This window comes from Natrialba swarupiae, assembly GCF_008245225.1.
Classification (GTDB): Archaea; Halobacteriota; Halobacteria; order Halobacteriales; family Natrialbaceae; genus Natrarchaeobius; species Natrarchaeobius swarupiae.
The window spans coordinates 224,099-419,252 of sequence record NZ_VTAW01000001.1; the positions used below are offsets into that span (position 1 = coordinate 224,099).

At 64.2% G+C, this 195,154-nt stretch carries 189 protein-coding genes, 5 tRNA genes, 1 other RNA gene and 2 pseudogenes (1 of these 197 only partly in view); 95 read left to right on the plus strand and 102 right to left on the minus strand.

The features are described from left to right. Positions 1-1,086 carry the 5' portion of a GAF domain-containing protein gene (locus FYC77_RS01110; RefSeq protein WP_238386769.1) on the minus strand. 918 nt of this gene lie to the left of the window's left edge, so 1,086 of the gene's 2,004 nt are visible here — the first part of the coding sequence; it begins with the start codon at positions 1,084-1,086; the stop codon falls past the left edge of the window. Between the two features lie 228 nt (positions 1,087-1,314). Between FYC77_RS01110 and alaS the strand changes: the two genes are divergently transcribed. The 5 genes from alaS to FYC77_RS01135 all read left to right on the plus strand — a co-directional run bounded on the left by alaS (position 1,315) and on the right by FYC77_RS01135 (position 12,099). After that, entirely contained in the window at positions 1,315-4,089 is a 2,775-nt protein-coding gene (gene alaS / locus FYC77_RS01115; protein ID WP_149079654.1) for an alanine--tRNA ligase, read from the plus strand. Between the two features lie 109 nt (positions 4,090-4,198). Beyond that, on the plus strand, positions 4,199-4,447 hold the full coding sequence (locus tag FYC77_RS01120) for a hypothetical protein (RefSeq protein ID WP_149079655.1): 249 nt from the start codon (positions 4,199-4,201) through the stop codon (positions 4,445-4,447). 123 nt (positions 4,448-4,570) lie between these two features. Further along, positions 4,571-7,828 (plus strand): isoleucine--tRNA ligase, encoded by a 3,258-nt coding sequence (gene ileS, locus FYC77_RS01125; RefSeq protein ID WP_149079656.1) that lies wholly within the window; start codon positions 4,571-4,573, stop codon positions 7,826-7,828. Positions 7,829-8,172: 344 nt separating this feature from the next. After that, the gene (locus FYC77_RS01130) at positions 8,173-9,750 is read left to right on the plus strand and encodes a tryptophan 7-halogenase (protein WP_149079657.1); all 1,578 of its coding nucleotides are present in this window, start codon (positions 8,173-8,175) and stop codon (positions 9,748-9,750) included. Between the two features lie 282 nt (positions 9,751-10,032). Then, positions 10,033-12,099: a CARDB domain-containing protein gene (locus FYC77_RS01135; RefSeq protein WP_149079658.1), complete on the plus strand. Its 2,067-nt coding sequence runs from the start codon at positions 10,033-10,035 to the stop codon at positions 12,097-12,099. A gap of 22 nt (positions 12,100-12,121) precedes the next feature. On the opposite strand, the gene FYC77_RS01140 is transcribed toward FYC77_RS01135, so the two are convergent. The 3 genes from FYC77_RS01140 to FYC77_RS01150 all read right to left on the minus strand — a co-directional run bounded on the left by FYC77_RS01140 (position 12,122) and on the right by FYC77_RS01150 (position 14,607). Continuing rightward, complete coding sequence (locus FYC77_RS01140; RefSeq protein ID WP_149079659.1) at positions 12,122-12,652, minus strand: heme NO-binding domain-containing protein; 531 nt, start codon at positions 12,650-12,652, stop codon at positions 12,122-12,124. Between the two features lie 147 nt (positions 12,653-12,799). Next, complete coding sequence (locus tag FYC77_RS01145; protein ID WP_149079660.1) at positions 12,800-13,651, minus strand: ribose-phosphate diphosphokinase; 852 nt, start codon at positions 13,649-13,651, stop codon at positions 12,800-12,802. Positions 13,652-13,737: 86 nt separating this feature from the next. Beyond that, a complete protein-coding gene (locus FYC77_RS01150; protein ID WP_149079661.1) occupies positions 13,738-14,607 on the minus strand; it encodes an HVO_0234 family beta-propeller protein in 870 nt (289 codons plus the stop codon). 95 nt (positions 14,608-14,702) lie between these two features. Here FYC77_RS01150 and glmM point away from each other — a divergent pair, with 95 nt between their 5' ends. Then, the gene (gene glmM / locus FYC77_RS01155; protein ID WP_149079662.1) at positions 14,703-16,067 is read left to right on the plus strand and encodes a phosphoglucosamine mutase; all 1,365 of its coding nucleotides are present in this window, start codon (positions 14,703-14,705) and stop codon (positions 16,065-16,067) included. Between the two features lie 193 nt (positions 16,068-16,260). Here glmM and FYC77_RS01160 read toward each other — a convergent pair whose 3' ends face one another. The 6 genes from FYC77_RS01160 to FYC77_RS01185 form a co-directional block, all read right to left on the minus strand. Further along, a complete protein-coding gene (locus FYC77_RS01160) occupies positions 16,261-17,454 on the minus strand; it encodes a DUF7118 family protein (RefSeq protein ID WP_149079663.1) in 1,194 nt (397 codons plus the stop codon). A 3-nt stretch (positions 17,455-17,457) separates the two neighbouring features. Further along, on the minus strand, positions 17,458-17,829 hold the full coding sequence (gene hisI / locus FYC77_RS01165; RefSeq protein ID WP_149079664.1) for a phosphoribosyl-AMP cyclohydrolase: 372 nt from the start codon (positions 17,827-17,829) through the stop codon (positions 17,458-17,460). 60 nt (positions 17,830-17,889) lie between these two features. Then, a complete protein-coding gene (locus tag FYC77_RS01170; RefSeq protein ID WP_149079665.1) occupies positions 17,890-18,567 on the minus strand; it encodes a hypothetical protein in 678 nt (225 codons plus the stop codon). Positions 18,568-18,649: 82 nt separating this feature from the next. After that, entirely contained in the window at positions 18,650-18,850 is a 201-nt protein-coding gene (locus FYC77_RS01175) for a DUF7534 family protein (protein ID WP_149079666.1), read from the minus strand. Between the two features lie 53 nt (positions 18,851-18,903). Next, positions 18,904-20,091 (minus strand): inorganic phosphate transporter, encoded by a 1,188-nt coding sequence (locus tag FYC77_RS01180; RefSeq protein ID WP_149079667.1) that lies wholly within the window; start codon positions 20,089-20,091, stop codon positions 18,904-18,906. 87 nt (positions 20,092-20,178) lie between these two features. Further along, positions 20,179-20,907 (minus strand): DUF5828 family protein, encoded by a 729-nt coding sequence (locus FYC77_RS01185; protein WP_149079668.1) that lies wholly within the window; start codon positions 20,905-20,907, stop codon positions 20,179-20,181. Between the two features lie 97 nt (positions 20,908-21,004). Here FYC77_RS01185 and upp point away from each other — a divergent pair, with 97 nt between their 5' ends. From upp to FYC77_RS01205, 4 genes are all read left to right on the plus strand, one after another. Then, entirely contained in the window at positions 21,005-21,682 is a 678-nt protein-coding gene (gene upp, locus FYC77_RS01190; RefSeq protein ID WP_149079669.1) for a uracil phosphoribosyltransferase, read from the plus strand. 71 nt (positions 21,683-21,753) lie between these two features. After that, positions 21,754-22,140 carry a cupin domain-containing protein gene (locus tag FYC77_RS01195; RefSeq protein ID WP_149079670.1) on the plus strand — a complete coding sequence of 129 codons (387 nt, stop codon included), beginning with the start codon at positions 21,754-21,756 and terminating at the stop codon, positions 22,138-22,140. A 65-nt stretch (positions 22,141-22,205) separates the two neighbouring features. Further along, positions 22,206-23,051, plus strand: a complete 846-nt coding sequence (locus FYC77_RS01200; protein WP_149079671.1) for a PspA/IM30 family protein — start codon at positions 22,206-22,208, stop codon at positions 23,049-23,051. 146 nt (positions 23,052-23,197) lie between these two features. Further along, positions 23,198-23,536: a hypothetical protein gene (locus FYC77_RS01205; RefSeq protein ID WP_149079672.1), complete on the plus strand. Its 339-nt coding sequence runs from the start codon at positions 23,198-23,200 to the stop codon at positions 23,534-23,536. Positions 23,537-23,578: 42 nt separating this feature from the next. On the opposite strand, the gene FYC77_RS01210 is transcribed toward FYC77_RS01205, so the two are convergent. Continuing rightward, positions 23,579-24,151 (minus strand): HPP family protein, encoded by a 573-nt coding sequence (locus FYC77_RS01210; RefSeq protein WP_149079673.1) that lies wholly within the window; start codon positions 24,149-24,151, stop codon positions 23,579-23,581. A gap of 422 nt (positions 24,152-24,573) precedes the next feature. Then, on the minus strand, positions 24,574-25,071 hold the full coding sequence (locus tag FYC77_RS01215) for an FxLYD domain-containing protein (protein ID WP_149079674.1): 498 nt from the start codon (positions 25,069-25,071) through the stop codon (positions 24,574-24,576). Positions 25,072-25,244: 173 nt separating this feature from the next. Here FYC77_RS01215 and FYC77_RS01220 point away from each other — a divergent pair, with 173 nt between their 5' ends. From FYC77_RS01220 to FYC77_RS01230, 3 genes are all read left to right on the plus strand, one after another. After that, on the plus strand, positions 25,245-26,321 hold the full coding sequence (locus tag FYC77_RS01220) for a hypothetical protein (protein ID WP_149079675.1): 1,077 nt from the start codon (positions 25,245-25,247) through the stop codon (positions 26,319-26,321). Positions 26,322-26,466: 145 nt separating this feature from the next. After that, positions 26,467-27,492 carry a hypothetical protein gene (locus FYC77_RS01225; protein WP_149079676.1) on the plus strand — a complete coding sequence of 342 codons (1,026 nt, stop codon included), beginning with the start codon at positions 26,467-26,469 and terminating at the stop codon, positions 27,490-27,492. A 156-nt stretch (positions 27,493-27,648) separates the two neighbouring features. Then, a complete protein-coding gene (locus FYC77_RS01230) occupies positions 27,649-27,933 on the plus strand; it encodes a hypothetical protein (protein WP_149079677.1) in 285 nt (94 codons plus the stop codon). Positions 27,934-27,975: 42 nt separating this feature from the next. Here the strand turns inward: FYC77_RS01230 and FYC77_RS01235 are convergent, their stop codons facing one another. Further along, positions 27,976-28,320: a cupin domain-containing protein gene (locus tag FYC77_RS01235; protein WP_149079678.1), complete on the minus strand. Its 345-nt coding sequence runs from the start codon at positions 28,318-28,320 to the stop codon at positions 27,976-27,978. 263 nt (positions 28,321-28,583) lie between these two features. On the opposite strand from FYC77_RS01235, the gene FYC77_RS01240 reads away from it, so the two are divergent. Genes FYC77_RS01240 through FYC77_RS01250 form a run of 3 tightly spaced genes read left to right on the plus strand, consistent with a single transcriptional unit; the run spans position 28,584 to position 31,579 of the window. After that, the gene (locus FYC77_RS01240) at positions 28,584-29,654 is read left to right on the plus strand and encodes an ABC transporter ATP-binding protein (protein ID WP_149079833.1); all 1,071 of its coding nucleotides are present in this window, start codon (positions 28,584-28,586) and stop codon (positions 29,652-29,654) included. Positions 29,655-29,658: 4 nt separating this feature from the next. Next, positions 29,659-30,612, plus strand: a complete 954-nt coding sequence (locus tag FYC77_RS01245) for a carbohydrate ABC transporter permease (protein WP_149079679.1) — start codon at positions 29,659-29,661, stop codon at positions 30,610-30,612. Position 30,613: 1 nt separating this feature from the next. After that, on the plus strand, positions 30,614-31,579 hold the full coding sequence (locus tag FYC77_RS01250) for a carbohydrate ABC transporter permease (RefSeq protein ID WP_149079680.1): 966 nt from the start codon (positions 30,614-30,616) through the stop codon (positions 31,577-31,579). Between the two features lie 144 nt (positions 31,580-31,723). Here the strand turns inward: FYC77_RS01250 and FYC77_RS01255 are convergent, their stop codons facing one another. Together FYC77_RS01255 and FYC77_RS01260 are read right to left on the minus strand one after the other, a co-directional pair. Then, on the minus strand, positions 31,724-32,020 hold the full coding sequence (locus tag FYC77_RS01255; RefSeq protein ID WP_149079681.1) for a hypothetical protein: 297 nt from the start codon (positions 32,018-32,020) through the stop codon (positions 31,724-31,726). 1 nt (position 32,021) lies between these two features. Then, the gene (locus tag FYC77_RS01260; RefSeq protein ID WP_149079682.1) at positions 32,022-33,347 is read right to left on the minus strand and encodes an ABC transporter substrate-binding protein; all 1,326 of its coding nucleotides are present in this window, start codon (positions 33,345-33,347) and stop codon (positions 32,022-32,024) included. Between the two features lie 203 nt (positions 33,348-33,550). Here FYC77_RS01260 and FYC77_RS01265 point away from each other — a divergent pair, with 203 nt between their 5' ends. The 3 genes from FYC77_RS01265 (at position 33,551) to FYC77_RS01275 (ending at position 37,529) form a co-directional block, all read left to right on the plus strand. Next, entirely contained in the window at positions 33,551-34,723 is a 1,173-nt protein-coding gene (locus FYC77_RS01265) for an AI-2E family transporter (protein WP_149079683.1), read from the plus strand. 39 nt (positions 34,724-34,762) lie between these two features. Next, positions 34,763-35,611: an aldo/keto reductase gene (locus FYC77_RS01270; RefSeq protein WP_149079684.1), complete on the plus strand. Its 849-nt coding sequence runs from the start codon at positions 34,763-34,765 to the stop codon at positions 35,609-35,611. Positions 35,612-36,017: 406 nt separating this feature from the next. Beyond that, on the plus strand, positions 36,018-37,529 hold the full coding sequence (locus FYC77_RS01275) for a phosphoenolpyruvate carboxykinase (ATP) (RefSeq protein ID WP_149079685.1): 1,512 nt from the start codon (positions 36,018-36,020) through the stop codon (positions 37,527-37,529). A 239-nt stretch (positions 37,530-37,768) separates the two neighbouring features. On the opposite strand, the gene FYC77_RS01280 is transcribed toward FYC77_RS01275, so the two are convergent. The 3 genes from FYC77_RS01280 to FYC77_RS01290 all read right to left on the minus strand — a co-directional run bounded on the left by FYC77_RS01280 (position 37,769) and on the right by FYC77_RS01290 (position 40,842). Continuing rightward, positions 37,769-39,376, minus strand: coding sequence for a hypothetical protein (locus tag FYC77_RS01280; protein ID WP_149079686.1), 1,608 nt, complete (start codon positions 39,374-39,376; stop codon positions 37,769-37,771). Between the two features lie 99 nt (positions 39,377-39,475). Beyond that, positions 39,476-40,417: a site-specific integrase gene (locus FYC77_RS01285; RefSeq protein ID WP_149079687.1), complete on the minus strand. Its 942-nt coding sequence runs from the start codon at positions 40,415-40,417 to the stop codon at positions 39,476-39,478. 353 nt (positions 40,418-40,770) lie between these two features. Beyond that, positions 40,771-40,842 (minus strand) — tRNA-His (locus tag FYC77_RS01290). Positions 40,843-41,018: 176 nt separating this feature from the next. Between FYC77_RS01290 and FYC77_RS01295 the strand changes: the two genes are divergently transcribed. Further along, positions 41,019-41,474: a DUF5814 domain-containing protein gene (locus FYC77_RS01295; protein WP_149079688.1), complete on the plus strand. Its 456-nt coding sequence runs from the start codon at positions 41,019-41,021 to the stop codon at positions 41,472-41,474. Between the two features lie 56 nt (positions 41,475-41,530). Here FYC77_RS01295 and FYC77_RS01300 read toward each other — a convergent pair whose 3' ends face one another. Continuing rightward, positions 41,531-41,944 carry a ribbon-helix-helix protein, CopG family gene (locus FYC77_RS01300; RefSeq protein ID WP_149079689.1) on the minus strand — a complete coding sequence of 138 codons (414 nt, stop codon included), beginning with the start codon at positions 41,942-41,944 and terminating at the stop codon, positions 41,531-41,533. A gap of 128 nt (positions 41,945-42,072) precedes the next feature. Here FYC77_RS01300 and FYC77_RS01305 point away from each other — a divergent pair, with 128 nt between their 5' ends. Together FYC77_RS01305 and FYC77_RS01310 are read left to right on the plus strand one after the other, a co-directional pair. Next, a complete protein-coding gene (locus FYC77_RS01305; RefSeq protein ID WP_149079690.1) occupies positions 42,073-43,179 on the plus strand; it encodes a VOC family protein in 1,107 nt (368 codons plus the stop codon). Next, the gene (locus FYC77_RS01310) at positions 43,176-43,883 is read left to right on the plus strand and encodes an alpha/beta hydrolase (protein WP_149079691.1); all 708 of its coding nucleotides are present in this window, start codon (positions 43,176-43,178) and stop codon (positions 43,881-43,883) included. The genes FYC77_RS01305 and FYC77_RS01310 overlap by 4 nt, the downstream gene beginning before the upstream one ends. 32 nt (positions 43,884-43,915) lie before the next feature. Here FYC77_RS01310 and FYC77_RS01315 read toward each other — a convergent pair whose 3' ends face one another. The 7 genes from FYC77_RS01315 to FYC77_RS01345 all read right to left on the minus strand — a co-directional run bounded on the left by FYC77_RS01315 (position 43,916) and on the right by FYC77_RS01345 (position 49,783). Beyond that, positions 43,916-44,401, minus strand: coding sequence for a VOC family protein (locus tag FYC77_RS01315; RefSeq protein WP_149079692.1), 486 nt, complete (start codon positions 44,399-44,401; stop codon positions 43,916-43,918). A gap of 212 nt (positions 44,402-44,613) precedes the next feature. After that, positions 44,614-45,249, minus strand: coding sequence for an RPA family protein (locus FYC77_RS01320; protein ID WP_149079693.1), 636 nt, complete (start codon positions 45,247-45,249; stop codon positions 44,614-44,616). A 1-nt stretch (position 45,250) separates the two neighbouring features. After that, positions 45,251-46,180: a replication factor A gene (locus tag FYC77_RS01325; protein ID WP_149079694.1), complete on the minus strand. Its 930-nt coding sequence runs from the start codon at positions 46,178-46,180 to the stop codon at positions 45,251-45,253. A gap of 130 nt (positions 46,181-46,310) precedes the next feature. Continuing rightward, entirely contained in the window at positions 46,311-46,547 is a 237-nt protein-coding gene (locus FYC77_RS01330; RefSeq protein ID WP_149079695.1) for a hypothetical protein, read from the minus strand. 66 nt (positions 46,548-46,613) lie between these two features. Beyond that, positions 46,614-47,207, minus strand: a complete 594-nt coding sequence (locus FYC77_RS01335) for a MogA/MoaB family molybdenum cofactor biosynthesis protein (protein ID WP_149079696.1) — start codon at positions 47,205-47,207, stop codon at positions 46,614-46,616. Between the two features lie 35 nt (positions 47,208-47,242). Beyond that, the gene (locus tag FYC77_RS01340) at positions 47,243-48,577 is read right to left on the minus strand and encodes a CobW family GTP-binding protein (RefSeq protein WP_149079697.1); all 1,335 of its coding nucleotides are present in this window, start codon (positions 48,575-48,577) and stop codon (positions 47,243-47,245) included. Then, the gene (locus FYC77_RS01345) at positions 48,578-49,783 is read right to left on the minus strand and encodes a GTP-binding protein (protein WP_149079698.1); all 1,206 of its coding nucleotides are present in this window, start codon (positions 49,781-49,783) and stop codon (positions 48,578-48,580) included. A 104-nt stretch (positions 49,784-49,887) separates the two neighbouring features. On the opposite strand from FYC77_RS01345, the gene FYC77_RS01350 reads away from it, so the two are divergent. Further along, complete coding sequence (locus tag FYC77_RS01350; protein WP_149079699.1) at positions 49,888-50,310, plus strand: CopG family ribbon-helix-helix protein; 423 nt, start codon at positions 49,888-49,890, stop codon at positions 50,308-50,310. A 340-nt stretch (positions 50,311-50,650) separates the two neighbouring features. Then, the gene (locus FYC77_RS01355; protein WP_149079700.1) at positions 50,651-52,093 is read left to right on the plus strand and encodes a PAS domain-containing sensor histidine kinase; all 1,443 of its coding nucleotides are present in this window, start codon (positions 50,651-50,653) and stop codon (positions 52,091-52,093) included. Positions 52,094-52,168: 75 nt separating this feature from the next. Here the strand turns inward: FYC77_RS01355 and FYC77_RS01360 are convergent. Beyond that, a tRNA-Asn gene (locus FYC77_RS01360) sits at positions 52,169-52,241 on the minus strand. 95 nt (positions 52,242-52,336) lie between these two features. On the opposite strand from FYC77_RS01360, the gene cca reads away from it, so the two are divergent. Beyond that, a complete protein-coding gene (gene cca, locus FYC77_RS01365; RefSeq protein WP_149079701.1) occupies positions 52,337-53,758 on the plus strand; it encodes a CCA tRNA nucleotidyltransferase in 1,422 nt (473 codons plus the stop codon). Between the two features lie 118 nt (positions 53,759-53,876). Here the strand turns inward: cca and FYC77_RS01370 are convergent. From FYC77_RS01370 to FYC77_RS01385, 4 genes and pseudogenes are all read right to left on the minus strand, one after another. Next, positions 53,877-54,215 (minus strand): annotated as a pseudogene (locus FYC77_RS01370) (arsenic resistance protein); the annotation flags it as partial. A 67-nt stretch (positions 54,216-54,282) separates the two neighbouring features. Continuing rightward, positions 54,283-55,290 (minus strand): histone deacetylase family protein, encoded by a 1,008-nt coding sequence (locus FYC77_RS01375; RefSeq protein ID WP_149079702.1) that lies wholly within the window; start codon positions 55,288-55,290, stop codon positions 54,283-54,285. Between the two features lies 1 nt (position 55,291). Continuing rightward, positions 55,292-55,723 carry a histone family protein gene (locus tag FYC77_RS01380; RefSeq protein WP_149079703.1) on the minus strand — a complete coding sequence of 144 codons (432 nt, stop codon included), beginning with the start codon at positions 55,721-55,723 and terminating at the stop codon, positions 55,292-55,294. Between the two features lie 65 nt (positions 55,724-55,788). Continuing rightward, entirely contained in the window at positions 55,789-57,237 is a 1,449-nt protein-coding gene (locus tag FYC77_RS01385) for a single-stranded DNA binding protein (RefSeq protein ID WP_149079704.1), read from the minus strand. Between the two features lie 273 nt (positions 57,238-57,510). Here FYC77_RS01385 and FYC77_RS01390 point away from each other — a divergent pair. Beyond that, positions 57,511-57,583: transfer RNA gene (locus FYC77_RS01390), tRNA-Arg, on the plus strand. Positions 57,584-58,039: 456 nt separating this feature from the next. Here the strand turns inward: FYC77_RS01390 and FYC77_RS01395 are convergent. Further along, positions 58,040-58,798, minus strand: a complete 759-nt coding sequence (locus FYC77_RS01395; protein ID WP_149079705.1) for a hypothetical protein — start codon at positions 58,796-58,798, stop codon at positions 58,040-58,042. Between the two features lie 166 nt (positions 58,799-58,964). Then, an RNA gene (gene rnpB, locus FYC77_RS01400) (RNase P RNA component) lies at positions 58,965-59,527 on the minus strand. Positions 59,528-59,633: 106 nt separating this feature from the next. On the opposite strand from rnpB, the gene FYC77_RS01405 reads away from it, so the two are divergent. Continuing rightward, positions 59,634-60,233 (plus strand): TIGR00296 family protein, encoded by a 600-nt coding sequence (locus FYC77_RS01405; protein WP_149079706.1) that lies wholly within the window; start codon positions 59,634-59,636, stop codon positions 60,231-60,233. A gap of 86 nt (positions 60,234-60,319) precedes the next feature. Here the strand turns inward: FYC77_RS01405 and FYC77_RS01410 are convergent, their stop codons facing one another. The 4 genes from FYC77_RS01410 to FYC77_RS01425 all read right to left on the minus strand — a co-directional run bounded on the left by FYC77_RS01410 (position 60,320) and on the right by FYC77_RS01425 (position 62,464). After that, on the minus strand, positions 60,320-61,156 hold the full coding sequence (locus FYC77_RS01410) for a sensor domain-containing protein (RefSeq protein WP_149079707.1): 837 nt from the start codon (positions 61,154-61,156) through the stop codon (positions 60,320-60,322). A gap of 233 nt (positions 61,157-61,389) precedes the next feature. Beyond that, positions 61,390-61,662: a DUF7521 family protein gene (locus FYC77_RS01415; protein WP_149079708.1), complete on the minus strand. Its 273-nt coding sequence runs from the start codon at positions 61,660-61,662 to the stop codon at positions 61,390-61,392. A 2-nt stretch (positions 61,663-61,664) separates the two neighbouring features. Further along, positions 61,665-62,111, minus strand: coding sequence for a DUF7521 family protein (locus tag FYC77_RS01420; protein ID WP_149079709.1), 447 nt, complete (start codon positions 62,109-62,111; stop codon positions 61,665-61,667). Then, on the minus strand, positions 62,108-62,464 hold the full coding sequence (locus FYC77_RS01425) for a helix-turn-helix domain-containing protein (protein WP_149079834.1): 357 nt from the start codon (positions 62,462-62,464) through the stop codon (positions 62,108-62,110). Before FYC77_RS01425 ends, FYC77_RS01420 begins: the two co-directional genes overlap by 4 nt. Before the next feature lie 369 nt (positions 62,465-62,833). On the opposite strand from FYC77_RS01425, the pseudogene FYC77_RS20830 reads away from it, so the two are divergent. Further along, positions 62,834-63,001, plus strand: a pseudogene (locus tag FYC77_RS20830) (sensor domain-containing protein); the annotation flags it as partial. A gap of 124 nt (positions 63,002-63,125) precedes the next feature. On the opposite strand, the gene FYC77_RS01435 reads toward FYC77_RS20830, so the two are convergent. Together FYC77_RS01435 and FYC77_RS01440 are read right to left on the minus strand one after the other, a co-directional pair. Next, positions 63,126-64,358: a nicotinate phosphoribosyltransferase gene (locus FYC77_RS01435; protein WP_149079710.1), complete on the minus strand. Its 1,233-nt coding sequence runs from the start codon at positions 64,356-64,358 to the stop codon at positions 63,126-63,128. A 30-nt stretch (positions 64,359-64,388) separates the two neighbouring features. Continuing rightward, positions 64,389-66,071 carry an Hvo_1808 family surface protein gene (locus FYC77_RS01440; protein WP_149079711.1) on the minus strand — a complete coding sequence of 561 codons (1,683 nt, stop codon included), beginning with the start codon at positions 66,069-66,071 and terminating at the stop codon, positions 64,389-64,391. A 147-nt stretch (positions 66,072-66,218) separates the two neighbouring features. Between FYC77_RS01440 and FYC77_RS01445 the strand changes: the two genes are divergently transcribed. From FYC77_RS01445 to FYC77_RS01475, 7 genes are all read left to right on the plus strand, one after another. Continuing rightward, complete coding sequence (locus tag FYC77_RS01445; protein ID WP_149079712.1) at positions 66,219-66,797, plus strand: cysteine hydrolase family protein; 579 nt, start codon at positions 66,219-66,221, stop codon at positions 66,795-66,797. A 120-nt stretch (positions 66,798-66,917) separates the two neighbouring features. Next, a complete protein-coding gene (locus FYC77_RS01450; protein ID WP_149079713.1) occupies positions 66,918-67,523 on the plus strand; it encodes an NUDIX hydrolase in 606 nt (201 codons plus the stop codon). Between the two features lie 296 nt (positions 67,524-67,819). Continuing rightward, entirely contained in the window at positions 67,820-70,522 is a 2,703-nt protein-coding gene (locus FYC77_RS01455; RefSeq protein WP_274381021.1) for a heavy metal translocating P-type ATPase, read from the plus strand. Between the two features lie 221 nt (positions 70,523-70,743). Beyond that, complete coding sequence (locus tag FYC77_RS01460; RefSeq protein ID WP_149079714.1) at positions 70,744-71,145, plus strand: ArsR/SmtB family transcription factor; 402 nt, start codon at positions 70,744-70,746, stop codon at positions 71,143-71,145. Then, positions 71,138-72,319, plus strand: a complete 1,182-nt coding sequence (gene arsB, locus FYC77_RS01465; protein WP_149079715.1) for an ACR3 family arsenite efflux transporter — start codon at positions 71,138-71,140, stop codon at positions 72,317-72,319. Before FYC77_RS01460 ends, arsB begins: the two co-directional genes overlap by 8 nt. A 6-nt stretch (positions 72,320-72,325) precedes the next feature. Continuing rightward, a complete protein-coding gene (locus FYC77_RS01470; protein ID WP_149079716.1) occupies positions 72,326-73,258 on the plus strand; it encodes a universal stress protein in 933 nt (310 codons plus the stop codon). After that, a complete protein-coding gene (locus FYC77_RS01475) occupies positions 73,255-73,707 on the plus strand; it encodes an arsenate-mycothiol transferase ArsC (RefSeq protein ID WP_149079717.1) in 453 nt (150 codons plus the stop codon). Before FYC77_RS01470 ends, FYC77_RS01475 begins: the two co-directional genes overlap by 4 nt. Positions 73,708-73,826: 119 nt before the next feature. On the opposite strand, the gene FYC77_RS01480 is transcribed toward FYC77_RS01475, so the two are convergent. After that, positions 73,827-74,588 carry an MBL fold metallo-hydrolase gene (locus FYC77_RS01480; protein ID WP_149079718.1) on the minus strand — a complete coding sequence of 254 codons (762 nt, stop codon included), beginning with the start codon at positions 74,586-74,588 and terminating at the stop codon, positions 73,827-73,829. A gap of 290 nt (positions 74,589-74,878) precedes the next feature. Here FYC77_RS01480 and FYC77_RS01485 point away from each other — a divergent pair, with 290 nt between their 5' ends. The 3 genes from FYC77_RS01485 to FYC77_RS01495 all read left to right on the plus strand — a co-directional run bounded on the left by FYC77_RS01485 (position 74,879) and on the right by FYC77_RS01495 (position 78,675). Continuing rightward, entirely contained in the window at positions 74,879-77,164 is a 2,286-nt protein-coding gene (locus FYC77_RS01485) for a heavy metal translocating P-type ATPase (RefSeq protein ID WP_149079719.1), read from the plus strand. A gap of 173 nt (positions 77,165-77,337) precedes the next feature. Then, the gene (gene hisG / locus FYC77_RS01490; RefSeq protein ID WP_149079720.1) at positions 77,338-78,189 is read left to right on the plus strand and encodes an ATP phosphoribosyltransferase; all 852 of its coding nucleotides are present in this window, start codon (positions 77,338-77,340) and stop codon (positions 78,187-78,189) included. Positions 78,190-78,459: 270 nt separating this feature from the next. Beyond that, positions 78,460-78,675: a helix-turn-helix domain-containing protein gene (locus tag FYC77_RS01495; RefSeq protein WP_202911745.1), complete on the plus strand. Its 216-nt coding sequence runs from the start codon at positions 78,460-78,462 to the stop codon at positions 78,673-78,675. Between the two features lie 189 nt (positions 78,676-78,864). On the opposite strand, the gene FYC77_RS01500 is transcribed toward FYC77_RS01495, so the two are convergent. Then, the gene (locus tag FYC77_RS01500; protein WP_149079837.1) at positions 78,865-79,893 is read right to left on the minus strand and encodes a potassium channel family protein; all 1,029 of its coding nucleotides are present in this window, start codon (positions 79,891-79,893) and stop codon (positions 78,865-78,867) included. Between the two features lie 261 nt (positions 79,894-80,154). Next, positions 80,155-80,715, minus strand: a complete 561-nt coding sequence (locus FYC77_RS01505) for a TATA-box-binding protein (protein WP_006671604.1) — start codon at positions 80,713-80,715, stop codon at positions 80,155-80,157. 191 nt (positions 80,716-80,906) lie between these two features. Here FYC77_RS01505 and FYC77_RS01510 point away from each other — a divergent pair, with 191 nt between their 5' ends. Next, a complete protein-coding gene (locus tag FYC77_RS01510) occupies positions 80,907-81,989 on the plus strand; it encodes a methyltransferase domain-containing protein (protein ID WP_149079838.1) in 1,083 nt (360 codons plus the stop codon). Between the two features lie 51 nt (positions 81,990-82,040). Here FYC77_RS01510 and FYC77_RS01515 read toward each other — a convergent pair whose 3' ends face one another. The 3 genes from FYC77_RS01515 to FYC77_RS01525 form a co-directional block, all read right to left on the minus strand. Then, positions 82,041-83,042: an ornithine cyclodeaminase family protein gene (locus FYC77_RS01515; RefSeq protein WP_149079721.1), complete on the minus strand. Its 1,002-nt coding sequence runs from the start codon at positions 83,040-83,042 to the stop codon at positions 82,041-82,043. 327 nt (positions 83,043-83,369) lie between these two features. After that, the gene (gene thsA, locus FYC77_RS01520; RefSeq protein WP_149079839.1) at positions 83,370-85,034 is read right to left on the minus strand and encodes a thermosome subunit alpha; all 1,665 of its coding nucleotides are present in this window, start codon (positions 85,032-85,034) and stop codon (positions 83,370-83,372) included. Positions 85,035-85,239: 205 nt separating this feature from the next. Next, the gene (locus tag FYC77_RS01525) at positions 85,240-85,800 is read right to left on the minus strand and encodes a KH domain-containing protein (protein WP_149079722.1); all 561 of its coding nucleotides are present in this window, start codon (positions 85,798-85,800) and stop codon (positions 85,240-85,242) included. A gap of 191 nt (positions 85,801-85,991) precedes the next feature. On the opposite strand from FYC77_RS01525, the gene FYC77_RS01530 reads away from it, so the two are divergent. From FYC77_RS01530 to FYC77_RS01555, 6 genes are all read left to right on the plus strand, one after another. After that, a complete protein-coding gene (locus FYC77_RS01530) occupies positions 85,992-86,567 on the plus strand; it encodes a DUF4870 domain-containing protein (RefSeq protein ID WP_149079723.1) in 576 nt (191 codons plus the stop codon). A gap of 144 nt (positions 86,568-86,711) precedes the next feature. Next, a complete protein-coding gene (locus FYC77_RS01535) occupies positions 86,712-87,431 on the plus strand; it encodes a carbonic anhydrase (protein ID WP_149079724.1) in 720 nt (239 codons plus the stop codon). Between the two features lie 130 nt (positions 87,432-87,561). Beyond that, entirely contained in the window at positions 87,562-87,780 is a 219-nt protein-coding gene (locus tag FYC77_RS01540) for a hypothetical protein (protein ID WP_149079840.1), read from the plus strand. A gap of 51 nt (positions 87,781-87,831) precedes the next feature. Continuing rightward, a complete protein-coding gene (locus tag FYC77_RS01545; protein WP_005554588.1) occupies positions 87,832-88,026 on the plus strand; it encodes a cold-shock protein in 195 nt (64 codons plus the stop codon). Between the two features lie 101 nt (positions 88,027-88,127). Further along, positions 88,128-88,493 (plus strand): cupin domain-containing protein, encoded by a 366-nt coding sequence (locus FYC77_RS01550; protein WP_149079725.1) that lies wholly within the window; start codon positions 88,128-88,130, stop codon positions 88,491-88,493. Positions 88,494-88,658: 165 nt separating this feature from the next. Beyond that, on the plus strand, positions 88,659-89,429 hold the full coding sequence (locus tag FYC77_RS01555; protein ID WP_149079726.1) for a DUF6517 family protein: 771 nt from the start codon (positions 88,659-88,661) through the stop codon (positions 89,427-89,429). A 412-nt stretch (positions 89,430-89,841) separates the two neighbouring features. On the opposite strand, the gene FYC77_RS01560 is transcribed toward FYC77_RS01555, so the two are convergent. The 4 genes from FYC77_RS01560 to FYC77_RS01575 all read right to left on the minus strand — a co-directional run bounded on the left by FYC77_RS01560 (position 89,842) and on the right by FYC77_RS01575 (position 96,185). Further along, positions 89,842-91,908: a DEAD/DEAH box helicase gene (locus FYC77_RS01560; RefSeq protein ID WP_149079727.1), complete on the minus strand. Its 2,067-nt coding sequence runs from the start codon at positions 91,906-91,908 to the stop codon at positions 89,842-89,844. Positions 91,909-92,051: 143 nt separating this feature from the next. After that, a complete protein-coding gene (locus tag FYC77_RS01565; protein ID WP_149079728.1) occupies positions 92,052-93,524 on the minus strand; it encodes a PAS domain S-box protein in 1,473 nt (490 codons plus the stop codon). Then, positions 93,521-94,579, minus strand: a complete 1,059-nt coding sequence (locus FYC77_RS01570; RefSeq protein WP_162354463.1) for a sensor histidine kinase — start codon at positions 94,577-94,579, stop codon at positions 93,521-93,523. The genes FYC77_RS01565 and FYC77_RS01570 overlap by 4 nt, the downstream gene beginning before the upstream one ends. 52 nt (positions 94,580-94,631) lie before the next feature. Then, positions 94,632-96,185: an ATPase domain-containing protein gene (locus tag FYC77_RS01575; protein ID WP_338016477.1), complete on the minus strand. Its 1,554-nt coding sequence runs from the start codon at positions 96,183-96,185 to the stop codon at positions 94,632-94,634. A 138-nt stretch (positions 96,186-96,323) separates the two neighbouring features. Here FYC77_RS01575 and FYC77_RS01580 point away from each other — a divergent pair, with 138 nt between their 5' ends. Both FYC77_RS01580 and FYC77_RS01585 read left to right on the plus strand, forming a co-directional pair. After that, positions 96,324-97,211 carry a DUF7504 family protein gene (locus FYC77_RS01580; RefSeq protein WP_149079731.1) on the plus strand — a complete coding sequence of 296 codons (888 nt, stop codon included), beginning with the start codon at positions 96,324-96,326 and terminating at the stop codon, positions 97,209-97,211. Positions 97,212-97,385: 174 nt separating this feature from the next. Beyond that, a tRNA-Pro gene (locus tag FYC77_RS01585) sits at positions 97,386-97,458 on the plus strand. Between the two features lie 277 nt (positions 97,459-97,735). Here the strand turns inward: FYC77_RS01585 and FYC77_RS01590 are convergent. The 3 genes from FYC77_RS01590 to FYC77_RS01595 all read right to left on the minus strand — a co-directional run bounded on the left by FYC77_RS01590 (position 97,736) and on the right by FYC77_RS01595 (position 101,038). Beyond that, positions 97,736-99,019 carry a hypothetical protein gene (locus FYC77_RS01590; RefSeq protein WP_149079732.1) on the minus strand — a complete coding sequence of 428 codons (1,284 nt, stop codon included), beginning with the start codon at positions 99,017-99,019 and terminating at the stop codon, positions 97,736-97,738. 640 nt (positions 99,020-99,659) lie between these two features. Further along, on the minus strand, positions 99,660-99,830 hold the full coding sequence (locus FYC77_RS20300; protein WP_202911746.1) for a DUF7556 family protein: 171 nt from the start codon (positions 99,828-99,830) through the stop codon (positions 99,660-99,662). 257 nt (positions 99,831-100,087) lie between these two features. After that, positions 100,088-101,038: a formyltetrahydrofolate deformylase gene (locus FYC77_RS01595; RefSeq protein ID WP_149079733.1), complete on the minus strand. Its 951-nt coding sequence runs from the start codon at positions 101,036-101,038 to the stop codon at positions 100,088-100,090. A gap of 180 nt (positions 101,039-101,218) precedes the next feature. On the opposite strand from FYC77_RS01595, the gene FYC77_RS01600 reads away from it, so the two are divergent. Together FYC77_RS01600 and FYC77_RS01605 are read left to right on the plus strand one after the other, a co-directional pair. After that, on the plus strand, positions 101,219-102,508 hold the full coding sequence (locus FYC77_RS01600) for an NAD(P)/FAD-dependent oxidoreductase (protein ID WP_149079734.1): 1,290 nt from the start codon (positions 101,219-101,221) through the stop codon (positions 102,506-102,508). Positions 102,509-102,690: 182 nt separating this feature from the next. Further along, entirely contained in the window at positions 102,691-103,005 is a 315-nt protein-coding gene (locus FYC77_RS01605) for a HalOD1 output domain-containing protein (protein ID WP_149079735.1), read from the plus strand. Positions 103,006-103,024: 19 nt separating this feature from the next. On the opposite strand, the gene FYC77_RS01610 is transcribed toward FYC77_RS01605, so the two are convergent. The 3 genes from FYC77_RS01610 to FYC77_RS01620 all read right to left on the minus strand — a co-directional run bounded on the left by FYC77_RS01610 (position 103,025) and on the right by FYC77_RS01620 (position 104,937). Continuing rightward, entirely contained in the window at positions 103,025-103,282 is a 258-nt protein-coding gene (locus FYC77_RS01610) for a hypothetical protein (RefSeq protein ID WP_149079736.1), read from the minus strand. 132 nt (positions 103,283-103,414) lie between these two features. Continuing rightward, positions 103,415-103,630: a DUF7511 domain-containing protein gene (locus FYC77_RS01615; protein WP_149079841.1), complete on the minus strand. Its 216-nt coding sequence runs from the start codon at positions 103,628-103,630 to the stop codon at positions 103,415-103,417. A 14-nt stretch (positions 103,631-103,644) separates the two neighbouring features. Next, complete coding sequence (locus FYC77_RS01620) at positions 103,645-104,937, minus strand: GTP-binding protein (RefSeq protein WP_149079737.1); 1,293 nt, start codon at positions 104,935-104,937, stop codon at positions 103,645-103,647. A gap of 142 nt (positions 104,938-105,079) precedes the next feature. Here FYC77_RS01620 and FYC77_RS01625 point away from each other — a divergent pair, with 142 nt between their 5' ends. After that, positions 105,080-106,840: a nucleoside recognition domain-containing protein gene (locus FYC77_RS01625; protein ID WP_149079738.1), complete on the plus strand. Its 1,761-nt coding sequence runs from the start codon at positions 105,080-105,082 to the stop codon at positions 106,838-106,840. Between the two features lie 18 nt (positions 106,841-106,858). On the opposite strand, the gene FYC77_RS20610 is transcribed toward FYC77_RS01625, so the two are convergent. Both FYC77_RS20610 and FYC77_RS20615 read right to left on the minus strand, forming a co-directional pair. Then, positions 106,859-107,128, minus strand: coding sequence for an SHOCT domain-containing protein (locus FYC77_RS20610; RefSeq protein ID WP_238386771.1), 270 nt, complete (start codon positions 107,126-107,128; stop codon positions 106,859-106,861). Then, positions 107,122-107,265 (minus strand): hypothetical protein, encoded by a 144-nt coding sequence (locus FYC77_RS20615; RefSeq protein ID WP_238386772.1) that lies wholly within the window; start codon positions 107,263-107,265, stop codon positions 107,122-107,124. The genes FYC77_RS20610 and FYC77_RS20615 overlap by 7 nt, the downstream gene beginning before the upstream one ends. 177 nt (positions 107,266-107,442) lie before the next feature. Here FYC77_RS20615 and FYC77_RS01635 point away from each other — a divergent pair, with 177 nt between their 5' ends. From FYC77_RS01635 to FYC77_RS01655, 5 genes are all read left to right on the plus strand, one after another. Then, positions 107,443-108,666 (plus strand): FAD/NAD(P)-binding protein, encoded by a 1,224-nt coding sequence (locus FYC77_RS01635; RefSeq protein WP_149079739.1) that lies wholly within the window; start codon positions 107,443-107,445, stop codon positions 108,664-108,666. A gap of 138 nt (positions 108,667-108,804) precedes the next feature. After that, the gene (locus FYC77_RS01640) at positions 108,805-109,176 is read left to right on the plus strand and encodes a rhodanese-like domain-containing protein (RefSeq protein ID WP_149079740.1); all 372 of its coding nucleotides are present in this window, start codon (positions 108,805-108,807) and stop codon (positions 109,174-109,176) included. 119 nt (positions 109,177-109,295) lie between these two features. Further along, positions 109,296-109,547, plus strand: a complete 252-nt coding sequence (gene purS / locus FYC77_RS01645) for a phosphoribosylformylglycinamidine synthase subunit PurS (protein ID WP_149079741.1) — start codon at positions 109,296-109,298, stop codon at positions 109,545-109,547. Beyond that, positions 109,548-110,237, plus strand: a complete 690-nt coding sequence (purQ, locus tag FYC77_RS01650; RefSeq protein WP_149079742.1) for a phosphoribosylformylglycinamidine synthase I — start codon at positions 109,548-109,550, stop codon at positions 110,235-110,237. Between the two features lie 114 nt (positions 110,238-110,351). Beyond that, entirely contained in the window at positions 110,352-112,772 is a 2,421-nt protein-coding gene (locus tag FYC77_RS01655; RefSeq protein WP_149079743.1) for a hybrid sensor histidine kinase/response regulator, read from the plus strand. A 36-nt stretch (positions 112,773-112,808) separates the two neighbouring features. On the opposite strand, the gene FYC77_RS01660 is transcribed toward FYC77_RS01655, so the two are convergent. Then, positions 112,809-113,102 carry a DUF7521 family protein gene (locus FYC77_RS01660; RefSeq protein ID WP_149079842.1) on the minus strand — a complete coding sequence of 98 codons (294 nt, stop codon included), beginning with the start codon at positions 113,100-113,102 and terminating at the stop codon, positions 112,809-112,811. A gap of 142 nt (positions 113,103-113,244) precedes the next feature. Here FYC77_RS01660 and FYC77_RS01665 point away from each other — a divergent pair, with 142 nt between their 5' ends. Continuing rightward, positions 113,245-113,508 (plus strand): CDGSH iron-sulfur domain-containing protein, encoded by a 264-nt coding sequence (locus FYC77_RS01665; protein WP_149079744.1) that lies wholly within the window; start codon positions 113,245-113,247, stop codon positions 113,506-113,508. Positions 113,509-113,592: 84 nt separating this feature from the next. On the opposite strand, the gene FYC77_RS01670 is transcribed toward FYC77_RS01665, so the two are convergent. Both FYC77_RS01670 and FYC77_RS01675 read right to left on the minus strand, forming a co-directional pair. After that, positions 113,593-116,124, minus strand: coding sequence for a heavy metal translocating P-type ATPase (locus tag FYC77_RS01670; protein ID WP_149079745.1), 2,532 nt, complete (start codon positions 116,122-116,124; stop codon positions 113,593-113,595). Positions 116,125-116,272: 148 nt separating this feature from the next. Continuing rightward, complete coding sequence (locus FYC77_RS01675) at positions 116,273-116,482, minus strand: cytochrome-ba3 oxidase subunit (protein ID WP_149079746.1); 210 nt, start codon at positions 116,480-116,482, stop codon at positions 116,273-116,275. Between the two features lie 98 nt (positions 116,483-116,580). On the opposite strand from FYC77_RS01675, the gene FYC77_RS01680 reads away from it, so the two are divergent. Genes FYC77_RS01680 through FYC77_RS01695 form a run of 4 tightly spaced genes read left to right on the plus strand, consistent with a single transcriptional unit; the run spans position 116,581 to position 119,561 of the window. Continuing rightward, a complete protein-coding gene (locus FYC77_RS01680) occupies positions 116,581-116,790 on the plus strand; it encodes a hypothetical protein (RefSeq protein WP_149079747.1) in 210 nt (69 codons plus the stop codon). Then, a complete protein-coding gene (locus FYC77_RS01685; protein WP_149079748.1) occupies positions 116,787-117,590 on the plus strand; it encodes a cytochrome c oxidase subunit II in 804 nt (267 codons plus the stop codon). Before FYC77_RS01680 ends, FYC77_RS01685 begins: the two co-directional genes overlap by 4 nt. Next, the gene (locus tag FYC77_RS01690) at positions 117,583-119,358 is read left to right on the plus strand and encodes a b(o/a)3-type cytochrome-c oxidase subunit 1 (RefSeq protein WP_149079749.1); all 1,776 of its coding nucleotides are present in this window, start codon (positions 117,583-117,585) and stop codon (positions 119,356-119,358) included. The genes FYC77_RS01685 and FYC77_RS01690 overlap by 8 nt, the downstream gene beginning before the upstream one ends. After that, the gene (locus FYC77_RS01695) at positions 119,358-119,561 is read left to right on the plus strand and encodes a CbaC protein (protein WP_149079750.1); all 204 of its coding nucleotides are present in this window, start codon (positions 119,358-119,360) and stop codon (positions 119,559-119,561) included. Before FYC77_RS01690 ends, FYC77_RS01695 begins: the two co-directional genes overlap by 1 nt. A 4-nt stretch (positions 119,562-119,565) precedes the next feature. On the opposite strand, the gene FYC77_RS01700 is transcribed toward FYC77_RS01695, so the two are convergent. After that, positions 119,566-119,877: a DUF7091 family protein gene (locus tag FYC77_RS01700; protein WP_149079751.1), complete on the minus strand. Its 312-nt coding sequence runs from the start codon at positions 119,875-119,877 to the stop codon at positions 119,566-119,568. Positions 119,878-120,014: 137 nt separating this feature from the next. On the opposite strand from FYC77_RS01700, the gene FYC77_RS01705 reads away from it, so the two are divergent. From FYC77_RS01705 to FYC77_RS01715, 3 genes are all read left to right on the plus strand, one after another. Then, positions 120,015-120,122 (plus strand) — tRNA-Ile (locus FYC77_RS01705). 335 nt (positions 120,123-120,457) lie between these two features. Further along, positions 120,458-120,688: a hypothetical protein gene (locus tag FYC77_RS01710; protein ID WP_149079752.1), complete on the plus strand. Its 231-nt coding sequence runs from the start codon at positions 120,458-120,460 to the stop codon at positions 120,686-120,688. A gap of 9 nt (positions 120,689-120,697) precedes the next feature. After that, the gene (locus FYC77_RS01715; RefSeq protein WP_149079753.1) at positions 120,698-121,114 is read left to right on the plus strand and encodes a PIN domain-containing protein; all 417 of its coding nucleotides are present in this window, start codon (positions 120,698-120,700) and stop codon (positions 121,112-121,114) included. 389 nt (positions 121,115-121,503) lie between these two features. On the opposite strand, the gene FYC77_RS01725 is transcribed toward FYC77_RS01715, so the two are convergent. Further along, positions 121,504-122,073: a DUF2391 family protein gene (locus FYC77_RS01725; protein ID WP_149079754.1), complete on the minus strand. Its 570-nt coding sequence runs from the start codon at positions 122,071-122,073 to the stop codon at positions 121,504-121,506. Positions 122,074-122,234: 161 nt separating this feature from the next. On the opposite strand from FYC77_RS01725, the gene FYC77_RS01730 reads away from it, so the two are divergent. Beyond that, on the plus strand, positions 122,235-123,923 hold the full coding sequence (locus FYC77_RS01730) for an aldehyde ferredoxin oxidoreductase family protein (RefSeq protein WP_149079755.1): 1,689 nt from the start codon (positions 122,235-122,237) through the stop codon (positions 123,921-123,923). 63 nt (positions 123,924-123,986) lie between these two features. Here the strand turns inward: FYC77_RS01730 and FYC77_RS01735 are convergent, their stop codons facing one another. After that, the gene (locus tag FYC77_RS01735) at positions 123,987-126,137 is read right to left on the minus strand and encodes a serine hydrolase domain-containing protein (RefSeq protein WP_149079756.1); all 2,151 of its coding nucleotides are present in this window, start codon (positions 126,135-126,137) and stop codon (positions 123,987-123,989) included. Positions 126,138-126,242: 105 nt separating this feature from the next. On the opposite strand from FYC77_RS01735, the gene FYC77_RS01740 reads away from it, so the two are divergent. Further along, the gene (locus FYC77_RS01740) at positions 126,243-126,584 is read left to right on the plus strand and encodes a winged helix-turn-helix domain-containing protein (RefSeq protein ID WP_149079757.1); all 342 of its coding nucleotides are present in this window, start codon (positions 126,243-126,245) and stop codon (positions 126,582-126,584) included. Position 126,585: 1 nt separating this feature from the next. Beyond that, on the plus strand, positions 126,586-126,918 hold the full coding sequence (locus FYC77_RS01745) for a DUF7521 family protein (protein ID WP_149079758.1): 333 nt from the start codon (positions 126,586-126,588) through the stop codon (positions 126,916-126,918). Between the two features lie 137 nt (positions 126,919-127,055). Here the strand turns inward: FYC77_RS01745 and FYC77_RS01750 are convergent, their stop codons facing one another. From FYC77_RS01750 to FYC77_RS01760, 3 genes are all read right to left on the minus strand, one after another. After that, positions 127,056-127,391: a hypothetical protein gene (locus FYC77_RS01750; protein WP_149079759.1), complete on the minus strand. Its 336-nt coding sequence runs from the start codon at positions 127,389-127,391 to the stop codon at positions 127,056-127,058. A gap of 148 nt (positions 127,392-127,539) precedes the next feature. Further along, positions 127,540-127,806: a hypothetical protein gene (locus tag FYC77_RS01755; protein WP_149079760.1), complete on the minus strand. Its 267-nt coding sequence runs from the start codon at positions 127,804-127,806 to the stop codon at positions 127,540-127,542. A 151-nt stretch (positions 127,807-127,957) separates the two neighbouring features. Continuing rightward, a complete protein-coding gene (locus FYC77_RS01760) occupies positions 127,958-129,094 on the minus strand; it encodes a thiolase family protein (RefSeq protein WP_149079761.1) in 1,137 nt (378 codons plus the stop codon). Positions 129,095-129,236: 142 nt separating this feature from the next. On the opposite strand from FYC77_RS01760, the gene FYC77_RS01765 reads away from it, so the two are divergent. Then, positions 129,237-129,995, plus strand: a complete 759-nt coding sequence (locus FYC77_RS01765) for a DUF5806 family protein (protein ID WP_149079762.1) — start codon at positions 129,237-129,239, stop codon at positions 129,993-129,995. Positions 129,996-130,007: 12 nt separating this feature from the next. Here FYC77_RS01765 and FYC77_RS01770 read toward each other — a convergent pair whose 3' ends face one another. The 3 genes from FYC77_RS01770 to FYC77_RS01780 form a co-directional block, all read right to left on the minus strand. After that, the gene (locus FYC77_RS01770; protein ID WP_149079763.1) at positions 130,008-130,655 is read right to left on the minus strand and encodes a hypothetical protein; all 648 of its coding nucleotides are present in this window, start codon (positions 130,653-130,655) and stop codon (positions 130,008-130,010) included. A gap of 88 nt (positions 130,656-130,743) precedes the next feature. After that, entirely contained in the window at positions 130,744-131,340 is a 597-nt protein-coding gene (locus tag FYC77_RS01775) for a DUF7529 family protein (RefSeq protein ID WP_149079764.1), read from the minus strand. Positions 131,341-131,373: 33 nt separating this feature from the next. Beyond that, positions 131,374-132,180, minus strand: a complete 807-nt coding sequence (locus FYC77_RS01780; protein ID WP_149079765.1) for a lipoyl protein ligase domain-containing protein — start codon at positions 132,178-132,180, stop codon at positions 131,374-131,376. A gap of 69 nt (positions 132,181-132,249) precedes the next feature. On the opposite strand from FYC77_RS01780, the gene FYC77_RS01785 reads away from it, so the two are divergent. Next, positions 132,250-133,179 (plus strand): hypothetical protein, encoded by a 930-nt coding sequence (locus FYC77_RS01785; protein WP_149079766.1) that lies wholly within the window; start codon positions 132,250-132,252, stop codon positions 133,177-133,179. 10 nt (positions 133,180-133,189) lie between these two features. Here FYC77_RS01785 and FYC77_RS01790 read toward each other — a convergent pair whose 3' ends face one another. Then, a complete protein-coding gene (locus FYC77_RS01790; protein ID WP_149079767.1) occupies positions 133,190-134,641 on the minus strand; it encodes a serpin family protein in 1,452 nt (483 codons plus the stop codon). 418 nt (positions 134,642-135,059) lie between these two features. Between FYC77_RS01790 and FYC77_RS01795 the strand changes: the two genes are divergently transcribed. Then, complete coding sequence (locus FYC77_RS01795; RefSeq protein ID WP_149079843.1) at positions 135,060-135,545, plus strand: PaaI family thioesterase; 486 nt, start codon at positions 135,060-135,062, stop codon at positions 135,543-135,545. Positions 135,546-135,628: 83 nt separating this feature from the next. Here the strand turns inward: FYC77_RS01795 and FYC77_RS20305 are convergent, their stop codons facing one another. The 5 genes from FYC77_RS20305 to FYC77_RS01810 all read right to left on the minus strand — a co-directional run bounded on the left by FYC77_RS20305 (position 135,629) and on the right by FYC77_RS01810 (position 137,457). Continuing rightward, on the minus strand, positions 135,629-135,766 hold the full coding sequence (locus FYC77_RS20305; protein ID WP_202911748.1) for a hypothetical protein: 138 nt from the start codon (positions 135,764-135,766) through the stop codon (positions 135,629-135,631). Positions 135,767-136,041: 275 nt separating this feature from the next. Continuing rightward, on the minus strand, positions 136,042-136,203 hold the full coding sequence (locus FYC77_RS20310) for a hypothetical protein (protein WP_202911749.1): 162 nt from the start codon (positions 136,201-136,203) through the stop codon (positions 136,042-136,044). Continuing rightward, positions 136,200-136,403, minus strand: a complete 204-nt coding sequence (locus FYC77_RS01800) for a hypothetical protein (RefSeq protein WP_149079768.1) — start codon at positions 136,401-136,403, stop codon at positions 136,200-136,202. Before FYC77_RS01800 ends, FYC77_RS20310 begins: the two co-directional genes overlap by 4 nt. Before the next feature lie 142 nt (positions 136,404-136,545). Continuing rightward, positions 136,546-136,956, minus strand: coding sequence for a DUF5809 family protein (locus FYC77_RS01805; protein WP_149079769.1), 411 nt, complete (start codon positions 136,954-136,956; stop codon positions 136,546-136,548). Positions 136,957-137,004: 48 nt separating this feature from the next. Then, the gene (locus FYC77_RS01810) at positions 137,005-137,457 is read right to left on the minus strand and encodes a DUF5810 domain-containing protein (protein ID WP_149079770.1); all 453 of its coding nucleotides are present in this window, start codon (positions 137,455-137,457) and stop codon (positions 137,005-137,007) included. Positions 137,458-137,704: 247 nt separating this feature from the next. Here FYC77_RS01810 and FYC77_RS01815 point away from each other — a divergent pair, with 247 nt between their 5' ends. Beyond that, positions 137,705-141,025 carry a thermonuclease family protein gene (locus FYC77_RS01815; RefSeq protein ID WP_202911750.1) on the plus strand — a complete coding sequence of 1,107 codons (3,321 nt, stop codon included), beginning with the start codon at positions 137,705-137,707 and terminating at the stop codon, positions 141,023-141,025. Between the two features lie 83 nt (positions 141,026-141,108). Then, complete coding sequence (locus tag FYC77_RS01820; protein WP_149079771.1) at positions 141,109-142,290, plus strand: C45 family autoproteolytic acyltransferase/hydolase; 1,182 nt, start codon at positions 141,109-141,111, stop codon at positions 142,288-142,290. Positions 142,291-142,313: 23 nt separating this feature from the next. Here the strand turns inward: FYC77_RS01820 and FYC77_RS01825 are convergent, their stop codons facing one another. Continuing rightward, positions 142,314-143,450, minus strand: coding sequence for a glutamate-cysteine ligase family protein (locus tag FYC77_RS01825; protein ID WP_149079772.1), 1,137 nt, complete (start codon positions 143,448-143,450; stop codon positions 142,314-142,316). 426 nt (positions 143,451-143,876) lie between these two features. On the opposite strand from FYC77_RS01825, the gene FYC77_RS01830 reads away from it, so the two are divergent. The 4 genes from FYC77_RS01830 to FYC77_RS01845 are packed head-to-tail and all read left to right on the plus strand — an operon-like array spanning position 143,877 to position 146,427. Then, positions 143,877-144,497 (plus strand): NAD(P)/FAD-dependent oxidoreductase, encoded by a 621-nt coding sequence (locus FYC77_RS01830; RefSeq protein ID WP_149079773.1) that lies wholly within the window; start codon positions 143,877-143,879, stop codon positions 144,495-144,497. 5 nt (positions 144,498-144,502) lie between these two features. Then, the gene (locus FYC77_RS01835; protein ID WP_149079774.1) at positions 144,503-145,126 is read left to right on the plus strand and encodes a VOC family protein; all 624 of its coding nucleotides are present in this window, start codon (positions 144,503-144,505) and stop codon (positions 145,124-145,126) included. Continuing rightward, complete coding sequence (locus tag FYC77_RS01840) at positions 145,123-145,842, plus strand: alpha/beta hydrolase (RefSeq protein ID WP_149079775.1); 720 nt, start codon at positions 145,123-145,125, stop codon at positions 145,840-145,842. The genes FYC77_RS01835 and FYC77_RS01840 overlap by 4 nt, the downstream gene beginning before the upstream one ends. A 57-nt stretch (positions 145,843-145,899) precedes the next feature. Next, positions 145,900-146,427: a hypothetical protein gene (locus tag FYC77_RS01845; protein ID WP_149079776.1), complete on the plus strand. Its 528-nt coding sequence runs from the start codon at positions 145,900-145,902 to the stop codon at positions 146,425-146,427. Between the two features lie 34 nt (positions 146,428-146,461). On the opposite strand, the gene FYC77_RS01850 is transcribed toward FYC77_RS01845, so the two are convergent. The 4 genes from FYC77_RS01850 to FYC77_RS01865 form a co-directional block, all read right to left on the minus strand. Beyond that, positions 146,462-146,878, minus strand: coding sequence for a universal stress protein (locus FYC77_RS01850; protein WP_149079777.1), 417 nt, complete (start codon positions 146,876-146,878; stop codon positions 146,462-146,464). 277 nt (positions 146,879-147,155) lie between these two features. Further along, positions 147,156-148,262: an aminopeptidase gene (locus FYC77_RS01855; RefSeq protein ID WP_149079778.1), complete on the minus strand. Its 1,107-nt coding sequence runs from the start codon at positions 148,260-148,262 to the stop codon at positions 147,156-147,158. A gap of 100 nt (positions 148,263-148,362) precedes the next feature. Continuing rightward, positions 148,363-148,596: a hypothetical protein gene (locus FYC77_RS01860; RefSeq protein ID WP_149079779.1), complete on the minus strand. Its 234-nt coding sequence runs from the start codon at positions 148,594-148,596 to the stop codon at positions 148,363-148,365. Between the two features lie 76 nt (positions 148,597-148,672). Beyond that, positions 148,673-149,698: a DUF6176 family protein gene (locus FYC77_RS01865; RefSeq protein ID WP_202911751.1), complete on the minus strand. Its 1,026-nt coding sequence runs from the start codon at positions 149,696-149,698 to the stop codon at positions 148,673-148,675. Between the two features lie 85 nt (positions 149,699-149,783). On the opposite strand from FYC77_RS01865, the gene FYC77_RS01870 reads away from it, so the two are divergent. Further along, complete coding sequence (locus FYC77_RS01870) at positions 149,784-150,431, plus strand: helix-turn-helix domain-containing protein (protein WP_149079780.1); 648 nt, start codon at positions 149,784-149,786, stop codon at positions 150,429-150,431. A gap of 55 nt (positions 150,432-150,486) precedes the next feature. Here FYC77_RS01870 and FYC77_RS01875 read toward each other — a convergent pair whose 3' ends face one another. Then, a complete protein-coding gene (locus FYC77_RS01875) occupies positions 150,487-151,185 on the minus strand; it encodes a class I SAM-dependent methyltransferase (protein ID WP_149079781.1) in 699 nt (232 codons plus the stop codon). Positions 151,186-151,349: 164 nt separating this feature from the next. On the opposite strand from FYC77_RS01875, the gene ltaE reads away from it, so the two are divergent. Then, positions 151,350-152,372 (plus strand): low-specificity L-threonine aldolase, encoded by a 1,023-nt coding sequence (gene ltaE, locus FYC77_RS01880; protein WP_149079782.1) that lies wholly within the window; start codon positions 151,350-151,352, stop codon positions 152,370-152,372. Between the two features lie 110 nt (positions 152,373-152,482). Beyond that, on the plus strand, positions 152,483-153,676 hold the full coding sequence (locus FYC77_RS01885) for an MFS transporter (protein WP_149079783.1): 1,194 nt from the start codon (positions 152,483-152,485) through the stop codon (positions 153,674-153,676). Positions 153,677-153,750: 74 nt separating this feature from the next. On the opposite strand, the gene FYC77_RS20835 is transcribed toward FYC77_RS01885, so the two are convergent. The 3 genes from FYC77_RS20835 to FYC77_RS01895 form a co-directional block, all read right to left on the minus strand. Continuing rightward, entirely contained in the window at positions 153,751-153,882 is a 132-nt protein-coding gene (locus tag FYC77_RS20835; RefSeq protein ID WP_255455301.1) for a DUF7859 family protein, read from the minus strand. Positions 153,883-154,296: 414 nt separating this feature from the next. After that, the gene (locus FYC77_RS01890) at positions 154,297-154,821 is read right to left on the minus strand and encodes a metallophosphoesterase (protein WP_149079784.1); all 525 of its coding nucleotides are present in this window, start codon (positions 154,819-154,821) and stop codon (positions 154,297-154,299) included. A 181-nt stretch (positions 154,822-155,002) separates the two neighbouring features. Then, positions 155,003-155,410 (minus strand): hypothetical protein, encoded by a 408-nt coding sequence (locus FYC77_RS01895; RefSeq protein ID WP_149079785.1) that lies wholly within the window; start codon positions 155,408-155,410, stop codon positions 155,003-155,005. Between the two features lie 226 nt (positions 155,411-155,636). Here FYC77_RS01895 and FYC77_RS01900 point away from each other — a divergent pair, with 226 nt between their 5' ends. Next, entirely contained in the window at positions 155,637-157,811 is a 2,175-nt protein-coding gene (locus tag FYC77_RS01900; RefSeq protein WP_202911752.1) for an ATP-dependent DNA helicase, read from the plus strand. Between the two features lie 49 nt (positions 157,812-157,860). Here the strand turns inward: FYC77_RS01900 and FYC77_RS01905 are convergent, their stop codons facing one another. Further along, a complete protein-coding gene (locus tag FYC77_RS01905) occupies positions 157,861-158,361 on the minus strand; it encodes a 2'-5' RNA ligase family protein (RefSeq protein ID WP_149079786.1) in 501 nt (166 codons plus the stop codon). A gap of 240 nt (positions 158,362-158,601) precedes the next feature. Here FYC77_RS01905 and FYC77_RS01910 point away from each other — a divergent pair, with 240 nt between their 5' ends. From FYC77_RS01910 to FYC77_RS01965, 12 genes are all read left to right on the plus strand, one after another. Continuing rightward, positions 158,602-159,858, plus strand: coding sequence for a helix-turn-helix transcriptional regulator (locus tag FYC77_RS01910; protein WP_149079787.1), 1,257 nt, complete (start codon positions 158,602-158,604; stop codon positions 159,856-159,858). 347 nt (positions 159,859-160,205) lie between these two features. Further along, the gene (locus tag FYC77_RS01915) at positions 160,206-161,390 is read left to right on the plus strand and encodes an argininosuccinate synthase (RefSeq protein ID WP_149079788.1); all 1,185 of its coding nucleotides are present in this window, start codon (positions 160,206-160,208) and stop codon (positions 161,388-161,390) included. A 2-nt stretch (positions 161,391-161,392) separates the two neighbouring features. Beyond that, entirely contained in the window at positions 161,393-162,949 is a 1,557-nt protein-coding gene (gene argH, locus FYC77_RS01920) for an argininosuccinate lyase (protein WP_149079789.1), read from the plus strand. Positions 162,950-163,135: 186 nt separating this feature from the next. Beyond that, a complete protein-coding gene (gene lysW / locus FYC77_RS01925) occupies positions 163,136-163,300 on the plus strand; it encodes a lysine biosynthesis protein LysW (RefSeq protein WP_149079790.1) in 165 nt (54 codons plus the stop codon). 61 nt (positions 163,301-163,361) lie between these two features. Further along, positions 163,362-164,240: a lysine biosynthesis protein LysX gene (lysX, locus tag FYC77_RS01930; RefSeq protein ID WP_149079791.1), complete on the plus strand. Its 879-nt coding sequence runs from the start codon at positions 163,362-163,364 to the stop codon at positions 164,238-164,240. Next, a complete protein-coding gene (gene argC, locus FYC77_RS01935; RefSeq protein WP_149079792.1) occupies positions 164,240-165,322 on the plus strand; it encodes an N-acetyl-gamma-glutamyl-phosphate reductase in 1,083 nt (360 codons plus the stop codon). Before lysX ends, argC begins: the two co-directional genes overlap by 1 nt. Positions 165,323-165,406: 84 nt before the next feature. Further along, entirely contained in the window at positions 165,407-166,261 is an 855-nt protein-coding gene (locus tag FYC77_RS01940) for an acetylglutamate/acetylaminoadipate kinase (protein WP_149079793.1), read from the plus strand. Next, positions 166,258-167,412 carry an aspartate aminotransferase family protein gene (locus tag FYC77_RS01945; RefSeq protein ID WP_149079794.1) on the plus strand — a complete coding sequence of 385 codons (1,155 nt, stop codon included), beginning with the start codon at positions 166,258-166,260 and terminating at the stop codon, positions 167,410-167,412. Before FYC77_RS01940 ends, FYC77_RS01945 begins: the two co-directional genes overlap by 4 nt. Next, entirely contained in the window at positions 167,409-168,479 is a 1,071-nt protein-coding gene (locus FYC77_RS01950) for a [LysW]-lysine hydrolase (protein WP_149079795.1), read from the plus strand. The genes FYC77_RS01945 and FYC77_RS01950 overlap by 4 nt, the downstream gene beginning before the upstream one ends. Then, positions 168,476-169,387: an ornithine carbamoyltransferase gene (argF, locus tag FYC77_RS01955; RefSeq protein WP_149079796.1), complete on the plus strand. Its 912-nt coding sequence runs from the start codon at positions 168,476-168,478 to the stop codon at positions 169,385-169,387. Before FYC77_RS01950 ends, argF begins: the two co-directional genes overlap by 4 nt. Before the next feature lie 499 nt (positions 169,388-169,886). Next, positions 169,887-171,146, plus strand: coding sequence for a threonine synthase (thrC, locus tag FYC77_RS01960; protein WP_149079797.1), 1,260 nt, complete (start codon positions 169,887-169,889; stop codon positions 171,144-171,146). A gap of 105 nt (positions 171,147-171,251) precedes the next feature. Further along, positions 171,252-171,611, plus strand: a complete 360-nt coding sequence (locus FYC77_RS01965) for a hypothetical protein (RefSeq protein WP_149079798.1) — start codon at positions 171,252-171,254, stop codon at positions 171,609-171,611. 165 nt (positions 171,612-171,776) lie between these two features. Here FYC77_RS01965 and FYC77_RS01970 read toward each other — a convergent pair whose 3' ends face one another. From FYC77_RS01970 to FYC77_RS01980, 3 genes are all read right to left on the minus strand, one after another. Next, positions 171,777-172,556 (minus strand): type 1 glutamine amidotransferase, encoded by a 780-nt coding sequence (locus FYC77_RS01970; protein ID WP_149079799.1) that lies wholly within the window; start codon positions 172,554-172,556, stop codon positions 171,777-171,779. 131 nt (positions 172,557-172,687) lie between these two features. Then, positions 172,688-173,980 (minus strand): class I adenylate-forming enzyme family protein, encoded by a 1,293-nt coding sequence (locus FYC77_RS01975; protein ID WP_149079800.1) that lies wholly within the window; start codon positions 173,978-173,980, stop codon positions 172,688-172,690. A gap of 99 nt (positions 173,981-174,079) precedes the next feature. Continuing rightward, on the minus strand, positions 174,080-174,865 hold the full coding sequence (locus FYC77_RS01980) for an alpha/beta fold hydrolase (RefSeq protein WP_149079801.1): 786 nt from the start codon (positions 174,863-174,865) through the stop codon (positions 174,080-174,082). A gap of 258 nt (positions 174,866-175,123) precedes the next feature. Here FYC77_RS01980 and FYC77_RS01985 point away from each other — a divergent pair, with 258 nt between their 5' ends. Further along, entirely contained in the window at positions 175,124-175,879 is a 756-nt protein-coding gene (locus FYC77_RS01985; RefSeq protein WP_162354464.1) for a metallophosphoesterase family protein, read from the plus strand. Between the two features lie 15 nt (positions 175,880-175,894). On the opposite strand, the gene FYC77_RS01990 is transcribed toward FYC77_RS01985, so the two are convergent. The 5 genes from FYC77_RS01990 to FYC77_RS02010 all read right to left on the minus strand — a co-directional run bounded on the left by FYC77_RS01990 (position 175,895) and on the right by FYC77_RS02010 (position 180,862). Next, positions 175,895-176,686 carry an HAD-IIA family hydrolase gene (locus tag FYC77_RS01990; RefSeq protein ID WP_149079803.1) on the minus strand — a complete coding sequence of 264 codons (792 nt, stop codon included), beginning with the start codon at positions 176,684-176,686 and terminating at the stop codon, positions 175,895-175,897. Between the two features lie 129 nt (positions 176,687-176,815). Next, a complete protein-coding gene (locus FYC77_RS01995) occupies positions 176,816-177,838 on the minus strand; it encodes an ABC transporter ATP-binding protein (RefSeq protein ID WP_149079804.1) in 1,023 nt (340 codons plus the stop codon). A gap of 33 nt (positions 177,839-177,871) precedes the next feature. Beyond that, positions 177,872-178,648, minus strand: a complete 777-nt coding sequence (locus FYC77_RS02000) for an ABC transporter permease (protein ID WP_394349010.1) — start codon at positions 178,646-178,648, stop codon at positions 177,872-177,874. A 95-nt stretch (positions 178,649-178,743) separates the two neighbouring features. After that, positions 178,744-179,655, minus strand: coding sequence for an ABC transporter permease (locus tag FYC77_RS02005; RefSeq protein ID WP_238386773.1), 912 nt, complete (start codon positions 179,653-179,655; stop codon positions 178,744-178,746). Positions 179,656-179,671: 16 nt separating this feature from the next. Beyond that, a complete protein-coding gene (locus FYC77_RS02010; protein WP_149079806.1) occupies positions 179,672-180,862 on the minus strand; it encodes an extracellular solute-binding protein in 1,191 nt (396 codons plus the stop codon). Between the two features lie 316 nt (positions 180,863-181,178). On the opposite strand from FYC77_RS02010, the gene FYC77_RS02015 reads away from it, so the two are divergent. Next, positions 181,179-182,201 (plus strand): A24 family peptidase, encoded by a 1,023-nt coding sequence (locus FYC77_RS02015; RefSeq protein WP_149079807.1) that lies wholly within the window; start codon positions 181,179-181,181, stop codon positions 182,199-182,201. On the opposite strand, the gene FYC77_RS02020 is transcribed toward FYC77_RS02015, so the two are convergent. From FYC77_RS02020 to FYC77_RS02030, 3 genes are all read right to left on the minus strand, one after another. Then, positions 182,198-182,431, minus strand: coding sequence for a hypothetical protein (locus FYC77_RS02020; RefSeq protein ID WP_149079808.1), 234 nt, complete (start codon positions 182,429-182,431; stop codon positions 182,198-182,200). The two genes, FYC77_RS02015 and FYC77_RS02020, sit on opposite strands and share 4 nt — an antisense overlap. Next, positions 182,428-182,847: an HIT family protein gene (locus tag FYC77_RS02025; RefSeq protein WP_149079809.1), complete on the minus strand. Its 420-nt coding sequence runs from the start codon at positions 182,845-182,847 to the stop codon at positions 182,428-182,430. The genes FYC77_RS02020 and FYC77_RS02025 overlap by 4 nt, the downstream gene beginning before the upstream one ends. Before the next feature lie 226 nt (positions 182,848-183,073). Beyond that, on the minus strand, positions 183,074-183,871 hold the full coding sequence (locus FYC77_RS02030) for a phytanoyl-CoA dioxygenase family protein (RefSeq protein WP_202911753.1): 798 nt from the start codon (positions 183,869-183,871) through the stop codon (positions 183,074-183,076). Positions 183,872-184,069: 198 nt separating this feature from the next. On the opposite strand from FYC77_RS02030, the gene FYC77_RS02035 reads away from it, so the two are divergent. Next, complete coding sequence (locus FYC77_RS02035; protein WP_149079810.1) at positions 184,070-185,437, plus strand: NRAMP family divalent metal transporter; 1,368 nt, start codon at positions 184,070-184,072, stop codon at positions 185,435-185,437. A gap of 70 nt (positions 185,438-185,507) precedes the next feature. Here the strand turns inward: FYC77_RS02035 and FYC77_RS02040 are convergent, their stop codons facing one another. The 6 genes from FYC77_RS02040 to FYC77_RS02065 form a co-directional block, all read right to left on the minus strand. Then, positions 185,508-189,719 (minus strand): LAGLIDADG family homing endonuclease, encoded by a 4,212-nt coding sequence (locus FYC77_RS02040; RefSeq protein WP_149079811.1) that lies wholly within the window; start codon positions 189,717-189,719, stop codon positions 185,508-185,510. A 306-nt stretch (positions 189,720-190,025) separates the two neighbouring features. Then, the gene (locus tag FYC77_RS02045; RefSeq protein ID WP_149079812.1) at positions 190,026-191,255 is read right to left on the minus strand and encodes a S8 family serine peptidase; all 1,230 of its coding nucleotides are present in this window, start codon (positions 191,253-191,255) and stop codon (positions 190,026-190,028) included. Between the two features lie 165 nt (positions 191,256-191,420). Then, positions 191,421-191,999 (minus strand): HTH domain-containing protein, encoded by a 579-nt coding sequence (locus tag FYC77_RS02050; RefSeq protein WP_149079813.1) that lies wholly within the window; start codon positions 191,997-191,999, stop codon positions 191,421-191,423. Next, positions 191,986-192,201, minus strand: a complete 216-nt coding sequence (locus tag FYC77_RS02055) for a MarR family transcriptional regulator (RefSeq protein ID WP_149079847.1) — start codon at positions 192,199-192,201, stop codon at positions 191,986-191,988. The genes FYC77_RS02050 and FYC77_RS02055 overlap by 14 nt, the downstream gene beginning before the upstream one ends. Before the next feature lie 158 nt (positions 192,202-192,359). Further along, the gene (locus FYC77_RS02060; protein ID WP_149079814.1) at positions 192,360-192,566 is read right to left on the minus strand and encodes a hypothetical protein; all 207 of its coding nucleotides are present in this window, start codon (positions 192,564-192,566) and stop codon (positions 192,360-192,362) included. A 125-nt stretch (positions 192,567-192,691) separates the two neighbouring features. Beyond that, positions 192,692-193,723: a phosphoribosylaminoimidazolesuccinocarboxamide synthase gene (locus FYC77_RS02065; protein WP_149079815.1), complete on the minus strand. Its 1,032-nt coding sequence runs from the start codon at positions 193,721-193,723 to the stop codon at positions 192,692-192,694. A gap of 205 nt (positions 193,724-193,928) precedes the next feature. Here FYC77_RS02065 and FYC77_RS02070 point away from each other — a divergent pair. Continuing rightward, on the plus strand, positions 193,929-195,154 hold a 1,226-nt coding region (locus tag FYC77_RS02070), incomplete at its 3' end, for a cache domain-containing protein (RefSeq protein ID WP_202911754.1).

A 195,154-nucleotide genomic window follows, 5' to 3' on the forward strand; every position in this document is an offset into this window, starting at 1 on the left:
TGCCTCGTGTGGATCGTTGACGTCGGCGACGACCGCCCGGCCGTCCTCGAGTTCGTACCGGATCGTCGGCTCGGAGAGGCTCGCGACCACCGAGACGAGGTCGTTCCGGTCGGTCTCGAGTCGGTTTCGGTCGTTGACGAGCCGGTTGTACTGCTCGACGATCCGGTCGCGTTCGCGTTGTAACCGATCACGCTCGTTGCTGATCCCCGTCTCGGTCCAGTTGCGCTCGAGGATCGACTCGGCGGTTTCACACAGTCCCTCGAGCAACGCGAGATCCGTCGCGTCGAAGGCGTCGGGAAGCTCCGAGGCGACGTAGAGCACGCCGACGTCGCCGACCGGAACGCAACACAGCGATCGGGCGTGCTCGAACGGGGGGTCGACCGCCTCGAGCTCGTCGACATCCGCGATTCGGATGGACTGGCGGGCTCGGAACGCTGCACTGAGCGGGTCGTCGAGCGGCGTCGACCCGAGTTGGTCGTCGGGGACGGCCGACGAGACTGCACGCGATACGAGTTCACCGAAGTTGATCGTCGCGACCCAGCAGTACTCGAAGCCGAGCACGTCGACCGTGCCGTCGACGAGCCGATCGAACAGCCGGTCGCGTTCCCGACACGTCGCGATGGCCGCCGTCGTCTCGAGGATAGCCGTTCCCGTCTCTCTCCCTCGGTCGCGAAGCTGGGGGTTTCTCGACCGACCGTCGCCGTGACAGTGCCAGCTGATCTCGTCGACCAGGTGCACAGGCGCGTCCGCCGTCCCCCGGCGAACGTAGCCGTCGACGCCGCCACTCGAGCGGGACGCCGTCTGTCCGTCGGCGTAGAGGATGAACGGCGTAGACCCGCTGGCGTCGACAGCTTCGGAGAGTCGGGTGTCGTCCGGATCGACCGAGCCCGCGTAGACGACGCAGTCGACTTCCGGCGTCCACTCACGGATGCGATCGACTGACGCCGTCGGGTGAACCGTCCGCTCCGGCCCTTCGCGAATCGACTCGATCGCATCCGCTCCGTCGCGGGCGTCTGCTTCCGTCGCGGCTACGTAGAGGATCAAAAGCGGCCGCGGCTGCGGTGTCGGGTGTACCATCGATGTCATCGGATCCACTCGTTCGTCTGTACGTACTGTCCGGATGACCACGATAAAATTCTGCTGGGCGTTTCGAGTCGTGAGGGCGGGCGATTGCCGGAAACTTTCGTCTCCTAACGATCATCGATTCGACGATCGTCTTGACACGTGCTTGCGAGACGCCCAGCCGCTGGGTCGATCCTCGCCGGCTGAACGTTACGGAACTGTTTTAGGCGCTGGCTGGTCAATAGACGTACAATGAGCGAACTGGCGGACGAATACCGACTCGAGTACTTCGAGGAGGAAGGATTCGTGCGAAAGGAGTGTCCCGAGTGTGGGAATCACTTCTGGACGCGCGACGAGGACCGGGTGACCTGTGGCGAACCGCCGTGTGAGGAGTACGACTTCATCGACAACCCGGGCTTCGACGAGGAGTACAGTCTCGAGGAGATGCGCGAGGTGTTTCTCTCCTTTTTCGAGGACCACGACCACGAGCGCATCGAGCCCTACCCCGTCGCGGCCAACCGCTGGCGCGACGACGTCTTGCTCACGCAGGCGTCGATCTACGATTTCCAGCCGCTCGTGACCAGCGGCGAGACGCCGCCACCGGCGAACCCGCTTACGGTCTCTCAGCCCTGCATCCGGATGCAGGACATCGACAACGTCGGCAAGACGGGTCGGCACACGATGGCCTTCGAGATGATGGCTCATCACGCGTTCAACGCCCAGGAGGAGGTCGGCGACGCCTACGCCTACGAGGGCGAAGTCTACTGGAAGAGCCGGACCGTCGAACTCTGTGACGAACTGCTCGAGTCGCTTGGCGCGGACATCACCGACGTCACCTACATCGAGGACCCGTGGGTCGGCGGCGGCAACGCCGGCCCCGCGATCGAGGTTATCTACCGCGGGCTCGAGCTCGCGACGCTGGTCTTCATGTGCATGGAGCAGGACCCCGACGGCGAGTACGAACTCAAAGACGGGAACACCTACTCGTTCATGGACACGTACATCGTCGACACGGGCTACGGGTTAGAGCGTTGGACCTGGATGAGCCAGGGGACGCCAACGGTGTACGAGGCGATCTACCCCGAGATGATCGCGTTCCTGCGGGACAACGCGGGAATCTCCCACACCGACGAGGAGTCGGAACTCGTCGGCCGTGCCGCCCGCCTCTCAGGCAATCTGGACATCGACGACGTCGACGATGTCGAGGCTGCCCGTGGCGACATCGCCGATCAGCTGGGCGTCTCCGTCGACGAACTGCGCGACCTCGTCGAGCCCTTAGAGGACGTTTACGCCATCGCCGACCACTGTCGCACCCTCGCGTACATGCTCGGTGACGGTATCGTCCCCTCGAACGTCGGGACGGGCTATCTCGCCCGGATGGTCCTTCGTCGAACGAAACGACTCTGTGACAACGTCGGCGTCGACGCGCCGCTGGACGAACTCGTCGACATGCAGGCCGAACGGCTGGGCTACGAGAACCGCGATACGATCCGCGATATCGTCCGTACCGAGGTCGAGAAGTACCGCGAGACCTTGGAACGGGGCGGCCGTCGCGTCGAACAGCTGGCCGAGGAGTACGCCAAAAGAGACGAGCCGATTCCGACCGACGAACTCATCGAACTCTACGACTCCCACGGCATCCAGCCCGATATGGTCGAGGAGATCGCTGCCGAAGCAGGCGCAGACGTCGCCGTTCCCGACGATTTCTACAGCCTCGTCGCCCAGCGCCACGACACCCCCGACACCGGTGAGGAGACGGCCGACGAGGCCGACGAACGGTTCGAGGACCTCCCCAAGACGGAGAAACTCTACTATGACGACCAGCAGCGAACGCAGTTCGAAGCGGTCGTTCTGGACGTCTTCGAGCGCGAGGAGGGGTACGATGTCGTCCTCGATCAGACGATGTTCTATCCCGAAGGCGGTGGTCAGCCTGCGGACACGGGGACGCTCTCGACCGACGACATCTCCGTCGAGGTGAGGGATGTCCAGATCGAAGACGGCGTCGTCCTCCACCGAACCGACGAGGATCCGGGCAAAGGCGACTTCGTCAACGGACGGGTCGACACCGCCCGTCGCAGACAGCTGATGCGCCACCACACGGCGACCCACATCGTCATCCACGCCGCCCGCGAGGTACTCGGCGACCACGTCCGCCAGGCCGGCGCACAGAAGGGCGTCGACTCCTCGCGGATCGACCTCCGCCACTACGACCGGATCGACCGGGAGACGATCAAAACGATCGAACGCGTCGCCAACGAGATCGTCATGGAGAACACATCGGTCACCCAGGAGTGGCCGGACCGCCACGAAGCCGAGGCCGAACACGGCTTCGGGCTCTACCAGGGCGGGATCCCGCCGGGCGAACAGATTCGGCTCATCCACGTCGCCGAGGACGTCCAGGCCTGTGGCGGCACCCACGTCGCCCGGACCGGCGACATCGGCGCGATCAAGGTTCTGAACACGGAGCGCGTCCAGGACGGCGTCGAGCGCATCACGTTCGCCGCCGGCGAAGCCGCCCTCGAGGGTACCCAGGAGAACGAGGACGCCCTCTACGAGGCAGCCGAGATCCTCGACGTCTCGCCGGAGGACGTTCCCGCGACCGCGGAACGGTTCTTCGAGGAGTGGAAAGACCGCGGCAAGCGCATCGAGGAGCTGAAAGAACAACTCGCCGCGGCCCGCGCCGGCGGCGGTGGCGACGCCGAGGAGGTCGACGTCGGCGACGCGTCGGCGGTCGTCGACCGGATCGACGCCGACATGGACGAACTGCGTGCGACCGCAAACGCGATCAGCGAGGAAGGTACCATCGCTGTCCTCGGTAGCGGGGCGAGCGGCGCGCAGTTCGTCGTCTCCGTGCCCGACGGTATTGGGGTCAACGCCGGCGAAGTTGTCGGCGAACTCGCCGCCAAAGTCGGCGGCGGCGGTGGCGGGCCGCCAGATTTTGCACAGGGTGGTGGCCCCGACGTCGACGCCTTAGACGACGCACTCGAGGACGCACCCGACGTGTTGCGCCAGGTCCAGGACGCCTGATCGGACGGGGATGCGAACCGCGGTTGGATCTCGAGCGAGGGAGATGGCGCAGTTCGAACCGGTCGTCGGAGGGACAAGTTTACCTTGTTCGGGTGGCTTCTCGACGGTAATGACATCGTCTGCGCCCGAACTACTCGCAGAACTGTTCCCGTTGCTCGTCTATACGATTCTCGCAGGCGTCCTGACCGCTGGCGGAATCGCCGCGGAGTACGCAAGCGTCCAGCACCTCGGAAGCGGAGAACTCATGAGTGCCCTCTGGCTCGCCGCCATCGGTGCAATCATGCTCTACGCCGGCGTCTACGGCCTGGCGTACAAGAAAGTCCTCGCTCGAGTGCTCGTCTCGAGTGGGCGCCGGTAACCGATTCGAGTCGACGATCGGCTGCTGTACCGCAAGCACCACCGCTCTCTCGAGTTCACACCGGACGTAACGGTCTAGCACAGGACCGATTCCCCTTTACTCTCGGAGCGAATCACCTCACGTATGGACAGGTTCGCCGAGGTCGACGACCAGTACGATCCGCACGAACTCGAGGGGCGGATCTTCGACTACTGGGACGACGTCGACGCCTACGAGCAGACGGTCGAGCACCGATCGGACGGTGAAACCTACTTCTTCGTCGACGGCCCGCCGTACACCTCCGGCTCCGCGCACATGGGGACGACCTGGAACAAGTCCCTGAAGGACGTCTACCTGCGGTTTCTGCGGATGCAGGGGTACGACGTCACGGACCGGCCGGGCTACGACATGCACGGGCTTCCGATCGAAACCCGCGTCGAGGAACGGCTGGGCTTCGAGAACAAGAAGGACATCGAGGAGTTCGGCGAGGAGAACTTCATCCAGGAGTGCAAGGAGTACGCCGACGAACAGCTCGAGGGCCTGCAGTCTGACTTTCAGGATTTCGGCGTTTGGATGGACTGGGACGATCCCTATAGGACGGTGTCACCCGAGTACATGGAAGCCGCCTGGTGGGGCTTTTCGAAGGCCGCCGAGCGTGGTCTCGTCGAAAAAGGGAAACGATCGATCTCGTGGTGTCCCCGGTGTGAGACCGGGCTGGCGAACAACGAAGTCGAGTACGACGACGTCGAGGACCCCTCGATCTACGTCACGTTCGACCTCGCCGACCGCGATGGATCGGTCGTCATCTGGACGACCACGCCGTGGACGATCCCGGCGAACACCTTCGTTGCCGTCGATCCCGAGGGCGAGTACGTCGGCGTCCGTGCGGAAAAAGACGGCGACGAGGAGTTACTCTACATCGCCGAAGCCAAACACGAGGCGGTCCTGAAGGAGGGTCGCTACGAGGACTACGAGGTGGTCGAGGAACTCACTGGCGAGGAGATGACCGGCTGGTCCTACGAACACCCACTCGCCGAGCAGGTCCCCGACCACGTCGACGGCGAGGGAACCCTCGAGGTCTACGCCGCCGACTACGTCGACACCCACGGCGACGGTACTGGACTGGTCCACTCCGCACCTGGCCACGGTGAGGAGGACTTCGAGCGCGGCCGTGAGCTGGGCTTCGAGCCGTTCTGTCCCGTCGGGGAAGACGGCACTTACACCGAGGAGGGCGGAACGTACGCCGGCCAGTTCGTCAAAGACGCAAACGAGGAGATCATCGCCGACCTCGAGAGCGAGGGTGCGATGCTCGCCTCGGGAGCGACCGACCACAGCTACGGCCACTGCTGGCGGTGTGATACGGGCATCATTCAGGTCGTCACCGACCAGTGGTTCATCACGATCACGGACGTCAAAGACGAACTGCTCGACAATATCGAGGACAGCGAGTGGCACCCCGATTGGGCCCGCGACAACCGGTTCCGGGACTTCGTCGAGGACGCGCCGGACTGGAACGTCTCCCGCCAGCGCTACTGGGGGATTCCACTCCCGGTGTGGACGCCAGAGGACCGTGATGACGACCAGGATCGCATCGTCGTCGGTGACCGCGAGGAGCTCGCCGAACGGGTCGATCAGGATATCGATCCCGAGACGGTCGACCTCCACAAGGACACCGTCGACGGTCTCACGATCACCGAGGGCGGGACCACCTACACGCGCGTTCCCGACGTCTTCGACGTCTGGCTCGACTCCTCCGTGGCGTCGTGGGGCACCCTGGACTTCCCCGCGGACGACAGCCGGTTCGACGAGCTCTGGCCTGCTGACCTCATCCTCGAGGCCCACGACCAGACCCGTGGCTGGTTCTGGTCCCAGCTCGGAATGGGCACCGCGGCGCTGGGTGAGAGCCCCTACGAGCAGGTGTTGATGCACGGCCACGCACTCATGCCCGATGGCCGCGCGATGAGCAAGTCCAGGGACATTCTGATCGATCCACACGAGGCCATCGACCGCCACGGCCGGGACGTCATGCGGCTGTTCCTCCTGTCGAACAACCCCCAGGGCGACGACATGCGCTTTTCGTGGGATGGTATGCAGACGATGGAGAACCACCTCCGGACGCTGTGGAACGTCTTCCGGTTCCCGCTTCCGTACATGCGGTTGGACGAGTTCGATCCGGAGCGGACGACCCTCGAGGAGGTCGATGCCGATCTCCAGCCCTTAGACGAGTGGGTCCTCGCCCGGCTCCAGTCGACGAAAGCCGAGATGACCGCCGAACTCGAGGAGTTCCGCCAGGACCGCGCGCTCGAGGCGCTACTCGAGTTCGTCGTCGAGGACGTCTCACGATTTTATATCCAGGCGGTCCGCGAGCGCATGTGGGACGAAGAGGACAGCGCCTCGAAACGGGCCGCCTACGCGACGATCTACCACGTTCTCCGGGAGTCGGTCGTCTTGCTCGCGCCATACGCGCCGTTCGCCAGCGAGGAGATCTACGGCGTCCTCACGGGTGAGAGCGGACACGACACCGTCCACATGGAAGACTGGCCCGAGGTCGAGGAGTACTGGGAGGACGACCGACTCGAAGTGGACGTCGAGCACTTGCGGGCGATCGAGGAGGCGGGTGCGAACGCCCGCCAGCAGGCTGGCCGGAAGCTCCGGTGGCCCGTCCCACGCGTCGTGGTCGCGGCGGACGACGACCGCGTCGTCGAGGCCGTCGAGCGTCACAGCGATCTGCTCGCGGAGCGACTCAACGCCCGCGAGATCGAACTCGTCTCCGCCGAGGATCGCTGGGAGGAACTCGCCTACAGCGCCGAGGCCGACATGAGCAAACTCGGCCCTGCCTTTGGCGGCCGCGCCGGCGAGGTGATGAACGCGCTCAACGAGGCACGTATCGACGAGCCGACCCTCGAGGCCCTCGAGGCGGCCGTCGCGGACGTACTCGAGGACGACGAGAGCGCGGAGCAACGCTCCGCGGAAGATGCGAGCGGCGATGAGCCGCGAGCACAACTCGAGGAGTCGATGGTCTCCTTTGTCACCGAGACGCCCGAGGAGATCGCGGGGACGCCGTTCGGGTTCGACGGCGACGACCACGGCGTGGTCTACGTCGACGCCTCGCTGACCGAGGACATCGAAAGCGAGGGCTACGCTCGCGAGGTCATCCGTCGAGTTCAGGAGATGCGCAAGGAACTCGAACTCGACGTCGAACAGCGGATCGTACTCGACCTCGAGATCGGCGACGATCGCGTTGCGAATCTGGTCGCCGAGCGCGAGGATCTCGTTCGCGAGGAGGTCCGCGCCGACGAGATCCGCGACCTCGAGGACGGCCACCGCAAGGAGTGGGACGTTGAAGACGTGACGATGACGATCGCGGTCGAGCCGCTGGCTGCTGTCGAAGCGTCGGACTGATCCGGGGAGCGAAGCGAGCCGGTTTACGGACCGGGAGGCGACGCCGACCGGTCCGTTTTTTGGTCCAGATTTTTGCGTGAGTGGTCGCTCTGTGAGCGACCCGAGCGGAAAAAGGTGGATGCACCGATCGCGGTCGAGCCGCTGGCTGCTGTCGAAGCGTCGGACTGATCCAGCGAGGCGTTTTCTCTGCTGCTGTGTTTTCCCGTCGGTGCGTGTGCGGGTAGCCGGTCCTCACGACTCGAGTGGAGCCGGGAGAGAGCAGTCGCGTTTCGTTAGCACGACGCCGCCGGGAAATTTTCGTTGCGTTTATACGACCGTCATGCCACTCATTCTCTCACAAGAGTATGGCAAACGATTATGACGGAACGCAGATCGGGTCGATCGGCGTCGTCGGAGGCGGGGACGCCGGGTTGATGACGGCGCTCGCACTCGAGAAGGGGCTCGACGGAGTCGACATCTTCGTCGTCGACGACTTCGACGAAACCGTCCCGGAGGTCGGCAAGAGCACCCTCCAGTTCCTCCAGACGTTCCTCCACGACCGCCTCGAGATCACGCCGACCCGGTTGGTCGAGGAGGTGAAACTCGGGTTCAAGACGACGGTGTACCTGAAAGACTGGTGTGGACAGGAGTTCCACAGCCCGCTCGGCAAACCGCTTCCGACGGTCCGCCAGGAGGAGGCGGGCAACTGGGTCGATCCGACGGTCCAAGACGAAGGGCTGAGCGCCGAGAACGAGCCGGTGTTCGACGAGTTCTACTATCGGTATCAGGAGGACGAGTACACGACGGTGTACAACGAACTCGCCGAGACCGTCGGGAAGTCACCGATGGTCATCGATCAGCAGGACGTCTTCAACATCCAGAAGGGGCTCCCGGACGCCTCCTATCACTTCAATTCGAACAGCTTCAACCGGTTTCTCCGGACGATCTGCGGGGAACGTGGCGTCGAGTTGATCAACGACCGGATCGACGAGGTGACGGCTACCGACGGGTGGATCGAACGGGTTGCAGGCAGCGACGGGAGCTACGACGCCGACCTCTACATCGACGCGTCGGGGTTCAGACGGATGCTGATGGACGAACTCGAGGTGCCGATGCGGGAGTTCGATCTGCCGGTCGACTCGGCGGTCGTCGCGACCACCGATCTCCCGCTTTCCGACATCGAGTCCGCGACCATCGTGACCAGCGGCGAGGCGGGCTGGTTCTGGCAGATCGATACGGTCGACGTTCGCGACCTGGGATACGTCTACTCCTCCGATCACGTCTCCGACGACGACGCCGTCGCGGAGTTCCTCGAGACGCGACCGGAAGAGATCGACCCCGACGAGATCCGTCGCTATCGCTTCGAATCGGGCGTCCTCGAGTCGCCCTGGAAGGGAAACTGTCTCGCCGTCGGGAACGCGGTCGGGTTCGTCGAACCGCTCCAGTCGACGGCGCTGACGACGTCGGCCAGGCTCGCCGATCGGCTCGCGACGTTCCTCGGGATGCACGGCCGGGTCAACCACCAGGGGCTCCGGGAGCTGTTCAACGAGACGACGCTCGCGACCTGGGAGGAGATTTACGACTTCGTGAGTCTCTACTACAAGTACAATTCGGGGATGACGGCGTTCTGGGAGGACGCCCGCGAGGTCAACCCCGGTCCGATCCAGCAGGTCGACACCTACCGGGCGTCGGGATTCTGTGCCCCCCAGACGCGGGCGACGCTGACGCGGACCGGAACGGACCTGAACAACTACTACCTGTACTATCTCGTCTTGAAGGGGCTCGGAGTCGAATCGGTGTTCTACGAGAACCTCGAGTACGATCCCGATCCAGCGGTCGTCGAACAGGTCGAGGAGTACACCGACTCGGTTCACGACCGGGTCGACGAGTTCCTCAGTTACGAGGAGTTCTACCAGGCGTTCCATCCGGGGTTCGACGATTGAGACGGATTGCTGTAACTATTCACCGGGGCAACTGCAAGGCGAGGCGCGGTTGCCCCGGTACGGACTTACAGCAGTCAGTATGAGGCGGTTTGCGATGACCGATTGCCGGTCGATCGCCTCGAGGTCGACCGGGACAGACGCGTTGCAGTCCGTCCGTGACGGTCCGATCGGGGTTGGTGTCGGGCGGTTTCGAGACTCAGTTTCACGCCCACAAATGATTCAATTATTCTGGGTGTTCGAATATCACAACAGTCATGCCGATCGGCTGACCTAGCGTCTGTGATGACCCATCGGTTCGTCGTCTTCGCGTTCGTCGTGTTGCTGGTGGGATCGCTCCCGGCCGGTGTCGCCGGTGCGGCCCTCGGCACTGGTGGGGACAGCACGCCATCGCACACCGTCGAGGCCGCGGCCGCCTCGAGTGGCGACGCCGAGGACGTCCTCTACCGGACGACGACCCTTCGACACCTCCCCGAGCAACCGGGGACGTTCGAGACCGAGAAACGATTTCAGATACCCGATGCCGTCGTCGACCTCGAGATCGGCCTGGATAGTCGGGCCGAGATCGAGACGGCAGACGGCTTCGAAGAAGCCGACGACGGCACGCTTCGGTGGACCGGCGAGACCGACGAACCGGTCGTGCGGTTTACGATGCCGGCGAACCGAACGGGTGACGTTGGCCACCACGCAGCCGACGGGCCGCGGATGCACGACCGGGCGGGAGCCCCGGACGGCTACAGCTTCGTCGACACCGGCGAGTGGGGGATCGTCCAGGTCCCCGGCATCGACATCACGCTTCGACAGACGGAGTCCGTCGGCCACGACGAGACGGTGACCGTCGACGGTCCGGGGGCGACCGGCGGCGACATCGCCTTTTTCGGCGAGGTCGTCGAACACCGGACGGAGTTCCGTGGAGAGACGATCAGGGTGATCGTCCCCGAGGCGGCGGATCTCGAGGAGGATCCGGCCGACGTTCTCGAGACGCTCGCGTACGCGAGCCAGCGACTCGACGTCGGGGCTGTAAGCGAGGAGACGTTCGTCGTCGCCGTCCCGACCGACGTCGACTGGGGGCCAGAGGGCCTCCAGTACGGCGAGGGCGACGCCTGGGTCGTCGCCGACGCCTCACTCGAGGATCCGGGGAACGTCTGGCTTCACGAGTACGTTCACGTTCGCCAGGGCTACGACGGGGTCGACTCGGACGTTCCCACGGGAACCGAGTGGCTGATCGAGGCCCAGCCGGAGTACTACGCCGGTCTCCTCTCGTTCGAACGGGGATCGATCGAGTTCGACGAGTTCAGTCGCCACCTCGAGGCCGGCGAACGGTCGCCGTACGCCGACGGCGTCCTCGTCGATCCCGACTCCTGGGCGGACGACCGAACGGACTACGTGAAGGGCCGACTCGTCTACGGCGAGATCGATCGAACGCTTCGCCTCGAGACCGACGGCGACCGCACGCTCGTCGACGCCTTCCGGCTGATGAACGCCCACGAAGGGGCGCTGACCGAGACCGAGTTCCTCGCGTTGCTCGAGGACGCGGGTGGCTCCGAGACGCGGTCGGTCGCCGAGCAGTATACGCGAACGTCCGAGACGCCGACGATGTGGAGCCAGGACGACCACGGCGACGCCTTCGGCCTCGAGGGGGCAACGTTCGCCTACGGATTCGACGACGAACCGATCGAGGTGGCTGGCGAACCGTGGGCCACCGAGTACGGTGACGGCGACACGATCGCGGTGCCGGTAGACGAACCCGTAGTCGTCCCCGTCGCGGTCGAAAACGACGGCGACCGGGACGGAACGTCCGATGCGACCCTCGCGGTCGACGGCGAGGTCGCAGACTACAGGCAGTCGACGCTCGCCGCGGGAGAGGAAACGACCGAGCGCCTCACCTGGACGCCGACGGAAGCTGGCACGTACGACCTTCGGGTCGGCTCCGAACGGCTGACCGCCCTCGTGCGTCCGTCCTCGAGCGTCGTCGTCTCGGATCTCTCGGTCGATCCCGAGACGGTCGAACCCGGCGAGACGGTGACGATGACGGCGATCGCCGAGAGCGGGGACGACCGGCCCGCGGCCGCGGTCCTCGAGGTTCGGACGTACGACGGCGTCGTCGACCGCCACCTGGTCGGCGTCGAACCCGGCGAGACCGAGACCCTCGAGACCGAACTCAGTTTCGACGACGAGGGACGCTACGAGATCGCGATCGGCGACGTCTCGACGACCGCGACCGTCTCCGAGGCATCGACGGCTCTCGAGGTCGATTCGATCTCCGGCTTCGGGGTGAGCGCGGCGCTCGTCGCGCTCGTCGTCGCCGTGATCGTGGCCGTCACGGGCCGAGAGTGCGGTCGATCACGCTAACACCGGTTCGGTACCAGATCCGTCACCCGAGTCGAACCCGGAACGTACAGACGCCCTCCGCGTCGTCCCGGTCCTCGAGTGCGACCGTTGCATCGGCGTCGAACTCGCCGACGACGCCCTCCAGAACGCCGTAAGCGACGTCGGGATACCAGCGCGGGGAGCGGTAGGTGACGAGGAGATCGTCGCCGTCGCGCCGATAGGTGAGTTCCGGAACCGACGTCTCCTCGGCGGCGTCGTCGACCGCGTTCGTGATCGACTCGAGGTGCTCGAGCAGTTCGGAGAGCCCCCAGTCAGCGCGTACGTGGGCGTTGAACGTCGACAGGAGGGCGGGGGCGAGCATCCGCCCGAAGGAACGTTCGATCTGCGCGCGCTCCTGGACGGCGACGGCCGACAGCGTCTCGAGGATCGCCTCGAACTCGGCGTCGTCGTAGTGAGAGACCGGCAGGTACAGCGACGGCTCGAGGCCCGCACGCTCGACGATAGCGTTCCAGGAGGCCTCGTCCGTCCGTTCGACGACGTACTCCTTTAGCGTCTTGTGGACAATTCCGTGCATCTGTCTGCGACTGCTGCGTTCGATCGCCGCGGTCGACCGGGGGTGTCGACTCGATCCTACGTAGATCAGGGTATCGATGTCACTTAACAGTGTGACATTTTTCCATGCGAGATCGACGACAGTGAAACGGGGGTGGGAGATCTGACGCTACAGGCGTGTCGCCAGCTCCGGTGCGACCGAGACCGCGCTGGCTTCTCGCTCGATGGTATCCGTCCCGTATATCGCCTCGACGCCCGCTCGAGAGAGCTTCGCGTACGCGTTTTGTGCCAGAAGGGGGTGGACACAGGTGACGAAGACGCGGCCGACGCCGCGCTCGCGGAGGACGGCGACGGCCTCGCTCATCGTCGTTCCGGTCGCGATGATGTCGTCGGCGACCACGACGTCCCGGTCGGTGACGTCGACGTCGCTCGGCGAAATTTCGACCTCGGTGCCGGAGTGTCGGGTCTTCTCGAAGTAGTCCGTCTCACCGCCGCCGTAGGCGTCCCGGACGGTCTCCGCGAGGGAGATCGCTCCCGCGTCGGGCGAGAGGAAAACTGGATCGACGAGATCGGTCGGGAGCGGATCGGCGAGCCGTCCGGCCGCGTCGACCGCGGTTGCCGTCGGCTCGAAGAACTCACAGATCGCTCGCTCGTGGGGGTTGACGGTCAGCACGCGATCCGTACCGGTCGAGATCGCACGAGCGACCGCCCGGGCGGAGACCGGCTCGCCCGACTCGAACGCCTCATCCTGTCGGCCGTACCCCATGTACGGCAGGATCGTGACGACCTCGTCGACGTCGGCCTCGCGAACGGCGTCCTGTAAGAGCAACAACTCGAGGTGGGCGTCGCTCGAGACGGTCGAGGCGACGACGATCGCTCGCGTCCGACCCTCGATCTCGGGGACGGTCGCGAACAGTTCGCCGTCGGGAAAGCGGTCGTACTCGACGGGCGCGAGCGGTTCCTCGAGCTCCCGCGCGAGCGCCGCCGAAAGCGACTGCGACGCGGATCCACTGACGATCATACTCGAATCCACAGCGCGCGGGGTAAAACGGGTTTCCGTTCTGTCTCGTTCGCTCGGCCGAAGCGTACCGGGCGGTTTCGGTTCGTTCACTCCGACGAGCGAGGCGACACGGCGGCGAGCCCTGCGACATCGCGAACGCCGAGGACGTGCTCGCGCCAGCCGTTCGTTTCGACGTCGTCCGTCGCGGCGAGGAACGTTCCGTCCTCGGTGACGGCGTAGACCGCCTCGCCGTAGTCGACGGCGACGATCCGACCGTCGGGGGAAGGGACTTCGTCCCACTCCTCGCCGTCGAACGCGTAGACGGCGTCGGTCGAGACGGCGTACGCGCGCCTCGAGTGTGCCGGCGAACCGTCGGGCGCCACGGCGACCGCCTCGAACGATCCCTCGATCTCCGTCATCCAGCCGTTTCCGAGCCTGAAGAGGCCGGCCGCGGTCGCGACGAGCGGTGTCCCGGCTTCGTCGACGTCGCGTGCGTCGGTCAACCCGGCGTCTGTGAGTTTGCCGTCGTGGACGCGGTAGACGCCGCCGGCGGTCGCGACGAAGTCGCCGTCGATCGCCTGGACCGTCGCGTCGAGTTCGTTTGTCAGATCCGTCCACGCGCCGTCTGCACTCCGGCGAGCGACCCTTCCCTCGGCGTCGGCGGCCAGCAGCGCCGTCCCGTCGGAGCCGACGGCGACCGCCGGACCGAACCCGGTGTCGACGAACTCTCCGTCGGAGCCGCCGGTACCGTCTGTTCTGGTTTCACCCTCGAGGACGCGGACGTCCTCGTCGGTCGCGATCGCGACCGAGTCGGCGGTCGCGGCGACGTCTCGCGTGTCACAGCGCTCACAGAGACCGAACTCGCCGACGGTGTCGCCGGCGACGCGGACGCGGACGACGCCGATCGAACTCGCGACGTAGACCTCGAGTGCGCCCGATCGGTCGCCGAAGACGCGTTTCTCCTCGATCGAATCCATACGGGATGCTCGCGGTCGCGGGCCGAAAACGTTCCGTCTGTACGCCCCTGTCGGCTTCGGAACCCCTTTGGGGGATCCCGTCGGACTAGGGATCGATGGAAGTGTTCGGTTCGAGCGGGACACGGGGTGTCGCAAACGAGGAGCTGACGCCCGCGTTCGTCCTGCGCGTCGCGAAAGCGGCGGGGACGGCCTGGGGGGTCGATCGGGTGGCTATCGCGCGCGATACGCGCGCCACCGGTCGGATGCTGGCCGATGCGGTCGCGAGCGGGCTCGCGAGCACCGGAACCGACGTCGACCGACTGGGGACGCTCCCGACGCCCGGCGCGCAGTATTACGCCGAGCGAGAGAGCGTGCCGGTGATCGTCGTGACTGCTTCGCACAACCCGCCGCAGTACAACGGGATCAAACTCGTCGGCGCTGACGGCGTCGAACTCGCCGTTTCCGACCTCGAGCGAATCGAAGAGACGCTGCTCGCGGAGGGGTTTGCAGTCGCACCTTGGGACGAGACGGGACGCGTCCGAACCGTCGACGGCGTCACCGACGACTACGTCGACGAACTGCTCGCGTCGGTCGACCGTGCGTCGATCGCCGACGCCGAGTTGACCGTCGCACTCGACCCCGGTCACGGCGCGGGCTCGCTGACGAGCCCCGAGTTCTTCCGCGAACTGGGCTGTCGGGTCGTCACGGTCAACGGACAGCCGGACGGCCACTTTCCCGGCCGCGATCCGGAGCCAGTCGTCGACAACCTCGAGGATCTCGGGCGACTCGTCCGGGCGACCGACGCCGACGTCGGGATCGCTCACGACGGCGACGCCGACCGGGCCATCTTCTTCGACGAAGACGGCGAGTACGTCCAGGGTGATGCCACCCTCGCCGCCCTGGCGGCGGCCGAACTCGAGGCCGGCGAGACGGCCGTCTCGGCGGTCAACGTCTCCCAGCGGCTCGTCGACGTCGTCACCGACGTCGGCGCGGAACTCGAGTTGACGCCGATCGGCTCGACGAACATCATCACCCGAATCAGGGAACTCGAGGCAACGGGCGAGCGGGTGCCGATCGCGGGCGAGGGCAACGGCGGGATCTTCTTCCCGGAGTTTCGTCTCTCCCGAGACGGCGCGTTCACCGCCGCGCGGTTTCTCGAACTCGTCGCCGAGCAGCCGGTCAGCGAGATCGTTTCCCCCTACGACGGCTACGCGAACGTCCGTCGGAACGTCTCCTACAGTTCGACCGCCGAACGCGACGCGATGCTCGACGCCGCCGCGAACCACGCCAAGGGTGCCGACGCCGAACTCAACACTCGCGACGGCTACCGGCTCGACTACGGCGACGCCTGGGTGCTCGCCCGCCCCTCCGGCACCGAACCGCTCGTGCGGGTCTACGCCGAGGCCCGCGACGAAGACCGGGCGACGGAACTCGCCGATGGGATGTACGAGACACTCGAGGACGCGAAATCGAGGGCCTGACCGCGGCCACGCGTCTCTACCGACAGTCGTTCTTTCCGTCCGTTCGTGGGCCGTTCGACGGAACCGTACGCAGCGTTTCGGTGATCGACGACCGAGTTCTCGAGCGGTTCGAGTCGATTCGGTCGATCGCGATGTCGCGCCATACTCGCGACCCCCAGGTGGGCGTGCCGGCGCTGACGGACAGTAGCCCGTCTTAGATGGGGTCGTCGACCTCGAGCGCCGCCTCGAGTTCCTCGCGTTCGGTCCGCAACGCCTCGAGTTCGTCCTCGACGCGACCGGACGCGAGGCGGTCACGTTCCTCGGGCGTGAGCTGGGCGACCGCCTGCGCTGCGGTCTGGAGCCGATCGTACTCGTCGTCGTACGTAAGTAGGCGAACCGTCCGGAGCGCAGCGACGGTCTCCTCGTCAGCGACGCGGGCGACGAAGGGTCGGATCTCCCGCGTCCGCCGGCACAACACCTCGGCCTCGTCCGGTGGCCACTCGATAGTCAGCGCCTCGGCGTCGATCCCGTCGAGGTAGGTCTGCTGGGTCGCGACCCGTCGTTTGAGGACGTCTGCATCCTCGACGTAGTGCGAGAGTTTCGACCGCGAGTAGTCGGCGTACTCGAGCAACTCGGGGATCGTGTACTCGCCGTCGGAACTCTCGACGACGTACTCCCGCAGGTCCTCGGGCGGTCGATCGTACCCGACGAACGGGTACCACCGGCTCCGCTCGAGGAGGGCGAACACCTCGCGAGCGGAGGCCTCGAGGCGGTACTCCGCGAACGCCTCACGGATCGCCTCGTTGTAGCGGTCGATCGGCTCTCGTAGACGGTCGACCGGCGCGTCGAGGTCGGCTGTCGACAGTTCGAGTAACCGTTCGTGCTCGTCGATCTCGTCGTCGATCTCCCGGAGCCGTTTGCTCGCTTCCGTTCGGGCCTCGTCCAGCGCCTCGCGTGCGTGCTCGCGATCGTCGACCAGTTCGGCGTACCGGGAGGCGGGTTCGAGGGCGGCGTGTGCCCGCTCGAAGTCCGACTCGCTCAGCCGGCGCTTGTCGATCGCCTCGAGTGCGTCCTCGAAGGCGCTGCGTCCCTCGAGATCGTCGGGTAACCTATCGACGAGCGTGGCGAACTGGCCCTCGAGTTGGACGTATGCTTTGAAGTTTTCACGCCCGGTGCCGGTCGCCCGATCGACGTACGTCTCGAGCAGATCCGTCGCGGTCCGGTAGGCGTCGGCTGCGTCCTCGACTGCGTCGGTCGCGTCCTCGACTCCCCGGCCGCCGTGGTCGTCGATCTCGCGCTCGATCCGGTCGAACCGTTCGCGGGCCGCCTCGAGTTCCGCAAGCGGCGTCGACCCGTCCCGGTCACCGTCGCTCGCGTTCGAACCGGGTGAGTGGGCGCGTTCGCTCATGGGCTAGCTCTCGTACACCGCGTCCGGATCGAACACCATCTCGCCGACGTTCTCGCCTTCGACCGTCCGGTAGAAACACGACTTGTGGCCCGTATGACACGCGCCGCCTTCCTGGTCGACGACGTAGAGGAGGGTATCGGCGTCACAGTCCACTCGGACCTCCTGGACCGCCTGGACGTGACCGCTCGTCTTCCCTTTCTCCCACAGCTCCTCGCGGCTCCGCGAGTAGTAGTGTGCTCGCCCCGTCTCGCGGGTTCGCTCGAGCGCCTCGGGGGAGACGTAGGCGAGCATCAACACCTCGCCGGTCTCGGCGTCCTGTGCGACGGCGGGCACGAGTCCGGTCTCACCGAAGTCGATGGCAATTCCGTCGTCCATATCGGGACGGATGTCCGTCGGGGCGATAGGTCTTTTGCCGCTTAGAAATCCGACCGCGGATCACCGACTCGAGTCGACGGCCGCTTCGATCTCCGCGGCAATCGTCGGCGGTACGACGAGACGCCGTGGTCCCGGAACGTACTCCCCGCCCGGCTGTGCGTACCGCAGGTTGAGGACGGTCACGCCGCCGACCTCCCAGACGGAGACGCGATCGATCGTCTCGAGGTCGATCGCCAGGTCGGGGTCGGAGAGATACAGCGTCTCCGCATCCCGGTCGACGGCACCGGCCGACCGAAGAAACGAGGAGAGTACGAGCGCGACGAACGCGAACGGCATCAGCAGCGTCGCCATAGCGGTGAACGGACTGGCACCGAGTGGTCCCAACGCGGCGCTGCCTTCCGCGACTCTGCCGGCCAGCATTAACGCGACGATGATCCCAGCCATGACGACCGTCCCGACGGCGGCGTCCACCGCACGCCCCGTCGAGTCCTTGACGACCGCAATCGCGATGACCGTGACGGCGAGTGCGCCGAGGAGAGCGAGGATGAGCGGCTGGAGTTGGGGCCAGGCCTGTCCGGCGAAATCGTACACTCGCCAGAGCGCGACGATCGAGATTGCCGCGAAGAACGTGCCGACGCCGAGCGACCAGCAGAGTCGAACGGCCGTCGACGTCGAGCCGTCGCGTCGCCACTGGATCGTGTTCGGATCGTTCGAATTTCCGGTCGCGTCCGCTCCCATACCCGTTCTCGGGTTCGATCGGGTAAAGACCGTTCGATGTCCCCTCGTCCGACCGCTCGAGCGGACGTCCTTGAGGAACCGATCAGGCACCCGACTCGAGTCGGCCCAAACCGACCCGGTAAACGAGTACGTACGAGACGACTAGGGAGAGCACCACCAGCGGAAGTGCGACGCCGATCAGCGAGAACGGATCGGGAGGGGTCACGGCCGTCGCGATCACGAGCGCCACCGCACACAGCGCGACGGTCGCCGTGAGGAATCGCAGGAACTCACTCGAGTTCATACGAAACGTACCGACAGCCGCCGGATGTGTGTTACGGTGAATCGGCGAGCGCGTCAGAACAGCAGCGTCGCGAACGCGAGGTAGCCGACGTAGGAGACGACGATCGAGCCGGCCAGCGAGAGCACCCACGCCAGCACCGTATACCCCATCTTGCGCGCGCTGACGCCGCCGCCGCCCGCCGCGGCGTAGCCGCTGCCGATGATCGAACTGACGATGATCTCGTTGAACGAAACGGGGATGCCAAAGAGGACGGCGGTCTGTGCGATAATAAACGAGGGGATGAGTGCCGCGATCGACCGGCGCGGGCCGAGCGAGGAGTAGTCCTGCGAGATCGCCTTGATCATCCGGGGCGCACCGGTCCACGACCCCAGTAAGAGCCCGAAGCCGCCGCCGAACAACAGGGCGAGCAGGGAGACTCCGACGTCGCCCGACAACGGAATCAGCGGACCGATCGCCAGCCCAACCTGGCTGCCGCCTGCAGAGAAGGCGACCAGCCCGCCCAGTATCAACAGGAAGTGTCGCTCGCCCCGTTCGACTCCGTTTTCGAGATCGATCGCGATCGCTCCCCCCCAGATCGCCGCCATCACGGTCGTCGCGGTGACGACACCGACGAACGCCGGTCCGGGAAGCCAGCCGCCGGTTGCCTGTGCGATCGATGCGCCGCCGTCGGCTGGGCCGAGGACGGCGAACTCGATGTTCGCGACGAGGACGCCGACGAGCGCAGCGAGAACGACGATGAGATACTGCTCCGAGATCGGCTCGGCCCGAAGCGTTCTGGCGATACCGTAGGCGAGTCCGCCGCCGACGAACGGCGTCAGAATCCACAGTGTGGCGATCTCGGCGTACTTCGGCCAGGCCGGATCGCCTCCCATCGCGAGGCCGACGCCGACGACCGCCCCAGTCACCGTAAACGCCGTCGCTATCGGATACCCCGCGAAGACGCCGATCGCGACGAGGACGGCCGCGATCACCAGCGCGATCGTCGCCGCCATCGGCGACAGCGTAACGCCGCCGATCAGCTCCGTCCCCACCGCTTCGGAGACGTTCGCACCCTGTAACACCGCACCGGCGAATCCGAGAATGCCAACGAGAAAGCCCGCACGCATCACCGAGATCGCGTTCGCACCGACCGCCGGCGCGAACGGGGTGGAGCCGCTCGAGCCGGCACCGATCGCCCACGCCATAAACAGGCTGGCCAGCGCAGCGACCAGAAACGTCGCGATCGTCGCGATCTCGACCATCTACGGAGTTCCTACTGGCGGGTCCTACAAGTGTGTGCCGACCTGTACTCGCCGAAGCGAACGGCACCTCGTCGGGCGGGACCGAACTCAGTTCGTCGTCGACCGCGAGTTGTCCTCCGGCTCCGGCTCCGGCGGCGGTTCGGCGCCTTCGATCGCTTCGGCGGCGTCGGTATCTTTCTCGACTTCGACGTGCCAGCGGTCGATCTCGTCGTCGTACTCGGCGAGGCGATCCGAGACCTTCTCTTTGAGCTCGTCGTCGTTGACGTTGACTTCGAAGACGAACTGTTCCCCGGCGTCGCCGTTTCGCGTCGACTGCTGGATGTTCGCACTGACGAGTTCGTTGTCGAAGTAGTACGGTGCGAGCTGTGTCATCACGTTCTGGTAGACGGTGTCCTCGACTCGCCGCAGCGCCTTCCGGCCCGCGGAGTCGGCCGCCCGCGCGACGTAGTCGATCGACTCCTTCCAGTTGTCGACCGCCGCGTCGGGGTCGTCCTCCTCGAGTTGCTCGTAGGACTCCGAGAGTTTCTCGCCGGCGGTCTTGATGTCCTCGTCGGGCCCTTTGCCGGCTTTCTCGCCCTTTCCTTCCTCGACGCTCGCCTGATCGGCTGTCTTCTCGCTGACGTCCGCTTCCAGGGTTTCGTGGGCTTTCGGCCGCCACTCGTCCCACTCCTCGAACGCACTGGCCAGATGAGCCTCGCCGCCGCGGCCGGGATCGTCGACGCTGTGTTCCCGGAGCGCCTGCGTGATGCGTTCGCCGTGTTCGACGACGTCGCCCCAATCACCGCGAATCTTGAATCCCGAGATGCTCTCTTCCATTCGGCTGGCCGACCCGTACGGTGTGGATCGGTATAAACTTCTTCGCTGACGGATGCCGATCGATAACGTGAACTATCCGGCGACAGCCTGTACGAGTATGCCGATCGAGAACCGGGAGAACGCGTATCTCATCACGCACGGACTGGCGAAAGACACGCTCTCACGCATCCGAGACGTCGAAACAGAACAGGTCAGCTTCCGAAAGGGGCTCGTCAAACTCGGGCGCATCTGTGGCTACGAGATCATCGATGGCCGAATGGAAACCGAGTACGTCGAGATCGAGACGCCCCTCGAGCCGACGATGGGCGAGCGCGTCCGCGGACTCGACGACGTCGTCATCATCAACGTCTTGCGCGCCGCGACGCCGTTCGTCGAGGGGCTGTTGAAGGCGTTCCCCCGCGCACGACAGGGCGTCATCAGCGCGAGCCGCGACGAGGAAGCTGGCCGAGCGGAGGACGGCTCGTTCCCGATCACCGTCGACTACGTCAAACTCCCCGAGATCCACGAGGAGGACACGGTGATCGTCGCCGATCCGATGCTCGCGACGGGCAGTACGATGTGTACGGTGCTCGATCACGTCGTCGAGAACTCCACCGAGCCGGAGAACCTGATCGTTCTCTCGGCGGTCTCAGCACCCGACGGACTGCTCCGGGTCTCCGAGTCGGTTCCCGAGGCCGACCTGCTTACGGTCTCGATCGACGACTACCTCGACGAGGACGGGTTCATCGTCCCCGGACTTGGCGACGCCGGCGACCGGGCGTTCCGAACGACCTGAGCCGGCGCTGTGCAGGTCGACTCGAGACGGGTGACACGCCGTTTTTTGCACACGGAGAGTAAGTATCACGCATGGACTACGCCGTCGTCGACCCGGAGGGCCTCGAGCCCGAAGACGACCGACCGTGTGACTGCCGGAAGCTGAGCGAACCCGCGGGTCTCGAGCAACTCGCGATCAACTGCTTTCGTGCGGAGCCGGGCGAACAGATCCCACTCGCCTACCACTACCACGAGATCCAGGCGGAGGCGTTCGTCGTCCAGTCGGGCGTTCTTCACGTAGAGACTCCCGAGGGGGAGTTTACGGTTCCAGCGGGGGCGGCGTTCGCGGCGCAGCCGGGAGCGCCCCACCGAGCGTACAACCCCGACGACGCCGAGACTGCGGTCGAGGTGATCGCACTCGGTGCGCCGGCGGTCGACGGCGACGCCGTTCAGTACGACCCGAACGAGGACGGTCGCTGAGCGTCGAGGCAGGTGGACTGTCGTTGATGTGATGTTTTTAAGGGTGACGAGCGATACGTACGAGTATGGGCATCCTCTCTCGGACCTCCTACGTCATCCGGTCGAAAATCAACTCCATCCTCAACCGGGCCGAGGACCCGACCGAAACGCTCGACTACTCCTACGAGCAGATGCGCGACCAGCTCCAGGAGGTCAAACGCGGTATCGCCGACCTCACCACGCAGAAAAAGCGCCTCGAGATGCAGAAACGCCGCCTCGAGGAAAACGTCGAGAAACACAACGAGCAGGCTCGCACGGCCGTCCAGCAGGACCGAGAGGACCTCGCACGGCGCGCACTGGAGAAAAAGAAGACGAAGATGAACCAGATCGAGGATCTGGACCGACAGATCTCGGAGCTTCAGAGCCAACAGGACAGTCTGATCGAGCAAAAAGACGAGCTCCAGGCCCGTATCGAGGAGTTCCGCACGAAAAAGGAGACGATGAAAGCCCGCTACGAGGCCGCCGAGGCGAGTTCGACCGTGTCGGAAGCGATGACGGCGACGGGCGAGGAGTTCGAGGACGTCGGCCGTGCGATCGAACGCGCCGAAGAACAGACCGAAGACATGGAAGCCCGCTCCGCGGCGCTCGACGAACTCCACGAGTCCGGCGCGTTCGACAACGTCCTCTCCGATAAGGACTCGATCGATCGCGAACTCGAGGAGCTCTCGACCGACAGCGGCGTCGAAGCCGAACTCGAGACGCTCAAATCCGACGTCGGTGCGGAGGGGTCCGAATCCGAGCCCGAACCGGCGACGGAGCCGGACGTCGAAGCGGACGTCGATGAGTCCGAACTCGAGGATCTCGAGGCGGACGTCGACGACAGCGAAGTCGAGGCCGAACTCGCAGAGCTCAAAGACGAGGAGAGTTCCTGACACACCTCGTTCGGTCGATCTCCCGACCGCCGTCGGCCGACCCGGTTTCCGACCGACGACTCGAGCCCATGCCGTCGATGCGGCGTTCGGTTGCACAGCGTGCGTCGTGGGCCAACAGTTACTAGGTGTGACGTTGAACGACTAGTATGGTCTCTGACTCGAGCCTGTCGCTGACCGAGCAGATCGTTCTCCTCGCCCTCGTGCGAAGCGAACGCGACGGCGAGGCACCGATTCAGACCCACGACCTTCGCCGACAGTGCGATCGCTGTCTCGACCGCGTCGACACGGACGTCGTCGGCTCTCCGAAGGAAGCCGATGTGGTGCGATCGCTGTACCGCCTCGAGGACGACGGGGTCGTCGAGGAAGTCGAGGGGACGGGAACGTCTCCAACTGGGAAAGGGCGACCGGCGTACGCCGTCGCGGACGCGCCGGAAACCGTTCTCGAGACGGTCGACGACGACATCGTCGATTCGGTGTTCGAGTAATCTCTCGCCAGCGACAGCGGAGAAGGGGGAAACGGTCGCCGATCACGATCGGGCATCCCGCGGTTTGAACCCGTATCGCTCGGCCAGCGTCGAGATAACCCGATCGTGAAAATACCAGAGGATAACGACCGCGACGACGATGATCGCCGCGTCCTGGATGCCACCCATCAGGCCGAGCGCGACGATCAACGTGGTTGCGCAGGCGGCGGCGTGGTTCGTCTTCGTCACCAGCATCGCCGTCGTCGTGAGCATCATCGCCGCAGTCGCACTCGCGGTGAGGTAGACCAGATCCCACGAGAATGCGGGATCTGGCCGGTCGAAGACGACGTACGCGCTGACGTCGTTGGCGAACAGCGCGTAGGCGATCAACCCCGCGACGACGGCGACTGTGTGACCGCCGATGACGTGGTACGCACCCTCTGCACGCGCTTTCTCGCCAGTTGCCATCAGATACGCCGACGGCCCCAGACTCGGGAACAGAAACGGCTGACCGGTCACCAGTGTGATCGCGCCGAGGACCGTAAAGTGTAAGAATACGTTGACGGTCGCACTGTATTCGTCTTTGATGTCGAGGTCCCGGTCTGGGTCCTCGAACGGGAGTTCGACGTCGAGCAAACGTAGCGAAACACACGCGACGAATCGGCAAAAACGCTCGTACTGTCTCGATTCGGCCGAAAGCCCCGACTGCCGTTCACGTCGTCGCCGGCGGAACGGTCGACTGGACCGCCGCAGACGGAACCCACGACGCGGACCATCGTGGGTGTGTACGAGTACGTCTGCACCGCCTACGAGCCCAGGGTGCGACCGAGAGCGTCGTCGGCTGGCCGGAGTGGGAGGATGAACCCGAACTCGAGGCACCGGCCGAGGCGTATCCCGACGCGACCGCCGACGCCATCGAACGACCAACGAACGGATTGGCGACGTACTCGAGGTGGTTCACGGATCGTCCAACCGGCACAGGGCCGTTTCGGCCGTTACGGGGCCGTTCCGTCCGCGTAGGGTCGTCTCAGACCTTGTGGAGTCGTTCCACCGGCGTCTCACGTTGGCGTCCCCAACACGGCGACGTCGTAGCGTCCGACGTCCGCTGGTGACTCGAGCAAGATCACTTCGAACGCCCACCGATCACCGGCGTCGACGTCGCCGATCGTATCGAGGTACTGACCGAGCTGGTCGCCAGCGTCGTCGTAGACGCGAGCGCGAACCTCCACGACCTGGACGCGGTCGTCGCCGACGTTTTCGACCGTTCCCTGTACCGTCGACCCCCTGAAGTCGTCCTCGAGGACGAACTCGTGGTCGACGAGCGAGAGCGACTCGAGCGACGTGGCGCTCCCGTGGCTTTCCTGTCGGGCGAGCGCTTCGGCCGTGGTCATCTCCTCGGCCGATCGGTCGTCGCCGGCGACGTCGACGACGCCACCGTCTTCGTACGCCGGGTTAGCGCCCTCGTCGAGCCCGTTGCACCCGGCGACGGCGACCGCGGCCCCCGATCCGAGAACTGAGAGGAGTCGGCGTCGAGTAGAGCGGTGACGGGACGTCATCGTCGCGACGGTCGCGTGAGCGGGTCGCTGACTCGTTCGCTGTCTCCGATCATACGAGAAGCGACGGCGGGGAGGTAGTTGAGTCTGGGCCCTGCACACCGGAGTCGACGGGACGAGTGCGAACAGCGGTATGCAACGCGGGACCTTTTGCTCGTCGACGGTGAACCGACGATATGGGGTCGTCCGACACCGAGAAGACGCTCGAGTCCTACGGGCCCGACATCGGCGAGCGCACGAGCGGGTTGACTCGAGTTCGCGAGTGGGTACTGGTCGAAGGCGACCGCCTGGTCGTCGCAGCGCTCGTCTCGATCGCGGCGTTTTTGGGGTTTCTCGTGCTCGACGAAGTGGGTATCATCTCCGTTCTCAACGGCGATTCGATCACCCGCCTGGCTGGCGGCATGATCGCCGGAACGTTCTCGCTCGTGACGCTCGTCGTCTCGATCAACCAGCTCATCCTCTCGCGGGAGTTCGGCGCGGCTGGCGAGTCCGAGCGTCAACTCGAGGGCGTCGTGTCGTTTCGAGAGGACGTCGCGGAGACGGCGGCCGTCCCCGCGGTCCCCGCGTCGCCGACGAGACTGCTCGAACTGCTCGCGGCGTCGGTTCGCGACCACGGCGGAGAACTCGAGAGCGCAATCGACGATAACGACGACGAACTCGCGGCGCAGGTCGGGTGGTACGCCGCCGACGTCCAGGAGCGCGCCGACCGACTCGACGAGACCCTCGAGCACACGAAGTTCGGGACGTTCCGAGCAGTCTCGGCAGCGATCGGCTACGACGACGCCTGGCAACTGTACGTCGCCCGCCACGTGAAGGGGCGATACGGCGACGACCTCTCCGCGGAGGGACGCGAGGCACTCGAGGAGTTAATCGAGACGCTCGAGTTGTTCAGCGTCGCTCGCGAGCACTTCAAGACGACGTATCTCCAGCGCGAGTTGACGCGTTTCTCACAGTTGACGATCTACTGTGGCGTGCCGGCGATCCTCTCTGCGATGTTGATCGGCTTTCTGTACGCCGACCTCGGCGGGCCGTCGATCAACGTCGACTTCCTTCCGGTCGTCGTCGCCGCGCTCGTCGCCGTCGTCGTCTCGCCGCTCGCGCTGTTGACCTCCTACATCCTCCGGACGGCAACCGTGACCCGGCGGACGGCCTCCGTCGGCCCGATGCTCCCCCAGAAGGCACCGGACGAGGGCCCCTTCGACGTCACGTACGCCGAGGAGTCGGAGTCGGGGTCCCCGACGGGGTCCGACTGAATCGATCGCCGTTCGGACTCGATCCGAGCGTTGGGACGGACACCAACCCGGACTCGAGCGGTCGCTGGGCCGGCTCGAAACCGCTCTCACCCGTCGAGTCCCGGCCCTGTTATTTTACCGCCGACCGTCGTGTGTCCGGACGTCGATGACCGACCCGGACTCGAGCGACGAATCGAACGGCTACGACAGACTCGGTGGCCCCCGGCTCTGGCTGTTACTTCGGCTGAACCGCTGGGCATTTACCGGTGTCATCCTGCTCGCCGTGTTCGTCGTTCTCGTCGCCGCAAGCGGACTCGAGTTGACGCCTCTCCGGGAGATCGTCGAGAGCCAGGACGGCATCGAGTTCCTCTTCTCGGCCTTTATCGGGGCGATCATCACCGGCACGTCGATCGTCGTCACGATCAACCAGCTGGTGCTCTCCCAGGAACTCGGCGCGGTCGGCCAGCAACGCGGACGGATGCAGGAAGCGATGGGGTTTCGACGGGACGTCGAGAGCACGATCGAGGAAGACGCGAGTCCGCCCGAACCCGCCGCCTTTCTCTTCGAACTCGTCGACGGAGTCCACGAACGGGCGAACGAACTGGAGTCCGAGATGGAAGACGAACGCGACGAGGAGCTTCGGGAGAAGGTCGCAGAGTACGTCGAGGAAACGACCGGCAACGCCGAGAGCGTCAAATCGGATCTCCGAGACGCCCAGTTCGGGACGTTCGACGTGATCTGGAACGCGCTCAACTTCAATTATTCGCGGAAGATTTACGACGCCCGCAAGATTCGAGCCGATCACAGCGACTCGCTCTCCGACGAGGCGAACGAGAAGGTCGATCACGTGATCGACACGCTCCAGCTGTTCGGGCCGGCCCGCGAACACTTCAAGACGCTGTACTTCCAGTGGGAGTTGATCAACCTCTCGCGGGCGCTGTTGTACATCTCGGTGCCCGCACTGACGGTGATGGCGTTGCTGATCATGTACGTCGACGGGAGCGCGCTTCCGGGAACGACCCTCGGCGTCGACAACCTGGTCTGGGTGACGAGCGCCGGGTTCGTCGTCGGCATTTCGCCGTTCGTCGTCTTCATCGTCTACATCCTCCGCATCGCGACGGTCGCGAAGCGAACGCTCGCGATGGGTCCGTTCATCCTCCGGGAGTCCGAACGCGACGAGGACCTCGGCTGACACCGACCGCCGTTCGGACCACCGGTGCCCCGAGCGACGGATCGGCAACGACGGACGGCGAGACGAACGATCTGCTTCGGCCTCCCCGGCCTCGAGATCGGTCGACGCGACTGCCTGTCCCCCCATTATTTTCCGGTCGCCGTCGAACACTCGCACATGTCCGACGGGGAAACCGAGACCGTTCGCGTCTGGTTGGTCGAACGGACCTACTCCGACGACGAACAGAACCTGATCATCCTCACGTACGCCACGACGGACGGTGACCGGTACTTCCGCAAGGAGCGTGCGCTTACGTCGTTTACCGACGCTCGCGAGACGACCGCCGCCGTCGATGCGGCTCCCGAGAACCTCGGCACCGTCGGCGACCACGACCGTCGGACCCAGTACGCCGACGAGGCTCGACGGATGGCGTCCGTCCACGACCCCGACGACGTCATCTGACGTGCACCTCGAGACCGCACTCGCGCTCGAGCGCCGGTGTGGTCACTGCAGCGCGCCGACGAGGACGAGTTCCGCCCGTTCGTCGCCGCGGTTGTGGATCTGCCGGCTCTCGTCGGGATCGATCCGGATCGCGTCCTCCGCCTCGAGCGAGACCGTCTCCTCGGCGTCGGTCAACTCGACGTCGATCGATCCCGAGACCACGTAGTAGATCTCCTCCTGGCCCGTCTCGGTTTCGTCGTGTTCCTTGCCACTCGCCTCCGCCTCGAGTTCGAGGACGGTGAACCCGAGCGACGACGTCTCGAGTTCCTCGCGCAGGAACCACATTCCGCCGTGTTCTTCCGGGACGACCGATTCGGCGTCGGTCTTCGCTGCGGTATCGTATCCCATGGATAGTCGATCTACGGCTATCCGGTAAACTCTTGGAGTATCGGCGATCCGCTCGTCCGCACCCGGACGGTTCCGAACCAGTCGGGTGCGACGAACGACTGGTTTTCGGCACAGTCTCTTCAGATCGAATTATTATATGAGATATGATTAAACCTGAGGAAATACGCTACAGTAGGCTGGTTTTCACATAAATTATATCTGGGGTGTTGGGGAGGTTTAATGCGTCGATCCGTGTACGTCGATACTGTATGACACAGATCACCATGGAGGACGTGAGCAAGTACTTCGACGACGGCGAGACCGTCGCGAACTACCGGCTCAACCTCGAGGTGGAAGACGGCGAGTTCATCGTCTTCCTCGGGCCGTCGGGCTGTGGGAAGACGACGGCACTCCGACTCGTCGCCGGGCTCGAGGATCCCTCCGAGGGAGCGATCTACTTCGACGGCCAGCGAGTCGACGGTCGGTCACCGAGCGACCGAAACGTCGCGATGGTGTTCCAAAACTACGCGCTGTATCCGCATATGACCGTTGCGGAGAACGTCGCCTACCCGCTCAAGATCCAGGGAGTTCCGCCCGACGAACGCGACCGGAAGGTCGAGGAGGCGATGAGTTTCCTGCACATCGAAGACCAGGCCGACAAACCTCCTGCCGAGTTGAGCGGCGGACAACGCCAGCGCGTGGCGCTGGCCCGCGCCATCGTTCGGGAGCCGTCCGTCTTCCTCCTCGACGAACCGCTGTCGAATCTCGACGCCAAGCTTCGCCAGGAGATGCGAAGCGAACTGAAACGCCTCCAGGACGAACTCGGGATCACGACGATCTACGTCACCCACAACCAGGAGGAGGCGATGAGCATGGCCCACCGGGTCGTCGTCATGAACCGGGGGACGATCCGTCAGGTCGCCCCGCCCGGAGAACTCTACTCGCGCCCGCGAACGGAGTGGGTCGCTCGATTTATCGGCTCGCCGCCGATGAACCTGCTCCGGGGAACCCGCCAGAACGGCTCGATCGAATTCGGCGAGGCGGGGTCGGTGGATCTCCGTCGAACGAGCCCCGGCGGCCTCGAGACGGTTCCCCGTGGGACCGTCTCGCTCGGCGTTCGACCGGAGGACATTACGGTCGAGACCGATCCGCCATCCGGAACGGCTGCGATCGAGGGGACGGTCGACACCGTCGAACCGCTCGGCGAGTACACCATCGTCAACGTCGCCGTCGCCGATCAGATCGTCAACGCGAAGGTGTCGTCGACGTCCGTCGACCGCGAGGATCGCGTCTACCTCACGTTCGACGACGACGACGCCTACCTCTACGACGAGAACGGCGAACTACTCTCCTGAGACGATGAGCTTACGAGATCACATCGACGCGCTCGAGGCCGATGGGGTTGCGTGGCCGGACGTCGATCGGCGGAAGGCAACGGCGATCGTGGTGTTTCTCGTCCCCGGGCTGACGCTGTTCGGGATCTTCTCGGTCGGCCCCATCGTCTACTCGGCGGTCGGGAGTTTCTTCTCGTGGGACGGGTTCACCATAGAGAGTTTTACCGGGCTGGACAACTGGATTCGGACGTTCGCCGACCCCCTCATCGTCAACTGGGACAACATTCTGCGCTGGCGGTTCCCGATGGGCGCGCTCACGCAGAACCTCCTCTGGGTCGTTCTTCACGTCCCGATCAGTACCTTGCTGGGGCTTGGAATGGCGCTTCTGTTCGTCGATCTCAAGGGACGACGGATCCTCCGATCGATGGTCTTTCTCGGATTCACGACGCCGACGATCATCATCGGGCTCGTCCTCATGTTCATCTACGACCCCCAGGCGGGGATCTTCAACGAGTTGCTTCGCGTAATCGGCCTCGGCGGACAGGTCCGCAACTGGACGCAGTCGCCCCAGGTGGCGATCTACGCGCTCATCGCCGGCGGCATCTGGGTACAGACCGGATTCAACATGTTGCTCTACAGTTCGGCGCTGGCGGCGATCGATCCGTCGCTGATCGAGTCCGCGAAAGTCGACGGCGCCGGGCGCTGGCGTCGGTTCTGGGACATCACCTGGCCGCTGGTCAGACCCGTCACCGCGGTGGTCGTCATCATGGGGATCATCTGGGTCATGCGGGTGTTCGACATCGTCTACGCGGCCGGCGGCTCCGCCGGCGGCCCAAATCACGCCTACTCAGTGCTCGGGATCGAGGTCTACCGCGCCGCGTTCGAACCGCCGATCGACTACGGGAAGGCGATGGTCGTCGCGCTCGTCCAACTGGTCATCGTCGCCCCGCTCGCGCTGTACATCGCCCGAATGAACTAACATGGCAGACGATACCCACTCCCCAGGCGAACCGACCCCGGCCTCGAGTCGCGAGACCGACCAGTATCTCCCCCCGGACGCGATACCCGAGACCGCACCCCGGAGAGAGGACGACGTGGCGACGCGACTCGCCGCCGCCGTTCCGTCGATGCCACGGCTCCTGAAGTACGCGATCGCGATCACGGTTGCGGTGCTCTGGATCGTCCCGTTTCTGGGGCTGTTCATGGCGTCGTTCCGGCCGCTCGGCGAGATCCTCGCCGGCTGGTGGCACGTCGAGGGAATGACGATCACCCTCGAGAACTACACGCGGGCGTGGTCGTATCAGACGGCACCGATGGGTCGGGCGCTGTTCAACACCCTGGTCGTCACCGTGCCGGCGGTGCTCGTCGTCATGTTGCTCGGCGCGATGGCGGCGTACCCGTTTGCACGGTTCGAGTTCCCGCTGAAGACGACGCTGTTTTTCCTGATCTTGCTCGTGATGGCTGCTCCGCCGGAGCTGGTCGCGATGGGCAACTACAACACGCTCCGCGAGATCGGGCTGTTCGACAGCTACATGGGGTTGATCCTGGTCCACATCGGCTGGGGGCTGGGCTGGGTCGTCCTCTTCCTTCGCAACTACCTGCTCGGCATTCCCGTCGAGCTAGAGGAAGCCGCACGCATCGACGGTGCCTCGCGGTATCAGATCTTCCGGACGATCATCCTGCCGCTGTCGACGCCCGCGCTCGTCTCCGTGGCGGTAATCCAGTTCACCTGGGTCTGGAACGCCTTCTTCTTCCCGCTCGTCTTCATGCGCTCGCCGGAACTCTACCTCGCCCCGCAGGTCCTCCCGCTGATGACCGGCCGCATCCAGGTCGAGTGGGGGCTCGTCGCCGCCGGCTCGGTGATGACGATGGCCGTCCCCGTCTTCCTCTTTCTGGTACTCGAGCGCTACTACAAACAGGGGGTGGTTGCGGCGGTCACGGACTGACCACGCGTCGATCCGGTTTTCGCCCGGCGGTTCGTCGTCGAACCGCTACTCGTCGTCGCTGACTTGCGGTTGTGCGTGCTGGCTCGAGAACGCTCGAACGCCATAACACAGCTGTTCGAGCCGTTACGACGCCGATCGTCGCCCCTATAACGGCCCGATCCCAGTCGCCGTAGCGATCACCGCGAGAGCGATCGCGAGCAGGTTCGCGACGAGGAATGCGGTCGTCGATCGCCAGGCGAAATAGAGGAAGGTGAGGAGTGGGAGGGCGGCGACGATCGCCGGTCGGACGCCCTGGACCGCAAGCGTCGCGAGAAAGGCGGTCGTAAACAGGTAGAGGACGTCCATCGCGAGTGTGCTGGCGTTGCGCCGACGCATCTCCTGTCCCAGGACGTACACCGCCTCGGCGGGGCCGCCGCCACGCGTTCGATCGCCGTCGACCACGTTAGACCTCGTCTTGCTCCTCGACCGTCTCCTGTAAGACCGCGTCGAGCGAGTCGACGAGTGGCTCGACGTCCTGGTCGGGTTCGGCCCAGAAGCCGGTCAACACGGACCAGAACTCCGACTGGAACGGATCGCCGAGCGTGTCGTCTAAGTCCGGCACGAGTTCCACCTCGTCGGCCATCTCCGAGAGCTCGAGCATGATCTCGACGTCGTAGGCGTCGTCGTCCACCTCGAGGTTCGAGGCGATGAAACCGCCGCGTTCGGCCCACACCGCCTGGCCGTCGGCCGACACCATCTCCGCGACGGCCGTCCGCGCCGCTTCGACGTCGTCGCCGTACTCCGGGACCGTAAACCAGTTTTCGGCGGCGACCATCGCATCCGTGCCGGGGAGCATGAAGACGTCCAGATCGTCTGGGTCCTCGATCGCCCCGAACGTCGGCGTCCACGACCCCATGAAGTACAGCGGAATCTCGTTCTCCCAGAAGAACTCGTACTGGATGCCGAAGTCCCGGACCTCGCTGAAGTACCCCTGCTGGAGGAGATCCTGGATCTCCTGGAAGGCCGTGACGACGCGCTCGTCGGTGAACGCCGCGTCGCCATCGATGAGATCGCGCTGGAGCTGTGCGCCGTCGTCTTGCCGGAGGATGAACGCCTCGGTGACGTCGCTCAGCGGCCAGCCGTCACCGTTTCCAGACGCCAGCGGCGCTTCGACGCCCTCGATCCCGTCGATCTCCGCGAGCAGATCGAGGAACTGGTCGTAGTCGTCGGGCTCCTCGAGGCCGTGATCGTCGAAAAACGACGATCGATACCAGAATCCGGGTTTGAGATCCATCTTGAACGGCGCGGCGTAGGCCTCACCGTCGACGCTTACGAACTCCGGATCGGGCGCGAACTCCTCGGGATCCCAGGTGTCGGTCAACGACGCCAGATGACCCGACTCGGCGTCCGACTGGACGCGGGCCGGTGACGGCATCACGACGACGTCGGCGGTCGCCACGCCCGCCTCGTAATCGATCAGCGTCCCGGTCAGAATCGCCTCGGTGTCCCGCGGTTCGTACGTAATGTCGATCCCGGTCTCCTCCTCGGCGTGATCGACGACCGCGAGGAAGTCTTCTTCCTCGTCTTCGGTCCAGACGCCGGTGACGGAAATCGATTCCTCTTGTACTTCTCCGCCCTCGTCGCCGACATCGTCGGCGTCGTCGGCCTCGTCAGTGCTCTCCTCGACGTCACTCCCTTCCTCTCCGAGACAGCCAGCCAGGCCGACGACGCCGGCCCCGACTCCTCCGATAACGGTCCGCCGACGCACAGGCATGTTACTGTCACCCATACTGATTTCCGACCACGATCTCGGACTTAATGGTTTGCCCAAGCGCCATGTAATTAAGTGTGGAGTGAGTTACCGCTCTCCGGGAGATTCTCCACAACCAGACCGACGCGGTACGGATCGAAACGAGATGCCGAGTCGAACGGCAGTGTCGGTCACCTACCGCATGATTTATTTGAAATCCCTCACGATACACGTTTGACAAAATGAACGAGAAACGTACGGTAGTTACCCTGTTCGGGGTCGGCGTCGCGGTCGTGACGGCGTACATCGCCTACCGATTCATCGCGGCGCTTACCATTGCCGTCTTTCTCTACTACTCGACGCGGCGCTTCTACAAGTCCCTCGAGCGGCTTCACCTTCCCGATAAGGCACGTGCCGGACTCGTCATCTCGTTTCTCGGCGTTCCGTTGCTCGTTCTCATCACCTACACCGTCGCCCTCATCGTGGTCGAGATCCGCAACTTCGCTGCCGAGTATCCGGTCACCGAGATGCTTCCACAGGACGTCGTCTGGGTACAGAGCCTCGAGAACCCGCCGGAGCTCACGATTCAGGGGCTGGCCGTCGCCTACCAGGCCGGCACTTTCGACCCGTTTATCGACTTCGCGGTCGACCACGCCGGCCTGCTGACGAGCGTCGTCTCGAACGTGCTGTTGAATCTGTTGATCGTCGTCGTCGTCACCTACTACCTCCTGATCGACGGCTCGAAGTTCCACGAGTGGTTACTCCGGTTCGACGACGACGCGATCGTCCGCGAGTACCTGGAGACCGCCGACAAGGAACTCGAGGCCGTACTGTTCGGAAACCTGCTGAACGTGATCCTCATCTCGCTGATCGCCATCGTCACGTTCATGGGGTACAACCTAGCGGTCCCGTCGGCCGTCGAGATTCCCTACCCCGCACTCGCCGGCGCGCTCACCGGTATCGCGAGTCTGATTCCGGTCGTCGGGATGAAAATCGTCTACGTTCCCGTCGCCATCGCGGCGGCCGTCCCGCTCGTCCTCGACGGCACCACCTCGCTGATCGTCTATCTGGTGGGCTTTCTGGTGCTCACGATCGTCGTCGTCGATACGATTCCCGATCTCGTCCTCCGTCCGTACCTGAGTGGCGAGCGCACCCACGTCGGCTTGCTGATGCTCGCGTACATCTTCGGCCCGATCGTCTTCGGTTTCTACGGGCTCTTTTTGGCCCCGATCATCCTCGTCCTCGGACTGACGTTCGCCGACACCGCGCTTCCGCGACTCCTCGGTGCCAACGCCGGTCGGCGCTCCGGCCCACCCGAACGAACCGAGGGCGTCTCGGTCTCGGGACAAACCGAGGGCGTCTCGGTCTCGACGCAATCTCCCTCGAGCGAACCGTCGGGGGAAGCCAGCCAGTGACAGTCAACGATTATCAGGACGGAATCCGTTAGCACGCTCGTGAACAACGATACGACAGCGACGTTCGACATCGGCGAGACGACGGTCGACCGACTCGGATTCGGGGGAATGCGTCTCTGTGGCGAGGAGATTATCGGTCCACCGGAGGACGAGGAAACCGCACGCGAGGTCGTGCAGACGGCCGTCGATTCGGGCGTCACCTTCATCGATACCGCCGACTCCTACGGCCCCGGTGTCAGCGAACGGCTCATCGGCGAAGCGATCGGCGACCCCGAGGACGTCGTCGTGGCGACGAAAGCCGGCCTCTTGCGCAACCGCGAGGGCGAGTGGCTCGCCCACGGCGACCCCGATTACATCCGCAATCAGGTGCTCGCCTCCCGCGACCGGCTCCGAACCGAGACCATCGACCTCTATCAGTTCCACCGCCCCGACCCCGACACCCCCTTCGAGGACTCCGTCTCGACGTTCGCCAAACTGAAAGACGAGGGCCTCGTCGACCAGGTCGGCCTCAGTAACGTCTCCGTCGACCAACTCGAGACTGCACGCGAACACGTCGAGATCGCGACCGTCCAGAACCGGTACAACGTCGACGATCGATCGTCGAGGGACGTCCTCGAGGTCTGTACAGACAACGACATCGGCTTCATCCCCTGGGCACCCATCGACGCCGACGACCTCGCAACTCACGGCGACCTCATCGACGAGATCGCCGACGAACACGACGCGACCAGACGACAGGTCGCGCTGGCGTGGCTGCTCGAGCGGTCGCCGGTGGTGTTGCCGATCCCCGGTACGTCGAGTCCCGACCACCTCGAGTCGAATCTCGAGGCTCGAGAGCTCTCGCTTCCCGACGAGGCGGTACAGCGATTGACCGACGCGGGTCGATAAGAGATCGTCTAACCGACACCGCCTTTCGGCGTTCCACGCCTGAGACGGTCTGCTGTCCGTCAGCTGTAACATTCCCTCGCTCGGGACGTACTGGAGTTCAACGATGCGGAGGGCCCCATCCACAGGCTTATTAACTCATTTAATCAATAGAGGTATATCCGATTCAGCGTACCCAGCCCGTACTATCGGTAGGCCGACCAATCATCGCGCGAGGATGGATCTGGCCCGACCCCAGAACGGGTGACTCTCCAATATCAAGTTTACTCAGCTTTGAGTACAATCTATCGCTATTCGGCTACTGTGGGCCGTTATGAACTCCCATATGGCAACGTGAGATTAGGTAATTTGTATCACACGCAGGATAGGATCCTCGGCGTTTATGTACCAGCGTGATTGCATCCCTAGTATGTCCGAAACCGGGACCAAGCGTCGGTCTCCCAGACGAGAGCTTCCGGATCCGACTGAGGCGTCGAACGTGCGATACAACCCTACGCTCGAGGAGCTACGTGAACTCGCCGAAGACGACGAGATCACCACCGAGTTCGGCTCCTCGTCGTACGTCAGCGAGTACCGCTCGCGGTGTGCGGACAAGACCAAAAACGCAGTCGACGACGAGTTTTCGACCGAGGACTACGACCTGCTCGAGAACGCCGTCGACGCCGTCGAAGCGCGTGAGATGATCTGTGTCGACCGGCTCATGGGGCGCCACCCCGACGCGACCTTCTGTTGCCGTCTCTACGTGCCGGTAGCACACGCTCGCATCGCCCTGGCGTGGGCGAAGCTGTTCGAGCCGGCCGACGGCCGCGAACCCGACCTCGTGACCGTCCAGGACCCCGACCACGAGCGGACGGCGATCCGCGTACTCCCCGAGGACGGGTTCACCGCGGTACTCGGCAGCGATTACACCGGCGAGGCGAAGAAGTCGTTCCTCCGCCTCTTCATGTACCGTACGAAACAGCGTGGCGGTCTCGGTCTGCACGCGGGCAGCAAGCGTGTACGGGTCCGCGACGCTGACGGCGATATGCACACTGTCGGCCAGGTCTTCCTCGGCCTCTCGGCGACCGGCAAGTCGACGCTGACCTCCCACGGCCTCTGGCTCGAAGAGCCCGAAGACGCCGTCATGCTCCAGGACGACGTCTGTGCGTTGCTCCCGGACGGCTCCGTCGCCGGAAGCGAAGGCAAGGGGCTGTTCATCAAGACGATCGGCCTCGAGCGAGAGGAACAGCCCACCCTCTATACGGCTGCGACCCACGAATCGGCGGTGCTCGAGAACGTCGCCGTCGACGACGACGGAACCGTCGACTTCGACGAGCCCCGATACACGAAAAACTCCCGGGCGATCGTCCAGCGCTCGGAACTCGAGAGCGCCGACGAGGAGATCGACTTAGACGGCGTCGACCAGGTCTTTTTCATCACGCGCAACCCGCTTATGCCCCCGGTCGCGAAACTCGACGAGGAGGAGGCGGCCGTCGCGTTCATGCTCGGCGAGTCGATCGAGACCAGCGCGGGCGACCCCTCGCGTGCGGGCGAATCGATCCGCGTCGTCGGAACGAATCCGTTTATCATCGGCTCGGAGGGCGAAGAAGGGAACCAGTTTCGCGATCTCATCGCCGATCTGGACGTCGACTGTTTCGTCATCAACACCGGCTATCTCGGCGACGAGTCCAAAGATATCGGCGTCACCGAGTCGGTGACGATCCTCACCGAACTCGCCCGTGGGACGATCGAGTGGACCGACGACGAGGCGACCGGCCTCACGCTCCCCGAAGCGGTCCCTGGCCTGGACATCGAGGCGTTCTCCGTCCCCGACCACGTCGACGATTACGAGACCGCCGCCGCTGAACTCCGCGAGGAGCGCCTCGAGTATCTCGAGCAGTTCGAGGACTTAGACGAGAAGATCAAAGAAGCGACGTACTGATCGACCGGTTTCACTCGAGTCCGAGTTATCCAATAGAGTCGGATTATCTGAGCAGCAGAGCAACTAAATTGAGCAGCGGTTATATAGAAAATGACGGGATTTTTACCCTTGGTGTAGATGTAGGTGAAAGCATTGGAGTATTTGATGTATTTAGCGATGTCGGAAATTCAGTAGAACACCCTGTTACAGGACAAAGTGGTTTTAACGACGAATATGCACAGAAATGTGGTTGAAGAAGGCTAGTCCCAGACCTCGGCTACCGAGTTAGTATAGTTAAAGTTTCTGATATCTTCAACTTTCTCCTCTTCGACAAAGACGTATGTCTCGGTATCGCCAAGCTCTCCTTCTGCTACCAAGTATCCGTCCGGTACTTCGGACTCTACATGGCTCTTTGCATGTAGGGGTTCGTGTTTTTGGCTAGTTATTACTGTCCACTTCTTTCTTGTATCTTCCTCGAACTTATTTAGCTTGTTTTTGTTAAAGTTCGGTACAAACTCTGTATCCAACTGTTCTGCATATTCGTGTGATGTTAAGAATCCAAGTATCTTTGTCTCTCTAATACCGTCTACCATCTCTGTAGGAGAATCGTTTCCGGCCGAGTCAATAAATCTTAAAGAGTTTCCGAATATTGCGGAGTGTATATCGGTTTTATCCAGTACTTCGTAGTTTCTGTCTTTCTGTTTTTCTATAGTGTTTTTCATTTCCTGGTAGTCGTACGGTCCTAGTGCTGTACCGTCTCGGTATTCGCTTTCCATTGCCGGCCGGATGAAGTCTGTTCCTGGCTGTTGTATGCTGTCACGGTTTCTACCCCACATCGGTTCACAGTAGTGGAGGTTCCAGTCGCCGGATTCATCTTTAAGCGCGATATTGATGACTTCATGTGTGGTTGTCGGTTCGTATGTTTCCCAGACAACCATGTCGTCCCGGTCCCAGTCCAGAAGCTCTTTTCCAAAGTATCGGAGAGCGTTGTAACCAACTACGCTACTTGTCCCGCTGCCACGGATGTTTGAGTCTATTACTCCTTTTCCCATTCTTATGGTTGGGAATATTCCTTTTACCATGCCGTACAGTTTTTCTTGTCTTGTACCGTTTTCCGGTATTTCTTCTTCTACAAAACTTTTGATATCGTCGTAACCTCTGATTCCGGAGGTATGTGTGGTTAATACATCTTCCCCGGTTACAGGAGGTCCGTCTATGTCGTTCCAGTATTTTTCGTCCCAGTCTTCTTCGGTTAGTGTGTTTACTATGGTATCCCATTCTCTTTCTGTGGTGTAGTCTGAGTCTCCTCCGGCTGTCTCTGCCTGGTCGCGGAAGTCTACTTTAAATCCTTTCCACGGGTTTTCGACCGTTTCTGTAACTGTTTCCGTATCCCCTTGGTCGTCTCGAAGTTCGATTTCGACCGTGTTTTCGCCGGGCTGGAACTGCTGGGTCGGAATCGCCCCAGATAGCTCCGCCGTCTTCCCGTCGATACTCACCGTTTCCTCGAGATCGTCGAGGGTCGCCGATCCGAACACGCCCTCGAGACTGGCGTCGACGGTGAGATCCTCGAGTTCCGCATCGGACGTCAGCGACACCGTGAGTTCCGACCGCTCGTCGGCGTTCTCGTCGGTGACCAGTGGAATGTAGCCGTGTTCGACCTCGAGTTCGACCTCGGGATCGACCAGCCCGCCCTGTGGATCGTCGCTGTCGGATTCACGACTCGGGTCGGTGTCGCTGACGGGCTCACCGTCTGCGTCGGTCGCCCCCTCCTCGAGTACGTCGGTACAGCCAGCGATACTAGCACCCGACGGTACAGACAGCGCTACCAGAACCGTTCGCCGGTCGATTCGCCACTTACGGTCACCCATCGAAATCCCCTCTCATACGCCCTCGAGTAATTGAATCGACGGTTATCACGATCCCCAATAAATGTATCCGTAGCAACGACTGTCAGTTCAGTCGACAGATCAGGGGCGCTCGAGGATTCGCTTTCGTTTCTCGACTGCTGATCCGTATCGTCGCACTGTATGCGACGATGTATGGCGTAACTGTTCTCGAACATGCTCGAGATCACCGTCCTCGGCCATGTGCTTCCCGACAGTATCTCGAAGCGTGAGCCACGTAATTTGGCGACCATCGTCGTCGATTTCCCCAATATCGCAGAGTTTGCGCAGCAGATAGTTGAGCGAGTTCGACTGATATGGGTTTTTCTTCCGCGTCAACCACAACAGGTCGGTGTCGTCGTACTTGGAGTACTGTGCTCGCTCTTCGAGCCAGTTCTCGAGCGCCCGCGTCGTTTGCGGACGTAACGCGACGATCCACTGATCGTCCTCTGACGATACCTCCTCGTTCGGAATCTGTAGAATACCGTTCTCGAGATCGAGCCAGAACGTCTTCGCCCGCTCGACCTCGTCGGGGCGAAGCCCCGTATCGAGCGTCGTCCAGATGAGACTCGGGTATTTCCAGCTGTCCGCTCGCTTCCAATCGTCCGTTCCGATCTCCGATTTCGGAACCCCGAACCGCTGCGCGAGGTATTCCTTCCATCGATCCCGTTCGTCGGGTGAGAGGCTCGTGTAACTCGGAATCGATCCGTATTCGAGGGCGGCTTCGCGGAGCATTGCCATCTCCGTTCTCGTCAGGCAATCCTCGAGCGACGAATCCTCCTCGGAGACCGTGAAACTGAACTCCGGTTCCCATTCGGGTGCGCCTTTGATGTGGTGTTTCCACTTGAAGAGCAATTTTAGCGCTTTCTCGATTCCCTTCTTGTACGAATTCTCGTGATCCTGCAACGCAACGTGTTGGAGGTATCGATCCGCGTGTTCTGCATCCACCAGTAACGTGTACCCGTTCTCGAGTTCGGACCAGACGTACCGGTAGAAGCCGTCGATTCGGTAGATGGCGACCTCCACGGTTTTTTTTGCTGTATCCCTCCTCCTGCTGGGGATCTTTTCCTTCGTCGAGCAACCAGTCGATCAACCGCTTCTGGTGGTGCTTGTAATCGAAGACGTGTTTTTCGTTTGCTTCCAGGGTTTTCCGAGTCGGTTCGGAAAGGATACGGATGTCTCTGTATGTGGCCATTGGTATCACCGGACGAATGTTGAATAATTTATTACCTAGGTTTATAAAATGTATTAGTACAGGCATTTTTAAACACCCGGGTACGGCGGGGCGACTACCTATTGTTCTAACCGTGAAGCCTGTGAATGGCGATCGGACCCAAAACTGAGAGACCTGAAAATCGCCCGTAGAAACCGTGATGGAGGTCCGGGTGCGAGAATCGAACCCGCGTCTCAGCCTCCACAAGGCTGAAGGATAACCACTACCCCAACCCGGACACGCTTGCAGGCTTATTTAGGACTGGTCCACCTGAAATACGTTACGACTCGAGTACGGTCCGTATGCGAGTTCGTGACGCGGATTTTCCCGTTCTCGCGAACCTCGAGAGTTCAGTTCTCGCCACAGTCGCGACCGAGACCCTTTTTTCCGCGCCGACCGTAGCCTCGCCAACGCGTGGCCATCACCGACAAGATCTACGTCAAGAACCACCGACAGCTCAGCTCCCAGCTCGAGACGAACATCCCGAAAGGCGCGTTCAAGGGGGCGACGCTCGACGTGCTCTTCCAGGGAGAGGGCCTCGAGAAACTCGACGACGCCACCCGCGATCGCGTCCTCGATTTCGCACAGGACTTCCTCGACTGTGACTGCGACAACAACCCCTACTGTGGCTGTCCCGAGCGGAAGTTCCAGCGATACCTCCTCGAGTTGCGCGCGCAGGGACTCGGTCCGGACGCCATCGTCGACGTGATGAGCGACGATTACATGCTCTATGCCTACCCCGGCGACGTTCTCTCGTTTCTCGACGACGCCGTCCGGACGCTCGAGGCCGCCGAAGGACTCGCTCGCGTCGACGGCGCCGACGGGAAAGCCGACGAGATCAGACGCGAGAAACAGAACCTCGCCAGATAAGACGCAATCGAGGCCCGCAATCGGCGCTCGAAGCGAACTGCGTCGACCGGAGGCGATCACCGGAGCTGGTAGGATTCGCCCTCGCCATCCAGGTCGTCGAGTAAGAGCACCTCGTCCTCGCCCTCGAGTCGGTCCTGGAGGTCGTTGACGTACGCCTTGTACTCGTCGAGTTGCTCCCGGAGGTGGTCGGCCTCGAGTTCGAGCCGTTCGTGCTCGCGGATGAAACTCTTGGGAACCTCGATCGTCGGCGGGAACGATAGGTCGCCGTCCTCACCCTCAGCCGGTGCCGAACGCGACTCGAGTTCCCGCCTGGGAACGACCTCGACCTGGCCGTCGTGGTCGACGAGCTGGTCGACGTAATCCCGGAAGACGGCCGAAAGCGAGATATCCCGTTCTTCGGCGATATCCTGGAGCGCCTCGAAGGCGTCCTCGTTGACGCGAAACGAGATCGTCTTGTTCTTGTTGCCCATTCGCCCGCTAGTGCGTACTCCGATCACTTAACGATTCGTCAGACGACGGTCTTTCCTTCCGATCAAAATAGTGCGAACAGAGAGAGGGAGTCGGACAGGCTAACCCGCTCGAGCCCTAACGTGACCCCATGCTCGCGGACACACCTGGGCTCCACCACGTGACGGGAATCGTCGGTGACGCCCAGGAGGCCGTCAACGTCTACGCCGGCGTACTGGGGCTTTACCCCGTAATCCGGACCGTGAACGTCGAGGACGTTCTCCAGCATCACCTCTACTTCGGCGACGAGACGGGCTCGCCGGGGACGGTCTTTACCTGCTTTCCCGACCCCCACGCCGATCCAGGACGCGTCGGCAAACCCCAGGTCGATGCCGTCGCCTTCCGCGTCCCCGACGGCTCGCTCCCGTACTGGTGCGAGCGCCTCGAGGCCCACGACGTCGACGTCGACGGCCCGCTCGAGCGATTCGACGAACGATTCCTTCGACTCGAAGATCCCGTCGGGACGAGACTCGAACTCGTCGCCGACTCCGACGCTGACGACTGTGACGCCGAGCCGTGGCCGGAAAGTGACGTTCCGCCAGACGCTGCAATCTGTGATCTGTACGGCGTCTCGACGCGTTCGTTGAACCCCTACGCTACGGCGAGTACGCTCGAGACTCTCGGCTTCGCGTACGACGAGGAAGGTGACGAACGGGTCCGGTACCGCACGACAGGCGATCGGGCGACGGTCGTCGACGTGGGGGTTGGGGCGGAAGAAACCACGGCCGACTCCGGAACGGGCTCGGACGTATTCGAGGGCGGCTCGGTGGCCGAGCGAGCGGCGTCGTTCGGCCGGGAGGGGCCGGGAACGATCCACCACGTCGCCGTCCGAGCCGAGAGCGAGGCGGCGCTGTCCGAGTGGCGCGAGCTGTTCGACGACCGCGGATACGACGTTTCGCGAGTCAAAGACCGTCACTTCTTTCACTCGCTGTACGTCCGCGAACCCGGTGGCATCCTCTTCGAACTCGCGACCGAGACCGACGGCGTCGCCGTCGAGCGCACGCTGGCGACGGATACCACCGATTCGACGGACTCGAGGGAGCCGACGGACCTGCCGCTTTACCTCCCGGACTGGTTCGAAAGCGATCGCGAGTTGATCGAGAGCCAGCTTCCCTCGCTGTCGATACCGATCGACGAAGACAGTCGCAAACCGAGCGACGCGGGAGGCGGTGATACCGAAGACGAGGGCGGAGCGTGACGGACTCGAGTCGCCGACTGACCGCCGTGTCGGGGCCCCACGAGGGACAGGAACTGCTCACTGCGGGTGCGCCCGCGATGGCGGCAGACGCGGCCGTCGTCCTCTGTCACGGCCGTGGCGCGACCGCCCAGGGTGTCGTCAATCTGTTCGATCCGATCTCCCGCCACGGCGTTGCCTTCCTCGCCCCGCAGGCCGAGCGGAGTCGGTGGTACCCCCGTCCGACGACCGCTCTGCGAACCGAGAACGAACCGTGGCTCACTTCGAGCGTCGAGTGCGTCGACGCCGCGCTCAAGGCGACCCGATCGATCGGCGTCCCGCCGGAGCGGACACTTCTCGGGGGGTTCTCACAGGGCGCGAGCGTGGTCGCGGAGTACGTCCGCCGAAACCCGAGTCGGTACGGCGGCGTCTTCCTCCTCTCTGGGGTGCTCCCTGGTGACGCCGTCAGAGCTCCCGACGTAACCGATCCCGCCGACGCGATCGATGGCGACGGCTCGGACGACCGAACCGCGGCCCTCGAGGGAACGCCGGTCCTCGTCGGATGGGGCGAAAACGACCCACGGATCGACCGTGGACGCGCTGGCGAAACTGTCGAGGCGTTCGAGCGAGCGGGCGGCGACGTCGACGAACGGATCTATCCCGACCTCGGCCACGAGGTAACCGACGACGAGTTCGAGGCGATTCGCGCGATGCTCCCGGACCCGTAACCGATTCTCACCGCACCAGCCGCCGATCGGCGTCAGTCCGGCCCCATTCCCTTCTCCTCGAGTTCATCGATCGCTGCAGCGGTCTTCTCACACTCCTCGAGACCCATTCCGGGGAGAACGTGGTCGGCTTTGGTGAACTGGATCTCCGCGTAGTCGACGATCTGGACTCGGTTGCCCCAGGGATCGCGAAACTCGAGACCCGGTGCGTCGAGTCGATCGATTCCCAACTGCTCGAGTCGGCGTTCGACGCGGTCTGCGTCGTCGACGACGAGACCGAAGTGACGGGCGTCGTCGATCCCGTCACCCTCGGTCTCCGCGAGCGCGATGAACTGATCGCCCATATCGACGAACGCTTTCGTCTCGGAGCGGCCGCGTTCCTCGAACGCGAAGATCGACTCGTAGAACTCGAGTGCTGCCTCGAGGTCGGCAACCTCGAGTGCGACGTGGTTGATGCCGACGAGCTGTGGTCGGTCGTCGGCGTCTCGGTGGTGATCGCGGTCGGTCGACCGTTCGGTCATACGAACACCGTCGGTATCGGTCTGAAAAGATATCTGCCGGCCGATCCGTGCCGATCGACCGACTGCCGCCTACCCGCCGAACGGAATCGGTGGTGTGTCGTGGTGGTCTCGAGTTGGGGTCCGTTCGGCGGTCCAGTACCGTTCCAGCGTCGATGCGGGTCGAATTCGATGGTGGGGCCGATTCAACCCTGTCGTTCGGGCGTAGACCGCCACTACGTGGTCGGTTCTGGATTCTGTGTGCCCTCGATGGACTCGAGTGCCTGGATCACGTCGTTGCGGTAGTTGACGACCGGGGAGTCGTAGCGCTCGCGAGCCATCTTGGCGTACTCGTTCGTGGGTGCGGTCGATCCGCTCTCGGGAGGCTCCTGTTCGGCTTCCCACTCCTCGAACGCTTCGACGCGCTCTAACGTGCGTTCGGCGGTCTCGACGACCCAGCGGTCGCGGGTCGCCTCGTCGACGATCGCGATGGATTCGGGTCGAAGCGAGACGTTGACCGTTCCGTCGTCGGTCTCGTACGTCCGGGGTTTACCCACGACCGCGGCGTACGCTGGGGGCTCCGTATCGCGGAGCGCGGCCGCCGCTTCGGGCTGATACTGACCGGCGTAGACGAAGAACGTCCCCGTCGGATCGACGACGCGGCCACGCCAGTACTCGCTTTCCTCGCCGACGTCTTCGGTCTCGGTTAAGGTGCCGACGACGAACACGCGGTTCGCGCGGTCGCCGGTCGGGAGGAGCGCGTAGTTGGGTGCGCGCTCGTCGTCGCTTTCTTTGAAGGCGTACGTCGAGTCGTTGAATTCGGAGGCGAAGACGCGCCGGGCGACTTCGCGCGTGAGTTCTGCGCCGCTCATGTTACATCGACCTCGCTTTGATCAGCAGTTGTTCTGCATCCGCCGGCCCATCGAGTTCGGAGACATCGTCGGCAAGAACGTATCGGCCGAACGTCGGCCCCTCGATGCGGTAGTAGGTGCCGACGATGTCGTCTGCGATCTCGTCGGCGACGATCGTCGTATCGAGTGCGTCCATCGCCATCTCCTTGGCCTCCTCGAGGCTGAGTCCAGTCAGTTCCTCGGTGGCTTCCTTATCGAAGATGACCTCGTGGGCGTCGATACCGTCGTCGACGACCGCCTTGATCCGGAGGTCGAACTCGCCTTCGACCTCGCCGTGTTCGCTACACCGGCCGTTCTGGAGGACGCGGGTACAGCCCTCAACGGGACAGCGCTTGATGAGTCCGCTGCCGCTTTGCATGTCGACGAGTGCGCCCTCGACCTCGCTCGTGTCGTCGCCGACCTCGATCTCCTCCTCGAGTTCCTCGATAACGGTGGTGCTGTTCAGTTTGACCGAGTACCGGCCCTGGTACTCGTCGGTGACCACGTTCCGGAGTTCGTAGACCCCGCCTTCCTCTAGGCTCGGCAGGTCGGATTTCGCCCACTTGGTGAACTTGATAGTTCCCGTCGGATCGCCGAGCAAGCCGACCTGGGCGACCGAATCGCTCCGGGGGTCCCAGAGTTCGATGACTTTGGCAGTGAGGTCGATCCACTGTTCGGGCTCGTCGACGTCCTCGACGTTGACGTGCTCGCTCGAGCCACTGGAGATGTCCTCGCGTTCGAGACCCGCCTCCTCTAAGTAGTGGTTGGTGACGCTTCGCCGTGCCTCGTCCATCGGTACCTTGTACTCGTCGACGAGCGTGCTCAGGCGGTCCTCGACGTCGTCGACGCTGACGTCGATGTGGTCCGAAAACTGGTCGTGTATGTCGTCCGCGTGCTGTCGTACGTCGCTCATTGTGTCACGCCTCCTCTTTGGTTTCAACGGGAGGCATACCGACGTTCGCGCCCAATAGTATTTAAACTGCCGCCACCGGAGCGAAAGTGAACTGATCGCCTCGAGAAGACGCCTTCGGGTCGGTCGACGGTTAGACTAACCCGGACGTGACCGCGTAGCCGACCGCGCCGACGACGATGAACACGATCGAGATCGCGAGGCCGTACCGCACGAACGAGTCGCCGTCGTTTACGGTTTCGTGTGCGCCGCGGTCGACGACCCGACGCCGATCGATCCGCCCGAGTTCGCCGGCGTGCTCGATGGCGAGGTGCTCGAGATACGCATCCTCGTCGTCGAACGACGCCGCACAGTAGTCGCAGTCGGGCATCGTCTGTTCTCGTGAGCGCACGGACTCAACGGTGTCGGTTCGTTCGTCGATCCTTTCCCCGCTCGCTCACTCCCCGTCGCCGTAGTCCGACAGCGACCCCTCGGTCACGTCCGCACGGTGGCTCGTCGCCAGACCGGCGAGGTGGGGCGCTTCGGGGACGATAAGCTGTTCGCAGGCCGTTCGACAGGCGTTCGTACTCCCGGGCAGACAGAACACTGGCGTGTCGACGGCGATACCCGCTGTCGCGCGCGAGGCCATCGCTCGAGTTCCCACTTCGTCCCACGACAGCGAGCGGAACAGTTCACCGAATCCCGGCAGTTCGCGTTCGAACAGCGACGACGTCGCCTCGGGCGAGACATCGTCTGCGGTGACGCCGGTACCGCCGGTCGTCAGGACGACGTCGATATCGCGACGCGCGACCAGCCCGCGGACCGCCGTCCGGATCGCCGAGTAATCGTCGCGTACGAGCAGTCGCTCTCGAATCTCGTGGCCTTCGGCCTCGAAACACTCCTGGATGGTGTCGCCGCCTGGATCGTCGGGGTCCGCCTCGTCCGACCCCGCGCGTGAACTCGAGACGGTCACGATCCCGACGTAGAGCGGGTCGATGACGTCGTGGCCGTGCTCGTCGGTGCTCCGCCGATCGTCTCTCTCGGTCGTCATGTCGTGTTCAACTCTACGCTCGAGGGCGATAACTGCTAGCGGTTCTCGGCCGTTTGCTCCCGCGCGTCCGCGGACACGGTGGCTGTCTCGCTCATCGCCGTCGGCGCGTCGTTTTCGAACGCGGTCCAGTCGGCGTCCATCTCGTCGTCGGTGAGCAGGCAGTCGTCGAGGCGGTCGGTCAGTGCTCCTATCTCGAGATCGCGGCCGATGAGCGCCAGCCGTGTCTCGCGGTCGCCCCACTGCTCGTCCCACTCGAGGTCCGGCTGTCCCGACCGGTGGCGCTCCTGGCGCTCCGCCGAGAGGCTGGCGATCCAGCGGCCCGTAACCTCGAGGCTCGTCTCCGAACCAGCGAAACTCATCGTGATCGCCTGGCGTTCCCGGCCGGCGATCCAGCACAGACCCTTCGCGCGGACGAGTCCGTCCGGGAGGTCGGCGAGGAGGGCGGCGAACCGCTCGGGGTGAAACGGCCGTCGACGCCGGTAGGTGTCGACTTCGATGCCGTACTCCTCGTGCGGGTGAGCGTGATCGTGGTCGTGGTGGTCGTGGCCGTGATCGTGTCCCTCGCCGCGGTCATGATCGTGGCCCTCGCTGTGGCCGTGATCGTGGCCCTCGCCGTGGTCGTGGTCGTTCCCTTCGTCGTGGGTGTGAGCGACGGATTCGTCCTCGAGTGCCCGTTTCCAGCCCGCCGATTCGCCAGTTTCCTCGAGGTCGAAGCACTCGATTCCAAGGAGGTCGTCGGGGTCGACGCGGCCGTACTCGGTCGTCCTCACGGCCGCGTTCGGCTGGAGGGTCTCGAGTACCGCGACCACGCGGTCGCGTTCGGTCTCGGTCACCAGATCACACTTGTTGACGACGAGCAGATCGCAAAACTCCACCTGCTCGAGGACGAGGTCCGCGAGCGGTCGCGTTCCGGTCTCGTCCGGCCCCTCGATTGCGGGCACCTCGTCGGTTTCCGAGGTCACGAACCGATCGTGGAATCGACGGGCGTCGACGACCGTGACGACCGACTCGAGGTCGTAGACGCCCGCCGCCGGACCGCGGACGAACTGACGGGCGATCGGTTCCGGCTCGCCGACGCCGGAGGCTTCGACGACGAGGTGGTCGAACTCCCGTTCGCGCTGGAGTCGGATCACCGACCGGGAGAGGTCGCCGCTCAGGCTACAACAGATGCAGCCGTTCTCGAGGGCGAGAACCTCTTCGCCGGTCGAGAGATCGGTTCGAGCTTCGACGAGGTCGGCGTCGACGTTCACCGCGCCGACGTCGTTGACGACGAGCCCGATTTCGCGGTCGCTGGACTCGAGCAGACCGGAGAGCAACGTCGTTTTCCCCGCGCCCAGTTCGCCACAGAGGATGGTGACCGGAATCGCCATCTACTGGTTCGTGAGCGCGAGTTCACGTCGCTCTTGCGGTTCGAACGGATCGATGTAGGCGTCCCAGTTTTCGTCCATCTCGTCGTCGGTGAGGACGCAGTCGTCGAGTCGCTCGATCAGGGCGTCTTCCTCGAACTCGCGACCGATGAAGACGAGTCGCGTCATTCGGTCACCCCACTCGTCGCTCCAGTCGTCTTTCAGCCCCGGACGCGCGGCGAAGTACTTCTTGCGTTCCTGCTCGGGGAGAGTCGCGAGCCACTTCCCGGAGGGTCCCGCGCGGACGGAGGTCCCGGCCTTGTCGACGCCCATCGCGACGTCCTCGCGACCGGCGCTCCAGAAAAACCCCTTCGCACGGATGAGTTCGTCCGGCAGGTCCGAGAGCAACGTGGCGATCCGCTTGGGATGGAACGGCCGATCGCGCTGGTAGACGAAGGAGGTGACGCCGTGTTCCTCCTGTGGATCGTGGTGGTGGTCGTGCTTGAGTTCGTGTTTCCAGCCCGCCGAATCCTGCGCCTGCTGGAAGTCGAACCGTCCGGTGCCGAGGATCTCGTCCGGATCGACGTCGCCGAACTCGGTGCGGATGATCTTCGCACGCGGCTGGAGGCGCTCGAGAACAACCTCGATCTCCTCGAGTGCGTCGTCCGGCACGAGATCGCACTTGTTACACAAGAGGACGTCACAGAACTCGATCTGGTCGAGCAACACCTCCTCGGGGACGCGCCCCGAGTCGTCCTCGAGTTGCTGGTTCGTCAGCGCGGACCCCGAGTCGAACGACTCCCAGAAACTGTGAGCGTTGACGACGGTTACCATCGTGTCGAGTTCGTAGGTACCGGTCGGATCGAAGCTCGCATCCTCGAAGCCCATCGCGAACGTCTGTGCGACGGGAACCGGTTCCGAGATACCCGACGATTCGACGAGCAGGTAATCGAACTCGCGGCGGTCGGCGAGTCGGCCAACCTCGTCTAACATGTCCCCGCGCAGACGACAGCAGATACAGCCGTTCGACATCTCGATGATCTCTTCATCGCCAGCCAGATCGGATTGCTTGGCGACGTGCTCGGCATCGACGTTTACCTCCCCCATATCGTTGACGACGACGGCGACATCGAGGCCGTGGTCTGCGGTCAAGACGCGGTTGAGTACGGTCGTTTTCCCCGCCCCCAAGCTTCCGCTCAGGACGGTGACAGGGATGTGATCGTCGTTCATCAGCAAGATGTGAAATAGATATCCGAGCTTGTTAATATTAGTTATTTCGTAACCGGCGCATTTTGAATAACAAATTCTATTATAGTATGGGGACGAATTCATATATGCCAGTCGTCAGCGTCTCGATGCCCGCTGAACTGATCGATCGAATCGACGCACTCGCGGACGAACACGATTACACCGGTCGGAGCGAAGTCGTTCGGGAAGGTGCTCGAACCCTACTCTCGGAGTTCGACGACGATCGCCTCGAGGACCGACAGTTGGCCGGTATCGTGAGCGTCCTCTATGACTTCGGAACGCAGTCGATCGAACACCGAGTTACCGAGATTCGCCACGAACACGAGGAGGTTATCGTATCGAACGACCACAGCCACGTCGACGACTACTGTCTCGACCTGTTCGTTCTCGAGGGCGACCTCGAGTCGATCTCCACGTTCGTCGGAACCCTGCGGACGATCGAGGACGTCGGGACGGTCGATTACTCGTTGATCCCGATCGACTCAGTCGGGAGTCTGCAAGACGTGTAGGCGGTACACCTTCTCTAAATCCTGGTCCGGGCGAGTCGATCGGTCCATCCATCGCGGTCGATCAGCGTTCACTCGAGTCTGCGCTTGCCGAGGTTGGCACGTGTCGTTTGCTCCCCTGTGTCCTCGAACTGGGGCCCGCTGTACAGTGACGTTGTCGCCCCGGAAATCATTCGTATGACATTTAAGTTGGTCGCCGCCGTTATTGTCACAAATCCTTTTTCTTCCGAACGGAATAAACACCGGTTTTCGAGCCGAGTTCGGGGACAGAACGGCGGTACAGTTATTGTCTTTGCTCGATATCTTTCGAAGACGTGACTAACGGTGGTGTGTAATACGATCGATGAGTAGAAGATCCGCCCGGATACCGATCGACTGCTTCGACGACCCCGTCTTCGTCTTCGACGAACGCGGCCGCATTCGAGAGTGGAATCGGTCGGCACTCGAGGCTAGTGGCTACTCCGAAACCGAACTCGAGTCGATGCCGGTCGATCGGATCCTCGGTGGAGCGGAGACCTCCACCGTCGTGGACACGATCGAACAGTGTTCCGACCCCACCGATCCCGTTCGCCTCGAGTCGACGTTCGTCACGGCCGACGGGGAACGGCGTCCGTTCGACTGTACGGTGACTGGATTGGCGGACGACTCCGACGCTCGGGCCGGAATGGTGGTCGCTCGCGACGCCTCCGAGCGAACGGAACTCGAGGACCAACTCCGAGAGACCCGTCACTTTATCGATCAGCTCTTTCACCGCGTTCCGACGGCTCTCTACGTCAAGGATACCGACGCCCGCCACGTTCGGATGAGCGACTACGATATCGCCCCTAGCGACGCGATCGGGCGGACCGACCTCGAGATATACGACCGGGAGTTAGCCGAGGAGACGTACGCGGACGACATGCAGGTGATCCGGACGGGAGAGCCGATCCTCAACAAAGAAGAGTACAATCCGACGGATCAAGAGTGGACGCTCACGTCGAAAGTGCCGTGGTACGACGAGGACGGCGAGATAAACGGACTGATCGGCGTCTCGAGGCTCATCACCGAAAAGAAAGAGTACGAACGGGCGATCGAGCGCCAGAACGAACGCCTCGATAACTTCGCCAGCATCGTCTCCCACGACCTTCGGAATCCGCTCAATGCCGCGGTGGGATATCTGGAGTTGGTCGCAAACGACTGTGACTCCGAGCACCTCCCGCAGGTCGAGCGATCGCTCGAGCGCATGGACGCACTGATCGAGGACCTGCTGGAACTCGCTCGACAAGGGCGGTCGATCGACGAGCGAACGACGGTCTCCCTGGCGTCGATCGCCGACGACTGCTGGGACTCCGTTCGAGCGTCGTCAGCGTCGCTTCGGGTCGATTCGGACGGCACGCTCGAGGCCGACCCGGAGCGGTTGAAACAGGTCTTCGAGAACCTCTTTCGGAACGCCGTCGAACACGGTTCGACGAGCCCTCGGTCGCAAACGCCCGAGGACGCCGTGGAGCACGGCTCCACGAGCGATGCTGACGGTTCTGCAGACGCGATCGAACACGGCGGCGCGGACGTGACGGTGACTGTTGGACGAACCGCCGACGGGTTCTACGTCGAAGACGACGGTCCGGGGGTACCACCGGGCGACCGCGACCAACTGTTCGATCACGGCTATACGACGAGCGACGACGGCACGGGATTCGGGCTCACGATCGTCGAGGAGATCGTCGACGCACACGGCTGGGAGATCGACGTCTGCGAGGGAAGCGACGGCGGACTCCGATTCGAGATCGTCGGAACCGGCACCGAATAACCACGAACAGCCGAAACCTACAGGCCAGACTTCGATCGTTCCGGCCTCCGCGAACGTCCCGGAGAAATCTTCGAGCGCCGAAGCCAGGACTCGAACCTGGGACAACCTCGTTAACAGCGAGGTGCTCTACCATCTGAGCTACTTCGGCTCGATTTCACGTAGTCGGGTGCATTTGATAGGGCTTTCGTTTTGCCTTCCGCCGGTTCGATACGCTTTCACGCATCGCTCGAGTACGACCGTTCAATGAGTGACGAGGATGCCGACCGCGACGATTCCACGAGCGAAGAAATCGCCGGGCACGACGACCCGCCGGACGATTCGGTCCAGGCCGTCGTCGGTCGGGTTCGCGACCGCGTCGACCCCGACGAGAGCGAACGCGAGCGTCTCGAGGCCGTCGCGGATCGCCTCCTCGAGCGAGCGGCGGCCGCGGCGACCGAGCGCTGTCCCGACGCCGACGTCTTACAGGCGGGCTCGTCCGCCCGCGGGACGTGGATCAGCGGCGACCGCGACATCGATGTCTTCGTTCGGTTCCCGCCCGAACTCGACCGGGAAACGCTCGAGGCGTACGGACTCGAGGTCGGCCACGAAACCCTCCCGGACGGCCACGAGGAGTACGCCGAACACCCTTACGTCAAAGGCGAACTCGAGGGGTTCGACGTCGACATCGTCCCCTGTTTCCGACTCGACTCCGCGACCGAGATCCGATCGGCGGTCGACCGAACCCCCTTTCATACGCAGTATCTTCGAGAACAGCTCGACGACGAACTCGCAGCCGACACCCGGATGACGAAAGGGTTTCTGAAAGGGATCGGCGTCTACGGAAGCGACCTCCGAACGCGGGGGTTCAGTGGCTACCTCACCGAACTCCTCGTCTGCGAATACGGCGGCTTTCGGCCGTTTCTCGAGGCCGTCCGTAACTGGCAGCCGCCGATCCGTCTCGACCCGGAAGACCACGGCCGGACCACCTTCGACGACCCGCTCGTCGTCATCGATCCCACCGATCCCGAGCGCAACGTCGCGGCTGTCTGTTCGGCCGAGAACGTCGCCCGTCTCCAACACTACGCGCGTGCGTTCCTCGATGATCCCGACCCCGAGTTCTTCGAGACCGACGAACCGGAGCCACTGGCCGAATCCGAACTCCGGCGTCACCTCGAGCGACGCGACACGACGCCGGTCGCCGTTCGGTTCGACGCACCCGATCTCGTCGAGGACCAGCTCTATCCCCAACTTCGCAAGTCACTCGACGGGATCATCCAGGAACTCGACGGCCGGGGTTTCGACGTCCTGCGTGCGACGGCGTTCGCTAACAGCACCTGCGTCGTCTTCGCTGAACTCGCGGTCGACCAACGACCGGCCGTCGAACGTCACGAGGGGCCGCCAGTTCACGTCAAAAATCACTCACGAGAGTTCTACGACGCGTACGTCGACGACCCCGACGTGTACGGTCCGTTCCTCGATGGCGATCGGTACGTCGCCGAGCGCGGTCGGGAGTTTACGACCGCCCGTGCGTTTCTCGAGAGCGATCAGCTGTTCGACGTCGCCCTCGGGGCACACGTCGCGACGGCTCTCGAGGAGGGGTACGAGATCCTCGTCGGCGAGGACGTACACGCGTTGCTCCCCGAGTTCGGAGCCGAACTCCGTACGTACTTCGAACCGACGCCGTGACCACGGCCGGGGCGAACGCCGAGGCGACCGACGTCAGTCGGCAGACGTCTCTTCGCCGGCAGCCTGTCCGGTGTCGTCGGCCGGCACTCGTCTGCCGTCTTCGGCTCGAACGGCGAGATCACTCGAACCCGCTCGTGGGCGACGCCGTCCGTTCCCACACGCCCCGTTCTCGAAGCCCCAGGAGAAGCTGCGAAACGACGCTCAGTAACGGCAATTCGAGCAACGGACCGATCACCAGCGCCAGCGGAACGAGCGGTTCGTGCGGGAAGGCAACGACTGCGATCGCGAGCGCCGTCGGCGAGTTGCGCGACAGAATCGTACAGTTGAAACAGACGACTTCCTCGTAACTGAACGCGCCAAGGCGTCCGATCGCCAGCCCGAGAACGAAGTTGACGGCGTAGAAGACGACAACGGGGACGGCGAGCAGCGCTAGCACACCGGGGTTGGCGAGAACGACGCTCTCGAGCAAGGTTTCGAACGGCAGTGCAACGAGTTCGCCGGCGAATAAATTGCAGCGGCTACTCTCACTCGTGTGCGTCTGCGACGTCTTCGAGCATCGATTCGACGGCGTCGTTCGGATCCCCGTCCGGTTCGATCGGCTCTCGACCGTCGAACGTCTCGTGGACGATCGCGACGCTATCTGCGAGAACGTCGAGGCCGTACCCGCCCTCGAGGACGAACGACAGTGCGGCGTCGAGCTCCTCGGCGAGCGTTCGCAACCGATCGGTCATCAACGCGTACCCCTCCGTCGACAGCCGGATCCGCGAGATCGGATCGTGCCGGTGCGCGTCGAAGCCCGCGCTTACGATCACCAGATCGGGACCGAACGCCTCGAGCGCCGCGGAGACCGGTCCCTCGATCGCCGCAAGATAGCCGGGATCGCCCGTCCCGGCGGGCATCGGGAGGTTCATCGTCGTTCCCCGCCCGTCGCCCTCGCCGATCTCGTCGACATCGCCGGTACCGGGGTACAGACCCTGTTCGTGGAGTGACACGAAGTAGACGTCGTCGCGGTCGTAGAAGATGTCCTGGGTGCCGTTGCCGTGGTGGACGTCCCAGTCGATAATTGCAACTCGATCGACGTCGTGGACATCGTGATCGAGTGCGTGCTGTGCGGCGACTGCGGCGTTGTTCGCAAAGCAAAACCCCATCGCGTCGTCGGCGACGGCGTGGTGACCCGGCGGACGGCCCAGCGAGAACGGCATCTTCCGGCCGTCGTCACCCTCGAGTGCCGCCTCGACCGCCCAGCAGGCCAGCCCCGAACTGTGACGGATCGCGTCCCACGTCCCTTCGCTTGCCGTCGTGTCGGGATCCCAGTTGCCGCCGCCGTCGGCACAGAACTCCTCGACGGACTCGACGTACGCCCGGTCGTGAACTGCTGCGAGTTCGTCGATATCGCAGGGTTCGGCATCGACGTACTCGACGCCGTGTTTTCGTTTCAGTCGTTCCCGGATGGCCCGCAGCCGGTCGGCCGTCTCGGGGTGGCGTGGACCAGGATCGTGCCCGAGACAGACGTCGCTGTAGCCAAATTGCATCTCACTCGAACAGCGAGAAGTACGTCTCGATGTCGTCGTCGATGATCGTTCGCCGATCGGCGTGTCGCGCGAGGATCGCCGCCGCCCGTGCGACGTTGTCGGCATAATCCTCGAGAATGTCGGCGAGTGCGATCCGTGCGTCCATCGAGACCCGGTACCGGTCGTCGATCTCCAGTCTGGCGATGCGGTCGACCGGCGCGACCGGCAACTCGAGGTCGTCCTTGTCGACGACCGTATCGACCTCGAAGTCCGAGGCCATCAGCGTCTTCCGTCCGTCCGCAGTCGCCCGTTCGGCGGCGTCGATTGCGAGCGCGCTTCCGTGCTCCTGTATCCGCGTTGCGAGTTCCCTGGAGGCGTCGGCGCTCACCCGGAGGTCGTCCGCGTTCCGCCTGATGATCGTATCCACCGGCGCGAACGGGAGTTCGACGTTCATACCTTGATAGGTGAATCTAACTCCCTTAACGCTTTTCCTAGCGTTCGATGAGGATCCTCGACCGCTCAGAAGACGTCACTGGCCTCGAGGCGTCCGTCTGAGACGACACCTCGTACCGTGATCTCTTCGCCGAGGCCCACGTCGGTATCCGTCTCGACGCTCATCGTCGTCTCGCCGTCGTCGAGGACGACTGGGTCCCCGGCCTGGACGACGACGCCGGTAAATTCGACTTCTTCGCCGTCCGCCGCTCCGTCTGTCTGCGCTTGCTCGGAAGGCGTTTCCGCGACGTCGTCCGAGACGCCGGTTTCCCCACCGTCGTCGGAGCCGGTCTCGCTCCCATCGTCTGCAAACGCTGACAGCCCCTCGCTTGTGGAACTCTCTCGATCGTCTGTGTCCGCCCCGGTGTCGGAATCGGTGTCGAGCACCGTAATCGTCGACTGCCAGCCGGCCGATGCCTCGAGGTCGTCCTGCCAGCCGTCCTGAATCTCGACGTCGCCGAGTGCGACCTCGTCGCCGGGGCCGATATCGATGTCTGCCTTTTGGCCCCAGAGTGCGACGCGAATATCGCCGGTCGCGTCCTGAACGCGAATGTTGCGAACCTGTCCCTCGGAGCCGTCGTCCCGATCGAAGGTACGTTTCGGATCCGCCGAACGGACGACTCCCGCGAGGTCGACCGTCTGGCCGATCTCGACGTCCTCGATCGGCGTACTCTCCGGAACGTACTCGATGTCCTCGTCGACGTCTTCGATCGCACCCCGGTTCCCGACGTGCACCTCGAGGCTTCCATCTCGTTCGCGAACGTAGCCGTCGATCACCTCGATCGTCGTCCCAGGGTCGATCTCCTCGGCGAGATCGGCCCGCTCGTCCCAGAGGGTGACGCGTACGCGGCCAGTCGAGTCGCCGACGACGAGGTTCGAGACCTTTCCTTCGGTGCCGTCGTCGCGGTCGAACGTTCGGACGCTGTCGGTATCGAGGACGAGTCCGACGAGGTTGACGTTCGAGAGGCCAAGCGAGAGGCTCTCGACCGTGTGCGTATCGGAGACCTGCACCTCGATCTCCGTATCGTCGTCGGGTTCGACGTCGTCGACGCTCACCTCGACGCCCGAAAAGCCCTCCTTGGGTCGGCCCTTGATTCGGAGCACCTGTCCCTCCTCGAGTTCTTCGGTGGCTGCTTCGGCGTGGTCGTCCCAGAACGCCGCCCGGACGGAGCCGGTCTCGTCTGCGACCTCGACGTTGGCCACCCGGCCGTCCTCGTCCTCGCCGTCCCGTTCGAAGGTGCGAACCTCGCCGATGCTCACCACCTTGGCGACGAACTTCGCCTCTTCCATGCCGGGCTCGATGTCGGCGATGCCGCCGACCTCGCTTTCGCCGACTTCGTGAGCGACGAGCATCGCCGCCGTCTCCTCGTCCGCGAGTCCACCCATCTGCTCGACTTTCGCCTCGACGGCTTCGCGAAACTCCTCGAGAGAAACGTCGGCCTCGAGATCCTCGTAGACGCCCTCGATGTCGCTCATTCTTATGCTCGTGCATGCGTAGCCCGCGCATAAGCGTTGTCCATTCGTCCCGCTCGAGGAGCTCTCTCTCTCTCTCGGGGTCCGGTGTCGCGTTCGTCGGCTGGCTCTCGAGACGAGAGGGGCAAGCAGGGGTGACTCGAGGGGCCAACGGTCGGGTCCACGGCCATACCCCTGCTGGCCGCGGATTCGTATATAAACTCTCGTGTCGGCTGTCATCGACGTTCGGGTCGGGTTCGAAAGGGCTTTAATACTGACCCGGCTACGGGTAGATGAGTCCTGATAGGGTAGTGGACTATCCTCTTGGCTTGCGGAGCCAGGGACCGGAGTTCAAATCTCCGTCAGGACGTTTCTGCCGACACCAAACCGCGAGCGAAGCGAGCGGCTGGTGTCGGTGAAACTCCAGTACGGAGATTTGAGCAGACGAGTCGCAGCCCGGAACGGCGCGAAGCGCCGCATGCCTGGACCGTCTCGGCGAGTTCAAATCTCCGTCAGGACGCTCACTTATCGCGAGTGCTTCACGTTGTTCAGCACTCGCTCTTGCGTTCGGTCCTGACGTGCTCCACGCTCGTGTTCACTCGCGTGGAACTCCGTCAGGACGTTTTTGCCGACACCAAACCGCGAGCGAAGCGAGCGGCTGGTGTCGGTGAAACTCCAATACGGAGGTTTGAGCAGGCGATTCCCAGCCCGAGACGCGAACGAAGTAAGCGACCCGGACCATCTCGTACGGGTTCCTGTCCGTCAGTGCCGGCCCAGCTGTGACCCGTCGGGCGGGTGTGGCGGGTGTTCGGGACAGCAATCCATCTCACTCGGCGTCCGCGTGAGCGATCGTCGCATCGTCGATCGACGCGCCCTCGTGGAGGCGAACGACGCCGCGGTAGGCGAAACAGGTGATGGCTTGCGGGCAGAGCTGTCCGTCCTCGAGCGTGGAGGCGAGACCGATGTCGACGGTGACGTCGTCGCCGTCGTAGTCGACCGCGCGAAAGACGACCTCGTGACACGGCGTCGGTGCGACGATTCGTCCGGCGAACCGGACCGCGTTTCCGTCGATTTCGACGGTAGTGCGTTCGTCCTCGGTGCGCTCGTATCTCGGATCGCAGTCGGTTTCGCGGGACGAAACCGTGGCCTCGAGTACGGGGACGTCGTCGCCGACGCTGGCGTGAACGACGGAGAGGCCGGTGTAGCCACCCGAGTCGGGGAGGGCGAATGGCTCCTCGTAGTCCGCACAGGAGATGACGTCCGGACAGCCCCTCCCGTCGGCTCGTTCGGAGTCGATCGTCACCGATAGCGAGTCGTCGCCGCTTTCGACGTCCGCGAGAACGGGCTCGTGACACGGCGTCGGCGTCGTCACCCGGCCCGCGGCGATCGCTCGCCCGTCGAACAACTCGAGGGAGGCGTGGACGTCGTCACATCGCCAGCTCGCTTCGGGGTCGCCCCCCGTGTGAGATTCGTTCGGCTCGCTCGCGTGATCGTCGTCGGACGCGAGCGCAGAGACGCTCAGTCCGGTCGTGGTGAGTCCGATGCCTGTCGTCGATCGAAGGATGGTTCGGCGTGATGGGGCCATGAGTGTGACTCTCGATCGATGTGCGGGTAAGTCGGGCGCACATCGACGGAATTCACCACGTTCTCCAACTGATTTTCGTTGGTTATACAGTTTGGGTCAACGAATGTTCTGTAAACACGTTATGCTTTAACCGCTCGAAAGAGCGGCCGCTCGAGGGTCGGAAACTGGGTGAGAGGAGTAAGCCCCCTTCTGTTCGTCCCAGCATTCGGCTGAGCGTCCGCGCCGTCCGCGGGGATGCCGCGGGCGTTCGGGCTACCACGGCGCGGACTTGCACCAGTGAGGGTTCGCCGTTCCATCGATCCTCGGCCGTCCGGTCGCAGTCGACCGTGTCGAACACGGTCCACGGTTTCGAACCGTGATCGTCGACTACGATCCTGCTCGGCGGTTTATACCGCCTCACATAACGTGGTCGCGAAGCGACCACGCGGTTCACGGCTAACGCCGTTCACTTATTGGCGACTCTCGCGCCAACAGCGCTCCGAGTCGCCCTCCCTCTGCGGGTTAACTCCCCTTCCTCACGGTCGGGTTCGCGCGCATCATCGGTCGGGCCGAGACGTGTCGTTTCTGTTCCAGAGCCAGCGGTCTCCCGCTCCGGACTTGCGTCCGGTCACCCGCCCGAACGGGTGGGGGGACTTTCCTCGCGAGCGTGACACATCCCGACGGATGGGTCACGGTGGACGACTCCGCCGTTGCCGGCGAACTCGCCGCGGCAGCTGGGCTCTCTCTCCCACGGTGGGTAGGGCCTTCGGCCGAATAAGTCCCCCGGTCGTCGCCCCATTTTGGCTCCCGAAACGAATGGAAGCGTTTTAGGACGAGAACTCCCATGTACTGGTGTATGTCCCAGCGACAGGGCGTCGACCTTTCCTACGAAGACGGGGCGCGCGCCGTCAAACTCGCGCGCGAATCCGTCGAATCCTACGTCGAACACGGCCAACGAGAACAACCGGGGAGCATGCGAGAGGCTTTCTACGAGCGAACGGGCGCGTTCGTTCGTCTCGAGTCCACGCGGGGTCGCGGGAGCCTGCGGGGCTGTGCGGGCGGCTACCGCTCGGATGACCAGCTCGGCCACGTCATCGTCGACGCGGCGATCGAAGCCGCGAGCGAGGACTCCTGTGGCTCGGAGGTCAGCCCCTCCGAGCTTCCGAACCTGACCGTCTCGGTCTGTGCCGTTAGAAACGTCGTGCTCACGGACGATCCACTCGCCGACATGGAACTCGGCACCCACGGGGTCGCGATCGACGGCGGCGAGGGCAGCTGGCTCTACCCTACCGTTCCCGTCGAGAACGGCTGGAGCGAGCGCGAGTACCTCGACCGGATCTGCCGGAAGGCGAAACTCGCCCCGACGGCGTGGCAGGACGACGACGTCGTCGTCACCCTCTTCGAAGGACAGGTCTTTCGCGAGCGGGAGGCCGACGGGAGCATCGAGGAACTGTAGCGACACTCGGTGACGACGACCGAATCGGTACGTGGGCGAGTAGGCCCGACAGTCGATTCTGAAGACGAATCTCTCCTCGAGTGCGCTCACTCGAGCGGCTCGCGTTCGTCGCCCTCATCGCCATCGACGGCGCTCGCACCGACGTTAGTCTCGCCGATGTCGCTCGTATCGACGCCAACGTTATCGGCGTCAGTCCCGTCGACGTCGCCCCCATCGACGCCAGGTTCGTCGTGGAACGCGCCGAGCAACACCGCGTTCAGGACGCCACCGAGCATCGCCAGGACGTTCCAGAGGTGAAACGAGACGAACCCGCCGACGACGCCCAGCGCGGCGACGGCGAGTGCGGCCGGGAGCGTCTCGATCTGGTACTGGCCGAACACGTAGGAGACGTGAGGGTCCGAATAGACCAGCGGCGCGGCGAGCATGGCGGTCACGATCGAGACGGAGACGACGAGTACGGTAAACGCCAGCACACCGTAGACGAACTTGAGGAAAACCAACACGAAACTGGTCCAGGTGGTCGGCGCGGTTACCAGCGCGGCGAGCGCGTCGGCGTAGCCGTCTTCGGCGCGAAGCAGGCTTCGGGGATTGTCCGCACGGAAGGCCGTAGGCAGCGGGGTCTCGATACCGACCAGATGCGTCGCGAGCAGCGCCTCGACGGCTGCGAGCACGACGACGGCGAGCACCGTCAGAAACAGGATCGGAATCCCGACCAGCGTGATCGAGAGCCCGACCCCGAGGGAGACGCCGGTGACGACGGTGACGAAGTAGAGCAGTCCCAGCGGAAACGCGAGGGCGACGTACAGCAGGTTGGCGTACGTCTGGGGGCGGAACGGAACGCCGAAGAACCAGCGAATCGGTCGATCGCCTGGCCCGTCGGAACCGTTCTGGACGACTGTGGAGGTGGATCGGATCGAGTTCATGCGACACTCGGTCGGACGGGCCGAATCCGCCTATAACGGGCCAACGAGTTGGTCGGTCGCCAACCCTGCGAAAGAATAATATAGGAGTTTACCTCCCGACTCGAGGAAGGAGCGGGCCGGAGCCATCGACTCGAGAATCGATCCAGAACCGAGCCAGAGCCCGAAAGCGGCGAATCGAGACTCGAGTGCGGGTCCCTCGATACCGAGGCGGGTTCGCCCTCTGACGAGTGAGGTCAGTAGTGAAACGTCCGGTAGATCGCCGCCAGACCGAGGGTGTGAGCGAGCGTGATCGCGAGGAGGGCCTCGGCGTCGGTGAGATCGATCGCCGGGCCGACGAGGTAGAGGACGAGGTAGGGAACGACCGCGATGCAGACGATCCCGATCGAGAGCGCGCCCATCGTCGGGCTATCGTTTCGCCGGAACCCGCGGTAGGCGAGGAGGGCGACGAACAGTCCGAGGACTGCCGTGAGGCCGGACGCGAGCGCGGTGATGGTTTCGAGTGGCATGGTTATCTCGAGTAGACGACGTACAGGATGACGACCAACCCGGACAGTTCCGAGAGCGTCGTGGTCAACAGCTGGACGGACAGTGGAATCGCCGCGACGTTCCCGACGAGCAGCCGAATGAACATCGGTGCCGGCGCGAGCAAGAACATCCCGACGGCGAGCAACAGGATCGGCCGGGCCTTCGTTCGCCGGTAGCCCTCGACGAACCGGTAGGTGACGAGCACCGAGAGGACCAACGCGACGAAAAAGGTCGCGATCGCCGCGAGAACGACGGGCGTCGAGCCGCCTTCGACTTCGATCTGGAGGGGAGCGACCGGGATACTCCCGAGGCGTGCGATGGCCTCGAGCGTCCTGGTCGACGTGATCGAACCGACCGCTTCGGGCACCGAACCCGTCGCTCGAGCGAGCGCCGCGGGCGGTCCGGTCAGTGGTGTGGGTGTTCCGATCATCCCGTGAATTCCTCGTACAGTCGGGTGAACGTGTCAGCCGGTTCCTCCTCGGCGTAGTCGACGTCGACGTCGAAGCCGTCCTCGGTGACGTCGATCGCGACGCCCTCGAGTCGGGCGACGTACACCTTGTAGTGGTGACCGTTCGGATCGAGTCGTTGCTGGTCGACCAGGAGCCCGCGCTCCTGGAGCCGGTCGATGCGCCGGTAGATCGTCGACGGGTCGGCGTCACAGGCCGCACTCAGCGACTCCGCGGACTGGGCCTCGTCGTAGGTCTCGAGGATAATCGTTCGGGCGTACTCGTCGTCGAGTAAGGCGAGTAGCTCCTCGGTCTCGGAGTCGACGCGGCTGCTCATCGGTGGGCCGTGGCTCGAGGGTGGATCCTCGTCTCCGCGAGCCGTTCCGGGGTGTTCGGGCGTCGGTCGTCGACGAACGCGTTCGAATCGATTCCCGGCGACGATACTTGCCGTGTCGACACGTCGCTCGAGAATCACGTTCCGATCGAGATAATCGTTCGGGTTTCGGTCACCAGGTGATCCGACGGGTTGTGGAACGCGACCGACAACGTGTCGGTTCTCGAATACTTATGTCGTGCGAGCGAGCTATCAACCGACGTGAGTCTCCGGACGTCGCCCCCGTCGGTCGATCGGGTCGGAACCGTTCTCCGATCGATCGTCTCGAGTCCGTTTCGCCCCCAGACGTATCGCAACCTGCTGTACCTGCTGGTGGCGTTTCCGCTCGGCACGATCTACTTCGTGTTTCTCGTCGCCGGCGTCAGCCTCTCGGTCACGCTGATCGGGATACCTATCCTACTGTTCGTCCTCGTGACGAGCCACGGGCTTGTGGCGTTCGAACGCGAACTCGCCAGACTGGCTCCTCGGCTAGTACGCCCGCTTGGTCCTGAGCGAGCGGTCACTCCAGTAACCCGGTACAGTGGACTGTTTCGTACGAACTGCTGTCCGTCATTTTCGGTGGGACCTCGCTCGTCCTGCGAGGTCACCGGTACTCCGGTCCCTATCAGCCGTCCGTGGCGTCACTGGCCGGACCGGCCCGGTCGCCGAATCCGACCGTCTCGGCGTCGGCCAGACACCGCTCGCTCGCTTCTTCGAGGTCGAACTCCTGGACGATCTCACCGTCGCGGATCAGGGGCTCGAGCAACGGCTCGCCGCCGTCCGGTGGTTCCGCGTCGGCGAGGGCAATTCGGTGGCCGCCGTCGGGCGTCCGGTACACCTGCTTTTCGCCGGAGAGCTTGCCGCGCTTGGAGATCGGTTCGCCGTCGTCGCCGGACTGCGTCCGGCTGTTCGAGGGATCGGACGATCCCTCGCTGATTTCGACGATGTCGAGACTGAAGTCGACCGAGTCGGCGCCGGTGATGTGGCTGCCGACGCCGAAGCCGTCGGCGACGTCCCGCAGGTTCCGAATCGTCTCGGGCTCGAGGCCGCCACTACAGAAGATATCGACGTCCTCGCGGCCTCGAGTGTCGAGTTCCCAGCGCACCTCCCGGACGATGTGTCGGAAGTCGCCGCGCCGGGAACCCGTGGTGTCGATCCGAACGCCGTCCAGGTCCTCGCCGAGCGTCTCGGCGGCGAGCAGGCTCTCGCTTTTCTCGTCCCAGAAGGTGTCGACCAGCGCGATCCGCGGGACGTCCTCGGGGACGGCCTCGTCGAAGGCCGTCCACGCCGCCGCCTGATTCCCTTCGCCGAAACAGAACATGAGCGCGTGGGGCATCGTCCCGCCCGGCTCCCTGCCGAGAACTTCACCCGCCGCGACGTGCGAGAAGCCGTCGAGGCCGGCCAGTAACGCGGCGCGTTCGACCGACGCGGTGATCGACGGGTGGACGTGACGAGCGCCGAACGACAGCACGAGCGAGTCGGGTGCGGCCAGACGCGCCTCGAGCGCCGCCGTGGCGAAGCCGCTTGGCTGTGACAGAAATCCCAGCAGGGAGGTTTCGAGTTCCGCGAACTCCAGGTACGAGCCTTCGACCCGGAGCACCGGACCGCCGTCGAACAGCTGCCCGTCGGGGAGCGCATCGACGTCGACGTCGCGGCCCTCGAACAGCGTCGCGACGTCTTCGACGCCGGTGAAGACGTCGAACGATCCGGTCGGGAACTGGTCTGCGGTCACCTCGGCGACCACGGGGGGATTCTTCCCGGCGTGCTCGAGCGTCGCTCGGGTGCGCTCGAAGTAGGCGTCGGTCGCGGCTCCCTCGAGAATCGCGTCGGCGGAGACGGTTCCGAACGGCTGTGACATAGCGTCGATTTCCCGCCCGGAACAAAAAATCTACCTTTCGACCCGTCGCTGGGCGCGAGAGGCGGCCGTTCGACCGCGAACGACGACGATCGCGATCCCGGTTCCGATCACGACGACCGCGACGGTGGCGATCGAGCCGAGGCCGGTCTCGACGGCCGCCGCGATCGGATCGCTGTCGTCGCCGTCGGCGCTCGCGGTGATTCCGGTCGCGTCGGCGCTCCCGTCGGCGGTCGGTCCCCCGATGTCGGCTCCGGCTCCGTCGGTGGCTGTTGCGCCCCCGTCGATCTCCTCGAGGTCGTCGACCGACGGGGCGCGGACGATCGTCACGGTCTCGCCGTCTCGGTCGACGGCGTACGCGCCGGGGTAGTCGTCGTCGATTTCGTACGCGTTCGCCCGGTCGTCGACCGGTTCGGCGCCGTAGCCCGAGAGGAGTTCGAGGTACGCCTCGAGGAACTCCTCGGCGTCTTCGGCCGTCTGCCACTCGCTTTGCCAGACGTAGCCGGTGTACTCCACCGACTCCATCGGATCGGTCGATTCGGGGGCGTCGGCGGCGACGTAGACGACGAGTTCGTCGCCGACCCAGCCGTCGGTGTACCGGTGGTCGTACTCGTAGCCGCCGTCGGTCACGACGTCGTCGCGTTCGAGTACCGTCGGCTCCGACGAGTCGAACGCGCCGGCAGCGAACATCGAGACCATTCCGACCTCGCCGACGGTCTCGTTTGCGACCTCGCCGCCGACTTCGAGTGGCTCCCACTCGTCGCTCGAGCGATCCTCGAGGGCGACGTCGACGGGCGTGCGCTCGTCCCCTGGCCGGATGACTTCGGAACTGCTCGCGGGCGGATCGTCGTAGGCGGCGTCGACGGCCGCCCAGCCGTCGTCCTGTGCCAGCAGGTAGTCGACGTAGTCGGGGCCATCGTCGTAGGGCTGGAAGAGGATCAGGTACAGCCCCCAGTTGATATCCGAGACGCCGCCCGGTTCGTCGTCGGGAATCACGCAGTTCCACTCGGTCTCACAGCGCTGTTCGTACTCGGTTTCGACCCAGACGGCGTCGCCCTCGACCAGCCCGTTCGACGCGGCCGTGTCGTCGATCGTCGATCGGTCGAATCCGCCGAGCCCGAACCGCTGGTCTTGCAGTGCGTGAAGCAACTCGTGGCCGAGGGTGATCTCGTCGGTCTCCGGTTCGTCCGGATTGTCGGAGATGACGACGACCTCGCCGGTGGTGGGGTCGTAGTAGCCGTTGACCGCGCCGCCGTACAGCGAGTCGTACTCGTCTTCGGCGTCGGTCGCCCGGTCGACGACGAACAGCGCCTCGTAGTTGACGTTGCGCTGGATCAGTTCGTCCTCGGAGACGTTCCCGAAGACGTCGCCGTGTTCGGCTCGATACTCCTCGCGCGAGACGACGTCGACGTGGACGTCGTCTTCGAACGTGAGTTCGCGAATCACCTCGACGCGGGCCATCGATCGGTAGATCACCGCCTCGAGTTCGTCCTCGGCGAGTGTGGCGTCGTCGCGATCGTCGACGGGCAGTTCGTCGTCGTACCAGTAGCCCTCGACGTAGCCGATGGTCGACTCGGTTGTGGGCTCGGCGGGACGGTCATCGCCTGCCGGCCGTTCCTCGAGGACGACCCCGAAAAACGCGACGCCCCCGAGGACTGCGAGGAGGACGAGCGCGGCGGCGAGGAGGGCGACGGTCCGCGTTCGACTCGAGTTCATCGCGGCTGATAGCGATCCGTACGGAACCGACGGCAAAAAGGACCCCGGTCGACCGATCGACGGCACCTTTCGTCGCGGCCGGACGAGACGCTCGCGGCGTCGATGCCGCCGCGAACGTTTTTACGGTCCCTGTTCGAACGCCCACGCATGAGACTCGAGCCAGCGCGCACGGCGGTGGTGGTCGTCGACATGCAAAACGGCTTCTGTCACCCGGACGGCTCGCTGTACGCGCCCGGCAGCGAGGCGGTGATCGAACCGATCGCCGATCTGGTCGAGCGGGCGAGCGACGCCGGAGCGTCGGTGCTCTACACCCGGGACGTCCACCCGCCCGAGCAGTTCGAGGACGCCCACTACTACGACGAGTTCGACCAGTGGGGCGAACACGTCCTCGAGGGATCGTGGGACGCCGAGATCGTCGACGAACTGCCCTCGGAGCGGGCGGATCACGTCGTCGAGAAACACACCTACGACGCCTTCTACGCGACGGAACTCGAGGCGTGGTTGAACGCACGCGGCATCGACGACCTCGTGCTCTGTGGAACGCTCGCGAACGTCTGTGTCCTCCACACGGGCGGGAGCGCGGGGCTTCGGGACTTCCGGCCGCTGCTCGTCGAGGACTGTATCGGCAGTATCGAAGACGAGCACAAGGAGTACGCCCTAGAGCACGCCGAGTGGCTGTTCGGCGAGGTGGTCGAACGCGACGATCTCGCGTTCGAATCCAACTGATACCCCGTTTGCCGTTCCCTGTCCGTCTCCAAGACGACATCCGTTCGTCGCCGAGGACCGTCGGCGACGACTCCGGAGAAACCACCACCGCTTATCCGTTCGAGCGGCGACTCTCCGCCAATGACGAGCTCCGACGACTGGACGCTGATCGAGGAGGTCACCGAGTACGAGACGCCCTGGTACGACGCCGGCTACGACCGCCTCGAGCAACCCGACGGAAGCGAGAAACGATACTACTGGGCCGAGTTGCCGCCCGCGGTCGTCGTCGTGGCCCGAGTCGACGGCAGTCTGCTCGAGGCGGTCGACGGTGAGCGGACGGACGGGACGGCCGGTGACGACGCCACGGACGAGGATCACCTCCTCTTCGTCGAGCAGTACCGGCCGACGATCCGCGAGACGCATCTCGAGTTACCCGCGGGAATCGTCGAAGACGGCGAGTCCTATACGACCGCAGCGGCGCGTGAACTCGAGGAGGAGACCGGTTTTCGCCCCTCGAGTACGGCGTTGCTCCAGGAGTATGCCGTCGCGACTGGCGTCCTCCGGCACGACCGGGCCATCGTCTACGCCGAGGGACTCGAACTCGGCCGGCGTGAACTCGACTCGAACGAGTTCCTCGAGGTGCGGACGGTTCCAGTCTCTCGGGCGCTCGAGCGCGCTCGCGAGCAGCCGGCGAACGACTCGACGATGTCGGCGCTGTTGCTCGCGGCCGAGGACGGGCTGTTGTAACGCCGAGGCTGTCGACTACCGACGTCACGTCGACGAGCGGGTCCGTGGGTCGGCAGGTGATTTCGACCCGGCGTTCGCTCGAGTCGCGATCCATCTTCCGTCAGTGCCGATGGACCCACGACTCGTCTTGCGGTCGCACACTCCACTGGTGCGGCAAACCGCCTTGAACCACTCTTTCCGAAGATTACGTCCGGATAGACTTTGGTATCTAAACTAGTGGAAAAAGAAATCCTCGTCTCGTTAACGGCAAACCGCTTGAACGTGGATCCCCTACTCTGGAACGAGGTGACCACATCGTGAAATCTAGCCTGTCTATCTCGGGAATGTCGTGTGCGACGTGTTCGGGGACGGTCGAGGACGCCGTCTCGGACCTCGAAGGGGTCCACTCCGCCGACGTCAACTTCGCGACGGACGAGGCAACCGTCGAGTACGACCCCGAAGCGGTTTCGCTCGCCGAAATCTACGCGGCAGTCGAGGACGCGGGCTACGAACCCGACCGGTCGACGGCGACGATCGAAATCGCCGGGATGTCGTGTGCGACGTGTTCGGGGACGGTCGAGGAGGCCCTCGAGGGAGTCCCTGGCGTCGTCTCGGTGTCGGCCAACTACGCGACCGACGAGGGAACCGTGACGTTCAATCCCAACGACGTGTCGCTCCCGACGATCTACGACGCGATCGAGGAGGCCGGCTACGAACCGGATCGCGCCGTCGACGAGGCGGGCAGGGAACTGACCGAGGAACGCGAGAGCGCCGTCGAGCGGGAACTCCGGACGAAACGCACGTGGACGATCGTCGGCGGCCTGCTGGCGGCTCCCTTCGTCCTCGTCATGGCCCAGATGGGAACCGAGTGGCTCTACGACTTCGCGTTCCTTCCGGGCTGGTTCGACTGGGTCGAGTTCGTCTTCGCGACGGCGCTGATGGCGACGCTGGGCTGGCACTTCATCAAGGGGGCGTACACCGCGCTCGTCAACAACCGGCAGGCGAACATGGACACGCTCGTCGCGGTCGGCACCAGCGCCGGCTACCTCTACAGTACGGCGGTCATCTTCGGCGTGATCACCGGCGGGCTCTACTTCGAGGCCGTCGCCTTTATCCTCTGGTTTATCTACCTCGGCGTCTGGCTCGAGGCCCGATCGAAGGCCCGCGCGAGCGCCGCGCTCCGGGAACTGCTCGAGATGCAAGCAGAGGAGGCCACCCTCGTACGCGACGGCGAGGAGGTCGTCGTCCCGCTCGAGGACGTCGAACCCGGCGACGTGATGAAAGTCCGGCCAGGTGAGCAGATTCCGACCGATGGCGTCGTCGTCGACGGCGAGAGCGCGGTCGACGAGTCGATGGTCACGGGCGAGTCGGTGCCGGTCGAGAAACGCGAGGGCGACGAGGTCGTCGGCTCGACGATCAACGAGAACGGACGTCTACTCGTCGAGGCGACCAACGTCGGCGAGGAGACGGCGATCCAGCAGATCGTCGAACGGGTCAAGGAGGCCCAGGCCCGCCAGCCTGACGTCCAGCGGCTGGTCGACCAGGTCAGCGCCTACTTCGTCCCCGCGGTGATCGTCAACGCCGTCGTCTGGTCGCTTCTGTGGGCGGCGTTCCCGACCGAACTGTACGCCGTCTCCTCGACGCTCGGCTCGTGGATCCCCTTGCTCGAGCCCGTCGGCGGCGGCCCCGAGGTCGCCGTCCCCGCCACCGGCGTCGGCATTCCACTCCTCGAGTTCTCGATCGTCGTCCTCGCCTCGGCAATCTTGATCGCCTGCCCCTGTGCGCTCGGGCTCGCGACGCCGATGGCGACGATGGTCGGCTCGACGATCAGCGCGAAAAACGGCGTCCTCTACAAGGGCGCGGACGTCCTCGAGAAGGCTCGCGGCATCGACGTCGTCGTCTTCGACAAGACGGGGACGCTGACCCACGGCGATATGCGCCTGACCGACGTCGTTCCCGTCGACGACGCCGTCGAGACTGACGGCCCCGTCGCGGACGGCGGCTCGTCTACCTCCGCCACCGATGGCGGCGTCCTCGAGTCGCCCGTCGACCCAGTGGACCTCGAGGCCGACGAGCGGACACTTCTCTCGGTCGCCGCGAGCGCCGAGTCGGGGTCCGAACACCCGCTGGCTCGAGCGATCGTCGAGGGTGCCGAGGAACGCGGCCTCGACCTCGAGACGCCGACGGCGTTCGAGAACGTCCCCGGCCACGGAATCCGCGCCACGATCCCCCGCGGCGAGGTGCTGGTGGGCAACCGGAAACTCATGCGCGAACACGGCGTCGACCCCTCGCCCGTCGAGGCGACGATGGAACGCCTCGAGTACGAGGGGAAGACGGCGATGCTGGTCGCACTCGAGCGTGACGACGGTGCGGATCGCGAGTACGAGTTACTGGGCGTGATCGCTAACGCCGATACGGTCCGCGAGAGCGCCAAGGAGACGGTTGCCGAACTACAGGCGAGAGGACTCGAGGTGATGATGCTCACCGGGGACAACGAGCGGACCGGCCGCGCGGTCGGCGAGCGCCTCGGGATCGAGCCGGCAAACGTCCACGCGGAGGTCCTACCCGAGGACAAAGCCGACGAGATCGAGTCGATTCAGTCCGATGGACGTCGGGCCATCATGGTCGGCGACGGCGTCAACGACGCGCCGGCGTTGACCTCGGCACACGTCGGTATCGCCATCGGCTCGGGCACCGACGTCGCCATCGAGAGCGCCGACGTCACGCTGATGCGCGACGATCCCGCGGACGTGCTGAAAGCGATGCGGATCGCCGACGCCACGATCTCGAAGGTCCGCCAGAATCTCTTCTGGGCGTTCGCCTACAACGCGACGTTGCTCCCGATCGCGTCGATCGGGCTCTTGAACCCCGCACTCGCCGGAATCGCGATGGCCGCCTCGAGCGTCTCGGTCGTTTCAAATAGTCTGGCGTTCATCGGGTGGGATCCCCACGACGACTACGTCTTCACACCGCTTCGGCCGTTCGTCTGGGTACGGGATCGACTAACAGTGGTCGAGTAATCGATGTCGTTTGTATGTTTGTTCTTAGAACGTGGTCACAACCCACTATCTCCAATTTAGCCACGGTTCAATTGAATCTCCATTCGGGAATACGGACCAACACTCTGGCTAACCATATATGCGAACTCTACAGCCATTTCGACCCAATTGTGAATGTACCCTTCTCTCCTGGCAAGAGTACTCCGCAACAGTTAATTGAGAGAATGGTCAAGTGAGCGCTGATGGCACAAGCGACCGAACGATTACAGCGGTATCTCGACGACGAACTCGAGGAGTGTCGCAACGAGGACGTCGAGCGCCGCCTCGACGAACTCAGTACGCTCGAGGCCGGACTCGGGACGGAACGAGCCCAGGCCGAACTCGAGGTGCTCTCGGCGCTGTCCAACGAGACGCGGTATACCCTCGTGCGCGTTCTCGTCGCGGCCGAAGATGATCTCTGCGTCTGTGAACTGAACGCCGTCGTCGACGTCACGGAAAGCGGTCTCAGTCATGCCCTCTCGGCGCTCGTCGAGGCGGGGCTCGTCGAGGGATGGAAGGATGGGCGCTGGAAGAAGTATCGAGCGACCAACCAGGCTGTCGCGCTCGTCACGGTTCTCGAAGGGAGCGTCAGCATCGATGAGTGATCTCGAACACGACCACGGGCCGGACTGTGACTGTCCGGACTGTGGCGACCCGCGGTCGATGGATTTCCTCGATAAGTATCTGACCGTCTGGATCTTCCTCGCGATGGGCATCGGTGTCGGACTCGGCTACGTCGCCCCCGGCATCGTCGATCCGATTCAGGAGTATCATCTCGTCGAGATCGGACTCATCGCGATGATGTATCCGCCGCTGGCGAAGGTTAACTACCGCCAGCTTCCTCGCGTGTTCAGCCAGTGGCGTGTCCTCTCGTTGAGCCTCATTCAAAACTGGCTCATCGGGCCGACGCTGATGTTCGCCCTCGCGGTGATATTCTTCAGCGGTATCGTGCCCGCTTTTCCGGCCCGTCCCGAGTACTTCCTCGGGTTGATCTTCATCGGGATGGCCCGCTGTATCGCCATGGTGTTGGTCTGGAACGACCTCGCCGACGGCTCGAGCGAGTACGCCGCCGGGCTGGTCGCGTTCAACAGCGTCTTCCAGATCATCACCTACGGTGTCTACATCTGGTTTTTCGCGCTCTTCTTGCCGCCGATTCTGGGGCTCGAGGCGATGGTCGCCGGCATCGGTGCCTTCGACATCACCGTCGGACAGGTGTTCTGGGCGATCGCGATCTTCCTCGGGATTCCGTTTGCCGGCGGTATCGTGACCCGTCTGGGTGGCGTTCGCTCGAAGGGTGAAGAGTGGTACGAAGAGACGTTCGTACCCAGGATCAGTCCGCTGACGCTGATCGCACTGCTGTTTACCGTCATCGTGATGTTCGCCACGCAGGGTGACAACATCCTCGCACAGCCCCTCGACGTGGTGTGGCTGGCGATCCCGCTGACGATCTACTTCGTCGTGATGTTCCTCGTCAGCTTCGGGATGGGGCGTGGCATCGGTGCCGATTACTCGACGACGACCGCCATCGGCTTCACCGCCGCCTCGAACAACTTCGAACTCGCGATCGCGGTCGCCGTCGCCGTCTTCGGCGTGGGCTCCGGCGTTGCCTTTGCGACCGTTATCGGGCCGCTGATCGAGGTGCCCGTCCTGCTCGGGCTGGTCTACGTCGCCATCTACTTCCAGGAGAAATTCGACTGGGGTGGCTACGAGACCGGACAGCTCGAGAGCACGAAACCTACGGGAGATGACCTAACACCGTCGAAAACGGACGACGACTGACAGCCTATGACGTTCGATACACTCCTCACACCGACCGATGGAAGCGATCCGGCTGAAGCCACTGTGCGACGCGGTTTCGACCTTGCAGCACAACTCGAGGCCAGCGTCCACGTCCTCTCGGTTGCAGACAGCTCCCTCGCGACGGGAGCGGGCTACTCCGGCGATTCGACGTCAATTCGTGCCCGGCTTCGCGAACGAGCAGATACCCGCGCAGCGTCCCTTCGAGCGGACGCTGAGGAACGTGGCCTCGATGCGACGGCAGTGGTTCGCGAAGGGATCCCGGCCAAGGAGATCGTCGACTACGCCGACGAGCAGGGACTCGACGCGATCACACTGGGAACGTCGGGTCGCGGGGGCGTCGCGCGTGCCGTCGCCGGAAGCGTGGCGGATAAGGTGGTCCGAACTGCGACGGTTCCCGTACTCACGCTCAATCGGGCGGCGATCGACGACGGCGAGGACTCGGTCGACTCGATCCTGTTCCCGACCGACGGCAGTGAACCGTCCGAGGCAGCCGCTGCCCACGGGGGCGGCCTCGCCGAGCAGCTGGATGCGACCGTCCACTGTTTCTCGGTGGTCGACGACGGGGTTACCAGTGGACTGGACTCGCTGCTGGCGGATGACGACAGCTCGTCCGTCGACGGGCTCGCTGAGCAAGCTGACGACCACGTCGACCGGGCCGCAACGACTGTGACGGACTGCGACGTCGAGTGTGTCAGTGCAACGGCCACCGGCGATCCCGCCGAGGAGATCATCGACTACGCCGACGACCACGGCCTCGATATGATCGTGATGGGTACGCACGGCCGTGGCGGATTCCAGCGGGCCGTCGTCGGGAGCGTCACCGACGAGGTCGTCAGAACGGCGTCCGTCCCCGTACTGACGGTCCGTGCCGAAACGAGCGAACTACCGGAAGAAACCGAACGGCGTGAGAACGAATGACCGAATCGTCGGGCAGGATCCAGATAGCCTTCGTCTGCGTCCAGAATGCGGGCCGCTCGCAGATGGCGTACGCGTTCGCCCAGCGTGAACTGACAGAACGGGAGTTGTCGGACGAGATAACCCTCGTCACTGGTGGAACCCGCCCCGCCGACCACGTCCACGGCGAGGTCGTCCGGGCGATGGACCCAGTCGGTATCGATCTGTCGGACCGGACGCCCCGTGAAATTACGTTCGAAGAGATCCAGGCGAGCCAGTACGTCATCACGATGGGCTGTTCGGCCGACGACGTCTGTCCGGGCGGATGGGCAGGCGAGAACCGGGACTGGGACCTCGAGGATCCGGACGGGAGATCGGCTGCTGAAGTCGGTCGGATCCGCGACGAGGTCGAACGACGTGTGGCCGATCTGTTCGACGAGATCGAATCACCGTCGGAACCACATCCCACGTAACGCGACTCGTCTAAGTTCCCTGCTCGTCGAGTAAGCAACTGAATTAGCTCTCGTACAGGGATTTCGTCGACTTGTACGACCGGTGTACCGACCGCGTATTCGATCGATACCGATGGCTCTCACCTGAACCGCTCGTCCAGGACGACCGGAATCCCGCGACTCGCCACGTCGCCGGCGAACGCCTTCGAGTCGGCCTCGAGTTCCGGGAACGTGTTGTAGTGGATCGGGACCACGAGGTCTGGCTCGAGGTCCTCGGCGAGGTCGGCGGCACCGTGGCGGTCCATCGTGTAGTTCTGTGCGATCGAGGGCACAAACAGCGAGACGTCGAGGTCGGCGTGCCCCTCGAGGACGTCGGAGTCACCCGTCCAGAAACAGGGGACGCCGTCGACCGTCAGGACGAATCCACAGCCCAGCCCTTCGGGGTGGAGTGGCTCGCCGTCGCGGACGTTCGGTCCGTCGGCGTGGTTGTACGCCGGCACCGCGCGCACGTCGACGCCTGCCACCGTCAGGTCGTCGCCGTAGCCGATTCGGCGGACGTCGTACGGGAGAGACTCGGGTTCGACGACGTCCCGTCCGCCGTCGGCGACGTTCTCGGCCGAGACTCCCTCGTAGACGACGACCGTCGCGTCCTCGCTCGCGACGCGTTCGACGCCGTCGTCGTCGTAGTGGTGGTCGTGGGTGACGACCACGAGGTCCCCGTCGCGGGCGTCGTAGGCCTCCCCGCTCGGGTGCGAGGCGTCACCGTACTGCTCCGCCCAGGTGCCGTCGAGCGTCCCGTACCGACCGGGGTCGGTGTAGACGACGGTGCCGTCGGGCGCTTCGATGCGCGTCGTCGCGTACCCGAGCCAGGAGACCTCGAGGCCGTCGTGCGTGACTGTCATACCCGGACCAACGTCGTTCGGTCAATAAAGTGGCAGGGTTCACCGATCCCCGTGGAGTCAGACCACTTCGCGCTGGCACGGTCTCGAAGTCGGCGACGAAACGACGCGACGTGTCCATCAACACCCGGGGACGCGCCGGTCCAACAGTGTCGAAGAATTATGATCGTTCGACACGGACTAGCACGGGACGATGCACAGCCGATTCCGGCGACCGAACAGTGACCCGCACGACTACCCGGCGAGGAATCCGGAATGGGGCGTCAGCGACGCTCTCGAGATAATTCAAACGAATGACTGACTCGTCGACCGATCACGACGAGTCTCGATCGCACGCCCCGTCGGAACGCGATAGCCGGGACGTCGGGAACAAACCGACGGACGAATACTGTTCGTGTTGTCGGATCTGCGATTGCTATCGCGACGCGCCCGAAGCCGACGAGAAACCGGCCGACGCCCACGGCCAGCACGCAGGGAACGACCACGCCCACGACCAGCACGCGGGAGACGACCACGGCGAACAGGTCGATCACTCGGACCACGAGGAACTGTTCAAACGGCGCTTTTTCGTCTGTCTCGCCCTCTCACTTCCGGTGTTGTACTACAGCCCGATGCTCCAGGAGTGGTTCGGGTACGCCGCGGTGACGTTCCCGGGAAGCGCGTTCGTCGGTCCGGTTCTGGGCGTCGTCGTCTTCGCCTACAGCGGCGTTCCGTTCCTCCGGATGGGGGCGGTCGAGGCTCGCAATCGAGAGCCCGGAATGATGTTGCTGATCTCGCTCGCGATCACCGTCGCGTTCGTCTACAGCCTCGCTGCCGTCGTCTTCGGCATCGGCGAGCCGTTCTTCTGGGAACTCGTGACGCTGATCGTCATCTTCCTGCTGGGCCACTGGATCGAGATGCGCTCGGTCCGGCGGGCGTCGGGCGCGCTGGACGAACTCGCCGAACTGTTGCCCGCCACCGCGGAGCGAATCACGGACGACGGACCCGAGGAGGTTCCGATCGACGACCTCGAGGAGGGGGACCTCGTACTCGTCCGGCCCGGCTCGAACGTCCCCGCCGACGGCGTCGTCGAGGAAGGCGAGTCGAACGTCGACGAATCGGTGATCACGGGCGAATCGAAGCCGGTTTCGAAGGGGCCGGGCGACGACGTCGTCGGCGGGACGACCGTCCGCGACGGGAGTTTGCGCGTCCGCGTCGCGGCGACGGGCGAGGAGACGACGCTCTCGGGCATCGTGCGCCTCGTCGAGGACGCCCAGGAGAGTCGGTCGCGGACGCAGGTGCTCGCGGACCGCGCCGCAGGCTGGCTGTTCTACGCGGCCCTCGGTGTCGCGGCCGTCACCGCCGTGGCGTGGTCGGCCGCCGTCGGCTTCGGCTTGCCGGTCGTCGAGCGCGTCGTCACCGTCCTCGTCATCGCCTGCCCGCACGCGCTGGGTCTCGCCGTCCCCCTCGTCGTCGCGATCAACACGTCCATGGCCGCCCGCAACGGGATGTTGATCCGCGACCGGATCGCGATGGAATCGGCGCGGAACCTCGACACCGTCGTCTTCGACAAGACGGGGACGCTCACGGAGGGCGAGCAGGGCGTCGTCGACGTTGCGACCGCTGACCAGTGGGGCGAAGACGACGTCCTGACGCTCGCGGCCGCCGCCGAGGGCGACTCCGAGCACGTTATCGCCCAGGCGATCCGCGACACCGCGGCGGACCAAGACCTCCCGGTCCCCGGCGTTCGGGGATTCGAGGCGCTCGAGGGGCGGGGCGTCCGCGCGACGATCGAGCGGGAGGCGGTCCCGGCCGCCGCATCCACTGCGGACGAGTCCGCGGATATCGGCGCACCGCCGTCCGACGCTGAGAGCGACCGGGACGGCCACACCGTCTCGGTCGGCGGACCCAACCTGTTGCGCCACCTCGAGATCGATCCCGATCCGGCGCTCGAGCGCTTCGCGTCCGAGGCCGGCGATCGCGGCGAGGGCGTCGTCTACGTGCTTCGCGACGAGACGGTCGTCGGTGCGATCGCGCTCGCGGACGTGATCCGCGAGGAGAGTTTCGAGGCGATCGACGCGCTCCACGGAATGGGCGTCGACGTGGCGATGCTCACCGGTGACGACGCCGACGTGGCTCACGCCGTCGCAGACGAACTCGAGATCGATACGGTCTTCGCTGAGGTACTCCCGGAGGACAAAGACGAGAAGATCCTCGAGTTACAAGAGCGTGGCCACCTCGTCGGAATGGTCGGCGACGGCGTCAACGACGCGCCTGCGCTCACTCGATCCGACGTAGGGATCGCGATCGGCTCGGGAACGGACGTCGCCGTCGAGTCGGCGGACGTGGTGCTCGTAGAGAACGATCCTCGAGACGTCGCTCGGCTCGTCCGACTGAGCGCGAAGAGCTACCGAAAGATGGCCGAGAACATCGCCTGGGCGGCCGGCTACAACGTCTTCGCCTTGCCGCTTGCGGCCGGCGTCCTCGCGCCGATCGGCATCCTGCTCTCGCCGGCCGTCGGCGCGGTTCTCATGTCTGCGAGTACGGTGATCGTGGCGGTAAACGCACAGCTGTTGCGGCGGGCAGAGCTCTCGACGTGAGACGAACTCGAGGACGGGAACTCACCGGGCGCTCACCGAAATCCCGGCAACCGTGAGGATGGCGTCGATCCGACCCGCTCGTCCGATCACGAGTCCCGCGCACGAACGAGCCCTGCGCCGAGCGCTCGCCCGGATGAAAAGACAGTTCCCTGCCGACGACGAACGGGCGATAAATGCGAATCGCCGTTCCCAACAAGGGCCGCCTGCACGAGCCGACGATAGACCTTCTCGAGCGGGCGGGGCTGCATCTCGAGAACGGTGCCGACCGGAAGCTGTACGCCGATACCGTCGATCCCGACGTCTCCGTGCTGTTCGCCCGCGCGGCGGATATTCCCGAGTACGTCGCCGACGGCGCGGCCGACCTCGGTATTACGGGTCTCGATCAGGTTCACGAGGCTCGCGTCGACGACGTCGAGGAGTTACTGGACCTCGAGTTCGGCCGCTGTCGGCTCGTCCTCGCCGCGCCGGAAGACGGGGACATCGAGGGCGTTGCGGACCTGGCAGGCAAAACGGTCGCCACGGAGTTTCCCAACGTGACCGCGGATTTCTTCGCCGACACGGGCGTCTCCCCCGATATCGTCGAGGTAACTGGCGCGACTGAACTCACGCCCCACGTCGAGATGGCCGACGCCATCGTCGACATCACGTCCACCGGCACGACGCTGAAGATGAACCGGCTGGCCGTCGTCGACGAGGTGCTCTCGAGTTCCGTTCGCCTCTTCGGCCGCACGGACGTCGTCGACGACCCGAAAGTCAGGGAGGTCCGGACGGCGCTCTCGTCGGTCAAACAGGCCGAGGGCAAGCGCTACCTGATGATGAACGTCCCCGAGGATCGACTCGAGGCGGTCCGGGACGTCATCCCCGGGATGGGTGGGCCGACGGTGATGGACGTCGCCAACGGCGGTGGGAAGGTCGCCGTCCACGCCGTCGTCGACGAACGGGACGTCTTCGAGACGATTACCGAGGTCAAGAAGGCGGGTGCGAGCGACATTTTGGTGACCGAAATCGAGCGGTTGGTCGAGTAGCCACGTCGCTTCGCTCGCCCGGACTGCCGTCCCGACGTATCGGACCACCGCAGGATGGGTTGGGACGTGACGGAGCTGGTACGGACTGCTGTCCCGCTGGACAGTTGCGACCGTATGACGGGTCCGGACCACCGGAACTGGCGGACGGCAGACCGTGTGGCGTACGCCGGCTCGTATCGTTCTCTGTCTACTCCGGCGCGTCGTACAGTCACAATTGTCGACTCGTCGAAATTATTATGCTGGTCCGTGATGTGGTGTGTGTCAACACGTATGGCAGGGTGTTCGTCGCACGACCTCCTGGCCGTCCTCGAGAAACAGGGGCCGTCGCGGACGACGCGGCTGGCGGCCGAACTCGAGGCTCACCCGATCACGGTCACCCAACGCTGTGACGCTCTGCAGGCCGACGGCTACGTCCGCCGCGTTTCGGCCGACGTGTTCGGTATCACCGAGGATGGCCGAGCGTATCTGTCGACACACGTCGACTAGTGCTTTGGCAAGCCTGCACTGCAGGGTCGAATTCGGTGGTGTGGTTCGATTCGACCCTGCAGTCGACGCGTGTCGAAGTACTATAGTAGCCACTGAACGTCATTGCACACTCGATCGCCAGACAGATCGGCGATCGATGTGTAAATCGTTTCAGTTGTTACTATAGCCGCGCCGGCGACGGCCTGTTGCTCACTTCTCTTCGTCGAGCGGCGGCCAGTTCCAGGCGTCGGCGCGGACGACGCCGAGGAGTTTTCGGCGGCGCTCATTGAGTTCCTCGAGGGCCTCCTCGAACTCCTCGTCTGCGACCGTCGGAACCCCCGCTTTGCGCAGTTGATCGAGATCCGGGTCGGGCGGCACCTCGTCGGCGGGTTCGATGAACGCCGTGTCGAGGGTCTCGAGGTAGCTCTGTGCGCTCGAGCGGGCGTCCTCGACCAGCATCGGATTCGGTTTTCCATCGTCTGGGACGCCGTAGCGGTAGATCGTCAGCGCTTCGTCCAGGATGGGGACGGCGACCGCGGAGGCGTGTTTCTTCTGTTCGCTGTGGTAGTAGTGCAAGATCGGGTAGGACTTGTGTTGGTCCGCCAGCAACGAGAGATCCGCGGAGAGCGACTCGAGGGACAACCCGAGACCGTCGAACGCTGCAGACGCGTCGTCGGCGTTCCGTCGGTCGTCCCAACTCGTCCGAACGAACGCCTCGCTTCGCGTCCCGAGTCCCGTCACGTCGCTGGCAAACGAGCGCTTCTCGGAGACGGCACCGAGCACGGCGAGCACGTAGGAGACGGCGAGCGTGACGAACGCCATTCCCGTCGCCGTCGTGAATGCGCTGGCGATCTCCCAGGTCCCGCTCGTCGGCGTGTAGTCGCCGTTGCCGTTCGTGAACATCGTGTAGGCGACGTAGTAGAACCGGCCGGTCCAGTCGGCTGGATCGCCGGTGTGGGCACTGACGAGTGCGACGGAGCCGCCGGCGAACAGCAGCGTCCACCCGATCCACAGCAGTCCGATCCACATCGCAAGCGTGAACACGAGAATAAGCGGGCCCGCGAGGCTGAGCACCCGCTGGTTGTCGTCGCTGGCGCGACGGAGCCCGCGCCAGACGGCCGTCGTCAGGCGGGACGAGAGCGGACCGGAGCCGCCGTCGACCCACAGCGTCGTCCAGAGCAGGTCCACGACGACCGCGACGAGGACCACGATACCGATGACGAGAAACAGCGGTTCCATAGCCACCGACTACGTCTCGGACGCCCGTCAACGCCACCCCAGCGAATCGGTCGGCCTTCATGTGTTTCCGAACGGCCGGATCGCGATCGCTGAACCACCCGTCCGTGAACTGAACGGTCTGACCGATTATCTGTGAACCGAGAAGAGAATCCGTAGACGCGTCCGAGAGAGCGACCGTGGTGGTGTCGAGTCGATCACGACCGGAGAGACGTTGGCAGCCCGTATCGACACTCGAGTGTCGGTCGCCGAACCGATCGGCGGTTACTCGAGCAAGCCGAGATCCTCGAGTCGAGAGACGATCTTGTCGACGGCGTGTTCGGCGTCTTCGGGTTTCTTCCCGCCAGTGATGACGAGTTTGCCCGAGCCGAACAGGAGCGCGACGACCTCCGGTTCGTCGAGGCGATAGACGAGACCGGGGAACTGTTCGGGTTCGTACTCGATGTTCTCGAGACCCAGCCCGATCGCGATCGCGTTCAGGTTGAGGTTGCGCCCGAGGTCGGCCGAGGTGACGATGTTCTGGACGACGATCTCGGGGTCTTCGTTGACCTGAATCTGGAGCTCACGGAGCTTATCGAAGACGATACGCAGGCTCTCGTGGACGTCGTCGGTGCTCTTCGCGCCGGTGCAGACGATCTTCCCCGAGCGGAAGATGAGCGCGGCGGATTTGGGGTTCTGGGTGCGATACACGAGGCCGGGGAACTGTTCGGGGTCGTAGTCGGCCCCCTCTAAGTCCATTGCGACGCTCTGGAGGTCGAGTTCCTGGCCGATGCCGGTCGACGCCACCACGTTTTCGATGTTGATGGTGTCCTTCGGATCCGTCATAAGTCGCTTAAAAAGACGTATTTAAGGTTTATAAAGGTTAGTACCGGTACCTGATATATCCGGTTTATTTTGCTCTTCGGGTGTTCGAGCTATCTCCCGCCGGTTTTACTCGCCCCGGTGTCACCTCACTCCGTTCGATCGGTCGCTCGAGAAGCGGTAGGCTCATGGCCGGGCCGGGACGACGGTCGAACGTGTATCTCCTCGAACTCGGCGGCGAGGACGACGAATTTGCGGCCTGCGAGGCGGCGAGTGCGGCGACCGGCGTTCGTCCGATCGCGCCCGGCCTCGCCGTCGCGCGCGGCGTCGTCCCCGAACGCGTCCGCGGGCTGGCGTACACCCACCGGGCGAGCGAACTCCTCGGACGGACCGACGCCGACCTCGAGAGCGCGCAGGCGTTACTCGAGGCCGCCTCGATCGATCGCGAGGGGACCGTCGCCGTACGGGCGACGGACGTTCACGGTTCGACCGGGATCGACACCGCCCGCGCCGAGCGCGAGCTCGGTCAGGTGCTCGTCGACCGCGGCTTCTCGGTCGACCTCGAGGGGCCGGATCACCTGTTGCGTGCCGTCTTCTCGGCGGGGCGACTCGAGCAGTCGGACCCGCCGACGGACGACGGAAACGGGGACACTGAGGACGAACGCCTCTCCGTCTGCGCGCTCGGCTGGCTCGCCGCCGAGAGCGTCCGCGACTTCGGGAGCCGCGCGCCGACGGACAAACCTTTCTTCCAGCCCGGGAGCATGGACCCACTGCTCGCGCGAGCCGTCGCGAACGTGGCGGGCGCGCGAGCCGGGAACACGATTCTGGACCCGATGTGTGGAACCGGTGGCGTACTCGTCGAGGCGGGCCTCGTCGGGGCCGACGTGATCGGAACCGACGCCCAGCGAAAGATGGTCGACGGAAGCCGAGAGAATCTGGCACAGTTCCTCGAGGGGGACGCGCTCTCGCCGACGGGCGTCGATTGCGGTCGCTGGACTGTCGCCCGCGGCGACGCGACCCGGCTCCCATTCCCCGACGACGCGGTCGACGCGGTCGTCTTCGACGCACCCTACGGCCGCCAGTCGAAGATCGAGCGCCACCGCCTCGAGGATCTGGTCTCCGGCGCGCTCGCCGAAGCTCGCCGGGTCGCTCCGCGTGCCGTCGTCGTTGCCGACCGATCGTGGACCGAGGCGGCTCGAGACGCGGGCTGGGAACTCGAGTCCACGTTCGAGCGGCGGGTCCACCGCTCGCTGACGCGGTACGTGATGGTACTCGAGAGTCCCCACCAATCCGTATGAGGCGATAAGGCAGATGCCGCTTCCTCGGGGGTGCAGGCTTTCGGCGTCCGCCTACGAGACCGAGTCACCGACGCCGACGAGATCGAACTCAAGTCCGGCATCCGTCTCGCGTGCGCGCTCGTAGACGACCCGTGCCGCGGCGACGTCCTGAATCGCCAGCCCGGTCGAGTCGAAGACGGTGACGCCCGTCTCCGGCGTTCGACCCGATTTTGCCCCGACGACCAGTTCTCCGATCTCGGCGTCGATGTCGTCGTCGGTGAGTACCCCCTCGGCGTACGGGACGTTGATCTCACCGGAGTGGGTACACTGCTCGTAGTCGTCGATGACGATCGTCGCGGACTCGAGCAACGCATCGGCGAGTTCGTGTTTTCCGGCGGCGTCGGCACCGATCGCGTTCACGTGCGTGTGCTCCCCGACGTCGTCGGGGCCGACGATTGGCTCCTCGACGGGCGTCACCGTCGAGAGGACGTCACACTGTCCCGCCTCCGAGATCGACCCCTCCCGGACGTCGAACTCCTCGGCGTAGGTGTCGACGAACCGCTCGACGCGTTCGTCGTCTGCGTCCGTGATGACGACCTCCTCGATCGGTCGAATCTCGGCGATGGCCTCGAGTTGGGTGTACGACTGGACGCCCGCGCCGACGAGACCCAGACTCGAGGCGCCCTCGACCGCGAGATAGTCGGTGGCGACGGCGGCGGCCGCCCCGGTGCGTTTCATCGTCAACGTCGTTCCGTCCATGATCGACAGCGGGAAGGCGGTCTCGGGATCGGAGTAGATCATCGTCCCCAGCACCGTGGGGAGGTCGTGCTCCGTGGGGTTGTTCAGGTGGACGTTGACCCACTTGATGCCGGCGGCGTCCCACTCGCCGGTGTCGAGATACGCCGGCATCGACCGGAAGTCGCCGTCGTAGCGCGGAAGCTCGATGTAGGATTTGACCGGCATCTGGGTATCGCCGCGCTCGAACGCTCCGAACGCCTCCTCGACCGCGTCGACGACGTCCGCGAGTCGGGCACAGTCGTCGACGTCGTCGCTGTCCAGAAGCAGCGTGTTCATAGTGGCGAATTTTGCGGGAACCTACTTAGTTCGTAGTGAAGTGGCCCCGGATCGTCGACCGGACCGACCGTTGTGCTCGAGGTTCCAGCGGTAAGAGCTTAGCTCGTCGCCCGAAACAGGACGGCCGGGGTCCGGTACGATGTCAGTCGTTCCTCGTCGTCGGATTCGTAGCGAAACGCGAGCACGTCCTCGAGGTCGCCGGGGGCGTCCGACAGCAGCGACCTGATCTTCCGGGGGCGGCCCGCAGAGCAAAATTTAGTTCTGGCTCGCGGCTACGCAGCTCGCCTTTACGAGGTTCTCACTCGCTTCGCTCGTTCCGAACCTCGCCTACATCATGCCGCCCATGCCACCGCCCATGCCGCCCATGCCGCCGCCCATACCGCCGCCTGGGCCGCCGGGCATCTCCTCGTCATCGTCGTCGTCGGCGACCGCGAGGTCGCCGGCGGCGATGACGTCGTCGATGCGAAGCAGCATGACTGCGGCTTCGGTGGCGGACTCGATCGCCTGGGTCTTCACGCGCAGCGGTTCGTAGACGCCTTCCTCGCCCATGTCGATCGTGTCGCCGGTAAAGGCATCGAGACCGGCAGCCTCGTTGCCGCCGTCGTGATCGGCACGGAGTTCGACGAGGGAGTCGATGGGGTCGAGTCCGGCGTTCTCGGCCAGCGTACGCGGGATGACCTCGAGGGCGTCGGCGAAGGCTTCGACGGCGAGCTGTTCGCGGCCGCCGACGGAGTCGGCGTAGTCACGCAGAGCCAGCGAGAGTTCGACTTCGGGTGCGCCGCCGCCGGCGAGCACCTTGCCGTCCTCGACGGTCGTTCGCACCACACCGAGGGAGTCCTCGATGGCGCGGTCGATCTCGTCGATGACGTGTTCGGTGCCACCCCGCAGGATGAGGGTGACGGCCTTGGCGTCCTCGACGTCCTCGACGAAGATGCGCTGGTCGCCAGCGATGTCCTGCTGGGCGACGTTGCCGGCGAAGCCGAGGTCGTCCTCGCTGATGTCGTCGACCGAGGAGACGGGCCGGGCACCGGTCGCGCGGGCCAGCTGGCTCTGGTCGCTGGATTTGACGCGGCGGACGGCGATGATGCCTTCCTGGGCGAGGTAGTGTTGGGCCATGTCGTCGATGCCGCCGTCGACGAAGACGACGTCCGCGCCGACGTCGGCGAGCGTCTCGGCCATCTCGCGCAGTTGGGCCTCCTCCTGTTCTAAGAACTGCTCGAGCTGGTCGGGGTCGGTGACGTTGACCTCGGCGTCGATCTCGGTCTCTTTGATCTCGAGGTCGCCGTCGATGATCGCGACCGACGCGTCCTCCGCGAAGTACGGCATGTTCTCGGAGACGCGCTCTTTGTCGACGATGACTCCTTCGACGAGTTCGGAGTTCTCGATCGAACCGCCGACGACCTTCTCGACTTTGATGTTGTCCGTGTCGATGCCGTCCTCGTCGGCGACGGACTGGACGGCGTCGACGACGAGTTCGGAAAGCAGGTCACGAGCGCTCTCTGCGCCTTTGCCGGTCATCGCTGTCGCGGCGATCTGGTGGAGGATCTCGTCGTCGTCTTCGTCGACGTCGATGGCGATCTCCTCGAGAACGTTGGTGGCCTCCTCGGCGGCCTGGCGATATCCTTGTGCGAGCGTGGTTGCGTGGATGTCCTGCTCTAAGAGTTCCTCGGCCTGGCTGAGCAATTCACCAGAGACGACGACGGCGCTGGTGGTGCCGTCGCCGACCTCGTCTTCCTGGGTCTCGGCGACTTCGACGATCATGTCGGCCGCCGGGTGGTCGATCTCCATCTCGGAGAGGAGAGTCACACCGTCGTTGGTGACGATGACGTTGCCCGTCGAGTCGACGAGCATCTTGTCCATGCCCTTCGGGCCGAGTGTGGTTCGTACGGACTCGGCGACGGCCTTGCCGGCCTGGACGTTCATCGACTGTGCGTCTTTGCCGGACGTCCGCTGGCTGTCCTCCGAGAGAACGATAAGGGGCTGATTGCCCATCTGCTGTTGTGCCATAGTCAGGGAAAGATTGATTGTTATTCTATATAAATCTTTTGAGTGCGTACGAGGCGAATGCCCCTACGCGGGTATTACCTGGCAGATCCTGCTGAGGTCATCCGCCGTCATTTATATTGTAACCGAGGGGATGTCGAGCGTGAGAGGTCTCGTCCCGACCGATCACGGATCGAATAGAAGGCCGAGCCGATTAGGCTTCCTCTGAGCCGGGAAACCGGTGGTACTCCAACCCCTGGTGTTTCATCTCGTTGTGTCGTTCCTCGAGGAACGAGTAGACCGCACCGTGTGGTGCGCCGTCTAAGAGCATCTCCGCGGCGGTACGGACGGCGTCGACCTGTTCGGGCGCGCCGATGATGCCGAGCGTCGAGCCGTAGATGACGACCGATGCGCCGGAGAGTTCCTCCATCAGTTCGCGGGTCCGCCCCGATTCGCCGATGAGGCGGCCTTTCTGCCGTTTCATGTCGTTTTTATTTCTCGAGGCGGCGTCGATATCGACGACGTCGAACAGCATCATATCGTCCTCGAGCAGCCGGAGCGCGTCCTCGGGCGGGAATCCGCGCCCGATCGCTCGAACGATCTCCGGGCCTTTGAGGCCGCGAACGGGGTCGCCGACGGCGTCGACCGCAACCGAGCCGTTCTCGGAGTCGATGTCCAGTCGAACTTCGGCTTCCGCCTCGATTTCGCGCATCGTCTCGCCGCCCTCGCCGATGAGAACACCGATTCGGTCCTGCGGAATCTTCACGTGCTGCATGTACCCGGCTACTCGCTCGGCGAGGTTAAGCGCTTGGACCGCACTCCGAGCCGCGTTCGGTCGTGTCCCGGCGACCCGTTCCGACCACTGCTCTCTCGAGAAGCCCGTGGCGATGCGAGACGACGACTGCGGATGGGCGCGACGCGTGAGGGTGGCGTAGTATTTTCCCGCTCGCGAACGACCGGACGAGTATGACCGGTGACGACTGTTGGCGCTGCAGAGCGGACGTCGATTCCGACGCGAACTTCTGTTCGGAGTGTGGCGCGGAGCTGACGGAGAGCCGAGACGACGACCGTGCGCCGGTCGAGAGAGGTGCTGACAGGAGAGCAAAAGCGTTCAGAACCAGCAGGGCGAGTGAATACGAAACTGGCAGTGAGAGCGGATACGGTCCCGATCACGACGTCGAATACGATCCGGGCCAGAGCGAATACGACACGAGCGGCGGCGAGATAGACGGTACGAACGACGACGAACTCCTGGCCGCGGCCGCACACCTCCTCGCGATCGTGACGTGGGTCGTCGGCCCGGCGATCGTTCTCGTCGTCACCGACGATCCGTTCGTGGACGAAAACGCCCGCAACGCGTTGAACTGGCAGATCGTTTACACGGTCGGCATGATCGCGGCGACGCTTCTCTCGGCCATCCTGATCGGGATTCCCTTCTTGATCGTCCTTCCGTTCGTCAACGTCGCCGTCTGTGCGATCGCCGCGGTCAAAGCGTACGGCGGCGAAACGTGGACATATCCGTTTACCCCCGATTTCGTCTGATACGGATTGCTATCCCTGCGTACCGCACACCGGAGAACGGATCCCGGATGCGGCGATACTGCTGGACAGCAGACCGTATGAGCGTTCGGCCCCACATCTGTACGAAAAGAAACTATTTTGTTCGCCCTCCGTGCTCGTTACGGTATGGTTGATGAAGACGATCACGAACACGACGACGAGGTGCTAGAGCAACTGCTCGGGGGGAACGAGGTGCACATCGATGGTCTTCCGTCCGAACACTTCTCGGCGGTCAAGTCCGGCCAACATCCCGAGGTGGTCTCGGTCTGTTGTTCGGACTCGCGGGTCCCACAGGAGCGGATGTGGGGGGTCGAAGATCCCGGAACGGTCTTTACGCCGAGTAACATCGGCAACCAGGTCTGGGACGACGACGGGGGCGAGCGGATCGTCGACGGGGGCGTCCTGTACCCGATCCACCACGCAGGAACCGAGGTCGCGGCGATCGTCGGTCACACCGGCTGTGGAGCGGTGACGGCCGCCTACGACGTCGCGACAGGTGCCGACGAGCCCGGCCCACGGGGTGTCGACAAGTGGATCGACCTGCTCGTGCCGGTCGTCGAGGAAGCCCTCGAGAGCAATCTCGTCGACGCGGACGCAGACCGGGAGACGGTGATCAACCAGCTCGTCGAGTACAACGTCGACTATCAGGCGACGTTCCTCCGAGAGTCCGAGGACGTCCCCGAGGACGTCGACGTCTACGGCTTCGTCTACGACTTCCAGGGGATCTACGGCAACGAGGACGGACGGACCTATCTCGTCAACGTCAACGGCGAGACGGATCCCGACGTGATCGCCGACCTGATCCCCGACCGGTACGAGACGGCGACGCACAGTCTGCTGTACTGACGCCACTCCGAGCCTCTGGTCTCACCCCGGACTCACACCGACAGCACTCGCGGAAATCGACCGCCACCGGTCGGACGACGGATGCACTCGGTATCGTTTTACCGTCGGCGCCGAAAGTGACGACATGACGATGCGCTCGCTCCTCGAGTCGGACGTCGGGTTCTACTACGCGATCGGCGCGTTCACGCTCGCCGTCTTCGTCGCCGGAGTGGTCGGACTCTGGGCGATAGGTTCGAGCGGTGTCGGGACCAGAGAGCTGATCGGACTCGTCGTCGGGTTCGCCGCGTTCATGCTCGTCTACGTCGTCTCGATCGCCGTTCGACGCCTCGAGAAGGCCGAAGACGTCTGATCGCCGAGAGTCGGAGCGTTTATACGTGTGTAGGAACTCCCTTCAAAGGCAATGGCGAAAGGAACCGTTGATTTCTTCAACGACACTGGCGGCTACGGATTCATCGAGACTGAGGACGCGGACGACGACGTGTTCTTCCACATGGAAGACATCGGCGGCCCGGACCTGGAAGAAGGACAGGAACTCGAGTTCGACATCGAGCAGGCCCCCAAAGGCCCGCGCGCGACGAACGTCGAGCGCCTGTAAGGCGGATTCGTAACGGTATCGGCACTTGACTGCAGTATTTTACACCCGCAAGCGACAGCGCTGTCGGGAGATTTAGGACGCTATAGGTCACAGACTCCCGTATGACCGAGCCACTGGTTCGTTCGGCAGACGAGATCGAGTACGAGGCGGTCGACGCCGCCGACGGCATGCAAAAGGGCGTCCTGATCGACGAGCGCGACGGTGCGCCGACATTCGCGATCCGTCGGTTCGTCCTCGAGCCGGGTGGAGAGGTGCCCGAGCACACGAACGCCGTCGAACACGAACAGTACGTCCTCGAGGGGAGATACACGGTCGGTATCGAAGACGAGGTATACGAGGTAACGGCGGGCGACTCTCTGTTGATTCCCGCCGACACCGTCCACTGGTATCGAAACGACGGCGACGAGCTAGGTGCGTTCCTCTGTGCCGTTCCGAACGGCGACGACGAGATCGAACTGCTCGAGTGACCGGTCCCGTCCGATCGCTCACGACGTGGGCGTTGCGGGCTGCTGGCGGCGAGGTGCCAGCGTCGTCTGGGATCCGAGAGACGTGTCACCAACACGTGTCATGAATTTGGCGTCGATTCGCCGTATCGGTACACTCTTGGGGCCGAATTCGCCATTGCCACCAGGATGAAACGACGGCACCTCCTGGCGAGTTGCGGAACGTTCGGGCTCACGGCGGTCGCGGGCTGTCTCGGCGCGGCCGGGTTGGCCGAACACGAAGCGACGCCGGCCGGTGTCGCGCCGGCGACTCGAGCAGAGACCGGGTACGAACAGACGGGAATCGAGGAGCTCGCGGTCGAAGAAGAGGTCGAAATCTCCGTCTACAGCGAGACGGTCGTTGCCCGCAACTATCTGGTCGAACACGAGAAAGCGATCGGCGTAGAGCCACTCGGTGAGCAACGCAGCGCCGTCTTCACCGTTCTGACGACCCCGAAGGTCGACGTCGCCGGTCGGGAGTTCAATCCCGTTCGAGAGATGTCCGCACGCGAACTCGTCGAATTGATCGAGGGAAACTACGACGACCTCGAGAACGTCGAGCACGAGAGGGACGACGACGTCGAGATCCTCGACCAGGAGACGACGGAGTCGCGATTCAGCGCTCGAGCGGCGTTCGGCGGGATACCCGTCGACGTCAACGTCCACGTTAGTGAGGCGGTCGAGACCGCCGAAGACTGGGTCGTGACGATCGGCGTCTACCCCCAGCAGGTCGCGCCTCGAGAGGAAGACAACGTCCGATCGCTGATGGAAAACGTAACCGAGGGCGTCGACGAAGACGAGACGGTCGACGGCGGAGAGGACGGTGAACGCGCATCGAACGGCGACGAGGTGGGAGATAACGAGAGTGACGAAGACGACCACGAGAACGGAGAGACGGACGACGGAATCATCGACCTCTGATACGGACCACTGTCCCTCAACACCGTCGCAGTTGGGATCCTGCAGTCGTGCCGGAGCGGCGGGCCAGCGGTTCGGACGTGAACCGTCACTCGAGACGGGTACTGGGTCGTCAGACACCTTCGGTTACCATCGCCTGAGACGTCGTAGCTGAATTGTCTCTACGCTCGAGTCTCTGTGTATCCCACCGATCTGTCCCTCATTCCAGCCATATTAATTACACTAGTCAGTGGTGGTTCGTTCGAGTGCGACGTGTGAGAGGATGACTAGTTTTGCATCCTCTGGGGAAAACTGCCAGCCTCAGCGGAGCTAGTGGATTGACGTGGGATTCGTGCAGCGAGAACAGTCACCGCACGAGCTAATGTGGTATTCGACTCCATCTGCGTTGTGTCTCTATCCGGCACTCGGCGTTCGACTACAGGTCGTCGTCGCGAAGCTCGATATCGGCGACGAGGTCGTAGGGGTGGGCGTCTTTCCGGATACCGTCGATGAGCGTGAAGGCTTCCCCAGGCTCTAAGAAGTGCTCCGTGACGACGCGACCGAGCGGGGTCGGCTCGAAGCCGTCGATGAACTCGTACTGTAACAGCTTGCCGACTGCGTGTTTCGTCGGTACCTCGCCGAGCATCCGATCGTTGAGCGCCTTCGCCGACTTGCCGGCGACGGCGACGTTCGCGAGCGTCTCCTCGACGGCGCTTCCCTCGTCGTAGTGGGTCATCACCGACTCCATCTCGCCTTTGAGCAAGGTGAACGCGACCTCGTCTTCGGTCATCTCCATCGAGTTGTGGTACGAACAGTCGGGTTCGACGAGGACGTAGACGGTCCCTTCGTCGTGATAGTCCGGACGACCCGCACGGCCGAGCATCTGGGAGAACTCCTGGACGGAGAGCCACTCGATGCCCATCGCCAGCGAGTCGAAGATCACCTGGGAGGCTGGGAAGTCGACCCCGGCTGCGAGTGCAGCCGTCGTGACGACTGCTGCGAGGTCCTGTTCGCCGAACTGGCGTTCGACCGACTTCCGGCGTTTGTAGTCGAGTCCCGCGTGGTACGGCGCCGACGAGTACTCGAGTTTCCTGCTGATCTCGTGACACCGCCTGCGGGAGTTCGTGAAGATGATCGTCTGGCCGCGATACCCTTTCGACGATTCGGTGTCGAACTCCCGTTTGACGAGTTTGTTCTCGACGCGTACCTTCTCCTGGCCGTCGGCGAACGTCACGTGTCGTTCGATCGGGACGGGTCGTTCCTCGAATTCGATGAGTTTCGCCTCGAGCGCTTTCGTCAGCTGTTCGGGGTTGCCGACGGTCGCCGAGAGGTAGATCCACTGGGCACCCTGGTACTCCTCACGTCGTTTGGCTCGCTGCTCAGTCGTGTACTTGAGCCGCGAGATCAGCCCGTCGAGACGGTGGCCGCGTTCGTCCTCTTTTAACGTGTGGACCTCGTCGATGACGACGGTCCCGATGTCGCCCATCTCCTTGCCCGTCCGCAGAGCGTGATCGATCCCCTCGTAGGTGCCGACGATGACGTCCGCGTTCGGATCGAACCGGTTGCCGTCGTCGTTGATCCGGCTCGCACCCACCCGGATGGTGACGTCGACGAGGTGGCCGTACTCCTCCTGGAAGTCCTCGTACTTCTGGTTCGCGAGCGCAACGAGCGGGACGAGAAACAGCATCGTCCCCTCCCCGTCGAGAACCCGGTCGATACCGGTCATCTCGCCGACCAGCGTCTTCCCGGTCGCCGTCGCAGACACCACGAGCTGGTCGTCACCGTCGATCAGTCCGTTCTCGACGGCGAGGCTCTGGACCGGAAGCAAGGTCTCGAAGCGGTCCTCGAGCAGTCCCTGGAGATCGGGGTGGAGATCCAGCGAGTCGACGCGGACGGGATCGACCTCGTCGGTCGTCGCCGAAATCGTATCGAACTTCGTGAGATCGGGATCGAGCCGCCCCTCGAGCAGGTTGACGATCCGCTGGAGGTCCTGGACCTCGATCATGAGTTCCTCGAGGCGCTCTTTGGCGTCGCCGGTCACCGTTCCCGCCCCGGAGTAGGTGAGTTGGCGCTCGAGTTCCTCTCGAGCGCAGTCACGACAGATCCAGTCGCGGTCGTCTTTGACCGCCGTCTCGGTCGTGATCGGCGAGTACCGTCCCGCGGAGGCGCAGTACCGGCAGGTCCGGACGGCTTTTGCCTTCTGCTCGAGTTGGTACCCCGAGAGCATCTCGGTCAGTTCCTCGCGAGCCTCGGGTGAGGTCTGCTCCGAGATACGAATCCGCTCGGCTCGCCGTGCCAGTTCGACGAACTCGTCGGGCTGGCGTGGCTCCTCGCTCGAGCCCTGTTTGAGTCGGAACTTGGCCGGCCGGGGGCCGGCGGACGTCTCGGAGAGGCCGAGTTTCGCCCGGAATAGCCGCTCGCCGCCGCGCTGGACGACGACCAGGAACTCGTCGCCCGTCTCGTGACAGAAGATCGTTTCGACCTGCTGGACCTGCTTCGACACGGACGCATCTAACGGGGATGGATACTTGAGCGGTTCGGACCTGGACGCCACTTCCGACGTTTCATACGGATTGTTGCCTCGATCTCCCGGCGCCCCTGAGCTCGCGGCTGGGCCAGCACTGACTGACGGGAAGCCGTCTCAGTTCACTTGACCGTTGGTAACGTGACTCTGACCGTGGTTCCTCCCGTATCTCCCTTTTCGACGGCAACCGAACCACCGGATCGCTTGATGATCCAGTAGACCAACCAGAGACCGAGGCCGCTTCCATGATAGAGGTCGTCGATTGCGTCGCCACTCTCTAACACGGCACGATCCATCTCTGGGATTCCGTTTCCGTTGTCGATGACGCGTATCTCGACGTGTTCGGTTTCTACCGTAACCGAAAGTGAGACTGCAGGTGTCTCGGTATCGTTGTGAACGATCGCATTTTCGATCAGTTCTTCAATCGCCTTGTGGATATTCGTCGTCGCCGAGACGATCGCTTGGGTGGGAACGTCCACGTCGACCTGTACATCCGGGACGCCGGCAGTGACCGAGCCAGCGGATCGCGTGACAGTATCCACGATATCGATCCGCCGAATATCTGGCTGCTCACTCAAGACGTCAGTGATCGCCCGGGACTTCTGACTCGTGGTTAGGAGGTTATCGGACAAGGTACTGATATCCTCGGCAGCGTCAGCCGCTTCTCCCGTCGTCTGAGACTGGATCTGTTCCGCCTGACCACGAATCACCGTCAGATTGTTTCGAAGGTTGTGCCGCAGGATCTGATCGACCACCCGAAGCTGTCGATGTAACTCTATCAGCTCAGTGATATCTGCTTGAATTGCGACGAGTGCCTGGACCGTCCCGTCGTCCGTGATCGGTGATATCGTTTGATGGGCGGTGTAGAGCTCTCCGTCTTTTCGTCGGTCGACGATCTCCTCTTCCCAGACTTCCTCCGAGAGTACCGTTTCCCACAGCTCCGTGAAGTAGTCAGAGGGCATCTCCCCGGAGTTCAGAAGATTCGGCGTCTGACCGATCGCCTCCTCGCGCTCGTAGCCCGTCAACTCCTCGAAGGCAGGATTGACGTACTCGATCGTGCCATCTGGGTCGGTAATGTAGACGGCATGACCCGACGCCTCGACGGCCTCCTTGAACCGCCGGAGTTGCTCAGTCCGTCGTTGTAACTGTAGGGACTGGTCGCGAAGGCGAAGTAGTGCCTTGATCCGCCACCCAAGTTCGGCCCGTCGAATCGGGAGCGACACGATCTCGTCGACCGTGGTCCCGAAGACGTTGTCGACAATCTCACCCCGGTCTGTCTCGATGATTCCAGATCGACGTTCGGGCAACAGGAGGAGGACAGGAAAGAGCGCCGGTTCAGCCTCGGATTTGACCCGCCTGAGCTCGTCCGCGTGTCGTCGTAGCCCACCGTGGTCGACGATACAGAGGTCACACTCGGCCGTCTCGAGGCCCGCTCCGGCATCGACGACCCGGTAGAAGTCGTGCTCCGACAGCCACTCCTTTAGGACACGGTGATTTCCGTCCTCGGCGACGAGCGGATATATCCTCGCGGATTCGACTGACGAAGACGATCGGGGGTCGTGGTCGTCGTTCGCGTCCGAATCGTCCGGCGTCATCGGTCACCCACCTGGGAGTCCGTCGGGAGTGTGACGACGACGGCGGCACCGCCGTCGGTGGAGTCAGTGATTCGAACGGTACCCCCGTACTGCTCGACGAGCGTATCGACGAGGTAGAGCCCGACGCCAGCACTCGGATGGTCGAGTCCGTCCTCGGTACGACCGAGCACCGCATCCCGACGGTCTGACGGAATGCCGGGTCCGTTGTCGGCGATCGTGACGACGACACTCGCCGTCCGTCTCGTGACCGTGACTGTAACGCGGGGCGTCCTCGAGTTGTTGTGCTGGACGGAATTGTTTAACAGGTTCCGGAACACTGAGGAGAGCAGTTCGTTGGCCTGAATCTGTACGGGAGGTATCTCACCGTCGACGACGAACTCCGCGTCTTCGAACAGCGAGCGCCGTTTCACGATTTCGTCGGCCAGTGCATTCTCGAGGGCGATCGGCTTCAGTTCCGGGTCGTCGTCCATCTCGAGGATCTCGACGAACTCGCGAACGGCCCGCGTCAAGTCCACGACGTTGTGACTGCTGTCGAGTACTCGCTCACAGATCTCCTGGCCGGCCTCGTCGACGTGGTCCTCGAGCTGTCCTGCCCAACCAGTAATGACGTTCATCTCGTTTCGGATGTCGTGGCGGGTAATCCGATTCAAAAGCAGGAGTTGCTCGGTCTTCTGGGCGACCGCAATCGATTGGTCCCTGATCCGACGGAGGTTCTCGAGTCGACTTCGAAGCTCGACGTGCTCGATCGGTGTCGTGACGACTTCATCGACGAACTCCCAGAGGTTCTGGTCCATCGTGTGGCGGGCCCAGGCTTCGACCGAGGCGAAGTCCGAGGCGGAACTGACCAGCAACACTGGCAACGCACCGGTTTCAGCACGCCGACGGTCACGGACGACAGTCACGTTCTGTCGGAGAGTACGCTCGTCGAGAACACAGATATCGTACTCGGCGTCACGGAGACGATCCTGCCCCCCGGAAACAGCCACGTACTCCTCCTGGGCGCGCACCCACTCGAGGAGGACTCGTCGGTTACCGGGATTCGAGATCGCGGGCATGACGCGGGTCCTCCTCACTGTTTCCGAGGGAGGTCCCGCCGATTCGTGGTGCTCACTCGTCATCCGTCCAGGTGGGTGTGCCGGTCAGGATACCACGAAGGTCGGACATCGGTTCGCCGACTGTCAGCCCGTGTTCAGTAATCTGTAGCTCCCGGAGCCAGTTTTCGTAGTCACTCGTGCGCATCTTGAGGACGCCGATCACCTTTCGGAGCTCCCCTCTGTATTCGACGTGGCGGAGAACGACGATATTGTCGGCAAGGTGGCTCATCTGCTGTTCCGTGGCCCGGAACTCGCCGGTGATCTGATGAACCTCGTTCGTGACTACCCCGGTCACGCCCATGTTCCGAAGGTATCGTCCGATCTTGATCAGGTGTTGTGTCGCGTCGCCTCCCGTTCCTCGAAGCGCTCGTTCGTATCCGCTGACGCCGTCGATCATGATAATCTCCGATCCTCGATCTTCGACCTCCTGTCGGAGATAGTGGGTAAATTCGTCGATCGTGAGCGCGTCCGGGCTGATCTCTTCGATATGGAGTGTTCCGCGCTCTATCATCTCTTTGACTGGAATATTGACAGCCTCCGCCCGCTCGAGCATGGTCGAACGACTCTCCTCGAAGCTGTAGAGGACCGACCGTTGACCACGGCCAGCGGCTTCTTTCATGAACTGGAGACTGGTGGTCGTCTTCCCGACTCCAGTCGGCCCACTCAAAAACGTGACCGTTCCCGTCGTGAGTCCACCGCGGAGGAGCGAGTCGAGTTCCGGGACGCCCGAGGAGAGTTTCTCCAAACTGAACTCCCGCTCGTGGTCGTCGGGGACCAGTCGGGGCCACACGCGCATTCCGTCGTCGGTAATCGTTACTGTGTGAGGCCCTCGCTGTGCAGATGATCCACGGAACTTCGAGACGTCGAGCGTCCGCCGACGCTGATTGTGGTCGAGACTGATGACGGTATCAACGAGAAACTGCAGGTCGTCGTCGGGAACAGAGTCAGCAGCTTGTGACGTTAGCAGGACCGTCGCCCCCTGCCCTTTGAGAAAATCGAGAAGTGCAAGGACCTGTGTCCGAAACTGATGTTCGTCCATCGTTATATATCTAAGTTCCGTGATCGGATCGATGACGACCCGGTCTGGAGCCAGTGTTTCTACTTCGTCACGGATATTCTCGACGAGCGATGGGTTTTCTGTCTCGCCGGACTGGAAGAGGTCGTATGTCTGGTCGGCGCGAAACTCTTCTCCGGTCGGTGAAAGAGTGAGAAAGTCGACTGGGCCGATATCCAGTCCGAAACTCTCCGCGGTATCGCGAAGGTATGCGGTTGGTTCACCGAGATTGATATAAAGTCCCTGATCCTCAGAACGTACGCCCGCTGCAAGAAAATGAAGGCCGAAAATCGTTTTTCCTGTTCCGGGTGAGCCCCTGAGGAGCGTCGCAGAAGAGGGGAGAAGCCCCCCGTCGAGTATCGTGTCGGCCTGTCGGATTCCAGTCTCGATTCGCCTTCGGCTACTGAAACGGCTCATGTGATTTGGTAATATAGTCACTATATATAGGTTTGGGCTACCATATAAGGGAATTAGACTCAAGTAATATCTATATATAATGTCGATATCGAACATCCTTTGGACATACGTCTACTCTTCTCTCAGCATCATGTGGATGAGACGATGAGTCTGTCTGTTCGGCCACAACGGTGAAGGTCGAGAGTTCACTTATCACGAGCACAACCGCAGGCCACGCCTCGAGTGGAACATCCGATGAACCCGACCTCACCCGACGCCGTCGATCCGCCCGCGAACGTGCTGTTGGTCGACGGCGAGTCCCACGGGTTGGGGTCGTGTGCGGATCTGTATCACCGAGGTTCGATCGACGCGTTGCTCACGGTATCGACCGGCGAGGCTCGAGCGGAGCCGCCGACTCGAGCGGCGGTCGACGGACCGGTGGAATCGATCGTGGTCGGTGAGCGACACGCGGAGACTGACGACCGCGGGATGTCGGGCGGTCAGCAGTCGATCACGGATCCAGGCGACCTTTCGGCGATCGGAACGGCCATACTCCGGTGGTGTGCCCGATGGTCCGACTCCGATAGACAGATCGCGATCTGTTTCGACTCCATAGACGGCGTGCTCGAGTACGCGTCACCGAGCGAAACGTACCAGTTCGCGGAGGCACTGACGAGCCGACTTGCGGATGCGGGCGTCAACGCACACTTTCACTTCGATCCTGCGAGCCAGGAGTCACAGGTCGCCTCGACTCTCGAGGAGATTTTCGACGAGGTGGTGACTCTCGATGGACCCGAGGACGACGACCGCGAAGAAGAGGTAGCGGGCGAAGAGCGTTCGACCGAGACGGAGAGCGACGACGGACCGCTCGATCGGATCGCCGAGGAGCGTTCGTTTTTGACCGAAACCGCGACGGAGTCACAGCCGGAGGCCGACAAGTTCGTCGAGGCGACCGACGCTGCAGTCGCCGCTGCGTTCGATGACGATCGAACCGACGAGTCAGTCCCGTCGTCGGAACGGGAGTCGGACCGCGAGTTACCGGAAGCGACCGACGCAGTGGTCGCCGCGGCGTTCGAGGAGAGACGCGACGACGAGCGACCGGAGTCGGGTTCGACGGAAACCGACTCGACGACCGACGCGTAACCGCTCGAGGGCGGCGGAGACGGCCAGTTAGAGGACTCCGGAGACGAACGGCTCGAGGGACGACGGTCGGACGACGCCGACGAGTGGAACTGGGAGTAAGTGTCATCGAGCACCGAGATGGGATCGGGGACGGAACGAAACTCTTTATGATGTGCGCCCGAAATGGTGGAGTACGGGATCGTGGGTTAGCTTGGTATACTTCGGGCCTTGGGTGCCCGTGACCCCGGTTCAAATCCGGGCGATCCCATTCATTCTGTCGCGAACGAATTCGTGACCGACGAGTTTGTGACGATCACGGGGATGTAAGGGAGATTTGGGTCTTGCAAAATGGCGTTCGAGACGGACGGTCCCGTACAGTCTGTTGTCAGTCATTTTGACGTAACCGCGAACCGCCTACAGTTGTGCTGGGATATCGGTGCCGTGGAACATCCCGGTCTACAATAACAACTGCGACGATGTATGCATTGATCCTACAGCAGTCGTGCAATCAGTGGGAATTGACTTTCAGTGGCTGCCATCGGTACTCAAGCGATTGTTGGCCACTCGACGTCGAACCCGTCGGTTTCGATCTCGGTTGAGGGATTGAGAGCTGTGGGACTATGCAGACCTCCGATTTGACCCGGTATCTCGATCGAGAGAGACAGCATCCGAATTTCGTAGGCCAACCCGAACTCTGTTGTAACTTCGGACAGATCCATGCCCACTATGTCGAAGCTATTCACTTCGACAATCTGCTCGCCACCGACATCTGTGATGAGAATCCGAGCGATTGGATCGTCGCCGTGGTCTTCGGTGACACCAGTAGCAGCCCCGGTGCTCCCCGTGCTCGTTTCGGCGTTTTCGACATCCGCACCGTCGAAGTTGGCTCCTTCCTCCTCTAGGGGCGTCAGGTTGAATCCAACTCGAGAACCGAATACGTCGTCGCGATTGTGATCCACCACCAGGTCCTCGTCGGCTCCGAGCGTCTGGGTATCGGACGCGTACGTGACGTCGCTTACGTCGAACTCCCCATCAGTTGAGATCGTCTGTTCCGGTGTTTCGAGCAGGAACGACTCGCTCTCGGCTGTCGCCTCGAGGTTCGTCACGTCGGTTCCGTCCGCTGTACGGACGGTTCGAAGCTCGATTTCGTACGTGAATTCGTCGAACAGATCGTTGGTGACGATGCTTGTCGTATTCAGGTTCACGATGTCGAACCCTTCGATAACGACGTGACTGTCGTCAACATTTTCCAGCTCGATGATGATTTCGTCGGACTCTTCCGTCACATCTGTAGCGGCCACATCTGCGTTCTGGACGTTGGAATCGTCGATCTCGATAGACGCGTCGTCTAGGATGTAGCGATGAGACCCGTTGATCGTCGCGGGTAGTTCGCTCGAGTTGAACACGACTGTCACTTCGTCCACCGACTCCTCGCCAACATCGATCTCGAGCGCGTCGCCACCGTCGACACCGGTGCCGAGTTGCTGATTGACCGAATGTTGGCCTTCGTAGAAGTCCTCGGCACCGAAGTCTCCGTCTATCGATTGGCTCGTTCCGACGACGACCTCACCGGTTTGCCAGGCGGAAAAGACGTCACCTAACAGGTTACTGTCGATATCGCCGCGCTGCCAGTCGTTGAACGCCTCTCCAAGCCCGTTGGAGTCGACCACCCCTTCGTCGTTCGCGTACTCCGTGATCGAGTTATCCGAATACGTAACCGCGTCGATGCTCTCTTCGGTTGCGCTAACCGTACCGGTAAACCCGACAAACAAGACCGAGACAATCAGGAGCGTCGAGAGAGAGTACACAGCTATCGAACGTCGGCTCATCGAGACGTCCCTCGTCCCAGTAGCGTCTGTCCGCGATTAGTGCTTTGGCACGCCTGCACTGCAGGGTCGAATTCGGTGGTGTGGTTCGAGTCGACCCTGCAGTCGACGCTTGTCGAAGTACTAGTGTGCTCGTCGTCACTGTACGGGGAAATCGATTTGTATAGGTACTTGACGTTCGATGGCCTCCGCCCTTCCATTCGGAAGGTCTCCACGCGTACTGCTTTGGCACGCCTGCACTGCAGGGTCGAATTCGGTGGTGTGGTCCGAGTCGACCCTGCAGTCGACGCTTGTCGGAGTAGTACGCTCGTCGTGATCGGTAATCCCATACGCGAAGATACTGAAATACTGTTTCATTACTGTTCGCTGACTTTCCCGTAATCGTATAGGTATTCTCAAGGTAACCTGTGTACTCGATATCTCGATACGCAGTCGACGCGAATTCGTACCCGTGGAACGTTTTTCAGTCCATGTGATAGCTGATACTCCCGATTAGCGTGTTAGATTACGTTGTCGTCGAGATCTATGTCGAGTGAAAGAAACTCCCATCGAATTCGGTGCGTGATGGGATGGATAAACATCGCTCACCCAATATTATTTCACCGCAAATCAAACTCGTCTACGCCGCACTTCTCGCGACCGGCTACCGCCAGTCGTCGACGGATACAGCGTCTGATTTTGCCGTGGCGAGCCACGCATCGTCTCGAGTGAGGTCGGCGATGACGAGGTGTGGCCGTCCGTCCACCTCGTCGACTGCCGCGGTCACCTCTTGGCTCGGAACGCCTCTCTCGAGCGACGTCGAGTCTGCCACCATATTCCCCTATCTTGCCCGGTGGGACAAGAACGTTTCGATAAGGTCTACAGAGGTGTTCGAACATACACTAGATACCGATATTAGAAAACAATCTCATATCGGGGGAACTGAGTCGTGATACGGTTTCCTGTCCGCCAGTGCCGGCACACCTGCGCCCCCTGGAGCGGGAGATCGGGACAGGAATCCGTACGAGTGGCGGCGACGGGGCTGTCGAACGTACCGTCGAGAGAAACCGCGTCGGGGACCGCAACTGGCGGTCAGTTTTCGTCGGCGACTACGCTGCCGATACCGTCGACCGGTCGATCGGGCGTCACCTCTTCGAGTTCCTCGGGGAGACCGAGCTGGTAGTTCGTGCCGTTCTCCCGCACTGTCGTTCGACCCCGGTGGACCGAAACGTCGCCGTTTAGGTGCAGGCGGACGGCCTCGAGTAAGGCGTCGGCCTCGAGGGGCTGACCGCGGCGTTTCAACAGGTCGACGTCGGCGTCATCGGGGACGTCGAACGCCCGTTGGGTGATGATCGGCCCCTGATCTAAGTCGGTCGTGACGTAGTGGGCGGTGACGCCGGCGACGCGGACGCCTTCGTCGACGGCCTGGCGATAGGCCTCGGCACCGGGAAACGCCGGCAACAGGGACGGGTGAACGTTGATGATCCGATCCTCGTACCGGAAGACCACGTTCGGGGAGAGAATCCGCATGTAGCGTGCGAGGACGATGAGATCGGCGTCGTACTCGGCGAGCAACTCGAGCAGCTCGTCTTCGTTCTGTCGCCCCTTCTCGTCGCCGATATCGTGAAACGGGACGCCGTAGTGTTCTGCAAGCGGCTGGAGGTTGTCGTGGTTCCCGATGACGACGCCGATGTCAGCGCCCAGATCGTCGTTGGCCCACGCCTCGAACAGCGCCTCGAGACAGTGGCTCTCTTTCGTGACGAGGACGGCGATCTGCTGGGTCTCGCGGTCTGCCGGGAAGCGAACCTGGACGTCGAGTCCGAGATCCGTTCCGAGCTCGTGGAGATCCTCGCGGAGCGTCTCCTCGGTACAGACCATCTCCGAGGTGTCGACGGCGAGGTACATCCGAAAGAGGCCGTCCCGAACCGCCTGATCGAGGTCCTCGATGTTGACTCCGCGCTCGAACAGGAGGCTCGTCACCCGGGCGACGAGCCCGGTGTCGTCGTCTCCGATCACCGTGATTTCGGTCACATCGGTCGTCATCAGCGCCACCTCCGCTCGAGCGAATTTCGATACATCAGTACGATGTTCAGTTGGTCGGCGGCTAAAAACCCTGCTTTCCGTCGCGACCGTGCGTGATTGCTACCATGCCCCGACCGGCTATCAGGGATTGCTAACTATACTATCGCACTTATTAAGTTCGAGCGGGCCGATCGATTCGGTATGAGTCAATCGTTCGACCACGAGGTCGCGATCGTGGGCGCCGGACCCGCCGGAATCGGAACCGGTGTCGCACTCTCGAGTCTCGACGTCGAGTTCGTCGTGCTCGAGCGCGATCGGATCGGCGCGTCGTTTCGCCAGTGGCCCGCCGAGATGCGACTGCTGACGCCGTCGTTTCCCGCCAACGCCTTCGGCGTGCGCGATCTGAACGCGATCACGCCGGATACCTCACCCGGCCTCGCACTGGACTGTGAACACCCGACCGGCGACCAGTACGCCGACTACCTCGAGGCGATCGCGGAGTACCACGAACTGCCGATCGAGACCGGGGTCGACGTCGATCGGGTCGTTCCCGACGATCGAGCGGCGGACGCCGAGGACTCCGTCGGGTTCACCCTCGAGACGAGCGACGGGTCGATCCGCACCCGTTACGTGATCTGGGCGGCGGGGCAGTACCAGTATCCCACGGATGGAGCGATTCCCGGTTCGTCACACGCCGTCCACGTCTCCTCGATCGACTCCTGGGCGCACCACGCCGACACCGTGGGTGCCGACCTCGCGGCCGACGACCGCGATCCTGGGTCGACGCGAGTCGACGAATCGCCTCCGACGGCGGCCGACGGTGCCGGCGTCGCTGTACCCCCGTCGGACGACGTCGCCGTGATCGGGGGCGCCGAAAGCGGCATCGACGCCGCGCTCGGCCTCTCGGAGACCGGTCTCTCGGTGACCGTGCTCGACGAGGAAGGGACCTGGCAGTATCGCAGTCCCGATCCCAGCGAGGTGCTCTCGCCGCGAACGAACGAGCGTCTCGAGGCGGCGCTCGCCGACGATCGGCCGATCGAGCTCGTTCCCGGCGCGCGCGTCGATCGGATCGAACGCGTTCGCCCGACGGACGATCAGGCCGACGACATCGCCGACGTCGACGAGGGATACGACGTGTTCACCGCCGACGGCGAACGGGTTCGCTCGCGAACGCCGCCGGTCCTGGCGACCGGCTTCGAAGGGAGCCTGACGCTCGTCGAGGACCTGTTCGCGTTCGACGGCGAGTTCCCCGAACTCACCGACTGCGACGAGTCGACGGCTACCCCCGGATTGTTCCTCGTCGGTCCGCAGGTCGCACACGACGGCCAACAGTTCTGTTTCATCTACAAGTTCCGCCAGCGCTTTGCCGTCGTCGCCGAGACGATCGGCGAGCGACTGGGCGCCGACGTCGACCCGCTCTCGGAGTACCGTGAGAAGGAGATGTTCCTCGAGGATCTCGACTGCTGTGAGCCCGACTACTGCGATTGCTGATCGCAGACTGTCTGTCGCCGAACGTATGACACCGCCCCAGGATCGATTCGCGACACGTGGGACTCGTTCCTTTGTTTTGTCGTACAATCGAGTGAAATATGTCTGACAGGGTTTTATGCTCTCGTCTGTGGTAGGCGTTTCAGTCACGAGCAGTGACAGTCAACACCCCCTAGGTGAGCACCATGACAGCAACCACGGACGACCACGGCGGACACCGGATCGACCCCGACGCGGAGACTGCACTCGTCTCCCACGACTGGGACGCCAGCGAGTCGCTCTCCCGGACGATCGTCTCGACGGTCGCGGCGCTCTCTGGCAGGAATCCAGCCGAGATGGAACGGCTCTACGATCGGATCGATCCGGACGGCCTCGAGGCGCTCTTCGAGCCGACGAACGCCGGCACGAACCGAAATGCGGGAACCGTCTCGTTCCGTCTCGAGGGCTACACCGTTACCGTCCACGGCTCGGGATCGATCGTCGTCACGAAAGCACCCTGACGCACGTAGGCGACGGACCCTACGTGAGTTCGTCCGCCCGTCGGCGAAGCGACCGATCGAGCGACGTTTCCTCGGCGAGCGCCTCGAGTTCGTCGGTCGCTCGGCAGGCGGCGAGTCCCTCGAGCGCCTGGCGGCGGAACTCGCCGCGGAGCCCGGCAGTTTCGACGACGATCGCCAAATTTTGGCGTTCGCCGCGTTCGATCAGACGATCGATCGCCGCCCGTCGGTGATCGTGTGTGACGTTCGACTTCATCGCGGTTCGAAAGTGTGTCGACATTGGAGTGTTGTGTCTGGGTTTCGTCGGTCGGTGTGGTTGGTGAACGGTTCCACGCGTCTGGATGACTCGAGTTCGACGTGTCGGTCAGCGGACGCCGGTTTGGGGTTCGTCGGACGAGGTCGCCGCCGTCGATCACCTGGCGTCCTCCCGGGAGACGAACGCGTCGCCGATGGCGGTGATCCGTTCTTCGGTCACGGATTCGGCGTCGAACGCGTTGTATATCGTACAGACGTCGACCCCATTCTCGCGGCGGTCGACGTACGCCTGGTAACACGGCGAGACGTCGCGGTTCGCCGACGGGAAGTCGTTCGACGGTGTCTGTTCCGCGTCGGATTCACGGTCGGCCACGACGGTCACCCCGCTCAGTCCGCAATGCCGATTTCCTCCTGTGTATCTCCGTGATCGTGGTCGTGTCCCTCCGGCTCCGTCGCCTCCTCGAGTTCCTCTTCTTCCTCCGGCTCGAACGTCGGGAATCGATCCTCGTAGGCCGAGTGATCGTCCTCGAGTTCGTCGTCGGTGAGCAGACACTCGGCGAGGGCCGAGCGGACCGACTCGTGGTCCATCTCCGTCCCGATGAGAACGAGCTGGATGCTCCGATCGCCCCACTGATCGTGCCAGAACTCCTCGATCTCCGGGTTCTCTGCCAGCTGTTCCTCCCGTTCGTCGGCGGGGAGCGAGTCGACCCACTGGCCGGCGGGAGCGATCCGAACCGACTGGCCGGCGATGTTGACCGACAGCGCCTCCGCATCGCGGTTCGCGAGCCAGAAGTGGCCTTTCGCTCTGACGACTTCGTCCGGGAACTCGTCGAGCAGGTCGGCGAAGCGCTCCGGGTGGAACGGCCGTCGCGCCTCGAAGACGAACGAGGTGATTCCGTGTTCTTCCTCGGCGGACTGGTGGGGCTCCTGTAGCTCCTGGATCCAGCCGGCGGAGTGGCTCGCCTCCTCGAAGTCGAATCGGTCGGTCTCGACGATCTCTTCCGGATCAATTCGACCGTGTTCGGTCCGGACGATCTCCGCACGCGGCTGGAGCGCCTCGACCGTCGACTCGATCGTCTCGAGTGTCTCCTCGTCGACGAGGTCACACTTGTTGAGCAAGAGGACGTCGCAGAACTCGACCTGTTCGACGAGCAGGTTGCCGAGGTGTTTTTTCGTTCCGTCGTCGTCCAAGATTTCGTCGGACTCCATCGCCGTCTGGAACTGGTGGGCGTCGACGACGGTGACGGTCGTATCGAGGTGACAGCCCGAAAGCGGTTCGATGCCGGTCTCCTCGTAGAATTCGGTGGGATCGAGATCCGACTGGTCGAATCCGAGGGTGAGCGTCTGGGCGACCGGAAGCGGTTCGGCGACGCCGGTCGACTCGACGACGACGGCGTCGAACTCCCGCTCGGAGGCGGTGAGCTCGCCGATGGCGTCGAGCAAGTCCCCGCGCAGTTCACAGCAGATACAGCCGTTCGAGAGTTCGATCAACTCCTCGTCCTCGTCGGCGATGTCGGAGGACTCGGCGACCTGGTCCGCGTCGACGTTGACCTCGCCCATGTCGTTGACGAGCACCGCCAGATCGCGGTCGCTCTCGCAAAGCACGTGGTTGAGTACGGTCGTCTTTCCCGCACCGAGCGTTCCGGACAGAACCGTCACGGGAGTCGAGTTGTCGTCCATCGTTTAACAAATGTGCCTCCTCCGTAATAGAAGTTATTATCTAAAACGCCATTTTTAATAATAGGCGCTCCAAGTTCTCGCTCGAGATGAGACCAACGAGCGATGACTCGAGCGAGGGCGTGACGGAGGGAGTATTGTCGAGATGAGCGACGGCGGAGATTCCGACGAAACGAATGCTGACGAAATCTCTAGTGGAACCCGAGAGCACGATCGTGACGACGAGCGGGTCGTTCTCGTCGGAAAAGAGAGCGTCGGCAAGACGGCGCTCGCGGCCGCGCTCACGGGGGCGACGGCGACCGACGAGAACGTCGGCGGCTCGACCGTCTCGAGTGAGGTGTACCGAGCCGACGGCGTAGAGATCGTGGATACGCCGGGGATCACGCTCGAGGCCGACACCGAGACGACCCGCGAGACGCTCGCCGAACTCGAACGAACTGATCGGGTCGTCCTCGTCGTGCCGGCGACCGACGTCGACCGCGATCTCGCGGATCTGCTCCCGCTCGTACAGGGGCGGACGGGATCGATCGTCGTCACCTACTGGGACAAAGTCGAGGACACCGACGGCGCTCGAGAGGTGATCGCGGCGCTCGAGGACGATCTCGCGGTTCCCGTCGTGCCGGTCGACGCGCGAAACCTGTCACGGGTCGCGGCCGACGGCGGCGTCGCACGCTCCGATGCGACTCCCGCTGGTGGCACCTCCACAGGAACCGGTGCCACCGACGCCCGATCGGTCCTCGAGGCGATCCGCGGCGGCGCGGAACTTCCGGGCGGAGCCGCGACTCACGTCGGCTGGCAGATCGAACCTCCCGAAACGGTGTTCGAGCGGCCCTATCTCGGTCCGATCGCGAGCGGGCTCGTCCTCCTGTTGCCCGCGCTCGTCGCCGTCTGGTTCGCCAATACGGTCGCAGGGCGACTCGATCCCCTCGTCGGCGGCGCGCTCGAGCCGGCGGTCGGCTGGGCGGCGACGCTTCCCGGTCCCCTCGCCGCAATCTTGGGCGGCGACTACGGCCTGCTCTCGATGGGGCCGTTCCTGTTCGTCTGGGCGCTGCCGACGATGCTCATCTTCGCGCTCTTTATGGGCGCGTACAAGGCCAGCGGCCTCGTCACCCGCGTGACGACCGCGCTCCATCCGGTCATGCGTCGAGTTGGGCTGACCGGCCGGGATCTCGTCCGCGTCGTGATGGGCTTTGGCTGTAACGTCCCCGCGGTGACGAGCACCCGGAGCTGTTCGGATTGTACCCGCTGTACGACGATCTCGGCGATCTCCTTTGGCTCGGCGTGTTCCTACCAGTTTCCCGCCACGCTGGCCGTCTTCGCGGCCGTCGGCATGCCCTGGCTCGTCGGCCCCTATCTCGCGATTCTCGTCGCGACGACGCTGATCTACGTCCGGCTGATCGCCCCGCCCGAAGCGCGGACGACGACGATGGCCGTCGACCGCCGGACGTTCCTCGAGTGGCCTCGTCCGCGTGCGATCTGGCGCGAGGCCAGGACGTCGCTTGCGAGCTTCGTCAGGACCGCACTGCCCGTCTTCGCGGCGATCTGTGTCGTCGCCGCCGTCCTCGAGTACGCCGGCGCGCTGGACCGACTCGGCGTCGCACTCGAGCCGGCGATGGGCGTCTTCGCGCTCCCGGCGGAGGCCGCGCTTCCGGTCGTTCTCGCCTCGATTCGCAAGGACGGTATCGCGCTGTTGACCGCCGACACGGCCGGCGTCGCGGCGCTCTCGCCCGTCGAGGTGCTGGTCGCGGTCTACCTCGCCGGCGTCCTGTTGCCCTGTCTCGTTACCGCCATTACGGTCGCTCGAGAAGTCTCCTGGACGTTCGTCGCGAAGATGCTGGCCCGCCAGGCCGGCGCGGCGATCGGTTTCGCGCTCGTGATCGCGTGGGTCGGGACGGCGCTGTTCTGAGGGCGACGTCCGTCGATCTCATCCAGACGACCGCTCGAGTTCGCGGTCGTCCCCCTCGATGTTGCCGCGCTCGACCGTGCTGTCTTGCTCTCCGTTTGCGAGATACCGTTCGACGTCGGCGACCGTCTCCGTCTCGAGGAGAATCTCGAGGCGTCGCTCGAACTCCGCGTCGGCGAGTTCGCCGTCGGCGTACCGGACGCGGAGCCGCTCGAGCGCGTCGTTGGGATCTTCGCCGTCGTCGGACTCCTCGTCCGCGTCCGTGGCGGATTCGTCGTTGGCTCCTACCACCGCTGCGGCGAGCCGTCCGAAGATCTCCCCCCGAAGACGAACGCGAAAATTGCGACGATCAGCGCGACGCCCGTGTCGATGGCCGCGAGTGCGACGAACGCGAGCAGAAGGCCGACGATGACGATGGCTGCCGGCATCGAACGCTCCGCACCGGGCCACTCTCCGGTCGTACACACGTGTTCGTGAACGAACACAAAAACGGCTGGCCTCGGTCTCACGGTCGATCGAGATGGAGGGGATGTGAACGAATCTCCGTCGGATAACAGGAGTTAATACTACTGGGAGAAAAAATAATAACCGGTGTAGTGGACTCGATGCTTGAGTGTGTCATCATCGGCGGCGGCATCCACGGAACGTACCTCACACAGCGGCTGCTCCAGGACACCGCCCTCGGGCGCGAGGATCTCCTGATCGTCGATCCCCACGATCGGTTGCTCGCGTCGTTCCGCCAGAAAGCCCGTGCCTGCGAGATGGACGCCTTGCGCTCGACGTTCGTCCACCACGTCGGGACCGAGCCGTTCGGCCTCGAGAGCTTCGCCGAGGCTCGCGACCGCGAGGACGAACTGCTCCCGACGCCCGGCTACCCGCGTCGCCCGTCGCTGTCGCTGTTTCTCGACTACGCCGACGCCGTGATCGACGGCAACGACCTCGAGTCGCTCCATCGCCGCGCCGCGGTCGAGTCGATCCATCGCGACGGCGAGGCGTTCGCGCTCGAACTGGCCGATGCGGACGGTCGCGTCACTGAATCGCTCGAGACCCGGGCCTGCGTGCTGGCGATCGGCCACGGCGGTCGGTATCGTCGGCCGTCCTGGGCGGCCGGCGTCGAGGGCATCGACCACGTCTGGGACGACGGGTTCGACCCCGACGCCCCCGCACCGGAGACGCTCGTCGTCGGCGGCGGGATTACCGCCGCCCAACTCGCGACCTGTCTCGCCGACCGCGAGGACGTTACGATGCTCTCGAGACGTCCCCTCGAGACGGCGACCGTCGAGGCCGACCCGCGCTGGATCAACTGGAACCACATCGAGCGCCACCTCCACCGCCACCCACCAGGATCGCAGGCACGGTACGAGACGATCCGCGAGGCCAGAAACGACGCGACGATCCCCGAACCCCTGTTCGACCGCCTCGAGACGGCGATGGACGAAGAGTCGCTTCGAGTTCGTCACGGAGACGTTCGCAGCGCTCGTCGCGTGGACGGTCGCACTCGTCTCGCACTCGCGGATGGCGGCTGTTGCAGCGCCGACCGCGTCGTCCTCGCCACCGGGTTCGCTCCCGTCTTCTCCCATCCGTTCGTCGACCGGGTTGCCGACGCGCTCGGACTCGAACGCGGCTTCCGTGGCATGCCGGTGCTATCCGACGAGACGCTCGCCTGGCGACGCACGGACGGCGAGACGAGCCGGCTCTTCGCCTCCGGCGCGCTAACTGCAGGCACCGTCGGGCCGCTCGCCGGCAATATCGCGGGCGCACGCCGGGCAGCCGACCGCCTGAACCCTGGCGTCGAGTCCGTCGTCGATTCGACCCGCCTCACCCCATAATCCGAGATCCACATCCCGTCTCCGTCGCTCTGTAATCCGGAATCCACCCCGTCTCTGTCGCACTGTAACTCGAGATCAACTCCGTCTCTGTCGCTCGAGATCCGCATCGTTTTATTCTCGTGTTCGATATTGGGGTATATGAGCAAGATCGGCCCGGAGCAACTCGAGGCGGAACTCTCGAGTGAGGAGCCACCGTACGTTCTCGACGTTCGACCGCGCGAGGCGTATCAACGCGAGCACATCGACGGCAGCCACAACGTTCCCGTCTACCACGATCTTCGCGGCGGTGACGAAGCGGAGTTTCGCCGAACACTCTCGGACGTCCCGGCCGATACGACCGTTGTCACGGTCTGTAAGGCAGGTATCGTCGCCCGCAAAGCGACGACCATTCTCGAGGACGAGGGGTACGATGCGGTGACGCTGGCCGGCGGCCAGCGCCGCTGGAACGGCTACCAGAACGGATCGTTCGGTTACCGGCTGCGATCGGCTCTGGTCGGATTGCTCCCGTAGTCGGCTCTGGTTGGATTGCTCTCACATATCGTTCACGTACACAGCGGGGGATATCCACGATCGTGTAACACCGAGCAAAGGCGAAAGCGTTTTTGAGCACGGTTACGGGTTATCAGACGATGACCGCCTACACCGCGACGGTGACGGTTCGACTCAAACACGGCGTGCTGGACCCCGAGGCCGAGACGACCAAACAGGCCCTCGAACGGCTGGGATTCGCCCTCGAGGGACTTCGGTCGGCTGACCGCTTCGAGATCGATCTCGAGGCCGAGTCGGCCGACGCCGCCCGCGACCGCGCCGACGAGATGGCCGAGCGACTGCTGGCGAACCCGACCATCCACGACTACGACGTGGAGGTCGACGAACGGTAGATGACCGTCGCAATCATCAGATTCGGCGGCTCGAACTGCGACCGCGACGCCGAGCGCGCCCTCGAACACCTGGAGGTCGACGCCGAGATCGTCTGGCACGAGGACGGGCTTCCCGAGGACACGACGGGTGTCGTCCTCCCCGGCGGGTTCTCCTACGGCGATTACCTCCGTGCCGGCGCGATGGCTGCCCGCTCGCCGATCCTCGAGGAGGTTCGCGAGGCCGCCGCCGACGGCGTTCCGGTGCTCGGCGTCTGCAACGGCGCACAGATCGGCTGTGAGTCCGGTCTCACCGAGGGTGCGTTCACCACGAACGAGAGCGCGCGCTTCCAGTGTGAACACGTCTACCTGCGGGTCGAACGCGACGACACGCGGTGGACCGCCGCCTACGAGGAAGGCGAGGTTATCGAGGTGCCGATCGCTCACGGCGAAGGGCGCTACGAGGTCGACGACGACCGCCTCGAGGAGCTCGAGGCCGACGACCGGATTCTGTTTCGCTACTGTGATGCCGACGGCAAACTGACCGAGGAGGCAAACCCCAACGGATCGAAAAACAACGTCGCCGGCGTGCTGGGCGAACGCGAGACGGTCGCCGTCCTGATGCCCCACCCCGAACGCGCGACGCTTCCCGATATCGGTCCGACCGACGGCCAGGGAATTCTCCGCGGATTCGACGGCGCAAGCGGGGCGTAGTCCGATCTCCTGTCGTGAGACGGGCCGACTGTGGGGACCCCTCGAGAGACGAGGCGACTCGAACAGTAATGTCACTGGAGTTCTTCGCCACGAGTAGAAGCGAGTGACTTTCACGTGAACGAGTCCGAAACGCGCGTCGTCTACGTCGATCCCGATCCGGCGGTGACGATACAGCGGGCGCTGGCCCGTCTCGACGCGACGGTCGAGATCGTCGAAACGGCCGAACGGTGTCTCTCTCGGCTGACGAGCGGTCCCGTACACTGCGTCGTAACCGCCGCCACCCTCCACGACGCCGATTGCGTGGAGTTCTGCCGGCAAGTGAGCGCACACGATCCGGACGTGTCAGTCGTCGTCTGCCCGGCCGACGGATCCGAAGCGCTCGCGGGAGAACTCCTCGCAGCCGGAGTCGACGGCTACGTCCCCCGGGAACAGGGACAAGAGGTCGTCGAGAACCGTGTCGCTGACGCACTCACGACGACCGAATCGTCGTCTGACTTCCTCGACGACCCGACGCATGCGGACGCACTCGAGGTTCTCCACGAGACAACCCGGGAACTCCTCCGGGCCGAATCGACCGAGGAGATCGCGACGATCGTCATCGAGGCAACCGAACACGTCCTCGATCGTCCCCTCGCCGGTGTTCGATACTACGACGCGGACGCCGAGACGCTCGAGGTGGCGGCGACGAGTGTCGAACTCGCGGAGCGAACGACGGAGGTACCGAGGGTCGGTCGTGGCGATCACGTCATCTGGAACGTCTTTGCGGCCGGCGAGCCCGCGATCGTCGAGGACGTCTCGAGCATCGAATTTCCCTCCCACGTCGAACGATCGGTCGACAGTGCGGTGTTTCACCCGCTCGGAGAGCACGGGACCCTCGCCGTCGCGACTACGGACGGCCTCGACGTCTCGGCGATCCACCTCGTACACGTCCTCGCCGCAACGGCGGAAGCGGCACTCGACCGAGCCGACCGCGAACACGAACTCGTCGATCGGAAAGCGAAGATCGAAACCCTCCACGCCGTCGCCTCGGATCTCGACGACTGTCGCACCCATCAGGACGTGTACGATCTGACGGTCGAAGCGGCGGAGGACGTCCTGGACTTCGACGTCTGCGTCGTCGACGTCGTCCGGGATGGAATGCTTGTAAAGCAAGCGATGTCCTCCGAGTTCGACGATGACGAACCCGGGGATATGTCGATCGACGAGGGGATCGCGGGGAAGACGTATCGCCACGGTCGCACGTACCGCGTCGACGATCTCCGGGCGAACGACGACGCGCGACCGCACCGACCAGAGTTTCGATCGGTGTTGAGCGTCCCGATCGGTGACCGCGGCGTGTTTCAGACCGTTTCGAGTCGCCGCGGGGGATTCGAGGAGGAAGACCAGGAACTCGCCGAACTGTTGCTCTCTCACGTCAGTGACGCGCTCGAACGCATCGACTTCGAACAGCGACTCCGGACCGAACGAGACCGCTTCGCCGCGCTGTTCGAGAACGTCCCGGACGCCGTCGTCGTCGGCCGCCACGACGACGTCGACGCCGACCCCACGATTCAGATGGTCAACCCGGCGTTCGAACGGATCTTCGGCTACGACGAGTCGGAACTCGTCGGCGAACCACTCGACGACATCATCGTCCCGTCGAGCCAGACTGACGACGCCCGGATGTACAATCGACTCAGTACTCACGGTGAGGTAATCGAGGACGAAGTCAAACGACGCTCCGTCGACGGATTGCGCGATTTCATGATGCGACTCGTCCCAGTGGAGACCGACGGGACGTCCGAGACGGTGTTCGGCGTCTACACCGACGTCACCGAACGCAAACGACGACGAAAGCGCGTCGAAATCCTCAATCGAGTGTTGCGCCACGACCTGCGCAACGGGATGAACATCGTCGGCGGCTGCGCCGAGATGCTCGCCGAAACCGCCTCCGCTGAGACCGCTCAGTACGCCGAGACGATCCAGGAGCGAGCCGACGAACTCGTGGAACTGGCCGAGAAGACCCGTGCGGCCGAACAGACCCTCGAGCGCAGCGAGTCGGTGGCCGAGCCGATCGACGTTTCGGTCGCCGTCGAGAACGCGCTCGCCCAGATCGAGCGGGAGTTCCCCGACGCCGACGTCGACCGATCGCTCCCCGATCGGTGTTTCGCTCGCGCCGACGTCTCCTTCGGGGCGGCAATCTATCAGGTTCTCGAAAACGCGATCGAACACAGCGACCAGTCGACATCCACGGTCGACGTCTCGCTCTGTGACCGACCGGAGAACGGGTTCGTTCGGCTGTCGATCGCCGACGACGGGCCCGGCATTCCCGACGAGGAACGGGAACTCCTCGAGGAAGACCGCGAGATCACCCAACTCAGACACGCGAGCGGACTCGGCCTCTGGCTGGTCGACTGGGCGGTCACCCAGTCCGGCGGTCGACTTCGGTTCGAGGAGAACGATCCGCGAGGCACCGTCGTCGTTCTCGAGGTACCGCGAGCGGAACGCGAGTCGCCCGACGCGCTCGCGGACGGGCCAGCCCACGGCGAGGACTGATCGAGCTTCGAGACGTCTACGCGGATCGCACAGTTATCAGGGTGCGTACAGGGAGTAGGCGATCACGAGGAAGCCGGCGAGCATTAACAGACTCTCGAGCAGCAATCCCAGTCGAAGCGGCACGCTGAGTATCTCGTAGAGCATGCCGGCAAGGACGAGTCCGAGCGTGACGAGTCCGAACCCGCCCGCGAGATAGCCAAGCGCCGGCTGGCGGGTACGCTGATAGGCTCTGTAGGCGAAGAAGGTGATGACGCTGCCGACGACCAGCACGAGCGTTTTGACCACCGCCAGCGCGACCGCCGTCGACGTCCCGATGGCGTCCGGACTCATCCTGGCATCTGACTCGAGATTAGTGACGACCAACAAGTAGTTTCCGTTCGCCTCGTCGCCGTACCGAATCTTCAGTCCGGTCGTCGTCACGCGTTCGCCGCCACATCGTAACGTTTCCGTCCGTCGGGAGTGACCTTCCCCCATGACGAGACTCGTCGAACTCGAGGCGACCGGCCCGCGAAAGCTCGATTCGGACGACGTCGACGACGAGAAGGGGAACGTCGCCGTCTGTCAGTGTGGCCTCTCCGATTCGTTTCCCTTCTGTGACGGCAGCCACCGACGAACGCGCGACGAAGCGGACGGCGAGACGTACGTCTACGACGACGATGGCCGGAAACGGCTCGAACGCGTCGTTACGAGTGGGGACGAGAGCGGTGGCGCCGACGATCCCGATCAGGACGACTGACTGGCGTTGACGGATACTCCGCCCCCGTCTCGAGGCGATCTCGAGTTCGGGTGCGCACGGAGCCGACTACCTCGAAAGAGCCGTTCAGATCGATCGCGCCGAGTTCGCGACGACCAGCGCGCTGCTTGCGGCCATCGCGACGGCGGCGAACAGCGGGTTCAACAGGCCGGCGATCGCGAGCGGAATCGCGACCGCGTTGTAGACGAACGCCCAGCCGAGATTCTGGCGGATCCGGCTGTTCGTCCCGCTCGCGACGTCGAACGTCTCGGCGACCGCCGTCAGGTCGTCGCCGAGGACCACGGCGTCTGCTGCGTCCGTCGCGAGCGTCGTCGCACTCCCCATCGCGATGCCGACGTCCGCGGCGGCCAGCGCCGGCGCGTCGTTGCTCCCGTCGCCGACCATCGCCACCGTGCCGCGAGCCTGGAGTCGTCTCACCGTCTCGGCTTTGGCTTCGGGTGGAACGCCCGCGAAGACCTGGTCGATCCCATCGACGGCCCGAAAGCGGTCGGCCGACGCCCCCTCGTCGCCAGTGAGCACGACGACGTCTCGTCCGTCGGCCAGCGTGTCGACAGCCTCGAGCCAGCGCTCGCGCGGCGCGTCGCCGACGACGATGACGCCCCTGACCCGGCCGTCCCAGCCGACGGCGACCGGAACCTCTCCCCGCCTTTCGGCGTCCGTGATCCGCGACTCGAGTTCTTCTGGAACCGTCAGTCCGCGCTCGTGACACCACTCCGGGTGGCCGACGGCGACGCGTTCGCCGGCGACCACGCCGCTGACGCCGCGACGGTCGCGTTCGAAACCCTCGACGTCGACCGCGAGTTCGCCGGCGAATTTCCCCTCGGCGGTGGAGTCGGTTCCGTCGGCTTCGTCGGCCACCGCCGCCACCGCTTCCGCCGCTTCGGTCGCGATCGCGGCCCCGATCGGGTGCTCCGAGAGCGACTCGACCGCGCCCGCTCGAGCGAGCACCTCCCCGGCCGAGTCGTCGCCGGTCGATCCGTCCGGCGTCTCGACGACGACCTCCTCGACGCTCATCGATCCCGTCGTCAGCGTCCCGGTCTTGTCGAGGACGACGACGTCGACGTCAGGGGCGTCCTCGAAGAGCGTCTCTGCGACGACGACGATCCCCCGTTTCGCTGCGGCCTGGACGCCGGCGGCGATCGAAAGCGGCGTCGCGAGGCCGAGCGCGCAGGGACAGGAGACGATGACCACGGTCAGCCCGACCAGGAGACCACTCGAGACGCTCGAGCCCGTCGCGAGCAACGTCGCGGTCGCGACCGTCGCGAGGACGAGGACGAGCGGGACGAAGATCGTCGCGAGCTTGTCGGCCAGCCGCTGGACGCCCGGGCGCGAGCTCTGGATCGACCACATGATCGAGACGAGCCGATCGAGGGTGCTCTCGGCGTCCGCGCCGACCTCGAGGACGACGGGGGCGTCGGTGACGACCGTGCCGCCGCGGACGGGGTCACCGGGCCCCTTCTCGGCGGGCAGCGACTCCCCGGTGACCAGCGACTCGTCGACCGCGGCCTCGCCCTCGAGGAGTTCGCCGTCGAGCGGGATCCGTTCGCCCGGCCGTACGAGGAGCCGATCGCCGGGTTCGACCGCCTCGATCGGGACCGTCTCGCCGTCGACCCGCCGGGCCTCGTCGACGCGCTGTTCGGTGAGATCGGAGAGCAGCCCTGCCGCCCGCCGCTTGATCCGCTCCTCGTAGTACGTTCCCGCCGTGACGACGAGGATGATCGCGACGCTCACGTCGAAGTAGAGGTCCGTCCGCCCGAGCGACATCGCGAGCGTGCTGTAGGCGTAGGCTCCGAGCGCCGCGGTGGCGACGAGCAGATCCATATTCGGCATCCCGGCGCGCAGGCTGACGAACGCACCCCGCAGGATGGGATAGCCCGTATAGAAGAGGACGAACGACGTCATCAGCCAGATGTTCACCGCGAGGTAGTAGCCGTCGTAGCCGCCGAAGTCGACGACCGGATCGTAGCCGAAGTAGGTCGGATACAGAAAGACCGCGTACCACACCATCACCATCATTCCGAACAGGCCGCCACCGATCAGGAACTTCACGAGCGCCTGATCGCGACTCGAGTCCTCCGCCTCCGTCCCGCGTTCGCGGGCGGTGTAGCCGTAACCGGAGACGATCTCGGGGAGGTCCTCGGCCTCGAGTCGATCGGGATCGTACGCGACGCGAACCGTCTCGGTCGCGTAGCTCGCTTCGACGGCCTGGACACCCGCCGTCGAGGACGCCGTCGCCTCGAGAAACGCCTCGCAGGTCGAACAGTGCATCCCCTCGACGGCCAAAAACGCCTCCTCGCCGTCGAACTGCTCCGGGTCCGACTCCGCGTCCGGGTCGGACGCCCCCTCGAGGCGCTGGCGAACCTCGCGTTCGACGCCGTCGTCCCCAACACCGTCGAGTGTCCGGTGGACCTCGAGACAGCCACGACAGCAGAACGTTCCGGAAACGTCGGGTTCGGTGATCGGAGTCGACGGCGTCGGGAGCGAACAGAGAGTACACTCGTCGTCTGGATCACGCGACGCGGCGTCGTCGGCTTCGGCCCCGTCGGGAGCGAGGGGCACACTCGACCTGTCGCTGGATCCGGCGTTGGAGTCTGTCATCTGTCGAGCGAGTATCCTCGAGGGCGTCCCGGTCGGTGGTGTACAGCTCCCGATCGGACGTCCGTCGACTGTACGCCTCCCTCATCTGTCGACCGTTCTCGCCAGCCGATCAGCCGTGACCTGCCACGAGGGCATGCGACCATCGACGCTACGACGTCCCCGACGACCGCGGCTCCGGCTCGTGGTGGCCGTCGACGGGGCCGAACGCGACGTACAGACAGCCGAGAATGAACACGACGTTGACCGCGGAGACGGCCGCCGCCACCAGCGAACTCCCGAGTCCGTACCACGCGACCGGAACGAGCGCGAGCAACCCGACCGGGAGCGATATACGCGGAGAAGCTTCTTCGAGTACCATACGCGAGGGTAGCTGTCGGAACGTGTTAATACTGCCCCCGTTCCTACAGAGTGGGAATTGGTTTAGTGGTTAAGCGCTGGTCCTACAAACTCCACGGTATGAGTCAAGCGACCGAAGAGCCGGTATCCGAACCGCGCGCGGAGGGAATCCGCGAAATTGGACACGACGAGTTCGATCCAGTGGGGACGCTCGCGTTAATCGGGCTCTACTTTCTCATTCTGATCGGGCTCTGGTTTTTCATGTACTTCGTCGAATTCCTCGGAAACGATCCGACGGTCGTCGGCACGGCCGTGGTGACACTTGCATGAACATTCACACCTACGAGAAACTGTGGCTCGTCGCGGCGATGTTGTTGATCGTCACGTTCATCGCGACGATCACCTACGGCTCGGTCGGCCTCGGGATCGCGATGGTCGGCGACCAGCAGCCGACGGTCGAACCAACCGAACTCAGCGACGACGAACGCTTCGGCGACCCGCGCGTCGAACAGGTCGGTGAAAACGAGTACGAAGCCTACGTCGTCGCCCAGACGTTTCGATACCAGCCCGACCCGATCGAAGTCCCCGAAGACAGCCAGGTGACGTTCTACGTCACCGCCAGGGACGTCATCCACAGCTTCAGCATCGTCGGCACCAACGTCAACACGATGGCCATCCCCGGCGAGATCGCCGAGATGACCGTCGAGTTCGACGAAGTCGGCGAGTACGGTGTCGTCTGTAACGAGTACTGTGGCCCTGGCCACCACGACATGGAGGGCGAACTCCACGTCGTCCCCGCCGAGGAGTTCGACCTGGTCGACCACTCGGTGGACACACCGACCGAGGTCGAACCCGACGACGAGGCCGAGTTCACGGTCGAAGTTCGGAACCGTCAACTCGACGATCTCGAGACGACGGTCGTCCTCGAGGTCGGCGACGAGACGTTCGAAGAAGAGCTCGTCGTCGCCGGCGGCGAAACGGCGGAGACGACGATCGTCGTCGACACCGCGGATCTCGGCGAGGGCGACCACGACTGGACGATCACCGTCGACGAGTTCGAGGAGGCCGGGACCCTGAGCGTGGTCGACCCGGACGCCGAAGACGACGACGGAGGTGACGACGATGAGTAACGCGTACATCGACGAGTTCCCCGCGGAAGCGAGGATCGTCCGGGCCGCGTTCTACAGTTCGTTCCTCGCGCTGGCACTGGGTGGTGTGTTCGGGATCATCCAGACGCTTCACCGGACCGACTTTCTCCGGTTTATGGACTCGGTGGACTACTACACCGTCCTCACTGCTCACGGCGTCTTCCTCGTGATCTCGTTTACGATCTTCTTCCTCGTCGGGATCTTCACCTGGGCGATAACGACCAGCCTCGACCGTGGCCTCGAAGACATCCGATTCAGCTGGGGCTGGTACTCGCTGATGGCGGTCGGAATAACGCTGACCGGCGTCGCGATCCTGGCTGGCTTCACCGACGCGACCGATATTAGCGCATCGGTTCTGTTTACGTTTTACGCCCCGCTACAGGCGCATCCGATGTTCTACCTCGGACTGGTGCTGTTCGTCGTCGGCACCTGGCTGGCCGGCGCCGACTGGTTCCGATCCTGGCTGGCCTGGAAGGCAGAGAACCCGGACGAGCGGATCCCGCTGCCGACGTTCATGGTGTTGACGACGATGCTCATGTGGTACATCGCGACGCTGGGCGTCGCCGTGGCGATCCTCGCGTTCCTGTTGCCGTGGTCGCTCGGCTGGATCGACACCGTCAATCCGCTGCTGACCAGAACGCTGTTCTGGTTCTTCGGCCACCCGGTCGTCTACTTCTGGCTGATGCCGGCGTACATGATGTGGTACGTCATGCTCCCCAAAATCTCGGGCGGGAAACTGTTCAGCGACCCGCTCGCCCGCGTCGTCTTCGTGCTGTTTCTGGTGCTCTCGGTGCCGACCGGAATCCACCACCAGTACCTCGATCCGGGCATCGCCGAGGGATTCAAGTTCATCGCGATGACGAACACGATGTTCCTCCTGTTGCCGAGCCTGCTGACGGCGTTTACCGTCGTCGCCAGCATGGAACACGGTGCCCGACAGCGCGGCGGCGAGGGCTACCTCGGCTGGCTGAAAGCCCTCCCGTGGCGTGATCCCGTCTTCACCGGCATGGCGCTTGCGGGTCTGATGTTCGCCGCCGCCGGCTTCTCGGGCATGATCAACGCCGGCATGAACATCAACTATCTCGTGCACAACACGTTCTGGGTCGTCGGCCACTTCCACCTCACCGTCGGCACCGCCGTCGCGCTGACGTTCATGGCCGTCACCTACTGGTTCCTCCCGCAGGTGACCGGCAGGGCGCTGTGGAACCGCTCGGTGGCGCTTGGACAGGTCGTCCTCTGGTTTATCGGTATGACGTTCATGTCCAACGCAATGCACCGCGGCGGCCTGCTCGGTATCCCGCGTCGAACGGCCGAACCACAGTACGAGGGCTTCGAGTTCGAGGCCGCCGTCGGCAGCGTCGCCGAACTCGACGCCCAGATCGCCCTCGGCGGCGTGTTGCTGACGCTCTCGCTCGTCCTGTTCTTCGCGAACGTGATCGGCACGGCACTCAACGGCAAAAGCGACTCCCTCCCCGCCAACGGCTACGCCGAGACACTCTCCGGGCCCGAGGACGCTCCGCTCGTCCTCGACAACCTGAAACTCTGGACGGCCATCGCCGTCGTCCTCGTGATCTTCGCGTACACCTTCCCGCTGTTGAGTATCATCGAACGCGGCGGCCTCTTTGGCCCCGAAGTCATCCCGTTCCCGCTCACCCTCGAGTCGGTGACGACGGTCGGGATCGCCCTCGAGACCGCCGCCACCGAGACGGTCGACGGCGCGACGTTGGCGCTCGTGGGGGTGATCCGGTAATGCGTATCTCCAAGGCAGCGTTGCTCGTCGTCATCGCCTTCACCGTCCCGATCCTCGTCGAACTCCGGACGGTACTCGCCTGGGTCAACGTCGAACTCACCGTCCTCGAGTCGGTGACACTCGGCGTCGCGATGATCCTCGCGATCCTCGTCTGGGCGCTGTGGCCCGAAAACGGCGAGAGCGGCCACTCGAGTACCCGGTGACCGGCTACCAGGTCTCGATTCGCCCCGACCGAACGTCTTCTACACAGCCCTCGCAGTCCGGATGTCCCTCCTCGTAACAGGCAGGTCGGTACTGCTCGTCGAGTTTCGCCCCACGCCGCTCGGCGTAGCGTCGACAGACGATCTTCGCCCGCCCTTCCTCGTCGGACGGAAGGCTCCGGGCGTGTTTCGCCACCTGATACGCCTCCCGGGCCTCCGATAACTGTTCGTCGGTCGACTCGCGTAGCTGTTCGTACTCCTCGCCTGCCTCCTGGAGCTTCGACCGCAGGAATCGCTCGAGTCGACGACGATCCGCCATTACCCCCTGGTTCGGTCGCCTGCCCCATATACTGTTTGACGCACGAGGGTCGACGGGGATCACGTAGGTGTACTGACGTCTCTGGACTCGAGACAGAGAGTAAGGGTTAACTTCAGCCCGTGGTTCTCTCGAGACGAGGGCCCTTAGCTCAGTCTGGTAAGAGCGCTCGGCTCATATCGTGGTCGCACGCCAGTGCGGTTGTGTGGGATACCGAGTGGTCGATGGTTCGAATCCGTCAGGGCCCATGGAGCGAGCCGAGCAATTCGCGAGGCTCGCGGAATGGATCGCTGTGGATTCGAACCAGGGAGGAGCTTTGCTCCGACCGCGGTTCGAATCCGCCAGGGCCCAGGGAACCCGTAAGACCGACTTTGAGGCCTTGAAGCGGCTAATATTGGCATTTCACTGATTTTTCGCTTCAGGGGCTCATCCAGAATGTGCGGGGTTCTTAGGTAGTGGAATTTGTCACGTTGCAGCGCTCTCGACTCAAACTCTTCTGCCCCATCTAGTGCGATGAACTCGATGGCGTTCAACATGGAATGCACCAAAAGACACAGTATTCTGTGTGTCCATAGATTCCTGTATGCCCAGTATCACGGTCAACGTGGACGACGCCCTCAAAGAGCGGATGGAACAGCACCCGGAGATCAACTGGAGCGAGGTCACGCGACAGGCAATCCAGGAGAAGATCGAGACGCTCGAACTGATGGACGAACTCACCAGCGAGAGCGAACTCACCGAGCGCGACGTTCAGGAAATCGCCGATACGATCAACGAACGTGGACGCGAGCGCGTCGAAGAAGAATCGACGTAGATTCGACGAATGAAGCTGGTCATTGACGCCAACGTCGTCATCTCTGCACCCATCGCTGATTCGAAAACGCGGGCACTCATCGTTACACTCGAGCCGGATCTCTTGACGCCAGCGTTCGTCCACGACGAACTCGAGAACTACGAAGACCTGATCGTAGAGAAATCCGGAATGAAACTGGATCGAGTGAGACAGATCATCGACCTCCTGTTTCAGTACATCGAGGTCGTTCCTGCCGACGACTTCTATCCAGCTATCGAGAGGGCAGACGCAGCAATCGGAGACACCGACCCCGACGACGTGCTGTACCTCGCGTGTGCGATCGCCTACGATGGGGCCATCTGGAGTGACGATTCTGACTTCGACGAGCAGAATCTGGTCGAGACGTACTCGACGAGTGACGTGATCGAGTCATTCGACACGCTCTAGCTCGGCAAATTTGTCTCTCAGGGCGCAACGCAGAGAGGGGCAGTTCGAGAGAGTTCAGCAGACAGCACGCCTACTTCGTCAGTGTTCTTCGCTGCCAGGAAGATCTCGCCGTCGCTGCCGAACTCTTTCGCGTTCCAATCATTGATCGTAGTGACGGTCAAGTACCGTCTCGCCTGCGTCCCTATCACTGACCACGTTTTCAGGAACGTCCGATTTGAGAAATGAGTAACCGCGCCCCGTCGAACAGGACGGGGGCTCGGCGCGGAGGGGCACGCATGTGTGCGTTCCGTCGGTAGCGCGCCGCAATAATCGAGATCCTGATCGTGGAGGCAAACGAGTTGGCGGCGGGTCGCGGTCGTCGATCAGACAGATCGAGACAGCAATCCGTCTCAGTGCTCGCCGGGGAGGATGTCGCCGAGTGAGCCGCCGATCGCCATCGCGGCGAAGATCACCGACACCTGACAGAGACTCACCCAGGGATCTGCCCAGTCGACCCGTCCCCACAGCGTCATCATCGCGGCGGCAGTCGCGAACGCGATGGCGAGGACCCACACGGGACGTCGCGGAATCACGTCAAGATACGGATCCGTGATACGGACGTCGCGAAAGTCCGCGACGTAGAGGATGCCGACGACCATCGCGACGGCGAGTCCGACGTTCACGGCGAAGAACGCGGGTGTCTCCGCGAGGAACTCGCCGATCTCGATGACGCCGTCCTCGACCAGCAGCGGCATCCCGATGACGACGCTCCCGACGAACGCCTCGGCTTTGTCCCTGCCGGTGAACTCGGTGATCACCCGACTGACCGTCCCGTTGTGTGAGAGTCGGTCGACCACCGTCTTCGTTCGTCGAACCTCCGTCCGTTCCGCCGGATCGTCGACCGTCTCCTCGAGCGTCTCGAGTTGATCGTAGAGGTCGGTCATCGTCACATCCCCTGGCCCGTCGTCTGACCCGAACATGCACGGTTGCTCTCGCTCCCGAACGATATACTGTTGGACTCGGGTCCGGTGTGCTGTTGGATCGCAAGCGCGATCGTCAGCGCCGTTCGGTCGAAAAATCTACATAATCGAACGTCTGGAACCGATATCGTTTTGCGCCTACGGGTGTCATTCGTCCGGATATGAAACACGTCCAGGGACCGCTGTGTACGATCGACGTCGGCGAGCGCTCGGTCGAGACCGAACCAATCGACGACGTCCTCGAGCGTTCGATCGGCGGTCGGGCGCTGGGAACCAGACTCGCCCACGATCGGGTCCCGTTCGACGCCGACCCGCTCGGACCGGAGAACCGGCTCTACCTCGCGACGGGGCCGCTCCAGCACTCGACGATGAGCTTTACGGGCCGGATGTCGGCGACCGCCCTCTCGCCGCTGACCGACGGATTGCTCTCCTCGAACGCGGGTGGGTTCCTCTCGCGAAACTTCACCGGGACGGGCTACAGCGCCCTCGAGGTCACCGGCTCGAGCGACGAACTCCTCGTCGTCCACGTCACCGACGAGGGCGTCGAGTTCGAACCCGTCCCCGACCTGGCGGAGGCGACCGTCTTCGAGACGTGCGAGTACATCGAGGACGAACACGGTCTCGGTGCCGAACACACCGTCGTCGTCGGCCCCGCCGGCGAGAACGAGGTGCGATTCGCCTCGATCATGACGTCGAAAGAACGGGCGTTCGGCCGCGGCGGACTCGGCGCTGTCCTGGGATCGAAGGGGATCAAGGCGATCACGTTCGACGGCGACTCGACGAACGAGGTCGAGATTCCGCCGATCCAGATGGAGATCCACGGCGAGGCCGCCCAGTCCGATCACATCATGAAACGTCAGGGCACGTCGTCGGTCGCGTCCTACGCCGACAGCGTCGAGGCCCTGCCGACGCGGTACTTCTCGGAACTTTCCTTCGAACACATCGACGACATCGACGGCGACCGGATCGAGGAGAAAAAGTACAAGAAAGGGACCTGTTCGGCCTGTGCGTTCGCCTGCAAACTTCCGACGAAAGACGACGAAACCGGCCTCGAGACCGAGGGGCCGGAGTACGAGACGCTGATGGCGTTCGGCTCGAACTCGGGTGTCGACGACATCGTCGACGTGATGAAATCGAACAAGCTCTGTGACGAACTCGGGCTCGACACGATCTCCGCGGGCGACGTCGTCGCGGCCTACCTCGCGAGCGAAGACGAGTTCGGCAACGCCGAGTTGATTCACGAAACTGTCGAGAAGATCGCCTACCGCGAGGGGATCGGCGACACGCTCGCTGAGGGCGTCGACCGGGTCCACGACGAACTCGGCGTCGAGAACTGGACCGTGAAGGGAATGGAGTTTTCGGCCCACGACGGCCGCACCTTAAACGGCCAGGGGCTCGCCTTCGCCACCTCGAATCGCGGTGCCGATCACATGTACGCCGAGTTCTACCCCTACGAGTACCCACTGGTCGACGCCGAGGATGCCTTCGAGAAGGAGGGTGTGGAGGGCAAGCCACCGAAGATCGTCGAACTCGAGAACGTCAACGCGATCAAAGACAGCGCCGTCCTCTGTAAGTTCTCGCGGAGCTTCGTCGACGAGGAACGGCTCGCGACGCTGCTCGACGCCGACTACGACGAACTACTCGAGATCGGCGCCGAAATCGTCGCGCTCGAGCGCCACTTCAACAACCAGCGCGGCTTCGATCGCAGCGACGACGCGCTCCCCTACGACGACCAGATTCCCGGCTTCGAGGAGGGACTCGAGGAGTACTACGCGGAACGCGGCTGGAACGACGACGGGACGGTTCCCGACGGAGCGGTCGACGGAAGCGGCGTTCCGGCCGACGACTGATCGTCAGTCGACTCGTTTTTCGGTCGTCAATTCGGTACGTTTCGTGTCCGATACCTGCTAAGTTTACAGGCCCAGAAAGCCGAGCTGGAACAGCTGCCACGTGAACGCGAGTCCGAGGACGGCGAGCACCGTCTGGTGGATGCGCCCCCGCCTGCTCCAGTAGCCGTCGTCCCACGCGAGGGCGGTTCCGATCGTCGTCGCGACCGCGAGCGCCGCGACGAACGGCGGGAGTGCGAGCGCGACGCGTAGCGCGAGCGGCATCGTGACGAACGCGAGTTCGCCCGCAGTCCCGAACGACGCCACGAACAGTACGACGAAGGCGATCGAGACGACACACAGCGCGGTGCCGGCGGCTCGAGTGAGCCACGATCGACTGCGGAACCGCGACTCGAGTCGGCGTCGGATCGCTCTCGCGGTAGTGCCGTCCCCCTCGTCGCCCGCGCTTCCGTCCGCCTTGGCGCTCGCACTCTCGTTCCCGTCGCCGCGCGCTCGCGTTCGATACCGGCGCCAGCCGCGCCACATAGCGAGACCGATCCAGCCCAGGATCGACAGGGCGAAGCCGACGAGTGCGGCCCCGATGGTCCCACCGACGACGGTCGTCCGCTCGTGGGTCGCGACCGGATCGAACGTCGCCATCGGCGCGCTGTTCAGGTGGACTGCCTCGACCGTCCCGTCGTCGACCTCGGCGACGAGGGTGTCGTCGCCGTCGACCTCCTGATAGACGTACGGCTCGGTCTCGACCCACTCTTGCTCGTCGAACCCGAGCGTGTGGCTCTCGAGGCGGCCGTCGTCGGTCGCGTCGATCGATAGCCGGGTGACGACGCCGAGTGCCTGCTCGGGCCCGTCGTCCGGCACCATCGAGAGTTCGTACTCGCCGTCGACCGTCTCCGCTCGCTCGAGTGAGGTTCCGTCGCCGTCGTCGGTGCTCTCGATCGGTTCTTCGGGTGCCGTCGGTGTGGACGTGAGATCGTACGCCGCCAGGATCTCGTCGGCGACGTTCGCGGGGAGCGCCCCCTCGTTTCGGACGTTGTACGACACGAAGACGCCGACTTCCTCCTCCGGCGCGAGAACGAGTTTGGTGGTCTCGTGGAGCGTGCCGCCCGAGTGGGCGATCAGGTCGTCCTCGGGCGGGCCGTACTCGTAGAAGCCGTACCGCCAGTCGGTGAGCGCGGGATGGCGCTCGTGGTGGACGTCGTGCATCGTCGCGGCCGTCTCCGGCTCGAGGATCCGGGCGTCGCCCGCGGCACCGTCGCCGAGGTGGGCGCTCGTAAACGTCGCCATATCGGTCGCGGTCGCGCTCATCGAGCCGGCGGGTCGCCAGTTGATGTAGACCCGATCGTCGCGCTCGACGCCGTCGGCGGTCGGCATATGTGGCGCGGCGAGTTCGCCCGGCTGATCGTCGGGGACGGGCTGGGCGAACGTGCTGTGGTCCATCTCGAGTGGCTCGAAGAGCTCCGACTGGACGTGCTCCTCGAAGGTGGTGTCGTGGGCCTCGGCGACGACGTGGCCGGCGAGCATCGTTCCCCAGTTCGAGTAGCGGGGCTCCTCGCCGGGCGGGCTGACCCGTTCGGGCTGGGTTTCGACCAGCGCCGTCTCGAGGCTGGTCACCTCCTCCGATCCCTCGACCATTCCCGGGTTGAGCTTCGTGTCGAAGCCGGCGGTGTGCGTGCCGAGATGACGAAGCGTCACGGGCTCGTCGTACGTCTCCGGAATCTCGACCGCCGAATCCTCGAGGTAGGTGTTGACGTCCTCGTCGAGGTCGAGCGTCCCGTCCTCGACACCCTGCATCACGGCGGTCCACGTGACGAGTTTGCCGACGGAGCCGATCATAAACGCCGTCTCGTTCGCGCGGACCGGCTCTCCCGTCTCGACGTCGGCCTCGCCGTATCCCTTCGCGAGGACCGTCTCGTCGCCCTCGACGACGGCGACGGTCGCGCCGGGGACGTCGTGTTCGGCCATCTCCTCGGCGATCAGGTCGTCGACCAGCGCCTCGAGTTCTTCCTCGTCGTCGAACACTACCCCGTCGGGCGAAGCGTCCGTTTCCTGCGTCCCAGCCGAAGTATTCGCGGCCAGCACCGGGCCGGAAGCCAGTACCGGACCCGAAACGCCAGCGATCAGAAGCGAGACCACGACGACAGCCAGCAGAACGGACGAAAGCATCGACCGGCTGGCAGCGCGAATCCGATCGGATCGGTGTGCGGGTGAACGTCTCATCTCGTTCGTTCCATCGGACGGCACCGTCAAAGCGCCTCGAGCACGACTTCAGGGGATGAAGCCGTCGTCACGCCTATATATCCACTCACCCTGCACGTATCCACCGTGAGTGAGGAGCGTCTCGAGGAAGTCGCCGCCCTGCTCGAAGACGAGACGGCACGGCGCATCCTTACCGAAACGTACCGAGAACCCATGTCAGCCAACACGTTGAGCGAACGGTGTGGCGCGTCGAAACCGACCGTGTACCGTCGGCTCGAGGATCTGCGTCGGTGTGACCTCCTCGAAGAGCGGACGCGTCCGGATCCCGACGGAGGACACCACCACACGATGTACGCGACGAACCTGGAGCGAATCCTCGTCGAGATCGACGACGACGGCATCGAGTTTCGGATCGACCGCCGGGAGAACATGTCGGATCGATTCACCCGCCTGATCGAGGAGATGTGAGATGCTCGAGACCCCACTGCAGGTACACGAGGTGTTTCGTGCGGATCAGTTCGAACTGGCGATGCTCGGGATCAACTTCCTGAAGGGGATCCTCGGGTTCGTGATCGCCTACATCGCCTACCGGGGCTACCGGCGAAACGAGAGTCGCCCGATGCTCTATCTCTCGACCGGGTTCGTCCTCGTCCTCGGCGTCCCGTTCGTCTTCTTCGTGGTCGCGATTTCGCTCGTCGGGGCGATCGGCCCGGTGGCGGTCCTAGAGCAGGGAGTCGTCGCCGTCGCCGAACTCAGCCAGGTGATCGGTCTGCTCGTTATCGTCTACGCACTTCGAATGTGACGCGGTTGGCTCGCTTTTCGTCGATCCTTCTTCGAACTCGGTCCCGCTCGTGACTCGTATGGGCTACTGTCTCGATCACCCGGCGCACCCGCCGTCTATGTCACGGATGCGCCGACGCCGACGGAGAGGAAACGGTCTTATCGGTCCGCGTCGCTTCGACCCTCGCCGTGGGGTGTCTCCCCCGACGGGTCGCGGTCGTCCCCGCGCGACCGCAGTGGCGCGTCGTCCGCACGCGAGGGGTGAATGTTGAAGTTGTGTCCCCTGTACGGATCGGTCTCCGGCTCGTACGACAGCTCGCTTCGCTCGAAGATGTAGACGAAAAACCCGAACAGAGGGATACAGAACGTGATCGCCGCCCACTTCCACGGCGGCTCGAGCCCGACGCGGCCGGCGTCGTAGTAGGCAAACGCCGTCAGGCCGAGGTGCCAGGCAATCGGAACGCCCACGATCACCGCGAGCAAGATTGCGTCCATACCGGGCCTACGGCTCGAGCGTACTAAACTGCCGGCTTGCTCGAGGCTGGTCGACCGATCGAACGCGCCATGCCGGCCACGTGGGTGGCGTGCCGTGACCCTACCGACGCAGGGTCCACTTACAGGACTGCCAACTCGTTCGGCCGCATCACAGCGATTCACCGCAGTACTCACAGACGTCCTCGTCGGCCCCGATTCGGGACCCACAGGATGGACAGTTCTGACCGCCGGACAGATCGCCCGAGTCGGCGTTCCAGACGAAAAACCAGACGTAGACGAAGGCGACGAGGACGAACGCGCCGAATAGCCCGAACGCCAACGTCACGGTGACCATCAGGTAGACGACGACGAGTGCGACGATTGCCAGAATCACCATCCCGATTTCGCGCGTCGCGGACGGATATTCAGCGGTCATGGCTCCTCGCAGAATAGTTGTATATTTAATAACAAAACCGTTCCGTCTTCGGTCGTCGTTCGAGCCGGCGTTCGCCGGCGGATCGACAGGTTTCCGGATCCACTCTCGAGTTCGATCGCTACTCCGGTCAGTTCACCTTGAGTTCGCTCCGTCAGTTTACGTCGAGTTCGATCGCCGCCCCCTGGCCGAAGCCGACACAGAGCGTCGCCAGTCCGCGGCCGCCGCCGCGCTTTTCGAGTTCGTGGATCAGCGTCACCGGGAGACGCGCGCCGGAGGCGCCGAGCGGATGGCCGATCGCGATCGCGCCGCCGTTGACGTTGAAGACGTCGGGATCGATGCCGAGTTCGTCCCGCGAGTAGATCGCCTGGCTGGCGAAGGCCTCGTTGAGTTCGACGAGATCGTAGTCGTCGATCTCGCGGCCGGTCCGCTCGAGCAGTCCGCGAGTCGCCGGAACGGGACCGATCCCCATCACGGTCGGATCGACGCCAGCGACGTTGTTCGAGCCGACTTCGGCCAGGATCTCGAGGCCGTGTTCGTCGGCGAAGGTCTCGCTCGTGACGAGCAACGCGGCCGCGCCGTCGGAGATCTGGGAGGCGTTGCCGGGCGTGACGGTGCCGTCGGATTTGAAGACGGTCGGCAGTTCGGCGAGTTTCTCGGCGGTCGTGCCGGGGCGGAGTCCCTCGTCCTCCGAGACGGTGCCGTCCTCGGTCTCGATGGGGACGATCTCGTCGTCGAATCGCCCTTCCTCGGTCGCCTCGACCGCACGCTGTTGGCTCCGTGCGGCGTACTCGTCTTGGGCCTCGCGGCTGACGCCGTACCGTTCGGAGACCGTCTCGGCGGTCATCCCCATCTGGAGTTCGCCGATGTTGTAGAGTTCGGCCATCCGGGGATGGACGTTGTGCGTGTTCTCGCCCATGGGGACGCGGCTCATGTTCTCGACGCCGCCGGCGACGATGGCGTCGCGGTTGCCCGCCGCGATGGCGTCCGACGCCGACATCAACGCCTGCATCGAGGACGCACACCAGCGGTTGATCGTCGTCGCGGGGACGCCCTCGCCGAGTTCCGAGAGTAACGCGATAACGCGGGCGAGGTTGTTGCCTTGCTCGCCGCGTTGCTGTGCACAGCCCCACATCAGGTCGTCGATCTCCTCACCACCGAGTCCGGTTTCGGCGAGAATCTCGTCGATCAACGGCACGGAGAGATCTTCGCTCCTCACGTCCGCGAACGCGCCGTCCTCTTTGCCCTGTGGCGTCCGTACCGCCTCGACCACGACCGGTTTCTGTGCCATACCCTACCGAACGCCGCTCACGGACTTAAATCCGGGAGAACCTCACGAAACTCGAGTCCAGTTTACAGTTCAACAGCGACCGCCACGCCCCCGGTCGGAACCGAGAACAATCCTTATCCCACGCGTCTCGGAATAGGCCTCCATGAGCCACGGACCGGACGCACCGGAGTCGGAACGAACCGCCTCGTCCGACTCGAGTGCGGACGACGACGAGAGTCGAAGGGCAACGGAAAACGACGTCGACGAGGGGGCCGGTGGAGTCGGCGAGAAATCGGACGACGTCGACGACGGTGCGGGCGGAACCGGTGAACGAGCCGACGACGCGGCGGGCGCGACCGGCGACGGCGACTCGAACGACGACGGGCCGATGCCGGGCGTTCCGGACCCCGAGTCGGAAGAGTCCGACGTTCCCGAAGACGTCCAGAAGTACGCCCGGTTTACGAAGATGGACGGCGCCCAGTACGACCGGGTCAACGAGTTCCTGCGGGACCGAACCTATATCACCGCCCGCGAGTGGGCCATCGCCCGCCTCTGTTCCGATTTTCGCACGGAAACGGGCGTCGAGATGACCAAGATCGGCGAGAACCTGCCCGAACTCGTCCCCTTTATGACCGACACCTACACGCCCCAGGCGGTGAATCAGGCCCGATCCTCCTTCGAGGACAAGGTTCGGACGGCCGGTGCAACCTTCCTCTACGGCGCGATGTGTGATTTCTTCACCGCCGAGGAACTCGACGACGTGATGTACGAATCGACCGAGGTCGCCAAGTTCCTCCTCGAGGTCGAAGGCGTCGACCTCTCCGTCGAGGACGAACTCGAGGCCGAAGAGCGCATCTCGAGCGTGATGCGGGAGGTCCGCGAGGCCAGCGAACAGCTCAGAGACCGGGACGAAGAGGAGTAGCGGACGACAGCTTCAGTCCGATTCCGCGTCCGTCGAGGCCGTCGCCGTGATCGGCTCGAGAAGCGTCAGGTCGAACCCCCAGGTGTGGTCGTCCACGCCGTACTGGTCCGATTCGAACCGGTACGTTCCCGCGGGCATACAGCCATCCGCATCGGGGTGGACGAGCAGGTAGTAGGTGAGGTAGAGACCTCCGCTCGCGTCCAGTGAGATCGACCCTCCCTCCCCCTCGGCGTACTCGAGTATCGACTCGAGGAGCCAGGACGACGCCCGCCAGCAGTCACCGTCGACGTGTTCTCCCCTCGTGTCGTCGCCTTCGATGAGGATCGGCTCGAGAACGAGTCGATCGTCGTTTTCGTTCTCGCCGATGCGCCCGGAAAACGGCGGATCGGGGCCGGTTTCGACCGTCTGTGCGAAGCTCGTCGCACCGTCGCCAGCGTGATTGTACATCGTAATGTTCAGCTTCGCCGGCGACTCCGGCGTCGCCCCCTCCTCGACTTCGACGCCGAAGCCGATGTCGACCGCCTCGAGTGCGTCGTCGGTTTCGATCTCGATTCCGTATTCGGGCTCGCTGTCGTCGTCACCGGCCGGAATCGAGGCCAGACAGCCCGCCGTTGCGACCACACCACCGCCGACCGCTGTAAGCATCGTTCGTCGCTTCATACGGTTCGGAGAAACCTTCGTAAAATAAAACTACCGAGACGGGGATTAAATAGTCGAGTTCGGGCGCTGGATCGGTTCGGCTTCGAGTCTACTCGGTCGGCCCGGTCTCGAGGTCCGACTCCTCGAGAAACAGCGACGGGTCGCCGTGGGAGAACGTCACCCACTGGTCGGAATCGTCGCCGTCGTCTTTCGCGGACGTGTCGGCGTCAGAATCCTCGGTGTCGTTCGAGTCTTCCGAACCCGCGGATCGGACGTGAACGAGTAACTCTCCCTCGAGCACCGCCGTCTCGAGTACGGGACGCGCCTCGTCGACGGCGTACGTAAGCGGTACGCAGACCGCGGTCTCGCTCGTCGCGTCGCGTTCGACCGCGAGGGCGAGTCGACGGTCCGTCCCCGCCGCCGGCCGGTAGTACACCTCGGCGTCTGCGAACGTCACGTCGTCGTTCTCGACGAGCGTCTCGAGGAGGCCGTACTCGGCGTCCGACACCAGAACGTCGAAGCCGAACCGATCCTCCCGCTCGCTCGGCGAGACGGCGATCGGCTCGAGGAGGGCGGCGTCCCAGCCGTCTTCGCGGTACTCGTCGGCGATCGACGCCGCGTCCTCGAGCAGTTCGGTCCAGGACGGATCGGTCGTGGCTGCGTCGTCGGTCGAGGGGGAGTGGTCCGGGCCGGATCGTGGCGACATACTCGAGTCAGACGTGACCGAGCCTCGAAAACGTTACCACGAACCCCCTCCCGAATCATCGGGAACTGACGGGCCGTCGTCGGTATCCGAGACGCGCGATACGTCCCCCGGTTCGCCGTCGACGAGTTCGGCAATCGGGCGCGGCTCGGGCTCGTCGTCGCCGGCGAGAGCGGTCTCGAGCGCCGCCCGGACCGTTTCTGGCTCGACGTCGATGCCGGCGTCGGCGAGCGCGCCCACGGCGTCCGGATCGAACGCCAGTCCGAGCGCGCCGTAGACGTCCTCGAGGACGCCCACCAGTTCGTTCCCTCCGTCGACGATGACGATACCGGCAGTGACCGCGGCCTGCTGTCGGACGCGCTGGGCGATACCGACGACCTTTGCCGATCGCGAGTTCCCGTCGCCGCCACCGGACGGCGCAGCGATCGACAGCGAGTGTGATCCCGGACAGAACGCGCCGTCGGGTTCGCCTCGTCGAGCCTCGAGGCCGACGTCGCCGAGCGCGCGTTCGATGGCCGCGGTCGTCCGCTCGTAGCGGTCGTCGATCCCCCGTCGAAAGTCCGTGACCGGTTCGGCGCGGGCGAACGCGATCGTCGTCTCGCCGTCGTAGGCGACGGCTCGACCGCCGACGGCGCGCTCGACCGCCGGGAACCCGCGGGCTCGAGCCGCCTCCAGCGCACGGGAGTAGCCGTCGGTCCCGGCGTCTCGACGGCCGAAGGCGACCTGTCGGTGGGGAACCCAGACGCGAGCCGCGGGGTCGCCAGCGGCGGCTACCTCGAGGAGGCGAGTACTCGCTGCTCGGTCCGTTTCGATCGTCGACGGGCGTCCGCGATACAGCCGCATACGCACGGATTCGGGTCGACGACCCTAAACGCTCCCGTCCCCTCGATTCACGAGAGTGGAGTCGACAGAATGACGGTCGGAGTCCCCAGTTCGGTGCTCTCTCGCTACGCTCGTTTCTCGCTGTACAACTCGCCGTACCCCGCACACGACTGCGGCTGTGCGATCGACCTCTACCCGGGGACGCTCGAGGACGGGCGCACCACGGCCGCCCCGAGTCCCGTCTCCGGCGTCGTCCGCGAGACGCGGACGGTCCGCGCGCCGCCGAAACCCTACGCGCCCACGCACGATCACCTCCTTCTCGTCGACTGCGACGAGCCGCCCGAACTCGAGGGGTTGATCGCGCGTATCCTCCACGTCGAGCCGGCGGTCGAGGCCGGCGACCGCGTCGAGATGGGCGACTCGCTCGGCGAACTCGTCCGCGCGGGCTTTTTCGCCCCCTGGGTCGACAACCACCTCCACGTTGGCGTTCGCCGTCCCGACCAGAACCTCCGGCGGGCGACGGGGTCGCTCCGGCTCGAGCCGGACGTCGAGATCCGACCGCTCGCGTGGGATGGAACCGGAACGGTGGTCGCGACCGGCGAGACGTACGCCGTTCTCGACGCGCCCACCCACCCGAATCCGGGACCGGAGTTCGTCGGGATCGGAGTCGGTCGTGGGAACGGCGACCACGCCGACGGGTTCGCGGGCGTTCTCGACGGCGGGCTCCCCCACTACGACGGCGGCGGCCTCCTCGAGACGAACCACCGGCGAACGCGGGGTGTGTCCGATCACGGGACGCCCGAGGGGCCGCTCACGCTCGCCGGCGAACGAATCGGCACCCTCGAGACGGACGGTCGGACGATCAACTGGGACGACGTCGTCGTGACGGCAAACGGCGACCCCGTCACCGGCCTCTCGACGTTCTGCGCTCGAGACGGTGGCTTCGGCGCGAAACTCGTCGGGAGCGATCACGGGCTCGCAGTCGGCGAGCGAGTTCGGGTGGGCGTTCGTCGCGGGTGAGCCGGCTCGGCTACTCCGCTTCCAGGGTCTCGCCGTCGACGACACGACCGACGAACAGCGGCGTCTCCGTCGGCCGGTCCCGGACGTAAAAGAGAAACGGGCGATCGACGGTCATCTCGACGCGCTCGGTCTGGGACTCCGCAGTGTCCTCGACGACGACCGCCGTGGCGGCGGCCGCCTCGGTGCCGTCCTCGTCGACCTCGACGAAACTCTCGTGGAGGATGTCGTCGATGGCCAGCAGTTCGTCGTCGCCGTCGACCATCCCAGTAAAGTCGGCGGAACCGACGAACGCTTGCTCCATTCCAAGCTCCTGCATGACGTCGACGAGGCTGAACGACGATTCGATGCCGAATTTCGGAAGCTCGAGGTCGACCTCCGGACGCCGGGTCTCCTCGAGCATGATCGCGAGCCGGTCGACCGAGAACGACTCCTCGAAGGCCTCGAACTCGCCCTCGGCGGGACAGACGACGATCATGCTCGTCTCGCCGTTGGCGTAGGGCAACTCGACCAGCTGGTGGCCATCGACCTCGGCGTACCGAAACTCCTCGACCTGGGACATCATCTGGACCTCGCTCTCGGTGCCGTCGAGGCTCGTGAAGGGTTTCGGTTCGGTCCCTGCCTGGTCGAACTCGTACTCCCAGGCCGCGAGGAAGTAGACCGCGTTCGTCAGGACCATCCGAGTCGCCTGGTCGATCGATCCCTCCGGAAGGAGATCCTCGATTCGGTCGTTCGTCCGACTTTCGACCCACTCGTTTATCTCCTGGCGGGCTTGCTCGGGGCTGTCCCTGAAGTCGACGACGTGCTCGCCGGCTCCGTAGTACGCCTCGAGCAGGTCGAGGTAGTCGTCGTCGAACGGGTAGGTCTGTTCTGCCCAGACGGCGTTGGCACTCGAGAGCTGGAAGCCGAGGTCGTCCTCGTCTTCGTCGTCGTCATCCTCCCCGTCGTCCGTCCACTCCGGCGTCTCGACTTCGGCACCGTCCTCGTTGCGCCGCTCGAACTCGTCTTCGAGCGCGCCGAAGGCGGCGTGGAGCTCTTCGCCCTCGAGGTCGTAGCGCAGCGCGTCGGCCATCTCCTCGGCGGTCTCGCCGCGTGCGCCAGCGTAGGTCATCGCCAGCGCGACGGAGATGCTGTACGGCGAGAAGAAGAGATTGTTGTCGGGCTCGTCCGCCCGAAGTTCAGCGAGCGCCTCGAGCGAGAACGCGACGTTTCCACGCACCTGCTGGGCGAGGGCGTCGACCTCGATATCGGGGTCGGTGACGGGGTCGATCCGTGGAAAGTCGGGAGCCTCCCGGTCGAACGAGCCATCGTCGCCGTCGGCGTCGCCGCTGTCGGTACCGTCGGGATCGGCATCACCGTCTCCGTCGGTGTCGTCCGAACTCCCGTTGCCGTCGCTCGTACACCCCGCGACACCGGCGAGGAGGGCACCGGTGAGCGCGAGCAGGGACCGCCTATCGGGCATCATACACGACCCGCCGTGGGGAACGAGTAAACGCTTTGTGATAGGTGAAGGAGACGTTTGAGCGAAACGCGCCCGAACGGAGCGACGGGCGATGTGGCTGGGGCGGTTCCCGGCAGTGAACTTTCACTCCGAGCGCACCAATTACGGATATGGCCGATCTGCCCACGGAGCCCGACGAGCCGTTCCGGGACGACGTGGGGGACGCCGACGTCTACAGGTGCTATCGAACGCTCGTGAACGTGTCTTGGGTGGTGTCTCTCAGCTCGATTCGGACGGGCACATCGTCGTGGCCGACGACCGGCTCCGTGACGCCACCGACGTCTCGATCCTCCTCCCGGCCGACGGCCGGCTGAATAAACGCTCGGCAACCGACGACGAGAGAAGCGGTGCCGTCAAGGGCCTCCCCGTCGGACGGCGTTCCATGACCGACGATCTGCAAGCCGCGATGGCGGAGTTCGACGACCTCGGGGAGGCCGTCAGCTACGTCGTCGAGGAACACCACGAGTTCCTCTCGTGGATCGGGACGACCGTCGACGACGTCGGCGACGGAACGATGACGCTCTCGATTCCCTACGACGAGAAGCTGACGAACGCGCGCCCGAACGGCCCGACGGACCGGCGGCCGGACATCAACGGCGGCGTCGCGGCGACGCTCGTCGACACCGCCGGCGGCCTCGCGCTTCGAACTGAACTCGAGGACCCCTTCGGCGGCGAGGTTGCGACGATCAACCTGAACGTCAACTACCTCCGGCCGGCGACCGGCGACCTCACCGCGCGGGCGGAGGTCGTTCGAGCCGGTTCGAGCGTCGGCGTCAGCGAGGTCGTCGTCGAGAGTACGACGCCCGACGGCGAGACGCGCGAGGTCGCAACCGGCCAGGGGGCGTATCGGCTCTTTCGCGATCGGTAATGTCGTAGTGGACGGAGTGGCGTACTGTCCCTGTGTCCGACCGGGACGGATTTCGCCCCACAGATCTGACGAACACCAGACGATCAGTTTGTACTCGAAGCGGCGGAATCACCATCGTGTCGGCCGAACCAGACCCGTGCGTAGAGGAGGAATCCGGCCGCCGCGACGACGAGGAAGTAGAGGTAGATAGCCACCTCGAGGTGTGCGGGAACCACGTCCATACCCACGGACTGATCCGACGGTCCATACCAATACGGCTGAACTGATTCGTCTACTATGAGGGCACCGGCCACGGGCGACGACGGCTGGATTCGAGACGGTCTGCTGTCCGTCAGTACCGCCACACCCGGAGAACGGGTCCCGGATGCGGCGGCACACAGGGACAGCAATCCGTCTGAGACGGCAGACAAGGCGGTCGAGTTGCAGACGTCAACGGGAATCGGATCGACTCCTCTCGAGGGCAAGAATCGATCACTTTCGAGAACAATCGGATCGACTACTCTCGAGAGACCATCACGTACCGGATACCGAGATAGACCATGACGAGGCCGAACGTGACGGCGTACAGCGTCGAACCGGCCGTTGCCGCGACGACCAGTGCGGCGCCGTTGAGCGCGATCCCGAAGACGTACATCAAACCGAGTCGGCGACGGTTCATCGGCGTTCGCCTCCCTCGTTGACGGTAGTCGCCGGTCCGCGAATTTCGAGGGGGCCGTCCCGATTCGTCACCGTCTCCTCGAACACCCGATTCGTCACCGTCTCCTCGAACACTCGATTCGTCTCCGTCCCCTCGAACGTCCACCGCGAATACGTCCCCTCGAGCGTCCAGCCTGTCACGATCCTGCCGACCCTGTCCATACGGAACCTTCGAAGGCGTCGATAAAAACCCTCGTACTACGGCTGGCGGTCGGACGGTCACAGCGAACCGTCTCGTACGGTGTCCGTCAGCGCCGGTCGGTCCGCGAGCAACCCTGCGATCCCACCGCGACAGCGTTCCGCATCAGACCAGTTCGCGGTAGATTCGGCCGAACGCCTGCCGGCGCAACGTCGCGACCGCCGCCTCCTCCTCGTTCTGGAAGGTCGCAGCGACGGCCTCCCCCTCGGGTCCCGCGTGCCAGACGACGTTGTCGACGTTCTCGTTGCCGATCTCGGTGACCTCGCCTTCGTACTCGTCGCGCCACTTCTCGTACGCTTCGCGGGAGCCGACGGCGACCGACAGGAGGCTCGCGAACAGCGCGTCTCGAGCCGTCTCGACGACGTCGCCCGTGACGCGGTCGTCGTACTCCGCGCGGTCGAACGACATCGCCTTGGCGACCTCGCGAACGACCGTCTGGGCCGCGGGGCCGACCGATTCGTACGCCTCGCGTGCCTCGGCGGACGACTCGAACTCGAAGCTCCCGACCGTGTGCATACGCGAACCGTCGGGCGACGGGTAGTTACGCGTTTTCGTTCGATCCGGTTACGCGGACCCGTCCGCGTCGTCGGATGACTGGTCGCGGTCACCCGACTCGCCGGCGTCGCTCCCGCCCCCGCCGTGTTCGTCGGCGTCTCCGCCCACCTCCATTCGCCGGGTCAGTTCACGGGCCTCCTCGAGGACGCCCGCCGCCTCCTCCGTCAGCTCGCCGCGTCCTGACCGGCGACTCTGTTCTGCGAGTCCGGCCTCGAATCCCGGCGGACGACCCGGCTCGGTGTCGTGGCTCGCGCCCTCGAACGCCGGCGTCTCGATCTCCGGGGCGTGTTCGGCGACGATCTCGCCGAGTTCCGTCGGCGAGCAGTCGCTCCACTCGGGGGCGTGCTCCTCGAGCCACTCGAGGTGGTCCCGACGGCCGAGCGAAGCGGTGACCGCGAGGTGGTTCGCGAGGTGTTCGGCGTCGGCCTGTTCGACGTCACAGACCGGACAGGCGTATCCCATACGGAACCCGTGACCGCGGACGGGTAAAACGTCCACGCACCACGGGACGAGAGGTCGGATCCCTGCCCCCGAACCTGGTGTTAAATATAGTACATTTCCCCATCCAGAGCGAGGCCGAACCGTCCACACGACCCCGTCAGTCGCCTGCTTATTTTATATCTAGTGAATATCCCGTGAGAACGAACATCATGATTTATTGAATTATATAACACCAATACTTATGTGATGGGAAAGAACAGGGGACATCATGGGCACGCACGACACGATCGGTGATAACCGACTCGGGCGACGTTCGTTCGTCTCGTTGCTCGGGGCGACGGCAGGAGCGTTCGCGCTGTCGGGATCGACGGGCGCGACGGCCGGTGAATCGACCGCGAGCGACGGCCTCGAGGCGCTGTCGTTTTACTCGACGGCGTCGCAGGTGAGCGCCGACTACGGGCCGCTGGCGGACGACGACCACGTCGTCGCGTGGGCCTCCGAGGAGGCGTCCGTAATGATCGCTGACGAAGAGGGAACCGACGAGGACGACGTCGTCTTCTACGAGGACGAGCGCATTCCGCTGATCAGCCAGGACGGCAACGTGATTGGGATCGGCAGCGCCGGCTTCCTGAGCGACGAACGCGGCGGCTTCCACTTCGGCAACGAGCAGTTCGTCCTCAACGCCTGGGACGAGCTGATGGGACCCAACAGCACGGTCCTGTGGGACGAGAGCCACCAGCAGTACTGGGACCTCGAGAGCCACGGGACGTTTCGCCGCTACGCGGAAGACCACGGCTACGACCTCCAGGCACTCGAGGAGTTCGACGCCGACGGGACCGTCCTCGAGTTCTACTCGACGGCGAGTCAGATCTCAGCCGACGGTGACGCGCTCACCGAAGACGACCTCGCGGGCGACGACGACCGCTCGGTGCTGGCGTGGGCCGAGGCGACGGCGACGAACGTCGACGGAACCGACGAGGGCGCGTACATCTACGGCGACGACGAGCGAATCCCGCTGATCACGCGGGACGGCAACGTCGTCGGCTTCGGCGCGCCGTTCGCCGAGGACGAGAGCGACCGGGACGATAACAGGGAGTTCGTTCTCAACGTCTGGGACGACGTGGTCGACGGCGAGACGGTCTACTGGGACGAGAGTCACGGCCAGTACTACGACGCTTCGCAGTTCGAAGGCCTCGTCTCGGACGCCGAGGCGGCAGGCTACACCGTCGAACCGACCGACGATCTGCTCGCGGTTCTCGGTGGGGGTTCGGACGATGACGAGACCGGCGACGCCGACGACTCGAGCAGTGACGGCGACGCCGATGACTCGAGCGACGGTGACGGAGTCACGGACGCCGACGCAGTGGTCATCACCACCCCCGCGGAGGCGTTCACGGACGCGGAACTCACGGCGCTCGCGGCGTTCGTCGACGATGGCGGGGCCGTTTTCCTCCACGACCAGTCGGACTTCGGCGGCCACGACGAGACCGACAACCTAAACGAGATCGCCGACGCGCTCGAGTTGGGCTTTCGGTTCAACGCGGACCAGGTCGAAGACGACGCGACTGGCTGGGCTGAGTTCGTGTTCACGACGACCGACTTCGCCGAGGAGTACCTCGAGGGAGACGTCTCGGTCGGACTCGACGACGCGGACGGGCTCGTCGTCACCACGCCCGAGTGGGAGTTCTGGGACGACGAACTCGAGGCGCTCGAGTCGTTCGTCGACGACGGGGGGAGCGTCTTCCTGTTCGACCAGTCGGATTTCGGCGGGAACGACCAAACGGAGAATTTGAACGAGATCGCCGACCATCTGGATCTCGCCTTCCGGTTCAACGGCGGCCAGGTCGAAGACGAGGTCTACAACGCCGGACCGGAGTACGAGCCGCTGTCGACGGAGTTCTCGCCGGCGTTCGACTACTTCGCCGACAGAGACGGCGTCGCCATCGAGTTCGAGCGCGGCGAGGAGTACTACGGACGGGTCGTCCGCGTCTTCGACGGCGACACGTTCGAAGTCGAGTTCGACACCGAGTACGGCTACCGCGACGTCGTCCGTCACATTGGGATGGACACCGCCGAGACGCCGCCCGCCGAGAACGAACCCGAAGAGTGGTTCGGCATCCCCGACGACGCGGACGAACACCTCTACGAGTGGGGCGAAAACGCCACCGAGTTCTCGCTCGAACTCATGGCACCCGAGGACGCAGAGGCCGGCGACACCGACATCGAAGGACGTCACGTCAAGATGACGTTCGACGAGAACGAGCCGCTTCGGGGCAACTACGGTCGATTGCTCACTCATATGTACTACGATCCCGACGAGTTTGCGGCCGACTTCGCGACCGACTCGTTCTCGCGAAACTACAACCGCGAGACGATCGAGGAAGGCTACGCCCGCGTCTACTCCTCCGGTTTCTCGAACCACGACGAGTGGTCTGCTCTCGAGGAAGACGCCCTCGCCGAGGGACGTGGCATCTGGTCGGCGGCGGACTTCGACGCGCTCGAGGCGATCCGCAACGACCCAGTCGAGGAGCTGTTCGTTCCGTCGGCACGGAGCATCCGGAGCGCCGACGGTTGGGGCGGGAGCCCGCTCTCGGACGACCGGGTGGCGGTTTCCGCCTCCTCGAGCGCCGACCAGGAACTCGAAGACGGTGGCGTCGCCTACGACGACGAGATTCCGCTGGTCGGCGTCGACGAGGACGAACGCGTCGCACTCGTCGGGGGGTTGATGATCCACGAAGAGTACGAAGAAGGCGAAGAGTTCGACGTCGACACGAGCGGTTACGGCAACTTCCCGTTCCTCTCGAATCTCCTCGATCACCTCTCGGAGACCGACGGCGACGTCCTCGTCGCTGGCGGACAGGGACAGTTCAACGCCGATGGCTCGCTCTCGCTCGAGCGCTGTCAGTACTACCTCCGCTATCTCGAGGGAGTGGGCCTTCGCCTCCGCCAGATCAACGACCTGCCGGAGACGCTCCCGGCCGAAGCGGAGACGCCACGGGCCGTCCTGGTTACGGCACCGGCTCGAGAGCTCGAGTTCGACGAGATCCTCGCGCTTCGGGAGTTCCGAAACGACGGCGGCGCCGTCGTCATGCTCGGCAGTGCCGAGGCGTCGGCCGATCACACGGAGAACCTGAACGATCTCGCGGACGCGCTGAACACGGACCTCCGATTCAACGCGGACGCGGTCGTCGACGAGGAACACAACCTCGCGGACGACCCGACCGTACTCGAGACGACGGCCTTCGACGAGGCGTTCCCGCTGTTCGATGCCTACGATCCATCGCCACACGAAGAGGACGAAGACGAGGACGAAGCGCCCGGAAACAGCGGCGACGCGCCGGGCCATCAGGGCGACTGTCCGGGCAACAGCGGCGACGCCCCCGCCGCCGGTGACGGCTGTCCCGGAAACAGCGGCAAGGCACCTCGAGGGAGCGGTCCCGGCGACGGCGGACCACCGGGACACGCCGGAAACGGTGGCGGGCCACCAGGGCACGCCGGTAACGGCGGCGGGCCACCGGAACACGCCGGAAACGGCGGTGGCGGACCGCCCGGACACGCTGGTAACGGCGGCGGACCGCCTGGCAACTAGCGGTCGGCTGACAGCCAATCGGATCGGGGCCACTCTCACAGTTCAGGCCGGCGATACAACCGACGGGGACCCGTCACGCCCGTATGGACGAGACGGACACCGGGACGATCGCGTACGGCGACGAAATTGCCGGCGCGGAGACGTTCGCGGAGCAGTCGCGTCGGCGAGCCGAGACCGAACGCGACGCCGTCGAGTGGGCCATCGAAGAACTCGAGTCGCAGGTATCCACACAGGGTGTCGACCTCGAGCCGTTGCTCGAGTACGCGCGCCGGAGCCGCGAGAGTCTCCCGGATCGTCACCGACGATCCTACGAGGCGATGGCCGACGCGTTCGACGTCGATTCCGACACCTACGAGGTGTACGTCTTCGCGTTCTCGGAACTCTGTGAGGAGCTGGCCGAGGGAACGGGGCGATCGGAGAAGAACCCGAAGGGATGTACGAACGCGCTGGTCTCGAGTCCGAAAGCCGATCTCGAGGTCGTCGACGGGCCGCTCGTGTGCAAGAATCGGGACGTTGCAGGACGTGGCGTCCGGCCCAAGTCGATCGTCGAACAGCCGCCGATCGACCGCTACCACGGCTTCCTGACGGTCGACACCTGCGGAACGATCTCGATTTTCAAGGGCGTCAACGACCGGGGACTCGTGGCCGCGAACACCTACATCGACAGCGAGCGCGACGACATCGACCCCGAACACCAGCTCCGGAACGGAACCGCCATCCGGATCGTCCTCGAGGAGTGTGCCACCGTCGCCGAGGCGCGGACGGCACTCGAGTCGTACCCGACGCGTCGGCTGATGGGCCAGACGCTGTTTCTCGCCGACGACACCGACGCCCTCCTGCTCGAGATCGATCCCGTCGCCGAGCGGATCGCGGTCGACGACGAGTCCGTCGTGACGCGGACGAACCACTTCGTCCACTCACGCTCGACGGAAACCGAGAGTTCGACGACCCGGCGGGAGCGAGCGCTCGAGTTGCTCGAAGAGAAGGGGCGACTCGACCGGGACGATCTGTGGGAGATCGCACAGGATCACGAGAATGGACCGGGCGACGACTCGATCTGTCGCCATCCGGAACCGGAGACGGACGAACCACACGCGTTCGGCCAGCTGACGACCGCGAGCACGGCGATCTTCGAGGGCGGATCGCCGACGATCGGGGTCGCGATGGGCACCCCCTGTGAAACCGAGCGGGCGCGGTGTTCGTTCGGCGAGGAGATTCCGGCCGACCTGCGGACGGGGGCGCGGTGGCTCGAGCGGATGCACTGATTCGACCGACCGAAGTCCGACCGTCAGACGCGAACGCGGTGTCGGCCGAGGTCGGCCTCGAGTCGCGTCGCAGCCTCGAGACGGAGCCGCTTCGCGTGCCGTTTCGAGAGTCGCGCGTCGGGCAACCGATCGGCCAGCGGATCGTACGCCGACGGCGAGAACCCGAACCGCCGCAGATAGCTTCGGACGCGCTCCGACTCGAGCCCCTCGTGGATCGCCGTGTCGGTGATCTCCTCGACGGTGTCGAAGACGGGCAGTGGAACCTCGTCGTCGATACCCCCCGTGGGTTCGGTATCGGCGGCTGGAACGGACGAATCAGCCTCGAGAACGGAACTGACCGAGTCAGCCTCGAGGACGGTGGTTCCGCGCTCGTCCGCTCGCGTGACGACCGATCGGACCTCCTCGGCGAGACGGAGCACCTGACTCGGGAGGGCTGCATCGGGTGAGCGCCACTCCACAGTCGGCATCGCCTTCCGGAGCCGAACCGGCGTCCACACCGCGTCGTAGGGCGCGAACTCGTCGTCGACCGTTTCGGGGTCGACGCCGCGGTCGATCGCACGCTCGCGGAACCGCTCGTAGGCGTCCTCGAGTTGTTGGTCCCACTCCGCGACGCTGTCGACGTACGACCAGAGCTGCCCCTGATCGGGACAGGGGCCGTAACACGACCGGCGGTAGAGATACGGGCGGGCACACTCGAGGAGGTGCTCGCCGCGGTAGTGCGAGGCACTGTTGACGAGCGCGAACGCGGGATCGATCGCCGTCACGGCGTTGAGTTGATCCGCGACGTTCGACTGCTCGAAGTGGACGTGGGTCCCGGCACAGACGCGAGCGTCGTCGAACGTCGGTCCCACGATCTGACGCTGGAGTTCGGTTCCTCGCTTCTCCCGATAGGGGATCTCCGACGGCGTCGCGTACAGCGGCGTCGAAAGTGGCACGAGACGTTTCTCCTGGTCGTATGCGGCGTCGACGACCGTTCGAATCCGTTCCGTGAACTCCTCGCGGAGTTCGGCCATCGATCCGCACGGACTCGTTTTGATCTCGATCATCGGCTCGACGAACTCGGGATCGATCCACTCGGCGACGTCGAGCAGTGTGTCGGGCGAGCACAGGTCGCCCTCGTCGTCGACGACCCAATACTCGACCTCGAGGCTAGTGTTCATGGATATCTCTGTTGGATGACGGTCGGACGACGACCCCGGAGAACCGCCGGGGCGTAAACGGACACGATCGAGATGCGAGTTCACGTCGTGTCGAGAACTCGTCCCGTCGTCCGATCTCCCTCTCCTGTGGTAGCTCGTGGTAGGAAACACCAGCGTGAATCCATTGAGCCTGCGTACGAAGGGAATGCGAGAACGTGACGAACGACCCTCGAGACGGCCGAGATCCGATTCGGCCGACGAGACGTTCCGGAGTCACTCGAGCGGGCTCCCGACGCCATTCGAGCGGAGTTCGTCGGAGACGACCACGGCCGCGGCTCCCGTCCACGGAGGGGTGAGTCGGTTTGCCGACTACTGACGCGAGTGTTACGTGGTTGATTCGAGGTCCCTGCTAGATTGATACGTCTGGGAGGATATGATATACCACGTATGAGCGACGAAACGAGTGCGGACGAAACCGAAGCGGACTCGCCATCAGTGATCGTCGTCGGCGGCGGGCCGGCCGGACTGAGTGCCGCGCTGTTTACCGCGAAAAACGGCCTCGAGACGACGGTCTTCGACGCCGACGGGACGTGGATGCACAAGGCCCACCTCTTCAACTACCTGGGGATCGGCTCGGTCGGCGGCAGCGAGTTCATGTCGACGGCGCGCCAGCAGGTCGACGACTTCGGCGCCGAGCGCCGGCAGGACGAGGAGGTAACCGACATAGAGCGAGCCGATGAAGGCTTCGTTGTCGAGACCGACGACGGAACGTACGATGCGGCGTACGTCGTGTTGGCGACCGGCGCGAACCGCGACCTGGCCGAAGAGCTTGGGTGTGCGTTCGCGGACGACGTGGTCGACGTCGGCGTCGAGATGGAGACGAGCGTCGAGGACGTCTACGCGACGGGTGCGATGGTTCGCACAGAGGAGTGGCAGGCCGCCATCTCCGTCGGCGACGGCGCTGCCGCGGCACTCAACATCCTCTCGAAGGTACGCGGCGAGCACTTCCACGACTTCGACGTCCCGGCAGACGCCGAACGCGTCTTCGGCGACGTCGTTGCGGAGTAACCACGATGTCCGAGGAATCTACCAACCCAGTCACGCCAGAACCGCCCGACAGCCCCTTCCAGACGACGGGTACTGACCACATCACCATCTGGGGGAGCAACGAGGAAGACACCGTCGCGTTCTACCGCGACCTCCTCGGAATGCCCCTCGTGTTGCGCCAGCCGAACCTCGACGACCCATCCCAGACCCATCTCTTCTTCGACACCGGCGACGGGCGCATCCTGACGTTCTTCGTCAGCGACGACCGCCCCTCCAATCGCCGCGGCCAGCGCGGCGGCGTCGGCGCCGTCCACCACCTCTGTTTCAGCGTCGACCCCGAGGAGTACGAAGACGTCATGGAGTCACTCGAGCAAGCGGGTCACCGCTACAACGTCTTCGATCGGGGGATCTTCCACTCGATCTACACGAACGACAACAACGGGCTCGTGATCGAACTCAGCACCGATAAGTACGAGATTCCCGACGACCGCCGCGGCGAGGTGCTCGCGACGGCACAGGAACTCCGCGAGGCCGACGGAGCCGACTACGCCAAAGACGAGCACCTCCGCGGGGCGATCGAAGAACTCGGCCTCGAGGTGATCGAACACGACCTCCCCGACGCCAGCGCCGGCGTCGGTGGTGTCGAATGAGCGCGGACGAGGGGCCACACCAGGACCAGCCGCTCCTGTCGGCCGGCACGCCCCTCGAGGAGGCCGAGGCGGCGGTCGTGCTCGTCCACGGCCGCGGCGCGACCGCAGAGAGCATCCTCGGGATGGGAACCGAGATTCACCGCGAGGGCGTCGCGTTGCTCGCGCCACAGGCAGCGGGTCGCCAGTGGTACCCGAACTCGTTTCTCCAGCCCGTCGAGACGAACGAACCCGGACGAACCTCGGGGCTGCAGGCGATCGCCAGCGCGCTCGAGGACGCAGACGAGGCCGGAATTCCGGCCGAGCGCGCGATGGTCATCGGCTTCTCGCAGGGCGGCTGTCTCGGAAGCGAGTTCGTCGCACGAAACCCGCGTCGCTACGGCGGCTTCGCCGCGCTCAGCGGCGGGCTCATCGGCGAATCGATCGATCCCGACGACTATCTCGAGACCGACGGCGTCTCCGCGAGCGAGACGAACGAAGGCTCGTCGGAGCAAAGCGCCGACGGCGACCTCGAGGGGACCCCCGTGTTTCTGGGCTGTAGCGACGTCGACCCACACATTCCCCTCGAGCGCGTCCACGAGACGAAACGCGTCCTCGAGTCTCTGGGCGCCGACGTCACCGAGCGCATCTACGAGGGGATGGGCCACGGCGTCAACGAGGACGAACTCGAGTTCGTGTCGGGGATGGTCGACGACCTGCTCACGGACGAAGACGATTAACTGTCACGCGTCGAGACCGAACCCCATCTTATGCCGTTCGGTCACGTACGGTGTGTCGTGGCCTCACACCCGGCGGACAGACGTGCGTTCCTGTCGACCGCGAGCGCCGCCCTCGCAGCGACGGCCGTCGCGGGCTGTCTGAGCGACGACGGTGGCGCGGACGACGCCGAAGAGCCGATCGTCGACGTCGCCGAGGCGACCGCGAGCGAAGGCGAGACCGACCCCGACGCGTGGGCGGACGTCGACGAAATTCGACTCGACGGCTACGTCGGCGGCTGGGTCGGCGTCTCCCCCGACCACGTCGATCGGATCGAGAACCCGACGCTGGTGCTAATCGAGGGCAACGAGTACGAACTCACCTGGACGAACCAGGATGGCGTCAAGCACAACCTGGCGATCCACGACGACGAGGGTGAAGTGGTCGACGAGTACGCGACCGGCGTCAGCGAGGACCTCGGCGCGACGACGACCCTCGAGTTCGTCGCACGACCCGAGATGGCGATCTACATCTGCGAGCACCAGCCCGCGATTCAGTACGGCGAAGTCGTCGTCCTCGAGGACACCGACGGGTCAGCGACGCACTGATCGCCCGATGGGTGAGACCCATGGGTCCGGCGGGTCAGCGAACGACGGTGACCGGAACCGGCGATCGCCGGACGACCCGTTCGGCGACGCTTCCGAGCAACACGCGAGAGACACCGCTCCGGCCGTGGCTACCCAGGATAACGTGGTCGACGTCGTGCTCCTCGGCGAACGCGACGATCTCTCGGGCCGGTTGGCCGACCGTTACCTCGGTCCTGAACGCGACGTCGTCGGGGTTCTCGAACTCGGGAACCTCGTCGAACCCCTTCTCGGCGATCTCGTCCCGACGGTCTTTGAGATACTCCCTCGCGAGATCGATGCCTGCGGTCGTCGATCCGCTCGCTGCCTCGGCGACGCGCAACAGGACGATTTCCTCGTCCGGATAGGTCGCGAACGCGTGTTCGGCCGCTTTCCGCGACGGCGTGGAGCCGTCGAACGCGACGAGAACTGTCATGATACCGGATACCACCGCTCGAGGCTAAAGTATATCGACGAATCCAGTCGCTCGACAGTTCGGACGGACTGCTGTGACGGCGTACCGGTGTGACTGCAGGACGGGCCCGGTCACGCCGGTACTGACGGACAGCGGTCCGTGTGATCCCGTTCGTCGCGGTCGTTCTCTCACGGGTCGCTGGCGGCCCGCACGGATTTCTGCGTTTTCGCTCCGCTCGAACCACCCACACACCACGGCTCGCAGTGCTCGCCGTTCCGACTCGAGGTCGTCGCTACGCTCAGACCTCGCCGTCTTCAAAAACGAACGTCCCGTCCTCTTGAACGCGCTCGCCGTCGACCTCGATGAACGAGCCCTCGCTCATGTCGACGATCATGTCGACGTGGACGGCGGAGTCGTTTTGCTCGTTGCCCTCGCCGACCGTGTCGTCGTAGGCACGACCGACTGCCATGTGGACGGTGTCGCCCATCTTCTCGTCGAACAGCATGTTGTACGTAAACTGGTCGATGTCGCGGTTCATCCCGATACCGAGTTCGCCGAGTCGCCGAGCACCGTCGTCGGTGTTCAACACCTCGGTGAGGACGTCCTCGTTTTTCGCCGCCGAGTGCGAGACGACCTCGCCGCCCTCGAACTCGAGGTAAACGTCCGTGATCTCCCGGCCCTGGTGGTACAACGGCATGTCGAACAGCACCTCCCCCTCGACGCTGTCGGGCTGAGGAGCGGTGAAGACCTCGCCGCCAGGGAGGTTGTGCTCGCCGTGGTCGTTGATCGTCGGATTGCCCGACAGGGACATCGTTACGTCCGTCGTGTCGCCGCTGACGATCCGGATCTCGTCGGCTGGATCGAGGATCTCGACCATGTTCTCCTGGTGGTCGCGCTGGGTCTCCCAGTCTTTGTTGACCGCGTCCCAGACGAAGTTCTCGTAGCCCTCCGTGCTCATCTCGGCGAGCTGGGCGTTCGCCGGCGCGGGGAACTGGGTCAGACACCAGCGCTTCGAGAGCCGTTCCTCTAAGATCGGCCGGTGGGCCTGACTGTACGCCGCGCTGGTCTCCGGATCGACGTCCGACGTCTGGGTGACGTTGTCGCTCGCCCGGATCGCGATGTAGACGTCCGTCTGTTCGATGAGCGCGAGCTCGTGTTCCGGGGTATCGAAATCGGGAGTCCCGCTTTCGTCGCCCGCAGCTCGAAGGTACGCACGCTGGTGTCGTTTGCCGGTCCGCTGGCTCGTCGTCACCGGGTTCGCTCCCCGGTCACCGATCACCTCGTGGAGGGCGACGACCAGGTCCTCGGCGACGGGGTGGGCGTCGACGACGACGTTGTCTCCCTCCTCGAGATCGACCGAGTGGGTGGCGATGATCTCGGCGTGTTCGCGAATGCGCGGGTCCATGTCACACAGGTCTTCGAGCGGGCGGATACCGTTTTCGAATCGGCGACTCGCGGCGGTCGCCTGCACGCGAGATCACTCGAGGCGACTCCCGACGGCTCGGCTATCGGTTTTCGCCACGGTTCGCCAGAAAGATCCCGAGGTAGATCGAAACCAGCGCACAGACGACTCCCGCAGCGAAGGCGATCGTGTACGGCGACTCGAGGGCGAGCGCGTCGTCCTCGATCACCCAGCCGGTGAAGCCAACGATCACCAGGGCGATCGCCGCGAGACGCAGGACGGAGACGAACCGGCGGGAGGTGTTCGCACTCGGGTCCGCGGATTCGCGTTCGGTCACGGGTTCACCGTCCGTCCCGATCGTCGTCCAGTTTTCGGTCGGCAGTCGATTCTCGGCCGAACGGGTGTCGACACACTTACTCCACCGACTCCGCGGACTTCGACGGGCGGCGAAATCTGTCCGGATCGATCGCGTGCGCCAGGGGCTCGAACTCGGTTTCGAGCGGATAGCTGAGGACGTCGTCCGGGTTTGCGAGTATCCGACCGAGGACGACCTCGGAGATCCGGGCGACGGGGTTCCAGGTGTCGTAGTAGACGTCGTAAACGTGCTCCATCTCTTCGGTTTCCATGTACTGAAAAAGTGAGTAGCCGTCCGGTCGTCGCTCGAGAAAGACCGACTCCGTGTACATTTCCTCCGCCTCGATCATCGCCTGACTCCACGTTTCGATCGGGCCAAGCTCCAGTTCACCGTCGATCACCCGCCGCGAGAGCGACGCCATCCAGTCGGCGAACCGCCCCGGGAGCCCCGAGTTGAGGTCCATCCGGACCAGTTCGACGTCGACCGTCCGTTCCGACGCGAGTTCCGGGCCAGCGAGCACCGCTCGGTCGGTCGGTTCGATCGCTCGCGGCCGGTTCGGGTGGACGGCGTGAACGATCATCTCCCGGTCCACCGGTTCCGTCTCCGGACGTACCGCGTCGTGGTCGACGGGGAACGCATCGGCGAGCACCGTCTCCGGGTCGTCCCACGTTGCGGTCACGGAGCGCGGAACCTCGACGTACCAGACGAGTTCGGGCTGGGCCGTTCGATCGAGGAACAACGACGCGGTCGTCGCCGCGTCGACGCCAAGCAACCAGTCGGGATCGTCCTCGGCAACCCGGCGCCGCACCTCGGCGACGATTCCCTCGAGCGCATCCGCATCGAGTCCGTCCGCATCGAGCCGTCGTCGGACGAGGAACGCGGCCGCGTGGCGCTCCGTGACGACCTCGTCGTCGACCGCCTCCGAACCGACACCGTCGTCGACCGCGACCGAACCGAGATCGCCGCCCGCCGTCGCCGAATCACGCCCACTCGATCGGAACCGACGCCAGAGGAACACACCGGCGAGTGTCGCGATTCCCGCCACGAGTCCGTACTGCCGCCATCCTCGGGAGCTTTCCGTCATACCCGAGAGGAGAGACCGAACGGAAATCGGATTGGTCACGAAACACATCGGTTTTTTATATATTAAGAGTTCATCTCGAGAGGCGATGAAGTCGATGCACGTCTCCCTCGCACACGACGAGGAAACGCTCTCGCCGATCCATGCGGCGATCTGTGACTCACCCGACCTCGAGCGGGAGGTCGTCCTCGGCGGGCAGTCAGTCGACGGCGTCGAGACGATCACCTCGTTCGTCACCGGTGAGCCATCCGCGTACGAGTCGGTTCTCGCGGACCTCGAGGGCGTCCGGGAGTACGACATCACGCCCACGGACGACGGCTTTTTCGTGTATCTTCGTCGGGAACTCGAGTCCGAGGGGCTGTCGTTGCTGAACGCGCTCGCCCAGGAGACGGTCGTCGTCGTGCCACCGATCGAGCTTCGCGCCGATCGAACGATCCGGTTGACGGTCGTCGGCCACCCGGCGGATCTCACCGACGTCCTCGAGGAGCTGTCGACGGGCGTGACCGCCGACGTCCTCTGGGTGAGTGACTCCGTGACGGTCGCCGAGACGCCTGTCTCCGATCGCCAACTCGAGGCACTCGAGGCCGCCCGCGACGTCGGCTTCTACGAGATTCCGCGACGAAATGGGATCGAGGCAGTCGCGGCGAAACTGGACTGTGCGGTCTCGACGGCCTCGGAACTGGTCCGCCGGGGCGAGGCCAACGTGGTGGGGCGGACGCTCGAGACGCAGTTGTGATTCGGTTCGCTTCGGGTGAGGTCGCTTTGGCTGGGTTCGGTTCGGCTGGATACCATCAGTCACCACCGACGTCCGCTTTTCGAGCGATGATGGTGTAACACGTCTCGAGGAAGAATCTGTCGACGAGTTCGCTCTCCGCGAAGACCGCGGCTACGGAAGCGGGGACGTCGCCGTCGGGATTCCAGTTGGCGTACCAGCGGAGAAACCGCCGGAGAAACGGGTTCGCGATCCGTGCAGGTCCCTCGGGGACGGGTCCGATGTCGATTACTGCCAACGGGGCTCCGGGGCCGAGATGCCGGTGAACGTTCTCGACCGCCTCGCGGACGTCCGGCATCACGCTCATCGAGAGCGTGGCGACAGCCGCGTCGAAGCGCTCCTCGAACTCGACCGTCGTCGCGTCCGCGCGGCGGACCTCGACGTTATCCCAGCCGTGACGGTCGATCCGATCACGTGCCTTCTCGACCATCTCGGGGCTGTAATCGACGGCGACGACCGTCCCGTCGCCGCCGACGTCGTGGCGGATTCGCTCGAAGTTGACCCCGGGTCCGCAGCCGACGTCGAGGACGCGATCGCCCGACTCGAGCCCCAGTTCGTCGATCGCCGCCTCGCGCATCGGCTCGAAGTCCCGCTCGCTCAGCCGGTAGTAGTCGCTCCACCGATCCCACATCCGTCGGCTTCGCTCGAGGTGGTCGTCGTCCGGCGTCGAGTCGGTCGGTTCCCCCTCGGCCGTCGCGTTCGATGTTCGGCTGGCCATACCGGTACTCGAGTCGAAATCGTGGTGTATCTACTCACGAAATATATCGCGTGTTTATATAGGAAGTCGTTGGCAACCGAACGGCGGTCGTCTCGAGCAACTGGAACCCCCGTCCGCTCTCCGGCGACCGCGGGCTATTTGCTCGTCGGGCCGCTACGGCGGCCATGATCGATCTGCGTTCGGACACGGTGACCGAACCCGACGAGGCGATGCGCGAGGCGTCCCGGGACGCCGCGGTCGGCGACGACGTCTACGGCGAGGATCCGACGGTGAACGACCTCGAGGGGCGGGCCGCAAAAGCGGTCGGGAAGGAAGCCGCGCTGTTCGTCCCGACCGGTACGATGGGCAATCAGATCGCGGCCCACGTCCACACCGAGCCCGGTCAGGAGGCGCTCGTCGAGCGCAAGAGTCACGTCTACAAGTACGAACTCGGCGGTCTAGCCCAGCACGCCGGCCTCCAGGTGCGAACCGTCGACGGCGGCGCCAGGGGGATTCCGACACCCCAACAGATCGAATCGGCATACGTCGAGGAGGACCTCCATCGGCCCGGAACCGGACTGTGCTGTCTCGAGAACACCCACAACGCGCGAGGTGGCGTCGCGATTGCGCCCGAACGGCTCGAAGCCGCGGCCAACGCGGCCCGCGAACGCGACGTCCCGGTTCATCTCGACGGCGCGCGCGTGTTCAACGCCGCCGTCGCGCTCGACGTTTCGGTCACGGAGATCACCCAACACGTCGACTCCGTCATGTTCTGTCTCTCGAAGGGTCTCGGCGCGCCGATCGGCTCGATGCTCGCCGGTCCCGCGGAATTCGTCGAGCGGGCGCGTCGAACACGAAAGCTGTTCGGCGGCGGAATGCGACAGGTCGGCGTCGTCGCCGCCCCCGGCCTCCGCGCGCTCGAGAACGTCGACGACCTCGAGACCGATCACGAGAACGCGCGCGTCCTCGCCGAGGGACTTCGCGACGTCGACGGGTTCGCGGTGCAGGAACCGGAGACGAACATCGTCCTCGTAGACGTCTCCGAGACGGGACTCGACGTCGACGCAGTCCTCGAGTGCCTTCGGGAGCGAGACGTGCTGGCGACGCCGTTCGGCCCGACGACGATCCGATTCTGTACGCACCGGGACGTCTCTCGGGACGATATCGAACGAGTGATACCGCGCGTCGAGGCGGCGGTCTCCGTCTGATACGGGCTGTCGTACAACGTATCGATGTGATCGTCTTCCCGGTCTCGCGGATTACGGGCGCAAGCGGGACGAACGCGACACTTTTGTGGGCTGACTGGTCATACCGTCTCATGAGCGATCGCCCGACAGCCGGCCGAAACGCGTCGACGCTTTTCGTGTTGATCGCGTTCGTCCTTGCCGCACTCAACCTTCGACCGGCGATCGCGTCCGTCCCACCGGTGCTCGAGGTGATTCGAGCCGATCTGGCGCTGTCGTATACCGCGGTGAGCCTCCTGACGACGATCCCGATGTTCTGTATGGGTCTGTTCGCGTTTCTGACGCCTCGGATCGCCCAGTATGGTCGTGAACGTGGACTGTTCTGGGCGATCGTCCTCGTGGGACTCGCGACCGCCGCGCGGATCGCCGGAGACAGCGTTGCGATCCTGTTCGTGACGACGATCGTCGTGGGGATCGCAATCGCCGTCGGGCAGACGCTGTTACCGGCGCTCGTCAACGAGTACTTTCCGGACCGGGCCGCGTTCGCGACCGGCGTCTACTCGATCAGTCTGGCAGTCGGGGCCACCCTGGCCGCGGGACTGACTGTTCCGGTTTACCAGATCGGCGGCTCGTGGACGTTGGCGCTTGCGAGCTGGGCGGTGCTCGCCGTCGCTGCTGCCGTCGTTCTCGTTCCACTGGTTCGCGGAAGTCGAAGCGATTCCGGGAACGGGGTCGATGCACCACAACGTCTCCCCTGGCGGACTCCGATCGCGTGGGCGGTCACGCTCTTTTTCGTCTGCGCGTCGACGATTTTCTACTCCGGGCTCACCTGGTTAGCGCCGCGATACGTCGCGCTCGGCTGGGACGAGTCCACCGCCGGCTTTCTGCTGACGACGTTTACGCTGACACAAGTCGTCGGAATGGGGCTGTTCATGCTGTTCGGAGACCGGATCTCCGACCGCCGACCGTGGATTTTCGGGATGGGGAGCGTGACGGCTGCGAGCCTCGTCGCGATCGCCGTTGCCCCCTCGACGTATCCATGGCTTCTCGTGGCGGTTCTCGGCTCCGGGAGCGGCGGACTGTTCACGATCGCGCTCACGCTCCCGATCGACCTCGCGGCCGACGGGTCGACCACCGACCGACTCGCGACGATGGGGATGGGAATCGGATATATGGTCGCGGCGATCGGCCCATCGGTCGTCGGCGGAATCAGGGACGTGACCGGGAGTTACGTCCCCGCGTTCGTCGCACTGGGGACAGTGGGCGTCTTCATGATCGCACTCGGTGTCGCGTTCAGGCCGGGTAACGACGGCGCCGTCGGCGCGTAGAACGGCCTCATCGCCTGAGGGTTTACCGGCGACCGGATCCACGACCGTTGCGTGGCGAACGGAGATCAGTCCCGCTACCGACCGTCCATTCCCTCGCGAAACTCGAGGATCGTCCGCCGAAGCAGCAAGTACGAAAAGAAGACGAGCGAGAGCAGGATCAGGACGATCGCGATAATGACCGGATCGTCTGGGATGAACTCGAACATGGGAGACTGGTACCGCCCCCGCGTGCAAAATCGTTTCGACGCGTCTCGAACGATCGGACGAGACGTGGCCGGCCCGTCTTGGCCCGCGTTCGACCCGACGAGACAGGGATCGACCGCTCGAGGGGTGTCGATCTCGATAGGTAAAACCGGTTTTTGAGCTTACGTCGCTTATATTGAAACCGACGACGTAGCCGAGAGTGGGTGTCGTCCGGTCCCCGGCGGCCCTGGTCGCCGAGATCGGGGTACCCTCCATCACCCACCTAAACGCCCTCCACGCCCGTTCGACCCGGTCGACGTCCCATCCACCTGTGGATCCCGCTGACGCGTTTGCCCTCCCCTTGGCCGTTGACGAGTTTTCGACCGTCTATAGCACCCAGTGTTCGTTTACGGGTCACGTTCGTTCCCCGAATCGTTTCAGTCGGTTCCCGCGTTTCGGGAGCGTTCGATCGCGTCGATCGGCGTCCCGTCTGGCTGGTGAAGTTCGATCTCGAACCCATCCGATCGACTCTCGAGGACGGCAAACCCCAGCCTGTTTCCGCGGGGTTGGGCGTGACTGCCGGGATTGACGAGCACCACGTCGTCGGTCTCGACGAGCGTCGGCCGGTGGGTGTGCCCGGAGACGACGACGTCGGCACCGCGCGAGCGGCCGAACATCGACAGGCCAGTCGCCCCGCCCTCGCGTCGGTGGGTGACGGCGAACCGAACTCCCTCCTCGTCGACCGTCCGGGCCGTCGGCAGTCGGTCGCGGACGGCCGCGCTGTCGGCGTTGCCGTGGACGGCGAACAGCCGGTCGCACTCGTCCTCGAACGCCTCGAGCGCGGACGTACTGGTAAAATCGCCGGCGTGGATCACGACGTCGGCCTCGCGAGCGGCGGAAAGTGCCTCGCCCTCGAGTTCGTGGCCGCGGGGACTGTGCGTATCCGAGAAGATGGCGATCATGCTCTCGGTTTGGGGCCCGGTAGTGACGTTCCTTTTCGTTTCGACTCGCCAGCGTTCGTTGACACCGCCGAGGTCGCGCCGGGCTGGCGCCGCTCGTGTCGGGAACACGACGGAGAAACGAACCCGGTCTCGAGCGGAAACGAAGGGGTCCGTTTACCCAGAACGGAAGCGGAGCCGAGGGTTAGGCCGGTTCACCCGCGGTCTCGTCGTGGATCGCGACGACCGTCGATCCCGGCGGCCGGTCGTTCGAGACCGCGGTCACCGTCGTTTCCTCGAGGTCGACTGCGGACCTGAGCGGTGACCAGCCGTCGTCGGTTTCTACACCCACCGCGACGTCGGTCGGACTCGCTCCCGGCGGGAGCCCCGTCGGATCGTAGACGAGTTCGACGCGGATCGCCTCGAGCGCTCGCAAATCGTCGACACCGACGAGGTCGACTGGGTTCGACAGCGCGCCTGCCGGCGGATCGACGGCGGCCGGCTCGAGGCCGACGTGCTCCGGGACGACGCCCGCGACGACGTCGAGTCGTGCGCCCGAGCGCTCGAGTGTGAACTCCGCGACGGTGCCGGAATCGTAGCCGGGGATGGGCATAGTCGGGGCGAAGCACTCGAGGTACAAGGCGATAGACCGCGCAGGTGCTGGCTGTGATATTCGGTAGCAGTCAGCGCGACGGGGACGGGAGCTCCACCGGTGAGGGCAGAAGCGATCTCTCGCGCCGCTCGAGCCCTCGAGTCTCCCACGGCTCCGACGACGCCGGCTTCTCGGGGACTCGAGTGAGACGAACGCTTTTATCGTAGCGGGAACCAATTCACCCATCGTGTCCGAGACGAGCGGCTACATGCGGTTTTTCCCCTACGAGCAGCCCTACGAGAACCAGCGCGAGGCGATGGACCGGATCTACAACACGCTGGTTCGCGGCCAGGACGTCCTCTTCGAGGGTGCCTGTGGAACGGGAAAGACCCTCTCCTCGCTCGCCCCCGCACTCGAGGTCGCCCACGAACAGGACAAGACGGTCGTCATCACGACGGACGTCCACCAACAGATGCGCCAGTTCGTCGCCGAGGCCCGCGCGATCACGGCCGAGGAGTCGATTCGTACGATCGTCTTCAAGGGGAAGTCGTCGATGTGTCATATCGACGTCGGCTACGAGGAGTGTCAGGCGTTGCGGGACAACACCCGTGCGGTCGTCGACGCCGAACGCGACCGCAACCAACTCGAGCGCCGCCAGCGGGAACTCTTAGCGGAGAGTCAGGAGGGCGACGGCGGCGCGGCCGACGCCCGCTCGGCAGTGATGGACGAACTCGAGTCGATCGAGGAACGGCTCGCAGATCTCGAGGAACAGAACGTCTGTGAGTACTACCGGAACAACCTGACCGAGGGGACGGACGACTTCTTCGCCTGGCTCTACGAGGACGTCCGCACGCCCGAGGAGATCTTCGAGCGGGCCGAGCGAAGCGAGTTCTGTGGCTACGAGCTTCTGAAAGAGGGGATCGAGGGCGTCGACCTGGTCGTCTGTAACTACCACCATCTGCTCGATTCCACCATTCGCGAACAGTTCTTCCGCTGGCTCGGCCGCGACCCCGAGGACGTGATCGCCGTCTTCGACGAGGCCCACAACGTCGAAGACGCCGCTCGCGAACACGCGACGCGGACGTGCTCGGAGCGGACGTTCGAGTCGGCGCTCGACGAACTCGCCGAGACCACCGACCCGCGTGCGGAGGACGCCGCGAACGTCGTTTCGGCGTTCCACCGTGCGCTCGTCGAGACCTACGAGGAATCGTTCGGCTTCGGCGATCGAGGCGGAATCGGCAAGAACTGGGAGGACGTCCCCATCGCCAACGAGAACCGCAAGGACGACCTCACCCTCGAGTTCCTGCAACGATACTCGGGACGGGGGATCGACGCCGACTTAGAGGCCGCGATGAACCTCGGCCAGGACTTAGACGAGGAGTACGAGGAGGCCTACCGCGAGGGCGAGACGGCGACGCGAACGGAGTGTCAGACCCTCCAGGCCGCGGCGTTCGTCAGCGCCTGGATGAACGAGGGCTCGAAGGAGGGGCTGTATCCGGTCGTTTCGGTGACTCGCGACGCCGGCACGGACGAGGTCTACGGCCGCGCGGAGCTTTACACCTGCCTGCCGCGACAGGTGACGGGAGAGCTCTTCGAGGAGGTGTACGCCACAGTGTTGATGAGCGCGACGCTCCAGCCGTTCGACGTCACCGAGGACGTTCTGGGACTCGAGGAGGCGGTGACGATGGCCTACGGATTACAGTTCCCGCCGGAGAACCGGCGGACGTACGCCGTCGAGACGCCGCCGCTTTTCTCCTCGGATCGTGACGATCCAGCAGTCCAAGAGGAGGTCACCGGGACGATCCACGACGCCGTCCGGATGACGCCCGGAAACACGCTCGTCTTCTTTCCCAACTACGGCGAAGCGAGTCGGTACGCAGAGCGCCTCGAGCGTCGCGCTGGCGACGTAGCCGTCTATCTGGACGAGCCGGGAACGTCCGCCGAGGAGATTCGCCAGAAGTTCGTCGACGACGACGGGGCCGTTCTCTGTACGTCGCTGTGGGGAACGCTCGCCGAGGGCGTGAGTTTCGACGGCGACGACGCCCGCACAGTGCTCGTCGTCGGCGTTCCCTACCCGCATCTTGACGACCGCGCGGAGGCGGTCCAGGAGGCCTACGACGCCGCGTTCGATGGAACGGAGACGGGGTGGCGCTACGCCGTCGAGATTCCGACCGTCCGGAAGACGAGACAGGCGCTTGGACGCGTGATCCGCTCGCCCGACGACGTCGGCGTTCGCGCCCTCCTCGACGCTCGCTACTCTCGAGAGGCGAAATCCAATCTCGGCAAGTACAGCGTCAACGGGAGCTTTCCCCACGAGGAACGCGAGGAGCTACTCGACATCGATCCGACCAAGCTCAAGTTCGCGATGTTGAACTTCTACGCCGACCACGACGGCTACGACGGAGATACGCCGTCACCCTGATCGGGCGCGCGCACGAGACGCCAGCACGCACGACCGTCTCGAGGAGGTATCAAGCGGGCAGCGAGACGCGACTCACGGGCAGTTTGTACGTCCCGTCCCAGAACTCGAGTTCGGTGACCGTCCAGGAGATCGGCTCGATCTCGCGATCCGCGAGTCGTCTGGCCGCCGACTCCTCGCCGCCGCGGGCGAGCGTGACGTGTGGGACGTACTCGGGGCCCTCGAGTCCGTCGACCGTCTCGAAGACGTCGACGAGATCGGCGTGGATCGCCTCGAGGCCGGGGCTCTCGACGGCGAGGTAGACGACCGGTGCCGATCCGAGCGGCGGGTCCGAAAAGTAGTCGATACCCGCGATCCGGGCCTCGACGGCCGGTGTGCCCTCGAGTGCGCGGTGGGCGCGATGCTGTAACTGGGCGACGTGATCGGCGTCACCGAGGCGCTTGAGCAGACAGGAGTGGTCCTCGCGGACGGTCTCGAATCCGACGAGTTCGGGATAGAGTTCGTTCGCCAGGGTTCGGACGCGTCCCGGAACCGGTACGTTGACGCTGTACACTCGGTTGTGGTAGGGCCGCCCGAGATATCAGTCCTCCGCTCTGTCGTGATAGGTGTCGGGGCGACGCCTCGAGACGATCATCCCCGGACAGATACCCGGTTCCGTTCGATTGGAACGAACGTATTCGGTGCGAGCAGTTCACGACCCACTGCCAATCGTTCGCACGGAACCAAACTGATAAAAACCACCAGCCGTCGGCGTCGGAAAGACCTATTTAGTCGGCTACGACATACTCACATAATGGACGTGAGGGGGCTACGGGCCCTTGGCGTGCTCGTGGTGGTCGGGTGCCTGATCGCGGCCGTTCCGGCGGCGTCTTCTGCTGTGGTGGCGGACGTCGGCACGGGGAGCGCCGCGTTTCAGGAGACTGCAGACGACGAACAACAGGCCGCAGACGACGAAATCGACGACGGGGACGAGAGTCCGAATAACGAGACTGAAAACGGGGACGGTCCGACCAACGAGACCGACAACGGAGACGCGCCAGTCAACGAAACCGATCCCGAGGAGGGGAGCGACGACGGCCTCAACGAGAGCGCCCAGCTCGATAGTGCCGAGGAGGTACACATCGACGTCTTCCTCCACGAGAACACCTCGGCGACGTTCGTCGTCGACTACCGCTTCGAGAACGACTCGACGCAGAACTGGGAGCGCCTCCGGGACGACGTCGAGGAGAATTCCGAGGAGTACGCGTCGAACGAACACTCCGATTGGAACGACATTCTCGAGGAAGGACAAAACCGGACCGACCGGGAGATGGAGATCTCGAACGTCGAGGTCGAGACGGATACCAGTTCGGCACCGCGGAACCTCGGTCATGTCGAGTTTACGTTCGAGTGGTCGTCGTTCTCCCACGTCGAGATCAACCGTATCGAAGCGGGGGACGCACTCGCCGGCTTTACGCTCGTCGACGACACGACGTTGCAGTTCTTCTGGCCCGACGGATACGTCGTTCGAGAGGCCGATCCCTCGCCGGACGATCCGCCGGAGGGGTCGATCTTTTGGGACGGCGACGGCACCGAATTCACCGACGAACAGCCACTGATCGTGCTCATCGAGAACGCGGAAGGAACGGAGGAACCGGTCGAACCCGAGGAGAGCCCATCGATGCCGTGGCTCGCAGTTGCGGGTGCGCTCGCGCTGTTGGTGGCCGCCGCCGCGATTGGCTGGGCGATCAGACACCGGGCGGACGGAGTCAGCTACTCACCAGGCAACGGTCCAGCACAGCAGGCGAGAGTGCCGGTCGAGTCCGACGAGCCCGGCAGTCAAACAGCCGGCCCGCCGGACGAACTGCTGAGCAACGAAGAGCGCGTGCTCCGGCTGCTCGAGCAACGTGGCGGCCGGATCAAACAACAGGAGATCGTCGCCGAGCTCGACTGGACCGAGGCCAAAACGAGCCAGGTCGTCAGCGGGCTTCGGGAGGACGAAGAGGTCGAAGTCTTCCGCATCGGCCGGGAGAACGTCCTTTCGCTTCCGGACGAAGAGGAAGTGAACTGACCTCACCCGCCATCACACGGATGGCCACCACCGAATCGAAACCCCTGGTGGACTCCGGATAACAGGATTTAATACGCCCCGTTTACAACCCGTCGACAATGGTTTGGCCCGTCGGAACCGTATCCGCCGATGTGGATACCGACGGGACCCTCTCTCCACCACGATCGCGGCGACCGCGGCGGCGGGCTCGTTGAGCCCGTACTACATACCTCTCCATCGTCGTTCGTTCGATCGTTTCCACGATTTCGGAAAGTGGCTAATTTTCAACCAGCAACCGCTCTAACATTAAAATTCTAAACCCAAACCAACGAACTTAATACCGTCCTGGCGTTTCACTCGAGTACGACATGACACGCGTGGCACTTGCGTTCTCGGGCGGACTGGATACGACGGTCTGTGTCCCGCTGCTCGAGGAAGAGTACGGATACGACGAGGTAATCGGCGTCACGGTGGACGTCGGACAGCCGGCCGAGGAGTTCGACGAGGCCGAAGAGACCGCGGCAGCACTCGATCTGGAACACTACGTCGTCGACGCCAAAGACGAGTTCGCGGATCTCTGTCTCGATGGCGTGCGCGCGAACGCGACGTACCAGGGTTACCCACTTGGCACGGCGCTTGCACGTCCCGTGATCGCGAAGGCGATCCTCGAGGTCGCCGAGGAACAGGACTGTACCGGCATCGCTCACGGCTGTACGGGCAAAGGAAACGACCAGCTCCGGTTCGAGGCCGTCTGGCGTGACTCTGACCTCGAGGTGATCGCACCCGTGCGCGAACTCGGGCTCACCCGCGAGTGGGAACAGGAGTACGCCGACGAGCGCGACCTCCCCGTCGAGGGCGGCAGCGGCGGCGACTGGTCGATCGACACCAACCTCTGGAGTCGCTCGGTCGAGGGCGACGAACTCGAGGATCCGAACTACGTCCCGCCGGCCGAGATCTACGAGTGGACCCAGGACCCCTCCGGCGAGACAGAGGAGATCGAAATCAGCTTCGAGAACGGCTATCCGATCGCCGTCGACGGCGAGGAGATGGATCCCGTCGCGCTGATCGAACATTTGAACGAGATCGCCGGCGCCTACGGCGTCGGTCGCACCGACTCGATGGAAGACCGCATGCTCGGGCTCAAAGTTCGTGAGAACTACGAACACCCCGCGGCGACGACGCTGCTCAACGCCCACGAGGCGCTCGAGGGGCTCGTCCTCACCCAGGAGGAACGCGAGTTCAAACAGCTGATCGACCAGCGCTGGTCGAAGAAAGGCTACGAAGGACTGGTCGACGCACCGCTCGTGAGCGCACTCGAGGGCTTCGTCGACGAGACCCAGAAACGCGTCACCGGCACGGTGACGATCCGCTTCGAAGGCGGCCAGGCTCGTGCGGTCGCCCGAGACAGCGAGTACGCCGCGTACTCGGCCGAACACGCCTCTTTCGACACGGAGTCGGTCGGCAAGATCGATCAGGAGGATGCGACGGGCGTCGCGAAGTACCACGGCTTCCAGCGCCGTCTCGCCAACAGCGTGATCGACGGGGACGAGTAACGATGACCGAGGAGAGCGCTCACGACGGACGGGCGGACGTCGATCCCGCGACGGCGATCGGCAGCGAGTCGAGCCGGCGGATCGCGACCGACGGCGGCTCCGACGAAGGCGTCGTCCGCCGGGACCGGTTCAGCGGCGGCCCCGCCCGGAGCTTTCTCTCCTCGCTTGCGGCCGACGAACGAATTTTCGAGGCGGACCTCGAGGTCGACCGTGCACACGTCGTGATGCTCGCCGAGCAGGGAATCGTCGACGACGACGTCGCCGGCGAGATCCTGACCGCCCTCGACGCGATCGAGGTCGACGGCCACGGCTCGTTGCCCGACGGCGAGGACGTCCACGAGGCGATCGAGACCGGCGTTATCGAACGCATCGGTGCCGACGGCGGGAAGATGCACACCGCGCGCTCGAGAAACGACGAGGTCGCCGCCTGCATCCGCTATCGCCTCCGTGAGGACGTCCTGGCGGCGATCGAGGCGACGCTTGCACTCCGCGAGGCGCTACTCGAGACCGCCACAGAGCACACCGAGACGATCATGCCCGGCTACACCCACCTCCAGCCGGCCCAGCCGACGACGGTCGCCCACTGGGCCTGTTCCTACGAGTCCGCGGTTCGCCGCGATACCGAACGGTTGCTCGACGCCCACGAGCGGATCAACGAGTCGCCGCTGGGCGCGGCCGCGTTCGCGGGGACGACGTTCGATATCGACCGCGAACGCACGGCCGAGTTGCTCGGCTTCGAGGGGGTCGTCGAGAACTCGATGGACGCTTCCTCGAGCCGGGATTTCCTGCTCGAGACGACCCAGGCGCTATCGACACACGCGACGACCCTGTCGGGGCTCGCCGAGGACGTGATCGTCTTCGCGAACCGCGGCTTCGTTTCCCTCTCGGACGACTACTCCTCGACGTCGTCGATCATGCCCCAGAAGAAGAATCCGGACACACTCGAGCTCGTCCGCGCCGTCGCGGGCGATGCGGCGGGCGAGGTCCAGGGGCTGACGACGACGCTCAAGGGACTCCCACGTGCGTACAACCGCGACCTCCAGCGGGCGACGCCCCACGCCTGGGAGACCGTCGACGCGGTGGCGGAAGCGAGTTCCGTCGCGGCCGGTGCGGTCGCCACGGCCGAGTGGAACGACGCGGCGCTCGCGGCCGAGGCCGGCGACGGGTTCTCGACGGCGACCGGCGTCGCCGACCTGCTGGCCGCGAACGGACTCCCGTTCCGGACGGCCCACGAGATCGTCGCGAGCGCGGCCGAACGACTCGAGGACGCCGACACCGAGGAATCGGATCTCGACGCCATCGCGGCGGCCGCGGGAACGGTCCTCGAGGAACCGCTCGAGTCGGTCGTCGACCTCGAGGCGGTCGAAGCCGCCCTCGACCCCGTCGAGAGCGTCGCGAGTCGCAACTCGCGTGGCGGACCAGCACCCGACGAGGTCGAGTCACAACTCGCCGGCGCTCGCGAGGATCTCACGGCCGACGAAACCGCCCTCGAGACGCGAGCGGAAGCGCTCGAGGCGGCCCATCAGACGCTTCGTGCCGAGGTGAACGGCTATGTGTGAGTTCGTCGGTCCACGACCGCGGCGGCGACGGTCCCCGTGAGGGGATAATCCAAAAACTAAATGATATGTCAAAGTAGAACTGCGGTGAAATGGCGTCAGCGGTCCGTTAGAGTGGAGTGCAGATAGTATAATTTTGCTGTTAAGTTCGAAGCCTTTAAGGACACCCGGCTCTCAGTTGCGAGTACAATGACCGAATGCGTCGAGTGTGGGGCCGAGGTGTCCCTGCACGACGATCTGGAGAGTGGAGAGATCGTTGACTGTACCACGTGTGGCGCCGAGCTGGAAGTCGTCGATACCGAGCCGCCAGTCCTCGAGCGAGCCCCGGAGCTCGAAGAGGACTGGGGTGAGTGACCTTGCAGACGGTCACAGTACACATCCCCCGTAGACACTCCGGACACCAGGGGTGGTTCGAGTGAAGGTAGGAATACTCTACTCCCGAATCCGCAAGGACGAGAAGCTCCTTTTGAACGAGCTTCGCGAGCGCGACCACGAGGTCGAGAAGATCGACGTCCGCAAACACGGCTTCGACATCGGCGAGGTCCCCGATGAGTTTGTCGACCTCGACGTCGTCGTCGACCGCTGTCTCGCCACGAGTCGGAGCCTCTACGCCACGCAGTTTCTCGAGGCGTACGGCATCCCCGTGGTCAACAGCCACGAGACCGCGGAGATCTGTGCGGACAAGGTAAAAAATAGCCTCGCGCTCGAGCGAGCCGGCGTTCCGACACCCGCGACGAAAGTCGCGTTCACGAAAGAGACCGCGATGGACGCCATCGAGGAGTTCGGGTATCCCTGCGTCCTCAAGCCCGTCGTCGGCTCCTGGGGACGCCTGATGGCCAAGATCGACTCTCGCGACGCCGCAGAAGCGATCTTAGAGCACAAGGCGACGCTCGGCCACTACGAGCACAAGGTGTTCTACATCCAGGAGTTCGTCGAGAAGCCCGGGCGGGACATTCGCGTGGTCGCGACCGACGGCGAGCCGATCGCCGCGATGGTCCGCTCGTCGGATCACTGGATCACGAACGCCGCGAAGGGTGCCGAGACGGACGTCTTCGAACTCGACGACCGCGCGAGGGAACTCGTCGAGGCGGCGAGCGACGCCGTCGGCGGCGGTCTCCTGGGTGTGGACCTCATGGAGACGGGCGACGAGTACACCGTCCACGAGGTCAACCACACCGTCGAGTTCAAGGCGCTGGATAGCGCCGTCGAGACCGACGTCGCGTCCACCGTCGTCGACTGGCTCGAAGAGAAAGCAACCGCCGCGGCCGACGGCGAACTCGAGGTGACCACCTGATGGCCGTCGACACCGAAGCCGGTGGGTCCGACGCTGCGAGCGGCGAGACGGTCACCGCGAGCATCATCGGCGGCTCCGGCTTCGTGGGCGGTGAACTGCTTCGGCTCCTCGCGAGCCACCCCAACGTCGAGATCGTCGAGGTCACGAGCCGGTCGAAAGCCGGCAAGAGCGTCGGCTCCGTCCATCCCCCGCTTCGCGGGACGGACCTCCGGTTTACGGAACCCGACGACCCGGCGAGTGTCGACGTGCTGTTCGCCGCGACGCCCCACGGCGTCTCGATGAGCCAGATCGACGACTTTTTCGACGTTGCGGATACGGTCGTCGACCTCTCGGCGGACTTCCGGCTGAACACCGAAGCGCAGTACGAGGAGTGGTACGACGGCCACGACGCACCCGAGTACTTACAGAAGGCGGAGTACGCGCTCCCCGAAATCAATCGAGAGAACCTCGAGGGTGCCGAGCTCGTCGCCGGTGGCGGCTGTAACGCCACCGCGACCATTCTCGGACTCTACCCGCTCGTCGAGGCGGGTATCGTCGACGGCGACCAGCAGATCGTCGTCGACGTGAAGGTCGGCTCCTCCGAAGGGGGGGCCGGCGGCGGCGACGCCTCGAGCCATCCCGAACGGTCGGGCGTCGTCCGACCCTACGCGCCGACGGGCCACCGCCACGAGGCCGAGATCGAACAGTTCCTCGACACCTCGGTGGCCTTCACGTGCCACGCAGTGGACATGGTCCGCGGCGCGAGCGCGACCAGCCACGTCTTCCCGTCGGGGCCGGTCTCGAAGGGCGACCTCTGGAAAGCCTACCGCGGCGCGTACGAGGACGAACCGTTCGTCCGCATGGCTGCCGGCGGCTCCGGCGTCTACCGCTATCCGGAGCCGAAGGCGGTCGCCGGGACCAACGTAGCGGAGGTCGGATTCGAACTCGACCCGACCAACAAGCGCGTCGTCGTCTTCTCGGCGATCGACAACATGATGAAGGGATCGGCCGGCCAGGCGATTCACGCCGCCAACATCGCGCTCGGTTTCGAGGAGACCGCTGGACTCGAGTTTACGGGACTCCACCCCGTGGGGGCACCCTGACATGACTACGCCAAGACGTTCCTGCTCGCTCCGCTGCGCGGGCTGCGACTTGTCTAGTCACACTCGCCACCGGAGGTGGCTCGCGTGACCGTCGTCGTCAAGATCGGCGGCGCTCGCGCCGTCGACCCAGAAGGTGCGCTCGCGGACGTCGCGAGCCTCATCGAAGACGGCGAGGACGTCGTGTTGACCCACGGCGGTTCCACGGCTGTCGACGAGACCTTGGAAGCGCTCGGCCAGGAACCGACCTACGTCGAGACGCCCGGCGGCGTCGTCGGGCGCTTCACCGACGAGGAGACGATGGACGTCTTCAAGATGGTCATGCCCGGCAAGCTCAACACGGACCTCGTCGAGTCGCTTCAGAACGAGGGCGTCGACGCCGTCGGTCTCTCGGGTACGGACGGAAAGTTACTCGAGGGCAAGCGCAAATCCGCCGTTCGCGTGAAAGAAGACGGCAAGAAGAAGATCAAGCGCGGCGACCACTCGGGGACGATCGAGTCGGTCAACGCGGACCTGCTCGAGACCGTCCTCGCGGGCGGGTACACGCCCGTCGTCTCGGTACCCGTGTTGGGCCAAGAGAAAGACGGCGAGTACACCGCGGTCAACGCCGACGCCGACCGCGCCGCTGCGGCGATTGCAGGGGCGCTCGAGGCCGACCTCGTCGTGCTCACGGACGTCTCGGGGATCTACGAGGATCCCGACGACGAGTCGACCAAGATCGACTCGGCCGCGACGCCTGCGGCGTTCGAGGCCGTCGAGGAGGCTGCAGAAGGCTTCATGACGAAGAAGGTCATGGCCGCCGAGGAAGCCCTCGAGAGCGGCGCGGCGTCGGTCACCGTCGCGACGGCGAACGCCGACGACCCGATCACGAGCGCGCTAGCCGGCGAGGGAACGACCCTCGAGCCCGGCGTGTTAGATACTGAAACGGAGGTAACCCAATGAGCGACCACGATTTCGTCTCCGGCGGAAAGCCTATTCCTATCGAACGCGGCGAGGGGGCGTCTCTCTACACCGGCGACGGCACCGAGTACGTCGACGCCGGGGCGAGTTTCGCCTGTACGCCGCTGGGTCACTCCCATCCCGCGGTCGTGGAGGCCGTCCAGGAACAAGTCGAGAAGCTGACGTTCGTCGACTCCTCGTTCCCCGTCGAGGCACGCGAGAACGCCTACGCTTCGCTGATCGCAGCGACGCCCGACGGCCTCGAGAGTGCCTGGTTCTGTAACTCCGGGACCGAGGCCAACGAGGCCGCCTTGAAGTTCGCGCGCTCGGCGACCGGCGAGTCGACAATCGTCGCCGCCACCCGCTCGTTCCACGGGCGGACGATGGGTGCGCTCGCGGCCACCTGGAAGGACACGTACAAGAAACCGTTCGAACCCCTCGCGGGAGATGTCGAGTTCGTCCCCTACGGCGACGGCGAGGAACTCGCGGACGCGGTCGACGACGAGACCGCGGCGGTCATTCTCGAGCCGATCCAGGGCGAAGGCGGGATCAACGTCCCGCCGACGGGCTACCTCGAGACGGCCCGCGAACTGACCGACGAGGCGGGCGCGGCGCTCGTCTTGGACGAGGTCCAGACCGGCATGGGCCGGACGGGTTCGATGTGGGCCTGCGAGAACGCGGGCGTCACGCCCGACATCCTCACGACGGCGAAGGGGCTGGGTAACGGCCTCCCCGTCGGGGCGGTTGCGGTACAGGACTGGATCGCCGACGGCGCGGCCTCGCACAACGCCACGTTCAGCGGCGGCCCCGTCGTCACCGCGGCCGTCCACGCGACCATCTCGACGCTCGTCGAGGAGGACGTTCCCGCCAACGCCGCCGAGATAGGCGAGTACCTCACGACGGAACTCGAGGCTGCACTCGGCGACGAGATCCGCGAGGTCCGCGGTGAGGGGCTGTTGATCGGCATCGAACTGAAACGCGGCGCAAACCGCATCGCCCGCGACCTGGCGCTCGAACACCAGGTACTGGCACTGCCCGCGGGACGGACCGTCCTGCGATTGCTCCCGCCGCTCGTGATCGACGAATCGCATGCAGATCAGCTCGTCGAGGCACTGAGTGCGGTCATCGCACCTGACACGAACGCCGACCAATGAGCGCGACGATGGAAGGAGAGGTTTCGCTCGAGGACGCCCGCGAGTTGCTCGTCGATCTCGTCTCGACCCCCTCGCCGTCGGGCGAGGAACGCGAGGCGGCACAACGGCTGGTCGACTTTTTCGAGGCCCACGACCGCAAGGTCTGGATCGACGCCGTCGGAAACGTCCGCGCGCCGGCAGACGACTCGGTCCTGCTCACCTCACACGTCGACACCGTCCCGGGTGAGATTCCCGTCGAGGTCGAGGAGACGGGCGACGACGAGATCCTCTGGGGCCGTGGCAGCGTCGACGCGACGGGGCCACTCGTCGCGATGGCGGCGGCCGCCGTCCGCACGGGCGTCTCCTTCGTCGGCGTCGTCGGCGAGGAGATCGACTCGCGTGGCTCGCGCTATCTGGTCGACGATCGAGACACCGCGCCGGCGGCCGTCGTCAACGGCGAACCCTCCGGGGCCGACGGGATTACGCTGGGGTATCGTGGACTGATCGCCGGCACGTACGTCGCGACGAGCGAATCCGGTCACACCTCTCGCCCGGACCCGAACGCGATTCAACACGCCGTCAGCTGGTGGTCGGCCGTCGAGGATCACTTCGAAGCCGGCGAGTACGAACCCGTCTTCGAGCAGGTGACGACCAAGCCCGTCGACATCGAAGGCGGCATCAGCGAGGACGGGCTCTCCGTCGAGACGACGATGGCCGTCCAGCTTCGGGTCCCGCCCACACTCGACGTCGAGACCGTCCGCGAAGCCGCGGAGGCCGAACTCGAGGTCGGAACCGTCACCTGGAAGGACAAGGTCCCGCCCGTGATGATGAGCCCGCGAACGGAGGTCGCACGGGCCTTTCGCGTCGCGATCCGAGCGGTTGGCGACGATCCGCGCCTGGTCCGAAAGACCGGCACCAGCGACATGAACATCTACGCCGGGGCGTGGGACTGTCCGATGGTGACGTACGGGCCGGGCAACTCCGAGCTCGACCACGCTCCCGACGAACGCCTCTCGCTTGCGGAGTTCGACCGGTCGGTCGAGATTCTCGAGCGAGTGGCGAAGACGCTACGAGGTGACGACGCATGACACAGCCACGCCATTTCCTCGAGATCGACGACCTCTCGAGAGACGAACTGTTCGCGGTCCTAGACCGCGCGGAGACGTACAAGGACGCACAGGAAAACGGTGAGGATCACGAGGATCTGGAGGGTCAGACCCTCGGAATGATCTTCCAGAAGCCGAGCACCCGGACCCGCGTCTCCTTCGAGACGGGGATGACCCAGCTCGGCGGCCACGCGGTCTTCCTCGGCGAGGACGACATCCAGCTCGGCCACGGCGAGCCGCTGAAAGACACCTCGCGGACGCTCTCGCGGTACGTCGACGCAGTGATGGCCCGCGTGTTCAAACACGACAACATCGAGGTGCTCGCCGAGTACGCCTCGGTGCCGATCGTTAACGGGCTCACCGACGACGCCCACCCCTGCCAGACGCTAGCGGATCTGCTGACGATCCGCGAGCACAACGGCGGATTTGAAGATGTGTCGGTCGCCTGGGTTGGCGACGGCAACAACGTCGCCCAGTCGTTCGCGATCGGGGCCGCACTCGCCGGTATCGACCTGACCGTGGCGACGCCGGCGGGCTACGAAGTCGACGACGCCGTCAGCGAGCGCGCTCGAGAACTCGGCGGCGAGCCGGCGACGACGGCCGACCCCGTCGAGGCGGTCGACGGTGCGGACGTCATCTACACCGACGTCTGGATCAGCATGGGCCAGGAGGACGAACGCGACGTCCGAATGGACGACTTCGAGGGGTTCCAGGTCAACGAGGAACTGCTCTCGAACGCCCCCGACGCGTCGGTTATGCACTGTCTACCCGCCCACCGCGGCGAGGAGGTCACCGACGCCGTCGTCGAGAGCGATCGATCGATCGTCTTCGACCAGGCCGAGAACCGACTGCACGCACAGAAGGCGCTTTTGAGCTGGCTGCTCGAGTAACCTCCACTCGAGAACTTCGTCGGCTGATCCGACGGGGCGATGTCGACGGTAAACGGCGTCTACCACGACCCAACAGCAGCTTTCGCCCATAAATTCTCAATTTCGTTTCGACGGGTTCCGTTCAGCGAACCGAACTGTCGTTCGTGGTTATATGACCCGTTCGGATAGGGACGAACGCATGTGGCTCAGAATCGTCGTCGCCGCAATCTTGCTGTTGGCGGGGCCAGCGGCAATGATCGCGCTGATCGTCGCGTGAGCGAGCGAAACGGGGGTATCGATCGCTGAAAATCGCCGATAACAACTGTATGAGAGGGATCGCCGCGCAGGTCTGTCGATCCCCATCACGGGCGGGGAACAGTCGCGACAGGGCGGTCGGCTGGGGCACAATCGTGACACGGCGGATCGGGTGGGGCACAATCGTGGCAGGGCGGATCGGGCGGCACTGCTCTCGCCGCTCAATCCACGCACTTTTTCTCCCTCGCCTCCCTCTCGGCTGATAATGAGTCTCAGTCTCTCCGCCGAGCAACCGGCGGTTCCCGACGACGCCGACGACGGCGTCTGGCTCGAGTGTATCGAGTGTGGCGAAACCTTCCCACCGTTCGAGGACGTCCGCTACACCTGCGACGAGTGTGACGGACTGCTCGAGGTTCGGTACGCCGATCTCCCGACGTTCGACGACTTCGAGGGCGAGGGCGTCTGGCGCTACGCCGACGCGCTCCCGCTCTCCGAAGGCGTCACGACCCAGGAGGGAGCAACGCCGCTGTACGAAGTCCCCCGACTCGAGGAGTCGGTCGGCGTCGAGGCCTTACGGATCAAACACGAGGGAATGAATCCGACGGGGTCGTTCAAGGATCGGGGCATGACCGTCGGCGTCGCCGTCGCGAAGGAACTCGGCGTCGACCGACTCGCCTGTGCATCGACCGGAAACACGAGCGCCGCCCTCGCCGCCTACGGCTCCCGCGGCGGGATGGAGACGCTCGTCCTCCTGCCTGCGGGGAAGGTCGCCGCGGGCAAGATCGCCCAGGCCAGTTTGCACGGCGCGCGAATCCTCGAGGTCGACGGCAACTTCGACGCCTGTCTGGACATCGTCCAGGAACTCGCTGCAGGCGGCGAGGCCTACCTGCTTAACTCGCTGAACCCGTTCCGACTCGAGGGCCAGAAGACGATCGGCCTCGAGATCCTCGAAGGATTCCTCGCGGACTACGACGCCGTTCCCGACCGGATCGTCCTCCCGGTCGGCAACGCGGGCAACACCTCGGCGCTGTACAAGGCGTTTCGCGAACTCGTCCAGGCGGGCGAACTCGCGGAGAGCGAGGTGCCCAAACTGACCGGCGTCCAGGCGGAGGGCGCAGCGCCGATGGTCGAAGCGATCGAAAACGACGCAGACGAGGTCCGGCGTTGGGAGGAAGTCGAGACGCGAGCGACGGCGATCCGGATCGGCAACCCGGTCAACGCGCCGAAGGCCTTGCCTGGCATCCGCGAGACCGGCGGCACCGCCATCGCCGTTTCGGACGAGGAGATCACCGACGCACAGCGCGACCTCGCCGGTGAAGGGATCGGCGTCGAGCCGGCCTCTGCAGCGTCCGTCGCCGGCCTCCGAAAGCTACGCGCCGAGGGAATCGTCGACGACGACGAGCGCGTCGCCTGCCTGACGACGGGCCACCTGCTCAAGGACCCAGACGCGGCCGCCGCTGCGGGTAACGATCCGGAGCCGGTGCCGGCCGATACGGCGGGCGTTCTCGAGCACCTGCGATCCTGAAATCCAAATCCGAACTCGAACGACGGACGCACGACCCACGTCAGACAGTCTGACGCCCGACTGACTGAGCTTTTTGCCCGTCTACGTCGTATCAGTTTTCGGCTCATGTCCGCCGAGCAACAGCCCGCTGACGATACTCCCTCCAGGACCGAACAGACACTCGATCCGCGGTCGGGCGTCGAGTTCGCTTTCCAATCAAGCACCTCGAACACGAGCACCGAACCGGCGGCGCCGGGCCAGGCCGCCGATTCGGGGGAGTCGCTCCCCGCCCGGATCGAACGAACGTATCTCCGTACCAGAGTCGCCGCCCTCGAGTCCGAACTCGAGGCGAGTGAACGGCGACGACAGGACGTCATCGAGCAGTACGAACGAATCCTCGAGAACTGGCGAGCGGACGCGAGCAGTCAGGACGGCGACCAGACGTCCGAGGGCCCGCTCGGGCGACTGCTCGACGGTTGGCGCTGAGTTATACGGGTTACTGCGGTGAGTTTCCGGTCCGCCCGCGGACGTATCGCGGGTGGGCGGAAACCGGTTTACGACAGCCCGTCTCATACGGATTGTTGTAGCGTTTTACCGGTGATCGCTCCGACGGGAGCGTCGATCACCGGTAAAGAACGACAACGGACCGTATCAGTCCGAGCCGCCGACACTCGCACGCGACCCCGTCGAAGCCCCCTCGGTACTCTTCGTGGCCGTCTCCACATCCGCGTTCGTCGCGCTCGCAGTCGCGCCACCCTCGCTGACGAACTCGAGGAAGTTATCGAAGACGAGCTTCGCCTCGCAGGCCGCACGGTAGTTCTCCGCGGTGATCGCCGCGAGTATCGAGTCGCGACGCTCGTCGGTGAGCTCTTTCCGATGGACGAGTTCGCGGGCGGTCTTGCGGTCGTACTCGGGGTGAAACTGGACGCCGAAGACGTGGTCCTTGCGAAACCCGTGGTTCGAGTACTCGTTTTCCGCCAGCGGCGTCGCACCGGGCGGAAGCTCCGTTACCGCGTCGGAGTGGCTCGTAAAGGCAGTAAACTCCTCGGCGATGCCCTCGAGGAGCCGCGAGGAATCGACTGCCGTTCGCTCGATTTGGCTGTAGCCGACCTCGTAGACGCCCATGTCCTCGACCGTCCCCCCGAGAACGTCGGCGAGTAGCTGGTGACCCCAACAGACGCCGAGAAACGGAACCCCGCGGTCGGTCGCCTCGGCGACCCACTCCTTGGTCGTCTCGATCCAGGGCTCGTCCCAGTAGACGGACGTCCGCGAACCGGTGACGACGGCACCGTCGAACTCGTATCCGTCGGGAAGCGAGCCATCGGTGACGTCGAACTCCGACAGCGAGGCGTCGAGTTCGCGCCGGAAGTTCCGCGTCGTGTTGTCGTCCCGCTGGGTTGCGTTCAGGACGGCAATACGCAGTTGACTCATCGTCGGCTACTGGCCACCGCGGACTGATAGCCTTTCCGCACGTCGCGGACGTTGCCGCGAGCGCGGACGACGCTCCCACGGTCGAGGCGGTTCGATCCCAGTGCGCGCTCGAGCTGGCGAATCCGGAGATCCTACTCGAGTGTGTAGTACCCTCGATCGTCGCGATGGACCGTCTCACCGGTGTCGAACCAGCCGTCGACGAACCGGCCGGCCTCGACGTCGGGGTCCGCCCGGGTCGGATCCGCGTCAGCAGCGACGTCGACCTCGTCGTCGACAAAATCGGCAGCATTTACGTAGCCGTCCGCGACGACCGGTCCGGACACCTGAAGCCGTCCCGTCGTAGCGCTCTCGAGGACGTCACCGTGCCCGTCGACCAGCCGGACACGGCAGTCGGGAAGCGGGAGTCCGATCTCTCCGTCATCGGTAGGGAGATCGTCCCGAAGCGAGGAGATCGCATCCGTGGGCTGGCAGAGCCCGGTCGGACACTCGAGTCGGCCGTACGCTCGAGAGATATGGATCCCGCGATCGCGATAGGGCTCGAGAATCTCGGCCGAGACGGATCGATCGGGAATCGCCAGCTCGAGCGAGTCGACGGCGGTGGCGAACGACGTCTCCGCGGCGAGATTTCGAAACGCGATCTTTCGGCCGGCGAGCACCGTCGCGTTCTCGTCTTCGATCGCGGTTAGCGCATCACCGGGGTCGAACGCTCGGTCGAGCAGGAGTCGCCCGCCGACGTACAGTATCGGGAGCGCGACTCGGAGGAGGCTATCGGGGACGGAAAGCGGCGTAACCAGCGGTGCGACGTCCTCGCTCGAGAGTCCCCACGCGACGAGCGCCGAGATGCAGTTCCACTCGAGGGTGCGCTCGGTAAACGTCGCAATCGGCCGTCCCTCCTCGGCGTGGAGCGCCAGGAGAGGCCGGTCTCGAGCGTCGGATTCCAGTCCTGGGCGCGAGTCGTCTCCGGACCGTGTGGCGGTCGAATCGCCGTCAGCGTCGCCGGGGTCGACGTCCGCCAACTGCTCGAGCGTCACGGGGCGGTCGAACGGAATCGATCGCACGAGATCGCGCTGGGCGGACTCGGCGACCACGAGTGCGGGCTCGAGCACCTCGAACGGGCGTTCGACCGTCACCGGGGTCAGCAGGTGCGAAATCGGCACGAACGTCGCGCCGAGGCGCCGGCAGGCAAACAGGAGACCGAGCGAGATGACCCGATTTCGCGTCACCAGACAGACGGTGTCGCTGGGGTCGACGCCGAGCGCCGAGAGGCGGTTCGCGAGGTCGTCCGCCAGCCGGGAGAGTTCGCCGTAGGAGACGGACTCCTCGTGGGTGATCTCGTCGGGCGCGTCCAGCCGCTCCTCGGAGATGTCGACGACCGCCGTCCGGTCGGGAAACCGCTCGGCCCGTCGAGCCAGCGAGAGGGTCACGAAGAGCGCTACGACGCTCGAGTCCGTAGGCTGTCGGCGCTCGCTCGCAAGGATGGGGCCGAGTACAAGCGCATTTTGGTGACGAACCGAACAGAATCGCTACGAGGTATCCCCTGATTGGGCCTCGAGAAAGCCCGCGAGTAGATCGTTCACCGCGCGCGACTGTTCGACGAACGCGAGGTGGCCCGCTCCCTCGAGGGGAACGAACTCGCCCCGCGGGAGTCCTCTCGCGAGGTCTTCGCCTGCGGAGACGGGGACGAGGTCGTCTTCGGTGCCGTGGAAGACGCGGGTCGGCTGCGTCACGTCGGTCAGCGAGTCGGTCGCGTCGACCCCTTCGAGCGCCGCGACCTGGGCCTCCCAGCCCGCGCGGTCGGCGTCGCCGTCGACCCGCCAGTCGACGATTCCCTCACAGACGTCGGGGTGAGAGTCGCGGAAGTCGGCCGAGAGCCCCGTCGACAGCGACTCGCGAAGCGCCTCGCGGTCGCCCGGCGGTGCGAACAACGGTTCGAGGTCGAACGCGGACTCTTCGGCCGCGGTAGCAAAGAGCGAGAGCGTCGCGACGCGACTCGAGGTCCGGGCGGCCCGCAGGGCAATCGCACCGCCGAGGCCGCAGCCGACGAGGTGGGCGTTTCGGACGCCGCATTCGGCAAGCACCGCCTCGAGGTCGGCGACGAGGTCCTCGAGGGAGTAGGGGCCGCGCGGGGCGTCGGAGCGACCGGTGCCCCGGAGATCCCAGACGATCGCCTCGTAGGGGCCGGCGAGACCGGCGTGTTGCCAGCCCCACGACCAGCCGCCGAGGCCGGCCTCGGGAATGAAAACGACGGGGTCGCCGTCTCCCTCGCGGTCGTAGTACAACGAGACGGAGCCGTTCGTGGCAGTCGGCATACTCGAGATGACCGGACGGAGCGAGACGACGGTTTCGGTTTGGTCCGACCGGAGAACGCGCCCAGAACCGGCACGAACGACGGCCACTCGCCGCGAGTATTTGTGTCGTAGAAGCGGGAACCCCCGTCGCTTGAGGGCGAAATCATGCGGGTGTCCGAAGAGCTCGGAATCGTTCCATGGGGCGTGACTCCGGACTCCCGGCGTCGATCGGAGAGATCGATCGAAGGGTTGATCCTGCTCTCCACGACACGATGTGACATGACAGCGCGTATTGGCGTAATTCCCGACATTCACATGCGAAGCGCCCATCGATCCGACATTCGAGATCTCCTCGAGTCGACCGTCTCGCATCTCCGACGGTTCGATCCGGACCTGGTCGTCGCCCTCGGGGACGTCATCGAGGAGGAAGACGAGCGGACCGACGTCGAACACATCGAACTCGTCGCCGAAACGCTCGCGTTCGACTGTCCTGTCCGATTTCTCGCCGGTAACCACGACTCCGAGACGCTCACACACGACCGGCTCGAGGAGGTGTTCGGCAACGAACTGTGGGGAACCCAGCGGATCGGCGACGAGAAACTGGTCTTCCTGAACACGTCGTCGCCGTGGCTCGACGGTGCACGCGGCGAGGTGACCGACGACCAGCTTGCGATGCTCCGCGAGGAGTCGGCCGCGGGAGAGCCGTTTACGATCTTCGTCCACCATCCGATCCACTACTACGACGTCTCGAACTCCTACTGGTGGTCGACCTATCCGGAACGGGCGTTTTGCGGAAACAAAAAGCGGGTGACCGACGCACTGGACCCGAAACTGGTCAAGGGAACGATCAACGGTCACACCCACGAGAACGTTCTCACGAACTACCGGGAGGTCGAACACGTCACACTCAACGCCTTCAGCAAGGAGACCAGGGAGAAGCCGATCACCGGCACGTACGCCGAGGTCGTGATCGACGACACCGTCGACGTCACGGTCAAGGTCGACGACGAACTCGTCAGACGGTACGAGTTCTGACTGTCCCGAGGACGTTCACAGCAGGTGTCTTCCGACGTCCCCGAGCGAGTCGATCACGTGATCCGGCTCGAGTTCCGACGCCGCGAGCGCGTCGTCGTCGGTCACGCCGGATCGGACGAGGACGGTTCGCATTCCGGCGCGCTCGCCCATTCGAACGTCGGTGTCCAATCGGTCGCCGATCATCACACACTCCTCGGCCTCGAGACCGAGGCGCTCGAGAGCCACCTCGATCGTCACCTCGGAGGGTTTGCCGAGAACGCGATCGATCTCCCTCCCGAGGAGGCCCTCGATCGCACCGATCACCGGTCCGCAGTCCGGTCGCTCGCCGGTTTCCGTGGGGACCGTCCGGTCGGGGTTCGTGGCGTAGACTACGACGCCGCCCGCCTCGTCGGCGGCCAGTACGTCCTCGAGCGTCCCGTAGTCGAAGGACCGATCGGTCGAGGCGAGGACGACGTCGGCTCGCGCCGGGTCCGCGACCAGGGTCACGTCGGCCGCCTCGAGTTCCGCCCGAAGCGCAGATTCGCCGATCAGGTACACCCCGTCGTCGGGGTGGTGACGGCCGAGGTACGCGGCCGCGATGCCGGCGGCGTTGAGCACGGACGCCGGTTCGGTCGGGACCCCCGCCTCGTCGAGGACCTCGGCGTACGTCGACGGACGTTTCGTCGCGTTGTTCGAGAGGAACACGGGTCTGACGCCCGCCTCCCGTAGAGTCTCGATACCCTCCGGAGCGCCAGCGATCGGCTCGCTCCCCCGGAAGACCGTCCCGTCGATGTCGACGAGCGCCCCCTCGAGCGCCGGCTCAGACACCGTCGACCACCCGTGTTCGACTCGGTGACGCCGCGTCCTCGTTCGGACGATCCTCGATGCGACTACTCGCTCGCATCGAACGGCCGATCCGTCGTGTTCTCGTTTGTACACTCATCTCTTCCTCTGTCGTTAGTCGACCACGTGAACGTCGTCGAGATCCAGCGCGAGCGAGACCACGTCGTCGGCTGAAACTTGTCGGTCGAACGAATCGAACTTGAGGGTTAGGTCGGTCCCGTCCGGGAGTTCGGCCGTCGCCTGGATTCGTTCCCCGAGATAGTGGACGTCGCGAACCTGGGCCTCGAAGCCGTCGTCGTCGACGTCGAACGCCTCCGGACGGGCGATGAGCGTCGCCTCGCCGTTGACCGCCTCGAGTCGTTCGTCCTGGACGCGCGTAAACCCGAGGTCGACACTGTCACCGTTCGCTTTCCCTCGGAGGACGTTCGAGGTGCCGATGAAGTTCGCGACGAACGTGTTCGCAGGCTGTTCGTAGACGGTGTCGGGCGTTCCGATCTGTTCGATGTGACCGTCGTTGAGCACCGCGATCCGGTCGCACATCGCCATCGCCTCCTCCTGGTCGTGAGTGACGTAGAGAGCGGTGACGCCCAGTTCCTCGAGCAAGTTGCTCATCTCGGTGCGCAGCCGGGTCTTGAGCTTCGCGTCGAGGCCGGTCATCGGTTCGTCGAGCAGAAGGATATCGGGTTCGATCGCGAGCGCGCGCGCGAGCCCGACGCGTTGCTGTTGACCGCCGGAGAGGCTCTCGGGGGAGCGGTCGCCGAGGTCGCCGATCCCGAGCATATCCAGCAGCTCCTGTGCGCGTTCGCGTCGCTCCTCCTTTCCGACGCCTTCCATCTTCAACCCGAAGGCGACGTTCGCGAGGACGCTCATGTTATTGAACAGCGCGTAGGACTGGAACACCAGTCCGACGTTTCGCTTCTCGGGTGGGACGTGCGTGACGTCTTCGCTGTCGAATCGAACAACGCCGTCGGTCGGCGTCTCGAACCCGGCGATCATCCGCAACGTTGTCGTCTTTCCACATCCTGACGGCCCGACGACGCCGAGCGTCTCGCCGTCGTGGACGGTGAAATCGAGCGATTCTACTGCAGTTTCGTCTCCGTATCGTTTGTGGAGTTTTTCGAGTGTGACTTCTGCCATGTGTTCGTGTGAAATATGTTGTTGTTCGATGAGTTAGCGGTCGGACGAAGTGCTGAACCCGCGATTCCCGACCAACTGCAGGACCGTAATCGCCGCGACCACGATCAGGAAGTACACCGAGATCGCGGCCGCCGACTGGAGGTACGGCGCGTTCGAGATGTTCTCGAACAGGAACAGCGAGAACGGTCGTGGACCTCGCGCGTACACCATGTACGTGAAGTTGAACTCGGCGGCGGCGAGCGTCCAACAGATGATACTCCCGGCGATGATCCCGTCTTTTGCGTTCGGGACGATGACAGTTAGGAACGTCCGGGGCCACGACGCGCCGAGCGATCGAGAGCTCTCCTCTAACTGCTGGAGATCCATCGACTGGAAGGAACTCTGTACGGTCAGCACCATATACGGCGACTTCAACAGCGCGTAGCCGACGATCAATCCGAGCGCCGACCCCGCGTTCTCGGGGTACGTCCGGAGGAACGCGACACCGAGGATGATACCGGGGACGAGCGGAAGGATCGCGATCGCGTTGATCCAGTCTCGCGCGAAGAAGTTGTATCTGGTAAGCGCGTATGCGATCGGCACGCCGATAATGATGTTCAGCACCATCCCGCCGGTCGCAAGCATCGCGCTGAACGCGAGACCCGGACCGACGCTCGTCTGGACGCCGTAATCGCCGAGGCCGAGGACGGTCCGCCAGTTATCGAGCGTGAAGAATCCACTGGGGAGTGCTCCTGCGGCCGACTCCGCAAAGGAGGCGACGAACGTGAACACGATCGGCACCATCAACAACAGGAGGACGAACACCATCATCCCCAGTACGACGGCCTTGGCCGTCGGGCCAGCGATCAGTCCGTCGATCCGCGCGACGACCCCTTGTCCTCCCGCTGTATCGTGAACGTCTTCGCTCATATCTCGACCACATCCGTTTCGGTGAACCGCAGACTCACGAACGTAAATGCGAGGATGAACGCGAAGTAGATCAGTCCGATCGCGCCCGCGATCTGACTGTTGAAGCCGACGGCGATCTCGCGGTCGATCCTGAGCGTGGCGACGTTCAGACTCTGGAGGACAAGCACGGTCCCGAAGATGGCGAGCGCCGATCGGAACGTCAGGATAAACGCCGCGACGACGCCCGGTCGAATCTCGGGAAGCGTGACGTGATAGAACGTCCGCAACGAGCCGGCACCGAGCGCGCGGGCTGCCTCCTCGGCGTCCGTATTGACCTCGGTGTATGTCCCACGGAGCACCATCGTCGATCGCGGGATCAGCGAGTAGACGTAGCCACAGAACAGCCCGAACACCGTCGTCGCCACCGCGATGTCAAGTGGCGAGCCACCGGTGAAGAACGCGACCGTGTGTGTGAGCAGCCCCTGTCGACCCAGCAATACGATGATCATAAACGCCACGACGATCCCGGGAAGCGCAATCGGAAACGAGATCATCGAGACGACGAAGCCCTTGAACGGGAACTCGTACTTCTCCAAGGCATGAGAGATGCCGACGCCGAAGATGACACTGGCAACCGTGGCCAGCGTCGCGAACCAGAGGGTGTTCCACGCGACGGTAAGATAGACAGATTCGGTCGCGAGCGTGTACCACGCCTCCATCGAGAACCCGGAGTTCTCGAACTGGTCAGCCGAGACGCTCATCCGAGCCATCACGACGAGCGGGATGAACGCGGCGAACGTCGCGAGGACGAAAAACGGCAGACACATCACGACGATGCGCCGCCGCTCTCGTTCCTGTTCGGTTTCGGGGCGTATCAGTGCCGTCGCGACCGCGGTAAACGTCTCTGTCTCGTGTGTTTGTGAACTCATAACCACTGAGTCGAGGTTACTGTGCACCGGGAAGCGGCGTCCGATCCATGATCTCGTCGATAATCTCGTCCTGTCTCTCGACCAGTTCTAGCTGATCGAGCGCGAACTCGGCCTCGTCGTACTCCGACTGGTCGGGGAACTCCTCGGGCTGGTCGAGTTCGTCCGCCCGGATCGGTCGCACGTAGGCGTCGAAGAATAGCTCCTGTCCCTCGAGCGAGAGGACGAAGTCCATGAATAGCTTCGCGGTATCGGGGTTCGGGGCGCCCTCGAGCAGCCCGAACCCGTACGGGACGTTCATTGCACCAGCTTCACCGTTCGGTCCCGGGAGGATCGCGATGTCGACCTGATCCTCGTCGAGTTCGTCGACGTTGTACTTGAGATTGAGGCCGGTGTAGTCGTACTCGATGACCGTCGAGATCTCCCCACTCGTGAAATCTCCCTCGACGTTCCGGCGGAAATCCGCCCCGTGTTCTTCGATCTCCTCGTGGTACTCGATGAGTGGATCGACGTTGTCGAGATCGCCACCGTATGCATTGTTGACCGACAGCGCCGAGGCGAGGCCGTTGGCAGTGTGTGGCGGCGTAAAGGCGAGGTCCTGTGCGATATCGGGGTGTTTGAGGTCTTCCCACGTCTCCGGCGGCTCGACGCCGCGTTCCTCGTAAACGTCAGGACGGTACGTCACAGCCGTCGTCATCTGTCGCGTCGACGTCAACTGGCCGTCCTCGGTCTTCAGCTCCTCCGGGACCGCGTCCCAGTTCGCCGGTTTGTACGGGGTCAAGAACCCGTCATCCATCACTTCGATCCCGAACGAGTATCCGCCGTTGTACGCAGAGTGGGTTGGATTCTGTGCGTTCGATCGGATGTGCGTCACCGCTTCACCGGACGACCGCTGGTCGTCGTGGAGGGGAACGCCGTAGCGGTCCTGGAACTGTTCCATGATGGCGTCCCAGTTCGACCATCCCGTCTGGACGCAGTAGATGTACAGTTCGTCGGGGAAATCGCTCTCGCTGATCGTCGTCTGGTAGTCGCCGTAGCCGACCTCGTACGTTTCTCCGCTTTCACCGTTTCCACCGTTTCCACCATTTCCGCCGTTTCCATTTCCGTTTCCACCGTTTCCGTCTCCAGTACAGCCAGCAAGTGCCGCGAGACCGGCCGCACCTGCACCTTTCAAAACAGTTCGTCTCGAACTTCCACGATTGAAGGGCATGTTCTCGACAGAGAAACTACTAGGATATAAAATTTGTTAATGAGAATGGTTATCACTGCTATGCTATATAGAAGTATATACTAATATGGTTCTGTGGGTTGATTAAACGGTGTAACGAACCTGTTCGAACCAGAACCGGTTCCGGTTAGTGGCGTCCCTCGCCTGCACCGCAGGGTCGAACTCGGTGGCGTGGGCCGGTTTGACCCGGCAGTGCAGGCTTGCCAAAGCACTAGTGGCACGTACCTCGACTATCGGTCGAGTCCCCTCCCGAACCCCAGCCGAAACAATAACGCCGCCGCACTCGAGAGTGGTGGACGTGACACTCGCTGGCACGTCGATCGCGCCACCGGACCTCCTGCGGCTCGTCGCGGTTCCCGTCTTCGCGTGGGTCGCGGTTCGTGACATCAAGACACGCCGGGTCTCGAGTGGCGTCTGGATTCCGCTCGCGGGCCTCGGTGGGCTCCTGCTCGTCTGGGACGGCTGGCGCGCCTGGAACGCGGGCGGTTTCGTCTGGACCCACGAGTTTCTCCTTCCAGCCGCGATCAGCCTCGGGTTTGTCGTCCCAATCGCGTACCTGTTCTGGTGGTTCGGCGGCTTCGGCGGCGCCGACGCGAAGGCGTTGATGGTGATCGCGTTGCTCTTCCCGACGTTGCCGACGTACGCCGTCGGCTCGTGGACGTTCCCGGTCGCGCCGACACCGATCGGTTCGCTCTCGTTTACGATCCTGACCAACGCCGTCGTCGTGGGGGTCGCTCTTCCGATGGTGCTGGCGATCCGAAACGCTGCAGCCGGGCGAATCGCGCCCGTCATGGTCGTCGGCTGGCCGATCCCCTGGGATCGGGTGCCGACTGCACACGGGACGCTGCTCGAGACCCCCACCGGGCTCACTCGCAGCGGACTCGACCTCGACGCCCTCCGGATGTACCTGCGCTGGCGCGGACTCTCCCTGGCGGAAATCCGCGAGTACTCGGATCAGTACCGCGATCCGTCGACGCTCCCCGAGCAACCGAATCCGCCAACGGACGGGGCCGTCACCGCCGAAGTGCGAGGCGACGGCGGGCGGGTGGAAGTCGCCGAGGACGCAGCGAGTGCACTCGAAGATGCAGAGCGGGACGAAACACCATCGTACGAGGACCCGTGGGGTGCAGAAACGTTTCTCGCGGATATCGACGGGTCGGCCTACGGGACGAAACCGGACGAACTCCGGAACGGACTCGAGGTTCTCACGGAGGCCGAGACGGTCTGGATCTCGCCGGGAACGCCGTTTCTCGTCCCGGTGTTCGTCGGAATGGTGATCGCGCTGGTGTACGGCGATCTGTTGATCGGAACGGTCCTTTAAGACCAGCCGACCGTTCGCTCGTACAGCGGCACGAGAGCGGTCCAAAACAGGACGAACGACGCGCCGACGACGACGAGCGCGAGCCACGGCGTTCCCGTTCCCGTCGGCGGGCCGGTCGTGAGCAACGCGAGGACGCCGACGAACAGAACGAAACAGACGAAGACGCTGCCGAGTTCGAGCGTCGTCGCCACGGGGTGGTCGCGAAACTGTGCGGCGAGATTGGCGATCATGCGCGGGTCTCGATCTCCTCGGCGATCGTGTCGAGTTCGTCGTCCGCGAGGTCCGGTTGATCACCCGCGATGGCGTGGATCGGACCGCCGCCGTCGCCGGCAAAGCGCGGGACGAGATGGCAGTGAACGTGTGGCACCTCCTGGCCGGCGGCTTCGCCGTTGTTGAACGCGACCGTCGTCGCGTCGGCGTCGACCGCCTCCTCGACGGCCGGGACGAGCCGATGGACCGTTGCGTACAGATCTGTCGCGATGTCCTCCGGAACATCGTTCAGCCGCTCGTACTCGTCTTTGGGGATCACCAGCGTGTGTCCCGGTGCAAGGGGGTTGACGTCGAGAAAAGCGACCGTCGACTCGTCTTCGTATACGATTCTCGCGGGGATCTCACCCTCGACGATCTGACTGAAGATCGTACTCATAGCCGTGTGTGTGTCGGCCCACCGTAAGAAGGTTACTCGAGCCGACCCGGTTTCTCGCTATAGTACCCTTCCAGCGTCGACTGCCCGGTCGAACCAACTCACGCCACCGAGTTCGACCTCGCAGTGCAGTCGTGGGACGTCACTACTACCGTTCCAAACGTCGACTGATGGGTGAAACAGGACGACCGCCATCGGTTCCACCCATCAGTTTAGGTTTGGAACGCCACTACACGCAACCGGGGAACTCCTCGCCCGTGATCTGTACCGAGTCGACCCACGGCGGCCGCTGCTCGTCGTCCTGGGTAAACCGCGAGCGCGAGTCCATGTACGCCATGATGAGCGCGCGTCGCCAGCGGTCGGTCTCGTTCGGGGCCGTGTAGTGTGGCAACAGACAGTGAGAGAACAGCGCGTCGCCGGCTTCCATCGGCACGGGGACGAGATCCTCCTCACCGTACGCCGAGTCGTCGATGACGATGTCGGTGTCGTACTCGACGGCCTCGTGCTCGAGGAGACCGTCTTTGTGCGCGCCCGGCACGACCGTCATACAGCCGTTTTCGGGCGTCGCCTCGTCGAGGGCGATCCAGACTGTGACGTGGTCCATCGGCTGGATCGGGTAGTAGGCGGCGTCCTGGTGAAATCCCTTTTCGCTGCCGACCCGCGGCGGTTTGAACATCGCGGCGCTTCGCAACAGCTTGAGATCGGGACCGAGTAGATCTTGGGCCGCCGAGACGATCGACTCGTTCTCCGCCACCTCGCGGAAGACGTCGTCGCTCTCGACCATTCCGAGCCCCTCGAACTTGCGGACGGCGTCGCCGCGTTCCTCGACGTCGCGTTCCCCACGTTCGATCGCCGGCTCGAGTTGCGAGGTGAACCCCTCGCGCTCGCGGTCGCCGTGGGTGTACTCGCGGAGCCGGCTCCGCACCCGCTCGACCACATCCGCGGAGAGTGCATCCTCGAGGACGACGTATCCCTGACGCTGGTACTGTTCGAACCCCTCGTCGCTCACCGTACTGATCGAACTCACTGGGTAGTCGTCGGTGGTATTCCAGAGTAATTGTTTCGGTTCGACCGGCGACTGGGACCTGATTCAACACCATTTCCCACGTACGGCTCCCCTGTGGCCACCGCTTGGCTTTGTATCCTCGAGAGTCTATCTGAAGTATACTCGAGTGGTACAACGGAGTGAAACAGTTTATACGTATCGGGAAGAGTCCCCCATCTAATGGGGACAGAAGGAGTTTCACACGAATCGACCGCGACGAGGCGGCAAACCGTCGGACGATACCTCTCGAAGATGGGGCCGGCGTGGCTCGCCGGTGCGATCGCGGCCGGTCCGGCGACGATGGCGAGTGTCATCACCGCCGGTGCGGCCTTCGAGTACGCACTGCTGTGGGTCGTCATCGCGTCGGCAGTACTGGGGACGACGGCCCAGTATCTCTCGATGCGGCTCGGATTACTCACCGAGGCGGGCATCGTCGGCGTCGTCGAAGAGCACATCGGCGAGTTCTGGGCCTGGGTGCTCGTGATCGACGCGGTACTTGCATCTGGTCTCGCACAGATCGTGATCATGAAAACGCTCGCGGACGTCAGTGCCGCAATCACCGGTGTCGACGCCCGTCTCTGGGGGGTAGCCTGGGCGGCGATCCTCGCGATCGGGTTAGCCGTCGGTGGCTATTCGATCGCCGAACTCGGCGCGAAGGTGATCGTCTCGGCCGTCGTCCTCGCGTTCGTCGCGTCGGTGTTCGTCGTGCCGATCGATCCGGGGGCCGCCGCCACCGGACTGGTTCCCGTGATTCCCGACGGACTGAGCGGCGCTCTGATCGCCGCCGGCGTCCTCGGTGGCGCGGTTCACATCACGCTCGTGACGATGCACACCTACACCCTGCGCGCCCGCGGCTGGACGCGCGAGGAGTACGACCTCGGGCTGTTCGACGTCGGCGCATCGATGCTCGTCGCCTTTGGCATCTTCAGTCTCGCAACCTTCCTCGTCGCGGCGAGCGTCCTCCACACCCCGGATCTGGTCGCAGCCGAACTCGACGCCGCTGCGGCCGCCGAGGCGCTCGGTCCACTCGCCGGTGAGTACGCACAGTGGCTCTTCTTGCTCGGACTGTGGGGGGCGGCGATCTCGACGCTCGGTGCGAACACCGTCGTCCCACCGTATCTCCTGGCCGACAAATTCGGCTGGGAGGCCGACGTCTCCGACGCCCGTTTCAAAGTCGCCATCGTCGCCGTCGCCGCTGTGGGTGCAGTCGGCGCGTTCCTCGAGGGGGCGTTCTTCCCGCTTCTCGTGCTCGTCCTCGCGTTCGGTCTGATCGGAACGCCGTTCGCACTCGTCGTCGTCCTTTACCTATTGAACCACCCGGACGCGGTTCCGGAGCCGAACCCTCGGCTCGCGAACGTCGGTGGGATCATCCTCGTCGGCGTCGCCGCGGTCACGGCCGGTTCGTTCGTCCGCGACGAACTCACGGTCGTCGCGAGCGATCCGCTCTCCACGTCGGGATTCGTCGTCACGTTCGCAGTCGTGATGACCGTCGCGACGGCCGGATTGATCGGAAAGTACGTGCTGGCCGTCCGAACACGATCCGACTGATTCGGTCGCGAACGCTCTCGGCTCGAACGTGCGGTACGGCCGAAGACTCGAGAGCCGGTGGTACGAGCGATCAGGTCGTCCGGAGCGTATCCGTACTCGGCTCGTAGACCTCGCCTTTCTGCTTTAACTTCTCGATCTCGTGTTCGGCCTTCGAGTGGTCCATCCCGATATCTTCGGCGCGCTCGAGGACGATGTCGACCGGGGCCCCATCGTCGTACTCGTCTTCGATCTCCCCGATCAGCCCTTTCAGATTCTTGATCCGGTCGCGCTGGGACTTCGACGTTCCCGCTTCGACGATGTCGGCGTCGAACTCGCCGGTCTCGGGATCGACACCGATGTCCTGGAGACAGGTGCGAACGATCTCGATCACCCGCTCGGCGTCCGCCTGCTCGACCGTATCCGAGAGCCGAACCCGAGCGCTGGCCTCCGACAGTCGGACAAGCGCCTCGAGTTTTCGTGCCGTCACCGGCACCGGCGCGTCCTCGTCGGCCCCCTTCGAGCGCAGGTCGACGTAGAACTCCTGGATCGTCTCGCGGGCCTCTTCGGTCATTCGCGGATGGCAGTTTTGCTTGGCGAACGCGATGTACTTGCGTAGGAGTTCGGCATCGATATCCGGATCGACCGTCTCGGTCATCTCGTCGATCTCGTCTTGACTCACGTCGAGCGATGGCATGTGCTCGCGTTGGGTCGTCAACTCGCCGGCGTAGTTGGTCGTGAGGATGTGCTCGGCGAGGTTCCTGTCTTTTTCCTCGTCAGGCTGGTCCGTGACGGTGAAAATCAGGTCGAACCGCGAGATCAACGCCGGCTCCAAGTCGATCTGTTCGCCGATCGGCTCGTACTGGTCGAACCGGCCGTACTTGGGGTTCGCCGCACCGAGCAGTGAACACCGGGATTGAAGAGTTGCATTAATTCCGGCCTTGCTTACGGATATTTTTTGCTGCTCGAGGGCCTCGTGCATGGCCGACCGATCTTCAGACCTCATTTTATCTAGTTCGTCGACCGCCGCAATTCCCTGATCGGCGAGAACCAGGGCACCGGCCTCGAGCGTCCACTGCTGTCCATCACCGAAGTCGTCGCGAACGGCGGCAGCCGTGTTGTGAGTGACGACGCCGTTTGCGACGAAGTTGTGTGTCTCTGGGACGGTGAGGTCGAACACTTCCTTCTCGCCAGTATCGACGGCGGCGACGACCTCGTCCCAGCACAGATCGGCTTCGACTGCTTCTTCGACGATCGGTTCCGCCCCTCCGAGTTCGACGTCGGCGAGCATCCGTCTGGCTCGCTCGCGACCCGGGTTGTCGCCCCGATTGATATTCATATAGTACTCGCCGGCGGCGGCGTCGACCGTCGCGAGCGCCCCGCCGTCCGGCATCTTCTCCCCGCGCCGGACAGCATCGCCGACGATACCGTCGAGCGCTGCCTGTTTTTCCGGACAGCCGAATCCGATCGCGTCGGCGAATCGGTCGATGTCTCGACCGTAGCACTCGAGATGATACTGGACGTGCTGTGACTCGGTCTCTTGACCGTTTTCGAGGACGGTGACGCCACGGTAATCGCGCTCACGAACGCGGGATCGAACACCGTGCGTCTCGAGCATGAGTTGGACCTGGCGTGCAAACTCCTCGCTGATCGTCGAGAGGTGGATGCTCGAGCCGCCGTTAGTCCGTGCGGAGACGGAGCCATCCGCGTCCATCAGTCCACGGAGGAAGGCGTCGGCGTGTTCCGAGGTCGTCAGCGCGGGATCGAGTTCGAGGTTCTCCTTCGGTGTCACCATCCCGACGTTCGCGACGAATCGGGCGATGGTCGCGCTGTGGATCCGGATACACGGGGCTTTGCCGTCCTGATACTCGATCTCGGGGCGTTTGTCGAACGTATCGTCGACGATTTCGGTCGCGCGCTCCAGGATCGCCTCGTCGCTGTTGGTGATTCGAACGTGTCCCCGATTCTCACCGCGTCGAGAGAGCATGATGTCGCCATCGCCGAAGATGAGTCCGAGTAGATAGCAGAGATCGTCGTCGAACTCGTCGGGGAGATCGATGCTGTCCCCGTGACGAAGCATTGCCCGATCGATCGAGAGGTCGTCAAGTTCGAGATCGATCGCATCGAGTATTCGCTCGAGACGATCCAGTGGAACGTGTCGATTCCGTATCGTGTCGTAGACGAAACCCTCGGGGAAATCGAGCGCCGCAGCCGCTTCGCGGAGCGTTCCGAACCCCTCACAGAGCCGACGTCGGACGAGAACGATCGACTCGTCGGCGAGCTTCAGTTTCTCGTTAGTGAACTCGAGATACTCCTCGATCGGTGGCGTCGAACGGTCGACGTCGTCGTACTCCGGGACGGCGACGTACTCGCCGGCTTCGACCTCGGCGATCGGTTTCCACTCGAAGCCGTCGTCACCACAGGTCAACACTGGCGTATTTCGTGACGCTTCGAGTTCCTTTCCTCGAGCCGTCTCGATCCGACGGCACTGTTTCGGCGGCATCCGCCAGACGTGTGACGTCGCTCGCGTCTCGAGCGAGCCGCTGTCACGATCGAACGTGTAGAGATCGATCTCGTCCTCGACTGCCGTTTCGGCATCGACCGGCTCCGGAAGCCGATCGGTGACGATGTCTCGAATTCGCTGGAAGCCGTCGTCGGTGTGGACGAGCGTGTCTCCGGTCACACAGAGACCGGCCGAAGACGAACCCTTACCGGAAGTGTAGACGGACCGCGGGGCGATATTCTGGATGTACCCCAGCATCTGGGAGTTGTGCGAGACGACGCCGTTCGAGACGTAGTTGTGCGTGCCAGCGATCTCGAGGTCGTATACCCAGTCGTAGTCGGGCTCGAGCGATTCGATCGAGACGATGCGATCGGTGTCTGTGGACTGGTGTTCGATCACCGCCCCACCGTCGGCCAGCGCGTCGGTAGCGGTTGACTGGGAAACGGGTTTCCGTCCCGTGTTCGTGACAGCGACCCGATCGCCGGTCGACAGCCGGTCGGCACGAACCGCCCGAAAACCGTCGGGGGTCGGACAGAACAACGGATGCGACGGCGTCACCTCGAGTTCTCGTCCGCTCGAGGTTCGAATTCGATACATTCGCTCGGGCGCTTCGCGTTTCCAGACTTTCGTCGCACGCTGTGGTGCGATCGATCCGCCGTCTTGCAATGACGGCACCGCGAGATCGATCTCGTCCCACCAGCCGTCGTCGATCGGCTTCGGGTCCTCGAGATTGGACTCGACGATTTCACGTATCGGGACGTCACGCCCGTCTGCGAGTGTGACTTTCGTATCGCCGCGAACGCACTTCCCGGTACCCGGATCCCCGATCAGGAGCATGTGCAGATCTCCACGAATCCTCGAGCCGTCGGGTAACTGCTTCGTCACGCCGGAGAAGAGCTGGAGGATCATCGCGAGTTTCTCCTGGTCGTAGCCGTAGATCGAAGGGGCGATAGAGGCGATCATTCGGTCATAAACCACCTCTTCGTTCGAGAGTTCGTAGATCCGCTTTTTGTCCTCGTCGGTGATGTTCATGTCCTCGAACTGCTCTTCTTCGACCTTGACGGACATTCCTTCCATGTAGAAGTCGAAGACGGGTGATTTGTCCTGACCGTCTCCCTGTTGCTCTAAGCGAAGGACGCCGGTGGCGGAGACGTTGTCGCCGGGGGTGACCTCGCCGGTGATGTCGTCTTCGATGTGGACGTCGAGGGACTGGGGAGTCTCACCGCCGCGCAGTCCCTCGGGGCTCTCCTGGATGCGGAGTTTCTGTGAGTCGACGAACTCCGATTGGTCGAAGTTGACCTGAAACGGGCCCTGGCGTTCACAGCCCTGGCACTCGTGGGGTTCCTGAAAGTCGCCGCTCGACTGTGGTATCCGGTTGAGCGTCCCACAGAGCTGACACTCGAAGGCGGCCTCCTCGATTTTGGGTCTGACGTCGGTCGCCTTGCGAACGATGCCACGAACCTGAACGAGGGAGTTCATGTTGCGGGCGCGGATCTCCCTGATCTCCGGCGATTCGGTCCCTGGAAGGTTTTGAATTCGAACGTGGGCTTGCCCGAGACTGACGTCGATCGGGAGGTCGTACAGCCGAAGCGCCTCCTCCGCGTAGCGTTGGAGCTGTTCGGGCTGATTGAGGAAGTCGTCCGCGAGGTCAGGGTCGAATCGGTAGAGATCCTGCCAGTCGATCGAGAGCGACCGCTGTTCGTTCGGGTATCGCTGCGCAAGCTGTTTGATCTCGTTGTCGTAGTAGTTGCGGAAGAACTGCTCGAATGCGTCGACGAGTTCCGTATTTCCCGCTTGCGCCATTGCAGTGGTATACGGCTTCCATCGCGTATAAATGGTGGCAAAGCGGGGCGAAACTGATCGTCCTCGGGCCGCGTCGACCGGTCGCTCACACGCCGGGCCCTGTACTCCCTCGACCGGACTGCGGCCTCGATTGTTTCAATTATTCCTGATCGTATATATCTGCACCCAACATGCTTTGGGATCGAGGACCATCTCGGTCGAAGACACGTCAACTATAGTCACAACTGAAACGATTCACACACCGATTGCCGATCCATCTGGCGATCGGGTGTGCATTGACGTTCAGTGGCTACTATAGAGCGACAGTCACCCAACCTGATCGACGCGAATCGACGTCGAGTCGGTGTCGGTTTTCCCGACCGCGTCGACCACCGTCACCGACGGTTCGGACTCGCCGGTATCGGGGGTGTACCGGGTCGTCGATTCGTTCGTCACTCGATCGGTCGATCCGTCGCCGTCGACGTCCCAGCGATACTCGGCGACGCCCGCCGGAACGTCGCTGTCGCCGGCCTCGAGGGTCACCGGCGTTCCCTCGAGCAGCCACTCGCGGTTGCTCGAGAGGGCAGCCTCGGGCGGAGGAGTCTCGAGGACGACCGTCTCGGTGCGGTTCTCGCCCGTGACGGTGACGTTTCGGCCGGCGGATTCGTCGACGTGTGGGCCGTCGGCTGGCGGTTCGACGACGACGCTGGTGGGCCCCGACAGCGCGACGCCGGGAACGTCGTCCTCGCCGACCGACAGTGCGCCGTCGGATCCGGTCTCGGCCGTCGCCGTCAGGTGCTCGTGTTCTCCCCGATGGCCGACGCGAACGGTCGCGTTCGGAACGGACTCGTTCCGTTCGTCGACGACACGGACGTCGAGTCGCTTCGCCTCCGGTTCGGTTCCCGGCGTGCCGATCGTCCGCGGTTCCCCGTCGTTGCCCGCCGAGGCGACCACGACGGCACCGCTGTCGACCGCCCACGCGATGCTCTCGGCGATCCGTTCCTCGTCTGTTCCGCCGAAATCGAGGCTCAACAGGACGACGTCGGCGTCCGCGTCGTCGACGGCGTACTCGATCCCCGATGCGATCCGGTCGGCGTCGCCGTCGCCCTCCGCTCGGAGAACCCGGACGTCGACGAGATCGACGCCCGGTGCGACGCCGACGTGCTGGCCGTCGCTCGCCTCGCCGGTTCCCGCGAGGACGCCCGCGACGTGAGTGCCGTGACCGTACTCGTCGCGTTCCCCGCTGCCCGCAGCCTCCGTGAGGTCGATCCTGTCGACGACGGTCCCCTCGAGGTCGGGGTGGTCGTCGTCGATCCCCGTATCGAGGACCGCCACGGTGATCGACTCCGCCGATCGATCGTCCTGGTTCCAGTCGGCGGAGCCGCGATCGGACGTCGATCCGGCCGAGTCGGCGTCGCCGGTCGATTCACCGTCGGTCGGCGAGAGCGTCGATCCGTCTGTGCCGACGTCGACGACCGGTACCGCGACCAGAGCGACCACCGGCACGACGAGTGCGACGGCTGTCGCGACGACGAGGAGGGACCGGGTGGAGAGCATACTGGGGGGGTTACGTAGACGCGGTGAGCAGTACGTGAACAAAAGAGTAAAGACACCATAACAGTTTCCTCCGGAAGAAACGCCAGATGCCGGAGACAGTTAGGGATTATCGTCGCGACTATTGGCGGGGACGAACTCGATGATTCGGGACGTCGACTGCCGGGCTCACCGTCCCCCCTCGAGTGACGACATCGGGGACCCGATCGTGGTCTCTACGGTCGGCTCACGTCCGCCAGTCTCGACCGCGGCCAGCCACTCGTCGACGGTGATCGTCCGTTCGTCGCCCGCATCTCGAGGCTCCGTCCGCGGGATCACGCCCCGAACGTCGGCGGCTTCGGACGGCGGGCCGTCGTACAGCGCAAGTGCCACGACCGGAACCCGAATCCGTTCGTCGGCCGCGGGTTTGGAGTCGACGACGAACCGGGACGTCGGCCGACTCTCGCGTCGAAATCCGGGCTCGAGCGAGCACCCGTGTCGTTCGGCCCACCGTTCGAACTCGCGGAGGAGGTCGTCCCGACTCGTTCGCTCCGCAGCGCCGGCCACGGCGTGGCGCTCCGGGGGCCAGTGGTCGATTCGACAGCCGGCGAGTCGTCCCTCCTCGCTGAGACGGCGGAGTCGGTCGGTGACGGTTTCGACCGTGCCGGCGATCGAACCGGGGAGATGCGAGCGCACGTAACAGACGACGTGACACTCCGCCGGCGGGTCGAACGCCGTCTCGGCCGTCGCCGTCTCACCGGCTGGCATACCCACCCTCCGTGCGCCGAGCGTACTTCCTCGAGACGAGCGACTCGAGCGTCGGAAGGAGCGTGAGTTTCGAGAGCCCCAGTAATCGCTGGAGTTCTCTCAGTGTCGCCTCACCGGTCGCGTAAAGCGCGACGTAGACGAGTTTGGCCTGTGGTGAGGCAAGATCGTCCGGTACTGCAAGATTCTGTTCACTCGTGGACATCATAGCCAGCCAAGACGGCAACGAGTTGCAACATAAAGGTTGGGTGAGTGACCTGTTCACACTACCCGCTGTCCGTCAGCGCCGGTGGGCCTGCGATCCGCTCTGCGAGGCCGCGGGAGATCGATACAGCAATCGGTCTCAGTAGACAGCGGTCCTGATCAGTCGGCTTCGTTGGCTTCGATCGACGAGCCGGCGGACGCAGTTCCGCCGAGTCGGCTCGCCCACGACGACGAGACGACGGGTGCGAGCGCGAGAAATGCCATGAAACCGACGAACGCCAGGAGGGCGACGGTCGCGACGACAGCGATCGCGCTGGCCGGGTCGGACGGGACGATACTCGATGCGACGAGACTGGCGAGAGTCATCTGTGTTCAGTACCCGATCGTCAGTCCCTGCATATGAGGGTTACTGAATCGATCGACCATCCGCCGATATCGGGCGCGTCGAGCCCTGTAAGGTGTCAACTAGGGACACGGTGACGTCGCCCGAGCTACAGCCGACGGACGGCCCCGATCGCACTCGAGAGCGGCGGGGCGTCGAAGAACTCCCGTCCGGTGTACGCGTTTGCCCCGGCACAGTACATATCGTGGGCGACGGTCAGAACGGCGTCCTCGAGTGGGTCGGGGTCGGTCGTACAGAGGGTTCGCCAGTCGGCGACGCCTTCGCGTTTGGCTTCGGCTTTCGCCGCTTCGACGGACTGGACCCACTCCGGTTGCGTGCGCTTGTGATACTGCCGGAGGACTTCCTTGGAGAGTTGCGTTCCCTCGTAGCTAAACCGGTTCTCGTCGAAGGTGCCGACGACGTCGGCGACGCGAATCTCGCCGTCGACGTAGAGACACTCGATTTTTCCGTCTTGATGGTCGAGGCCGGCGGACTCGGCTTGCTCGGTGATCACGCGGTTGACCTCCCGTGCCAGCGACTCGAGGTCGTCAACGTCGGCCAGGCCAGCAATCGAGTCGGCCTCCGCCCGCTCGAGGTAGCGGTCGCTCTCCTCGTATTTCGTGGAGAACTCGACGATCGGCTCCGCCAGATCGACGGCTTCCGCCGGCCAGCCGTCGAGCTCGAGTCCGTGATCGGCCGGCTCGGTGCGTCGGCGAAGGCTCGACCCCTCCGGAACGCGGTTACGAAAGACGATCTCGAGTGGGATCAGATAGTTCTCGCCGGCGGCGTCGTGATAGTGGTCGTAATCGTACTCCCGGCCCTCGTTCGGAAGCTCGGGCACCTGCGTGAGATCGATCGCCATCTCGACCGGCGGTTCGTCGACGGCCTCGAGGGCGACGACCTCGCCGTCGGCAGCGTCCCGTTCGACGACGCCACGGTAGTGGGTCGGGATATCCGCCGACTCGAGCAACTCGAAGTTGAACGCGCCCATCGTACAGAGACTTGCACCCTTCTCGGGGATGCGGTCCGGCATCTTGCCCCAGTCGAACACCGAGTAGTCGTCGGTGAAGACGAACGCACCTTGCCCGAGTGACTCCGCGGTGGGTTCGGTTTCGACTCGAAACTCCTTGACGCTCGTCACCGACGCCACCCCGCTCCGGAACGATCGCGGTCGTTCATATTCGCATTCGCGAGGCGGTCCCCCAAGAAGGTTTCAGTATCGGTTCCAGCCAGCCACAGTCACGACGTAAATTATCCGCCAGCGGCCACGAAAGTATCGAAATTCACGGAACCGTTTATAAGTGGGGCCACAACTGATTTTATAACATAGTGGAACGTTTTCGGAAATGCCACGGCCACCACGACTCGGTCCGGACGGCACTCGGAAGCGGCTGTCCGAACTGAAACAGCGGATTTTCGACGGCATTCGAGAGCGGATTCCCTCGACCACGACCGATGCCAGCAGCGATCGAGACGGGTCGGGCGGTGATCCGAAGAGTTCCGACGGCAGTCCGTCGATGCTGTCACGGGTCGTTCCCGATCGAATTCGACGAAGTTACGTCGCCAAGTTCGGTATCGGTATTCTCCTCGCGGTGGTACTGATCTCTCTCGTCTCGGGGTTTTTCTATCTCGACATCTCGAACCAGATCACCGAGAACTCCCAGGACGAAATCCAGATGGCAGCCGAGTTCGAAGCGGAAGAGCTCGGTAACGAACTGGGCGGATACGAGCAGACGGCACAGATGCTCGCGAACAACGAGCGGATCGTCGACCGTTCGGATCACCGGATTCAGCTAACCTTAGAAAACGAGCACATCCGCGGGCCGGACAGCATCCACTCCATACACCACGTCGACCTCGAGACGGATACGATCACCCAGAGTACGAACGAAGACGACATCGGAACCGACGTCACCGAACTCGATCTGACCGTGCACACCCGAACCCGCGGCGCGGCGACCGAGCACGCGTACGAAGATATCGTCGTTATGCGACTCGATTCGACGTATACGGACACGTTCGAATACAACGGGGAGGACGTCGTCGCGTTCATCAGTCCGGTCGACCACTCCGATAGCAACGGCGCGATCATGATCCTCGTCTCGGCGTCCGAACTGGCCGACGGATTCGACAGTACGGACGAAGATAGCCACGTCGAGGTCGTCGATTACGGAGAAAACGACGTGTTGCTTTCCCAGAACGACGAACAACTCTACTCGACGTACCGGGACGGAACTGCCGACGAGGTCATCCAACGAGGGGCGGACGAACCGGGAGCAGTCGAGTTCGACGACACCGACGAAGTCGCCGGATACGCACTGGTGCCGGGGACAGACTGGGTGTTGGTTACGCACACAACCCAGTCGAACGCATATGCACTCGCCGACAACGTCGCAACGTCGTTGATCGCACTCATCGGAGTCTCGGTTGCGACCCTCCTCGTCATCGGTGCAACTGTCGGCCGATCGACCGCGAGTACCCTCGGAGATCTGGCTGACGACGCCACCGCACTCTCGGACGGCGATACCGACGTCGAGATCACCACCGACGGCCGAATCGACGAAATCGGGCA

Coding starts and splice junctions, on each gene's coding strand:
- FYC77_RS01440 (WP_149079711.1), bottom strand. CDS start 66,071: ATGAACTCGAGTCGAACGCGGACCGTCGCCCTCCTCGCCGCCGCGCTC.
- FYC77_RS01495 (WP_202911745.1), top strand. CDS start 78,460: ATGGCAGGGTGTTCGTCGCACGACCTCCTGGCCGTCCTCGAGAAACAG.
- FYC77_RS01610 (WP_149079736.1), bottom strand. CDS start 103,282: ATGTCGACACACTTTCGAACCGCGATGAAGTCGAACGTCACACACGAT.
- FYC77_RS01965 (WP_149079798.1), top strand. CDS start 171,252: ATGTCCGCCGAGCAACAGCCCGCTGACGATACTCCCTCCAGGACCGAA.
- FYC77_RS01245 (WP_149079679.1), top strand. CDS start 29,659: ATGAGCTTACGAGATCACATCGACGCGCTCGAGGCCGATGGGGTTGCG.
- FYC77_RS01735 (WP_149079756.1), bottom strand. CDS start 126,137: ATGAGACGTTCACCCGCACACCGATCCGATCGGATTCGCGCTGCCAGC.
- FYC77_RS20310 (WP_202911749.1), bottom strand. CDS start 136,203: ATGAACCGTCGCCGACTCGGTTTGATGTACGTCTTCGGGATCGCGCTC.
- FYC77_RS01450 (WP_149079713.1), top strand. CDS start 66,918: ATGACGAGCTCCGACGACTGGACGCTGATCGAGGAGGTCACCGAGTAC.
- FYC77_RS01805 (WP_149079769.1), bottom strand. CDS start 136,956: ATGCACACGGTCGGGAGCTTCGAGTTCGAGTCGTCCGCCGAGGCACGC.
- FYC77_RS01175 (WP_149079666.1), bottom strand. CDS start 18,850: ATGAACTCGAGTGAGTTCCTGCGATTCCTCACGGCGACCGTCGCGCTG.
- FYC77_RS01980 (WP_149079801.1), bottom strand. CDS start 174,865: ATGCCGACTGCCACGAACGGCTCCGTCTCGTTGTACTACGACCGCGAG.
- hisG (WP_149079720.1), top strand. CDS start 77,338: ATGCGAATCGCCGTTCCCAACAAGGGCCGCCTGCACGAGCCGACGATA.
- FYC77_RS02050 (WP_149079813.1), bottom strand. CDS start 191,999: ATGCCAGCCGGTGAGACGGCGACGGCCGAGACGGCGTTCGACCCGCCG.
- FYC77_RS01575 (WP_338016477.1), bottom strand. CDS start 96,185: ATGTTCGATATCGACATTATATATAGATATTACTTGAGTCTAATTCCC.
- FYC77_RS01635 (WP_149079739.1), top strand. CDS start 107,443: ATGCTTGAGTGTGTCATCATCGGCGGCGGCATCCACGGAACGTACCTC.
- FYC77_RS01470 (WP_149079716.1), top strand. CDS start 72,326: ATGACGTTCGATACACTCCTCACACCGACCGATGGAAGCGATCCGGCT.
- FYC77_RS01985 (WP_162354464.1), top strand. CDS start 175,124: ATGACAGCGCGTATTGGCGTAATTCCCGACATTCACATGCGAAGCGCC.
- FYC77_RS01915 (WP_149079788.1), top strand. CDS start 160,206: ATGACACGCGTGGCACTTGCGTTCTCGGGCGGACTGGATACGACGGTC.
- FYC77_RS01685 (WP_149079748.1), top strand. CDS start 116,787: ATGAACATTCACACCTACGAGAAACTGTGGCTCGTCGCGGCGATGTTG.
- FYC77_RS01670 (WP_149079745.1), bottom strand. CDS start 116,124: ATGACAGACTCCAACGCCGGATCCAGCGACAGGTCGAGTGTGCCCCTC.
- FYC77_RS01840 (WP_149079775.1), top strand. CDS start 145,123: ATGAGCGCGGACGAGGGGCCACACCAGGACCAGCCGCTCCTGTCGGCC.
- FYC77_RS20835 (WP_255455301.1), bottom strand. CDS start 153,882: ATGTTCGAGTTCATCCCAGACGATCCGGTCATTATCGCGATCGTCCTG.
- FYC77_RS01135 (WP_149079658.1), top strand. CDS start 10,033: ATGACCCATCGGTTCGTCGTCTTCGCGTTCGTCGTGTTGCTGGTGGGA.
- FYC77_RS01160 (WP_149079663.1), bottom strand. CDS start 17,454: ATGAGCGAACGCGCCCACTCACCCGGTTCGAACGCGAGCGACGGTGAC.
- FYC77_RS01415 (WP_149079708.1), bottom strand. CDS start 61,662: ATGCCACTCGAAACCATCACCGCGCTCGCGTCCGGCCTCACGGCAGTC.
- FYC77_RS01830 (WP_149079773.1), top strand. CDS start 143,877: ATGAGCGACGAAACGAGTGCGGACGAAACCGAAGCGGACTCGCCATCA.
- FYC77_RS01895 (WP_149079785.1), bottom strand. CDS start 155,410: ATGCCCATCCCCGGCTACGATTCCGGCACCGTCGCGGAGTTCACACTC.
- FYC77_RS01130 (WP_149079657.1), top strand. CDS start 8,173: ATGGCAAACGATTATGACGGAACGCAGATCGGGTCGATCGGCGTCGTC.
- FYC77_RS01420 (WP_149079709.1), bottom strand. CDS start 62,111: ATGATCGGAACACCCACACCACTGACCGGACCGCCCGCGGCGCTCGCT.
- FYC77_RS01300 (WP_149079689.1), bottom strand. CDS start 41,944: ATGGGCAACAAGAACAAGACGATCTCGTTTCGCGTCAACGAGGACGCC.
- FYC77_RS01200 (WP_149079671.1), top strand. CDS start 22,206: ATGGGCATCCTCTCTCGGACCTCCTACGTCATCCGGTCGAAAATCAAC.
- FYC77_RS01775 (WP_149079764.1), bottom strand. CDS start 131,340: ATGTCGCCACGATCCGGCCCGGACCACTCCCCCTCGACCGACGACGCA.
- FYC77_RS01695 (WP_149079750.1), top strand. CDS start 119,358: ATGCGTATCTCCAAGGCAGCGTTGCTCGTCGTCATCGCCTTCACCGTC.
- FYC77_RS01485 (WP_149079719.1), top strand. CDS start 74,879: ATGACTGACTCGTCGACCGATCACGACGAGTCTCGATCGCACGCCCCG.
- FYC77_RS01170 (WP_149079665.1), bottom strand. CDS start 18,567: ATGGGAGCGGACGCGACCGGAAATTCGAACGATCCGAACACGATCCAG.
- FYC77_RS01250 (WP_149079680.1), top strand. CDS start 30,614: ATGGCAGACGATACCCACTCCCCAGGCGAACCGACCCCGGCCTCGAGT.
- FYC77_RS01555 (WP_149079726.1), top strand. CDS start 88,659: ATGAAACGACGGCACCTCCTGGCGAGTTGCGGAACGTTCGGGCTCACG.
- FYC77_RS01820 (WP_149079771.1), top strand. CDS start 141,109: ATGGACGAGACGGACACCGGGACGATCGCGTACGGCGACGAAATTGCC.
- FYC77_RS01345 (WP_149079698.1), bottom strand. CDS start 49,783: ATGAACGACGATCACATCCCTGTCACCGTCCTGAGCGGAAGCTTGGGG.
- FYC77_RS20300 (WP_202911746.1), bottom strand. CDS start 99,830: ATGGTGGCAGACTCGACGTCGCTCGAGAGAGGCGTTCCGAGCCAAGAG.
- FYC77_RS01120 (WP_149079655.1), top strand. CDS start 4,199: ATGACATCGTCTGCGCCCGAACTACTCGCAGAACTGTTCCCGTTGCTC.
- argF (WP_149079796.1), top strand. CDS start 168,476: ATGACACAGCCACGCCATTTCCTCGAGATCGACGACCTCTCGAGAGAC.
- FYC77_RS01335 (WP_149079696.1), bottom strand. CDS start 47,207: ATGACGACCGAGAGAGACGATCGGCGGAGCACCGACGAGCACGGCCAC.
- FYC77_RS01750 (WP_149079759.1), bottom strand. CDS start 127,391: ATGGACGCAATCTTGCTCGCGGTGATCGTGGGCGTTCCGATTGCCTGG.
- FYC77_RS01525 (WP_149079722.1), bottom strand. CDS start 85,800: ATGCAGCACGTGAAGATTCCGCAGGACCGAATCGGTGTTCTCATCGGC.
- FYC77_RS01530 (WP_149079723.1), top strand. CDS start 85,992: ATGACCGGTGACGACTGTTGGCGCTGCAGAGCGGACGTCGATTCCGAC.
- FYC77_RS01760 (WP_149079761.1), bottom strand. CDS start 129,094: ATGGCACAGAAACCGGTCGTGGTCGAGGCGGTACGGACGCCACAGGGC.
- cca (WP_149079701.1), top strand. CDS start 52,337: ATGAGTGACGAGGATGCCGACCGCGACGATTCCACGAGCGAAGAAATC.
- arsB (WP_149079715.1), top strand. CDS start 71,138: ATGAGTGATCTCGAACACGACCACGGGCCGGACTGTGACTGTCCGGAC.
- FYC77_RS01850 (WP_149079777.1), bottom strand. CDS start 146,878: ATGACAGTTCTCGTCGCGTTCGACGGCTCCACGCCGTCGCGGAAAGCG.
- FYC77_RS01810 (WP_149079770.1), bottom strand. CDS start 137,457: ATGGGATACGCCTGTCCGGTCTGTGACGTCGAACAGGCCGACGCCGAA.
- FYC77_RS01620 (WP_149079737.1), bottom strand. CDS start 104,937: ATGGACGACAACTCGACTCCCGTGACGGTTCTGTCCGGAACGCTCGGT.
- FYC77_RS01595 (WP_149079733.1), bottom strand. CDS start 101,038: ATGACGACCGATGTGACCGAAATCACGGTGATCGGAGACGACGACACC.
- purS (WP_149079741.1), top strand. CDS start 109,296: ATGACCGCCTACACCGCGACGGTGACGGTTCGACTCAAACACGGCGTG.
- FYC77_RS01715 (WP_149079753.1), top strand. CDS start 120,698: ATGAAGCTGGTCATTGACGCCAACGTCGTCATCTCTGCACCCATCGCT.
- FYC77_RS01505 (WP_006671604.1), bottom strand. CDS start 80,715: ATGACGGATCCGAAGGACACCATCAACATCGAAAACGTGGTGGCGTCG.
- FYC77_RS01225 (WP_149079676.1), top strand. CDS start 26,467: ATGACCGACCCGGACTCGAGCGACGAATCGAACGGCTACGACAGACTC.
- FYC77_RS02005 (WP_238386773.1), bottom strand. CDS start 179,655: ATGAGTTCACAAACACACGAGACAGAGACGTTTACCGCGGTCGCGACG.
- FYC77_RS01260 (WP_149079682.1), bottom strand. CDS start 33,347: ATGGGTGACAGTAACATGCCTGTGCGTCGGCGGACCGTTATCGGAGGA.
- FYC77_RS01500 (WP_149079837.1), bottom strand. CDS start 79,893: ATGGAACCGCTGTTTCTCGTCATCGGTATCGTGGTCCTCGTCGCGGTC.
- FYC77_RS01995 (WP_149079804.1), bottom strand. CDS start 177,838: ATGGCAGAAGTCACACTCGAAAAACTCCACAAACGATACGGAGACGAA.
- FYC77_RS01640 (WP_149079740.1), top strand. CDS start 108,805: ATGAGCAAGATCGGCCCGGAGCAACTCGAGGCGGAACTCTCGAGTGAG.
- FYC77_RS01425 (WP_149079834.1), bottom strand. CDS start 62,464: ATGAGCAGCCGCGTCGACTCCGAGACCGAGGAGCTACTCGCCTTACTC.
- FYC77_RS01910 (WP_149079787.1), top strand. CDS start 158,602: ATGGACGTGAGGGGGCTACGGGCCCTTGGCGTGCTCGTGGTGGTCGGG.
- FYC77_RS01145 (WP_149079660.1), bottom strand. CDS start 13,651: ATGATCGTCAGTGGATCCGCGTCGCAGTCGCTTTCGGCGGCGCTCGCG.
- FYC77_RS20615 (WP_238386772.1), bottom strand. CDS start 107,265: ATGCCGGCAGCCATCGTCATCGTCGGCCTTCTGCTCGCGTTCGTCGCA.
- FYC77_RS01725 (WP_149079754.1), bottom strand. CDS start 122,073: ATGTTCGGGTCAGACGACGGGCCAGGGGATGTGACGATGACCGACCTC.
- FYC77_RS01445 (WP_149079712.1), top strand. CDS start 66,219: ATGAGACTCGAGCCAGCGCGCACGGCGGTGGTGGTCGTCGACATGCAA.
- FYC77_RS01765 (WP_149079762.1), top strand. CDS start 129,237: ATGAGCCACGGACCGGACGCACCGGAGTCGGAACGAACCGCCTCGTCC.
- FYC77_RS02035 (WP_149079810.1), top strand. CDS start 184,070: ATGGGGACAGAAGGAGTTTCACACGAATCGACCGCGACGAGGCGGCAA.
- FYC77_RS01770 (WP_149079763.1), bottom strand. CDS start 130,655: ATGAAGCGACGAACGATGCTTACAGCGGTCGGCGGTGGTGTGGTCGCA.
- FYC77_RS01945 (WP_149079794.1), top strand. CDS start 166,258: ATGAGCGACCACGATTTCGTCTCCGGCGGAAAGCCTATTCCTATCGAA.
- FYC77_RS01710 (WP_149079752.1), top strand. CDS start 120,458: ATGCCCAGTATCACGGTCAACGTGGACGACGCCCTCAAAGAGCGGATG.
- thrC (WP_149079797.1), top strand. CDS start 169,887: ATGAGTCTCAGTCTCTCCGCCGAGCAACCGGCGGTTCCCGACGACGCC.
- FYC77_RS02060 (WP_149079814.1), bottom strand. CDS start 192,566: ATGACTCTCGCCAGTCTCGTCGCATCGAGTATCGTCCCGTCCGACCCG.
- FYC77_RS01315 (WP_149079692.1), bottom strand. CDS start 44,401: ATGACCGAACGGTCGACCGACCGCGATCACCACCGAGACGCCGACGAC.
- FYC77_RS01540 (WP_149079840.1), top strand. CDS start 87,562: ATGCGCTCGCTCCTCGAGTCGGACGTCGGGTTCTACTACGCGATCGGC.
- FYC77_RS02025 (WP_149079809.1), bottom strand. CDS start 182,847: ATGAGTACGATCTTCAGTCAGATCGTCGAGGGTGAGATCCCCGCGAGA.
- FYC77_RS01140 (WP_149079659.1), bottom strand. CDS start 12,652: ATGCACGGAATTGTCCACAAGACGCTAAAGGAGTACGTCGTCGAACGG.
- argH (WP_149079789.1), top strand. CDS start 161,393: ATGACCGAGGAGAGCGCTCACGACGGACGGGCGGACGTCGATCCCGCG.
- FYC77_RS01870 (WP_149079780.1), top strand. CDS start 149,784: ATGAAGTCGATGCACGTCTCCCTCGCACACGACGAGGAAACGCTCTCG.
- FYC77_RS01795 (WP_149079843.1), top strand. CDS start 135,060: ATGACCGACGATCTGCAAGCCGCGATGGCGGAGTTCGACGACCTCGGG.
- FYC77_RS01885 (WP_149079783.1), top strand. CDS start 152,483: ATGAGCGATCGCCCGACAGCCGGCCGAAACGCGTCGACGCTTTTCGTG.
- FYC77_RS01950 (WP_149079795.1), top strand. CDS start 167,409: ATGAGCGCGACGATGGAAGGAGAGGTTTCGCTCGAGGACGCCCGCGAG.
- FYC77_RS01755 (WP_149079760.1), bottom strand. CDS start 127,806: ATGACCGCTGAATATCCGTCCGCGACGCGCGAAATCGGGATGGTGATT.
- FYC77_RS01205 (WP_149079672.1), top strand. CDS start 23,198: ATGGTCTCTGACTCGAGCCTGTCGCTGACCGAGCAGATCGTTCTCCTC.
- FYC77_RS01730 (WP_149079755.1), top strand. CDS start 122,235: ATGAAACACGTCCAGGGACCGCTGTGTACGATCGACGTCGGCGAGCGC.
- FYC77_RS01515 (WP_149079721.1), bottom strand. CDS start 83,042: ATGAACACGCTGCTTCTGGACAGCGACGACGTCGACGACTGTGCCCGA.
- FYC77_RS01590 (WP_149079732.1), bottom strand. CDS start 99,019: ATGAGCCGACGTTCGATAGCTGTGTACTCTCTCTCGACGCTCCTGATT.
- FYC77_RS01325 (WP_149079694.1), bottom strand. CDS start 46,180: ATGAGCGACGTACGACAGCACGCGGACGACATACACGACCAGTTTTCG.
- FYC77_RS01475 (WP_149079717.1), top strand. CDS start 73,255: ATGACCGAATCGTCGGGCAGGATCCAGATAGCCTTCGTCTGCGTCCAG.
- FYC77_RS20305 (WP_202911748.1), bottom strand. CDS start 135,766: ATGGACGTGGTTCCCGCACACCTCGAGGTGGCTATCTACCTCTACTTC.
- FYC77_RS01580 (WP_149079731.1), top strand. CDS start 96,324: ATGAACCCGACCTCACCCGACGCCGTCGATCCGCCCGCGAACGTGCTG.
- FYC77_RS02020 (WP_149079808.1), bottom strand. CDS start 182,431: ATGATCGCCAATCTCGCCGCACAGTTTCGCGACCACCCCGTGGCGACG.
- FYC77_RS01680 (WP_149079747.1), top strand. CDS start 116,581: ATGAGTCAAGCGACCGAAGAGCCGGTATCCGAACCGCGCGCGGAGGGA.
- FYC77_RS01815 (WP_202911750.1), top strand. CDS start 137,705: ATGGGCACGCACGACACGATCGGTGATAACCGACTCGGGCGACGTTCG.
- FYC77_RS01355 (WP_149079700.1), top strand. CDS start 50,651: ATGAGTAGAAGATCCGCCCGGATACCGATCGACTGCTTCGACGACCCC.
- FYC77_RS01320 (WP_149079693.1), bottom strand. CDS start 45,249: ATGAGCGGCGCAGAACTCACGCGCGAAGTCGCCCGGCGCGTCTTCGCC.
- FYC77_RS01275 (WP_149079685.1), top strand. CDS start 36,018: ATGTCCGAAACCGGGACCAAGCGTCGGTCTCCCAGACGAGAGCTTCCG.
- FYC77_RS01280 (WP_149079686.1), bottom strand. CDS start 39,376: ATGGGTGACCGTAAGTGGCGAATCGACCGGCGAACGGTTCTGGTAGCG.
- FYC77_RS01665 (WP_149079744.1), top strand. CDS start 113,245: ATGACGAGACTCGTCGAACTCGAGGCGACCGGCCCGCGAAAGCTCGAT.
- FYC77_RS01230 (WP_149079677.1), top strand. CDS start 27,649: ATGTCCGACGGGGAAACCGAGACCGTTCGCGTCTGGTTGGTCGAACGG.
- FYC77_RS01855 (WP_149079778.1), bottom strand. CDS start 148,262: ATGGACCCGCGCATTCGCGAACACGCCGAGATCATCGCCACCCACTCG.
- FYC77_RS01890 (WP_149079784.1), bottom strand. CDS start 154,821: ATGATCGCCATCTTCTCGGATACGCACAGTCCCCGCGGCCACGAACTC.
- FYC77_RS01825 (WP_149079772.1), bottom strand. CDS start 143,450: ATGAACACTAGCCTCGAGGTCGAGTATTGGGTCGTCGACGACGAGGGC.
- FYC77_RS02000 (WP_394349010.1), bottom strand. CDS start 178,648: ATGATGGTGTTCGTCCTCCTGTTGTTGATGGTGCCGATCGTGTTCACG.
- upp (WP_149079669.1), top strand. CDS start 21,005: ATGCCGATCGAGAACCGGGAGAACGCGTATCTCATCACGCACGGACTG.
- glmM (WP_149079662.1), top strand. CDS start 14,703: ATGGAAGTGTTCGGTTCGAGCGGGACACGGGGTGTCGCAAACGAGGAG.
- FYC77_RS01240 (WP_149079833.1), top strand. CDS start 28,584: ATGGAGGACGTGAGCAAGTACTTCGACGACGGCGAGACCGTCGCGAAC.
- FYC77_RS01480 (WP_149079718.1), bottom strand. CDS start 74,588: ATGACAGTCACGCACGACGGCCTCGAGGTCTCCTGGCTCGGGTACGCG.
- FYC77_RS01215 (WP_149079674.1), bottom strand. CDS start 25,071: ATGACGTCCCGTCACCGCTCTACTCGACGCCGACTCCTCTCAGTTCTC.
- hisI (WP_149079664.1), bottom strand. CDS start 17,829: ATGGACGACGGAATTGCCATCGACTTCGGTGAGACCGGACTCGTGCCC.
- FYC77_RS01780 (WP_149079765.1), bottom strand. CDS start 132,180: ATGCGGCTGTATCGCGGACGCCCGTCGACGATCGAAACGGACCGAGCA.
- FYC77_RS02055 (WP_149079847.1), bottom strand. CDS start 192,201: ATGTCCACGAGTGAACAGAATCTTGCAGTACCGGACGATCTTGCCTCA.
- FYC77_RS01605 (WP_149079735.1), top strand. CDS start 102,691: ATGACAGCAACCACGGACGACCACGGCGGACACCGGATCGACCCCGAC.
- FYC77_RS01690 (WP_149079749.1), top strand. CDS start 117,583: ATGAGTAACGCGTACATCGACGAGTTCCCCGCGGAAGCGAGGATCGTC.
- FYC77_RS01875 (WP_149079781.1), bottom strand. CDS start 151,185: ATGGCCAGCCGAACATCGAACGCGACGGCCGAGGGGGAACCGACCGAC.
- lysW (WP_149079790.1), top strand. CDS start 163,136: ATGACCGAATGCGTCGAGTGTGGGGCCGAGGTGTCCCTGCACGACGAT.
- FYC77_RS01600 (WP_149079734.1), top strand. CDS start 101,219: ATGAGTCAATCGTTCGACCACGAGGTCGCGATCGTGGGCGCCGGACCC.
- FYC77_RS01235 (WP_149079678.1), bottom strand. CDS start 28,320: ATGGGATACGATACCGCAGCGAAGACCGACGCCGAATCGGTCGTCCCG.
- FYC77_RS02040 (WP_149079811.1), bottom strand. CDS start 189,719: ATGGCGCAAGCGGGAAATACGGAACTCGTCGACGCATTCGAGCAGTTC.
- FYC77_RS01410 (WP_149079707.1), bottom strand. CDS start 61,156: ATGAACTCGATCCGATCCACCTCCACAGTCGTCCAGAACGGTTCCGAC.
- FYC77_RS01785 (WP_149079766.1), top strand. CDS start 132,250: ATGACGGTCGGAGTCCCCAGTTCGGTGCTCTCTCGCTACGCTCGTTTC.
- FYC77_RS01435 (WP_149079710.1), bottom strand. CDS start 64,358: ATGTCACAGCCGTTCGGAACCGTCTCCGCCGACGCGATTCTCGAGGGA.
- FYC77_RS01350 (WP_149079699.1), top strand. CDS start 49,888: ATGCCAGTCGTCAGCGTCTCGATGCCCGCTGAACTGATCGATCGAATC.
- FYC77_RS01835 (WP_149079774.1), top strand. CDS start 144,503: ATGTCCGAGGAATCTACCAACCCAGTCACGCCAGAACCGCCCGACAGC.
- purQ (WP_149079742.1), top strand. CDS start 109,548: ATGACCGTCGCAATCATCAGATTCGGCGGCTCGAACTGCGACCGCGAC.
- FYC77_RS01700 (WP_149079751.1), bottom strand. CDS start 119,877: ATGGCGGATCGTCGTCGACTCGAGCGATTCCTGCGGTCGAAGCTCCAG.
- FYC77_RS01330 (WP_149079695.1), bottom strand. CDS start 46,547: ATGCCCGACTGCGACTACTGTGCGGCGTCGTTCGACGACGAGGATGCG.
- FYC77_RS01460 (WP_149079714.1), top strand. CDS start 70,744: ATGGCACAAGCGACCGAACGATTACAGCGGTATCTCGACGACGAACTC.
- FYC77_RS01180 (WP_149079667.1), bottom strand. CDS start 20,091: ATGGTCGAGATCGCGACGATCGCGACGTTTCTGGTCGCTGCGCTGGCC.
- FYC77_RS01195 (WP_149079670.1), top strand. CDS start 21,754: ATGGACTACGCCGTCGTCGACCCGGAGGGCCTCGAGCCCGAAGACGAC.
- FYC77_RS01570 (WP_162354463.1), bottom strand. CDS start 94,579: ATGCCCGCGATCTCGAATCCCGGTAACCGACGAGTCCTCCTCGAGTGG.
- FYC77_RS01545 (WP_005554588.1), top strand. CDS start 87,832: ATGGCGAAAGGAACCGTTGATTTCTTCAACGACACTGGCGGCTACGGA.
- FYC77_RS01150 (WP_149079661.1), bottom strand. CDS start 14,607: ATGGATTCGATCGAGGAGAAACGCGTCTTCGGCGACCGATCGGGCGCA.
- FYC77_RS01800 (WP_149079768.1), bottom strand. CDS start 136,403: ATGGACAGGGTCGGCAGGATCGTGACAGGCTGGACGCTCGAGGGGACG.
- ileS (WP_149079656.1), top strand. CDS start 4,571: ATGGACAGGTTCGCCGAGGTCGACGACCAGTACGATCCGCACGAACTC.
- argC (WP_149079792.1), top strand. CDS start 164,240: ATGGCCGTCGACACCGAAGCCGGTGGGTCCGACGCTGCGAGCGGCGAG.
- thsA (WP_149079839.1), bottom strand. CDS start 85,034: ATGGGCAATCAGCCCCTTATCGTTCTCTCGGAGGACAGCCAGCGGACG.
- FYC77_RS01340 (WP_149079697.1), bottom strand. CDS start 48,577: ATGGCGATTCCGGTCACCATCCTCTGTGGCGAACTGGGCGCGGGGAAA.
- FYC77_RS01380 (WP_149079703.1), bottom strand. CDS start 55,723: ATGAACGTCGAACTCCCGTTCGCGCCGGTGGATACGATCATCAGGCGG.
- FYC77_RS01865 (WP_202911751.1), bottom strand. CDS start 149,698: ATGACGGAAAGCTCCCGAGGATGGCGGCAGTACGGACTCGTGGCGGGA.
- FYC77_RS01625 (WP_149079738.1), top strand. CDS start 105,080: ATGAGCGACGGCGGAGATTCCGACGAAACGAATGCTGACGAAATCTCT.
- FYC77_RS01265 (WP_149079683.1), top strand. CDS start 33,551: ATGAACGAGAAACGTACGGTAGTTACCCTGTTCGGGGTCGGCGTCGCG.
- FYC77_RS01375 (WP_149079702.1), bottom strand. CDS start 55,290: ATGCAATTTGGCTACAGCGACGTCTGTCTCGGGCACGATCCTGGTCCA.
- FYC77_RS01790 (WP_149079767.1), bottom strand. CDS start 134,641: ATGATGCCCGATAGGCGGTCCCTGCTCGCGCTCACCGGTGCCCTCCTC.
- FYC77_RS01745 (WP_149079758.1), top strand. CDS start 126,586: ATGCTCGAGACCCCACTGCAGGTACACGAGGTGTTTCGTGCGGATCAG.
- FYC77_RS01970 (WP_149079799.1), bottom strand. CDS start 172,556: ATGAGTCAACTGCGTATTGCCGTCCTGAACGCAACCCAGCGGGACGAC.
- FYC77_RS01550 (WP_149079725.1), top strand. CDS start 88,128: ATGACCGAGCCACTGGTTCGTTCGGCAGACGAGATCGAGTACGAGGCG.
- FYC77_RS01675 (WP_149079746.1), bottom strand. CDS start 116,482: ATGGTACTCGAAGAAGCTTCTCCGCGTATATCGCTCCCGGTCGGGTTG.
- FYC77_RS01405 (WP_149079706.1), top strand. CDS start 59,634: ATGTCCCAGCGACAGGGCGTCGACCTTTCCTACGAAGACGGGGCGCGC.
- FYC77_RS01535 (WP_149079724.1), top strand. CDS start 86,712: ATGGTTGATGAAGACGATCACGAACACGACGACGAGGTGCTAGAGCAA.
- FYC77_RS01660 (WP_149079842.1), bottom strand. CDS start 113,102: ATGAGTCCGGACGCCATCGGGACGTCGACGGCGGTCGCGCTGGCGGTG.
- FYC77_RS01185 (WP_149079668.1), bottom strand. CDS start 20,907: ATGGAAGAGAGCATCTCGGGATTCAAGATTCGCGGTGATTGGGGCGAC.
- FYC77_RS01220 (WP_149079675.1), top strand. CDS start 25,245: ATGGGGTCGTCCGACACCGAGAAGACGCTCGAGTCCTACGGGCCCGAC.
- FYC77_RS01395 (WP_149079705.1), bottom strand. CDS start 58,798: ATGGCCCCATCACGCCGAACCATCCTTCGATCGACGACAGGCATCGGA.
- FYC77_RS01385 (WP_149079704.1), bottom strand. CDS start 57,237: ATGAGCGACATCGAGGGCGTCTACGAGGATCTCGAGGCCGACGTTTCT.
- FYC77_RS01305 (WP_149079690.1), top strand. CDS start 42,073: ATGCTCGCGGACACACCTGGGCTCCACCACGTGACGGGAATCGTCGGT.
- FYC77_RS01565 (WP_149079728.1), bottom strand. CDS start 93,524: ATGACGCCGGACGATTCGGACGCGAACGACGACCACGACCCCCGATCG.
- ltaE (WP_149079782.1), top strand. CDS start 151,350: ATGATCGATCTGCGTTCGGACACGGTGACCGAACCCGACGAGGCGATG.
- alaS (WP_149079654.1), top strand. CDS start 1,315: ATGAGCGAACTGGCGGACGAATACCGACTCGAGTACTTCGAGGAGGAA.
- FYC77_RS02010 (WP_149079806.1), bottom strand. CDS start 180,862: ATGCCCTTCAATCGTGGAAGTTCGAGACGAACTGTTTTGAAAGGTGCA.
- FYC77_RS02045 (WP_149079812.1), bottom strand. CDS start 191,255: ATGCTCTCCACCCGGTCCCTCCTCGTCGTCGCGACAGCCGTCGCACTC.